Consider the following 228,462-nt stretch of genomic DNA (forward strand, 5'->3'; position numbering starts at 1 on the left):
ACTGCTCCGACTACGACGCCGACCTCGATTCCCTGGGCGGCTCCGCCGGGACCGTCAGCATCGGTGTGGTGCGGGCCCGGCTGGCGACGACCCCGGCCGACGCCGGACCGATCGTCATGACCACCGGATCGGACATCCCGACGTCGCACCAACTGCCGGTGTGGCTGCAGCGCGGCGGCGTCGACCTGTTGAAGACGCGCCCCGTCGTCGCCGTCGACCGCCGCGGCATGGGCATGTCGGGCCCGCTGAGCTGTGTGTCGAGCAACGATCGCCAGGACCTGCTGGACCAGGCCCAGTTCCTGTCGGGCGACGACCAGGTGGCAAACCTGGCGAAGGTCGCGACCTCGGCCACCACCGACTGCACCGACAGCATCGCACCGGGAGAGTCGGCCTACGACAACGCGCACTCGGCAGAGGATCTGGAGCGGCTGCGCAGCACCTGGGACGTGCCCGCACTGGCCGTTCTCGGCATCGGCAACGGCGCCCAGATCGCCCTGGCCTACGCGGCGTCGCACCCCACCAAGGTCGCCCGGCTGGTGCTGGACTCCCCCTTGCCGCTGGGCATCTCCGCCGAAGCGACGGCCGAGCAGCGGATCAAGGGCCAGCAGGCAGCGCTCGACGCGTTCGCCGCGCAATGCGTGGCCAACAACTGCCCACTGGGCCCGGATCCCAAGGGCGCCATCGACGGCATGCTGGCCGAGGCCCGCGCCGGGCGCGGTGCCGGCGGCGCGTCGACGGCCGGTCTGGTCGAGTCGATCACCACAGCACTGGGCTACCCGCGCGGCGACGGGCTGGCCAACACCCTGTCTCTCGCCGGCGCGCTGGCCGCCGCCCGCAGCGGCGACGCGACGGCGCTCAACGCGCTGAGCAAGACAGCCGAGGACACGCGCCAGACCGACGGACAGTTCGTCAACCGGTGCGACGACTCCGTCAACCGCCCCACCCCGGACCGCGTCCGCGAACTACTGGTGGCCTGGCCCAAGAAGTACCCGCAGTTCGGCGCCGTCGGTGCGCTCAGCCTGGCGCCGTGCCTGAGCTGGCCCAGCAGCCCCGCACCCGCGGCCCCCAAGGAACTGAAGGTGCCGATCCTGTTGCTGGGCACCCACAACGACGCGATCGTCGGCGGCGACGGCGTCGCCGCGGTGGCGGCCATGGCGATCAACGCGGGCAACAACAGCCGCCGTGTCATGTGGCAGGGCACCGGCCACGGCACCCTCGTCTACACGACGGCGTGTGCCCTACCCCCGGTGCAGGGCTACCTGACCACCGGCAAGCTGCCGGACACCGACACGTTCTGCCCGGCCTAGCAAGCCGGTCCGGCACCCCGTTATAGGGTTCGGTGGTGACGCGCCCTCTATCGCTCCTGAGCGTCTTCGGTCCCCGCACCGGCCCACAGAGCACCGCGAATATCGTTCGCAATGCGCTGTGGCCCATTGCGATCGTGTCGATCATCCACCGCAGTTACGTGCTGACGACCAACGGTTACATCACCGACGACTTCGGTCCGGTGTACCGCGCGGTGTCGAACTTCCGGCGGCACTGGGCCATCTACAACGAGCACTTCAACTACGTCGACCCGCACTACCTGTACCCGCCCGGCGGCACCCTGCTGCTGTCGCCGTTCGGGTTCCTGCCGGAGTTCGCGTCGCGGTTCTGGTTCGTCGCCATCAACTCGATCGCGATCATCATCGCCGCCTGCCTTCTGGTACGGCTGTTCAAGTTCTCGCTGACGTCGGTCGCGTTGCCCGCGCTCCTGCTGGCCATGTACTGCACCGAATCGGTCACCAACACACTGGTTTTCACCAACGTCAACGGCTGCATCCTGCTGGCCGAGGTGCTGTTCTTCACCTGGCTGCTGGACGGCAAGAAGAACCACGAATGGCTGGCCGGAGCCGCCATCGGCCTGACTCTCGTGCTCAAGCCACTGCTGGGCGTCCTGCTGCTGCTGCCGCTGCTGAACCGGCAGTGGCGGGCCCTGGTCGCCGCGTTCGCGGTGCCCCTGGTCTTCAACGCCGTGGCCTGGCCGCTGTCGGCCGACCCGATGGGCTTCGTGCGCAACACCGTGCCGTACATCTTCCAGACCCGCGACTACTTCAACAGCTCGGTGCTGGGCAACGGCATCTACTACGGCCTGCCGATGTGGCTGATCATGCTGCTGCGCATCGCATTCGTGGTGCTCGCCGCAGCCAGCCTGTGGCTGCTGTACCGCTACTACCGCGAGCGTGACCAGCTGTTCTGGATGCTGACGTCGTCGGGTGTCCTGCTGATCACCTCGTGGCTGGTGCTGTCGCTGGCGCAGGGCTACTACTCGATGATGCTGTTCCCGTTCCTGATGACGGTGGTACTGCCGCGGTCGACGATCCGCAGCTGGCCGGCCTGGCTCGCGGTGTACGGCTTCCTCACCATGGACCGCTGGCTCATGTGGCGGTGGCCGACGACCGGCCGGTTCCTCGAGTACATCAAGATCACCTACGGCTGGTCGTTGATGCTCGTCGTGGTGTTCTGCGTGCTGTACTTCCGCTACCTCGACGCCAAGAAGGACGGCCGGCTGGACCAGGGCATCGACCCGTTGTGGTTGTCCGACTCCAAGCCACAAGGGGCCGCCGCGGGTAGCGTGGGCGCATGAGCATCCCGCCTCCCAAGGTCGAACTCTCCAATTCGCAGTGGCGCGAGAAACTTACTCCTGCCGAGTTCCACGTACTGCGTGAAGCCGGGACGGAGCGTCCGTTCGTCGGCGAGTACACCGACACCAAGACCGAGGGCGTCTACCAGTGCCGGGCCTGCGGTGCCGAGCTGTTCCGCAGCACCGAGAAGTTCGAATCCCATTGCGGCTGGCCGTCGTTCTTCGATCCGGCCGACTCGGATGCGGTGATCCTGCGGACCGACAACAGCCTCGGCATGCGCCGCGTCGAGGTGCTGTGCGCCAACTGCCACAGCCACCTCGGCCACGTCTTCGAGGGCGAGGGTTACCCGACCCCGACCGACCAGCGCTACTGCATCAACTCGATCTCGCTTCGCCTGGTTCCGGCCGAGAGCTGAGACGTGGTCGCGCAGCCCACCGACGCGCAATTGCGGCGGTGGCGACAGCACCTGGCCAATGAGCGTGCCGAAGCCGCCGTCTACCGCGATCTGGCCCAGCGCCGTCAGGGCGCCGAACGCGACATCCTGCTCGAACTCGCCACCGCCGAAGGCCGGCACGAGAAGCACTGGCTGACGCTGCTGGGCGATCAGGTCGGGAAGCCGCACCGCCCCGACGTCCGGACCCGGCTGCTCGGCTTTCTCGCCCGTCACCTCGGGTCGGTGTTCACCCTCGCCCTGGCGCAACGGGCCGAAGCGCGCTCGGAGTACGACACCGACGTCGACGCCACGCCGACCATGGCGGCCGACGAACGGATCCACGGCGAGGTCGTCCGCGCCCTCGCCAGCCGGGGCCGCGACCAGCTGTCCGGCAGCTTCCGGGCGGCGGTCTTCGGCGCCAACGACGGGCTCGTGAGCAATCTGGCGCTGGTCCTGGGCATCGGCGCCACCGGGGTGTCGAGCGCGACGATCCTGGCCACCGGACTGGCGGGGTTGATCGCCGGAGCCCTGTCGATGGGCGCCGGCGAGTACGTCTCGGTCAACTCCCAACTCGAACTGCTCGAGGCGTCGACGCCCAGCGCCACCGCGGGCACGGCGGTGCAGGCGCTCGACGTCGACGCCAACGAACTGGAGTTGGTGTACCGGGCCCGCGGGATGAGTCCCGAGGAGGCGGCCGTCCGCGCCGCCGACGTCTTCGCGAGCCTGCGGGCCGGCGCACTGGCCGACTCACCGCTGGGCGAGGTGTCGACCGAGCATCACGAGGCCGTGGGCACGGGGCTGCGGGCCGCGGTGTCCAGCTTCCTGTTCTTCGCGTCCGGCGCGCTGATCCCCGTGCTGCCCTACCTGTTCGGGCTCACCGGCATCGCCGCCGTCGTTGTCTCGGCGGTCCTGGTCGGGCTGGCACTGCTCTCGACGGGCATGGTCGTCGGTCTGCTCTCCGGTGGACCGCCGCTACGACGGGCGTTGCGCCAGTTGATGATCGGCTACGGCGCCGCCGCGGTGACCTATGGACTGGGCCTGTTGTTCGGCACTGCGGTCGGCTGATGGACCAGTCCGTGCAGCAACGCCGCGACGCCGGACGCGCCGCCCGCGACCGGCTGCCCCGGTCCGCACTGGCCGACGTCCACCTCACCGCCGGCCGCCCGGATCCGGTGGCCCTACTGGAGTCGCAGGCGACGTCCCGGATCGCCGAACTCGTCCCGATCAGGTACGGCCGGATGCTGACCTCGGCCCTGGCGTTCTACCGTGGCGCGGCCCTGATCATGGCGGCCGATCTGGCGGCCGGCCCGCACACCGGACTGACGGCGCAACTGTGCGGCGACGCCCACCTGTGCAACTTCGGACTGTTCGGCTCACCCGAGCGCAATCTGGTGTTCGACGTCAACGACTTCGACGAAACCCTGCCCGGGCCGTGGGAATGGGATGTGAAGCGGTTGGTGGCGAGTCTGGCAATCGCCGGTCGGGACAACGGTTTTCAGGCCGACGATCGCGCCGAGGTGGTTCGCAGCTGCGTCAACGGCTACCGCACCCGCATGCAGGAGCTGGCCGGCATGGGCGAACTGGAAGCGTGGTACACCCAGACGACCGTGGACGCCGAGCTGCAGAACAGCGTCGACACCAAGTTCGCCCGCGAGATCCAGCAGACCGCGGCCAAGGCCCGCGCGCACGACAGTCTCCAGGCGGTCACGAAACTGACCGAAACCGTCGACGGCCAGAGCAGGCTGATCAGCCGGCCGCCACTCGTGGTTCCCATCGAGGAACTGGTCGGCGCCGAGCGCGCCCGCCAGTACGAGCAGCAGATGACGCCGTTCATGCAGCGCTACCGCGACAGCCTGGAGGACAGTCGGCGCCTCCTCATCGACCGCTTCCAGTACGTGACGATGGCGCGCAAGGTGGTCGGCGTCGGCAGTGTCGGTCTGCGGGCGTGGATCGTGTTGCTGACCGGGCGCGACAGCGACGATCCGTTGTTGCTGCAGATGAAAGAGGCCCAGCCCTCCGTCCTGGAACGCTTCCTCGGGGCCAGTGCGTATCCGAATGCCGCCCAACGGGTTTCGGTCGGACAGCGGCTGATGCAGGCCAGCAGCGACATCCTGCTGGGGTGGCTGCACGCCGTCGGGCCGGACGGCTACGAGGCGGACTACTACGTCCGCCAGCTACACGACTGGAAGGGTGCGGTGTCGGTGCAGACGTCGAGCCCGAAGCTGCTGGCCGACTACGGGCAGGCCTGCGCCCACGCGTTGGCCCGGGCCCACGCCCGCACCGGCGACCGCATCGCGATCGCCGCCTACCTCGGCAGCAGCGACGCCGCCGACACGGCACTGGCCCGGTTCGCGGAGGCCTACGCGGACCAGAACGAGCGTGACTACGCGGCTTTGCGCGACGCCGTCACCGCCGGACGGGTCACGGCAGAGTCCGACCTCTGAGCGGCGGGCCTGTGGTGCGATCCTGATGCCATGACAGGCCAACAAAACGAGCGCGGCCACCTGCTTCCCCGTCGGCTCCGCCAGAGCAACGCCCTCCATCACCCGGCGGTGATCCAGCAGGCCGTCAAGCGCAACCAGAATCTGCAATTGCGCGTGGCTGACGCCATCACCGCCTTCGCCGGGTCGATGAGCTTCGTCTACATCCACGCCGTGCTGTTCGCGGTGTGGATGATCGTCTTCGAGCGCAGCCCATGGCCCACGCTGACTCTCGTGGTGTCGCTGGAGGCCATCTTCCTGTCGACGTTCGTGATGATCGGGCAGAACCGGCAGGCCGAATTCCAGCAGGCCAAGGCCGACCACGATTTCCAGACTCAGGAAGTCGAGCTCAAGACCAATACCGAGCTGACCCGCGAAATCCACGTACTCACAACAGAATTGCACCGCCGCATCATGGCGGCAGACGACGGCAAGGCCGGCGGACCGAGCCAGACCTGACGGCCGGACTACGGCAGGTTGGCGACCAACTGCTCGATACCGACCCGGGGGCCGGTGAAGAACGGCGTCTCCTCGCGGACGTGACGGCGGGCGTCGGTGTAGCGCAACTTCCACATCAGCTCGACGATGCGCGCCAGGTCCGGACCCTCGAACGCGAGAATCCACTCGTAGTCGCCCAGCGCGAAGGCCGGCACGGTGTTGGCACGCACATCGGGGTATTCGCGGCCACCCATGCCGTGCTCGACGAGCATCCGGCGGCGGTCGTCGTCGGGCAGCAGGTACCAGTCCAGCGACCGCACGAACGGGTAGACGCAGATGTAGTCGCCCGGGTCCTCGCCCGCGATGAACGCCGGCAGGTGGCTCTTGTTGAACTCCGCCGGGCGGTGCAGCGCGACGACGCTCCACACCGGCTCGGTGGCGGCGCCGAGCGCGGTGCGACGGAAGCCGGTGTAAGTGGCCTGCAGGTCCTCGACGCGCTCGGCGTGGGTCCACATCATGAAGTCGGCGTCGGCTCGGAAGCCCGCGACGTCGTACAGCCCGCGGACCACGACGCCCGCGTCCTCGCGCTTCTTGAGGTAGGCGGCGGTATCGGCGGCGATGGCGGCCCGCGACTTCTCGTCCGCGGGCAGCTCATCGGGCTGCACGGCGAAGACCGAGATCATCATGTACCTGGTCATCGAGTTGAGGGCGTCGTAGTCGAGCTTGGCCATGCCCCTATCGTGCCACGCGGCTTCCGACCACCTCTTGGGCCGCCCGGGTTCCCGACGCCACACACGCCGGCACCCCGATACCGTCCAGATAACCGCCCGCGACGGCCAGTCCCGTAGGCAGCCCGGCACGCAGCTCGTCGACCAGTTCGAGGTGTCCCGGACCGTACTGCGGCATCGCATCGATCCAGCGCTGCACCAGGTAGTCCACCGGCTCGGCGGTGATGCCGAACAGCGACCGCAGGTCCTCCAGCGACCATGCCAGCAGCCGGTCGTCGCCGACGTTGCGGGCCAGATCATCACCGAACCGGCCGTATGACAACCGCAACAGCTCGACGTTGCCGCTGCGCCCCCACTTGCGTGACGTGAGGGTGATCGCCTTGGAGTGCAACGCTTCTCCCGCGGCCATCAGGACTCCGGACTGCTGCGGCAGCGGCGTCCCACCCGGCAGCGCGAGCGCGACCACCGCGGCCGAGGCGACCGGGATCAACCGTGCCATGGCCGCGCTGCCCGGTGCGACGTTCTCGAGCAGCTTGGCCACGCGCGGCGCCGGAAGCGCCAGCACCACGGCGTCGGCCGACCAGTACTTGCCCTCGTCGTCACGCAGTTGCCAGGCGCGGCCCGCTGACGCGACTCCCTCGATACCGACCTGCGCCCACTGGGCGCCGGTCCGGCGGACAAGTTCGTCGAGCAGCACGGCGTACCCACCGTCGACCGCGCCGAACACCGATGCGCTCGGCGCGCCTGTCTGTGGCGCCGCGGCAAGCACCGAGGCGACCGCGGCCGTCAGGCTCGGCGCGCCGCGGTCCAGCGCGCCGGCCAGTGCCGGGACGGCGCTGCGGATGCCGATGGTCTTGGCCGAACCGGCGTACACGCCGGCCAACAGCGGATCGACCGACCGGGTCACCACCTGTGCGCCGAACCGGTCACCGACCAGTTGCGCGACGGTCGGGTCGGCGTCGAGGCGCCAGTGCAGAGGCCGGGTCGGCTCGCCGGCGATCTGGGCCAGTGTCGCGTCGTCCACGAGGCCGCGCAGGTTGGCGCCGGGCCCGGGGATGCCCTGCATGGTGCCCTCGGGCATCGAGTGCAGGCGGCCGCCGCTGTAGATCAGCGGGCGGACGCCGGTGGTTCCGATCTGCCGCAGACCCAGTTCCTTGAGCAGTGACGTGACCTCGGGCCGACGGGCCACGAACGCCTCGGCGCCGACGTCCAGCGTCTGGGCGGCGAGCCGTTCGGTACGCAGCACACCACCCAGCCGGTCCGCCGGGTCGAAGACGGTGATGCGCGCGGCAGGGTCGGCCTGGCGCAGCCGGTACGCCGCGACCAGACCCGAAATGCCCCCGCCGACAACGCAATACGTCTTGCTCATGCGTGGCTCACAACGAATGGGCCAGCGCCACCGCTTCGGTGACCACACCGGGATCGGTAGACGGCAACACCCCGTGGCCGAGGTTGAAGATGTGCCCGGCGGCACCGGCCTCGACGGCCCGGCGCCCGTCCGCGACAACCTGGCGGACGGCGTCGTCGACCACGCGCCAGCCCGCCAGCAGGACGACCGGATCGAGGTTGCCCTGCAGGGCCTTGCCCGGACCGACCCGGCCCGCGGCGTCGACGAGGTTGGTGCGCCAGTCGACGCCGACCACCGTCGCGCCGGCTTCGCCCATGGCCCCCAGGAGCTCGGCGGTGCCGACGCCGAAGTGCGTCATCGGGACGCCTTCGTCTTTCAGCGCGGCGAAGATGCGGGAGCTGTGCGGCAGCACGTAGTCCCGGTAGTCGGCGAGCGACAGCGTGCCGGCCCAGGAGTCGAACAGCTGGATCGCGTCGACGCCGGCGGCCAGCTGCGCGCGCAGGAACTCGATGGTGAGGTCGGTCAGCTTGTCCATCAGGTCGTGCCACGTCGCGGACTCACCCAGCATCATGGCCTTGGTCTTCTCGTGGTTGCGGCTCGGGCCGCCCTCCACCAGGTACGAGGCGAGGGTGAACGGCGCGCCGGCGAAACCGATCAGCGGCACCTCACCCAGCTCCTTGGTGAGCAGGCCGATGGCCTCGGCGACCGGCGCCACCTGATGGGGCTCGAGCGGCTTGATGCCCTCGACGTCGTCCGGGGTACGGATCGGGTGGGCGATCACCGGCCCGACGTCCGGCACGATGTCCAGATCGATGCCGGCGGCCTTGAGCGGCACCACGATGTCCGAGAACAAGATGGCGGCGTCGACGCCGTGGCGGCGCACCGGCTGCATGGTGATCTCGCAGACCAGCTCGGGGTTGAAGCACGCCGAGAGCATGGTGTGGGTGGCGCGGATGGCGCGGTATTCGGGCAGGGACCGGCCTGCCTGCCGCATCATCCACACCGGGGTCCGGTCCGGGGTGCGGCCGGTGGCGGCAGCCAGATAGGGCGATTGCGGCAGTTCACGACGGGTGCTCATCACTGCTAATGCTGCCATGTCCGCATCCGCCGCTTATACCCTGTCGCGCAGCCAAATGTCGGGCTATCGGCGCGCCTGCTTACGCGACCGGCCGGATCGGGCTAGCGTCCCAGAATGTGACCTCCGCCGAGCCGGCCCAGTTCCGCACTGCTGTTGCGGCAATGAACGCCGCCGTTGTGCGCCAGGAGATCGAACTCGGCCCGATCCGTCCGCCGCAGCGGCTGGCTCCCTTCAGCTACGCGCTGGGTGCAGAGGTGCGTCATCCCGACGCCTCCGTCGTCCCGGAGAGCTCTGAGGGCGACGCCTTCGGACGCCTGATCCTGCTGCACGATCCCGAAGGTGCCGAAGCCTGGGACGGCACCATGCGTCTCGTCGCGTACATCCAGGCCGATCTGGACTCCACCGAGGCCGTCGACCCACTGCTGCCCGAGGTGGCGTGGAGCTGGCTGGTCGATGCGCTCGAGTCGCACGCCGACGGCGTCACGGCGCTGGGCGGCACCGTCACCGCGACGACGTCGGTGCGCTACGGCGACATCTCGGGCCCGCCGCGCGCCCACCAGCTGGAGCTGCGAGCGTCGTGGACCGCGACGTCACTGGAGCTGGGGCCGCATGTGCAGGCGTTCTGTGAGGTGCTCGAGCACGCCGCCGGACTGCCCCCTGCGGGCGTGACCGATCTGGGTTCGCGCACGCGCGCGTGACCGCATGACTGACGCTGATCCGGTCGAGACGTCTGACGACGATCCCGACGTCACTCCCCTGCTAGCACCCGCCGACGGCGTGCCCCCCGTTGCCATCTACGCGAGCGACATCGCCCGTGCCGGTGAGCTTCTGGCATCTGGACACGGTGCCTTCGCGATCGACGCCGAGCGGGCGTCGGGCTTCCGCTACTCGAACCGGGCGTATCTGATCCAGATTCGGCGCGCGGGTGCCGGCACGGTGTTGATCGACCCCGTCAGCCATGGCATCGACCCGCTGAAGGCGCTGGCGCCGGTGGCCGAGGTCGTGAATTCCGACGAGTGGATTCTGCATGCCGCCGACCAGGATCTGCCGTGCCTTGCCGAACTGGGTATGACGCCGCCGTCGCTGTACGACACCGAACTCGGTGGCCGGCTGGCCGGATACGACCGGGTGAACCTGGCGGCCATGGTGCAGCGGCTGCTGGGCCTCGGCCTGAAGAAGGGGCACGGCGCAGCCGACTGGTCCAAGCGTCCGCTGCCCGCGGACTGGCTGAACTACGCCGCGCTCGACGTCGAGGTGCTGCTGGAATTGCGCGCCGCCGTCGCCGCCGAGTTGGAGTCCCAGGGCAAAACCGAATGGGCCGCACAGGAATTCGAGTACATGCGGACCGTCGAGCCCACCCCGACGCGGCGCGACCGCTGGCGTCGGACGTCGGGCATCCACAAGGTCCGCAACGGTCAGGCGCTGGCCGCCGTGCGCGAGCTGTGGCAGACGCGCGACGTGATCGCGCAGCGGCGGGACATCGCGCCCGGCCGCATCCTGCCCGACGCGGCGATCATCTCGGCGGCCGTCGCCAATCCAGACACCATCGAAAAGCTCACGGCACTACCGATTTTCGGCGGCTCGCGGCAGAAGCGCAGTGCCCAGGTGTGGCTCGACGCACTGGCCCGCGCCCGCGAAGCCGATCCGCCGGCATCCGAGCCGAACAACGGCCTGCCGCCACCCGCACGGTGGTCGCGCCGTAAGCCCGAGGCGTTCGAGCGGCTGGAGGCCTGCCGCAGCGGGCTGACCCTGCTGTCCGAGCGGGTTTCGGTACCCACCGAGAATCTGCTGACGCCCGAGACTGTTCGGCGACTGTGCTGGGACTGGCAGCCGGTGGCCGATGTCGCCGCCGCGGTCGACGAGTTCCTGACCGCCGCCGGCGCCCGCCCGTGGCAGCGGGAGCTGTGCGGGCCGGTCCTGGTCGCTGCCCTCTCGTCCTAGCCATTTCCCGCGAGGCCATTTCCCGCGAGCGGCCGTGTCTGCCCGCCGTTTCTCGGCGTGTCGCGTGCATTTTGCGCACGCTCACCGCCCGCGAGCGTTCACGGACTCCCGATCGCCGGGACGGTGTCGTGCGGATGGGCGTCCTGATAGCCGGGGCAGGCGGTCTGGATTTTGAACGTATGCCATTGGGATTCACCCCGATTCGGCGGCATGCGCCCGCTGACGGTGTAGGTGTCGTCGACCTTGATTCCGGTGATCTCCTGCGGGTCCGCGACGAATCCCGTCGCGTCACCGTCACGCAATCCGACCTTCTGGACGACGATGCGGCCCACCTGCGTGAGCTGAATCCGGACCGACTGACCCGACTTGCCCTGCGCCAGGATCACCAGGCCGCCCCCGGCGGGCTGCCGGGTGCAGACGACCGTGCCGGTGTCGATGGTGTGCGGCTCCCCGTCGAAGACGATCGAGGTGACGGTCGGCGTCCCGGATTCGCACGCACTGATCAACAGGACAGCGAGCAGCGCCACCAGATCCGGGCGGTTGACGCGCATGCCGCAAGTGAACCAGTTGGCGCCTTGTTGCGCGCGGAAAAGCGCGCAGGGTCAGCGGGCGCCGAACGGCCGCCACAGCAGCGGTGTGACGAACTCCAGGAAGTGCTCGAGCACCGCGTCGGGCGCTTCGATCTGCGGCCAGTGCGCGATGTCGTCGGCCAGCATCACGATGTCGGGGTTCGGGATGACCTCGCGGTACCTGGCTGCCATGTGGGCGCCCGAGTTCGGGTCGGACGGGCCGTCGATCAGTCGCATGGGGATCGTCGTCTCGCGCATCGCGCGCACCCAGCGGTTCCGGTGCGTGTAGCGGTCGTTGATGAAGCGGCCGACCTGGTGCATGACCTTCTTGCCGTCGTTGTAGTCCAGGATTTCGTGGAACTTGTCCATCAGTTCCTTCGACGGTTTGGTGTTGACGCCGAACATCTCGTTGATGGTCGGGTCGGCCAGGCGCCGTGACAACGGACTGCCCTGCAGCGGACGCATGAGGTCGCCCAACGGAGTTTGCGACATCGCCTTCTGCAGCAGGCGCGGAGTGTAGGACTCGACGAACAGCCCGCCGTTGAGCCAGGTGATCGATTCGATGTTCAGCTTGCCGTACACCTGATCGCCAAAGTGGTTGCGGGCCAGCAGTTCCTGGCACACCGAGTCGCCGATGTCGTGGGCCAGGATGTGGACGGTCTGCACGCCGAGGTGGTCGAGCAGCGCCTCGTGCATGTCGGCGTGATCGTGCACCGAGTATTGGTACGCGGACGGTTTGGCAGAAAAACCCATACCGATCATGTCGGGCGCGATGACCGTGAACTTTTCGGTGAGCGTCGGCCAGATCAGTGACCAGTCCCAGGAGTTGAACGGGTAGCCGTGGATGAGCAGCAACACCGGGCCGCTGCCGAGCTCCAGGCCGTCCCGGCGGTAGAAGATGTCGAATCCGAGGTAGTCGAAGTACTCGCCGGCGGACTTCCAGGCTTCGAGTTCGTCGTGCATGGGTTGAGCGTAGGCCGCGGACGGTCTGACGTCCGTGCACCGCGTCGACCAGGGATGTTGGCGCGCCGAATTACCATTGACAGCACTGAACAGAGAAGGACATCGGGATGATTCGGCTCCTGCTAGTGCTCGGCGTCGTCGCGGTCATCCTCGCTGTCATCATGATTGTCGGCGGCGCCGCACTCGGGGCGGTCTTCACTTCCGATCGGAAGGCGACCCGCCCCATGCCGGCCATGACGCGCGCGTGGCTGCTCTGCATCGCCATGGTGCTCCTGGTCGGCATCGCGACGGAGGGCATACTGCTACTGCCCGCCATGGGCATCGCCGCCATCGGGTTGTTGATCACGCACGTTGTGGTCGGCGGTCGCGTCGCCACTGCGCCCGAACCGTCACCCCAGGAGTTGGCACGCGCCCGACTCGGTGAGGAGTTCGGCGCCGACGGTGTCGAGCTGCTCGACGGCGCGCAGGCCGCCATCGATCGGATCGAACGGTCGGAAGCCGCAACCGGCGGTTGGCTCGGTAAGGACCTCGACTTCGCCGGCGACCTGGTGACAATCCGCGAAAACTGCCGGGCCACACAAGAACTCAAGGGCTTGATCACAGAACTCAGCGAGCTCGCCGATCCCGATTCGGACGATCTGGCGATGCTGGAGGATGCCCGGACGAAAGTTCGCGAGCTGGGGTCGCGGTCATGGGCGCGGGTGTATGCCCTGCAGGGCTGCGCCGAGAAGGCGGAAGAGATCGACCAGTCGCTGCGCGACGATCGGGTACGGGCACAGCTCGCCGAGAAGCGCGACGACATCCGGAGCCGGATGGCCGCCAAGCTTTACGGGGTTGAGGCGGCACCGGCTCAGCCACCGTCCTCGTCGGTGGACAAGATCACCGCGCTCGCCTTGGCGTACGCGGAGATCAGACGCCAGACCGGCGGTGCCTGACGGCGTAGCCCACTACCCCATAGGGTCTCAGGGTTCGACCTCGGAGGTACTCAGCTCTCCGTCCGGTAACTCGTCTGGGTACACGATGTCGATCTCGGTAATTGACTGCGGAAAGTCCTTGCGGTTGTTGGTCAGAAAGCGATCAGCACCCGCGGCAACTGCGGTGGCGAGGTGCGCCGCAGTTGCCGCGGGCAGGCCATACGACACGGCAAGAGCAAGGGCGAGGCGTGCCGTAGACATGTCGTATGGCTGCAACTCGAGTCGACTCAGCAGACTCACGAGAACTGCGGATTCATCAGAGTCGGGATTGTCGTGCATCGGCTTCGCCAGGACCTCAGTGAGCAGCAGTACAGAGCCGACACCTGCCGATTCTTCGATATCGGTATCCGTGAACAGTGCGGCAACCCGCGTACCGAGTGGGTGGTCCTTGGCTGCCGCGTAGATCAAGACGTCGGCATCGAAGGCGGTCCTCAGGCTCATCGACCGCTGCGACCGCGACGCACCGCTTTCACGAGTTCATCCGCACGACCGGGTTCGAGAGCCGGTCCACGGAGCGGCGCAAACCGGGCTGTCTGCAGCAGTTCATCGATGCGATCGGCTTCTTCCCAAACGCCCGAAGCGCGGCGAACCCTGAGCACATCAGGACTGACCAGCACGGCGACGACGCGTCCGTGTCGGGTGATCGCGACCTCTTCTCCCCTCTCGACGCGATCGAGCTGGGCGGGAAGAGTCTCGCGCGCGGTGCTGGCGCTGATCGTGGGCATACAAAATTGTACGTTTATGTACAAGAACAGGCAATACGCTGGCGCGGCGCATCGCGCGGCCAGGCCTGTCGGCCAGCTCAATTAGCATCCACAGCAACCAACCAGAAAAGGACGCCGGAATGTTTCGCCTCGTCGTAGTGATTGCCGTCGTGATCCTCGTCCTAGCGCTAGTCGCCTTCATCGCAGGCGCCTCAGCGTTGACCGCTACCGCGTCCGCGCTGGATCGAAAGGAGCGCGGGCAGAGCTTCGACGCCAAGCAAACGGTGAATCACTTCCAGATCCTCACTGGTGCATGGATTATTGCCTTCATCGCGGTGATCGGAATCGGGATTGCTACCGACGGCGCCGGGCTGCTGCCGACCCTGGGGGTTTCGGCAATCGGATTGGTGATCACCCACGGTGTGACGAGCCGTCGGACGATGCCCAACGGTCACAGCACGCCCAAGAACGCGGTCACTACGAAGCAATCACGACAGGCACTCGAACGCACCGCACTGACCAAGGAACTCGGCCCCAATGGTGTTGCCCTGCTCGACGGGGCGCAGGCGGCCGTCGACCGGATCAAGCGTTCCGAAGCTGCCTCCGCGGGCTGGCTCGGCGACCCGGAAGACCTCGACTTCGCAGAGGACCTGGCCATGGTCCTCGAAAACTCCAGAACCATAATGGAACTCAATCGGTTGGTCGAGGAATCCAGTAATCTGCCCGATCCGGCGCCGTCCGATATAGCGATGGTCGACGATGCACGGGCCAAGGTCAAACAATTACAGTCCCGGTCACGGAAGCGGGTCAAGGCTCTCCGAGAGTGCGCTGAGAAAGCCGAGCAGATTGATCAATCACTGCAGGACGAGCGTGACCGAGCACGCATCTCCGAGCAACGTGACGATATCCGGAGTCGATTGGCGGCCCAGTTGTATGGCGTGGAGGCGGCCCGACCGCAGGAGCCATCGCCGTCGCTGGACAAGATCGACGCACTCGCAGCCGCGTACATCGAGATCAGAGGCTCACTCGGCCAGGAGGTCGGCGAGCCGCCGCACGATGCTGACGCTCAGCCAAAAGCTTTGGACGCCAAATCCAAGCGCAAGCCGAAGTCGGACGACGACTTTCTCGATCGCGCGTGGAAATGGCTGACGGAGTAGCTGCCTACTCCGTCTCGTCCACCGCGCCACCCTCGAGCGCGTCGGTGGACTCTTCCTCGGGACCACTCAACTCGCGACGAGCCGACGGCATCCATTTGGTCGGCTTGATCCCGCGAAGTTTCCGCGATGCGACGTATGCTCCGAACCCTGCCGCCGCGGCGACGACCGCGGGTGCAGCTGCGACAGCGACCGTGCCCGCAACCATGCCCCCACCGACGAGTCCACCGATCGCCGCCAGACCAGTGGAGATCCCCACAGCACTCGTACCGGCGACGCCCGCCGCGGAGACGGCGGCCAGCCCACCAGCGCCGGCCGCCACGGCACCCGCTACCGACGCGATGCGTCCGTCTCGACGCGCGTCGTTCTCTTCCTCCGGCAGACTCTCGTCTTCGCGTAGCCCGACCTGTACTGCAGCAATCGAGACCGCTGCGGGTCCCAACGCCAAGGCCAGCGGACCCATCGCAGCTCCGCCGCCGATAAGACCACCCGCGGAGGCAAGGCCCGACATGACGCCGGCACCACTGACGCCTGCGACCGAGCCAGCCGCTCCGACAACACCTGCCGTGGCACCCAACGACGTCGCAGCAGCGGCGCCTGTTGTCGTCAACGAAGACACCATGCGGACCTGTTGACTCGCCGTACGCCCGGTACAGCACCACGTGGAGAAGTGTTCACAGTTGTTGGTGACCACGTTGTAGTCCCGACTTCCGAGCTTCGACTCGGCACGCTCGATCACCACGTCAGAGGTATCGCTGTCGCTGTATTCGCGAAGGTGAACGATCGAGTCGAGGGCAAAGTCGTCCATCGTCGTGCGCGACACCGAGGCATCGGACTTCTTTCCAGGCTCTCCGGTGAAATGGATGACCGTCCCGTCACCGCAGTCGATGCCGTGATGCGTATAGCCCAAAGGCCTTGTCACCCAAATGTGGTCGCCGCGGGCCATTCGATCCTCACCGATCCAGTCGAAAGTAGTGCCCGGATCATTGCACAGCGCGCAGACATTCCCACGGCAGTCTCGCGCCACGCGCCTGTGCTCCGTTGTTGTCGGTGGGCTCCTATATACAGTCCTGTTCAGGTTTGTACGGGGAGTTGAGGAGTGCCGTGATTACCGGTGAGTTGAAGAGCAAGGTCGACCGCGTCTGGGACGCATTCTGGTCTGGTGGTATCTCCAACCCGATCGAGGTGATCGAGCAGATCACCTACCTGCTGTTCATCCGCCGCCTCGACGACCTGGAGACCCTCGCCGAGAACAAGGCCCGGCGTACCGGGTCGTCCGAGGGATTGCGATTTGGGCCCGACCAACAGGATCTACGGTGGTCGCGGTTCAAGAACGACGAACCCGGTGTCATGTACGACTTGATCGCCGACGGTGTGTTCCCCATGCTGCGGGGACTCGGCGGTGACGGGTCCACGTATTCCGAGCACATGCGCGACGCCCGCTTCACCATTCCCACGCCGGCACTGCTGTCGAAGGTCGTCGACATGCTCGACGACATCCCGATGGCCGACCGCGACACCAACGGCGATCTCTACGAGTACCTGCTGTCCAAAATCGCGTCCGCCGGCGTGAACGGACAGTTCCGCACTCCGCGCCACATCATCGAGCTGATGGTGAAGATGACGGCGCCCGGTCCGACTGACGAGATCTGCGACCCAGCGTGCGGCACCGCGGGCTTCTTGGTGACTGCATCGGAGTATGTGCGTGACACGCATGAGTCGGTACTGACCGACGCCGCGCAGCGGAAGCACTTCCACAACAGCATGTTTCATGGTTATGACTTCGACTCGACCATGCTGCGCATCGGGTCGATGAACATGCTGATGCACGGCATCGAGGCCCCCGACATTCGTTACCGCGACTCCCTGTCCGAGGGCGCCTCGGAGGACACCGAGAAGTACACGTTGATCCTGGCCAATCCCCCGTTCGCCGGCTCACTGGACTACGAGGCGACGTCCAAGGACCTGCAGCGGGTGGTCAAGACCAAGAAGACCGAGTTGCTTTTTGTGGCACTGTTTTTGAAGCTGCTCAAGCCCGGCGGCCGGGCGGCGGTGATCGTGCCCGATGGGGTGCTCTTCGGTTCATCGAAGGCGCACAAGGAACTTCGTCGGATGCTGGTCGAGGATCAGAAACTCGATGGCATCGTGAAGCTGCCCTCCGGGGTGTTCCGCCCTTACGCAGGTGTGTCGACCGCAATCCTGCTGTTCACCAAGACGAATTCCGGCGGTACTGATCATGTTTGGTTCTATGACGTTTCGGCCGATGGGTTTTCGCTCGACGACAAGCGCAACCCCATCGAGGCCAACGACCTGCCGGATGCGTTGTCGCGGTGGGCTTCACGGGACTCGTCAGAATTGGAGCGGGCACGGACCGAGCAATCGTTCTGTGTGCCAGTCGCTGACATCGCGGCACAGGGCTACGACCTGTCGCTGAACCGCTACAAGGAGATCGTTCACGACGAGGTCGAGCACCGGCCGCCGCTGGTGATCATCGCGGAGATCGAGAAGCTGGAAGGCGAAATCGCGAGTGGGCTGGCCGAACTGAAGGCGATGCTGTCGTGAATTGGCCGACAGTGCCGTTGTCGTCGGTCGCCGAAGTCAAGCTGGGCCGACAGCGATCTCCGCAGAATCATGTCGGCCCCGATATGCGCAAATACCTCCGCGCAGCCAACGTTGGTTGGTCGGGACTGCTCCTGGACGATGTGAAGCAGATGAACTTCACTGACGTCGAGTTGAAGACATTCCGCCTCGAACCGGGTGACCTTCTCCTTAACGAGGCATCTGGGTCACCCAAGGAGGTCGGCAAACCCGCGCTGTGGAACGGCGAAATCGAGGACTGCGCCTTCCAGAACACGCTACTGCGAGTACGTCCATCCAATGCCGCGGAGCCGCGCTACCTGCTCCACTATTTCGGCCACGAGGCTGCCACAGGTGCGTTTGCGCGTGGATCACGCGGCGTAGGGATCCACCATCTCGGCCGTGAAGCCCTCTCCAAGTGGAGCATTCCGCTTCCCCCACTCGATGAGCAGCGCCGCATCGCCGCCATCCTCGACCAGGCTGACTCGGTGCGCGCTAAGATGCGTGATCGACTCGGTCTGCTGAGAACTCTTGCAGGCGCCGTCTACGCAGCCACATTCGGTGATCCGTTTGAGAACGAGAGGCAATGGCCGACTAAGCGAGTGGACGAAATCAGCCGCGTACAGTTGGGCCGTCAACGTTCACCAAAGTATCAGACAGGCAGATACACCCATCCGTATCTGCGGGTGGCGAACGTTTACGAAGATCGGCTGGACTTGTCTGATGTGCTCACGATGGATTTTGACGAGAAAGACTTCGCAGACTATCGCCTTATACCCGGTGACATCCTGTTGAATGAAGGTCAGAGCACCGAGCTAGTCGGTAGGCCAGCGATATACCGAGGCGAGATCGCGGATTGCTGTTTCCAGAACACACTCCTGCGTGTACAAGTTGACGCCAAAGAGGTACTGCCTGAGTTTGCACTTGGTACGTTCCTCAGCTACTTCCGGAAGGGGCGTTTCGCGCGCCTGTCTTCAAAGACAAGCAGTGTCGCGCATCTCGGAAAGTCCAGGCTCGCGTCGATGCGGTTTCCCATACCTCCGATGTCACTTCAATTGGCATATCGAGACGGTCTGCGCGCGCTAGGGGCATTCGATGTCTCGAGCGCCGAAGTACGATGTGACGAACTCTTCGCCTCCCTCCAATCCCGCGCCTTCCGCGGTGAGCTATGACGGAGCCATCCCCGATCGGCCGCTGGCCGGCGTTTGTCCGGCCAACTCTTGCAGTTCTCGCCGACGGCCAAATTTGGCGTACCGCTGATCTTTTCAATGCTGTCGCCGACGAGATGCAGCTCACCGAAGCGCAGCGCGCCGAGACCCTCAGCTCTGGACAGTCACGTGCTCGAAACCGAATGGGCTGGGCACTGTCGGCACTCACTCGGGCGCAAGCTGTCACCAAAGCCCGCAGCGGATATTCGACGATCACGGATGCGGGCCGACAACTACTCGCTGATCACCCGGTCAACATCACCGAGGAGACGTTGGAGGCCATCCCCGCGTACCGCGAGTACCAACCGACGCCACGCCGGTTGGCAACCACCACCGAGCCTGCGGATGACACTCGCTACTGGTTCGTCGGTGCCGCGTACCACCAGACCGATGACCGCAGTTCTGAGTTTGTGCAGCAAGGTATTTGGCGAAACGGCAACACCGACAAGTACACCGAAGACGTCAACTCCATGCAGCCTGGCGAACGTATCGCGATCAAGGCCGCATACACCCGGAAACGTGACCTACCCTTCGACAACAAGGGCAACCCGGTCTCGGTACTCGGCATCAAGGCCACCGGCACGATCACCCGCAATCACGGCGACGGGCAGACAGTCGACGTCAGTTGGGATCCACCGCAGGCCATCCGTGAGTGGTATTTCTACACCAGCCGCGCCACCGTCTGGAGGGTCGTAGCTGGAGACTGGCGTGCCGATGATCTCATCGCCTTCACCTTTGACGGCGAGGATCAAGACATCGATCAGTTCCGCAATGCCCCGTTCTGGCGCGAACGTTTCGGCGACGAGATTCCCGAGGCGTCTGATTCCCTCGTCGACGACGAGGCGGACGATGAAGAGCCAGCAACCGATGTCGAGACCTACACCGTCAACGACATCATCGCCGATGGCTGCTTCATCCCCGCCGACACCTTGACCGGGTACTTGGCTGCACTGAAGTCAAAGAAGAATCTGATCCTGCAAGGACCACCCGGAACCGGTAAGACCTGGCTGGCCAAACGCCTCGGCTATGCGCTCATCGGCGAGAAGAGCCGAGAATACCTGCACGCCATCCAATTTCACCCATCCACGTCGTACGAGGATTTTGTTCGCGGCTGGCGACCCAGCGCTGACGGCAAGCTGGTACTGGCCGATGGGGCCTTCCTACAGATTGTCGAGCAGGCCCTCGCCGACCCCGGACACAACTACGTTGTGGTCATCGAGGAGATCAACCGCGGCAACCTCGCTCAGATATTCGGCGAACTGCTCACGCTGCTCGAGGGCGAAAAGCGCGTGCCGTCCGAAGCCATCAACCTGACCTACCGGAAGGACGGCGAGGAACCGCTCTACCTGCCACCGAACCTGTTCATCATCGGCACCATGAACCTGGCCGACCGGTCGCTCGCAATCGTCGACTTCGCCCTGCGCCGCCGGTTCGCGTTCGCCAATCTGCAGCCGATGTTCAATACCGCATGGCGACAATGGGTTTCCACCCACAGCGGAATACCCGAGGCTGAACTTGATACCGTCGCCCTCCGCATCGGCGAGGTGAACCAAGTTATCGCCGCCGACCGGTCCCTGGGCGAGCAGTATCAAATCGGCCATAGCTTCTTCACGCCGCCAACGTCGCGCAAGATCACCGATTCGCAGGACTGGCTGCGTCAGGTTGTACGACGTGAGATCCGGCCGCTCCTGGCCGAATACTGGTTCGATGAGCCTGACCGGGTCGATCGGGAGACCGACCGCCTGCTTGGTAATTGACCATGACGGGCGTCATCGTCAGCGGCAAGACTGAGATACCGGTCCGCAACCTGTGGCTGCTGATGCTGTATGCGTCCGAGTTGTACGCCAACAACCCGGAGATCCGTGGCGGTGGCGCCGAGGATCGACCCGATCAACTGCCGGACCTGGTTGCCGAAATCCTCGCTCGTGGCGTCGAACGTCGCCTGCAACGCAGCCTCAGCCGGGCTTATGTGACACGCAGCCAGCCGCTCACTCGGGTACGCGGCAGGATCGACGTCATCAAAACCGAATCGGCACAGCTGCTTTCGCGGGGCCAGGTGGCGTGCCGCTTTGACGAGCTTGTCGTGGACAACCCCGTCAACCGGCTGACCTGCGCTGGCCTGATCATCGCCGGAACCATCGCACAGGACGGCGACCGCGCTCATCGTTGCCGCCAGCTCGCCGGCATGCTCAGGTTGCAAGGAGTCACTCCAACGCTGGTCAGCCGCACGGACGCCGACGCAATCACTTTGGGTCGTAATCAGATTGCCGACCTCGATGCTGTGAACGCGGCCCGACTGCTGCTCCGGATGAACATCCCGAACGAGGAAGTCGGTGCCGCGCACCGGATGTCACCCCGACGGGACGTTGCTGACATTCGCCGCCTGTACGAGGCCGCCGTGCGCGGCTTCTATCGGGCGACGCTGCGACCGCCCTGGCGGGTTCATGCCGGCGAAACCAAGCACAACTGGCCGCTGCAGGAACACTCCCCCGGCGCGTTCGCGATCCTGCCCGTGATGCGCACCGACACCATCCTGGAACGGCCTGACCGACGCATCATCGTCGAAACCAAATTCGCCGATGCGCTCAAACCAAATCAGTTTGGCACGCCGAAGCTTTCACGCAATCACCTGTTCCAGCTCTACGCGTACGTGCAGTCCCAACACGATCGGGATAGCTTGAGTGCGACGACCGAGGGCGTGCTGCTGTATCCCGTCGTCAACGAAGAGCTCGATGAGTTCGTGGTGATCAGTGAACATCGGTACCGTTTCGTCACCGTCGACCTGGCTGGGCCGGCGATGGCGATCCGGGACCGCTTGCTATCCATCGTGGAGGGACCCGCTGCTCACCCGGCGTCGGACCTGGTTGCGTGTGGAGACGTACCCGGCGCGTAGCTCCAGAGGCGGCGCCCCTCAGGCGTCAGAGTGGTGAACTCGTTCACGCGGATCAGCAGGTTGAACCCATCGGTTTGCGGATCGCGCTTGCGGTAGGCGAATCCTCCTGTTGGTGCCACGCCAGGTGTAGGCGGGATGTTCGGGTCGAACTCGAGTACATAGTCGTTCCGGCGCATCATCTTCAGCCAAGCCGCGTGCCGCCCCAGCTTGTATTCAGACATCTCTCGACCGCCCGAGACTATGAACTCGCCGTGGTCACGCAGGCGCTGATATGCAGCGGACTTTCCGTGAAGTCCCGTCGTCGTCCAGGGCCACGCCTCGTTGACGATCTGGCGAGTCGTCTTCACTCCGCCATACTTGATTTTCTGCTGGGAGACAGCCTGACGCGATACACCGTGCATATCCGCAATCTCAGTCTGGTTCAAACCCCTCCGACGCAGCTCTTCGATCTGGCTGAAGATCAGCGCTTTACGGTGGGTTGCCGTCTTGTATTTCTTGCCGCTCATACGTACTCCACTACATGGTTCGGTTCCCGCACGGGCCAATCGCCCTAGACGTCCGCTGCTGTCACAATCGACATTCAACTCACCCGAACAGCGCCGATGACTTCCCGCGCCATTGACAACGGATGGGCCGGAAACTGGCCGTCGAAATCGGGCAGCTCGCTCATGTTCATCACGAAGCCCGTCTTCAGACCGGTGTAGGGGTCGCGGGCCCAGCCGCCCATCGGGTCATCTGCGGTGGGCTCATGAAGCCAATCATTTTGCCGCGCAATCTCATATACCGCAGCGTCGCGCATGCCGGTGGTACGACCTTCGATGAAGAAACCCTGAACCTGTTGCACATGCTCTGCGTGTAGGTGCAACGTCAGGTTGTACTGCACACCGCCAGATTCCTGCTTGATCTTCATGAGGCTGTATACGAACGGCACCCCACTTGACGTCCGCTCGACGTCGACCTCGATCAGCCCGGCCTGTCCGGCAACGACGGCGTCAGCTTCGAGGAGGCCGTCGATCATCTGATCCTTGTCTAGCGGCATCGCGTACTTGGTCGGGTAGGGCCGCGTCGTCACGGTTCCCGTTGCGTCGTCACTAAACAGGTAGCCGAACGCCTGAGTTCCGGGCGGATCGTCGGGCAGCAGCCCGCTCTGTTGCCAGTAATCAGCAAGTGCCAGCGTCGGTCCGCCACCCCACAGGTTGACGCGCATCATCTACTCCTTCGGAATTCGTCGCTCCAGTCATACCTGCCGACTCCGACATTCAGACAGGCACGGTGCCATCGAGCCCGACTTGTCGGTGGGTCGTGCGACGCTATGCGGCTTTCGACCGAACCGACGCAGGAGAATCCACAATGTCCGCACCGCAGCAACAGAACTTCCGAGTGGATCTCGGCGGCGTCATCTCGCTGCTCAGCAAGAACCTCTATTCCAGCCCGGGCGTGTACGTCCGCGAATTGATTCAGAACGCCTACGACGCCACCCTCGCCCGCGACGCACTCAGCGACACGCCGACCCCGCGGACCATCACCATCTCGCCATTCGGCGTCACCTCTCCGGACTCCCCGGCCAATGAATTCGCGATCACCGACGCCGGCATCGGCGTCACCGCCGATCAAGTCGAGCAGTTCCTGGCCACCGTCGGCGCGAGTTCCAAGCGTGACGAGTTGGCCCGCAGCAGGCGCACCTACATCGGGCAGTTCGGCATCGGCCTGCTGAGCTGTTTTCTGATCGCCGACGAGATCACCGTGATCTCGCGCAGCGCCGACGGCTCCGCGCCGATCGAGTGGATCGGCAACAGCGATGGGACCTACACCGTCCGACCCATCTCCGACGACGTCGCCGTCGGCACCACCGTCCAGCTTCGGCCCCGTCCAGACATGATCGGGTGGGCCCGTGCGGAGCAGGTGACTCCCCTGGTCCAGCGCTACGCCGAGTTTCTGCCGATCGACATCACTGTGCTGAGAAGTCAAGGAAACAGGGAAGTTTCACGCCGGTACCCCTGGGCTGACGACTTCGGATCCCACCGCTCCAGCGTGCAGCAGGGTGTGCCACCTGTGTACGGCGGGGTCGGAGTGGGGCGCCAGTTCGACGTCGTTGCGATCAACGACGCCGGCCTCGGCTTGGATGCCGTCGTCTACATCGGTACGGCGGTAGGCAAATCGAAGTCCAGCGCCCGAAACCGGGTGTACGTCAACGACATGCTGATCGACGACGTGGACGCGGCGCTGCTTCCGTCATGGGCGTTCTTTGCCTGGGCGGTAGCCAACTCGACCACACTGGAGCCGACAGCCAGCCGTGAGGCCATCGTCGACAACGCCGCGCTGGTCGCGACCCGACGCAAGCTCGGGCAGGCAGCGCTGAAGTGGTTGCGCACCTTGGCAGATACCGACCCGCAGCGGTTCTCCGAGTTCGTCGCCGACAATGAAGTGGAGCTGCGCTCGGCAGCCACACGTGACGCAGACGGCGAGAATCTGGAGCTTGCGGAAGTCGTCCTACCGATGCTGACGGTCCAAACGACAGCAGGGCAGATGCGCCTGACCGACGTGGTCGCCCACAGTCCTAACGTTCTCTATGCCTTGTCCGTCAAGGAGTTTCACACGATCGCCAGCTTCAACCCCGAGGGACGACTCGTCGTCAACGCCGGCCACACCCTGGACCAGGAGGTGCTGCTGATGCTGCCGCAGGTCCTTTCTGGAGTGACGGTCACCCGCGCCTACCCCGCTTCCGAAGTCGCAGCACTCGCCGTACCGCCCACGGACGCGGTCGGCGACATTCTGACTTTCGAACAGCGAGCGACCCAGGCGCTCAAAGCATCTGGTGCTCGCGTTGTGGTGCGCCAGTTCCCCACCGCCGACCTGCCCGCGGTCTTCATCGGGCACGGGCAGATCGATGTGGCATCGCCCGGGTACGGCAACCTCGTGCATCTGGTGGTGAACTGGAACAACCGAGTAGTCCGCGCCCTGACCCGGACGAACGATGACCTGGTTTTCGACCGGCTCATCCAGTTGCTCTACGTGCAGGCGCGGATGGCCGCCCAATGCGACGGCCCCGAGGACCGAGCGCTGCTATCTGAGGCCCTCGACGACGTCATTCTGCTCGCCGCAGGCGTGGACGGAACGGAGGTCGGGAGATGAGCGAGCAACCGACCGCTGAGGAATGCGAATTCCTCGGCGATGAGGCGGCCGGGGCAGGACAATTCGAGAAGGCTCTGGATCACTACAGTCAAGCGCGGCGATTGCGTTGCGATGCACTGACGATGGCGTTGGCGGGCAACGATCTCGACTCGCAGTCGATGTCTACTTACGGCACCGATAGCACCCGGTTGAATCAGAAGATCCGCACGATCGTGGACGAGTTGAATCCGCCAAAGACGCTGAGCGAGCGGATCGCGGACCTGCGGGTCGAGATGGACGAGCATCTGATATCGGGTCGGCTCAATCTCGCCTCCCACCTCAGCACCCAACTCGGCGCGGCGTATGAGGAGCTCGGCGACCTGGACGAAGCTGAGTCCGCCTATCGATCCGCCGTGGTGCTCGCCCGGCAGGTCGACGCCCACGATCCCGAGCTGTTGCTGCACACCTTTTGGGCGTTGATCGACTTCCTGCCGCCGTCCGAGGAATCGGTGGCGCTGGCCAAGGAAATGGCGTCCAATCTGATCGAACGCCGTGAGATGTACCACCCGATGCGGGCAGCTGATGCGGCGTACCGGCTCGCGCTGGCAGAGCTGGACTTCGCCGAAATCGCACCGCAGCATTTGGATTCCGCGATCGACGGCAGCACGCGGGAGGCAATGGAGATGCTCGACGGTGTCTGCTTCCACGACAAAAGCCAGGAGCTCCAGCGATGGGTCGCCGCGGTGTTGCGGGCGGTCGGCCGCGACACCGAGGCCGACCATTGGCGGTCCGCGGCCGACCGATACGAAGACTGGGAATGGTTCACGGACCAACAGATGCCCGGGCATGTGCACCTGTGGGACATCCGGCATTGATCGTCGGCCTCGCTAGACTGGCGCTTGAAGTCGGCGAAGGGGGTCGCATGGCGGACGTGGGGGGCGCACGGCTGCGCATCGAGACCGAGCCGGTCAAAGCAGCTGCCGACGAGTTTCGGACGATCGCCGATGAGTTGCGCGAAGAATTGCGCCAGCTCGTCTCGGCGGTCGAGGATGTCGTCGAAGGTTCGTGGCGCGGCGAGGCTGCTCGGATGTTCGGCCGCGATTGGGATGAGTTTCGCGCCGCCGCAACGAAGATCGTCGACGACGCCGACGAGATCGCGATCCGGGTCGTCCAAAGCGTGGAGGCCTACGCAGCACAGGATGAGCACGGCGGATCGATCGTTCGCAGCGCGTGGGATGAGCGGTAGGTCGCAATGACTGGGTACACCGTCGACGTCGACGCGCTCAATGAACTGCGGTCGAAAATGCAGGCCTACCTGGCGCACTGCGAGACATCGTTGAGCCGGGTGGAATCGCTTATCGGTCAGGTGTCACAGTCGTGGGACGGTGCAGCCGCCGAAGCATACGAGGCTCGCCACCGGAACTGGGTGCGGTCAGCGCACGACATGCGCACCGCGCTCGCGGACTTCACCGCGTGGTCCACCCAGGCCGAAGACGCCTACCGGACCGTCATGGCGATGAATCTGCGCATGGCCGGCAAGTAGCGAGCATCCATGGGTACTTGGGTTGTCGATTCAGACTGGTATTTCCTGACCGCGGCGATACTCGGCCGTGCGGGATCGAAGGTGGCTGGTGCTGCCGGCGTGGTCTCAGGCGCATCGCACGGGTCCGGCCACATGGCCGGCAACGACCCGGTCGGCACGAAATGGGGATCGCGGTATGACAGCGCCGCGCGCGATGCTGTCGGTGGCGCCGATTCGCTGGCACAAGCCTGGTCCTCGCTGGCTGGACGCGTCTACCAAGCCGGAGTCAACCATGCGTGGGCTGAATTCCACGCCGGCCGTCGCAAGATTCCCGTCCCGGCCAATCTGCCACCGCGACCGGCGATCTCTGAACCGTCGTCGACGATCTCCAGTTCCGTGGGCGCCAATGGCGTCGGTCTGACCGACATCATTCCCGGCTTGGTCGAGGCGGTCGGCAAGGAAACTCCGAACGCAGACACGAAGGGCCTCGACGCCGCTTCGGACATGTGGCAACGGTTCGCAACGACGGTCGCTGAAGCTGTCAGTGACGTGGTGAATCAGGTCAGACGACCGGACCACGACATGCCCGACGCCACCGCGTTCTACGAGACAATCGCCAATCTGAGCGCTCCCGCGGATGCCGTCGCCGCCGACGGCCGCACACTGAGTGCCCTAACCCACAGCTTCTCTGCAGCGACCAGCGCGATGCGCGCGAACATCGCCAGTGAGGTCAACAGCACCGCGATGTGGATGGGCGGGGCCGCGTCAGTCGTGGTGCTGTCGTCGGAAGTCACCGGCGGCGCGTCATTCCGGGCCGTGCCCGCGGCCATGCGCTGGAGGCTCAACCAGGCCGGCACCAACATCCGGAGCTACATCGCCGCGGTAGAAACCGCTGCGACAGCCATTGACTCACTCACAGTTGCACTCGACCCGGCCAAAAAAGGTCTGCTTGACAACCAAATGTTCGTCGACATCGAGATCTACGATCCCGACGGCACCAAGACCCATCACCATCGCATTCCCCTGTCCAAGTGGCTGGCCTGGCAGAACTACCTGCACCGCGGCGGCCAAGAGTGGGACTGGAATCGATGGAGCTCCAACTACGACCAGCTTCAAGAGAACTCTGCAAACGGCTGGTGGTTCGACAAATACGCGGCCGAAGTGATGGGCTACAGCAAGGACGACGGATGGCATTCGCAATACTCAGACCAGACGATCGTCCCCGGTCGTCGCTGGGACTGGGTGAGTCCCGATCTCAACGAGTTCATCGAGAACAAGAGTGGACGCCTCGACATGGACCAGCTGGCCAAAGACGAACGCGTTCTAGCCCTCGGTCATCAGCTCACCTACAACCTCAACGCAAACTATCCGTACAGCCCAGCGGAGATCGCTGCGCTCCAGAGTCTGCAAGACAGATATCCAGACCAGTTCACGGTGAATCGACTGTGACCAACAGGGAGAATCAGGATGGGTAAGTCGTTCGACTACGTCCCCGTGCAACTCACCAAGGCGTTCCGCGAAGCGCAAACCAACGAACAGTTCTTGGGTTGGCTGAAGATGCAGGAAGCCTCGATGGAAATCGAATTTCCCTATGAAGACCTACCGGACGTGCGCGACATCATGTTCACCAAAGACAGTCTTGCGGTAGTCGAACAGAAGCTGATGGAGCTGTACCCCGACGATCCCAGCGCCTATGCAAATGAGGAAGCTGTTCACCGAACGATGCGCTACGCGTACTACGTTGGCGAAACAGTCCGACGTGCCATTGAAGCAACCTGGGTAGCACTGCCGCCGCCCAGCCAGAAAGGCCAACCGGGAGCGTTGCTCCCGGCCATCGACGTGCTCTTCGACGAGATGTTGGTTCAACCCTTGCTGTTGATCCGATTCGCACTCACCCGCCGAACAGGCCTGGAGATCACGCGCGTGTACAACAACATTCTGCGTCTCTATGACGAATGGGCTGAAAAGGGTCGTCCACCACGGGAGTTTGGCGGCACCTTGCGCGAGGAATGAGTGGCTGACGTTGAAGAATCGTCATGGGTGAGTCCTTCGACTACGTCCCGACGCAACTCACTCGAGCGTTCCGCGATGCACAGTCCAACGAACAGTTCCTGGGCTGGCTGAAGATGCAGGAAGCGGTCATGGAGATCGAATTTCCGTACTACGACCTCCCCGAGATACGCGAGCAGATGTACACCGAAGCGAGCTTGGCGATAGTCGAACAGAAGCTCCTCGGCCTGTACGACAACCATCGAAGCGCCTTCTCGCTCGAGAACGTCCACACGACCATGAGGTACGTCTACTACGTTGGCGAGACATTTCGAGCAATTGTCAATACCTGTGGATCGGGGTGTTTCAGGCGACCTCCGTTTCGGTGTGTTGATCGCCGTCTGACGGTGGTGTCGGTGGGGTGATGTCGGTGGGCCGTTCGAGCAGTTTGCCTTTGTGGAAGACCGCTCCGGCGCGGACGAGGGCGACCAGATGTGGGGCGTTGACGGCCCGCCAACGGGCTTGGGCTGCGTCGATCAGCTTGTAGGCCATGGCCAATCCAGCGGCCCGCGATCCCGGACCCTTGGTGACCTTCGTTCTCAAACGCACTGTGGCGAAGGTGGATTCGATCGGATTCGTGGTACGCAGATGGATCCAGTGCTCGGCGGGGTAGTGGTAGAACTCCAGCAGGACATCGAGGTCGTCGACGATCTTGGCGACCACTTTCGGGTACTTCGCGCCGAAGGCAACCGCGAAGGCCTTGACCGCGACCTGAGCTTTGTCGATGTCTTCGGCGTTGTAGATGTCCTGATGGCCGCCAGCGCGGCCGGATGCGCTGACTTCGGCAGTGCGGAAAGGACGTTGGCCTGCTTGTGGAACCAGCAGCGCTGCTCTCGGGTCTTCGGGAATACCTCCCGCACCGCCTTCCAGAACCCGAGCGCGCCATCGCCGACGGCCAGCACTGGGGCGGTCATGCCGCGTCGTTTGCAGTCGCGCAGCAGATCCGCCCACGACTCGCATGACTCCCGATAGCCGTCGGTGATCGCCACGAGCTCTTTGCGGCCGTCAGCGCGCACGCCGAGCATCACCAGCAGGCACAGCTTCTCCTGGTCCAGGCGGACCTTGAGGTGAATGCCGTCGACCCACAGGTAGACGTAGTCGCTGCCGGACAGGTCCCGGGCAGCGAACGTACGGGCTTCGTCTTGCCACTGCGCGGTCAGACGGGTGATCGTGGTGGCCGACAACCCGGCACCCGAGCCGAGGAACTGCTCGAGTGCGGGCCCGAAGTCGCTGGTCGATAGGCCGTGCAGATACAGCAGCGGCAGCACCTCACTCATCTGCGGGGACTTGCGTGCCCAGGCCGGCAGGATCGCCGAGGAAAACCGCTGCCGCTCACCAGAATCGGGGTCGACACGGCGATCGTTGACCCGCGGCGCCTTCACCTGCACGGCACCGGCCGCGGTCAGCACCTCACGCGGCTGGTGATAGCCGTTGCGGACCACCAGTCGGTGACCGTTCTCGTCGAGCTGATCAGCGAATGCGGCCACGTACGCGGCGACCTCGGCCTGCAGGGCAGCGGCCAACATCTGCCGGGCTCCGTCGCGGACGATCTCGTCCAACAACGACCGGCCGGCCTCGCCGCCGTTGGCCTCCTCGGCATCGTGAACTACGGTGAGCATGGGCGTACCTTCCCAACCAGCGCGCCAACGCCGGTCTTGATCGAATACCTGATTCCGTGATGATCATCCTCGGGAAGGTGCGCCCACTTTCAGGCCGCCTCCTCGGGCCTCATCCACAGGTATTGATCATTGCTCAGACATTTCGCCGTGCCTGTGAAGGGACATGGGTGGCCCTCCCCGTGGCCGACGCATACCTACCTGCGATTGACTTTCCGATGCGCGAAACCATGACCAAGCCAACAGACCTCGTAGAGGGAACAGTCAACCGACGCGACGGGAAACACCTGACGAAGGTCTACGGACACGCCGTGCGCAGCTATCGCGAGTGGACTGAAGCAGGCAAGCCCGAACGGACCTTCCGCGGCACTCTGCGCGAAGCCGACGAATAGGCGGGCAGTCCTAGTTTTTCAACCGAGCTACCAATCAGTCACAACTTGTCGGCTCGACATGCAACACTGCTCGGTTCGCCCGCCAGCAAAGGAATTCGCATCGTGACAACACCTCGACCATTGACCGGCAGAAATTGACGATCATGTTGCTCACTACCAGTACAGTGACCCTGTGAGTCCGACTATGTTCGTGAATGAACATTCCGGCTGAGCGCGCATGAGCAATTTCGCCTTCATCGGTGCCGCTGAATGGCCCGACATCCAATCCGACTGCGCCCGCGCCGAGAGCTATCTGGGCTCCGACCCCCGCTCGGCCTGCATCTATGGTCGCCGTGCCATCGAACAACTCGTCGGCTTGCTCTATGACGTGATGGACCTGCCGCTGCCCTACAAGGACGACCTCGCCGCCAGGATCAACGAGCGTCCGTTCAGCACGCGAGTGCCGCTCGCAATCATCCAGAAGCTCAACCTGATTCGAAAAGCCGGCAATGCCGCTGTGCACGAACGGCGCGCCATCGCACCGAACATCGCCCTCGCCGTCCTGCGGGAACTGCACCACGTCACAGTGTGGGCCGTCTACAACCACTCGGCCTACCCCAAGGCCGCGCCCCTGAAGCTGCCGTTCGACCCGAAACTTGCAGCCAAGGCCGCACCCCTGAGCCGGGACGAAGTCGCCCAGCTGGCCACGAAGTTCAAGGCGCAGGACGAAGCCCACGCCAAAGCGCTGGCCGAGAAAGACGAGCTGGCCGCCGCCAAGGACGCCGAGATTGCCGCGCTGCGTGAGCAGATCAAAGCAGCCCAAGCCGCCAAACAACAGCCCGACGACCGTGACTACAACGAAGCACAAACCCGCACCGAGTACATCGATCTGGACCTCGCTGAGGCAGGCTGGGTTCTCGACCAGCCGAGGGACCGCGAGTTCGAAGTCACCGGAATGCCCGGCGGCGCCAAAGGTTACGTCGACTACGTGTTGTGGGGCGCCGATGGTCTGCCACTCGCCGTCGTCGAAGCCAAACGAACAAGCAAGAGCCCGCACGTCGGCCAGGAACAGGCCAAGCAATACGCCGACTGCCTGGAGCAGATGACCGGCCGACGGCCGATCATCTTCTACACCAACGGCTACGAGCATTGGATGTGGGACGATGCCGGCGGATATCCGCCCCGCCAGGTCCAAGGCTTCTTCACCGCCGACGAACTGGCCCTGGCGATTTCGCGGCGCACGACCCGCAAGCCGCTGGGAGACGCAGAGATCGACTCCGCGATCGTCGAGCGGCACTACCAGATTCACGCAATACGCCGGGTCGGTGAAGAATTCACCGCGCACAAGCGCGAGGCGCTGCTGGTGATGGCGACGGGATCAGGCAAGACCCGCACCGTCATCGCATTGGTCAAGCAACTCATGGAAGCCGGCTGGGTCAAGCGGGTGCTGTTCCTGGCCGACCGCACCGCTCTGGTCAATCAGGCTGTCGGCTCATTCAAGGAGCACCTGCCCAACGCCACCACGGTAAACCTGGTGACCGAGAAGATCACCGACGGCCGGGTCTATGTCAGCACATACCCCACGATGCTGAACCTCATCAATTCCGTCGACGACGGGCTACGGCCTTTCGGCCCAGGCTATTTCGACCTCGTCGTCATCGACGAGGCACACCGTTCGGTCTACCAGAAATATCGCGCCATCTTCGACTGGTTCGACTCGCTGCTCGTCGGGCTCACCGCGACGCCCAAAGACGAGGTGGACCACAACACCTACCGGCTGTTCAACCTCGAAGACGGCATGCCGACCGACGCCTACGGTTTGGACGACGCTGTCAAGGAAGGCTTTCTTGTTCCCGCCGTGGGCATTTCGGTGGGAACCAGGTTCCTGCGCCAAGGCATTCGCTACGACGAGTTAACCGAAGCGCAGAAGGACGAATGGGACTCGCTGGACTGGGGCGAGGACGACACCCCCGACTCCATGTCAGCAGAAGAGCTGGGACGCTTCTGGTTCAACGCCGACACCGTCGACAAGATCCTGGCGCAGCTGATGTCGCAGGGGCACAAAGTCGCCGGCGGCGACCGACTCGGCAAGACGATCATCTTCGCCAAGAACCAGGCCCACGCACAGTTCATCGCCGAACGGTTCAACATCCAATACCCTGAGTACGCCGGTACATTCGCGCGCGTCATCACCCACAGCACCGAGCGCGCACAGAGCCTGATCGATGACTTCTCCCTCACCGATAAAGCCCCGCACGTCGCCATATCCGTCGACATGCTGGACACCGGCATCGATGTGCCGGATGTAGTGAATCTGGTCTTTTTCAAAGAAGTTCGGTCCAAGAGCAAGTTCTGGCAGATGATCGGCCGAGGAACCCGGTTGCGCCCCAACCTGTTCGGACCCGGGCAGGACAAGGATAACTTCTACGTCTTCGACTGCTGTGGAAACCTGGAATTCTTCAGCCAGGATCTGCCGGGCACGCAAGGCTCATTGCAGAAGTCGTTGAATCAGCGCCTGTTCGAAACCCGAGTCGGGCTGGTCACCGCACTGGATTCCGCTGTGCCAGGCAATAATCCGCCGGAAGGTCATGGCACCGAATCCGAACGCGGGCTCCGCGTCGACACCGCATGGAGCCTGCACAAGATCGTCGTCGGCATGAACCTCGACAACGTGCTGGTCCGGCCCCACCGCCGGCTCGTCGAACAGTACGCGCAATGGCCGGCGTGGTCGTCGTTGACGCACGAGGCTGCGAGCGACGTCGCCACCCAACTCGCCGGCCTACCTTCCTCGGAGCTGGACAACGACGAGCAGGCCAAACGGTTCGACCTACTGATCCTGCGCCGCCAGCTGGCGCAACTCGACGGTGATGCTGTTGCCGCTGAACGGATCCGGACGAAAGTTCAGGACATCGCCGAGGCGCTGCTGGCCAAGACCTCGATCCCATCGGTGGCCGCGCAACAGGCACTCCTCGATGAGATCTGCGCTGATGAGTGGTGGGTCGACGTCACCCTGCCCATGCTCGAACTCGTCCGACTGCGGGTGCGCGCGCTGATTCGATTCCTCGACCCCACCCAGAAGACCGTTGTATACACCGACTTTCAGGACGAACTCGGTGAGGCAACCTTGGTCGACCTACCCAATGTCACTCCAGGTACCAACTGGGACCGGTTCAAAGCGAAAGCGCGGGCGTATCTCAGGTCCCATCTGGACAACATCACGCTGCAACGCCTGCACCGCAACAAGCCGCTGACGCCCGACGATCTGCTCGCACTGGAGCGGATGCTGATCGACAGCGGCGTGGGTGAACCCGCCGACATCGACTTGGCGAAGGTCGATGGGCTCGGGCTCTTCGTCCGGTCGCTCGTGGGTCTGGATCGTGCCGCAGCGACAGAGGCGTTCGGGGCCTACCTCGACGGATCGCGATTCACTGCGGACCAGATCAGGTTCATCAATCTCATCGTCACCGAACTGACGGCGACGGGCGTCGTCGCCGTCGCGCGACTCTATGACTCCCCCTATACCGACAAGGCGCCGACCGGCCCCGAAGAGGTGTTCCCAGAGGCCGACGTCGACAACATCGTGTCGATCCTCAACACTGTCCGGGCCAATGCCGCGCCCGAGGGTGGCGTCGCGTAATTGCCTGATCTAAAGGACCAGACAAGGTCGGGCTAGGGAACTCTCGGTCGGCGGCCCACGCCGAACAGCAGCCGCGTCCCGTTCCCGGGTAGGTGTTACCGGTCGACGAATGAGCGGTATCGCCGCGATACCGGTCAGACCTTGGGTATCCAGCCAGACCACGACGGCGACAAGACAAACCCCCGACCCTGAGGGTCTTTGCAGGCGGTCATTTTCTTGTCATCCACACCGCAAGTGACCCCGAATACTGTCAGTGTATGGAACGGCGGCAAGACCTTCTTGGTCGATACAAAAGCGCCACATGTCGGGTCGCCGACCTGCCACATTTCGTGATCGGTACTGATCGCATTCGCCTCAACTGGGCCGTTTGACGGGTCGCATTGCGCAGAAGCAACAGCTGGGAAGTTGTTGCCGACACAGCTTGCCGCAGGAGGTTGACCGAAGGTGCACCCAATTCCGTCAGGTGTGCTAAACCCGTAGGTGGTTATCTTGTTGGGTCGGCCCGGATTATCGGTTTGCCACATGTAATCGTCTGGGTTAACGGGGGTGTAGCCGCTCATTTCGGGGAATTTCCCAGGCTCGACCGAATGGGATGGCTCGCTGGGAACCGGCGGACGCGCACCAGCGTCGCATGCCGAAGACAGCGCAGTAAGCATCAGCACCAGCACTGCCGATATGAGACGCGACATTCTCGGGTCCTATCCGTTGTTGGTTATCGCTGCCCAGGCTTGACGTTAACGTGAATGTCTTGAACGTCGTAATGCACGGGGCCGACTGGATGTCCATCGGGCGCCGACGGTTGGTACCACTGGCTCCCGAACAGCCCAAGGTTGTCGAGAGTTGATCCAGGCAAGATGTAGCCGCCATACGGCGCCGGCACATTGTTTGGAGCCCCGGGTGCATTGTTCATCACTACAGTTGGTGGTCCTGCGCTGACGACACTCGTCGGACTGTTACCGACGTGCACCTCGACGGCGGATGTCCCTCCGGGCTCAGTGTTGTGCATGTTCGTGCCGGATAACACCGGTTTCCCATCGACTTCACGAAAGCTGATCTCGCCCCAATGCTGGTCCGGTGGAGTGATCGTCATCGGTGCGGCTTCTCCCGCAGCTCCCCAAGACTTGTGTATGGGGTCGTACGGCTCCCACGCCCCGCGGTCGCTGATGTGCGCGGGATCAACCCGATACATGGAGACGCCTTGGCTGCGGTCGAACGCATCCGCGGCGATGTACACCTTGCCGTCACTACCTTGGTAGCCGCTGAATTGAGTTGGCAACGTGGGGTTGTCGGCGACAGACCTATAACTGCCCTCGATCGGCTTCCAGCCAGCGGCCGGATCGTTCGTGACCTTTACCAGCCACGAGCCCTTCGGACTGAGGCCCTCGCTCGTGTTCGTGCCCACAACCATCATGTAGGTGTCGTTGCCGATCTTGACACTGCCCGCCGGCAGCGCGTTGTTGGCCCCCGCCGTACGAGCCGCATCGGGTATCGGGAAGAGGGTATGCGGTCCCGGTGATTCATTTGGCAACCCGCTGTTGAGGTTGGTCCCGGTCAGCGGCGCACCGAAATGGGGCTTGCCGTTCTTGTCGAACGTCACAGGCACCGCAACTGAGGGATAGTGCTCATTCCCAGGTCCACCGACCTGAGGGTTGGCGTAGGAGTCCCCGAAAATTGCCACCTTTGTGCCGTCCGGCAGTGTGATGACCTCGCCCAAGTCCGCTGCGCGAATCCCGGGGATAGCGTCGGGGCTGTCGGTCCCGGCGATCGGCCCCATGTTTCGGACCTCACCGGGTGCGAGCGGCCCCTCACCGGTCAGCCCCAGCAGCTCTGCCAGTGTCGTCGGCGTTTTCGTCGGTTCCGGCAACCCTGTCGCCTTCGCGATCGCTTTGGCCAGATCAGCGTCGATTCGGTCGCCTTCGGCCTGCGCATCGGCGATCCGTGCCTCCAGATCGGCGATCTTCTTCGATACTTTCAGTTTGGTCTCATCATCGAGATAGTCGTAGTTCGCCGGAACGCTCACCTTGTTGGTTGTTTGATCAACTTCCACCGCCGGTGCTGCGGCCGCATCGTCGAGAATCGCTTTCACAGTGGTAGCGAGGGCGGTGGCGTCTTGTTCTGCGTGGTCCATCGCGGCCGCCGCCGATGACAAATCCTCTGACCTGACGTTGTGAGCCGCGGCGCTCATCAACATCGACAGCATCGCCTCCTGCGCAGCCTGACCTTGCCACGTGGAGGTTTTCACCAACTGTTGGTAGAGCTCCGCAGAGTTCGCGTGGTTGACCGACGCGTCACGCGTAGCTTTGGCCAGCCCTGCGATCTCAGGAACCCACTCCCGCAGCACCTGCAGCGACACGAGTTCAGATCACAACCCTGTGTCGGTGATTCGCGCCGCGCCAACGCTATCGGTGCGTTCATATGCGCTTGCAGCCCCGCGATGTCCCTCGGCGTGTGTCGTGAACCGTTCACCAAAATGTGCGCCGTCCGCTTCCCAAGCTGCCAACATTTCCGGCAGTGCAGCTGCCGACAGTCCCAAGCCCAGCGCCGCTTGGCTTGCCGCAGCATGCGCCTTGAGATGTTCGGTGGAGAAATCACTGCTGTGACCATCCAAGCGGTCAGCAGTCATTCGCAGCTCGATTGGATCGACCTTCAACGGATCGCTCGGCACGGCCACCTAAACCCCCTCAAACTCGTCCCCACAGAAAATGATAGGGCCGCCCGGCAACGGTCGCCGACGGCAATTTCACCTCCCCAGTCGTAGCCACTCGATCCTTGGCGAAATTCGTTTCGATTCACCCGAACTCGAGTGTGCGCCTGCCGAACTTGTTCAGCACGAAGGGCGCGGGCAGAAATGTCCCTCCGCTCGAACGAGCGGCCCCAAAATGCACGCGACACACCGCATTCGAGCGTACAAACACGCACACTCGCGGGAAGTGGAAAAGCTACTGGGAGGCGATGTCGACGGAGCTGCCGAGGGCGGCGACCCAGCCGGTGACCTGGCGGGCGATGTCCTGATCGGTCAGGCCGACCGACATCAGAACCTCGCTGCGAGTCGCGTGCTCCTGGAATTCCTGCGGCACACCGACGTCGCGGCACGGCACGTCGATCTCGGCACGACGCAGCGAGGCCGAGACCGCGGAGCCGATGCCGCCGGCAACACCGTTGTCCTCAAGCGTGACAACGAGTTTGTGCGCCCGGGCCAGATCGGCGATGGCCGTCGGAACGGGCAGCACCCAGCGGGGGTCGACGACGGTGACGCCGATGCCCTGCTTGCGCAACCGGTCGGCGACCAGCAGCGCCATCCGGGCGAACGCGCCGACGGCGACCAGCAGCACGTCGTCGGACAGGCCGTCGGCGGGCTCGGTCAGGATGTCGACGCCATGCTGGCGGCGGACGGCCGGGATGTCTTCGCCGACAGCGCCTTTCGGGAAGCGGATGGCGGTCGGCCCGTCATCGACGGCCACTGCCTCGCCGAGTTCCTCACGCAGCCGGGCGGCGTCGCGCGGTGCGGCGACCCGCATGCCGGGCACGATGCCGAGCATCGACATGTCCCACACACCGTTGTGGCTGGCGCCGTCGTTGCCGGTGATGCCGGCGCGGTCGAGAACCATGGTGACGGGCAGCTTGTGCAGCGCCACGTCCATCATGATCTGGTCGAACGCCCGGTTCAGGAACGTCGAGTAGATGGCGACGACGGGGTGCATCCCGCCCATGGCGAGACCCGCGGCCGACGTCATCGCGTGCTGCTCGGCGATACCGACATCGAAGAACCGGTCGGGGAACCGCTGCCGGAACGCCGACAGGCCCGTCGGCCCCGGCATGGCCGCGGTGATCGCGACGATGTCGCGCCGCTTGGTGGCCTGCTTGATCAGCTCCTCGGAGAACACCGACGTCCAGCCGAGCACCGACTCGGCGGTGGACCGCCCGGTGTGCGGGTCGATGATGCCGGTAGAGTGCATCTGCTCGGCTTCGTCGTTCTCCGCGTGCGAGTAACCCATGCCCTTGCGGGTGACGACGTGCACGATCACGGGTGCGTTGAAACCGCGGGCGTGCCGCAGCGCCGCCTCGACAGCGTGCTCGTCGTGCCCGTCTATGGGCCCGACGTACTTGAGCCCCAGATCGGTGAACAGCGCCTGCGGGGCCAGCGCATCCTTGATGCCGGCCTTGATGCTGTGCACGCACTGGTAACAGAACTCGCCGACGACGGGCACGCCGCGCAGCGCGTGCTTGCCGCGTTCGAGCGCCTTTTCGTAGCCGGGCTGCAGGCGCAGTGCCGCGAAGTGGTCGGCCAGACCACCGATGGTCGGCGCGTAGCTGCGGCCGTTGTCGTTGACGACGATGACGATCGGCCGATTGGCGGCCGCGATGTTGTTGAGCGCCTCCCAGCACATGCCGCCGGTGAGCGCGCCGTCACCGACGACGGCGACGACGTGCCGGTTGCGATAGCCGGAGAGCTCGAAGGCCTTGGCCAGCCCGTCGGCGTAGGACAGCGCGGTGCTGGCGTGGCTGGACTCGACCCAGTCGTGTTCACTCTCGGCGCGACACGGATAACCGGACAGGCCGCCCTTCATGCGCAGCGTCTCGAAGTCGGGGCACCGGCCGGTCAGCATCTTGTGGACGTACGCCTGGTGACCGGTGTCGAAGATGATCGGGTCGTGCGGCGAATCGAACACGCGGTGCAGGGCCAGCGTCAGCTCGACGACACCCAGGTTGGGGCCGAGATGCCCGCCGGTGGCGGCCACCTTGTGCACCAGGAATTCCCGGATCTCGGCGGCAAGTTCGGTCAGCTGAGGCTGCGACAGGTGCGCCAGATCAGCTGGGCCGCGGACCTGTTCAAGCATTCCGACAGTCTACGCACGAGTACCGGGTACAGCCGGTCAAGGCTGATAGATGTCCGGCACACCGTCACCGTCGTCGTCGGCGGTCTCCTGCTCGTGGATGCGGCGGTACGCGGCGTTGCGGGACAGCAGCACCACCGCGGCCAGCATCCCCGCGATCACCGAGCCGGCGAGCACGCCGATCTTGGCATCAGCGCTGGCGGACGTGCCCGCACCGAACGCCAGCTCACCGATCAGCAGTGACACCGTGAAGCCGATCCCGGCCAGCATCGCCACCCCGGCGACGTCGAGCCAGCCCAGTCCCTCGTCGAGCTCGGCGCCGGTGAATCGCGCCAGCAGGAATGTGGTGCTGAACACGCCGATGGCCTTGCCGAACACCAGTCCCAGAAGGACGCCGGCGGTCACCGGGTGGGTGATCGCGTCGACCAGGCCGGGCCAGCCGCCGACACTCACCCCTGCGGCGAAGAACGCGAACACCGGCACGGCCACCCCGGCCGACAGCGGGCGCAGCGCGTGCTCGAACATCTCTGCCGACGCGTGCCTGTCCAGGACCGGCACCCCAAATCCGAGCAGCACCCCGGCGACCGTGGCGTGGATACCGCTCGCGTGCACCAGGGCCCAGGTCGCCGCCGCGAGCGGCAGCAGCAGCCACCAGTGCCGGACCCCGCGCTGCACGGCCGCGACGAACAGCCCTCCTGGAATCACCGCCAGCGCGAGTGCCGTGGGATTGAGGTGATCGGTGTAGAAACACGCGATGACGATGATGGCCAGCAGGTCGTCGACCACCGCGAGCGTCAGCAGGAAGGTGCGCAGCGCGGTGGGCAGGTGCGTGGAGATCACTGCCAGGACGGCGAGAGCGAAGGCGATGTCCGTCGCGATCGGCACCGCCCAGCCGTCCAGATTCTCCGGGTGCCCCAGCCCCAGATTCAGGCCCACGAAGATGGCGGCGGGCGCCAGCATGCCGCCGACTGCGGCGGCGATGGGCAGCGCGGCACGCGCCGGGTCGCGCAGGTCGCCGGCGACGAACTCGCGTTTGAGTTCGACACCGACAACGAAGAAGAAGATCGCCAGGAGCCCGTCAGCCGCCCAGGCCGAAAGACTGAGGTGCAGGTGCCAGGCCTGGGGACCGACCGAGAACTCCGAGAGCGCGTGATAGCTGTGGGCCGCAGGCGAATTGGCCCACACGAGAGCGACGCCGGCGGACAGCAACAGCAGGATGCCGCCGACGGTCTCCTTGCGGAGAATCTCGGTGAACCGCTGGGCTTCTGGCCAACTGCCACGGGTCAGCAGGCGCCTGCGCGTGTTGCGGTTGTTCATGGGGACTCTCCTGGGCAGCGTTGAACGGCGCCGACCAGGCTTCCCGGCACACCTGTCCGCAAATTTACCGGGTCAGCAGGGCCACACACTCGACGTGGTGCGTCAGCGGGAACGAATCGAAGACGCGCAGGTTCGCCACCTCGTATCCGTGCCCACGGTAGAGGCCGATGTCGCGGGCGAAAGAGGCTGCCTCACAACCGATGTGGATCACCCGTGGCACCCCGGCGGCGGCCAGCTGGTCGATGACCTCGTGCCCGGCGCCGGTGCGCGGCGGGTCGAGTACGGCGACGTCGGCCGCGACCCGCTGGGTTCCCAGCGCGCGCCGCACCGAATCGGTCAGCACCTCGACGCAGCCGAGATCTCCGAGCGCCGCCCGGGCCGCGCGCGCCGACCCGCGTGAGGTGTCCACCGTCAGCACCTTGCCGGACTCCCCCACCGAGCCGGCCAACGCGGCCGCGAAAACGCCTGCGCCGCCGTACAAATCCCACGCCGTCTGCCCCGCGGACAGCTCGGCCCACTCGGCGACCAGCGCGCTGTAGGTGCCGGCGGCGTCACGATGGGACTGCCAGAACGCCGTCACCGGAACGCGCCATTCCCGATCACCGACGCGCTGCACGGCTTCGTACTCGCCCGAGACCACTTCGGTCATGCCGGACTTGCTCTTCTTGCCCCCGCGTGGACCGGACCGCACGACGTGCCGGTTGCCGGCGTCGTCGAGCACCACGTGCACGTGCGCCCCGGGCGGTTGCAGCGGCAGATCGTCCAGCATCCCGGCCGGCACCTGCGCACACGACAGGTCGGTCACCAACTCGTCGCTGTGATAGCGGTGGAACCCGGCCCGGCCGTCGGCGCCGACCTCGAGCCGCACCCGGGTACGCCACCCGGTCGCGCCGACGGTGCCGACCTCCGCTGCCTCCAGGTCACCTGACTCGTAGCCGCCGAGGCGGGCCATCTGATTGGCCACCACCTCGCCCTTGAGCCGCCGCGCCGCGGCGGGATCGACGAAAGCCAAATCGCAGCAACCGGATCCGTGCGCCCCGGCGATCGCGCACAACGAATCCACCCGGTCGGGTGACGCCTCGATGACCTCGATCGCATCGGCGTGCCAATACGACCCACGCTCGGACGTGACCGCGGCGCGCACCACCTCGCCCGGCAGGGCGTGCCGGACGAAGATCACGCGGCCGTCGTGACGTGCGACGCAGCTGCCACCGTTGGCCGGCGGGCCAACGGTCAAAGTTACTTCACTCACTCGATGATGCCCCGTCGCGTATCACCGGGCGCCGAGCCCGGGGCCATGGTCACCTTCACCCGCTCCGACGAATTCAGCTGCCACGGAACGGAAGTCACCATCACGTTGGGGATGAACAGCAGCCGGCCCTTCAGCCGCAGCGCACTCTGGTTGTGCAGGATGTGCTCCCACCAGTGGCCCACGACGTACTCCGGGATGAACACCGTCACCACGGTGCGCTTCGACTCGGCGGTGATGCGCTTGACGTAATCGAGGATGGGCCTGGTGATTTCGCGGTACGGCGACGCGATGACCTTGAGCGGGACCGACACGTCGCTGTCTTCCCACTTGTGCACCAGCTCGCGCGTCTCGGCGTCGTCGACGCTGACGGTGATTGCCTCCAGGACGTCCGGCCGGGTGGCCCGCGCGTAGGCCAGTGCCCGCAGCGTCGGCAGGTGCAGATTGGACACCAGAACGACGGCGTGGTTGCGGCTGGGCAGCACGACATCCTCGTCCGGGCCCGACTGGGAGCGCAGTTCCTGGGCGACGGTGTCGTAGTGCTTGTGGATCGCCTTCATCAGGACGAACAGCAGGCTCATCGCCAGGATCGCGATCCAGGCCCCGGCCATGAACTTCGTCACGATGACCACCAGCAGCACGGCGCCCGTGCAGAGGAACCCGATGGTGTTGACGATCCGCGCGCGCTGCATCCGGCGCCGCTCGGACGCTTCGGTCTCGGTGCGCAGCAACCGGTTCCAGTGCCGCACCATGCCGATCTGGCTCAGCGTGAACGACACGAACACGCCGACGATGTACAGCTGGATCAGCGCCGTGACCTCGGCGTTGAACGCCACCACGAACGCGATGGCGGCGAACGCGAGGAACAGGATGCCGTTGGAGAAGGCCAGCCGGTCACCGCGGGTGTGCAGCTGCCGGGGCAGGTAGCGGTCCTGCGCCAGGATCGAGCCCAGCACCGGGAAACCGTTGAAGGCGGTGTTGGCGGCCAGGACGAGGATCAGACCCGTCACGCCGGCGATGAGGTACAGGCCCACCGGGAAGCCCTGGAACACCGCCTCGGCCAGCTGCGTGACCACCGTCTTCTGGTGATAGCCGGCAGGCGCGCCCACCAGCTGGTCCACGCTGTCGGCCATCTTCAGGCCGATCTGCTTGGCCAGCACGATGATGCCCATGAACAACGACACCGCGATGGCGCCGAGCAGCAGCAGCGTCGTCGCGGCGTTACGCGACTTCGGCTTCTGGAAGGCGGGCACACCGTTACTGATGGCTTCCACACCGGTGAGTGCGGCACAGCCGGACGAGAATGCGCGCGCGACAAGGAACACCATGGCGAAGCCCAGCACGTCGCCGTGCTCGGACTTGATGCTGAACCCGGCCGACTCGGCCCGCAGCGGGTGGCCCAGCACGAAGATCTGAATGAAGCCCCAGGCCAGCATGAGGTACATGCCGATCATGAAGGCGTAGGTGGGAATCGCGAACGCGGTACCGGACTCCCGGATGCCGCGCAGGTTCAGCGACGCCAAGATCAGGATCGCCAGCACCGAGAACAGAACCTTGTTCTGGGCGATGAACGGCACGGCCGACCCGATGTTGGACATCGCCGACGCCGTCGACACCGCCACGGTCAGGACGTAGTCGACCAATAGCGCGCTCGCCACCGTCAACCCGGCGGTGTGCCCGAGGTTCGTGGTGACCACCTCGTAGTCGCCGCCGCCGGACGGATAGGCGTGCACGTTCTGCCGATAACTGGCGATCACGATCAACATGACCCCGGCCACCGCGAGGCCGATCCACGGCGCCATCGAATAAGCCGACAGACCGGCGACCGACAACACCAGGAAGATTTCTTCCGGCGCGTAGGCGACCGACGACAACGCATCCGACGCGAAGACCGGTAAGGCGATACGTTTGGGCAGCAACGTGTGGGCGAGCTTGTCGCTGCGGAAGGGTCGGCCGATCACCAACCGTCGCGTAGCGGTCGAAAGCTTGGACACGAGGGCTAGGGTAAGCCCCCCGGGCTCGGGTTGTAGCGTTCGGACTGAGCTGAGGCATGAAATTCGCTTCGGGGCCGCGTCCCGGCCCAGAAAGGATCGGCTGGTGCGAGTAGTCGTGATGGGCTGCGGCCGAGTTGGCGCATCGCTGGCAGACGGATTGGCCCGCATCGGCCATGAGGTCGCCGTGATCGACCGAGATAAGACGGCATTCCACCGGCTGTCACCGGAATTCCCCGGAGAACGCGTGCTGGGCATGGGTTTTGACCGGGATGTGCTGGAGCGGGCCGGTATCGAAGAGGCCGGCGCATTCGCCGCCGTGTCCTCCGGTGACAACTCGAACATCATCTCCGCGCGTGTCGCGCGCGAGACGTTCGGTGTGCAGCGCGTCGTCGCCCGAATCTACGACGCCAAGCGCGCCGCGGTGTACGAGCGGCTGGGCATCCCGACCATCGCGACGGTGCCGTGGACCACCGACCGGTTGCTGAATCTGCTGACCCGCGAGACCGAAACCACGAAGTGGCGCGATCCGTCGGGCAATGTCGGCGTCACCGAGCTGTCGCTGCACGAGGACTGGGTCGGCTACCGCGTCACGGCGCTGGAAGGCGCGACCGGCGGCCGCGTCGCGTTCCTCATCCGGTTCGGCAGCGGCGTGCTGCCGGATGCCAAGACCGTCATCCAGGCCGGCGATCAGGTGTACATGGCCGCGGTGTCGGGCCGTGTCGCCGAAGCCATCGCCATCGCCTCGCTGCCGCCCGGCGACGACGTCGAAAGCCACTAGGAGCGCACATGAAGGTCGCAATCGCGGGCGCCGGCGCCGTCGGCCGCTCCATCGCGCGGGAACTGGTCGATCACCACGAGGTGATGCTGCTGGAGCGCAATCCGGACCATATCGACGTCGACGCCGTCCCGGCGGCGCAGTGGCGTCTGGGTGACGCCTGCGAGCTGTCACTGCTCGAGTCGGTCAAGCTCCATGAGTTCGACGTGGTCATCGCCGCCACCGGCGACGACAAGGCCAACGTGGTGGTGAGCCTGCTCGCCAAGACCGAGTTCGCGGTCCCGCGCGTCGTGGCTCGCGTCAACGACCCGCGCAACGAGTGGCTGTTCGACGACAGCTGGGGCGTCGACGTCGCGGTGTCGACACCGCGCATGCTGGCGTCACTCGTCGAAGAAGCCGTGTCGGTGGGCGACCTGGTCCGCCTGATGAGCTTCCGCAAGGGCCAGGCCAACCTGGTCGAGATCACGCTGCCCGACGACACGCCGTGGGGCGGCAAGGCCGTCAAGCGCCTCCAGTTGCCGCGCGACGCCACGCTCGTGACCATCCTGCGCGGCCCGCGCGTCATCGTCCCCGAATCGGACGAGCCGCTCGAGGGCGGCGACGAGCTGCTGTTCGTGGCGGTGGCCGAGGTCGAGCAGGAGCTGCGCAACCAGGTGCTGAATCCGGGCTAAGCCTCGGTGACGTGATGCTCCGCGTCCCGGATGGCCTTCTGGGCCGTCCGGATGGCCAGGTAGGACGCCAGCGCGGCGACCGCGGTGAGTGGCCAGCCCATGGCGATCCGGGCCACGCCGAGCAGACCCGTCTGGTCCAGTCCGTACAGGTGGTTCTGGACCAGGAACCGCGCCGCGAACACCAGCGCCCACACCGCGGTCGCGATGTCGAACGCCAGCACCGCCCGCCGGATGCCGCGCCAGCTGCGGTCGTGTCCCGTGACCCAGCTCCAGCCGTAGCCGACCAGGGGGCGACGGATCAGGATCGAGATCGCGAACACCCCGGCATAGATCAGCGATGACCAGATGCCAAGCAGGAAATAGCCTTTCGAGGCGCCGATCATGTAGGCGATCAGTGCGCTGATCCCGACGCCGATGAAGCCGGACACCGCCGGCTGCACGGATTCGCGGCGCACCAGGCGCCAGATCAGGACCAGGCCGGCGACGCCGAGCGCCGAATAGATCGCGGCAGTCAGCCCGAAGAAACTGGAGATGGGAACGAAAACGAGGACCGGCAGGGACGAATAGATGAGGCCGCTGAGGCCGCCCATCTGCTCCAGCAGGACATGCGCCGTGAGTTTGGCGTCACTGTCGTCCTGCTGGGCCTCGATCTGCGCTTCGGCCTGCTCGCTGTCCGCGGTCCCCTTGTCGGGGAACGTCACTTCTGAATCTCGTAATGCGGGTTGTAGATCGCTTTGGCCCCGCTGTCCAAGTTGCCCAGCCGTCCGTGCACGCGCAGGGTGCGCCCGGATTCGATGCCTGGGATGCGCCGCTGACCCAACCAGACCAGCGTGACCGTGTCGGTGCCGTCGAACAGCTCGGCTCGCACGCCGCCCGAACAGCCCTTGCCGTTGGTCTCGACACACCGCAGCGTGCCGACCATCGTCACTTCCTGTCCGCGCGTGCAGTCCACCGCTCGCATGGCGCCGGTGTTCAGGGCCTCGTCGTTCAGCTCCTGGACATCGCTCTGTTCGAGGTCCTCGGTAAGCCGCCGGGTGAGTCGGCGTAAATAGCCTTCCGCCGTAGCCATGGTCTCTCCTGAGACTTGCTGCGAATCCACCGTGGACCCGCTATCTAACCAACGTCACGCTAGACCTCTTGGTTCCGATTTGCCATTTCGGCGCGGGATATATCTTCGTTATCCCGCTCACTGGACGGCACACCCCGCCCGACCCCCTTGCGAGCGCCGTTCCGGCCGCCGGGCACGATCGAGGGATGACGGCCAACTTGCAAGGGATGACCGCGGTACTGCTGCCCGGCACGGGATCGGACGACGACTACATCCGCCGGGCCTTCGGCGGCGCCCTGCTCGAAGCGGGTGCCGTCGTGATCGCCCCGCGGCCGCTCCCGGGCGACCTGATCGGCGGTTATGTCGAAGCGCTCGACGCCGCCGCGCAGCACGGCCCCATCATCGTCGGCGGTGTATCGCTGGGCGCCGCGGTCGCCACGAACTGGGCGCTCAAGCACCCCGAACAGTGCATCGCCGTGCTGGCCGCACTGCCCGCCTGGACGGGTGATTCCGACGGCGCACCGGCCGCCCAGGCCGCCCGCTACTCGGCACAGCAGCTGCGCGAGATCGGGCTGGATGCGGCCGTGGCCGGCATGCGGGCGGGCAGCCCGGCCTGGCTCGCGGACGAGCTGACGCGGTCGTGGACAGCGCAGTGGCCGGGGCTACCCGACGCGATGGAAGAGGCGGCGGGTTATGGCGGGCCGACCCGCGAACAGCTCGCCGAGCTGCAGGTGCCGATGGGTGTCGCCGGGGCGGTGGACGACGCCGTGCACCCCGTCGCGGTCGCCGCCGAATGGGCCGTGGCGGCCCCCAGGGCCGCGCTGCGGACCGTCACCCTCGATGCGATGGGCGAAGAGCCGACGGTGCTCGGCGACGCCTGCGTGGCGGCGTTGCGGGAGGCCGTCAGCCTCCTGTGATGGTGCCCATCTGCTGGGTGCGCAGCTGCTGCATGGCCGAGCCCTGCTCACTGCGGCGAGCATCAGGCTCCCCTTCGGGCTGCTGTCCCTGCATGTGCTGCTGCAGCTGCTCGAGCGCCTGCTGAGCCTGCTCCATCTGCTGCTGCGCCATCTGCTGGGCGGCGGCCCGCAGCTGCTCCAGCAGCGGCTCGGACAGCTGCACCGGCAGCGGGCTGCGGACCGGCAGCGGGGTTTCACCACGGCGAACCACGGTGTCCGCCAACGAGGTTCGCGCCTCGTCGGCGATGGCGTCGATGGTCTCCTCGGTGCCCACGACGACGCAGCGCACCATCCACCGGTAGCCGTCGGTGCCGATGAAACGCATCACGACCTGCGGCTGGCCGGGCTGCGGCACCGGCAGACCCACGACCTCGCGGCCCCACGGCCCGTCCTCGATGCGGGCCTGCGCGTTGTCGTTGCGAAGCGATTCGGCCAGCTCGGCGGCGATCTCCCGCCACAGCCCGCCGGTCTTGGGCGCGGCGTACGCGGCCACGGAGAAGCGCCCGTTGGGTGTCATGATCCAGACGGCGTTAGGCACGCCCTGCTCGTTGACCTCGACGTTGAGCTGCGATCCGTCGGGCACCGGGACGAGCACCCCACCCAGGTCCAGGCGGGCGGCCTCGGCGTCGGCCGGGTCGTCGAAGTCCTCGATGTCGAAGGGGCCGTCTTCTTCGGGTTTGAACTCGAATGCCATCACAAACTCGCATGTCCGCCGGAGGAACCGTGGCCGCCCGCGCCACGTGAGGTGTCAGCCAGCCCCGCCTCGTCGAACGACGTGACCTCGACCAGCTCGGGCAGCTCGACCCGCTGCACCAGCAGCTGCGCGATCCGGTCACCGCGTTTCACGATGATGGGCTCGCTGGGGTCGAGGTTGATGAGCGCCACCTTGATCTCGCCGCGGTACCCGGCGTCGACCGTCCCCGGCGCGTTCACGATCGAAAGGCCAACGCGGATAGCCAATCCCGAGCGCGGATGCACCAGGCCGACCATGCCGTGCGGAATCGCGACGGCGATCCCCGTCGGCACCAGCTCGCGCTGACCGGGGGCCAGTTCGAGGTCGATCGCGCTGAACAGATCGACGCCGGCATCGCCGTCGTGAGCACGGGCCGGCATCGGCAGATCCCGGTCCAACCGAACTACCGCCAGAGAGGTGGACACGACCGCACAGACTACCCTTGGCCGCGTGTCAGACACGCGAGCAGCCACCCAAACCGTCCGCTATCGGGAGCGGTTGACGGTGCCTTTGTGGTGGTGGTTACCGGGTTTCGGGCTGGCGGCCCTGATCGCGCTGGAAGTGGTGCAAGGCGTGTCGGGCGTACCGACCTGGGCGCCGTTCGCCGTCCTGCTGCCGGTCGCGGCGGCGACGCTGGTGTGGATGGGGCGCATCGAGCTGCGCGTGGTGAGCACCGGAACCGGGCCGGACGCCGAGACCGAGCTGTGGGTGGGGCCGGCGCACATCCCGACCGGCGTCATCTCGCGGTCGGCCGAGGTGCCGCGCTCGGCGAAGTCAGCGGCACTGGGACGCCAGCTGGACCCGGCCGCATACGTCGTGCATCGGGCCTGGGTCGGGCCGTTGATCCTCGTGGTTCTCGATGACCCGGACGACCCCACGCCGTACTGGCTGGTGAGCACGCGTCATCCCGATCGGATCCTGGCGGCGCTGCAGGGTCGCTAGCGCGGCCCCATAAGACGCCGAATGGCCGGTCCCCGCACGGTATGCGTGCGAGACCGGCCACTGACGTGAAGATGAATCCCTAGGCGGCGCAGTCGGTGCAGATCATCACGCCGTTCTTCTCACTGGCGAGACGGCTGCGGTGTTGCACCAGGAAACAGCTCGAGCAGGTGAACTCATCGGCCTGCTTGGGCACCACACGGACCGAGAGTTCCTCGCCCGACAGGTCAGCGCCCGGCAACTCGAAGTTCTCGGCCGAGTCGGTCTCGTCGACGTCGACGACGGCGGACTGTGCCTCGTTGCGCCGTGCTTTCAGCTCCTCCAGAGAGTCCTCGGAAACCTCGTCAGTCTCAGAACGCCGCGGGGCGTCGTAATCGGTAGCCATGGTCATCCCCTCCGTTACCTTGCAGCAGAGCTTTGTACCAGCGTCGAACGCTTCCGCCAAATGATTCGTGCCCGAAAAGCGCGCCGACTATATGTGATTTGCATCACATGAGCAAGAGGTGGTTCGTAATCACGCAGGGTGCGGTGCATCTACAGTGCTCATGTGGTCGCACAAATCACCGAGGGCACGGCCTTCGACAAGCACGGTCGGCCGTTCCGCCGCCGCAACTACGTGCCCGCCGCGGTCCTGTTCGCGGTGCTGGCCGTGGCGACGCTGATCGCCTGGCTCGTCGTCGCGAACCAGCCCGCCGAAATCCACCAGGCGATCACCTGCAATCCCCCGCCGGCACCGACCGACCCGAACCAGCCGAAGCTCGGCGATGAGGTGTCGCAGTCCTCGATGGTCAACGTGGTGCCGGCCAAGCTCGCCGACACCAAGATCAAGGTGCTCAACGCCAGCGGCCAGGGCGGCCAGGCCAGCGAGGTCGCCGGCGAGCTGCGCGACCTCGGATTCGGCCAGCCCGCGGCCAGCAATGACCCGGTGTACGCCAGCACCCGCATGGAATGCCAGGGCCAGATCCGGTTCGGCCCGGCCGGCAAGTCCGCGGCCGCCGCGCTGTGGCTCGTCGCGCCGTGCACCCAGCTGTTCCAGGACCAGCGCCCCGACGACTCCGTCGACCTCGCGATCGGCACCGAGTTCAACGAGCTCGCCCACAGCGACGACATCGAGGCCATGCTGGCCAGCCTGAAGCCCGACGCGACGCAGCCCGCCGACACCTCGCTGCTGCCGAAGATCCACAGCGGGACCTGCTAGCGGTAGCCGACCCGCGCCAGCTGCCGGGTCAGCGCCGCGGCGACACCAGGCGCCGCGGCGATGACCAGGTCGTCGTCGTCCGCACCCGGCGCGGGCAGCCGCACCACCGCACCCGCCTCCTCGGCGACCAGCGCCGCGGCCGCCCAATCCCACACGTGCACACCGGATTCGAAATACGCGTCGAGCCGGCCCGCGGCGACCATGCACAGGTCCAGGGCGCACGACCCGACCCGGCGGATGTCGCGGACTTCTGCCAGCAGCTCGGCCACCGCGCCGGCCTGCTGTCGCCGCCGCTCCCGCGCGTAGGCGAACCCGGTGGCCACCAGGGCCATCGGGAGTTCGTCGATGACGTTGCAGCGCAAGGCCGTCCGCGTCCCGTCCCGGGTCACCACGGCCCCCTGGCCACGCGCGGCGGAGAACACCTCGCCGGTCGCCGCGTTGGCCACCGCGCCGGCCACGGACACGCCGTCGATCTGCACCCCGACCGAGACCGCGTAGGCGCCCAGCCCGTACATGAAGTTCACCGTGCCGTCGATGGGGTCGAGCACCCACACCGGAACGCCGGCGGGCGCCCGCGCCGCACCGCCTTCCTCCTCGCCCAGGATCGCGTCATCCGGGCGCAGCACCGCCAGCCGCGCGCGCAGCAGCCGCTCGGTCTCGGTGTCGACGACGGTCACCGGGTCGGTCGGACTGCTCTTGGTGCGCACCGCGCCGTCGCCCTGCGGCGCACCGGCGAAAACCTCACCGCGCCGGCGGCGGACGAATGCCGCGGCCTCGGTCGCCAGCTGCTCGGCGAGCGCGCGCAGCGCAGCAGGCGCGGTGGCGCTTTCGGGTTCGCGTGCTGTCATGACACCTATCGCAGCACACGCGGTTAGGGTGTGGGTCGCGCCCTCTTGCCCACCCCCTTCAAGGAGTGCAGATGACCGAGACGCCCACCGCCGCCACTGACGGCTCACCGCATCGAGCGCTGGGAATCGATGTCGGCGGCAGCGGCGTCAAAGGCGGCATCGTCGACCTCGACACCGGCCAGCTGATCGGTGAGCGCTTCCGGCTCCCCACCCCGCAACCGGCCACGCCCGAGGCCGTCTCGGAGACCGTCGCGGCCGTCGTCCGCGAGTTCGGCTGGACCGGGCCCCTGGGCGTCACGTATCCGGGCGTGGTGACCGAGGGCATCGTGCGGACCGCGGCCAACGTCGACAGCAGCTGGATCGGCACCAACGTGCGGGAGATGTTCGCCTCGCGGCTCGACGGCCAGGACGTGACGGTGCTCAACGACGCCGACGCCGCGGGTCTGGCCGAGGAGAAGTTCGGCGCGGGCCGGGAGGTCAGCGGGCTCGTCGTGCTGCTGACGTTCGGCACGGGCATCGGCTCGGCAGTGATCTACGACGGGGTTCTGTTGCCCAACACCGAGTTCGGGCACATCGAGGTCGGCGGCAAGGAAGCCGAGCACCGCGCCGCGTCCTCGGTCAAGGAACGCAAGGACTGGTCGTACGAACGCTGGACCGAAGAGGTCACCAAGGTGCTCGTGGCGGTCGAGAACGCCATCTGGCCGGACCTGTTCATCGTCGGCGGCGGGATCAGCAAGAAGGCCGACAAGTGGGTGCCGCTGCTGAAGAACCGCACGCCGGTGGTGGCCGCGACGCTGCAGAATTCGGCCGGCATCGTCGGTGCCGCGATGGCCGCAGACGGTGCTCTGCACCGCCATTAGCGGCCCGTCAACGCTCCGAGTCCGCCGCTGATACGGCTTCTGGGCACTATGTCGTTACAATGGTCAACGGCGGCCGCCTGAACGGATAGCGGTGATCATCCGATCGAAGATCGACGCCAATATTCGACAGCCGACGCTTTTCGGTGGCGCACGCCCACGCCATCGATGTACGAAAGACCGAAAGGGTGGCCGTGGTAGCGACCAAAGCCAGCGAGACAGCCGACGAGCCGGTGAAGCGCACCACCAAAGCCCCCGCGAAGAAGGCCGCCGCCAAGGCTGCGCCGGCCAAGCGTGCCGCGAAGGCACCCGCGAAGAAGGCCGCCGCGAAGGCGCCCGCGAAGCGCGCGGCGAAGGCCGCAACCAAGCCTGAAGACGGCGGCGCCGCTGACGACGTGACCGACGTCGACGATCTCGCCGTGGAACCCGACGAGATCGACGTCGACGACGCCGACCTGGAACTCGACGACGACCTCGAGGCCGACGACGACGTCAGCGACGATGACGACGAGGACGACGCCGAAGAAGGCGAGTCCGAAGGCGACGCCAACGCCGAAGGCACCAAGGCCGCCCCAAAGGCCGCCGAGGGCGACGACGCCGACGAGACCGCAGAGCCGTCGGAGAAGGACAAGGCCTCCGGCGACTTCGTCTGGGACGAGGAAGAGTCCGAAGCGCTGCGGCAGGCCCGCAAGGACGCCGAGCTCACCGCCTCCGCCGACTCGGTGCGCGCCTACCTCAAGCAGATCGGCAAGGTCGCGCTGCTCAACGCCGAGGAAGAGGTCGAGCTCGCCAAGCGCATCGAAGCCGGCCTGTACGCCACGCAGCTGATGTCCGAGCTGATGGAGAAGGGCGAGAAGCTGCCCGCCGCGCAGCGTCGCGACATGCAGTGGATCTGCCGCGACGGCGACCGCGCCAAGAACCACCTCCTGGAGGCCAACCTGCGTCTGGTGGTGTCGCTGGCCAAGCGCTACACCGGCCGCGGCATGGCGTTCCTCGACCTCATCCAGGAAGGCAACCTGGGTCTGATCCGCGCGGTCGAGAAGTTCGACTACACCAAGGGCTACAAGTTCTCGACGTACGCCACGTGGTGGATCCGCCAGGCCATCACCCGCGCCATGGCCGACCAGGCCCGCACCATCCGTATCCCGGTGCACATGGTCGAGGTCATCAACAAGCTCGGCCGCATCCAGCGTGAGCTGCTGCAGGACCTGGGTCGCGAACCCACGCCCGAAGAGCTGGCCAAGGAAATGGACATCACGCCGGAGAAGGTGCTGGAGATCCAGCAGTACGCGCGTGAGCCCATCTCGCTGGACCAGACCATCGGCGACGAGGGCGACAGCCAGCTCGGTGACTTCATCGAGGACAGCGAAGCCGTGGTGGCCGTGGACGCCGTGTCGTTCACGCTGCTGCAGGATCAGCTGCAGTCGGTGCTGGAGACCCTGTCCGAGCGTGAGGCCGGCGTCGTCCGGCTGCGCTTCGGCCTCACCGACGGTCAGCCACGCACGCTCGACGAGATCGGTCAGGTCTACGGCGTCACCCGTGAGCGCATCCGCCAGATCGAGTCCAAGACCATGAGCAAGCTGCGGCACCCGTCGCGCTCGCAGGTCCTGCGCGACTACCTGGACTAATCCCCCGGATCAACGACAGCTGCCCCGAAACTTCCGGTTTCGGGGCAGTTGTCGTTTGTTCGGCGAGTCAGCAGGGCACGCAGCGATTCCCGTTCCAGATCCAGCCCGCGCCGCAGCCGTGATCGCCGGTTTCGCCGCGACAGTTCATCGGTTGCGCGACGACCGTCGGCTGTGGCCGGTACGTCGTGGTATCCGTTGAGCTTTGCGCCGCCTGCGCGGTGAACGCTGGGCCGACGGGCGCGACCAGCAACGCCGCAGCGGCAACAGCCAGGACAGTTTTGGTGTGCATCAGAGCCTCCGGCGTCGGGTCGTGGTTGGATTCGAACCGTCAAATTTTACGCTTGCGTCAGAATTATGACCAGATGCGGGCGTCTGGCTGCAGCCCGAAAACCGGAAGCGGGAAAAGCGCTGCGTGTGAAAGGCTTTCGCGTATGCCGACCTCGGAACATCCCCTGGCCCAAGCGATGCTGAACGTCTCGTCCGAGTGTTTCGCCGCGATGGCCGACATCCTCACCGTGCTCGGTGACGACCTCGCCAACCAGCGACCCGAGCTGCCCGGCGCGAACAGCTGCTACGCGATCGTGAACCACTGCATCGGCGTGGTCGAGTACTGGGCCGGCTCGTTCATTGCCGGACAACGCATCCCGCGGGACCGCGACAGCGAGTTCACCGCCACCGGGCGGGTCGACCAACTACTGACCCGACTGACCGCCCTGCAGCAGCGTTTCCCCGGCTGGGTCGAGGTGGCGGTCACCGAGGGGATCCGGGACCGCGAGCTGGCCGACGGGGTGCGCGGCGGCACCACGCGCGCTTCGGTTCTGGCCACGGCCAGCCCGGAGTGGACGCTGCTGCACATCCTGCACGACATCGCGCAGCACGTCGGGCACCTGGAGATCACCAGAGACCTGCTGCTCTCCGCGCGCACAGAGGGCTGACGCAAATCGGCCCCCTTCCCTGACGAGAAGGGGGCCGATCTGTTGCCATCCGACAGCGAACTGTCAGTCGGTGCTTCCAGCGCCAGCGCCGGCAGTGGCCTTCGCAGACTCTGCCTTGGCCTTCGCCTCGGCCTTCTTGGCCTCAGCGGCAGCCTTCTTGGCGTCGGCCTTGGCCTTCGCCTCGGCCTTCTTGGCCTCGGCGGCAGCCTTCTTCTCCTCGGCCTTGGCCTTGGCAGCGGCCTTCTTGGCCTCCGCGGCAGCCTTCTTGGCATCGGCCTTGGCCTTGGCGTCGTCGGCCTTGGCTTGACCTTCCGCCTTGGCAGCGTCGGCGCCGGCCTTGGCGTCGTCAGCCTTGGTCTGGCCCTCTGCCTTGGCAGCGTCGGCGTCGGCCTTGGCCTCGTCAGCCTTGGCCTGGCCGTCAACCTTGTTGTCCGACGCCGGAGCGTCGGCGACCTTGGCCGGCGAGTCGCCCGCCTGCGCCGCGGCCGGGGCCTTGGCCGCAACCGGAGCCGAGAAGGCCGCCGGCGAGACCGCCGCACCCGAGGTCGGCGCGGTGGTCTGCGTGCCCGCAGCCGGAGCCGGCGGCGCCAGCTTCTTCTGCAGGTTGTCGATGGCCGTCGTCACGCCGCCGATGACCTGGGCGTTGATCGCCCGGACGAACTTGGCCGTCGAGAACAACGCGTCGGCCGCCCCGTGGTTGATCGCGGTCAGGATCTTGCCGACGTTGCCGGTCTGGAATGCCGCGGCGACATCCTGCACCACCGAGTTGAGCTGACGGGTCAGCGTGCGGACCTGGGTCATCACATTCTCGATCGGACCCTTCTGCATGCCGGCGATCTTGACGCCGTTCCACTCGACCAGGTTCCAGCCGTCCTCGGGGTTGCCCTCGACGACGACAACGCCGGTGTTGCCCAGCGGATGCTGCGTGAACAGCATGATCTTCTGCTCAGCGCTGAGATTCTTGGCGTTCATCATCGTCCAGATCATGATGGTGCCGCCGTGCGAGAACACCGCCGCGTTGCGATCGCCGTTGTCGTAGATCGTCTGCAGCGCGCCGTTGACGCGATCCTCGAACTGATGGCCGTTCAGACCAGTCGTCGGATCGGCCGCGGACGGGATGAACGCGTCCAGGTTCGGGGCGATCGGGTTGAAGCTGACGTTCGGCGGCGGCGTCACCGACAGTCCCGCCCACGCCAGCGGAGCAGTCAGGTAACCAAAGAGACCCGCGCGCTCCGGCGTGCCTTCGTACTTGCCGGCTTCGATCTCCTGCAGACCTGGCAACACCTGGATCGGCAGACCCAGGTACTGCGACAACGGCGTCGCCGTCTGCTGCGTCCGAACCATCGTCGACGCGTAGATGGCGTCGAAGTTCCGGTCGCCGAGCTTGGCCGCGATGTCCTTGGCCTGCTGCTGGCCGTCCGGTGTCAGGACCGGGCCCGGCACCTGCGTGTCGATGTTGCCCGACGTGTTTCCGTACGACTGCCCGTGCCGGATGAACGTGATGGTCATGTTCTCGGCCGCCCATGCCGGCAGCGCCGACATGACCAGAAGGGCACTCGCCGTCAGCGCGACACCGAGCCCCTTCAGTCCTCTTGCACGACGGCGCTTACCCGTCGCGTCTTCAGAATTCGTGTGGTTGATCATGTCCTCACCGAGTCGGGGATATTTACGCGCGCGATCGTGCCAATCCCCCGACGGTGATTCGGGCCACATTCCCGATGAGTGGACAGATTTCTCACACTGTCGTTCATTTGCCGTTAACCAACGGCGTCGGTGCCGAAATTTGCCGGCAGAACTGCGAAAACACCGGCGGAGTCAGGCCGGTAGGGCACGGTGCGGGTCACCGCGGCGACAGGCAACGGACCGTACAGGTGCGGGAAGAGCATCGAGGCCGGATCCGTCGGCACCCCGGGCTCCCAGCGAACCGGCGACCCCAGCAGCGCGGGGTCGCACACCAACAGCAGCAGGTCGGACTGCCCGCGGTACAGCCGATTGGCCGGCAGGTGAACCTGCTCCGGAGCCGACAGGTGGACGAACCCGACCTCGTCGAGTGAGGGCGGCCGAAGCTCACCATCGAACTGGGCACGCGCCCAATCCGTTTCACTACATAGATGAACCAGGACTGCGGGCGCGGCGATCATGCGGTCAGCCTGCCGCGCCCGCAACTCCAGCGATAGGTGAGACACGACACACCCGTGAACACCTGGGGAACAACGCTGGAATCCAAATCGTCTGAGAGAGTAGAGATGTGTAACCGGCAAAGCGCCCTGGCGGCGACGAGCAGAAGGAGGAGCCATGAACGCAACTCTGACCGGCCCGGCACTGACACGGGCCGACCGCTGTGACCGGTGCGGCGCCGCCGCCCGCGTTCGGGCTACCCTGCCCTCCGGCATGGAGCTCCTGTTCTGCCAACACCACGCGAACGAGCACGAATCCAAGCTGGTTGCGTTGGCCGCTGTGCTGGAGGTCAGCGGCGAGGACTGAGGTGACCCGCCGGTCACCTCAAATACGGTCCTGATGGGGTCTCTTCGGTAATGCTGGTCTGGTCATGAACGACCAGACGCCACCGATCAAGCCGACACGTCATCACGTGTTACGGGTCATCCGTCGCGCGCTGTCGAAAAGCTGGGACGATTCGATCTTCTCGGAGTCGGCACAGGCTGCGTTCTGGTCAGCGTTGTCCCTACCGCCCTTGCTGTTGGGCATGTTGGGCAGCTTGGCGTACGTGGCGCCGCTGTTCGGCCCCGAGACCCTACCGATGATCCAGGAGCAGCTGATCGGGACGGCGAAGAACTTCTTCTCGCCGAACGTGATCAACGAGATCATCCAGCCGACCGTGCGCGAAGTCGCCATGGGCGCCCGCGGCGAGGTGGTGTCCCTCGGGTTCGTCATCTCGCTGTGGGCTGGTTCATCGGCCATCTCGGCGTTCGTGGACGCCGTCGTCGAGGCACACGACCAGACACCGCTTCGCCATCCGGTGCGGCAACGGTTCTACGCGCTCGGGCTGTACCTGGTGATGCTGCTGTTCGTGATCGCGACCGCTCCGGTGGCCGCCATCGGACCGATGAAGATCGCCCAGCACATCCCCGAAACCTGGTCCAACGCCATGAAGTACGGGTACTGGCCGGTGCTGCTGCTGGGCATCGTGCTGGCCGTGACGGTGCTGTACCGGGTGTCGCTGCCCAAACCGCTGCCGACGCACCGGTTGCTGTTCGGCGCCGTCCTGGCCACCGTGGTCTTCGTGGTGGCGACGGTCGGACTCCGGTTCTATCTGACGTGGATCACCGCCACGGGCTACACCTACGGTGCCCTGGCGACACCGATCGCGTTCCTGCTGTTCGCGTTCGCGCTGGGTTTCGCGATCATGATCGGAGCCGAACTCAACGCGGCGATCCAGGAGGAATGGCCGGCGCCGGACACCCATGCCCGACGCCTGCGCGAATGGCTCGAGGAGAAGGCCGAGACCCTCACGGGCGATCAGCCTGCCGAACCGGCAGAGCCGCCGGCCTGACCGGCTCGGGCTACTTCTTCATCTGTTCGTAGATGCGCTTGCAGTCCGGGCACACCGGCGAACCCGGCTTGGGCGACTTGGTCACCGGGAACACCTCGCCGCACAACGCGACGACATGAGTACCCATGACAGCGCTCTCCGCGATCTTGTCCTTCTTGACGTAGTGAAAATGCTTAGGTCGGTCGTCGTCCGTACCGTCGTCGACCTGTTCATCGGAATCGGTGCGTTCGAGGGTGTCGGTCTGCATGCACTCATTGTGCACTTCACCCGAACCGGTCGCGGCGGCACCGAGCCAGATGTGGGACAGTAGAAGGATGAAACAAGGCCAAGAGCTGAGTTTCGACGACGACGGTCGGCCGGTCCTCATCACTCGCGCAGCACCCGCTTACGAGGAGCAGCACCGCGCCCGCGTCCGCCGCTACCTGACCATCATGTCGTTCCGCGTGCCGGCGCTGTTGCTGGCGGCCCTGGCCTACAGCATCTGGCACAACGGCCTGATCTCGCTGGCCATCCTCATCGCATCCATTCCCCTGCCGTGGATCGCGGTACTCATCGCAAACGACCGCCCGCCGCGCACCGCACAGGAACCGCGCCGCTACGACGCGGCCCGACGAGCGCCCATGTTCCCGACCGCCGAGCGGCCGGCAATCGAGGACCGGCACCCGGTCATCGACGGCGATATCGAGCCCTGATCTCCACCTGAGTTTCCTTCTTTCTCCTTTCTAAGGACATTCTCAGGTCGACGCGGAAAAACCGCAGGTCAGAGGCCATGAGACGACAGGGCCTCGGGAACTTCTCCGACAACTCGGGCGTTGAAGCTAGTGACAGTTCGAGCTGAGCACGAGCAGGAGGCCGCAAATGGCAAAAGCCACCACAAGCCGTATCGATTCCGATCTTGACGCCCAGAGTCCCGCCGCGGACCTGGTGCGCGTCTACCTGAACGGCATCGGTAAGACCGCCCTGCTCAACGCCGAGGACGAGGTGGAACTGGCCAAGCGCATCGAGGCCGGCCTGTACGCGGCGCACCTGCTGGAGACCAAGAAGCGACTCGGCGACAACCGCAAGCGTGACCTGGCGGCCATCGTCCGCGACGGCGAAGCCGCACGCCGGCATCTGCTGGAAGCCAACCTCCGCCTCGTGGTTTCGCTGGCCAAGCGCTACACGGGCCGCGGCATGCCGCTGCTGGACCTGATCCAGGAAGGCAACCTCGGCCTCATCCGGGCGATGGAGAAGTTCGACTACGCCAAGGGCTTCAAGTTCTCGACCTACGCCACCTGGTGGATTCGTCAGGCGATCACGCGCGGCATGGCCGATCAGAGCCGGACCATCCGGCTCCCCGTCCATTTGGTGGAGCAGGTCAACAAGCTCGCTCGGATCAAGCGCGAGATGCACCAGAGCCTGGGACGTGAGGCCACCGACGAAGAGCTCGCCGAAGAGTCGGGCATCCCGGTCGAGAAGATCAACGACCTGCTCGAGCACAGCCGCGACCCGGTGAGCCTGGACATGCCGGTCGGTACCGACGAGGAAGCTCCGCTCGGTGACTTCATCGAGGACTCCGAAGCGCTCTCGGCCGAGAACGCCGTTATCTCCGAGCTGCTGCACACCGACATCCGCCACGTGCTCGCCACCCTGGACGAGCGCGAGCAGCAGGTGATCCGGCTGCGCTTCGGCCTCGACGACGGTCAGCCCCGCACCCTGGACCAGATCGGCAAGCTGTTCGGCCTGTCCCGCGAGCGGGTCCGCCAGATCGAGCGTGAGGTCATGTCGAAGCTCCGCAACGGCGAGCGCGCCGAGCGCCTGCGGGCCTACGCGAGCTGACCGCCGCCACCCACAACTGCACACCCTGGTGCCCGCCGGAACGCCCGGCGGGCACCGTTTTTGTCGGGCGGTCCGCCCGCCGCCGTCGGCCATCGGAATCACAGCGCCGATGAGCCGTGGTGGATGCCTGTTGACCCGGCCAAACCGGTAAGCTGGGCACCGGCGGAGGCCTGGAGGAATTTGGCATGAACGATCTGATCGATACGACCGAGATGTACCTGCGGACGATCTACGACCTCGAAGAAGAGGGCGTGGTGCCGCTGCGTGCGCGCATTGCCGAACGACTCGAGCAGAGCGGCCCCACCGTCAGCCAGACGGTGTCGCGGATGGAGCGCGACGGGCTGCTGCACGTCGCCGGTGATCGCCACCTCGAGCTGACGGACAAGGGCCGGTCGCTGGCGGTGTCGGTGATGCGCAAGCACCGGCTTGCCGAGCGCCTGCTGGTCGATGTGATCGGCCTGCCGTGGGAGGAAGTCCACGCCGAGGCCTGCCGCTGGGAACACGTGATGAGCGAGGACGTCGAACGCCGGCTGGTCCAGGTGCTCGACAACCCGACCACGTCGCCGTTCGGCAACCCGATCCCCGGCCTCGCCGAACTCGGCGTCATCCCGGCCGGCGACGCCGACGCCAGCCTCGTGCGGCTCACCGAACTGCCCACCGGATTCCCGGTCGCGGTCCGGGTGCGCCAGCTGACCGAGCACGTCCAGGGCGACACCGAGCTGATCGCCCGGCTCAAAGATGCCGGCGTCGTGCCGAATGCGCGTGTCACGGTGCAGGCCACCGATCAGGGCAGCGTCCTGATCGTCATTCCCGGCCACGAACAGGTCGAGTTGCCGCATCACATGGCACACGCGGTCCGCGTCGAGAAGGTCTGACCCGAAGACCACGCGGCTCACGCCGACCGGCCGAAGATCCTGCGCGGCGGCATCTGCACGCCGAGGCGCTCCGCCAATTTGTAGCCCGTTAGTGCCAGTTCCCGGATGCGGTCCGGCCTCATGCCGGCCTGGAGTGCCGAGTCGAGCAGCCCCGCCATGTGGTGCTCGCTGTCGACGTCCAGTGCGGCCTGCAACGCCACGCCGGCGAGCGGTCCGTCGCCACGGGCATAGGCGCTGAAGGCCAGCAACACCAGCGCTTCCAGCCGCCACGGCGCGGGCAGGGTACGGGCCAGCGCGGCCCACACCGACTCGGCCGCGGCGGCGTGCTCGCCGACCGCCAGCGCGTACAGCGTGTCCCGCACCCGCGAATCCGTCACCGCACAGGCCAGGCGCACCGCGTCGTCATCGAGTAATGGCGCGTCCGCCGAACCGGTGGCACACGCCACCGCATGTTCGACGTCGGCGCGCGCATCGGCATCGGGACGGCCTCGGTAATCCACTGTGGCAGCACGCTTTTCGATCGCCGGCCGCAACGCCTCGGCGCGCTGTGTGTCGGTGACGGCCACGACCTCGACGAGGTCCGCGCGCCGGGCGTAGAGGCGCCGGCCGTCGAGCACCGCAGCCATGGTGACAGGCGACGATTCGGGATCCTCGACGATGCCGGCGTTGCCGCAGCCGTCGGCGCACTGCCACCGGCCGCCGGCGGCCACCCGGTCGACCACATGCACCGCGAACAGTTCGATGCCGTGATCGGACAGCGCGTCCTCGAGTTCGTCGCTCACGTCGCGGTACATGTCCGCGCACATCGCGCAGTCGACGCCGTGTTCGTCGACGATCACCGCGATGGCCGCATCCGCGTCCGCGGCGGCGGCCATGTCCGAGAGATGTCCGAGGGCGTCGGGCAAGGCCTCGAAGAATCCCTCCGACAGGTCGACGCGCAGGACCGCACCCATCTCGCCGCCGATGATCGTGACGAGTACCAGTGACTTCTCCGGCGCAAATCCCAGGACCGCAGGCACTGCCGCGATCAGGGCGCCGGGCCGGTTCAGTTGGAAATCGAATGAGCTGAAAGATGTCATGCCCTGAAGGTGGCAGCACGGTCCGTCAGGAATCGTCGGCCGGCGCGGCCTGCGGGCCGGTCTGTGGATGAACTCGGATCTGTGGATAACGGTCCCGCGCGAGGTGTTTCCGCAAAGTTCGCCGATGATCCGGCTGCATGATCACGCGCGCCGTGCCAACCTGGCTGTCATGGGTTCCACGCAGGAGTTCGACCTCGTCGTCATCGGATCCGGCCCGGGTGGGCAGAAGGCCGCGATCGCCGCCGCCAAGCTGGGAAAATCCGTCGCAGTCATCGAGCGTGGACGCATGCTCGGCGGCGTCTGCGTGAACACCGGGACCATCCCGTCCAAGACGCTGCGTGAGGCGGTCGTCTACCTCACCGGGATGAGCCAGCGCGAACTGTACGGCTCCAGCTACCGGGTGAAGGAACGGATCACCCCTGCCGACCTGCTGCGCCGCACCACCCACGTCATCGGCCGGGAACAGGACGTCGTGCGCAACCAGCTCCTGCGCAACGGGGTCGAGTTGTTCGAAGGGCACGGGCGCTTCCTCGACCCGCACACCCTGGTCATCGAGGACCCGACCCGCGACGAGAACGTCAACATCAGGGCGCGGTATGTCGTCATCGCCACCGGCACCAAGCCCGTCCGCCCGGCCGGGGTGAACTTCGACGAAGAACGCGTCCTGGACTCCGACGGGATCCTGGACCTCAAGAGCCTGCCGCAGTCGATGGTGGTGGTCGGCGCCGGAGTCATCGGTATCGAGTACGCGTCCATGTTCGCCGCGCTCGGCACCAAGGTGACCGTGATCGAGAAGCGGCCGACGATGCTGGACTTCTGCGATTCCGAGATCATCGAGTCCCTCAAATTCCACCTGCGCGACCTCGCGGTGACGTTCCGGTTCGGCGAAGAGGTCACCGCCGTGGACGTGGGTCCCGGCGGAACCCTGACCACGCTCGCCAGCGGGAAACAGATCCCCGCCGAGACAGTGATGTACTCGGCCGGCCGGCAGGGCCAGACCGAGCACCTCGACGTCGCCCAGGCCGGACTCGAGATCGACAGCCGCGGAAGGATTTTCGTCGACGACAACTACCAGACCAAGGTCGACCACATCTATGCCGTCGGCGACGTCATCGGCTTCCCCGCGCTGGCGGCGACCTCGATGGACCAGGGCCGGCTCGCGGCCTATCACGCCTTCGGCGAGCCCTGCAAGGGCATGACCGACCTGCAGCCGATCGGCATCTACTCCATTCCCGAGGTGTCGTACGTCGGCGCCACCGAGGTCGATCTCACCGACAGCTCGGTCCCGTACGAGGTCGGGGTGTCGCGCTACCGCGAACTGGCCCGCGGGCAGATCGCCGGCGACTCGTACGGCATGCTCAAACTCCTGGTCTCCACCGAGGACCTCACGCTGCTCGGCGTGCACATCTTCGGCTCCAACGCCACCGAACTGGTCCACATCGGCCAGGCCGTGATGGGCTGCGGCGGCACCGTGGAGTACCTGGTCGACGCCGTCTTCAACTACCCGACGTTCTCCGAGGCCTACAAGGTCGCCGCGCTCGACGTGATGAACAAGCTGCGGGCGCTCAACCAATTCAGGAGCTAGGTGCTGCACCCGTCGTCGGGGGCGCCGGTGGCACGGTCTGCCGGGCCACCCTCCTGCGCGCGCTGATACACCACCTGGACCTGCACATCGAAGGGCGACGAGTACGACAGCTCGTTGCTGCTGCAACCACCGCCCTGCAGACCGCCGACCACTCCCCTGACCTCGTTCCCCGATACCCAGGGCGAGCCGCTGGTGCCGTCCACCAGCCCCGGGCAGCGCAGCGCCGGGAAACCGCGATCCGGGCGTGACGTCGGACCGCTGCAGCTGACCTGACCGCCGCCGTCACCAAGCGGGTATCCCGTCACCGTGATCGGAACGTCCGGACCGGGCGCCGCGCCGAGCACGAAGCCGCCGCCGGCGCGGTGCTCCAGCGTCTCGGTCGTGGGCGCGCCGCCGTGGCTGACCCGGGCGATCGCGAAGTCGGCTGCCGGGTCCTGGCCACGGACCCAGCGCGGATCCAGGTACACCGCGTCGATGTGCCAGAAGTCCCCGGGCACGCCGCCGCGGTAACCGGGTGCGAACGTCGCCTCGACCGACGAATCGAGGCAGTGGGCGGCCGTGATGATGAGATTTCCCGCCAGTGAGTCGAGCACCGCGCCACTGCAGGTGTGTACCGAATCGCTGCCCAGGAACACCGCTCCGACGCGCGGATCGAGACGGGGCCCCGGGACTGCGGCCGCACCTGCGCTGACCGTGCCGACGTCGCCGGTGCGGGGGTCGGCCTTGATCGGAGGTGGGCTGCACGCAGTGGCCAACAGCGCGACGAGCGCGCTCACGACCAGTCGGGTGCCCAGCATCTGTCCGATCTTGCCCGATACCTCCTGCCCGAGCAGCATCTGGTGCACCATGGCGTACTCCGGGGTGACCCGGGGAACAAGGTGAGAATGCGAGACACTTGTAGGAGACGCACCCCACTGCGAGATGTGGGCGAGGCAGTACGGCAAGGAGTGTGAAGGTGAGCGAGCACGACGGGCACGCGGACGCGAGCGACCAGCGGCCCGAAGACCACCGGGGCCAGCAGTATCAGCCCGAGCAGAGCGGCATGTACGAGCTGGAGTTCCCCGCGCCCCAGCTGTCCGCCGCCGACGGCCGCGGACCGGTGATGGTGCACGCCCTCGAAGGCTTCTCCGATGCCGGCCATGCCATCCGGCTGGCTGCCGAGCACCTGAAGAACACGCTCGACACCGAACTGGTCGCGTCGTTCGCCATCGACGAGCTGCTGGACTACCGGTCGCGTCGACCGCTGATGACGTTCACCACCGATCACTTCACCAAGTACGACGACCCCGAGTTGAATCTGTACGCGTTGCACGACACCGCCGGGACGCCGTTCCTGCTGCTGGCCGGCATGGAGCCGGACCTGCGCTGGGAACGATTCATCACGGCGGTGCGGCTGCTCTCCGAGCGGCTCGGGGTCCGGCAGGTCATCGGGCTGGGCGCCATCCCGATGGCGGTGCCGCACACGCGGCCCGTCACCATGACCGCACACGCGGGCAACAAGGAACTGATCGCTGATCACACGCCATGGGTGGGCGAGGTGCAGGTTCCGGCCAGCGTGTCGAACCTGTTGGAGTACAGGATGATTCAGCACGGCCACGAAGCTCTGGGCTTCACGGTGCACGTGCCGCACTACCTGGCGCAAACCGCGTATCCGCCGGCCGCGGAGGCCCTGCTGGGCGAGGTCTCGCGGATCGCATCGCTGCAGATCCCGCTCCACGAGCTGTCCGAGGCGGGCGCCGAGGTGTACACGAAGATCAGTGAGCAGGTGGAGGCCAGCGCCGAAGTCGCTCAAGTGGTCAGTGCACTGGAACAACAGTACGATTCGTTCGTCGCTGCTCAGGAAAATCGGTCGTTGCTGGCACGTGACGAGGAACTACCCAGCGGCGACGAGCTCGGCGCACAGTTCGAGCAGTTCCTCGCCGAACAGTCCGGCGACGGATTCTCCGATCCCCAGGCCGGCGACGACGGCACTGTCGGCGACTGACCACGCGGTCGGCTCCGCCGACACGATGGGAAGGAGCTGGGACGATGTCCGATGGGAAGCCCACCCTGCACTCGGTGCGCGACGTCACGCCGCGGCTGGAATACCGCACCATCCACGGTTACCGGCGGGCGTACCGGATAGCCGGTTCGGGACCGGCGATCCTGCTCATCCACGGCATCGGTGACAACTCCACCACCTGGGAGACCGTTCAGACGCGCCTCGCGCAGCGCTTCACCGTGATCGCCCCAGACCTGCTGGGTCACGGCCAGTCCGACAAACCGCGCGCCGACTACTCGGTGGCGGCGTACGCCAACGGCATGCGGGACCTGCTCAGCGTGCTGGACATCGAACGGGTAACGGTCGTCGGCCATTCGCTGGGCGGCGGCGTGGCCATGCAATTCGCCTATCAATTCCCGCAATTGATCGATCGCCTGGTGCTGGTGGGTGCCGGCGGCGTCACCCGCGACGTGAACATCGCGCTGCGGCTCGCGGCCCTGCCATTGGGCACCGAAGCGCTGGCGCTGTTGCGAATCCCGTTGGTGCTGCCCGCGCTTCAGCTCGCCGGACGTCTCGGCGGCGCGCTGCTCGGGTCGACCGGTCTGGGTCACGACCTGCCGAACATGCTGCGGATCCTCAACGACCTGCCCGAACCCAAGGCCTCGTCCGCCTTTGCCCGGACCCTGCGTGCGGTGGTCGACTGGCGGGGCCAGGTGGTCACGATGCTGGATCGATGTTATTTGACCGAAGCCATTCCGGTGCAATTGGTTTGGGGCACCCACGATGCCGTCATCCCGGCTGCTCATGGCGAGCTGGCCCATGCCGCGATGCCAGGTTCTCGGCTCGAGTTCTTCGACAACTCGGGCCATTTCCCATTTCATGACGATCCCGATCGGTTCGTGAAGCTCGTCGAGGAGTTCATCGACACCACCGCGCCGTCGGTGTACGACCGCGATGCCCTGCGCGGCCTACTGCAGACCGGCGTCACCGCGAAATCGATCGACGCCCCGCAGGATACGAAGTTCGCGGTGCTCGACGCGATGGAGACCGACGAACGCAGCGCGACCTAGCGGCAGTCAGCCCGACGACGTCACGCCGCGGTGCGCGCGCAGCGCCTCGATTTCGCGTTCGAAGTCCTCAGCGGACGAGAATGAGCGGTACACGGAGGCGAACCGCAGATAGGCGACCTCATCGAGGTCACGCAAAGGGCCGAGGATCGCCAGCCCGACCTCATGGCTCGGCACTTCGGGAGATCCGGTGGCCCGCACCGCATCTTCGACCTTCTGTGCCAACTGGTTCAGGGCATCGTCGTCGACCTGCCGACCCTGGCAGGCGCGCCGCACGCCCTTGATCACCTTGTCCCGGCTGAACGGTTCTGTGACGCCGCTGCGTTTGACCACCGCGACGACCGCAGTTTCCACCGTCGTGAACCGGCGGCCGCATTCCGGGCATGACCGGCGACGCCGAATCGCCTGCCCTTCATCAGCTTCCCGTGAATCGACCACACGCGAGTTCGGATGCCGGCAGAACGGACAGTGCATCACCGCTCCTTCGCCGCACCGACAATCGACCGTTTCGAACGGTCTTGAGCCTACCCGTGCCGCTCGGACGCGGCCGGGCGCCGTGCCGATCGAGGTGCGCACGGGCTGTCCTCAGCCGACCGGCGCGATCAGCGTCTGACCGGCGTTCAGTGCCACCGACGGCAGCTTGTTGAGCTCCTTGATGCGGTCGACGACGGCGCTGACGGGCGCGTCGGGCGCCACGCGCCGGGCGACCTGCTGAATGGACTCCCCGGTCTGCACCCGGACCACCGCGAGCTGTGCGGGCACCGAGGCCGCCGACGATGTCGGCTGGACAGCTTCGCCGAACTGCGCCACCAGGCCCAGCCACACCGTGATCCCGGCCGCGACCAGAGCCAGCATCACCGTGGTCAACGGCGTGATCGGGTTGCGACGGTGCGAGGCCCGGGAGGTCAGTACTCCCGTACCGCGGTGGCGGAAGGCCGCGCCCGCAGGACGGGAACCAGCCGGCCGCAGCCGGGCCTGGCGGTGCGGATTCACATCTCCACGCCGAGGCACGGTGCGGACGACGACGTCGGTCGGGTATTCGCGGGTGATGACGGTCATGTCGGTTCCTCTCAGGAGTTCGTACATAGGTTCGATCGCTCTTGTGTTCGACTATATCGCCCAAATGTTCGAAAGGTAGAACATGTGATCGAACTGTTGCGAACGATACGACGACCCACCGACAAGTTCCGTTCGCCGACTCCGCCGCCCCTTTCACGACGTCACGACGAGATCCGTCCGCGACACGCCGACCCGCCCGATCTCGAACACATGTTTGATGAATCGTCCGCACTGGGCTAGATTCGTCTGCATGAGCGACAGCACCGATACCCCGGACACCCAGCCAGGCGGACGGTCCAGCAGCCTCACCGAGCGCCAGCGGACCATCCTCGACGTCATCCGCACCTCGGTCACCACCCGCGGCTATCCGCCCAGCATCCGGGAGATCGGCGACGCCGTCGGCCTCACCTCGACCTCGTCGGTGGCCCACCAGCTGCGCACGCTGGAGAAGAAGGGCTACCTGCGCCGCGACCCGAACCGCCCGCGCGCCGTGGACGTGCGCGGTGCGGACGACTCGACGGGCGCCACCATCACAACCGATGTCTCCGGTTCGGACGCGCTGCCCGAACCGACGTTCGTGCCGGTGCTCGGCCGGATCGCCGCCGGCGGCCCGATCCTTGCCGAAGAGGCCGTCGAAGACGTCTTCCCGCTCCCCCGCGAACTCGTGGGTGAGGGCTCGTTGTTCCTTCTGAAGGTGGTCGGCGAGTCGATGATCGACGCCGCGATCTGCGACGGCGACTGGGTCGTCGTGCGGCAGCAGAACGTGGCCGACAACGGGGACATCGTCGCAGCGATGATCGACGGTGAGGCCACGGTGAAGACCTTCAAGCGCACCAAGGGCCAGGTGTGGCTGATGCCGCACAACCCGGCGTTCGACCCGATCCCGGGCAACGACGCGGTCGTCCTCGGCAAGGTCGTGACCGTCATCCGCAAGATTTGAGGGCTGCCAGACCTAGAGATGAGCCCCGCTGCAGTCGCTCGCAGCGGGGCTCAGTCATGACTCCGGTCAGCCGCGGATGAACCCGTTGGTGACCGCGAATTCCTCACTGGCAAACCAGATTTGGACGGGCGCTTCGTCATACCCGGGAGATCCCGGCACCCAGTACAAACCCGACTCGGTATTGGCCTTGATGCCGTAGCCCTCTGGCGGCTCCGCACCGGTCGCGACGCGGAACGACATCTGCGCGGTCTCGGGTTCCTCGGCCCCCAGCGCATGGTGCCGGCCGCTGGCCGGACCGGCCGCGACGGCGTCCTCCGCAGGCGCCTCGTCCACAGGAGCCTCGGCTGCCGGTTCCGCCTCCGAAACCTCCGGCGTCTCGGCCTCGGCCACCTGTTCCTCGGGCTCGGACGCACGCTCGTCAGCCTGGTCCTCGGTCTCCTGGTCCTCGGCCGGCGCAGCCCAGACACGGTCGGCGGGGTCCCGGGGCCGAAGTCCGGCGAAGCCCGCCAACCCGGCCGCGGTCAGGCCCGCCGCCGCGCCACCACGACGCAACGCATCCGGGAGTTGCACCGAGGCCGTCGGTTCGTCGGCGGGTTCGCGGTCGCCGTCGTCGCCGCTCGCCTGCGGCTCAGGCTCGTAGGGTTCGGCCGCGTCGACCGGCTCGGCGTCGAGCTCGGCTTGCGCCTCGGCATCGGCATCGGCGTCCGCCTCACCGTCGGCGGGCTCGTCGGCGGGCTGCTCGGCCGTGAAATCGGGGTACACCGTCGGCGCGGTGTCGATGACGTCCGGGTTGCTCTGGAACGCGGGCCCGCCGTGCGGGCCGTCGAACTGCTGGTCCTCGGCCGCGAACTCGTCGCCGTACTCACTGTCGACACCGCCGTCCGCATACTGCGGGTCGCCGTACTCCCCGTCGCCGAGCTCGTGGTCGTCGTAGTCGTACGCGTCCTGATCGTCGACGGCGTCCGGTCCGGCGTGCCGCCGGCGCCGCAGCAGCGACGCGATCACGATGCCGACCACGACGAGCAGCAGCGGGATGATCGCCAGCAACCACCACCAGTGGAACTGGTACCACTTGCCGGCCTCGTCGGACTGCGAGGTCACCCCGCCCGGCAGATCGACACTGGGTACCTGCAGGCCGCCCAACTGCGACGCCAGTTCTGCCGGCTCGGTGCTGAACGCACGGCTGGACTTGTTCCACGAGATCGAACCGCCCGTGAACTTCTGGCTGACGACGTCGCCGCTGACGGTCTGATCGGCGGTCGGCGCGCCGAGCTTGCCGGTCGCGCCACCGAGCTTGTCCCACGCCGCGTTCATCGCGCCGCGGACGACGAACGCGCCGTGCTCGGGCGTCCAGAAGATCGCCGGGTTGTCGGCGGCGGCGAACGTGGCGATGCGGCTCGTGGGCGAGATGCCGCCGTCGGTCTCGTTGCTCGCCGGGAATCCGAGATCGCCCTGCGGGCCGCCGGCCGCGCGGTATTTGGCCAGTACGTCGCCGGTGATCGCGTGCGCACCGGTCGCCGGTGAATAGAAGATGGTGCCGCCGGCGAAGTTCTGTGCCACGCCGTCGCCGACCTTGTACTGGGCACCCTGCTCGTCTCCGAGGGTGCCCTGCGGCCCGCCGGCTGCCCGTCGTGCGGCGGCGATGGCCGTCGTCGCGTCGCCCGGCACGTCGAGGCCGGTCAGCTGGCCGGCCAGGTCGGCCGGCGTGGTGGTGAACGCCTTGGTCTTGGCGTTCCAGCTCACCTCACCGCCGGTGAAGGGCTGGGTGACGACGTCGCCCTTCCAGGACTCGTCGGCCGTGGGTACGCCGAGGGTGCCGGCCGACCCGCCGAGCTTGTCCCAGGCGGCGTTGATGGCGCCGCGCACCACCCAGGCGCCGTTGTCGGGCGTCCAGAAGATGACCGGCTTGTCAGCGGCACTGAAGGTGCTGTTGCGGCTGTCAGTGGCCTTGCCCGCGCCCTCGTCGATGGTCGGGAAGCCGAGATCGCTGTCCGCGGCGCCGCCCAAGGCCTGGTACTTGTCGAGGATCGCGCCGTAAATGAGATGGGCGCCGGTGCCCTCGCTGAAATAGATCTTGCCGCCCGCGAAGTTCTGCGCAAAGCCCGCGCCGACCTGGTAGACGTCACCGTCCTTGGCACCCAGCTCACCCGTGTCACCGCCCGCGGCATCCCACGTGTGGGATATCGCCGCGTCGGCGTCGCTTTCCGGTGTCGCGTATGCCGTCGGAGCCATGAGCAATGCCACCGCGACAGAAAGGGCCCCGACACCAGCCCATCCGCCACGGGTTCGCAGCCCGGTCATCGAATTCCTCCCGCGGTCGGCAAAACTCCGGATACAAAATTCCGTCAGACAAACTCTCTTGATTGAGAGATTCTGTCAACTTTGCTTCAGTTCATGCCCATCGTGCGGGATATCGGGCGGTGACGCACCAGTGTGTCGCGCTTCGATATGCGAATAAATTCGCGCGGCAATTAGTTAAACGCCCAATCCGCGGCCGATGATCTCCTTCATGATCTCGGTGGTCCCGCCGTAGATGGTCTGGATGCGCGAGTCCAGGAATGCCCGCGCAATGGGATATTCGCGCATATAGCCGTAGCCGCCGTGCAGCTGCAGACACCGGTCGACCAGGCGAACCTGCGCCTCTGTGGAATACCATTTGGCCATCGCCGCCTGGTCGATTGTCAGCTTTCGATCGAGATGCAGGCGAATGAACTCATCGACCATGATTCGCACCGCCGTGGCCTCTGTCGCCAGTTCCGCCAACACGAATCGGCTGTTCTGGAAGCTGCCGATCGGCTTGCCGAACGCTTTACGCTCCTTGGCGTATTGCAATGTCGATTCCAGCACGGCCTCCATCGCCGCGGCAGCCATCACGGCGATGGAAATACGCTCCTGCGGCAGGTTCTGCATCAGATAGACGAACCCCATGCCCTCGACGCCCAGCAGGTTCTCGGCCGGGACTTTGACTTCGGTGAACGACAATTCCGCGGTGTCCTGCGCGTCGAGGCCGATCTTGTCGAGGTGACGGCCGCGCTCGAAACCCGCCATGCCGCGCTCGACCACCAGCAGGCTGAAGCCCTGCGCGCCCTTGTCCGGGTCGGTCTGAGCGACGACGATCACCAGGTCGGCGTGAATACCGTTGGTGATGAACGTCTTCGAGCCGTTGAGCACGTAGTGGTCGCCGTCTTTGACCGCACGGGTCTTGATGCCCTGCAAGTCACTACCGGTGCCCGGTTCGGTCATCGCGATGGCACAGATCAGTTCGCCGCTGCAGAAACCGGGCAGCCAGCGCTGCTTCTGCTCGTCGTTGGTCAGCTCGAGCAGGTACGGCGCGATGACGTCGTTCTGCAGCGTGAAGCCCAGACCGCTGTGTCGTCCCGCCGCGGTCTCCTCGCTGACGATGACGTTGTAGCGGAAGTCCGGGTTTCCGCCGCCGCCGTACTCCTCCGGCACGGCCATGCCGAGAAAACCCTGTTTACCCGCCTCGCGCCAGACCTCGCGGTCGACGATCTTGGCCTTCTCCCACTCCTCGCGGTAGGGCTCGGCATGGCGGTCGAGGAACGCGCGGTACGACTCCCGGAACAGCTCGTGCTCGGGTTCGAACAACGTGCGGTCGTACTTGATGACACCCATGTGAGACCTCCGGTACTGGATAAGTTTGCAACAACTTATCCCAACCGGGCGGTTGGTTGTGAGCGGGCCCACACCCGGCGCGTCGCCGGGTGGCGACTACCTCGCCTGGCTGCGGCCGGACTGCGAACGGCCCGGCTGCCCCTGCGAACGACCACCCTGGGTACGCCCGGGCGCCTGCAGCCCACCGCTCGAACGCCGGCGGCGGCGCTGCGCCTGCCCGGCGGTCGCCGTCTTGGCCGGACGGTTGCCGCCCCGGGGCGCGGGCGCCTCCTTGGGGGCCGGCGCGCGGTACGGCGCGATCTCTCCGACCAGCGCCTGCACCGACGCCGAATCGGCGACGACTTCCTGCGGCCGGGCCGTGATGCCGGCCTTGCGCAGCAGCTGCTGGGCATCCTTGCGCTGCTCCGGGAGCACCACGGTCACGACGTCGCCGGCGCTTCCGGCACGGGCCGTACGTCCCGAGCGGTGCAGGTACGCCTTGTGCTCGGCGGGCGGGTCCACGTGGACCACGAGCTCGACCTCGTCGACGTGCACACCGCGCGCGGCGATGTCGGTGGCGACGAGGACGCGCGCCTCTCCCGAGCTGAAAGCGGCGAGGTTGCGGTCCCGCGCGGGCTGGGACAGGTTGCCGTGCAGGTCGACCGACGGCACACCGGATTCGGTGAGCTGCCGGGCCAGCTTGCGAGCCTGGTGCTTGGTGCGCATGAACAGGATGCGCCGGCCGGTGCCGGACGCCAGCCGCTGCACCAGGTCGCGCTTCTCGGCGACACCGGCGACGTGGAACACGTGGTGCGTCATGGCCGGCGGCGGCGCATCGATCTCGTCGACCGAATGCGTGATGGGATCGGACAGGAAGCGCCGCACGAGCTTGTCGACGCCGTTGTCGAGCGTCGCGGAGAACAACATGCGCTGACCGCCGGCGGGAGTGGCCGCCAGAATCCGGGTGACGCCCGGCAGGAAGCCCAGGTCGGCCATGTGATCAGCCTCGTCCAGCACCGTGACCTGCACGGCGTCGAGGTTCACCAGCTTCTGCTTCATGAGGTCTTCGAGACGGCCCGGGCAGGCGATGACGATGTCCACGCCGCCGCGCAACGCGTCGACCTGACGGTTCTGCGAAACGCCACCGAAGATGGTGGTCACCTTGAGTCCCACAGCAGTGGCCAGCGGTTCGACGGTCGCGGCGATCTGGGTGGCCAGCTCGCGGGTCGGGGCCAGCACCAGGCCGGTGGGACGCGACGGACGTCGCGAGGCGCCGGCCAGCCGGGCCACCAGCGGAATGGAGAAGGCGAGCGTCTTACCGCTGCCCGTGCGGCCGCGGCCGAGGACGTCCCGGCCGGCCAGGGTGTCGGGCAGGGTGCTGACCTGGATGGGGAACGGCGCGGCGATGCCGCGGCCGGCGAGCGAGGCGACGAGCGCCTCGGGGACGCCGAGTTCAGCGAAGGACGACGATTGTTCTGCAGACATGGATGAGTACAGCCTTTCCGGCACGGAGGGTCGACAATGCCGGCGGCAGTATCGGTCGCCGCGAGAAGTGCTGGTGCAGATGGACTGACACGGCTCTCAGCCGTTCCACGACGTGATCAGTGGGCGTGTCCTGCGAAGGAGCGCAACTGATGTTGAGCCAGAGCTTAGTACCGAACATCGCCCGTCGCCGACCACGGCAATCGGTACGGCCGGCCGCGGGACGAAAAGCCCTGTCCCGCAAAGAGTATCGCAGTGGTGTGATTTCACCCACGATCTGCGCACTGCCATACCCAAGAATCGACACGCCCGACAAATTTTCGGCAAACACCCGGTCCCGGTCCGGTCACAGTGCGACGATGCGAAACAGGTGCCGATCATCGGATCGGCGACGTCGAAAGGGGGCGAGGCGATGCGCAACTTCGGACGCACCATCCCCGCAGCCGTGGCCGTGATGCTGACGGTGCTGAGCACGGTTCTGCTGGGCGTGGTCTCGATGGTGACGGCCGCGTTCACCCTCGCCGCGACCGCGCTGATCGTCCCGGGCACCGGCACCCCGAACGCGAATGTCGTTGCGGGATACAAGGAGAACGCGACCGACTACTACATCGCACCGTTCAACCTCAACGCACAACTCCAACCGGTGTGCACCAGCACCAACGGCTGCACACTGACGGGTATCAACTACCCGGCCCAGTTCTGGCCCATCCCGCTGCCCGGCTGGGGCGGCCTGTCCGGCGCAAAGTGGAACGACTCGACCGGTCAGGGCATCCTTGCGCTGGATACTCAGCTGCAGCTGGCACTGCCGGCGGCGACACCCCAGAACCCGGTCATCATTTTCGGCTACTCCCAGGGCGGCAACATCGTGAGCCGCGAGAAGGCCACGCTGTCGGGACTGACCGACGCGCAGAAGGCCTCGTTGGCCTTCGTCATGATCGGCAACACCAACCGGCCCAACGGCGGTCTGTTCGAGCGACTGGCCTTCCTCGGCACGGTGCCGATCCTGGATGTCACCTTCGGTCTGCCGGCACCGACCAACACCGGCATCAAGACCACCGACATCGCCTTCGAGTACGACGGCGTGTCCGACTTCCCGCTGTACCCGATCAACCTGCTCGCCGACCTCAACGCCATCGCCGGTTTCTGGTACACCCACGGCACCTACCTGGCGCCCAACGAGAACAGCGATCCCGGTGAGATCCCCGACCTCGAGTACACGCCCGCAGAGCTCGACGCCGCGTTGAAGGACCCGGCGAACCAGACCGTGTACGGCGACACCACCTATATCACCATCCCGACCAAGACCCTGCCGATCGTGCGGCCGTTCCTGGAGTTCGGCGGCTTCACCCACACCAGCTTCATCATCAAGCCGATCGTCGACCTGGTCTCCCCCGTGCTGCGGGTGCTCATCGACACCGGCTATGACCGCAGCCTGAGCCCGGGCGTCCCGGCGCCGTTCCGGTTGATCCCGCTGATCAACCCGATCACGCTGACGGTGGACCTGATCAACGCCGCGGGCGAGGGTGTCAAGGCCGCGATCAGCGACATCACCGGCGGCAAGGTGCAGCTTCCCATCGCCGCGACCACCCCGACCCCCGCGCCGGCGACGGTCGCGGCCCTGTCCGGCTCGACCGCACCGAAGGCGGTTTCCGCCACCCCGACCGGTGACACCAAGCTCGCGCCCGTGACTGCTCCGAAGCTCTCGACCACCCCGGACACCAAGGACACCGACACCAAGGACGGCGACACGAAGATCACGGCCGTCAAGGACACCGACACCAAGACCCCGGACACCAAGGTGACGGATCCAAAGACCACCGACACCACCGGCCCGAAGCAGGACCCGAAGCCCGGCACCGACCCGGCCAAGGACGGTCAGACCGGCGCCACCGACAAGACCAATGACAAGACCGGCGACAAGACCACCGATAAGACCAAGAAGCCGAAGAAGGACAAGAAGGTCAAGGCCCCCAAGGCCGTGAAGCCGGCCGCCGACAAGGCCGACAAGCCGGCCAAGGCCGCCGCGTGAACTAGGCGGTGACGAACTCGCCGAGGCTGGCGGCCAGCGCCATCGGCACCCAGCCCTTGATCCGGGTGCCGTCGGTGGTGTGCTCGGTGGCCTCGACACGACCTTCGGCGTGGACACGAGCCACGAGGTCACCGCGGTCGTAGGGAATGGTCACGTCGACGGCGGCGTCGGTCGGCTCGACCAGCTCGCACATGCGCATCCGTAGCCGGTCCAGCCCCTCACCGGTGTGCGCCGACACGAACACGGCGTCCGGCAACGCGCGCCGCAGGTGGGCCAGCGCCAGATCGCCGGCGGCGTCGATCTTGTTGACCACCAACAGCTCTCGCGGGGCGGCGATGTCGTACTCGGCGACGACTTCCCCGACGACCGTGCGGACCGCGTTGATCTGCGCCAGCGGATCGGCGTCGGAGCCGTCGACGACGTGGACGAGCAGGTCGGCGTCGACGACCTCCTCCAGCGTCGACCGGAACGCCTCGACCAGCTGCGTCGGCAGGTGCCGCACGAACCCGACGGTGTCGGTCAGGGTGAACGGCCGGCCGTCGTCGAGCTGGCCCCGGCGCGTGGTGGGTTCGAGGGTGGCGAACAGCGCGTTCTGCACCAGCACGCCGGCGCCGGTGAGGGCGTTGAGCAGGCTGGACTTGCCGGCGTTGGTGTAGCCGACGATCGCGACGGACGGGGTGTCGCTGGCCCGGCGGCTGTGCCGCTGGGTGTCGCGAATCTTCTTCATGTCCTTGATCTCGCGGCGCAGCTTGGCCATCCGCTCACGGATCCGCCGCCGGTCGGTCTCGATCTTGGTTTCACCGGGGCCACGGGTACCCACGCCGCCGCCGGCGCCACCGGCACGACCACCGGCCTGCCGGGACATCGACTCACCCCAGCCGCGCAGCCGCGGCAGCATGTACTCCATCTGGGCCAGCGACACCTGGGCCTTGCCTTCGCGGCTGGTGGCGTGCTGGGCGAAGATGTCGAGGATCAGCGCGGTGCGGTCGATGACCTTGACCTTCACCACTTTTTCCAGCGAGTTCAGCTGGGCGGGGCTCAGTTCACCGTCGCAGATGACGGTGTCGGCGCCGGTGGCGAGCACGATCTCACGCAGCTCCAGGGCCTTCCCGGAGCCGATGTAGGTCGAGGCGTCCGGCTTGTCACGGCGCTGGATCAGGCCTTCGAGCACCTCGGAACCCGCGGTCTCGGCGAGCGCGGCCAGTTCGGCGAGGCTGTTGTCGGCGTCGGCCGACGTGCCGTCGGTCCACACGCCGACCAGCACCACACGTTCGAGGCGCAGCTGGCGGTATTCGACTTCGGAGATGTCGGCCAGTTCGGTCGACAGGCCGGCAACGCGGCGCAGTGCCGCGCGGTCTTCGAGCGCCAGTTCACCGACGCTGGGGGTGTTGTCAGGATCGAAAGGAGAGGTCATAGGTAGTTATCGATGGTGCCCGCAAAGTCAGCGGGACGCATCTGAATTTCCTTCGTTCTCGTGCCACCATTCGGCGGCGAGTTCACCGTGCGCCAGCAGCACCGACGGCCCGCGCAGGAAGCTGGTGTCCTCGGTGATGGTCACGCTGACCTCGCCGCCGGGGATCACCACCCGCAGGCTGCCGGTGTCGGCGCCGATGTGGTTCAGTGCTGCCAACGTGGCAGCGACGGTTCCGGTTCCGCAGGAGCGGGTTTCGCCCACGCCCCGCTCGTGCACCCGCATCGCGACGACCCCGTTGGCGGGCGCGGTCAGCACCTCGACATTGACGCCCTCGGGGAACTGGTCGGCGTCGAAGGACACCGGCGCCGCGACATCCAGCGCGGTGAGCCCGGCCATGTTCAGCGACGGGTCGACACAGGCCAGGTGCGGGTTGCCGACGTCCACCGCCAGGCCCGCGAAGGTGCGCCCGGCGATGACGGCCTTGCCGGGCCCGAACGAACGGGCCTTGCCCATCTCGACCGTCACCTCGGCGTTGACCGCGTCGGCGCCGTGCAGGACCACCGGACGCGGCCCGGCGAGGGAACCGACCACGAATTCGTCGCGGTGCTCGAGCCCGGACGCGCGCAGGTAGTGCGCGAAGACCCGGACACCGTTGCCGCACATCTGGGCGATGGAGCCGTCGGCGTTGCGGTAGTCCATGTACCAGTCGTCGGCGGCGACGCCGTCGGGAAGGTCGTCGAACACGCCGGCGTTCTGCGCGGCGCCGGCCTTGGTGACGCGCAGCAGGCCGTCGGCCCCGAGTCCGCGGCGCCGGTCGCACAGCGCAGCGATGACCGCGGGGGTCAGGTTCAGTTCGGCGTCGACGTCGGGCAGCACCACGAAGTCGTTCTGGGTGCCGTGCCCTTTCGAAAACCGCACAGCTTCAGGATACGTGGCGCCACCGTCGGATGGTCTCGGCCGCGTTCCCCTCCGCGTCGCCGGCCAGCCACGTGATGCGGTGATCGCGCCGGAACCAGGACCGCTGCCGGCGCACGTAGCGCCGGGTGCCGATGAAGGTGCGCTCCTGCGCCTCGGCGATCGCGGCGTCATCGCCACCGACGTCCAGCGCGGTCAGCACCTGTGCGTAGCCCAGGGCACGGGCCGCCGTCACGCCGTCGCGCAGGCCGCGGGCGCGCAGCGCCAGCACCTCGTCGACCAGCCCGGTGGCGAACATCAGGTCGGTACGGCGCTGCAGGCGGTCGTCGAGAATCTCTGTGTCCCAGTCCAATCCGACGATGAGGGTGTCCCAGCGCGGCGCGCCGATCTGTGGCGCCGACGCCGCGAACGGCCGGCCGGTGAGTTCGACGACCTCCAGTGCCCGCACGATGCGCCGGCCATCGGTGTTCAGGATCGACGCGGCGGCCTCGGGATCGACCCGCGCCAGTTCGCCGTGCAGCGCCGTGACCCCGACCTCGGCCAGCCGGTCCTCCCACCGGGCCCGCACCGCGGGGTCGGTCGCCGGGAACGACCATTCGTCGAGCAGCGCCTGGATGTACATCATCGACCCGCCGACGATCACCGGTACGGCGCCGCGGGCGGCGATGTCCTCGATGTCGGCCGCGGCGGCCGCCTGGTACTTCGCGACCGTCGCGTTGTCGGTGACCTCGAGGACGTCGAGCTGGTGGTGGACGATGCCGCGCCGCTCGGGCACCGTCAGCTTGGCGGTGCCGATGTCCATGCCGCGGTAGAGCTGCATGGCGTCGGCGTTGACGATCTCGCCGCCGAGTTGTTCGGCGAGGTCGAGTGCCAGGGCCGACTTGCCGGTCCCGGTGGGGCCGACGACCGCGATGGGCCTCACCGGGGGATCCAGGTGCCGGCGAAGTAGCCGACGCCGTAGGGCGCGCCGCGGTACAGCTCGGTCGCCTTGGGGTCCGGTCCGGCGAGCCCGGCCAGCACCTGATAGGCGGCACGGCCGAGCGCGCCGGACAGGCCGGCGAGCGCGGACACGTCGCCGGTGGCGAGCGCGTCGTCCCACTTCGCTTGGCGCGCAACGGAATCGGGGTCGAAGCCACCGGGCGCCGCCGCGGTCAGGGTGTTCGCGCCGTCGGCGACCACGAGCACACCGACGGGCTCGGCGGCCGCGTCCAGCTCGGCGCGCAGCGCGCGGCCCCGCTCGAGTGCCGCCTCCGGCGCCAGGTCGTCGGCGACGACCCGCACGTCGACAGTCGCCCCCGCGTTCACACTCCCCCGCAGCCAGCCCGCGATCAGCGCGCACAACGGCAGCGGCCGCGCCGCACCGGACGAGCCCGGCGTGAACGTGACCCGGACGTCGGCGCCGTAACCGGCGAAGGTGCCGACCGCGTCGACGGGCACCCGGTCATCCTGCGCACCGACACCGACCGCCACCCAGCGCGACGGCAGGTCCTGCGCCGCACACCGCACCGCGACCGTCAGATCGGCGAGTTCGACAGCAGCGCCGGACGCCAGCTCAGGCACCAGAATGGGGGCCGACGGGACGATCGCGATATGTGTCAGGCCGGCGCTACGCACGCGTCCACGCTAACGAGTCCGGCAAACGCCTGCGCAGACGGCGGGTCGACCTGTTTGAATAGCGTGCGAGTACCAGATGACGGCGCCGCGTCGCGCGGCAGAAGCGTGGGTCACCCCACGCGCGGGCATGAGGAGCACGAGATGACCACCACCGAACCCGGCAACACCCCGAAACCGACTCCTCGGCCCGGTCCGCCGCGCCCCGGTCCCAAACCGAGCGCCGTCCCGCACCATCCCCCGGCCCCGCCGGTGGCCGCCCCGCCGACGTGCGATCCGCACCGCTTCGGCCGCGTCGACGACGACGGCACGGTGTGGCTGATCACCGCCGCCGGCGAGCGCAAGATCGCGTCGTGGCAGGCGGGCGACGCCGAGGCCGCATACGCCCACTTCGGCCGCCGGTACGACGATCTGAGCACCGAGGTGGCACTGCTGGAGCACCGGCTCGGCAGCGGCAGTGGCGATGCCCGCAAGATCAAGTCGGCCGCCGCGACGCTGCTGGAATCGCTGCCCGAGGCCTCGGTACTGGGTGACGTCGATGCCCTGACCGCCCGGCTGACCACCATCGTCGAGCAGGCCGGCGCCAGCGCGCAGGAGGAGCGGGCCAAGCGCGACGAGCACCGCGCCGCCCAGACGGCCCGCAAGGAAGCCCTGGCCGCCGAGGCCGAGGAGATCGGCGCCAACTCCACGCAGTGGAAGGCCAGCGGTGACCGGCTGCGCGCGATCCTCGACGAGTGGCGCACCATCACCGGCCTGGACCGCAAGGTCGACGACGCGCTGTGGAAGCGCTACTCGGCGGCCCGCGAGGCGTTCAACCGGCGCCGGGGCTCGCACTTCGCCGAGCTCGATCGCGAGCGGGTCGGCGTGCGGCAGGCCAAGGAGGCGCTGTGTGAGCGCGCCGAGGCGCTGTCGGGCTCCACGGACTGGGGCGCCACCGCCGCGACGTTCCGCGATCTGCTGACGCAGTGGAAGGCCGCGGGCCGCGCCGCCAAGGACGTCGACGACGCGCTGTGGAAGCGGTTCAAGGCCGCCCAGGACACGTTCTTCAGCGCCCGTAACGCGGTCAACGCCGAGAAGGACGCCGAGTTCAACGCGAACGCCGACGCCAAGGCCGAGCTGCTGGCCGAGGCCGAGAAGATCGACATCAGCGATGTCGACGCCGCGCGTGCGGCGTTCCGCGCCATCGGCGACAAGTGGGACGCCATCGGCAAGGCCTCGCGCGACCGCACCGCGGAGCTGGAGCGCCGGCTGCGGGCCGTCGAGAAGAAGATCCGCGACGCCGCGCAGAGCGGGTGGAGCGACCCGGAGGCGCAGGCCCGGGCCGATCAATTCCGCGAGCGGGCCGAGCAGTTCGAGCGTCAGGCCGAGAAGGCCGAGGCCGCGGGCAAGGCGAAGGATGCCGAGAAGGCGCGGGCCAGTGCGGCGCAGTGGCGTGAGTGGGCCGACGCGGCTTCCGCCGCGATCAAGAAGTAGGTTCGTCCGGTCCGTCGAGCAGCCCGCGCTTCTGCTGCTCGGCGGTCGACTCGCGGCGCTGTGCCTCGGCGGCCAGCTGCACCGCGGTGCGTGACCACACCACGCGGGCCCAGTGGAACGTCAGCAGGATGACGGCGATCCAGGCCAGGTAGAGCCCGAATCCGGGGCCCGGGTACGGCTTGACGACGGTGTTGCGCGACCAGATGGCGAGCATGCCGAGGAAGCACGACACGGCGGAGCCGGCCAGCGCGATCCAGGCCAGGCCCCAGCGGCGGGTCAGCAGCGCCAGCATCGAGAAGCCGACGCTGAACACCAGGATCAGCCACACGAACACCCGCGACGGCAGCAGGATCTTCGCGTCGAGCGCGACCTGGTCGCCGAGCAGCACGTCGAAGCCCTTGACGGCGCCGGTGTGCGGCAGCACGAACGACAGCAGGATCACGAAGACGCAGGTCGCCACGACCATGGCGCGGCCGCCCGGGTCGATCTCCCGGGCGATGCGCTGCTCCGCGGCATCGATGTCGCCCTTGAATTCCTCGAATTCGCCGTTCGAGCCGCCGGTCGGCTGTTCGGGCTTGGTGTCGTTCATCGTGAACATCCCTGCTCTACGGGCGTGACGGGCGGCGCGCCGATCTGCGGCATGCCCAGGCCTACGCCGGTGGTGGGTTTGCGGCCCGCGGCGTGCGCGTCGCCCGCGCGGGTGCGGCGGTGGCTGATGATCGGCGTGTCGGCGATCAGGTGGTGCGGCGCCGCACCGGTGACGGTCGTGGTGACGATGTCGCCCGGGCGGATGTCGGCGTCACCCGGGGCGAAGTGCACCAGCCGGCCGTCACGCGCGCGGCCCGACATCCTCTCGGTGGCCGAATCCTTGCGGCCTTCGCCGGTGGCCACCAGCAGCTCGACCTCGCGGCCGACCTGGGCCAGGTTCTCCTCCCACGAGATGCGCTCCTGCAGCTCGATGAGCCGCATATAGCGTTCGGAGACAACCTCTTTGGGGAGCTGGTCGGGTAGCTCGGCGGCCGGGGTGCCGGGCCGCTTGGAGTACTGGAAGGTGAACGCGCTGGAGAACCGGGCGCGTTCGACGACGTCGAGCGTGGCCTGGAAGTCCTCTTCGGTCTCGCCCGGGAACCCAACGATGATGTCGGTGGTGATGGCCGCGTGCGGGAGCGCGGCGCGCACCCGCTCGATGATGCCGAGGTACTTCTCGGCCCGGTAGGAGCGCCGCATCGCCTTGAGGATGCGGTCCGATCCCGACTGCAGCGGCATGTGCAGCGTCGGGCAGACGTTCGGGGTGGCCGCCATGGCTTCGATGACGTCGTCGGTGAACTCGGCGGGGTGCGGGGAGGTGAACCGGACGCGTTCCAGCCCTTCGATGTCGCCGCAGGCACGCAGCAGTTTGGCGAAGGCGCCGCGGTCGCGTTCGATGTCGGTCCAGGCGTCCGGGTGCTCCCGGAGGCGCTCATCCGAGGAGAAAGAGACGCCGTACGCGTTGACGTTCTGGCCCAGCAGCGTGATCTCCAGGACGCCCTGGTCCACCAGCGACTGCACTTCGGCGAGGATGTCGCCGGGACGCCGGTCGACCTCTTTGCCGCGCAGCGACGGCACGATGCAGAACGTGCAGGTGTTGTTGCAGCCGACGGAGATGGAAACCCAAGCGGCGTAGGACGATTCGCGGGTAGCCGGCAATGCCGAGGGGAATTCCTGGAGGGCCTCGACGATCTCGACCTGGGCTTCGCGGTTGTGGCGGGCGCGCTCGAGCAGCACCGGCAGCGAGCCGATGTTGTGCGTGCCGAACACCACGTCGACCCACGGCGCCTTGCTGAGCACCGTGTCGCGGTCCTTCTGCGCCAGGCAACCGCCGACGGCGATCTGCATGTTGGGGTCGGTCTGCTTGCGCGGCGCCAGGTGGCTGATGTTGCCGTAGAGCTTGTTGTCGGCGTTCTCGCGGACCGCGCAGGTGTTGAAGACCACGACGTCGGCGTCGTCGCCGTCCTCGGCGCGCCGGTATCCGGCGTCTTCGAGCAGGCCGGCGAGCCGCTCGGAATCGTGGACGTTCATCTGACACCCGTAGGTGCGGACCTGGTAGGTGCGCCCCGCGCCGGAACCCGTAGCGGACTCCGCGGCGTCAGCTTCCACGTCCGGAGTCGCTGTCGAAATCACGTGCCAATCGTACGGGCGGCGCGTTTTATACCAAATTTGTCGACGGGCTTCCGGGTTTCTGTGAGTGATCCGCGCGCCGTCGCTTACCTGGGTAGTGTCTGTGCGCATGGTCACCGGCGAGCCGTCACCTGCCACCCCGATGATCTCGGTCAAGGGGGTCAACAAGCACTTCGGCGCACTGCATGTGCTGAAGGACATCAATCTCGAAGTCCCGCGCGGACAGGTGGTCGTGCTGCTCGGGCCGTCAGGGTCGGGCAAGTCGACGTTGTGTCGCACCATCAACCGGCTGGAGACCATCGACTCCGGATCGATCCACATCGACGGTGAGCTCCTGCCCGAGGAGGGCCGCAAGCTGGCCACGCTCCGTTCCGAGGTGGGCATGGTGTTCCAGTCGTTCAACCTGTTCGCGCACAAGACAATTCTCGAGAACGTCACCCTCGCGCCCATGAAGGTGCGGCGCAAGAACAAGGACGAGGCCCGCAAGAAGGGGCTCGAACTGCTGGAGCGGGTCGGGGTCGCCAACCAGGCCGACAAGTACCCGGCACAGCTGTCGGGTGGTCAGCAGCAGCGCGTCGCGATCGCCCGGTCCCTGGCCATGGGCCCGAAGGTCATGCTGTTCGACGAGCCCACCAGCGCGCTGGACCCCGAGATGGTCAACGAGGTGCTGTCGGTGATGACGTCGCTGGCGACCGAGGGCATGACCATGATCGTGGTGACGCACGAGATGGGCTTCGCCCGCCGCGCGTCGAACCGGGTGGTGTTCATGGCCGACGGCACCATCGTCGAGGACGCCGAGCCCGACGAGTTCTTCACCGCGCCGAAGTCGAACCGGGCCCGGGACTTCCTGGGCAAGATCCTGGACCACTGATCGTGGAACGATCGATTGGGCAGAAGTTGGTGAGCCGCACACTCCGCTGTCTTGCCGCGGTCACCGTGCTGATCGTGGCGCTGCTGTCGCTGAGCGCCTGCGGCGCGAACAGCAAGAAGATCACCATCGGCACCAAGTTCGACCAGCCCGGTCTGGCCGCGAAGAAGCCGGACGGCACGCTGGCCGGCTTCGACATCGACGTCGCGAAGTATGTGGCAGGCCAGCTCGGCTACAAACCCGACGACATCGAGTGGAAAGAAGCGCCGTCGGGTCAGCGCGAGAACCTGATCCAGAACCACCAGGTCGACTTCATCGTCGCCACCTACTCGATCACCGACGCCCGTAAGCAGAAGGTGTCGTTCGCCGGGCCGTATCTGGTCACCGGCCAGAGCCTGCTGGTGCGGGCCGACAACAACGAGATCACCAGCGTCGAGTCGCTGCAGAACCACAAGAAGCTGTGCTCGGTGTCGGGTTCCACACCGGCGCAACGCATCAAGGACAAGTACCCGGGTGTGCAGCTGCAGCAGTACGACACCTACTCGGCGTGCCTGGAGGCGGTGAAGACCGGCGCCATCGACGCGCTGAGCACCGACGAGGTGATCCTGGCCGGCTACGCGGCCCAGACCCCGGGCGCGTTCAAACTGATCGGCAAGCCGTTCTCGGTGGAGAAGTACGGCATCGGATTGCTCAAGGGCGACAAGGAATTACGCCAGAAGATCAACGACGCCATCGAGAAGATGCAGAAGTCCGGCGAGTGGCAGGCCGCGTTCGACCGCAACCTGGGGCCGGCCGGGCTGTCGGCGCCGCCGCCTCCTCCGTTGGACACCAACATCAACGCAGCGGGTGGCGCGAAGCGCGTCGACCTGTGGGGCACATACGGCGGCAAGATCGTGAAGGCGTTCTGGACGACCATCCAGCTGACGCTGCTCGCCGCGGCCGGGGCACTGATCCTGGGCACCGTGCTGGCCGCGATGCGGCTGTCGCCGGTGCCCGTGCTGCGCTGGCTGGGCACGGCGTACGTCAACGTGGTCCGCAATACGCCGTTGACGCTGATCATCCTGTTCTGTTCGTTCGGCATCGGGAACACGCTGCGGATCACTCTCGTCGACCCGCATTCACCGACGGCGGTGGTGGACAGCAACCTTCGGCTCGCGGCGCTCGGGCTGACGGTCTACACCGCGTCGTTCGTGTGCGAGACGTTGCGGTCGGGCGTCAACACCGTGCCGCTGGGCCAGGCCGAGGCCGCCCGCTCGCTGGGCCTGAGCTTCGGCCAGAACCTGCGGCTGATCCTGCTGCCGCAGGCTTTTCGCGCGGTGATCAACCCGCTGGGTTCGGTGCTGATCGCCCTGGTGAAGAACACCACGATCGCCTCGGCCATCGGCGTGGCCGAGGCGGCGCTGCTGATGAAGGAGATGATCGAGAACACCGCGGCACTGCTGGCGGTCGGCTCGATCTTCGCCGCCGGCTTCGTGGTCCTGACGTTGCCGTTGGGGTTGTTGTTCGGTTGGTTGGGTAAGCGATACGCGGTGGTGCGGTGATGAGCGCTTGCGCGAAGGGCGGGCACTGATGAGTGAAGCTTCCGTCCTCTACGACGCCCCGGGTCCGCGGGCGCAGCGGCGCAACCTGTTGTTCGCCGCCGTCATCGTCGCGGTGATCATCGCGATGGCCGGCTGGGTGTTGTGGCAGTTCGAGTCCAAAGGCCAACTGACCGAAGCCAAGTGGCATCCGTTCCTGACCGCCAACCTGTGGACGACGTACGTGCTGCCGGGCGTAGCGGGGACGTTGACGGCGGCCGCGGTGTCGATCGTGCTGGCACTGGTGCTGGGTCTGGCGTTGGGCATGGGCCGGTTGTCGGATGCCCGTGCGCTGCGGTGGGTCTGCTCGGTGTTCGTCGAGTTCTTCCGCGCCGTCCCGGTCCTGATCATGATGTTGTTCGCGTACTTCCTGTACGCGCTGTACGACGTCTTCCCGTCGCGGCAGCTGGCACTCGCCGGCGTGATCACGGGCCTGACGCTGTACAACGGCGCGGTGATCGCGGAGATCGTGCGGGCCGGCGTCTACGCGCTGCCCCGGGGACAACGCGAGGCCGCCGTCGCACTGGGCCTGCGGCCCGGCCAGACGCTGCGGCTGATCCTGCTCCCCCAGGCCGTGACATCGATGCTGCCGGTGCTGGTTTCCCAGATGGTGGTGGTGCTCAAGGACACCGCCATCGGCTACCAGATCACTTTTGTCGAGATGGTTCGCCAGGGCACGAACATCGGTTCGGCGTACAGCAATTACATCCCTGCACTCTTGGTGATCGCGGCGCTGATGATCAGCCTCAACTTCGCGCTGTCCGCACTGGCGACCCGCCTCGAAGCCCGGCTACGACAGTCGCGGCGTGCGCCCGAGCCACTGCCGGTGAACACCGGCGTTCAGGAGGACACGCCGGGCACCCCGGCGGCGTGACGCGGTTCCGGCCAGGCGCGCAGCGCCTGATCGGCGACCGCGTGCAGTTCGCCGCGCTCGACACCGCCGTTGGCCTGGACCGCCAGTCCCTGGCACACCGCCCCGATCCAGCGCGCCAGCAGCTGCGGGTCCGCTCCGGCTAGTTCACCGACCAGCTGCGCGGCCCGGAATCGTTCGGCCAGCTCGGCGATTCCGTTCTCCCGCAGCCCGGCCAGCTCGGCGTGCAGCGCGGTGGCCTCGTCGCCGGCGGCAAGGGCGCTCTGTACCAGCAGGCAGCCGCGCGGATCCGCTGTCCCGGACGACGCGTCGACAGCGCCGTGCACGGTGGCGTAGGCGCTCTCCCACGCGGTCGGCAGAGCGAGTGCGCGTTCCGCGTAGCCACCGGGTCCGGCCTGGTAGCGCCGCACGGCGGCGCGGAAGAGGTCTGCCTTGGAGCCGAATTCGGCATAGAGGCTGCGGCGGTTGATGCCGGTCGCCGCGGTGAGATCACTGATGGACACCCCGTCGTAGCCGCGTGCCCAGAACAGCCGCATCGCGGTGTCGAGAACCCGCTCGGGGTCGAATTCACGGGGCCTGCCGATCGCCATCAAACCTCCCAGTGTGATCTGGGCCGTAGTTCGGAATGAAGCCCTGCTCTGGCAGCTTGTGCTGAGCGTACTTAGTAACCGATTGGTTCGGAAGAATCATTCCACGACTTGGAGAGCTCATGAGCACCACTTCAGACGCCCCACTCGCAGGCCGGCGCGCACTGGTCACCGGCGGCTCCCGCGGCATCGGCGCCGCGACCGTGCGCCGGCTCGCCGCAGACGGCGCAGCGGTCGCGTTCACGTACCAGTCGTCGCCCGACGCCGCACAGGACCTGGTCGACGAACTCGAAGCGAGCGGCGCGAAAGTGGCCGCCATCAAGGCCGACAGTGCGGACGCGCTGGCTGTCGCCGCAGCGGTGGACGAAGCGGTCGAGCGCCTCGGCGGTCTCGACATCCTGGTCAACAACGCCGGCGTCGCGCAGGGCGGAACGATCGAGTCGTTCCCGCTGGAGGACTTCGACCGGATGCTGGACATCAACGTGAAGGCAGTGTTCGCCGCCATTCAGCGCGCCGTGCCCCACCTGGGCGCCGGCGGCCGGATCATCACCATCGGCAGCGTGAACGCCGACCGGGTGCCGAACGTCGGATTCTCGGTGTACGCCCTCACCAAGGCCGCGGTCGCCGGACTGACCCGCGGCCTGGTACGTGAGCTCGGCCCGCGCGGCATCACCATCAACACCATCCAGCCGGGTCCCGTGGCAACCGACATGAACCCCGACACCGGCGACTTCGCCGACGAGCTCCGCCCCCTCATCGCGACCGGCCAGTACGGGCAGCCGCGCGACATCGCCAGCGCCGTCGCCTACCTGGCTCATCCCGAGTCCGGATTCATCACGGGCGTCACCTGGAACATCGACGGCGGCTTCGTGATCTGACACGAATTACCGCGGCAACCCTCAGGGTTCACCTTCCGGGTGAACCCTGAGGGCATGCGTGTCGTGTCCCTGATGGAGGTTCACTCGATCCCGGGAGGCGTCATGAGTGTCGCGATTCGTGCGTTCACAGCAGTTCCGGCCCCAACCCAAACCGTCGCAGCGCTGTGCACCGCGTGTTTGGTGCTGACCGCGGCGCCGTCGCCTGGGCGGACCACCGCCCCGGCGGTGCCCGTCATCACCGAGCCGAGCATCGCGCTGACGGCGCAGCCGCGGCCGCTGCCGCTCGATCTGCTCAATCAGCAGGTGGTGTTCAACGTCGGGCTGTTCGTCGATTGGGTCACCACCGGCGCTGCCCTGGTCCAGCGCCAGACACAGATACCCGGGGCTTTCGTGGCGGCCATCGGCAGTGGCACACCGCCAGCCACCGCTGCCGCACAGGCCCTGAGCGCGTTCGCCGACATCGAGTTCGAAGCCGGACGCGATCTCATCGGGTTCGCCCAGGACATCGCGGTGTTCCAGCTCCAGTTCAGGGCCACCACCCTGTCCGCATTCCCACCGTTCAACTCGGGACCCGGTCAGCAATTCGTCGTCGACACCACCGCATTCGGCCTCAACATCACCCAGCAGATGGCGGACTTCGCACGAGCGGTGATCACGTCCGTGGAGAAGTTCACCCACAACGCACTGGGCACGCCGATACCGACCACGATCGCTGCGGTGAAGCCCACCGCAACCATCGACGTCCCGGATACCCCGAAGACGCTCGCCTCCCCGAAACCGTCAACGACGCAACATGATTCGATCGCCTCGACGTTCAGTCCGAAACCGCCCAAACTTCCGGCGCCGCCGAAGAAGCCCCGGCTCGACGCGACAACCAACGACATCGATCACCCGCCGGCCGGCCAGTTCACGCCGCCCAAGTTGCCCGCACCCAAGTTCTCGGCGCCAAAGTTCTCCGCACCGAAGTTCTCGGTGCCGAAGCTGTCCCTGCCCAAGGTCAAGCACCCGCAACCCAAGGGCCCGGCCAAGGACTAGACGGCGCGGCGCTGACGTTCCTGCGTGAGCTGGGTGTTGACGACATCGAAGGCCATACCCTGGCTGTAGCCGCGGCGCGCCAGCATCGCGACCAGGCGCCGCGTCACCTTCATCTCGTCGTCGAGGTTCTCCCGCCGCAGCTTGGCGGCGACCAGTTCCTCGGCACGCACCCGCCACTCACCCGCGTCGACGCTGTCGAGCGTCTCGGCGATCACATCGGCATCGATGCCTTTGGTGCGCAACTCGGAAGCCAAGGCCCGCTTGCCTTTTCCCGCGTTGGTGCGACGTTCGCGCACCCATTGCTCGGCGAAGGCCGCATCGTCGACGAGGCCGACCTCGGTGAGCCGGTCCAGCACCCGGGCACTGACATCGTCGGCGAAGCCGCGCTTGGTCAGTTGGGTTTCGAGTTCGGCCCGGCTGCGGGCCCGGGTGGTGAGCAGACGCAGGCACACGTCCCGCGCCTGCTCCTCACGCCGCTGCGGCTCAGCCGGCTCGGTCTCAGAAGTCGACCGGGGCGGGAAGGACGTCATCAGCCGCACCATCGGTCAGCACCGCACCGATACCGAGCTTCTCTTTGATCTTCTTCTCGATCTCGTTGGCGGCATCCACGTTCTGCAGCAGGTAGTTGCGGGCGTTCTCCTTGCCCTGCCCCAGCTGCTCACCGTCGTAGGTGAACCACGAACCCGACTTGCGGATGAAGCCGTGCTCGACACCCATGTCGATGAGCGAGCCCTCGCGCGAGATGCCGCGACCGTAGAGGATGTCGAACTCGGCCTGCTTGAACGGCGGCGCCACCTTGTTCTTGACGATCTTGACGCGGGTGCGGTTACCGACCGCGTCGGTGCCGTCCTTCAGCGTCTCGATACGGCGCACGTCCATACGCACCGAGGCGTAGAACTTCAAAGCCTTACCACCCGTGGTGGTTTCGGGCGAACCGAACATGACGCCGATCTTCTCGCGCAGCTGGTTGATGAAGATGGCGGTGGTGCCGGAGTTGTTCAGCGCACCGGTCATCTTGCGCAGCGCCTGGCTCATCAGGCGGGCCTGCAGACCGACGTGGCTGTCGCCCATCTCGCCCTCGATCTCGGCGCGCGGCACCAGGGCGGCGACCGAGTCGATGACCAGGATGTCGATGGCGCCCGAACGCACCAGCATGTCGGCGATCTCCAGGGCCTGCTCACCGGTGTCGGGCTGGGACACCAGCAGCGCGTCGGTGTCGACACCGAGCTTCTTGGCGTACTCGGGATCCAGCGCGTGCTCGGCGTCGATGAACGCCGCGATGCCGCCGGCGGCCTGGGCGTTGGCCACCGCGTGCAGGGCCACCGTGGTCTTACCCGAGGATTCCGGGCCGAAGATCTCGATGACGCGGCCGCGCGGCAAGCCGCCGATGCCGAGGGCAACATCCAGGGCGATGGATCCGGTCGGGATGACCGAAATCGGTTGGCGGGTCTCTTCTCCCAGCCGCATCACCGAGCCCTTGCCGAAGCTCTTGTCGATCTGTGCCAGCGCGAGCTCGAGTGCCTTCTCGCGATCCGGGGCCTGTGCTGCCATGGTGGTCTCCGTCCTCGTGGGTGTCCGTTGATCGGGTTTCCGATCGGTTGGCCGTGACGCTAGATGAGGCCACCGACAAGTTTTTCGAACTGCCACCACAGTAGCGAACAGATGTTCGACTTCAAGCAGACACGCCGAGCAGACCTCCACGCGTCGAACGCAGACCCAGGTCCCCGAGGCCGAACATCACATGATCGATGCGCTGTCCCAGCCAGGGCCGCCCCAGGAGGTCACAGCGAACGCTGACGCCGCAGACCCAACGTCCTCATCAGGGACAACGCGCGCAGGCCGGCGGCCGGCGCCACATCGGTGCTCCGCGCGATCACGCCGCGCCAGCGCGGCACCACGCGGAAAATCTGGTGGGAGTCCATGAGTTCCAGGGCGGCCCGCGCGATGTCGTCGGCAGCCAGCGGTTTGGGTCCCGAGAACAGCAGGGCCGCGCCGGGATCGTGGGCGCGGGTGGTGACCATCTCGGTGTTCACCACATCGGGGCACAGTGCGCGCACCCGGATCGGCAGCCCGGCGCTGCGCAGTTCACCCTGCAGTGAGGTGGTGTACGACAACACGGCGGCCTTGCTCGCGGCGTACACGGCCAGACCGGGCACCGGCGTGAGCGCCGAGATCGAGGCGATGTTGAGGATGACGCCGCCGCGCGCACCCATGGCGTTGACGGCCGCCATGCAGCCCGCCATCATCCCCCGGACGTTGACGTCGAGGGTCTGGACGACATGCTCGGCAGGCTGCTCCCACGAGTTCCCGGCATGCAGCACCCCGGCGTTGTTGACCCACACCGCAATTCGGCCCTCCTGCGCCGCCAGCGAGGCGACGGCTTCGTGGCCCGCGACGTCACGCACGTCCTGGGCAACGCCCCACGCGCCGCGCCCGACGGTCTCGGCGGCGCGCTGCGCAGCGTCCCCGTCGACGTCGGTGATCAGTACGCGGTGCCCTTGCGCGGCAAGGGCTTTCGCGATGGCCAGGCCGATCCCCCGACCGGCTCCGGTGACTACGGCAATGGTGGCGCTCATCGGCCATCCTCCTCAGTGTCGAATTCGTTCAGAGCTTCGCCCGACGAAGGACGCTATGAGTTGGGGATGGCGGACACCATGTCGCCGCCCAACAAACAGTGCGGGGTGAGTAGTCGCGGGAGACCAGATCGTGCTCACCATTGATCGCGCGGGACGTCGAAGTCCGCGCACAGGGCCCGCCAGACATCGCGGGGTTCGACGCCGGCTTCGATCGCTTGAGCCGGGGTGCGGCCACCGAGAACGGCAAGCACGTGGTCCGACACCAATGCAGCACCACGTGCCGCACCGAACTGCTCTTCGATCAGCAGGGTGAATTCGGTCAGTCGCACCGCACCAACCTACTCAGCACTGCCGCCGAGCGCCGCGCGGCACACGGCCACCGGGTCGGCGACGCCCGTGCCGCTCCGGCCCACGCGCTGCGCCGCGTCCCGGTAGGACGGTGTCGCCAGCACACGGCCGACGGTCGCCGTCAGGGCTTCGGCCGTCAACGGCCGGATCAGCTCACCACTGCCCTGCCGCACAACGCGATTGGCGATCTCCCACTGGTCGCCGCCACCGGGCACCACCACGAGCGGCACCCCGGCCAGCAGCGTCTTGGACACGATCCCGTGGCCACTGCCGCAGACCATGACGTCGGCCTGCTTCAGCAGTTCGTCCTGCCGCCCGAGCCCGACCGCGGCCCACGGCGGCACCGGGGCGTCGGGGCCACGCAGCCGGGAGACGACGACGCGCGCGCCGTCGGGCAGCGTCCGGCCCGGGATCAGCGTCTCCAGCGCCATGTCGTCCAGGCCCTGCATGCCCGTCGTCGCGGTCGACGGCGCGACCACCACGACCGGCCCCGAACCGGACGGCACGTCCAGCACCGCCGTTGTCGGCTCGAAGTGCAACGGCCCCACGACGACGGCTTCGGCCGGCCAGTCCGGCCGCGGCACCTCCAGCCCGGGCAGGGTCGCGATCAGCCGCCGCGCCGGCCCGGGATCGCTTGCGGGCAAGCCGATTCCGACGCGTGCCGCGGACCGCTGCCGGTTCCCCTGACGCACCGAACGCGCCGTGAGGAACCGCAGCGTCGCGTCCCGCAGCCGGCCGCGCACGCCGACACCCGGCGCCAGGCCGCTGCCCAGAGGCGGCAGGCCCTTCGAGGGCAGGTACAGCGGGTGCGGGGTCAGCTCGACCCACGGCAGGCCCATCAGCTCGGCCACCATGCCACCGCAGGCCGTGATGACGTCGGACACGATGAGGTCGGGCGCCAGCTCCCGCAGCACCGACAGGTTGAGCATCGCCATCCGGGCCGCACGCTCATGAATCTTGGCGCCCGAATCGAGGTCGTCGTCGCCGTCCTCGGGGTCCAGCCCCAGCAATTCCCGCGCGTCGATACCCGCGTCCCGCGCCGTGTCGAGCCATTGCCGGCCGGTGAACAGCACCGGATGGTCGCCGGCCGCCCGGAACCGCAGGCACAGCGCGATGGCCGGAAAGGCATGGCCGGGGTCCGGCCCGGCAACCACGGCGACACGCATCGGGTCACCCTGTCACACCGGCCCCTGTGCGCCGGCGGGCAGGCGCATTACGGTGGCCGTATGACACAGAGCACACCGGCTTTGACCCAGACCAACGCCGAGATCGTCGAATCCTTCCTGTACGCGCTGCAGGCCGAGGACATGGACACCGCCGACCGCCTGCTCGACGACAACCTCGTCTACGAGAACGTCGGGCTACCGACCATCCACGGCCGCAGCCGCGCGATGAAGCTGTTTCGCCCAATGAAGAAGAGCCCCGTCAGCTTCGAGGTCAAGTTCCACCGCATCGTCGGCGAAGGCACCACGGTGCTCAACGAGCGCACCGACGCGCTCGTCATCGGGCCCGTCCGCCTGCAGTTCTGGGTCTGCGGGGTCTTCGAGGTGCACAACGGCAAGATCACGCTGTGGCGCGACTACTTCGACATGTTCGACATGGCCAAGGCCACGGTCCGCGGCCTCATCGGCGCCGTCATCCCGGGCCTGCGTCCGACCATGTAGCCGGCGGTAAAATCGGCCACCATGGCCAATGAGAATCGCCCGAAGCCCAACGCCTGGCAGTACATCAAGTACAGCTACGGCGGCCGGCTGCCCGACTCGATGCGGGCGTGGGTGACCGAGGATCTCATCGGCAAGGGCGCGACACTGCGGATCGTCATCCGGATGTTCGTCCCGGCGTTCCTGATTTTGATCCCGATCTGGTTCCTGCCCGAGCTGCTCGGCATCACGGGCGGCTCGGACATGGTCATCCGCCTCAGCGCGACGGTGCCGATCCTGATTCCGGTGATCTACTTCTCGCACGCCCTGAACAAGATCTGGCGCCGCCACATGCTCGTCAAGCACGGCATCGACCCGAAACTCCTCGAAGATTCGTTGCGGCAGAAGAACGCCCACATCCACGCGGCCTACGAAGAGCGGTACGGTCGCCGGTCCGACGACGGCACGGGCAGCACCACGATCTAGCGGCCGTCAGGCCTGCCGCAACCGTCCGAGTTCGTCGAAGGCCTGCGCCCAGGCACTGAGCCGGTCGGTGGCGGCGACCAGTTCGCTGCGGTAGCGCTGCTCGGACATCGACCGCGCCGAGCCCGCACCGCTGTTCGCCGCTGACACCAATTGCGCTGCCGCCGTGGCGATGTCGCTGTACTGCTGCACGCCGGCGTCGAGCTGCGCGGTGTAGGCCTGGATGGTCGGGGCCAGATGCGCCCGCGACTGCGGCACCGAGCCGGCCGCGCGTTCCATCGCGACGACTTCCCCGGCAGTACCGGCCAGTGCCGCCGCCGACACATTGGCCGCCGCGGTCACCTCGGCGATCTCCGCGGCGGGCAGCAACTGGCCGCGCTGGATGACGCTCAGCAGGGAATACAGGCCGCGTTCGGCCGCGGCGAGGGTCTCCATGGGTCGCCGTGCCGCCGAGCCTCTGGGCGGCAGCGACCGTGACGTCCGGGCGGGCGGCAGCGGCTCGCCGCGCAGCCATCGGTACCGCAGGAAGCACAGCGTGGCCAGGAAGGCGGCGCCGCCGGCGATGGGCGCGGTGATGATCAGCACCCAGAACGGGGTGCTCCAGGCCGCCAGCAGCGCCGTCAGCCCGGTCCAAAAGGCGGCGGCGCCGGCGAACAGCCAGCCCAGCCGAAGTGCCCAGCGCCGCTTGCGCAGCAGCCGGGCCCGCGGGTCGGCGGCCGCGCCGAGGCGCTGGGCCACCAGGTCGGACAATTCGGCAGCGGTGTCGATGCTGCGTTGCAGGACCGCCTGCCAGCCCCGGGCTCCCCCGGGACGGCCGGCTGACTGGGCGTTCACCGCTGCCCCCCTCACATCTCGAAAGTTACTGCGACAGCGGGTTTTCCGGAGCCGGGTTGGCTGCCGGAGCCGCGGGAGTTGCCGGTGCGGCGCCACCTGCGGGCAACGAGTTGCCCGCCATCTGGGCCCGGATCTGCTCCAGGCGGGAATGCCCGGCCATCTGCACGCTGGCCTGCTGGACCTCCATCATGCGGCCCTGCACCGAGTTCTGCGCCAGCTCGGCAGAGCCCATGGCGTTGGCGTAACGACGCTCGATCTTGTCGCGCACCTCGTCGAGGCTGGGCGTGTTGCCCGGCGCGGCGATCTCGGTCATGGAGCGCAGCGAGGCGCTGACCTGCTCCTGCATCTTCGCCTGCTCGAGCTGCGACAGCAGCTTGGTGCGCTCGGCGATCTTCTGCTGCAGCACCATGGCGTTCTGCTCGACGGCCTTCTTGGCCTGCGTCGCGGCCTGCAGCGACTGGTCGTGCAGCCCCTTGAGGTCCTCGACGCTCTGCTCGGCGGTCACCAGCTGGGCGGCGAAGGCCTCGGCGGCGTTGTTGTACTCGGTGGCCTTGGCGACGTCACCCGCCGCGGTGGCCTGGTCGGCCAGGGTCAGCGCCTGACGCACGTTGGCCTGCAGCTTCTCGATGTCGGCGAGCTGACGGCTCAGGCGCATCTCCAGCTGGCGCTGGTTGCCGATGACGGAGGCGGCCTGCTGTGTCAGGGCCTGGTGCTGACGCTGGGCTTCCTCGATCGCCTGCTGAATCTGCACCTTCGGGTCGGCGTATTCGTCAACCTTGGAGCTGAACAGCGCCATGAGGTACTTCCAGGCTTTGACAAAGGGATTGGCCATGAGATCGGTCCGCCTTCGTGTCGTTCGTTGATTCGGGATCGGTTGTCAGGTTGCCGGCCACACCGGTGGCAGCGCGTCTACAGCCAACCTAGTGGGTATGGACAGCCGAACGCAGCCCGCATGCAGGATTACGGCGCGGCGAGTGCCATCCGCGTCTTGTGCGGGTCAGGCCCCGGCGACTCAGGCAACCGCCATGGCGAGATGCTGCGGGATGACGACCTTGGTGGCGACGTCGATGTTGGCCACCGTGCGGTCGGCCTCGGCGCGCTCGGTGTGCAGCATCTGCTCGGCGGCGTCGGCCAGCACCTGCGACAGCGGCACGTCCAGGGCGCCGCAGATGGCGCCGAGCAGCTCGCTCGACGGTTCCTTGCGGCCCCGCTCGACCTCGGACAGGTAGCCCAGGCTCACCCGAGCACCGTCGGACACCTCGCGCAGTGTGCGTCCCTGCCCGGTCCGGGCCTGACGCAGCACGTCGCCGATGACCTCACGCAGTAATGTCGTCATCGCGTTTCCCTTCGCCCTGAAGTAACAGCTGCCGCGCAGCCCGGCCGGACCACCCGTTCTACACGGTCTTGTAGGCACCAACGCGGCGACGCACCGCTTTGGTTCCCGAGGGGACGAATCAGGAACGGCGAAACGCCGAGACGGCGTAGTCGATGCCGGTCAGCACAGTCAGCACGACCGCGGCCCACATGAATACCCAGGCGGTGGTCAGCCACGGGGCGGGCCAGGCATGCAGGGGCAGGACGAACAGGCCGATGGCCACGGCCTGCACGAGCGTCTTGAGCTTGCCGCCGCGGCTGGCTGGGATGACGCCGCGCCGGATGACCGCGAAGCGCAACAGCGTCACCGCGAGCTCGCGGGTGAGGATGACCACGGTGATCCACCACGGCAGGTCGCCCAGCATCGACAGCCCGATGAGCGCCGCCCCGATCAGGGCCTTGTCGGCGATGGGATCGGCCAGCTTGCCGAATTCGGTGACCATGTCGAAGCTGCGGGCGATCTCGCCGTCGAACCGGTCGGTGATGACGGCAGCCGCGAACACGACGAAAGCAGTGATGCGCCAACGCGTTTCGTGACCGTCGCCGGCGAAGAGCGCCGCCAGGAACACGGGCACCAGCACGATGCGCAGGCCGGTCAGCAGATTGGCGATGTTCGCCACGCCGGCGCGCGAGGCGCGCGGGTCGGTATCTGGCTGGCCTGTCATCGACACAGGATATCCGGTCACCTACCGGGCGATACGCAGCCGATACCCTCCACATGTGAGCGACGCACCGAAACCCGGCACCACAGGGCTGGTGGTTCGCCGCGCCCGGACCTCCGACGTGCCGGGAATCAAGGCCCTCGTCGACATCTACGCGGGCAAGATCCTGCTCGAGAAGAACCTGGTCACCCTCTACGAGGCAGTCCAGGAATTCTGGGTGGCCGACCTGGACGGCGAGATCGTCGGCTGCGGCGCGCTGCACGTGCTGTGGGCCGACCTCGGCGAAGTGCGTACCGTCGCGGCCCATCCCAAGGTGCGCGGCATGGGCGTCGGGCACGCGGTGGTCGCCAAACTGCTGGACGTGGCACGCGAACTGCAGCTGCAGCGCGTCTTCGTGTTGACGTTCGAGACCGATTTCTTCAGCCGGCACGGCTTCCAGGAGATCGAGGGCACGCCCGTCACCGCAGAGGTCTACGAGGAGATGTGCCGGTCGTACGACACCGGTGTGGCGGAGTTCCTGGACCTGTCCTACGTCAAGCCGAACACCCTGGGCAACACCCGGATGCTGGTCACGCTGTAGCTAATCGGCGCTGTCGGCCGCGGCATTGCGGCGCGCGACGATCCGGTCCCGCATGTCCATGATCGCGGCCCGCCGACGGGACCGCCCGCCGCGGCCGAACGACGGCAGCGTCGGGATCACCTCGATCTTGTCCGACACCCCGATCATGAGCTCGGCGATCTCCAGCACCAGCTCGTTCAGCTCGTCGACCTGCTGACCCATCGCCATGAACGCGCTCAGCGACTCCAGGACCACGCGCGCCACCAGCACGATCGCGACGCAGGTGACCGGACCGGCGAGCACCAGCCAGAACACGCCGAGCCATGCGGACAACTCGAACGCCACCACGGCGCCTGCGAGATACAGAACCACCGCACCCGCGATGACCAGCCCGTACAGCAGCGGAACCACGTGCTGCGCCGCCGACTTCCGGAACCCGAGGTCGGTGAACGCCGTCAGCGCTGGCCAGCTGCGACCACCGGATTCGACCTCGGCGTCGAGCTCCGATTCCGTTGCTGCGCTGCGCGAAATGTCAACCACGGCAAAGCCTCCTTAGGAGTCCAGCCTCCCACAGTCGGAGCCGTCGGCGACCGATCGACGGTGTTATCCGCACCGCCGATCAGCCGGGGTGTGATGTCGGCAACACCGGTCAGAAGCCGGGGTCGTCGCCCATCGAACCGTTGGCGTCCGAGCCGCCCTGGATCAGCATCAGCGTGCCGGCGAGCTCATCGGGCTTGACCAGCACCTCACGGGCCTTCGAGCCCTCGGACGGTCCGACGATGCCGCGGGTCTCCATCAGGTCCATCAGGCGGCCGGCCTTGGCGAACCCGACCCGCAGCTTGCGCTGCAGCATCGAGGTCGACCCGAACTGGCTCGACACGACCAACTCGACGGCCTGCAGGAAGACGTCCATGTCGTCGCCGATGTCGCTGTCGATCTCGCGCTTCTCGACGGTCTTGACCGTGACGCCGTCGATGAACTCGGGCTGCGCCTGCTGCTTGGTGAAGGCGACGACGGCCTGGATTTCGTCGTCGCTGACGAACGCGCCCTGCACGCGGATGGGCTTGGGCGCCTCCGAGGGCTGGAACAGGCCGTCACCCTTACCGGTGAGCTTCTCGGCGCCGATCTGGTCGAGGATGACGCGCGAGTTGGTCGCGTTGGTGACGCCGAATGCCATGCGGGACGGCACATTTGCCTTGATCAGACCGGTCACGACCGACACCACCGGCTGCTGGGTCGCCAGCACCAGGTGGATGCCCGCGGCGCGGGCCTTCTGAGTGATGCGGACGATGGCATCCTCGACGTCGCGCGGCGCCTGCATCATCAGGTCGGCCAGCTCGTCGACGACGCACAAGATGTACGGGTAGGTCTTGTAGACCCGCTCGCTGCCCAGCGGCGCGGTGATTTCGCCCGAGCGCACCTTCTTGTTGAAGTCGTCGATGTGCCGGACGCCGCTGGCGCTCATGTCCTGGTAGCGCTGTTCCATCTCCTCGACCAGCCAGGCCAGCGCGGCGGCGGCCTTCTTCGGGTCGATGATCACGGGCGTGATGAGGTGCGGAATGCCTTGGTACGGCGGGAATTCCACCATCTTCGGGTCGACCAGGATCATCCGGACCTCGTCGGGCGTCGCGCGCTGCAGCAGCGACACCAGCATCGAGTTGATGAAGCTCGACTTACCCGAACCGGTCGAGCCGGCCACCAGGAGGTGCGGCATCTTGGCCAGGTTGTAGCTGATGAAGTGGCCTTCGACGTCCTTGCCGATGCCGAACACCATCGGGTGGTGGTCCTTGCGGGTGCTCGGCGCATTCAGCACGTCCTTGAGCCGCACCATCTCGCGGTCACTGTTCGGCACCTCGACTCCGACCAACGACTTACCGGGGATCGGCGCGAGCAGGCGGATGTGCTCGTTGGCCACCGCGTAGGCGAGGTTGCGCTGCAACTGGGTGAACCGCTCGACGCGCACGCCGGGTCCGAGCTCGATCTCGTACCGGGTGACGGTCGGGCCGCGCTGGAAGCCGACGACCGTGGCGTCGACCTTGAACTGCTCCATCACCTCGGAGATGGCCGACATGATGCGGTCGTTGTCGCGGCCGACGCGCTTGGGCGGATCGCCGTCGGACAGCAGGTCGAGCGGTGGCAACGTGTAGTCGCCCTCGATGACGCGGTCGAGGGACAGTCCGTCGTCCTGTGCCTTTTCCAGGGCCTTGGCCTTGGTGGGCACCGGGTCCGCGACGTTCTGGGCCTTGCGGCGGCGCGACGGCTTGGCGGCCGGCTCGGGCGTGGTCGGTGCCTCGTCGGCGGCGGGCTCGACCGGGTAGTTGTCCATCGGTGTGCGGCCCAGCGGCCGCGTCATGGCCGCGGTGGTCTGATCCGAGCCGGGCCAGGCCTCGGGTTCGTCACGCGAGTAGGTGGGGTCGTCGTAGTAGCCGTCGGAGAAGTCATCGGCGAAGTCGTCGACCAGGCCGGCGGGCGCGTCGTACTCCTCGTCGTGCTCGCCGTGCAGACGACCGGAGACCATGTAGCGCAACGTGTCCGGCAGTTCGCGGATGGTCGTGCCGGTGACCAGCAGCAGGCCGAACAGCACGCCCATGATGAGCAGCGGGGTGGCGATCCAGACGGTCAGCCCGTCCGACAGCGGCCCACCGATGACGAAGCCGACGAAGCCGGCGGCGCCGCGGCGCTCCCCCGGCGCGGTGGGCGCGCCGGCCCAGATGTGCCACAGGCCCAGTACGGGCAGACCGATCATGGCGGCGCCGAGGATCAGCCGGGGGCGGGCGTCGGGGTTCGGATGGGTGCGCATCAGCGTGACGGCCAGCGCGAGCAGCAGCACCGGCAGCACCACGACCGCGGATCCGATGACGGTGCGGACGCCGTAGTCGATCCAGGCGCCGACCGGCCGGGCCGCGTTGAACCAGGAGCTCGCGGCAATGAGGAAGGCGACGCCGAGCAGCGCCAGCGCGATGCCGTCACGGCGGTGTCCGGGTTCGAGTTCGCGGGCGCGGCCGACGCTGCGGGCGGTGGTTCCGGCGCCCTTGGCGAGCATCAGCCAGCCGGCGCGGGCGCCACGGCCCACCGCGGCGCCGGCCGTGGCGACCGGCGACGGATGCGGTGCGGGTTTGCGGGCCGGCTTACGGGCGGGCGATTTCGGGGCCGGCGGACGTGCCGGCCGGCCCGACTTTGCACTGCCTGACTTCGATGAACGCGCCCCCGAACCGGCTGCGCCACGATTCGCCGACCCGGCCTTGGCCCGGTTAGCTGAGCTCGTTGCGGTTTTACTCGCCATGGCTGCCAGCCTAGTCGCAATTACCCCATCTGCACCATCTGCCACACAAGTAACGCTTGGGTCACGACCGGGTCCGCATATCCGCTGGTCACGTATCAGTGGGAGCCACGTCACACGCGCCGCACGCGCCGGTCTAACGTGGACACCTGTCTAGGTCAGCTAGCTATCGAGGAGTTCGTCCATGCCCGTCGTTGTCGTCGCCACCATGAAGGCCAAGCCCGAGTCCGTCGACCTGGTCCGCACCGCGTGCGTCGAGGCCGTCGACGCCGTCCACGCCGAGCCGGGCTGCGAGCTCTACTCCCTGCACGAGGCCGACGGCGGCACCTTCGTGTTCGTGGAGCAGTGGGCCGACGCCGACGCCATCAAGACCCACAGCACCGCCCCGGCCATCGGCAAGTTGTTCGGCGCCATCGGCGAGCACCTCGACGGTGCGCCCGACATCAAGATGCTCGCCCCGGTGGTCGCCGGCGACCCGGCCAAGGGACAACTCCGTGGGTGAGCTGAGCGGCAAGGTCGCCTTCATCACCGGCGCGGCGCGCGGCCAGGGCCGCGCGCACGCGGTGAAGCTGTCGTCGATGGGCGCCGACATCATCGCCGTCGACCTGTGCGACCAGATCGCGTCGGTCCCCTACCCCATGGCCACGCCCGACGATCTGGCCGCGACAGTCAAACTGGTCGAGGACAACGGCGCGCGGATCGTCGCCAGTCAGGCCGATGTCCGCGACCGCGCCGCCCTCAAGACCGCGCTCAAGGCCGGCGTCGACGAACTCGGCGGGCGGTTGGACATCGTCATCGCCAACGCCGGGATCGCGCCGATGGCCGGTGAAGACGCCTGGCAGGACGTCATCGACGTCAACCTCACGGGCGTCTACAACACCCTGGACGTGGCGATGCGGCCGATGGTCAAGGCCGGCAACGGCGGATCGATCGTGCTGATCAGTTCGGTGGCCGGACTGGTCGGGCTGTCCTCACCGATGGCCGGTTCCGTGGGCTATGCCGCCGCCAAGCACGGCATGGTCGGCCTGATGCGGGTGTACGCGAACCTGCTTGCCTCGCAGAACATCCGGGTCAACTCGATCCATCCGGCCGGGGTGGCCACCCCGATGATCGACAACGAGTTCACCCGGAAGTGGTTGAGCCAGTTGACCGAAGAGACCAAAGCGGGCCCCGACATGACGAATGCGCTGCCGGTGCAGGTGCTCGAGGCCGAGGACATCGCCAACACCGTGGCGTGGCTGGTGTCGGACGCCGGCCGGTACATCACCGGCGTGACCCTGCCGGTGGACGCCGGCTTCGTCAACAAGCGCTGACATGGCCCGCAATGCCGCGGCGCAGACGGCCTTCGGGCCGATGGTGCTCGCCGCGATCGAGCAGCACGAGTCGCCGGCTCGTCGTCTGGTCGATGACGACCTGGCAGGTTCTTTTCTGCCGCGGGGCCTTCGCGCACTGATCGCGGCCACCCGCTGGTCGCCGGTGCGCAGCGCCATGATGGCCGCGTCGGACCGGTCGGCGCCGTATCGCCGGTTCCGTGAACGCACTCAGGTCTGGAAGTACGGGCTGCGACCCGACGAGGTCGAGCAGTTCCTCGAGGGTTACGGCTGGCGACTGCTCGACCAGCTCGGACCGGACGAAACACGTGACCGATATGTACAGCCGACAGGGCGGAACCTGCCGACCTCCGGTCTGGAGTGGTCGGCGCTGGCCCGGACGATTTAAACCTCGAGGACGGTCGGCACGATCATCGGCTGGCGCCGATAGGTCTCGCCGACCCATTTGCCGACAGCCCGGCGCACCGCCTGGGCGATGCGCGCCGGGTCGGTAACCTGCTCGGAGACAAGGTTTTCCAGTGCCGTCTGCGCTTTCTCGGCACCCGGCTCGAGAGCCTTGGGGTCCTCGGAGAAGCCGCGCGAGTGCAGGTGCACCGGAGCCACCGGCTTGCCGGTCTCGCGGCTGATCACCACGGTGACCGCGATGAAACCCGAAGTCAGCGTGAGCCTTTCGCCCAACGTGGCGTCACCGACGTCACCCAGCACCAGACCGTCGACGAACACCTTGCCGACCGGTACGGCACCGGCGATCCGGGCCTGCCCATTGATCAGGTCGACGCTGACGCCGTTCTCAGCGAGCACGACGCTCTCCTCCGGAACCCCGGTGCGGATGGCGAGTTTGGCGTTGGCGCGCAGGTGCCGCCAGGTGCCGTGCACCGGCATGACGTTGCGCGGCCGCACCCCGCGGTACAGGAACAGCAGCTCACCGGCGTAGGCGTGGCCCGAAACATGCACGCGCACTTGCTGATTGGTGACGACGCGGGCGCCGATCTTGGCCAGCGAGTCGATCACGCCGTAGACGGCTTCCTCGTTGCCGGGGATCAGCGAGCTGGACAGGATGATCAGGTCGCCGGCCGTCAAGGTGATACTGCGATGCTCGCCGCGGGACATCCGGGACAGCGCCGCCATGGGCTCGCCCTGGGTTCCGGTGGTGATCAGCACGACGCGGTCGGCGGGCAGCAGTTCGGCCGCGCCGATGTCGATGACGTCATCGTCGTCGACGTTGAGGAAGCCGAGTTCCTTGGCGATCCCCATGTTGCGGACCATCGAACGCCCGACGAAGGACACCTTGCGTCCCAGCGCCACGGCGGCGTCGATGATCTGCTGCACGCGGTCGACGTTCGACGCGAAGCACGCCACGATGACGCGGCCGTCCGCGCCGCGGATCAGCCGGTGCAGGTTGGGGCCGACCTCGCTCTCGGAGGGGCTGACCCCGGGAATCTCGGCGTTGGTCGAGTCGCACAGGAACAGGTCGACGCCCTGTTCGCCGAGCCGGGACATCCCGGGCAGGTCGGTGGGCCGGCCGTCCGGCGGCAGCTGGTCGAGCTTGATGTCACCGGTGTGCAGCACCGTGCCGGCACCGGTGTGCACGGCGATGGCGAGGGCATCGGGAATCGAGTGGTTGACCGCGAAGTACTCGCACTCGAACACGCCGTGCGTGCTGCGCTGCCCTTCGGCGACGATCTGCATGTTCGGCTTGAGCCGGTGCTCGCGGCACTTGGCGGCCACCAGGGCCAGTGTGAACCGCGAGCCCACCACGGGGATGTCGGGCCGCATCTTGAGCAGATACGGAATGGCGCCGATGTGGTCCTCGTGCGCGTGGGTGATCACCAGCGCCTCGATATCGGCCAGCCGGTCCTCGATGTGCCGGATGTCCGGCAGGATCAGGTCGACGGCGGGCTCGTCGTGCGTCGGGAACAGCACGCCGCAGTCGATGATGAGCAGTCGGCCGAGGTGCTCGAAAACGGTCATGTTGCGGCCGATTTCGCTGATGCCACCGAGGGCCGTCACACGCAGACCGCCCGGCTCCAAGGGGCCGGGCGGTGCGAAGTCGGGTCTGGTCACGCAAGCACCGATGCTGCGCGCAGGTCCGCGGCGAGCGCTGCCACCTGGTCGGCCGTGGCCGGAACCTGCGGCAACCGCGGGTCACCGGCGTCGATGTCCAGCAGCCGCAGCGCTTCCTTGCTCATCGTGACGCCGCCGAGCCGGTTCTGCGCATCGCCCAGAGGGCTCAGGCCGACGTGGATCTTGCGGGCGGTGGCGATGTCACCGGAGTTGAACGCCGACAACATGTTCCGCAGCTGTCCGGCGGCCACGTGGCCCCAGACGCTGACGAATCCGATGGCGCCCATGGCGAGCCATGGCAGGTTCAGGGTGTCGTCGCCCGAGTAGTAGGCCAGACCGGTCTCGGCCATGATGGCGGCGCCGCCGTTCAGGTCGCCCTTGGCGTCCTTGACGGCGACGATGTTCGGGTGCGATGCCAGGGCGCGGATGGTGTCCCACTCGATCGCCACCGCCGACCGCGGCGGGATGTCGTAGAGAATGTTCGGGAGCTCGGTGGCGTCGGCGACGGCGCTGAAATGCGCCACGAGGCCAGACTGCGGGGGCTTCGAGTAGTACGGGGTCACGACGAGCAGACCGTGCGCGCCGGCGGCGGCACTGGCCTTGGCGAGGTGAACGCTGTGCGCGGTGTCGTAGCTGCCGGCGCCGGCGATGATGCGGGCCCGGTCGCCGACCTCTTCGAGAACCGCCTCGAGCAGCGCGATCTTCTCGTCGTCGGTGGTGGTCGGCGACTCTCCGGTCGTACCCGAGACGACCAGTCCGTCGCAGCCGGAATCGACCAGGTATTTGGCTACCTTCTTGGCACCAACCAGATCAAGCGAGCCGTCCGGGCCGAACGGCGTCACCATGGCAGTCAGCACGGTGCCCACACGTGCGCTGACATCAATTCCGCTGGTGCTCACGGGCGACAAGGTTACCCGCTGGTTCCCTCCAGTTTCGAACCGCCGCCCGCAGTGCGCGCGACGCCGCATCCGCAGTGGCCCGGATTCCTGGCACGGCGACCGCCGTCATGGGCCGAGCCGGACCGTTTCGATTTCCGATCATGCCGAGCGACGTTGCGCCAAAGGTGCCCGATCGTGCGGCGCCGAAGAATTATCGCGACGAATTCGTGCCATTGGTAGGTTTTGCACCTTTCCGCACCCCTGCGGACAAGTTCACCTTTCGTCCTGCCTGTGGCAAATCTGGGACTTTCCTGCTCAGCTACCCAACCGCCAGGCCCGAAGAGCCGTCGTGGAACCACGCCGGGCCACCGCACATCGCTTTTGTGATCACGACCCGTTTGCTCGTTGAGCGTGTCCATCCGTTCATCGCGCGACGGCGACGAGGTGCGGCACCGCCCGCGGTCGTTCCCGCAATATCCACCACTCCACTTCGCGGCGTTCCGGCCTGACCCGGTCGCCATGATGCTGCGCACGGCGTGTTGCCGCGATGCTGATCAATCAAGTCCGAATCGCCCCTCTGAGGCTGAATCAGCTTGGTGCCGTTGCAATTATCGAATTCTGGAAAATCTTCAATGCCAGAAGAATTACCCATCGAAAATGAATCGGATCCGCGCCCGTGCCACCCAAAGTGAAGGTATCGAGGTGCCATCACGAACTTTTGTCGTTACACTCTCGGCCGAACCCCGATAAAAGGAGAAAATTCGTGGCCGAGCGCATTGTGGTCCAGCTTGTCGATGATATTAACGGCACTGAGATCACCGACGATTCCGGTGAACGGATTAGCTTCTCGGTCCGTGGGGTCGATTACCAGATCGATCTTTCCGCTGCGAACGTGGCGAAATTCGAGAAGGCATTGGCGCCGTATCTGGACGCCGCGACCCGCGTCGGCGGCCGTCGCACCCGCACCCAGAAGGTCGCAGAGCCGACCGGCCGGGCCGCCAAGGGCAGCACCTCGCGCGGTCGCGGCAAGAAGGCCGCCAAGGGCGCGTCCGCCAACGAACAGCTCGCCGCCATCCGCGAGTGGGCGCAGGCCAGCGGCTACGACGTCGCCGCCCGCGGCCGCATCAAGGCCGAAATCGTCGAGGCGTACCACGCGGCTAACTAGCCGCGCTGCCTGAACGGCATCAACCGCGCACGGCAATCCGGGCGCGTTCGCCGGCCGGTGGTCGTCAGTGAGATAGCGCTGCCATTACCAGTGCCGATCACGGTCCGGTGGACCAATCAATACCTCGCGCGGATCCTGGTCGGTAGTCGCGACCTCGTACCCCTGCTCGACGTGCACTTCGGTACTGCGCTCGCGGCCATCGTCGTCGAACGCGATTGCGTTGATCCGCAGCGTCGTTGTCCACTTCCATTGCGCCATCTGCTCAACTACGTCCTGCACCGAATCCTGACACTCTGGGCATTCCTCGTCGCCATCCAGCTCGGCATGTACGCCGCACGGCGTGAAATCGGTCTGAAAGACAATGCCCGGGTCCCATAGGTGGGCTGAGGGGGGCCATTCGAGGTCGAACCACTGCCCCGGCTCGATACCGTAGACCCGAATCGCCTCTTCCAGGGCCGCCTTCTTGTCCGGCCCCGACCAGGCCATCCGCGGCGGAAGGGCGACATCCTCGATCGGATCGACGCCCCGGTAGTCGCCGGGAATGCCCACTGGTTCGGGCGAATCCACCGTGGCCAGATCGGCACGGTCGTACCAATGAATCGTGCTCAGCTCGTCGTGGCAGACCGACGCGGGATCGATGGGCTCCGTCACCTCAGCTTCGAAGTACGCCCACGTGTTCCGCTTCTCATGCACCAACCGTGGCGGAAGCTTACTGATGACCTCTTGGTGGATCACCTCATCTTCGGCCGCCTCCGCTGGCATCTCGTCCATCAGGGCAACTTGGTCCCGCAACCGCTGAAGGTTTACTTGGACGCTGTACCGATCTCGCACGAGTGCAACCACGACGCCCAACCGATCCCTCATAGATACTCCCCCTTCGCATTTCGAGCCCGCTCGGCATACTGCGGCGCGAGCTCTTCCATCTGCTCGATCACCTGATTGATGGCCGCAGGCTGCTTATCTGGCGGGTACTTGTACTTGACCAGCAACCGCTTAATGGACGACCGCAGCTTTGCGCGCACGTCGTCACGCACGATCCAGTCGGTCTTGGTGTCGCGCTGCATCACCGCAACCAATTCACGGGCGATCTGCGCGAGCACATCCTCGCCCTGCAATTCGACCGCGGACTCGTTCGCAGCCACCGCGTCATAGAAGGCCAGCTCGTCATGCGATAGCGACGGTGTGAAGCGCTTACCCCGGTCGCCCTCGGTTGCGACCTCTTTGGCCAACGCGATCATCTCGGCGATCACCTCTGCTGCAGTCAGCTGTTGGTTGGTGTATTTGCGCATCAGCTCGGCGACGCGGTCCGAGAACGCGCGCTGCCGAACCAGATTGTTGCGAGTGGCCACGCCCATCTCTTTGGTCAGCAGTGCCCGCAACGCTTCGATCGCCAGGTGCGGATTGACGGCGTCCTTCGCCTTCACCTCGAACTCAGGTGTCAGGTCCGACAACGACGGTTTCGGTAGGCCGGCAGCCTCGTAGATGTCGAGTATGCCGCCGGACGCCGTCGACTCATCGACCAGAACGGCCAACAGTCGCTTGATGTCATCGGGGATGGGCTTCCCCTCGGCCTGGCGCTGCTGGGCATCGTATTTGCCCATCCAGACCCGGACCTGCTCGTAGAACTTGACGGTTTCCCGCAGCCGATCCAGCGTCTCGTTGCCGGAGCACAGAGACCACGCCCGCGCCAACTGACTGACCAGCATGCGGAACCGATCGCCCAGAGTCGCTTCGCCTTCGGCAACCTGATTGCCGGGTGTCGCCGGCGAGCGGAGGTACTCGGTGAGCCCAGCCGCAGTCTTGATCCACCCGCTCGTCGGCACTTTTGCACGCCAGTCAAAGCCGACACACAGCTGGTCGAGTTGCGCAACAAGCTCCTCGGTCACCTTCACCGCCGAGTCGATGTCCTTGCCGACAGGCTGTTCAGCGCGATCGGTGTCGGTGTATTCGGCAAGCGCCGTGGCGAGATTGTCCACCAGCGGCGCATAGGCCACCAGCAACCCCGAGGGCTTGGCGCGGAAGGTGCGGTTGACGCGAGCCAGCGTCTGCATGAGCAAGGCACCCCGCAACGGGCGGTCCAAATACAAGGTGTGCAACGGCGGGGCGTCGAAGCCGGTCAGCATCATGTCTTTGACGATGACGACCTGCAGATCGTCATCCGGATCGCGAAGGCGCTTCTGGATCGTTTTGTTCTGAGCTTCTCGCCGAACGTGTTTGGCGATCAGACCCTGATCCTGAGGCGAACCGGAGTAGACGACCTTGATGACGCCCTCCAGCTCCGAATCGTGGTGCCACCCGGGACGCAGTTTGATGATCTCCTCATAGAGGCGGGCACAAATCTCACGCGTCGCGCCGACGATAAAGGCCTTGCCAGGTGACTCGATGAACTTTCGCATGGCTTCTGATCGCGATTCCCAATGCGCGACAATGTCATTGGCGAGCTTGGCGAGGCGCTCCGGTGCACCGTAGATGGCGTTGATCACCGCCACCGATTTCTCGATCTGTGCGCGTTCCACATCATCAAGGCCCAGAGTGGCCTCGTCGACGGCGTGGTCGAGGTCATCCTCGCTGAAGTCTTCCGACCAGCCAACCTTGGCCAGACGCGGCTCGAAATACACGGGGACAGTGGCGTTGTCCTTGACAGCGCGGGTCAGGTCGTAGACGTCAATGTTCGGGCCGAATACGTCGCGGGTGTTGCGATCGACCTCCGAGATGGGTGTGCCAGTGAAGGCGATGAACACAGCGTTGGGCAGCGCGTCGCGGATGTGTCGGGCGTAACCGTCGAGGTCGTCGTAATGGCTGCGATGGGCTTCATCGACGACGACGACGACGTTGCGACGGTCGGTGAGCAGCGGGTGATCAGCCCCAGAGTCGCGCTCTGCCTTGGTGAGTCCGAACTTCTGCAGCGTGGTGAAGTAGATGCCACCCGTCGTACGGTTGGACAGTTCCGTACGCAACTCGGACCGCTTGGTCACCTTGACCGGCGACTCAGCAAGAAGTCGTGACCGGTTGAACGTCTCGTACAGCTGCGAGTCGAGTTCCTTGCGGTCGGTCACCACGACGATGGTCGGATTCTTCAGCTTGGGCTGCTGCGCGACCAGATGTGCGTAGAGCTCCATTTCCATCGACTTGCCCGAGCCCTGCGTGTGCCAGACGACGCCGGCCTTGCCGTTGGTCTCAGCGGCCTGCACGGTCGACCCTACGGCTTTGGTCACCGCAAAATACTGATGCGGCTTGGCAATTCGCTTGGTCAGTCCGTCGCCGTCGTGGTCGAACGCGGTGAAGTTGCGGAGCAATTGGAGGAACCGCTCGGTGTTGAACAAGCCGTCGATGAGGGTTTCCAGCTCAATCGGTACGTCATCGCCGACCGCAGCGTCTCCCGGGGTGACGAGCCGACCATCGTCATCGACGTTCCACGGCGCGAAGTGCTCCAGCGGGGTGAACGGGGTGCCGTAGCGGGCGGTGATGCCGTCGCTGACGACTGTGAGTACGGCGAACCGGAACGCCATCGGGAATTCGTGCAGATAGGTCTGCAACTGGGCGTGCGCCGCGGCGATGTCGGCGTGCTTGGCGCCGGCTTGCTTGAGTTCGACGATGGCGACCGGCATGCCGTTGAGGTACAGCACGATGTCGAAGCGGCGGTGCTTCTCCGCGGTTCGGATCGTAACCTGTTGTACCGCAAAGAATTCATTCTCGTCAGGTTTGTGGCTGACCAGGCGAATCGTCGGGTTCTGCTCGATTCCGTCAGAGTCGATGTAGCTGATGCCGCGGTAGCCCTCTACGAGATAGGCGTGCAGCCGGTAGTTCTCGGCGATGGCGTCCTGCGATTGCGGTTGGATGATCGCGGCGCGCGCCTGATCCAGGTATTCGGCGGGAACGCCGGGGTTGAGTTGGCGCATCTTGGCGAGCATGCGGTCGGGCAGGACAATGTCGGCCCAGGAGTCGCGGCCCTCGTCGGTGCCTGGCGCAATCTGGGTGCCGGTCGACGTGCTCCACTCATGTTCGCCGAGGGTGTCGAGTGCGACCAACTCCCAATCGGCTTCACTGAATCCGGTCATGACGTATCTCCTTGACGCGCTTCGGCTTCGAGTTCGGCTTCGAGTTCTTCGACTGTGGGCAGGCTGGCTTCGAGTTCGTCGGGCAAGCCCGCAGTGATCGCGGTCTTCCACTCTGCGACGCCGCTAGGCGCGGTGTATCCGCGCAGTGCATACTCGGCGACGACGTTGTTCTTCGTCTTGCACAGGATCAGGCCGATAGTGGGCTTGTCGTCATGATGACGCAGCAGGTCATCGACAGCAGCCATATACATGCCAAGCTGTCCGAGATAGCTGGGGTCGAAGTCGCCCACCTTGAGCTCGATCACCACGAAGCACCGGAGGCGCAGGTGGTAGAAAAGCAGGTCGGCGTAGAAGTCGGTGTCACCGATTTCCAAGTGGACCTGGCGTCCGACGAACGCGAAGCCTTGGCCGAGTTCGAGCAGGAACTTCTCGACGTGGTCGGTGAGCGCTCGCTCCAGGTCGTACTCGCGACGGACATCTGCGATGCCGACGAAATCGAACAGGTATGGGTCGCGGGTGGCCTGTTGCGCCAAGTCGGAGTCAGCCGGCGACAGCGTACTGGCGAAGTTGGTGACCGCCTGTCCCGCCCGCAGATGGAGCTGTCCGTCGATTTGGTGGACGAGCACATCTCGACTCCAACCCTGTTCGACAGCAGCTTCCGCGTACCATAACCGCAGTTCAGGGCTATCCAGCTTCTCCAGCAATGCGATCTGATGTCGCCACGGCAATGTTGCAACGCTGCGTTGCAACATTGGCCAGTCCGGCCATGCCTCTGCGAATGTTCGCATATACCTGAGATTGCGAGGCGAAAACCCTTTGGCGTCGGGGAAGCGCTCGCGTAGATCGGCGGCCAGCCGGTCAACAACTCGAGCACCCCAGCCCTCGAACTCCATGCGGGCTACGATCTCTCTCCCAACTTGCCAATACGTCACGACCAATTCTTGGTTGGCTGCGGCAACGGCGCGCTGGCGTCCTGACTGGACATGGTCGGCAACAGCGTCAAACAACTCGGGGTACCAAGCGGGCACTCCCGCCGGAGTGGTAGTCATCGGAAATCGGGCGCCCGGCTCGTCGGGCATCTTCTGTTCGGTCATAGTGCCCACTCTCCGCCCGAGGACCGACAATTCCGGCGGTGACGGAAATGCCAAGACGGTTCGGCAGACTGGCATCTAGGCAGTTTCTGACTGCGCCAGATCATTCCTCACCTCCTCGGATGCACCGACTACCGCCAGCTTCACTTTGGCCACTGCATCAGGAGGAAATCCCACATCGACCGCTCTTCCAGTCGACGACCGCACCTCGTTTGCGACTCCATAAGGTATGTGAACACCAGCGATGTGTTCGGCAGCTGTATCGAGATGGCCTTGCTGGTCGTCGAAGAAGATGTGGGGCCGAAGGACTTGAAGCACCGACGCCTTCTCGATTCCGCCGAGGAAGAATGCATCGTTCACGTTGACGCCCCAGGCCCGCAGCGAATTCACCGCACGTTCGTGAGCGGGTGCGTTCCGAGCGGTGACCAACGACACCCGCAATCTCGGTTGGTATGACGTGTCCAACAACCGACGTTCGTCTTCAATCGTCTGAATCCTGTTGAGATCCTCCAGGAGTGGCTTGAGGAGTCCCGGCGCAAGCGGAATGTCCCGTTTCACCGACTCGTTCTCCAGGTAGGTTTCGAGCCCATCCGCTGATTTGTAAAACTGCTCGGATTCGTCGCTTGCGACAACACCGTCGAAGTCAAATGCGACTCGAAGCGACGTGTCGTTCGGATCGTAAATTGCGGAAGACGGAAGCACATGGCCGGCAGGCAATCCCAGAGCGATGGCTGCATCCACATCCTTGCGATTCGCCGACAAGAACAATGACATCCTGAGTGCCTCAATGTAGGCATATGGGGACTGGCCCTGGGTGAACACCGCCCGGCTCATCGCGAGTCCGTGAGCCTGCACTGACCTCATGACTCTTAGGCCCGTCATTGGATCGTTGTGCGACAGGACGATGACCTCCACAAGCGGATCCCCAGGTCGCAGGTCATTTAGACCCAGCAATCGCTGAATGAAAGGGAACGCCACACCCGGTTTTAGCGTTTTGTCAATCCGTTTGTCCTGGTAGATGCGGTACTTCGCTTCGCCGTGCTTGCGGAAGTAGGCGTCGGACTTGGAGAGATCGAAAAGCGCGCTCGAAGCGACGCCAACGACCAGCCGGTCGTCGAGCTGATAGGCCATTACAGCACCTCCACGGCAAACGCCTCGGCGTCTTTGACCCGGAGCTTTCTGGACATCAGGAGTGGGAGAAGTTCGTCGCGGGTGCGAGCCAGTCGCTCGTTCTCACGTTCGGCGTGAACGATGGATTTTTGCAGAGAGCCCAGCACACCTGCAATCTGCTGCTGGGCTTCGAAAGACGGAACCGCGACCTTCCACTCCGGCATCGTCGCCAATCCGAGGCGCGGCACCGTAGCACCGTGAATCGTGTGCATAGCGATGATCCGCTGGAACGCGGGACTTAGATAAAAGTGCAGAAGAAAAACGGGGTCCATTACTGTTCGGTCGGGCCGTAACAGAGCCATGCGCCTTCCTAGACACGCCTGCAAGTGACCGGGCATCAGCGCAGCCTCACCGATTCGTGTCTCGTATGAGAAAAGCAGGTCACCTTCTTGCGGAGTCACCCGCCGGGTCCATTTCGTGAAGTCCTCCTCGGAAACATGATCCGATTCCGCGAGGTCGAGTCGCCCAGACTTCAAGCTCGAAATGTTCAGAAAGTACGGTCCAGACGACAGGCGCGTCGGCGTCGCGTGCGGACCGTCGAAAAGCTGGCCCAATTCTCCAAACCTCTTTTGTACCAATCCGACCGGCGAGTTTATCGAAGCACGCACCATTGACTGCGCCAGGTCGAACGCGGTCCGCGCCAATCGCTCGTTGACCGCGAACTTGTCGTCGAAGGCACCAAGCACTTCAGCAATCGCCTGCTGCTGTCCAATCTCTGGAAGATCAAGCTCGATCGAGCGTTGATCCGACAGACTGACATACGGTGCCATGTCAGTCTGTCCCTTCAGAACATCCAACTGCCGTTTGAAGTCAGCCGACTGCATGAGAAACCGCAGAAATCCTTGGTCGAGGACCGACCTATTGAGCGACCGCCAAAACGTCGTCTGCGGCGAACACACGTAGTCAGGCGAATCGAGCGGCGCTACTGCGATACGGCCGACGGTGCCCTTATGAGACAAAATGACGTCGCCGGGAACACCAATTCCCTTTCTAATACGCTCCCGCGCAACCACATTGATTTTCCCGGCGCCATTGAAGTTCACGACTCCACTGGACATATCTGCCGCTCGAATGAACGGAACTCCATCCGAAACGAACTCGTCGGGCCGAGGCCGATATTCACCGTGATTCCCATCTTCCACCCGCAGCACCCCGTCGGCTTCGAGGTCGCGGACGATTCGTCTCGTCACGACAACCGCTCCAACTGCTCCCGCACAACCTTCTCCAACCGCGCCGACTCATCAAACGCCACAAGCAGCTCCGTCTTCAGCCGCGCGATCTTCTCATCGATCGGTTCACCGTCGTCCTCGACCTCTGCCGCCCCGACATACCTCCCCGGGGTCAACGCATAGTCGGCAGCCTTGATCTCCGCCAACGTTGCGGACTTGCAGAAGCCCGGAACATCCTCGTAGCTAATCTTTTTCGCCGTAGCGGAAGCGGACCCACGCCAGGCGTGATACGTGTCCCCAATCCGCACAATGTCCTCGCTCGACAACGCACGCTCGGCCCGGTCCACCATGTAGCCCAGCTCGCGGGCGTCGATGAACAACACCTGCCCGGTCCGATCCTCGGATCCTTGCTTGCCGGCCGCCTTGTCTTTGGCGAAGAACCACAGGCACACCGGAATACCGGTGCTGCGGAACAACTGCGTGGGCAAAGCGATCATGCAGGACACCAGATCGGCTTCCACGATCTGCGCCCGAATATCGCCTTCTCCGTTGGAGTTCGATGACATGGACCCGTTGGCCATCACCACGCCGGCTTTACCGCCGGGCGCGAGCTTCGACAGGATGTGTTGAATCCAGGCATAGTTCGCGTTGTTGGCCGGCGGCACGCCGAAACGCCAGCGCGAGTCTTCCTCGTTCCGCGACCAATCCTTTATGTTGAACGGAGGGTTGGCCATTACGTAATCCATCTGGGTGTCGGCGTGCTGGTCCCGGGCGAAAGTGTCGCCCCACCGCGCCCCCAGGCCCTTGTTGTCGATGCCGTGGATAGCCAGGTTCATCTTGGCCATTCGCCAGGTTTCCTCGATGCTCTCCTGGCCATAAATCGCAACATCTTTGGCGTCACCGTGATGGTCGGCGATGAACTTCTCGGTCTGTACGAACATGCCGCCAGAGCCACAGCACGGGTCATACACCCGGCCCTTGGTGGGCTCGAGCACCTCGACGATCACTTTGACCACACTGGGCGGGGTGAAGAACTCGCCGCCCCGTTTCCCTTCTGCCCGAGCGAAATTGCCCAGGAAGTATTCGTAGACCTCGCCCATCAGATCGCGTGCCTTGTGCTCCCCCTGGCGACTGAATCGCGCGCTGTTGAACAAGTCGATCAGTTCGCCAAGCCGGCGCTGGTCGATGTTGTCGCGGTTGTACAGCCGCGGCAGCGTACCCACCAATGTGGGGTTGGACTTCATCACCGCGTCCATCGCCTCGTCGATCAGCTGGCCGATGTTCTTGGCCACCTCACCCTCCGCCGCAGGTTTGCCTTTTGCGTTCTCCGCAAGGAACTTCCACTGCGCGACCGCCGGAACCACGAACACGTTGTAGCCGTGGTACTCCTCGGGATCGTCGATCAAGTCCTCGATCTGGGACTCGTCCATACCCTCTGCAGACAGCTCCGCGTGGATGTCCTCACGCCGCTCGTCGTAGGCATCGGAGATGTACTTAAGGAACACCAACCCCAGGATCACGTCCTTGTACTGGCTGGCTGACAGGGAGCCACGCAGCTTGTCCGCGGCCTTCCAGAGCGTGTCCTTAAGCTCCTTCATGGTCGACGGGGCCTGCGGTTCCTGCTTTTTCCTCGGAGGCATCTCTGCGTCCCTTTCTATCTCCGGGCACCGGCGACGCCGGGCGTGGTGGGCTGGGCATCGAGGGTGAGAGCACCAGCGGCGACCCCGTCGATCAATGCGGTTTTCAGGTCGCGCGCCGCGTCGACACGGCGGCGCGCTTCGCGTTCGTAATTGTCGGCCTGGATCAGCGCGGCCTCCAGTCGCTCGGTTTCCTCTCGGCTTAGCAATGGCACGCTCCAGGTCGGCCATTCGGTTCCCGCCGTTGCGGTTTCGTTGATCGATGTGGCAAGCACCATCGGTCCGATTTCGGCTGATTCCCGTAACCGGATGACCCGTGCCGGCGAGGCCACCATCGCGCCACCGACGGGATCGACCCACGCTCGCGGCCGCGGCTTCTCGACGAAAATGACGTCCCCCGGCTCGGTGCGCACAGCCCGCTGATATTTCTGCTCAGCGTCGAACGGGTCCAGTGCAATCGGCCCGACAATCTCAGTGGGCAGCACTCGAACAGTGCCATCTGTGGAGGCGTCGGCTGGGTTGATCCGGCGGCCACGCTTGATCTCCAGGTGCCCATGCGAATGCAGCTCCCCCAGTGAACGACGCTGCAGCAGGATATTGCCCGGTGAGGGCTCCACAAGCACATCCAACGGGCTCAGCGCAGCCGTAGTGACCAGAGTCGCCCGGTGCACATTGTCCAAATGGGTGGCCGCATCGATACCGCCCAGCCGGACCGCCCGAACGCCCTGTGGGACTACAGGGCCACTCGCAAGCACCGCCGACAGTCCGATTCGTCGCATGTAGAGAAAGGCTCGGCGCGCACTCTGGGCCAGTGCCCCGGCAACATCCGCGGCCAGGTCGGTCAGCTCGATCTGGTCGACTGCGGCGAGGTCGGCCACCCAGGGTTGTTCGACACCAGCATTGCCGACGCACACCCACACGGCCAGGCTCTGCCGGTGAGCTTCCCGCCACAAGCCGCGCGGAAGCCGCAGCGCTGCAACAAGATTCTTGACGCGTAACGTTTGGGCCCGACGATGCTGCAACGGTCCAGAAAGCTGATCGGCCAGAGCCGCAGCTGACCCCACCAACACAGCAACGTCGTCTGCACTGAGTCCCAGCACAACTTGATCGGCGCGATCGAGAATCTCGGCCAAATCAAGCCCGATCAACGAAACCGTCGAAACACGTTTTTGAACACCGCGTATCTGACGCTGGATCTCGCGGATAACCGCGCGTCGTCGCAACGCGCGGTCAGCGGTCGCGATAGTCAACCCGCAAGACTCGGCGACATCCAGGGCCACCACCGAATCGACATCGAGACGCACGTCGTCTTGTTCGAGGAATACCGCCACCGCCTGGATGATGGCGCGCACCAGATCGATGCCGGCCGCAGACAGATCGCGCACGCCCAGTTGTCGCTTGAGGCGACCGCTTTCGAGGTAGGTCAGCGCATCGGCTGCACCGCGTGTCGCTGAAATGAGGTCATCGACGTAGTCGAGCACCGCATCGGTGACTGTCATTTGCCGGATCTCGTCGACCAGCAACTCATCATCGGGGTCGAACTCGGCCGCCAACTGCACGCGGCGGGCAGCTGACGTGCCTGCGAGGTCTTGCCCGGTAAGCGCGTGCCAGCACAGCAGCGTCACCACGTCCTCCAGCGCCGCGTCATCGGGAACGGCGAGGGCTGGGGCGTCGTAGGTCTGCTCGGCGTTGTTCCCTCGGCCGGTCCGCGTGAGCCAGTCGACAATCTCGTCGCGGTCAAACCGCGCCACGCCGCCACTGGAATTGACCGGCTCAGGGAAGGGCATCGACACGCCGCGCACCATCGGCCTCTTTCGCCACATGCTGACGACGGGTCGGCGTACCTTTGCAAGGTCCGCAACGTCCTGCAGCGTCAGCGTGTTCACGAGGCCTCCTTCCGGGCTCACTCACAACGTAGACCCGTCATCAGCACTCAAACAATCATGTTTACTGATAAGCCCACTTATCAGTAAACATCATTGCCATTGATTGGTCGTCAGCCGATTCTGTGTCCACCAGCTTCTGCACCCCAGCAGAGGCCGACCCAAGGAGACAGACATGCCAAACAACGCCCACTTCAACGACGACTTCACAGCAGTCGATATCGAACGATTCACAGTGCAGGACAAGGACGTTGCGCGGGAGGCGCAACGCTGGACGGCAGGCGAACGCGGCCCGATTGTCGACGATCCCGACGCACTCAGCGCAGCCGATCTCGGCACGTTGGTGGCCGAAGCAATCAAGATCGGAGCCCACGCGCTCTCGGCAACGGGGCAAGCTCAAGACGCTCGGGCGCTGGAACGAATGGTGAAAGACCTTGGCGAGAAGGCTGCGGACACCAGCACCAAAGCCGCGGAAGCGACTGGGCTCGCGGTCAAAACTGCGTCCGAGGTGATGACCAAGGCCTCGTCGGACGCGAAGAAGGCCATCACGGACGCCGACAAGGCCACCCGACAGGAACTTCAGAATTCGACCAAAACCGTCGTCAGCGAGATCCAACGACTCTTCGGCGGCGATCACCCCGAAGTCGTGGAACGCTTGCTCCCGATCCTGGCCAAATTCGGCGCCGACCTGGATGCAAAGGCCAAGACCACATTCAGCGCACTTCACGACAAGGCCGTCAAGCAGTTCGACCCGAGTGATCCGACCTCGCCGATCGCTAAACACACTGCGGCGCTGGACGTTCAGCAGCAGAAGCTCACGACGCTGATCGCCGACAACCACACGGACCTCACCAAGAAGGTCGACGAAGTTGTCGTCGCACTGAAAGTCCAGGAGGCCAGGAAGGCAGTTGCCCGCCGGACTCCCGAAAAGGGCTTCGCCTACGAAGACGCGATCGGCGTGCTACTCCAGGACATCGCGGCCGGCTTGGGCGACGAGTACACCGACACCCACAAAGTCACCGGTGTCATCTCGCGCTGCCTCAAAGGCGATGGCGTCTTGACCGTCGGCGCAGGGAAGGCTCAGGTCGTCTTCGAGATGAGCGACTCCACGTCCGACAAACGCCAATGGGGCCCGTATCTGGACGAAGCCGAACGCAACCGTGAAGCAAACGCATCGCTGGGACTGGTACCCACGGCCGACCAGAACGGCGGACAGTCCATTCGCGTGTTGGACGCCCGCCGAATTGTGTTGGCATTCAACCCCGAGAGCGATGATCCCGCGCTGCTGCGAACGGTTGTGATGGTGCTGCGGGCCAGTGCAATCGCAGCTTCCAGCCGCCGGGGCGCCGAGGAGATCGCCACCGCTGAGGAGAAGATCACCGAGGCCATCGCGCAGCTGGCGAAGATCGACCAGGTCAAGAAGCTGGCCAGTTCGATCCAGAAGAACGCCACCAAGATCGAAAACGACTGCACCGGCATCAACGCCGGCATTCAGCGGCTGCTGACCGATGCCCTGGCAGCACTCACCGAAGTCCCAGGCGACCAGGCTCATGACCCCAGCGCGGTTGCCTGAGCGCAACTTGTCGGACGTCTGCGCTTAACTGTCACGTTCTGCACTGGCGGCGGGATGACAAGCCCGCCGCCGGCACAGCACACCAATTGCCCTCCTCACGAAGGAACACAACATGATTCGCCAACTCATCGCTCCCCTCGCCGTCGCCTCCGCACTGTGCGCGGGATGCACACCTCAGGTGTCGACGGACTCCCGCGGCGCTTCGATCCTCGGGAACTCCCAGCCGCCAGTCGGTACCACGTCGACTGCCAAAGTCGCGGCTCCGCGACCCATCGATTTCCGCATCGGCGTGCTCGTGACCGAGCAGAAGTGCTTCGGGTCCGCCGGATGCAACTATCGGTACACCATCGAACCGCACTACACCGGCACCGGACCGCTGCCGGCCAAGACCACGGTGGTCTTCAAAGTAACCGGCGGCGACCAACCCCAAATCGGCAACTTCAGCATCGACTCCTCCGGCACCGCCACCTTCGATCGCGAAACGCGAATCTCGGGTCCCGAAGGCGCTGACCTGCAGGCCGTAGTCACCCAGGTCATCGGCGGCCGCTGAATGAGCGCATCACCGAAAGAACGCGACACCGTCCGACTGCTGCGGTCACTGCACACCTCCCACCTGCCCGCCGTCGGCGAACGATATCGAAGTGGTCAGCTATGCCAGAGGTTAGAAGCAGCCCGCAACTCTGCGACAAGCGACAGTAATTTGGTTCTGCGACCGCTTCACTGAGGCGCCGCCGGCAGCGCAAATGGCGCTTCCAGTCCGTCGAACATCGGAAAGTGCCTGATGTTCAAGGTCGCGAGGTCGAGTCCGTTGATCTCAGCTGTCGCGGCGATCAGGTAGTCGGCAAGCCCGATACCGCTGTTGCTTCGACGGTGTTCATGCATGAAGTCTCCGGCGCGTCGCGCGACGAGTTCGTTGATGGGCTTGACCGTCATCGAATCGAGCAGCCGCCACACAGCCCGGCGTTCGGGTGAGCGCATACCGCCGACGAGTTCGGTCACCGTGACGACGCTGATCGACAATGGTCCCGCACGACGCGCACTGACCAACCAGTCGCGTGCCACCTCGATGCCGCGAAGATGGGCAATCAGGATGTCGGAGTCGACAAGCATCATTGGGTGCGGTTCCAGACCTGCTCGAGATGCTCCTCGCGGTCACCCGTTTCCCGCACCGGCCACGCGATATCGCACGCCACGCCGAACGAGTCGTTGAGCACGGCGACATCTGCTTCCAGCGTGCTGTCGCCACCGCCGGTCAACGCCTTGTCCAGCATGCGGCGAATCAGTTCAGCCCGGGATAGCCCCTCCTGCGCAGCCAGCTGGTCGAGAAGCGCCGCCTGCTCCTCGTCAAGGTAGATGTTGGTGCGCTTCATACACCACAACATACACCACCGACCTGGTCAGCGGTCAGGCTAAATCCGTCGCCGCAGCTCGGCCACCAGATCACCGCGCTCCCCGACGGTCACATCGCCGACGCCGAGCCACGTCGCCATCGACTGCAGCTCCGGGACCAATGCCGCGGCCACCTGTGCCCGGTCCCGGCCGTCCTCGGCGAACGCACCCACCACGTGCAACGCGTCGGCGGTCCGTTTCAGGTCGACGCGCGCGACCAACTGGCCATCGAGCAGGAACGGCCACACGTAGTAACCGAATTGGCGCTTCGCGGCAGGGGTGTAGATCTCGATCCGGTAGTGAAAGCCGAACAGTCGCTCGACCCGGGGCCGGAAGAAGATCAGCGGGTCGAACGGGCACAACAGCGCGGTCCCGCGGTCGCTCCGCGGCATTTTCTGGCCGGCCCGCAGGTAGGCCGGGACTCCCTCGATCGCGACGGGCTCCAGCTCTCCGGACGCCACCAGCGCCGCCAGTGCGGGTTTCACCTGACGGGCACCCAGACGGAAATAGTCGCGGATGTCGGCCTCGGTCCCCACGCCCAGCGCCCCGGCCGCCTTGAGCACCAACTGCCGGACCGCCTCGTCGTCGGAGACCTCCCGGGCCAGCACCTCCGCCGGCAGCACCCGTTCGACCAGGTCGTAATGCCGCGCGAACCCGGCCCGGGTGGCGGTGGTGAGCACGCCCGACGACCACAGCGCCTCGGCCACCCACTTGGTGTCACTGCGCCCCCACCACGGCCCCTTGGCGCCGCGGGGTTCGGCCTCCAGGTGTGCCTCGATCTGTCCGGCGGTCGAGGGCCCGAGTTCGGCGACGGCGGCGACGATCTTCTCGGCCAGCTCACCGTTGCGCTTGACGATCTCCGTGCCCCAGCGACCGTGCGTGTATTCGCGCATCCGCCAGCGCAGCAGCGGCCAGTCGTCGACCGGCAACAACGCCGCCTCGTGCGCCCAATATTCGATGAGATGCCGCGGCGAGCGCGCACTGTGGCTCCACGCCAGCGCGTCGAGAGCCTCCCGATCGTAGGCGCCGAGCCGGCTGAACACCGGCGCGTAATGCGCCCGGACGCAGACCGATACCGAATCCAACTGCAGCACTTGTATTCTGGACAGCAAACGCTTCAGGTGTGCCCGGGTTACCGGTCCGGTCGGCTTGGGTTCGTGAAAGCCCTGGGCGGCGACGGCGATGCGACGGGCCTGGACCGTGGTGAGTGCTGCCACTGTCCCATCGTGGCGCAGACCACCGACAAACTCGCGCATGGATCTGCAAGGTTGTCGGCCGAACCGCCTACCATTCCTGCGGCACACCCTGTTTTGGGGCTTCGGTCGCTCCCGACCGGCCCTGACGGAAAGGACCAGCAGTGAGCTACAACGCTGCGGACATCACCGAACTCGACGATGTTCAGCACACCCGCCTGCGACCGGCGGTCAACCTGGGCCTGGACGTGCTCAACACCGCCTTGCGCGAGCTGGTGGACAACGCGGTCGAAGAGGTCGCCGACCCCAGCCACGGCGGATCCACCGTCACCATCACCCTGCATGCCGACGGCTCGGTGAGCGTCGCCGACGACGGACGCGGCCTTCCCATCGACTCCGACCCGGTGACCGGCAAGAACGGCATCGTCAAGACCCTCGGGACGGCGCGCGCCGGTGGCAAGTTCTCGGCCCACACCGACGCCACCAGCACCGGTGCCGGCCTGAACGGCATCGGCGCCGCGGCCGCGGTGTTCATCTCGGCCCGCACCGACGTCACGGTGCGCCGCGCCGGCAAGACCTACCTGCAGAGCTTCGGCCACGGCTACCCCGGCACGTTCGAGGGCAAGGAGTTCGACCCGAACGCCGAGTTCACCCGCGCCGACAACCAGAAACTGCGCGGTACCGGCAACCGCAAGCCCGACGCCCACGGCACCACGGTGCGCATCCTGTTCGACCAGGCCGTCGTGCCGGACGCCAGCGTCGACATCGCCGAGGTCCTGCTGCGCGCCCACGCCGCCGCCCGGATGTGCCCCGGTGTGCACCTGACCGTCGTCGACGAGGGCTGGCCCGGCGAGGAGGTCCCGCCGGCGTTGCTGCAGCCTTTCAACGGGCCCTGGGGCACCGAAGCGCTGCTGGACCTCATGTGCACCTCGGCCGGCACTCCCCTGCCCCCGGTCCGCGCCGTGGTCGAAGGCCGCGGCGAGTACACCACCGGGCGCGGCCCCACCCCGTTCCGCTGGTCGCTGACCGCCGGTCCGGCCGAGCCGACCACAGTGGCCGCGTTCTGCAACACCGTGCGCACCCCCGGCGGCGGATCGCACCTGACCGCCGCCATCAAGGGGCTGTCGGAGGCGCTCGCCGACCGCGCGTCCCGGATCCGCGATCTGGGTCTGGCCAAGGGTGAGGACGGACCCGAACCGCAGGATTTCGCCGCGGTCACCGCTCTCGCGGTGGACACCCGCGCCCCGGACGTGGGCTGGGACTCCCAGGCCAAGACCGCGGTCTCGTCGCGTTCGCTGAACGTCGCGATGGCTCCGGATGTGGCACGCAGTGTCAACGTCTGGGCGGCGAATCCCGCGAACAGCGAAACGGTGTCGTTGTGGACCAAGCTGGCGCTGGAGTCGGCCCGCGCGCGCCGCAGCGCGGAGGGCGCCAAGGCGCGGTCCCGCGCGGCCTCGAAGGCCAAGGGGCTGGGCACCAACCTGTCGCTGCCGCCGAAACTGCTACCCAGCCGCGAGACCGGCCGCGGCTCGGGCGCCGAACTGTTCCTCTGTGAGGGCGACTCGGCGCTGGGCACCATCAAGGCGGCGCGCGACGCCACCTTCCAGGCCGCCTTCCCGCTGAAAGGAAAGCCGCCCAACGTCTATGGCTTCACGGTGAACAAGGCGCGGGTCAAGGACGAATTCGATTCCATCGAACGCATCCTGGGCTGCGGCGTGCGCGACAACTGCGACCCTGAGCAGTGCCGCTACGACCGGATCCTGTTCGCCTCCGACGCCGACCCCGACGGCGGCAACATCAACTCGAGCCTGATCTCGATGTTCCTGGACTTCTACCGCCCGCTCGTCGCGGCCGGCATGGTCTACGTGACGCTGCCACCGCTGTTCGTGGTGAAAGACGGTCAGGAGCGCATCTACTGCCAGGACGAGTCCGAGCGCGACACTGCCGTCGCTGAGTTGAAGGCGCGCTCGAAGCGCCGGGTGGAAGTCCAGCGCAACAAGGGTCTCGGTGAAATGGACGCCGACGACTTCTGGAACACCGTGCTGGATCCGCAGCGCCGCACCGTGATTCGCGTGCATCTCGACGACGCCGAGAAGAAGCTGCACCACACCCTGTTCGGCGGGCCGCCCGAGGGCCGGCGCTCGTGGATGGCCGAGGTGGCCGCCGTCGTCGACACCCTTGCGCTGGACCTGGACTAGAAAGAGTCAACTGTGACCTCGACCCTGGACGTTCCTGAGCAGAATCAGGACCTGGTCCTCGACCAGAGCGCCGACGACTACTGGAACCACTACCAGCTGACCTTCGCGCTCTACAGCGTCAGCGACCGCGCCATCCCGTCGGCGTTCGACGGCCTCAAGCCGGGCCAGCGCCGGCTGCTGTACCAGATGCACGACTCGAAACTGCTGCCCGGCAACAAGCCGCAGAAGTCTTCGAAGGTCTGCTCGGCCGTCACCGGCAACCTGCACCCGCACGGCGGCGCGTCGATGTACGGCGCCGCGGCACTGATGGCCGCCGAGTTCCAGCGCGTGAAAGTCATTGACGGACAAGGCGCTTTCCCGCGCATCCAGGGCGACATTCCGGCCGCCGACCGGTACACCGAGATGCGGCTGTCCGCACCCGGTGCGGCGCTGACCGCCGAACTCGACGACCACGCGGTGCCGATGGTGCCCACGTTCGACGGGGAATGGATCGAGCCCACGATGCTGCCGGCCCAGTGGCCGGTGCTCCTGTGCAACGGCGCGGTCGGCATCGCCGAAGGCTGGGCCACCAAGGTGCCCGCGCACAATCCGCGCGAGATCATGGCGGCCTGCCGGGCGCTGCTCAAGACCCCGAACATGACCGACGACCGGCTGGCCAAACTCATCCCCGGTCCGGACTGGGGCTGTGGGGCGACGGTGGTCGGCACCGCCGGGCTGCGCGAGTACCTCACCACCGGCCGCGGTGCGCTCACCGTGCGCGGCACCTTGTCGGTCGACGGCAAGAACGTCGTGATCACCGAGCTGCCGCCCGGTGTCGCGAGCAACACTGTGCAGGACCGGATTCGGGCGCTGGTCGAGTCCGGCGAGCTGGCCGGTGTCGCCGACATGTCCGACCTGACCGACCGCCGTAACGGGCTGCGGATCGTCGTCACCGCCAAACGCGGCCATGCCGCCGAGACCATCCGCGACCAGCTGCTCGCGTTGACGCCGCTCGAGTCGACGTTCGCCGCCAGCCTGGTCGCGCTCGATGAGGACCGCGTGCCGCGCTGGTGGACGGTGCGCGAGCTGATCGGCGCGTTCCTGCACCTGCGCGACTCCGTGGTGCTGCACCGCAGCCAGTACCGGCTCGAGAAGGTCACGGCGCGCCGCCATCTGGTGTCGGGCCTGATGAAGATCCACCTCGACATCGACACCGCCGTGGCGATCATCCGCGCATCCGACAGCGTCGACGACGCCCGCCGGGGTCTGCAGGCACACTTCGAGATCGATGAAGAGCAGGCCAATTACGTGCTGGCACTGCAACTTCGGCGGCTGACCAAGCTCGACGTCATCGAACTGCAGGCCGAGGCGGACAAGCTCGACGCCGAATTCGCGGAACTCACCGAGCTGGTGTCGAATCCGGACGCCCGGCGCGTGGTGATCGACAACGAACTGAAGGAGACGGCGAAGCTGTTCGCCGGGCCCGAGTTCGACCGCCGGACGGTCCTGGACTTCGAGGGCACCCCAACGGCGTCGAGCTCCGACGACGACGGCCCGCGGGAGAAGAAGGTCAACGCCAACTGGCGCCTTGACGATCGGGGCGTGTTCTCCGACAGCCACGGCGACCTGCTCTCGGCTGGGCTGGGATGGGCGGTGTGGACCGACGGGCGCATCAAGTTCACCAACGGCAACGGCCTGCCGTTCAAGACCCGCGACATCCCGGTGGCCCCGGATATCACGGGGCTGCTGCGCTCCGGTGTGCTGACGCCCGGCTACCACCTGGCACTGGTGACGCGGCGCGGCAAGATTCTGCGCATCGACCCGGCCGCGGTAAATCCACAGGGTGCGGCGGGTAATGGCGTGGCGGGTGTGAAGCTGGCCGGCGACGGTGACGAAGTCATTGCCGCGCTGCCGATCACCTGCGGCAACGGCGAAGCAATCCTGTCGACGTCCGAAAAGGGTTGGAAGGTAACCGAAGTCGCCGACATCCCGGTCAAGGGCCGCGGCGGCGCCGGCGTGGGCTTCCACCCGTTCGTCGGCGGTGAGGACGCCCTGCTGTCGGCGGCGGTCTCCCCGACCGGGTTCGTGCGCAACGGCAAGGCCGTGCGCGCCGAGAAGCGCGCGAAATCCTCAGTGAAGGGCACGGGCGCCGACGTGGCGCCAGCAGAGGCGTAGGCACCGGTGCGGTTCGACTGGGCGGGGTTCGAAACCTGCCTGACCGCCGCCGCGGTCTCGGCGGTGCGCGCGCTGGTCGGCGCCGCCGCCGGGCAACAGCCGTACGCCGTGGCGTTCAGCGAGTTCTACGCCGAGACGACCGGTGTCATCTACCTGCCCAATCTGGCCCTGGCCACCGAGGAGACGGTGCCCGAGCCGTCCTGCCGGTTCAGCCCACCCGACTGGGAGCACCAGGACTACGAGTGGAGCGAGACCGCCGGCGACTGGGGTGACCGGCTGGTCGAGGCGGTGTCGGGCCTGCCACGTGCCCAGTGGGACCAGGCCTGGGACCGGTTCGCGCAGGCGATGCTGACCATCGCCGCCGGCATGCGGGCCGCGCTGGTGACCGACGGCACCCTGCCGGCCGACGTCGTCGTCTACCTCGACGACGAGGACGGCGACCTCCTGGTGCGCTCACTCACCCCGGACGAACTGCAGCGGTGTTTCCCCGAGTACGTCGCAGCCGACGAGGCCGAGCGCGCGGTCCTGGCGCTGCCGGTCGAGCAGCGGGTCACCGCACTCGCCGCGGCATCCGGACTGGCGCCGGGGCCGCCGGGAGACCTGGGTCAGGAACGTGCCCGGACGCTGCTGCTCGATCTCGGCGACGCAGCGGTGCCGGTGGCCATCGCGGCATTGAAGCGCCGGGATACCGCCTGGCTGGGCGCCAAGCTGCTGGCCGACCTCGATATCGCATCGCCTGACGTCATCGAGGCGCTGTGGGCAGCGGTGCCGCTTCGTGGTCCGGGCCACGACTGGGCGGCCACCGCGCTGGGGCGGCTGGGCTTTGGTTTGGAGGTGTTGGCCATCGACCTGCCCGCCGCAAGCCGCGCCGCCGCCGTCACGGCGCCGTATCGGTCGTTCCGCGATCACGGCCGCAGCCATCGGCCGTTGGACTACGCGCTGCTGGCCGCCGGGCTCGTCGATCCGGCCGTCGCGGCGCTGGTCGCGCAGGAGCTGGCGCCGGGTCAGGGTTACTGCACGCTGGACGCCGCCGATCTCCCCGGCGCCCGGTTGGGGCTCGATCGCGCCGAGCCGCTGATCCGGCGGCATGCCGTCATCGTCATCGGTGATCTGACCGGCCCCATGGGACCCGAAGGCCTGGACCCCGACGACGTCGCGGCGCTGCGCGCCCGAGTCGCCGACCTGGCCGCCCACGATCCCGACCCCGACGTCCGGCGGCTCGCCGGCTACCGCTGATAGGTGCAGAACCGGTAGCGCAAGCCGGTCCTGCTGGTGAGCCACTCGCTGTGCGTGACGGTCCAGGAGTCGTCCAACGCCGGCGCGAACGCGTCGCCGCCGGGCACGTCGACGTCGATCTCGGTGACCTCGCACAGCGTCGCGACCGGCAGCGCCAGCGCGTACAGCTGCGCCCCGCCCATCACCCAGCCATCGATCTCGGCGGGCAGCGACGTCACGACCTCGGCGCCCTCGGCGACATAGCCCGCATCGCGACTGACCACGATGTTGCGCCGGCCCGGCAGCGGCCGGAATCGCGGCGGCAACGACTCCCACGTGAGCCGGCCCATCACCACGGTCTGCCCGAGCGTCTGCTCCTTGAAGTGCGCCATGTCCTCGGGCAGCTGCCAGGGAATGTCGTTGTCGCGGCCGATGACACCACCGTTGCCCTGCGCCCAGATCAACTTCACGGCGTCAGACCGCAACAGGAGCCTTGATGGCCGGGTGCGGGTCGTAGTTCACGATCGCGATGTCCTCGTACTGGTAGTCGAAGATCGAATCACGGGGCGCGAGAACCAGTTCCGGGTACGGCCGGGGCTCGCGCGACAGCTGCAACTGCACCTGCTCGACGTGGTTGTCGTAGATGTGGCAGTCGCCGCCGGTCCAGACAAAGTCGCCGACCTCGAGGCCCGCCTGGGCGGCCATCATGTGCGTCAGCAGTGCGTAGGAGGCGATGTTGAACGGCACACCGAGGAACAGGTCAGCACTGCGCTGGTAGAGCTGGCAACTCAACTTGCCGTCGGCGACGTAGAACTGGAACAGCGCATGGCATGGCGGCAGCGCCATCTGGGCGATCTCGCCGACGTTCCACGCCGAGACGATGTTGCGCCGGCTGTCCGGGTTGGTCTTCAGCATCTCGAGCGCCGCGCTGATCTGGTCGACGTGCTCGCCCGACGGCGTCGGCCACGACCGCCACTGGACGCCGTACACCGGCCCGAGTTCGCCTGTCTCCGAAGCCCATTCGTCCCAGATCGTGACACCGCGCTCTTGCAGCCACCGGACGTTCGAGTCACCGCGCAGGAACCACAGCAGCTCGTAGATCACCGACTTGGTGTGCACCTTCTTGGTGGTCAGCAGCGGGAACCCGGCGGCCAGGTCGTAGCGCAGCTGATGTCCGAACAGGCTCCGGGTGCCGGTCCCGGTGCGATCAGATTTGGGCGTGCCCTGTTCCAGCACGAGGCGCAGCAGGTCTTCGTAAGGAGTCGGCACAGCCACGCCCTCAGCTTACGTTCCGGGGCGGAGAGTAGAACGGAAGCCATGCCTGTGACCAAGGATTCCATCACCACCGCCGACGGCAGCTGTGCCGTCACCGTCGCCACTCCGGAAGGCACCGGGCCGTGGCCCGCGGTCGTCATGTACCCGGACGCCGGCGGCCCGCGGCAGACCTTCGACGACATGGCCGCGCGACTCGCCGCGCTGGGCTACGTGGTGCTGGTGCCGGACATCTACTACCGCCAGGCGGGCTGGGCGCCGTTCGACATGGCCACCGCCTTCTCCGACGAGTCCGAGCGCGGGCGGTTGTTCGGCCTGATGCGCACCGTCACGCAGGACGTCATGGTCACGGACGCGGGCGCCTTCTTCGACTATCTGGCGGCCAGGCCGGATGTCACGGGCGACAAGTTCGGCACCACGGGCTACTGCATGGGCGGCCGCACGTCGTTCATCATCGCCGGCAAGCTACCCGACCGCGTCGCCGCGGCGATGTCGTTCCACGGCGGTGGCCTGGTCACCGACACCGACGACAGCCCGCACCTGCGCGCTGACCAGATCAGCGCGGTCGTCTACGTGGGTGCCGCCTCGAACGACGCATCGTTCACCGCCGAGCAGGGTGAGATCCTGGGCCGCGCCCTGACCGACGCCGGCGTGGAGCACACCGTCGAGTTCTACCCCGCAGCGCATGGTTTCGCGGTGCCCGACAACGCCGGCGCCTACGACGAGGCCACGGCGCAGCGGCACTGGGATGCGATGGAGCGGGTGTTCGGCGCGGCACTGAAGTAACCCCCGGGGCCGGCGTACCTCCCGCGGTGCGGGACGATTGACGGGTGTACGACCAGACCAGCAGCTACGAACCCGACGCCAACGAGCACGGATCCCGACTGGATCCCGTACTCGCGCGCAGCTGGCTGCTGGTCAATGGTTCGCAGTTCGACAGGTTCTCGCCGGCGACACGCTCCAGCGCCGACATCGTCATCATCGATATCGAGGACGCGGTAGCGCCCAAGGACAAGGACTCGGCACGGGACAACGCGGCACGCTGGCTCGGTGACGGCAACACCGACTGGGTGCGCGTCAACGGCTTCGGCACCCCGTGGTGGGCCGACGACCTGGAGATGCTGTCGAAGACCTCCGTCGGCGGCATCATGCTGGCGATGGTCGAGTCCGTCGACCACGTCACCGAGACCGCCAAGCGGCTCCCCAACGTGCCGATCGTCGCGCTCGTCGAGACGGCGCGCGGACTCGAGCGCATCACCGAGATCGCGTCGGCCAAGGGCACGTTCCGACTGGCCTTCGGTATCGGTGACTTCCGCCGCGACACCGGCTTCGGCGACAACCCCGCGACGCTCGCCTACGCCCGCTCGCGGTTCACCATCGCCGCCAAGGCCGCGCATCTGCCCGGTGCCATCGACGGCCCGACCATCGGGTCCAGCAGCCGCAAGCTCAGCGAGGCCACCGCGGTCTCCACCGAGTTCGGCATGACCGGCAAGATCTGCCTCACGCCCGAGCAGTGCGGGACCGTCAACGAGGGCCTGTCCCCGTCACTGGACGAAATCGCTTGGGCACAGGAGTTTTTCGCGGAGTTCGAGCGCGACGGTGGCGAAATCCGCAACGGTTCGGACCTGCCGCGTATCGCCCGCGCCAACAAGATTCTGGATCTGGCGAAGGCGTACGGTATCCACCCGTCGATGTTCGGTGACGACCCCGACCACGTGTCGGCGCCGTCGGACACCTACCACTACTGAGCGGCGTCCCCGGTCTTCTTCTTGCGGTGCAGCACCGAGGAGAACGCCCGGACGATGCCGCGCAGCGCGTACCAGCCGGACAGCACGGTGAAGACGATCAGCGCGATGAACATCGGCAGCCAGCCGGTGCGGGAGTGCTTGAGGTTCCACCAGATGATGCAGAACAGCACGGCCATGATGAAGACCAGGATGTCGCGCAGCCGGCCCTCGCGGTTGAACGCGTAGCCGATCGCCGTCGACTTGAGCTGACGGCTGCGGTCGACCGCGGCGATGACCTCGTCGATCCGCATGTCGATGGTGCGTTGCAGCTCGGCACGGCGCTCGGTCTGCTCGGCCGGAATCCGGTCCAGCAGGTCCATGTCGGCCTTGATCGCGGCCCGCACGTCCGGCGGCTTCAGGTTGCCCGCGACAGCCCCCAGCAGCGCGCCCCCGGCCAGCGGCGCGGCTCCCAGCGCCAGGTCCGCGATTCCCATGGTCGGCTCCTCACTGATCGACGCAAACGTCAATCACCATACGGCGTTTTCACATTTGATCCTGAATCCATGGCGCAATTGTTCGAGTGCGGTGCGCCGTCACGTCAGGGTCAATGGTTCTGCTGCCTCGCCGAAGTGCGGGCGGCGGCCCAATGACGTAGACCTCGGTCGGACTCAACCCATCAACGTCGCGGCGACGGTGGCACCCAGGTTCCAGCACGCCTCCAGGTCGGCCTTGCCGGGTTTACCCGAAACCACCACGTAGTCAGACGCTTTCACCCAGCCCAGCCCGGTGGTGATGGCGGTGACGGCCTTCTCGGCGCCCTCGGTGCCCTCGTTGCCGTGCAGCCACAGACCGAACGGCCGGCCACGTGTCGCGTCCAGGCACGGGTAGTAGATCTGGTCGAACGCATGCTTCAAGGCACCCGACATGTACCCCAGATTCGCCGGCGAGCCCAGCAGGTAGCCGTCGGCGTCCAGCACATCGGCAGCCGAGAGCGTCAACGCCGGACGGCGCACGACGTCAACGCCCTCGATCTCGGGATCTGTTGCCCCGGCGAGCACCGCCTCGAACATCTCCTGACAGTTCGGAGACGGAGTGTGGTGCACGACAAGGAGTTTCATCGGGAAGCTTGCTCCAGACGGACGGCTTTGCGGATGGTCTCGCGGGCCCGGCTGCGGTCCCCCGCATAGTCGTATGCCCGGGCCAGCCGGTACCAAACCCGCCAATCATCAGGGCGGGCCTCGACCTCGTCGCGCACCGACTCGAACAGCGCGTCGGCGGCGTCGCGTTCGATACGGCCCGACGGGCGCTTGGGCAGGTCGCTGACGTCGAGCTCGACGCCCTCCTCGTGGGCCAGCCGGGCCAGCCGCTGGTGCGCGAAGCCGGCCCGCAGCGTGGCGACCATGGCCCACAGGCCGATCAGCGGCAGCACGAAGATGCCGATGCCCAGCCCGATGGCGGCAGGCTCGCCGGACTTCATCAGGATCACGCCGGAGCGGCCCATGATCCAGAAATAGACCACCAGCGCCACGCACAAAAAGGCCACGACCAGTTGGATGCGCAGCACTTGCGGGCTGGGTTTGGTCATCACCGGCCCGTCACAGCCCCATCAGCTTTTCGATGCCGATGGTCAGCCCTGGGTACTTGGCGACCTCGCGGACACCGAGCAGCACGCCCGGCACGAACGACGTGCGGTCGATGCTGTCGTGCCGGATGGTCAGCGTCTCCCCCTGGGTGCCGAACAGCACCTCCTGGTGCGCCACCAGGCCGCGCAGCCGGACCGAGTGCACGGGGATGCCATCGACTTCCGCGCCACGCGCACCCTCCAGGCCCGTGCTGGTGGCATCGGGGTTGGGCGGCAAGCCTTTTCGCGCCTCGGCGATGAGCTGGGCCGTGCGGGTGGCGGTGCCCGACGGCGCGTCGGCCTTCTGCGGGTGGTGCAGCTCGACGACCTCGGCCGACTCGAAGAACGGGGCAGCCAGTTTGGCGAAGTGCATCGACAGCACCGCGCCGATGGCGAAGTTCGGGGCGATGAGCACCGCGACGCCCGGCTTGGCGGCCACCCACTCGCGCACCTGGGTCAGGCGCTCCTCGGTGAAGCCCGTGGTCCCGACGACGGCGTGAATGCCGTTCTCGATCAGGAACTTCAGGTTGTTCATCACGACGTCAGGGTGGGTGAAATCGACGACGACCTCGGTGCCGCTCTCGGTGAACAGGCTCAGCTCGTCACCGGCGTCGACGCCGACGGTGAACGTCAGATCGTCGGCGGCTTCCACACCCTCGACGATGGTCGCACCGACTTTGCCCTTGGCACCCAGAACTCCGACTCGCATGAGGTCAACCCTAGCCGCCTACCTACTATCAGCCTTATGCGCGGCGCCAAGATCCTCATCACCGGAGTCACCGGCCAGGTGGCCACCCCGATCGCCACTGCCCTGGCGGCCGACAACGAGGTCTGGGGCGTCGCCCGGTTCAACAACCCGCAGGCCCAGCAGAAGCTGGAGCAGGCCGGCGTCCGGTGCGCGGCGGTCAACCTCGCGGTCGGCGACTTCAGTTCGCTGCCAACCGATTTCGACTACGTCGTCAACCTGGCGGTGGCCAAGACCGGCCGGTGGGACAAGGACCTCGCCGCCAACGCCGAGACCGTGGGACTGCTGATGGCGCACTGCCGCGAGGCCAAGGCGTTCCTGCACACGTCGTCGGCCGCGGTGTACGACCCGCCCGGCGATGAGCCGCGCTCCGAGTCAGCGGCGCTGGGCGACAACCACAAGCACCTCTTCCCCACGTATTCGATCTCCAAGATCGCCGGCGAGACGGTCGTGCGCACCATGTCCCGCGCACTGGATCTGCCGGCCACCATCGCCCGGTTCAACGTGCCCTACGGCGACAACGGCGGCTGGCCGTACTACCAGATGGAGATGATCCTGGCGGGCATCCCGATCCCGGTGCCGCCGGGCGGCCCGGCACAGTACAACCCGATCCATGAAGACGACATCCTGGCGACCCTGCCCAAACTGCTGGATGTCGCGTCGGTCCCCGCCACCACGGTGAACTGGTGCGGCGATCAGACCGTCAGCCTGCAGGAATGGTGCGCCTACATCGGTGAGCTCGTCGGCCGCGAGCCGGTGTTCACCGAGGACCCGAACGCGTTGCGCGGCGGCCCGACCGACACGACCCGCATGCACGAGTTGATCGGCGGAACATCGGTCGACTGGCGCGACGGCGTCCGCCGGTTGGTGACCAAGTTCCATCCGGAGCTGGTCAGCAGCTAGCCGGCCCGGGGCACGAAATAGTGACCGGCCTTGAGGTCTTCGAGCAGGGTCGGATGCATCGGCTCCCAGCCGAGCAGAGCACGGGTCCGAGCACTGGACGTCGGGTTGTCCAGCGCGGCGAAACCCGCCAGAAATCCGAAGTGCGCCGGAGCTTCGTCGGCGGGAATCTGTTGCACCGGCACACCCAGCCCGTCGCCGATGGCCTGGGCGATGTCGCGGAACGCAATGCCTTCCTCGGCAGCCCCGTGCAACACCGAGCCGGCCGGCGCCGACTCCACGGCCAGCCGGTAGAGCCGTGCGGCGTCGCGGGTGTGTACCGCCGGCCATCGGTTCGAGCCGTCGCCCTGATATCCGGATCGTCCTGCCGCACGGGCGAATTGGATGAGGCTCGGGATGAAGCCGTGATAATCGGTGTCACCGTGCACCGTCGGCGCGAGCCTGATCACCGATGACCGCACACCGCGGTCAGCCAACCCCAGAGTGGCGAGTTCGGATGCCACCCGCGGGCCCGACCGGTCGACCTCGGCGTCCTCGGTATTGAGCCGACCCGGCTCTCCGAACGCCAGCATGAGCGTGCCCGAGGTGTTCACGAACGGCTTGCCAGTGCCCGCCAAGGCCTCTCCCATGGCTTCGACTGCCCGCAGGTCCAACCGAAGCGAGTCGGCGTACTTGGAGAAGTCGTGTTTGAAGGCCAGGTGGATGACGCCGTCGGCGGCAGCGGCCGCGGCGGCCAGCCCGTCGGGATCATCGAGCGAGCCGCGATGCACCTGGGCGCCTGCTGCGGTGAGAGCACTCGCCGAGGCGTCCGATCTGGCCAGTCCGGTGACCTGATGCCCCGCCTCCAGTAGCTCGCGGACGACGACGGATCCGATGTGCCCGCTGGCGCCGGTGACGAATATGCGCATGATTTGGCTCCTCAGGTGATGTCAGTGGATGACATCACCGACCGTACACCTCATGTCAGTCACTGTCATCGCGCGTCGTGGCAGTGACTGACATCGCCTACAATCCGCCCGTGGGCCGATGGGAACCGAACGCGCAGGGCCGCCTGGAACAGGCGGCCCTGGACCTGTACCTGGAGCAGGGCTTCGACGCGACGACGGTCGCCGAGATCGCCGCCCGCGCGGGCCTGACGGAACGCACCTTCTTCCGGCACTTCACCGACAAACGCGAGGTGCTGTTTCGGGGCCGTGAACTCGCCGACGCACTTGAAGCCGCGATCGACGACGCCCCGGCGGCCGCCGCGCCACTCGACGCCGTCGCCGGCGCGCTGGAATCACTGTCCGACTTCTTCGCCGACCGTCGCCCACATGCGCGCCGGCGCCAGACCGTGATCGCCGCCAATCCGAGCCTGCAAGAACGCGAACTCATCAAGCTCGCTTCACTGGCGACGACGATCTGCGATGCGTTGCGCCGCCGCGGCGTCGCCGACCCCATGGCCGGCCTGGTCGCCGAGGCCGGTATCGCGGTGTTCAAGGTGGCGTTCGAACACTGGCTCACCGACCCGGCCGAGCGGAGCCTCGCCGAGCACATCCGCGAGGCATTCTCCGAGCTCAGGACCGCGACCCAATCCTGAACCGCCGCAACCGGTTACAGCGGCGACGCACCACGCAGGTGCTCGAAGATCAGTGACGTCTGGGTGCCTGCCACATCGGCGTCGGCGTTGAGGTGCTCGACCACGAACGCCCGTAGGTGTGGGGTGTCGCGCGCGGCGACGTGCAGGATGAAGTCGTCGGCGCCGGCCAGAAAATAGACGTCCATCACCTGCGGCAGCCGTCGCATGTGGGCGATGAAGTCGCGAATTCGTGCGCGCGCACCGGATTGCAGGCTCACCGAGATCATCGCCTGCAGGCCCAAGCCGATGGCCGCCGGATCGATGTCGGCATGGAAACCGCGGATCACTCCGAGCTGTTGTAGCCGGCGGACCCGGCCGTGGCAGGTCGATGCGGCGATCCCGACGAGCTCCGCCAGCGCGCTGTTGGGCATGCGTGCGTCGGCGTGTAGCGCGGTCACGATCTGCCGGTCGACGTCGTCGAGTTCGACGGGCTGAACATCCTTCGGCTGCGAGCCCTCATGGACTACAGATTTCGAAGATCGTTCAACAGAGGGTGCCATATTGAGAATTATAATCACAGATATTGCAGGTCAGTCGACGTTTATTCACACTTAGGGCACCACCTGATCCGCCCTGAGGAGAACCCCAGATGCACGTCGGTATCCCGACCGAAATCAAGAACAACGAGTACCGGGTGGCCATCACCCCGGCCGGCGTCGCCGAACTGATCAAGCACGGCCACGAGGTGCTGATCCAGGCCGGGGCCGGCGAAGGATCCGCGATCGCGGACAACGACTTCAAGGCTGCGGGCGCACAGATCGTCACCACCGCGGACCAGGTATGGGCCGAGGCCGACCTGCTCCTCAAGGTCAAGGAACCCATCGCGGCCGAGTACCACCGCATGCGTAAGGGCCAGACGCTGTTCACCTACCTGCACCTGGCCGCCTCGCGCGAATGCACCGACGCACTGCTGGCGTCGGGCACCACCTCGATCGCCTACGAAACCGTTCAGACTGCCGACGGCCGCCTGCCGCTGCTCGCCCCGATGAGCGAAGTGGCAGGCCGGCTGTCGGCCCAGGTCGGCGCCTACCACCTCATGCGCAGCCACGGCGGCCGCGGCGTCCTGATGGGCGGCGTGCCCGGCGTGGCCCCCGCCAACGTAGTCGTCATCGGCGGTGGCACCGCAGGCTTCCACGCGGCACAGATCGCCAGCGGCATGGGCGCGCACGTCACCGTCTTCGACGTCAACCTCGACACGCTGCGCCGGATCGACGCCGAATGGGGCGGCCGGATCCACACGCGCTACTCCTCGAGCCTCGACCTGGAAGACGCCGTCAAGCAGGCCGACCTGGTGATCGGTGCGGTGCTGGTCCCCGGCGCCAAGGCGCCCAAGCTCGTGACCAATTCGACTGTGGCCCACATGAAGTCGGGCTCGGTGCTGGTCGACATCGCGATCGACCAGGGCGGCTGCTTCGAGGACTCGAAGCCCACCACGCACGACGACCCGACCTTCGCCGTGCACGACTCGGTCTTCTACTGCGTGGCCAACATGCCGGGCGCCGTGCCGCGCACGTCGACCTACGCCCTGACCAACGCGACGCTGCCGTACGTGCTCAAGCTCGCCGACCAGGGTTGGCAGGCGGCGTGCCGCAACGACGCCGCGCTCGCCAAGGGCCTGTCGACGCACGACGGCGAGCTGCTGTGCAGCCAGGTCGCCGCGGACCTCGACCTTCCGCTCGGCCGCGTCGCGCTGTAACCCACGAACCCGATACCCATCGCCCGGTCAGCGCAGCGTCGCGCTGGCCGGGCGATGACTTTCACCGGGATTTGTGCACGATTTTCCGCGCCGAGCGCGGAAAATCGTGCACAAATCACCCGGCGACGAGGCAACCTGTCGTTTTTGACACGTGTCAAGTATCGTCGTGACCATGCTCTTGCAGGAACTGCTGCCCGCCCCTCCGACCACGACGGTCGAAGCCCTCGAGATCTTCGACGCCGCGCCGGCCGTCGAACCCGACTTCATGATCGGTACCTGGCACGGGGCGGAAGTGCCCACCGGGCATCCGATGGACGGGCTGCTGGAAGCCAGCGGCTGGTGGGGCAAGCAGTTCGTCGACGCCGAGACCGTCCACCCGCTGCTGTTTCCCGACGCCTCGGGCGAAACACTGTGGCCGCTCAACCCGGTGCTGGCATTCTCCGGCGCCGGACTGGCGAACAAGCTGCCACTGCTGCACCGCATTTCGGTTGCCAAGCCCATCGCCGCCCTGCAGCCGCTGTTGCGGGCCCGCTCGGCCAAAGCCCGGTTGCGCACGACGCGCTACCGCGGAGTCGACACCGCGACAATGGTTTACGACCAGCTGCCCATCAACGACGTGTTCCGCAAGCTGTCCGATGACGCGGTCCTGGGCGCCATGGACCTGCGCGGCGAATCCCAGCCGTACTTCTTTGTGTTGCGCCGCGACAACTCGCTTCGGGTCAGCCGCTGAGGTGATTTGTGCACGATAATCCGCGCTGACCGCGGATTATCGTGCACGAATCGCTAGTGTCCTGAGTCATTAATTCGAGTGCAGTAGTTGCCGATGCTGGCCAGGATTTGGTCGGCGGTCTTCGTCCAGACGTAGGGACGCGGATTGTCGTTCCAGGTGTCGATCCAGGCTCGGATGTCGGCGTTGAGTTGGCGCACTGAGGTGTGGGTGCCGCGGCGCAGTTTCTTGGTGGTCAGCTCGGCGAACCACCGTTCGACCAGGTTGAGCCAAGATGAGCTGGTCGGGGTGAAGTGCAGCACAAAGCGGGGATGGCTTGTCAGCCAACGCTTTACGGCGGGGGTTTTATGGGTGGAGGCGTTGTCGAGCACGACGTGACAATCCAGATCGGCGGGGACTTCGGCGTCGATTTTCTTCAAGAAGGCGAGAAATTCAGTGGAGCGGTGGCGCGCGTGCAGTGAGCCGATCACCGTTCCTGTGGTCAGGTTCAAGGCCGCATACAGGCTCGAGGTGCCGTGGCGGATGTAGTCGTGACTGGCCCGCGCTGGGGTACCGGGCAGCATCGGGAACACCGGCTGGGTGCGGTTCAGAGCCTGGATCTGCGTCTTCTCGTCAACGCAGAGCACCACCGCCCGCTCCGGTGGGTCCAGGTACAGACCGACCACGTCGCGGACCTTTTCAACGAACAGCGGATCCTTGGACAGTTTCCATGAATCCTGTTTGTGCGGAGCTAATCCGAACGCGCGCCAGACCCGCGAGACCATCGACTGACTCAAGCCCAGGTGATCGGCCATCGACCGCGTCGACCAATGCGTGGCATCCGGTGGAGTCGTTTCCAACGTTGCAGTGATCAGATCCTTGATCTGCTCATCACCCACGACACGCGGCCGGCCCGGGCGCGGCTCGTCGAGCAATCCGTCGCAGCGGTCCACGACGAACCGATTACGCCACCGACGCACCGTGGTGATGGACAGATCCAGCCGCTGCGCCAGTTCGGTATTGGACCCACCATCGGCAGCTGCCAACACAATTCGCGACCGCATCGCCAAGCCTGCGGCACTCGTCCGACGCCTGGCCCAACCCTCAAGCTCAGCCCGCTCATCAGCGGTCAACACAATCTTGGCAGCACGCGGAGTCGGCACGACCCAGTCTAACAACTAGATCGTAATTAATGACTCAGGACACTAGCCGAGGGCGCGCAGTTGCTTCGGCAGTGAGCGCTTGGACTGCGGCCCGAGCACCGCGGCGCCGAAGGGTCGCGTCAGCAGTTCGCGTGCAACGGCATTGACCTCTTCGAGGGTGACGGCGTCGATCGACGCGAGCGTGTCCGAGATCGACTTGTGGTTGCCGTAGTTCAACTCGGCGCGGCCGATGCGGTGCATCCGGGAGCCGGAATCCTCCAGCCCCAGCACCAGACCGCCGCGCATCGAACCCTTGGCGATACGCAACTCGTCGGCGGTGATGCCTTCGCGCGCAACATCTTCCAGCACGTCGGTGGTCACGCGGACGACCTCATCGAAACGATCCGGCAGGCACGCCGAGTACACCGAGAGCGCACCGGCGTCGGAGAACGTGTCGATCGTGGAGTACACCGAGTAGGCCAGCCCGCGGTTCTCGCGGATCTGCTGAAACAGCCTCGAACTCAGTCCGCCGCCGAGCGCGGTGTTGAGCACCGACAGCGCCCAGCGATGCTCCCAGTTGCGGCCCGGCGTGCGCACGCCGAGGTACATGTGGGCCTGCTCGGAGTCACGCTTGACGAATTGCAGCGTCGGGGTGCCCGGCACCCGGCCGGCCCCCTTACGCGGCGGCACGGGCTTCCGGCCGCGCACCAGATGCGGCCGAAAGTGCTTGCGCACCATGGACACAACTTCGTCGTGGTCGATGTTTCCGGCGACCGCGACCACCATCCGGTCCGGGGTGTACCGGCGCACGTGGAACGAGTGCAACTGGTTGCGGGTCATCGACGTGATCGATTCGACGCTGCCGATGACCGGACGTCCCACCGGGTGCGTGCCGAACATGGAGCCGAGGAACACGTCCGCGAGGGTGTCCTCGGGATCGTCGTCGCGCATGGCGATCTCTTCGAGCACCACGTCACGTTCGAGCTCGACATCGCTTGCGGCACAACGACCGTTGAGCACCACGTCCGATACCAGATCGATGGCCAGCCCGAGGTCGCTGTCCAGCACGTGCGCGTAGTAGCAGGTGTGCTCGCGCGCGGTGAAGGCGTTCAGTTCGCCGCCGACGGCGTCCATCAACTGCGCGATCTCGACAGCGGAGCGCGTCGGCGTCGACTTGAACAGCAGGTGCTCCAGGAAGTGCGCGGCGCCGGCGACACTGGGGCCTTCGTCGCGCGAACCGACGTTGACCCACACCCCGACCGAGGCCGAATGCACGTGCGGCAGGTGTTCGGTGACGACCCGCAGCCCGCCTGGGAGATTGGTCTTGCGCACAGCGGCCGGGGCCTCCAGCGATGCTGAAGAACCCCGGCCGTTGCGCAGTGTCGAATTAGGAGTTTGCAGGCGCGGCATCTGCCGGTGCAGTCTCCGATTCGGCGGGAGCGGAGTCGGCAGAAGTCGCCGCAGCACCTTCTTCGTCCACCAGGATCAGCGAGATCTTCTGACCCTTGCCACGGTTGTCCGCCGAGATGTCCGCGATCTCCACGCGCAGCTTGTCGCCGACGTTGACGACGTCCTCGACCTTCGCGACGCGCTTGCCCTTGCCGAGCTTGGAGATGTGCACCAGACCGTCACGGCCCGGCAGCAGCGAGACGAACGCACCGAAGTCCGTCGTCTTCACCACGGTGCCGAGGAACCGCTCGCCGATCTTGGGCAGCTGCGGGTTGGCGATGGCGTTGATCTTGTCGATCGCCGCCTGCGCCGCCTCGCCGTTCGAGGCGCCGACAAACACGGTGCCGTCGTCCTCGATGGAGATGTTCGCACCGGTCTCCTCGGTGATCTGGTTGATCACCTTGCCCTTGGGCCCGATCACCTCACCGATCTTGTCGACCGGCACCTTGATGGTGGTGATGCGCGGCGCGTACGGGCTCATCTCGTCGGGCTCGTCGATGGCCTCGGCCATGACGTCCAGGATGGTCAGACGCGCGTCCTTGGCCTGGGCCAGGGCACCGGCCAGCACCTTGGACGGGATGCCGTCCAGCTTGGTGTCCAGCTGCAGGGCGGTGACGAAGTCCTTGGTACCGGCGACCTTGAAGTCCATGTCGCCGAAGGCGTCTTCAGCACCGAGGATGTCGGTCAGCGCGACGTAGCGGGTCTCGCCGTCGACCTCGTCGGACACCAGGCCCATGGCGATACCGGCGACGGGGGCCTTCAGCGGCACACCGGCGTTCAGCAGCGCGAGGGTCGAGGCACACACCGAACCCATCGAGGTGGAACCGTTGGAGCCCAACGCTTCCGAGACCTGACGGATGGCGTACGGGAACTCCTCGACGCTCGGCAGCACCGGCATCAGGGCCCGCTCGGCCAGCGCGCCGTGGCCGATTTCGCGGCGCTTGGGCGAACCGACGCGGCCGGTCTCACCGGTCGAGTACGGCGGGAAGTTGTAGTGGTGCATGTAGCGCTTGGTGGTCTCGGGACCGAGCGAGTCGATCTGCTGAGCCATCTTGATCATGTCCAGCGTGGTGACACCCATGATCTGGGTCTCGCCGCGCTCGAACAGCGCGCTGCCGTGCGCCCGCGGGATCACGGCGACCTCGGCGCTCAGGGCGCGGATGTCGGTGATGCCACGGCCGTCGATGCGGAAGTGGTCGGTCAGGATGCGCTGGCGGACGAGCTTCTTGGTCAGCGAGCGGAACGCTGCGCCGATCTCCTTCTCGCGGCCGGCGTAGGTTTCGGCGAGGCGCGAGAGCACCTCGACCTTGATCTCGTCGGTGCGCTCTTCGCGCTCCTGTTTGCCGGCGATGGTCAGCGCCTGCGACAGCGCGTCGGTGGCCACCGCGGCGACGGCCTGGAAGGCGTCGTCGGCGTAGTCGGGGAACAGCGGGAATTCGCCGGTCTCCTTGGCAGCGGCTTCGGCCAGCTCGGCCTGGGCGGTGCACAGCGCGGCGATGAACGGCTTGGCGGCCTCCAGGCCCTCGGCCACGACGGCCTCGGTGGGGGCACCGGCGCCACCGGCAACAAGCTCGATGACGTTGTCGGTGGCCTCGGCCTCGACCATCATGATGGCGACGTCACCCTCGACCTTGCGGCCGGCGACGACCATGTCGAACACGGCCTTCTCCAGCTGCTCGATGGTCGGGAAGGCGACCCACTGACCCTCGATCAGTGCGACGCGGACGCCACCGACGGGACCGGAGAACGGCAGACCGGCCAGCTGGGTGGACGCCGATGCGGCGTTGATGGCCACGACGTCGTACAGATCCTTGGGGTCCAGGCTCAGCACGGTGACGACGACCTGAATCTCGTTGCGCAGACCCGAGACGAACGACGGGCGCAGCGGCCGGTCGATCAGGCGGCAGGTCAGGATCGCGTCGGTGGAGGGCCGGCCTTCACGACGGAAGAACGAGCCGGGGATGCGGCCCGCGGCGTACATGCGCTCCTCGACGTCCACCGTCAGGGGGAAGAAGTCGAAGTGGTCCTTGGGGCTCTTGCTGGCCGTGGTGGCCGACAGGAGCATGGTCTCGTCGTCCAGGTAGGCGACGACGGAGCCGGCGGCCTGACGTGCCAGACGGCCGGTCTCGAAGCGGATGGTGCGGGTGCCGTAGCTCCCGTTGTCGATGACGGCGGTCGACTCGAAAATGCCGTCTTCAATTTCAACTGCAGACATGGATGTCGCAATAACCTCTCTGGGCCCGCCCTATGCGGGTTCCGTTTTTTCTGGTTCCTCTTTGTTACAGCTGTCGCATCGTCACACGTGAGCATCCAGAAAACCCGAAAACCATCCCGCTGATTGCTGACGGCCGTCGATCGAAGCGGCCGGGGTCGTGCCCCGGCAGCCACTACCGAAGACCGCCCCACGAGGTTCAGGCGGACGCTGTGTGACGTTCCGACGTCTTGGGCGCTAGGCCCAAAACAAATACATGCTACACCGGGGTGATTTGCCTGATCGGCGCGGTAAACCGACCGGTGTGAGGGCTACGCACGGGAAATCGCGCAAATCTGTACATGACCCTCACACTCGTCGGCGTCCTCCAACGAAAAAACCACCAGTCTGCGTGGCAGACCGGTGGCTCTTTTCAGACTTGCGTCAGCGACGCAGACCCAGACGCTCGATCAGCGAGCGGTACCGCGCGACGTCGACCTGAGCGACGTACTTGAGCAGCCGGCGGCGACGGCCGACCAGCAGCAGCAGGCCACGCCGGCTGTGGTGGTCGTGCTTGTGCTGCTTGAGGTGCTCGGTCAGGTCCGAGATGCGCTTGGTCAGCAGGGCGACCTGAGCCTCCGGCGAGCCGGTGTCGGTGTCATGCAGGCCGTACTGACCCAGGATCTCTTTTTTCTGCTCGGCAGTGAGTGCCACGAAACAACTCCATCAATTCGGTCCGCGAAGAACAACGAGGGCGCGGCCACCGCGAACTGCAGCACGCGCGTCGGGCAGTTTATCAGGAAGCTACTGCGGAACCAGAATCGTGCGAGCCCGCTGGGTATCGCGATCCATGGCCACGACCAGGTCGTCCACCGAATCGAACTTCTCCTGGCCGCGGATGCGCGAGACGAAATCGACCGCCACGTGTTGCCCGTACAGGTCTGCCTCGGTGTCGAGCACGAAGGCCTCGACGGTGCGGGTACGACCGGAGAACGTCGGATTGGTGCCGACGGACACCGCGGCCTGGTAGCGCTCGCCCGGCGTCACAGTGCCGACCGAGGGGCCGTGCCCCAGGACGGTGAACCAGGCGGCGTAGACGCCGTCGGCGGGGATCGCCGAGTGCATCGGCGGCGCGACGTTGGCGGTCGGGAAGCCCAGCCCGCGGCCGCGACCGTCGCCGCGGACGACGACGCCCTCCACGCGGTGCGGCCGGCCCAGCGCCTCGGTCGCGGCGGCCATGTCGCCGGCGTCCACGCAGGACCGGATGTAGGTGGACGAGAACGTGACCGTCTCGGCCTGGTGGTGCTCGGCCACCAGCGAGATGCCCTCGACGGCGAAGCCGAAGCGCTCGCCGGCCTTGCGCAGCAGCGGCACGTTGCCGCCGGCCTTCTTGCCGAAGGTGAAGTTCTCGCCGACCACGACCTCGAGCACGTGCAGGCGCTCGACGAGCAGCTCGTGCACGTAGCGCTCGGGGGTCAGCTTCATGAAGTCGGTGGTGAACGGCATGACGAGGAAGACGTCGACGCCCAGTTCCTCGACCAGTTCGGCCCGGCGGGTCAGCGTCGTCAGCTGCGCGGGGTGACTGCCCGGGAGGACCACTTCCATCGGATGCGGATCGAACGTCATCAACACGGTGGGGACGCCGCGCGACCGGCCGGCCTTCACCGCGTGGCTGATCAGTTCTGCATGTCCACGATGTACGCCATCGAATACCCCGATGGTGAGCACACATCGGCCCCAATCCGTGGGGATCTCGTCCTGCCCACGCCAGCGTTGCACGACCGCAAGCCTACGGCGCGCCGCCGCGGCAGGCACCGTGAGATCCCCGGATGAGGTGACGATTGCCTAAACTTTGTGCTGTGAGTCCTGCAGAAGACGCCGGCAATACGCCGGATCTATCCACGGTCGCCCAGGACTACCTCAAAGTCATCTGGACCGCGCAGGAGTGGTCACGCGAGAAAGTCAGCACGAAAATGCTGGCCGAACGCATCGGGGTGTCGGCGTCGACGGCCTCGGAGTCGATCCGCAAGCTCGCCGATCAGGGCCTGGTGCACCACGAGAAGTACGGTGCGGTGACGCTCACCGACATCGGCCGCAGCGCGGCGCTGGCCATGGTCCGCCGCCACCGATTGATGGAGACGTTCCTGGTGCGCGAGCTCGGCTACGGCTGGGACGAGGTGCACGACGAAGCCGAGGTGCTCGAGCACGCGGTGTCGGACCGGATGCTGGACCGCATCGACGCCAAGCTCGGCTTCCCGACCCGGGACCCGCACGGCGATCCCATTCCCGCGGCCGACGGCCAGGTGCCGACTCCCCCGGCGCGGCAACTGTCGGCGTGTGCGGACGGTGACGCCGGCACGGTGGCCCGGATTTCCGACCACGATCCCGAGATGCTGCGGTACTTCGACAGCGTCGGGATCACGCTCGATTCGCATCTGCGCGTCGTGGCCCGGCGCGACTTCGCCGGGATGATCTCCGTGGCGGTCACGGCCGCGGACGCCGCCAATGACGACACCACGACCGTCGACCTGGGCAACCCGGCGGCCGAGGCCATCTGGGTCGTCGCCTAGGGCGCGTCACCACACCAGGCTGACCTGCTCGGCCCAGCCCAGTAGGTGATCGACGGCGATGGTCTGGCCGTCGTCGGTGCGGATGCGGCCGTCGTAGTGGCCGAAACACTGATGCGTGCCGGGTCCGGGTGCGCGGTCGTGGAACGGCGTGAAGACCAGATCGATGTCGTCGGAGTCGGGTGTGCGGATGGACCAAGGCGCCAGGTAGTCGGTGTACTGCCAGTCCAGCTCCGCGCCGATCTTGGTGAGCCTGCCGTCGACGCAGAGCGCGTTCTCGGTCATGCCGGTGCCCACTGTCCATTTGCCGCCGAGTTGCAGGCCGACGACGTGGCCGTCGGTGTGACCGGAGGCCGCGCCCCAGTTCCAGCGGACCAGCGCCGGCCATCGGCCGCGGCCGTGGTCGAGAACCCCCCAGCCGCCCGTGAAGTCGTACGTCTGGTCGCCGAGCTGCACGGTGCCCGACGCCGGCCGCGCGGTGTGCTTGGCGGTGTACTGAAACTTGCGGTCGCTCCACGGGACGACGACGCCGAGCGTCTCGTGGCCGGGCGGCAGGGCGACCGTCAGGTCGCCGGTCAGCGGCCCGTGAGCGGTGTTGCAGGAGAAGTGGATTCGGGTGCCGCCGGGACCATCGGTGAGATCGATGGTGACTGCGCCGCGGGCGCGGGTCGGACCGTCGCCCAGGCTCGTCGGCAGCTTCACGCCGCGCGCCAGCGGCAACACGCTGGTGCGGTCGACCTCGCGGCCACCGTATTCGAGGAAGTAGATGTTGTTGACTGCCACGTAGTCGAGGCTGGAGACGGTGACCGCGACCAGATGGGTCGGCGTCGTCACGCACCAGTACTCCCAGCGCTTGGTGCGCCCCCAGCCGCGTAAGTTGCAGCGGTGCAACGATGTTCGGGTCCAGCCGACCGCGTCGCGGTTGAGCCGCCCAGACGGTGTGCACAGGTCGACCGGCCGCGTGATCTCGCGCTCGTGGGTGGCCATGTGCCGACGCTACAACGTGACGGGGTGATCAGTTCACGAGTCGGCGGTGGTACGCCGCGCGCACCGCGGGATCCGTATGGGTGAACGTGGTGTCGAAATGGGCGACATGGGAGATCCAGTGCCGGGCACCGTCCGGGAGTGCGCCCATGATCTTGATCATGGCCCCGAGTGCTTGTGGCACGGCCACTTTCGCCCTGCCCTGCACCACAGCTCGGACGATGGCGGCGGCGACGTCGTCGGGCTCCACCTCGCTGATGGGCTGAATCCACCGCGGGGCGCTGTGGCCGGCGGACAGTTCGGTGTGCACGACGCCCGGCAGCACGGCCGTGACGGCGATGTCGTCGGCTGCGAGTTCAAGATGCAGCGCCTCGGTGAATCCGACCACCGCATGTTTGGTGGCGCAGTACGTGGCCAGGCCGGGAAATGCGCTGACCCCGGCCAGGGAGGCCACATTGACGATGTGACCCCCGCGTCCCCGCATCCGCCCCGCGGCCAGCTTCGAGCCGTTCAGCACGCCGCCGAGGTTGATCGCCACCATCCGGTCGGTCATCTCGTCGGTCTCTTCGGCGAACAAGCCGGTCGGCATGATGCCGGCGTTGTTGATGAGGACATCGACGGGGCCCAGCCGGCTTTCCACCTCGTCGAGAAATGCTTCGAAGGACGTCCTGCTGGTGACGTCGAGCTGCAGCCCGCAGACCTGCTCACCGGTAGCGGCGAACTCGGCGGCGGTCTTCTCGGCGAGCTCGACGTCGATGTCGCCCAGGGCAACCCGGGCGCCGGCCCGCAGGAAAGCCAGGCCGGTGGCCCGACCGATCCCCCTGGCGCCGCCCGTGATCACCACGACGCGACCGCGAATGTCGGTGTTCTTCTTGGTCATTGCTCCACCATCTTGTGCAGTTGTGCTTTGAGGACCTTGCCGGTTTCGTTGCGTGGCAATACGTCGACGAACACGACGTCGCGCGGCACCTTGTGCCGAGCCAACTCCGCGCGTACGTAGCTCCTGACCTGGTCGGCATCGAGATCGGCGTCGGGACGGCGTACTACGAACGCGCACAGCCGCTTTCCGAATTCCAGGTCATCCACCCCGACCACCGAGGTCTCGACGACGGCGGGGTGGCCCGCGAGCAGATTCTCGACCTCCAGCGGGAAGACGTTCTCGCCGCCGGAGACGATCATGTCGTCGTCGCGGCCGTCGACGAACCACAGTCCGTTCTCGTCGAAATGACCGGTGTCGCCCGAGGACAGCAGCCCGTCGACGCACTCCTTGTGTCCACCGTCGGTGTAGCCCGCGAAGCTCAAGTTGCTGGAAACGAAAAGCGTTCCGGTGCGGCCCGGTTCGGTGATTCGCCGCCGGTTCTCGTCGTATACGGCCAGCGTGCAGCCGACCGGCGGCCGACCCACGGTGCCTGGCGCGGTGCGTAATTCGCTGGGCGTCGCGACGGCCGCGACCGCAACTTCTGTCGACCCGTACAAGTTGTACAGCACGTCCCCGAACGCTTCCATGGTGCGACGGCACAGATCGGGTGACAGCGCCGAGCCCGCGGCGAACACAACGGTCAGGGACGAGGTGTCGTAGCGCGCCAGCACCTCTGGCCCCAGATCGAGGATGCGACTCAGCATCGTGGGCACCACGATGAGCGCACCCACCCGGTGGTGTTCGATCGCCGCCAGGGTGGCCTCCGGGTCGAATCGGCGGGCCAACACGACTCGGTTGCCGAGGGCAAAACCGAGAGAACAGGTCGCCAGCCCGGTGGCGTGAAACATCGGCGCCGCAACGTAATAGGCGCCGCCCGACGGCCACGGAATCCGGTCCAGCAGCTGCGCAGACTGCAGCGGACTCACCTTGTTGCGCGGCGCGCCCTTGGGGGTGCCGGTGGTACCGCTGGTGAGCAGCACCATGCCGCCGATCGAAGCCGGCGCGGGCAACGCGTCGGAGGACCGGCCGTCGGCGACCGCGGCCAGCCCGCACCAGCCGACGATGCGGTCGACACTGTCCGGCAGGACGTCGACCAGGTCGGCGAACTCGTCATCCGCGATCACCGCGGTGACGTTCTCGCGCTTGCACACGTCGGCGAGTTGCGGTGCCGCAAAGCCGGTATTGAGCAAAACCACTCTCGCGCCGACCTTTCCGGTGGCGAACAGGGCCAGCGGAAGCGCTCGGTGGTTCCGCACGAGCAGGCCGACCACGGTGCCCGCGCCGATGCCGCGATCCGCGAGTCCCCGCGCCAACTTGTTGGACACGGCTTCGAGCTCGGTGAAGTTCGCCGTGCCGAGCTCGTCGGTGAGCGCTGGAGCATCGCCGTAGCGGGCTGCGACGTGCCCGACCAGGCCGCCGAACGACCCGTAGCGGCGCATGCCCCGCGAGGCGGACACCGCCTCGAGCGGACGGCAGATGTCCACCAACCCCCGGCGCTGCAGCACCAGTGCCGCCTCGACCATGCCACGCGCGTCCCGCACCTGGCGCAGCAACTGCGTCATCACTTGTCCTACTCCTTCGCCATGGGCCGGTCGGGCTGAGCCACAGCGGCACGCAGAAACACCCCACCGGTCATCATGCTGTCCAAACTTCCGTCCTTGCGGCGCGGGAACATCCAGTAGGCGTGTGCCAAACCCGGCCACAGGCGCTGTTCGCAATGACCTCCCGACGCCGTCACCCGCGCGGCGAACGCCTCGGCATCCGCTCGCATGACTTCCCTTGTTCCGTAGTGCAATTGGATGGACGGCAGCGCTGACAGGTCGGCGTTCAGCAGACACAGCCGCGGATCCGCCGGGTCCGCATCCCCGACATACAGCGCCAGGGCGCGGGCGGCGGCCTGCGGATCGAAGGGCTGCCGGCGCACCCGGGGATCGGCGATCGAAGCGCGGTACGACGGGTCGATCAGTGGACCCCACAAGGCGAGCGCGGCCGGCGTGGGCAGTCCCTCGGCCCTGGCGCGCAAGGCCACCGCCACCGCGAGGTGCCCGCCCGCCGAATCACCCGCGATCACCACTTTGCTCGGGTCGTAACCCTGGGTCAGTAGCCAGCGATACGCCGTCATCGCCGCATCCTCCGCAGCGGGGAAAGTGCGCTCCGGCGCCAATGGATAGCCGACCACCAGTGCGGGCAGACCCGAGGAGCGTGACAGATGCGATGCGAAACCCCGGTGTGTGCGCGGCGAACAGATCAGATAGCCACTGCCGTGCAGCACCAGCACGACACCATCGCCGTCACGAGCGCCGGGCGCTCGGACCCACTCACCGGACAGCGGTCCCGTCGCCGGCGCCACCACCGTGCCGGCCACGACGGGGCTGACGCCGACGATCGCCGAGTTGGCGACCGGCCGGATCAGCGTGATCAGCCGCGGGTTGGCCATCAGAAACCGCAAAGCGGCACCGATGGTCAGCCGCGCAACCGAATTCGCCGTCAACCGGTCGAACGCCATCATGAGTGGGTCCGCCGCTCTCATCCGGCCAGCAGTCCCTTCGCGATGTGGGTCACCTGAACCTCGTTGCTGCCCGCGTAGATCATCAGCGACTTGGCATCGCGCGCCAGCTGCTCGACGCGGTATTCGGCCATGTATCCGTTGCCGCCGAAGAGCTGTACGGCGTCCATGGCCACCTCGGTCGCCGCTTCCGATGAGTACAGCTTCACGGCCGACGCCTCGGACAGCGACGGGATCTTGCCGGCCTGCAGCTTCTCCAGGGTCTGGAACACCATGTTCTGCACGTTGATCCGCGCGACTTCCATCTTGGCCAGCTTGAGCTGGATCAGCTGGAACTGACCGATGTTCTGGCCCCACAGCGTGCGGGTCTTGGCGTAATCCAGGCAGCGCCGGTGACATTCGTTGATGATTCCCAATGCCATCAGCGCCACGCCGAGTCGCTCGGCCGCGAAGTTCGCCCGAGCGCTCTCCCGCCCGTCACCGCCACCATGATCTTCGGTTTCCCCGAGCAACCGGTCCGGTGTGATGCGCACATTGTCGAAGAACAGCTCACCCGTCGGCGAGGACATCATGCCCATCTTCTTGAAGGCCTTGCCCTGCGTGAGGCCCGGCATCCCGGCTTCGAGGACGAACGTCAGCACCTTGCGGTTCCGGCGGTCCGCAGTTGGGTCACCGTCGTCCAATTTGGCGTAGACGATCAGCACGTCGGCGTCGGGTCCGTTGGTGATGAAGGTCTTCTGGCCGTTGAGGATGTAGTCCGCGCCGTCGCGTTTGACGTAGGTCTTCATCCCGCCGAAGGCATCCGAACCGGCATCCGGTTCCGTGATGGCCCAGGCCGCGATCTTCTCCAGCGTCACCAGTTCCGGCAGCCAGCGTTCCTTCTGCGCGAGCGTGCCGCGGCTCGCGATGGTCGCCGCCCCCAGGCCGAGGCTGACCCCAATGGTGCTGAGCAGACCGATGCTGACACCGGCAATCTCGGACACCAGTACCGCGGCCATCGACACCTGGCCACCCAGGTCACTCATACCGCCGGACGAGCGCTTCGCCGATTCGGATTCCCCAGCGGCAGTCGCTTCCGCTTTGGCCCGTTCCTTGTCCAGCATGGTCTTGACCGCTTCCGCGGCCACCGCGTCGAGACCGAACTCGCTGAACAGCTTTCGCGCGACCGGATACGGTGACAGCTCGCCGCGTTCCAGTCCATCGCGGTGCGGCTCGACTTCTTTGGCGATGAATTCGCGGACGCTCTCGCGAATGAGTTCGTCGGACTCGGACCACTCGATCATGAGAGCTTCACCGCGATGTCGTCGATCTCCCACAGTCCGTCGGTCTCGATCGTCGTCACGTCGTGCCAGCCGCCGAGCTCGGAGATCGCGCCGCCCTGCACCGCGAAGACCTTGCCGGTCAGCGGGCACTTCTCGGTGGCCAGGTACGCCACCAGCGGCGAGATGTTCGCCGGGCTGAACAGGTCGACTTCACCATCGTCAGGCTCAGCCATGAGGGCACCCATGCCCGGAGTGGCGAGGGTGAGCCTGGTGCGGGCGATCGGGGCAATGGCGTTGGCCCGCACGCCGTATCGCTCGAGCTCTTCGGCGGCAACCAATGTCATCGCCGCGATGCCCGCCTTGGCCGCGCCGTAGTTCACCTGCCCGGCGTTCGGGATCGTCAGGCCCGATCCCGACGCAGTGTTGATGACAGCGGCGTTGGGCTGATTGCCTGTCTTGCTCTGCGCCTTCCAATAGGCCGCAGCATGCCGCAGCACCGAGAAGTGACCCTTGAGGTGCACCGAAACCACAGCGTCCCATTGGGATTCGTCCATGGTCGGGATGAAACCATCGCGCAGAATCCCGGCGTTGTTGACCACCACGTCGAGGCCCCCGAACTCGCTGACGGCCTGTTCGATGAGGCCGGCGGCGCCGTCCCACGTCGCGATGTTGTCGGTATTGGCGACGGCCGTTCCACCGGCCGCGCGAATCTCGTCGACGACCTCCTGCGCCGGTCCGGCGTCGGCACCCTCGCCGGCGTTGCTGCCGCCGAGGTCATTGACCACGACGCGCGCACCCTCGCGAGCGAACAGCAGCGCGTGCTCGCGGCCGATGCCGCGGCCGGCACCGGTGATGACGGCGATGCGTCCTTCCAAAGCTCCCATGCTCTTATCCTTTTCAGCTAGTCGGCGATTACGGCCAGGCCGTCGGTGATGGCGAATTCCTCGCCGGCGCTGCCATTTCTCACGGTCTCGAACGCATATTTCGTCGTGTGACTACCGCGGCCGGCCTGCCAGATACGGGTCTCCAGATCGTCGCCCGGGAACACCATCTTGGAGAACCGCACGGCAAATCGCTTGAGTCGGTTGACATCTTCGCCGCCGACCTCGGTCAGCACGGCCCATGAGGTGAAGGCCATGGTGCACAGGCCATGGGCGATGATGCCCGGCAGGCCGGCGTCCTTGGCGACTTCCTCATCGAGGTGGATCGGCATCGGGTCGCCCGATGCCGGTGAGTACCGGAACGTCTGATCGGCATCGACGTGCTGAATGACCTTGGCCAGCGGAGCCTGGTCCCGCAGCGTGGCGTCGAATTTGTGCTCCGGGCCCAACTCCCCGATCTTCTTGCCGGCGTTGAAACCTCGGAAGAAGCACGTCACGTACTGCTCGTTCACCAGATCACCGTCATCCGTGCGGCATTCCAGATACACGGATGCCCGGGTGCCGTTCTCGAGCCCTTCGTAGCCGAGCATCATGCCCCGCGACACCAGCTTGTCGCCGGGATAGATGGGCCGGTGGAAATGAAAGTCCTGCTCGCCGTGGACGACCCGCGGGATCAATTCCACGGGCGCCACGTCGACCGTCGGGGTCAGCAGCGATTCGAAGACCGGCACGATCGCGAATATCGGCGGGGCCACATCACCGGCGAGGTGTGCCCGGATGGGGTCATTGGTGGCCTTTGCATAATCGATAAGGTGCTCGCGGGTGACCTCGAAGTGGTCGTCCTCGGTCCATTTGTTCAGGCCGGTGTCGTCGAACACAAGTTCCTCGTCGGCCATGTCAAACCGCCGCTGCAGCGAGGGTGTCGAGCTGCTCGAGCGTCTTGTCGAGCTGCTTGGCGCCGTCCTTCTCGACGGCCTTGGCCAGCGCGCCCTTGACAAGTGCACCTTCGAAATCGCCGGCTACCTTGAATTCCGAACCGTCGCCCGAGGGCGTCACAGTGAATTCGAACGACGCTTTGACTCCGGCCATCCCGGTTCCGGACAGCGCGAACGTCGTCGGCGCGTCCATCCGCTCGATCTTCCACTCGATCTTGTTGGCCATGCCGAGCATGACGATCTTCGCGGTCAGCGTGGTGCCCGGGGTGACGGTCGCCGGCACGTCGCACATCCACTTCTCGTGGATGGTGAACCACTTGTCCCAGGTGGAGAGGTCCGAAACGATCGACCACAGCGCTTCCGGCGTGGCGGACAGCTGCTTGGTGGCTTCGATGTGTCCCATGGCTGTGCTCCTTAGTTCTTGTTCTGGTTGATGTTTCGGTTCAGCGCTCGGCGCGCTGGTAGGCAGTGACGACGGCGGCCCCACCCAGGCCGATGTTGTGCTGCAGAGCGGCGGTGACGCCCGGTACCTGACGCTTATCGGCGGTACCGCGCAGCTGCCAGGTGAGTTCGGCGCACTGTGCCAGACCGGTGGCACCGAGCGGGTGGCCTTTGGAGATCAGCCCGCCGGACGGGTTGACCACCCAGCGCCCGCCGTAGGTGGTGTCGCCGTTGTCGATCAACTTCGCGGCTTCACCTTCGCCGCACAGCCCCAACGCCTCGTACAGCAGCAGTTCGTTGGCACTGAAGCAGTCGTGCAACTCGATGACCTGGAAGTCTTCGGCACCGAGCCCCGACTGGTCGTAAACCTGCTGCGCGGCAGCGACATTCATGTGGTAACCGATCAGTGCCTTGCACGTGCCGTCGAAGCTGTTCTCGAAGTCGGTGGTCATCGCCTGCCCGACGATCTCCACCGCACGATCGGCCAGCCCGTGCTTGTCGACGAACGCCTCGCTGGCGAGGATCGCCGCACCGGAGCCGTCCGACGTCGGCGAGCACTGCAGCTTGGTGAGCGGGTCGTAGATCATCCGCGCGCCGAGGATGTCATCGAGGCTGTATTCGTCCTGGAACTGCGCGTACGGGTTGTTGACCGAATGCTTGTGGTTCTTGTGGCCGATCTTTGCGAAATGCTCAGCGGTGGAGACGAATTGCTTCATGTGCTCGCGTCCGGCCGCGCCGAACATCCACGGCGCCGGCGGGAAAAGCACCTCGCTGATCTCGGCCAGCGCCAGGAAGTGCTTCGCCATGGGCTGCTCGCGGTCGTCATATGTCGAACCGAGTGAACCGGGCTGCATCTTCTCGAATCCGAGCGCAAGCGCGCAGTCGGCCAGACCGCTGCGTACCGCACGTGCCGCGAGGTACAACGCTGTCGATCCGGTCGAACAGTTGTTGTTGACGTTGACCACCGGGATGCCTGTCATACCGAGCTCATAGACCGCCCGCTGCCCCGATGTCGACTCGCCGTACACGTAGCCGACGTAGGCCTCTTGCACCTCGCGATAGTCAATCCCGGCATCTGCCAGCGCTTCTGAACCGGACTCGCGGGCCATATCCGGATAGTCCCAGGGCGAGCCGTCCGGATTGAGCCGAGCGCCGGGCTTCTCGAACTTCGTCATACCGACGCCGACCACATACACCTTGTTGGGCATGAACCCTCTCCTTCTGCGTGTTGGCAACAACATACCGACTTGTTTGTATCTTTACAAGAGGCCAGCCGGTGCTGATGTTCAGCAATCGACGGAGATGGGTACCCGGTGGGCGAAAAGTACTAGCTAAGAGGAGGTTTCAGCAGTGACGGCACTGCCGTCGAGCGCGTCGACAAACATGCCGCGCAGCTGGCTACACACACGCTTCCAGCGCTTCTGGGCCCGTTCACTATCGCGGTCCACAAAGCTCGACAGGAGAATCCCCCGCAGCGCATCCATGGCCGTGAACGCCAGATCGCGCAGTTCTTTCTGAGCAGCTCGATTCGGAACCAGCTGCGCCAGCGCGCTGATCAACGCGCCGGTGACGATGGGCTCTACCCGATCGATATTCTCGGCCAGACCTGGGTCGGTCCGGGAGGCCACCCAAAGCTCGAGCGTGGCAACGAAAACCGGCCCCTGGTGCGATTCCCACAGGTAGTCCAGCAACGTGGATACCGGATCGGGGTTCGCTGCTACCCGCCCGAGATCCCGGATCGCGGCCTGCACCCGCTGCTCGGCGAGATGCTCCACAGCAGCCGCCACCAGGTCTTCCTTCGAACGGAAATGGTGTACCTGCGCACCGCGCGTGACACCGGCGATTTCCGCGACGCGTTGCGTCGTCGTGCCGGAGTAACCGTAGGTGACCAGGCATTCCACGGTGGCATCCAGCAGGCGCGCACGCATGGCCGCACTTCGCTCGGCCTGCGTGCGCCGCCTGGTAGGCCCATCCACCCCAGCAGTCACGATTGCATCGTACGTGGCCGGAAGGCGGATTCCGGCCCAAAACCATTCCGATTGGAACGTAAGAGCGCCGTCCGCGGCGGCCGCTACAACGTCGCCGGCCGCAGCACCACGACGCTGCTGGTGCGCTTGGGCCCGTCCTCCAGCAGCGCGATGACCCGCCCGTCGGGCGCGGTCGCAGCGTAGGTCCCGTCGATACCCGCCGGCGTGAGAGCCCGGCCATGGCGCGTGTCCTCGGTCTCGCCGTCGGTCAGGTCGCGCCGTGGGAACCCCAGCAGGCACGCCGCGTCCAGCGAGTAGCTCAACTCGGCCGCATCGGTCAGCTGTTCCAGCGTGCGCGCCTCGTCCAGCCCGTAGCGGCCAACCTTGGTGCGCCGCAACGCCGTCAGGTGCCCACCGACGCCGAGCGCGGCACCGACGTCACGGGCCAGCGCCCGGATGTAGGTGCCCGACGAGCAGTCCACCGTGACATCGACATCGACGAAATCCTCGACCCGCCGCACCGCGTCCACTGTGAAGCGTTCGATCCGTACCCGGCGGGCCGCCAACTCAGGCGCCTTGCCTTCGCGCACCAACTTGTAGGCCCGCTCGCCGTCGACCTTGATCGCACTGACGGCCGACGGCACCTGGTCTATCTCACCGCGCAATGCCGCGACCGCGGTTTCGATCTGCCCGTCGGTCACGTGCGCGGCCGAAACCGTCTGCAGCACTTCCCCTTCGGCATCCTCGGTCGACGTGGTCTGCCCGAGCCGGATGGTCGCGATATACGTCTTGTCGGTGGCGGTCAGCAGGCCCAGGATCTTGGTGGCACGCTCGATGCCGACCACCAGCACGCCGGTCGCCATGGGGTCGAGCGTGCCGGCGTGCCCGACCTTGCGGGTGCCGAACAATCGCCGGCACCTGCCGACGACGTCGTGGCTCGTCATTCCGGCGGGCTTGTCGACGATCACCAGCCCCGGCGGCGGAGCCGGCTTCGACGCCGCCTTCACAGCGAGATCGCCGTCAGGACAAGGCCGTTCGACACGGTGAAGCGGCCCGGCAATTCAATCAGCGGCGGGCCGGACTCGGCGGCCGGGTCGATGAGGATGCGGGACAGGAACGTGCCCGAACTCCCCGACGAATCCAGCTCGAACGTGATGTGCGCGTCCTCGAAACCCAGCCAGCGGTGGGTCAGCGGGAACCAGGCCTTGTACGTCGCCTCCTTGGCGCAGAACAGGATTCGGTCCCAGTGCAGGTCGCCCTCGAGCGTCCCGATGGTGTCCTGTTCGGCCGGCAGGGCAATCGCACCCAGCACGCCCTTGGGCAGCACCCCGTGCGGTTCGGCGTCGATACCGACTGAGCGCACCTCCGCGGCCCGCGCCACCACCGCGCCGCGGAAACCCTCGCAGTGCGTCAGGCTGCCGACGATCCCGTCGGGCCAGCACGGTTCGCCCTTGTCGCCCTTGAGGATCGGGACCGGGCCGACATCGAGCTTGCCCAGTGCTTCACGCGCGCAGTGTCGCACGGTGATGAACTCGTTGCGGCGCTTGGCCACCGACCGGGCGATCAGGGGCTCTTCCTCCGGTAGCGGCACGAGATCGCCCGGGTCCGAATACGTCTCGGCGGTGGCCACCACGTCGGGCAGCACCTGGGTCAGCAACATCACAACCGCCTCGAATTGATTCGGTCCTGCATCTTCTGCGCGTGCTCCCGCATTTCCTGGGTGATCTCGAAGTGGCCACCGAAGTCGTTGAGGTAGCCGGGTGGGTACTGGGGGTCCGGCAGGATTTGGCGCATCCACCGATAAGGCTTGCGGCGCCGCCACTCTCGCGGATAGCCGACCGAGACCTCCTCGAACCGCACCCCGTCGTAGTAGGTGGTGCGCGGAATGTGCAGGTGGCCGTACACCGAGCAGATGGCGTTGTAGCGGGTGTGCCAGTCCTTGGTCGCGGTGGTGCCGCACCACAGCGAGAACTCCGGATAGAACATGGCGTCGCAGGGTTCGCGCACCAGCGGGAAGTGATTGACCAGAACCGTCGACTCCATCCAGTCCAGGTCGTCGAGCTTCTTGCGGGTGACGTTCAGCCGGTCGCGGCACCACGCGTCCCGGGTGGCGTACGGCTCGCTCGACAGCAGGAACTCATCGGTCCCGACGACGTTGCGCTCCTTGGCCAGCGCGAGACCCTCGGCCTTCGTCGCGGTGCCCGCGGGCAAGAAGCTGTAGTCGTACAGCAGGAACATCGGCACGATGGTCGCCGCGCCGCCCGGGCCGGTCCAGACCGGGAACGGATGCTCGGGCGTCACGATGCCCATCTGGTCGCACATGTCGACCAGGTAGTCGTAGCGGGCCTTCCCGAAGATCTGCATCGGGTCCTTGTTGGTGGTCCACAGTTCGTGGTTGCCCGGCACCCAGATCACTTTGGCGAAGCGCTTGCGCAGCAGGTCGAGGGACCACCGGATGTCGTCGGTGCGCTCGGCGACGTCGCCGGCGACGATCAGCCAGTCGTCCGGTGAGGCCGGGTGCAGCGACTCGGTGACCGGCTTGTTTCCGGTGTGCCCGATGTGCAGGTCACTGATTGCCCAAAGGGTCGGCTGAGTCGACACAAAAATCCAGGGTACTTGGGTGACAGCAACGCCCGCCGCAGTGCCAACCGTCCCGCGCAGCGGGAGAAACTAGAACAGGTTCTCCCATCCTGTCCGGTGTGACGCAGGCGACTTGTAGACTCCCCGCAGTATTGCTCGGATCTAAGGGGTGTCATGGCAGCGATGGCCGGGAAACTACGGCTCGTGTCGGCGCTGTGTGCGCTCGTGACGGCAGGCGTGGTGGTCACACAGACCAACCCAGTGACACCGACCGGCGGCGACAACGTCGAGCTGCGCTCCACCTCCGCCCCGATGAGCAGCACCATCAAATATCCGATCATCGCCACCACGAACCCGAGCCCATTCGACCCGTGCGATCAGATTCCGCTCGACGCCATCAACGCCATGGGCCTGGGCTTCACTCCGCCCGACCACGAAGACGGCCTGCGCTGCCACTACGACGCCGGTAACTACCAGATGGCCGTCGAGCCGATCGTCTGGCGCACCTACGAGCAGACGCTGCCGGCCGACGCCGTCGAGCTGAACATCGCCGGCCACCGGGCCGCGCAGTACTGGATCATGAAGCCGACCGACTGGAATGACCGGTGGTGGGTGACCTGCATGATCACCTTCAAGACCAGCTACGGGCTGATCAACCAGTCGCTGTTCTACTCCCCGATCGAACGCCGGACCGCCCGGACTGCCTGCAGACCAACCTGCAGCGCGCCAACCAGCTGGTGCCGTTCTACAAGTTCTGATTTCCGGCCGGACCAGCGGGCACGGCGCCGACCGGTACGGATCGGTACCATCCGAATGGTGAGCTCCCGAATCGCCCGTCTCGGCTCCCGGTTGCTGAGCCGCATCCTCGACGTACCGCCCCCGACAACCGACTACACCGTCAGCCGCGTCACCACCCCGATGCGTGACGGCGTCGAACTGGTCGGCAGCCACTACGCGCCCACCGGCACCGCGAAGGGCACCCTGCTGGTGCGGTGCCCCTACGGCCGCGGCTTCCCGTTCGGCCCGGTGTTCGGCGCGACGTACGCCCGCCGCGGCTACCACGTGCTGCTGCAGAGCGTGCGCGGCACGTTCGGCTCCGGTGGCGACTTCGAACCCATGGTGAACGAGATCGCGGATGCCGTGGACACCGCCGCCTGGTTGCGCGACCAGCCGTGGTTCACCGGATCGTTCGCGACGATCGGGTTGTCGTACCTGGGCTTCACCCAGTGGGCGCTGCTCACCGATCCCCCGCCCGAACTCAAGGCCGCGATCGTCATGGTCGGCCCCCACGACTTCGCTGAATCAACCTGGGGCACAGGCGCGTTCACGCTCGACAACTTCCTGGGCTGGAGCGACATGATGGCGCACCAGGAAGACGCCCCGCTCTCCGTCGTGTTACGGCGATTCCGGGCACCGCGCCTGGTCGCCAGCACCCACACGCAGGCTCCCGCCGGGGCCGCCGGACGTCGGCTGCTGCGTTCCGGAGCGCCCTGGTACGAATCGTGGCTCAGCCACCCCGACGGCACCGACCCGTTCTGGGAGAACATGGCCCTGGCCGACACCCTCGACAAGGTCGACGTGCCGGTGCTGCTCATCGGCGGCTGGCAGGACCTGTTCCTGGAGCAGACCCTGACGCAGTTTCAGCGCCTGAAGTCGCGCGGTGTGCCGACCGCGGTCACCATCGGGTCGTGGACCCACAGCCAGGTGATGGCACGCGGCGGCGCCACGGTGCTGCGCGAATCGCTGGCCTGGCTCGATACCCACCTGGCCGAGAGTCCTACGTCACCCGAGCGGCCGGCGGTGCGGGTCGAGGTCAACGGGCAAGGCTGGCTGACCATGCCGGACTGGCCACCGGCCGCCACCGAACTCGAGCTCTACCTGCAGCCGGCGCATCGGCTCAGTGCGACCGCGCCCGCCGAGACCGCATCGCCGTCACGGTTCACCTTCGATCCGGCGGCGCCGACGCCCACGCTGGGCGGCCGGCTGCTGTCATCGGCTGCGGGCTACCAGGAGGACTCGGCGCTGAGTCGGCGCCCGGACGTCGTCGACTTCACCGGTGAGCCGCTCGCCGAAGACCTGTACCTGATCGGCAACCCGGTGATCGAGCTGACCCAGTCGTGCGACAATCCCAACCGGGACATCTTCGTCCGGCTCAGCGTGGTCGACGCACAGGGCAAGTCCCGCAACGTCAGCGACGGATTCCGTAGGCTCACAACACCTTCGGACGAACCCGCGACCGTCCGACTCGAGCTCGACGCCGTCGCGCACCGGATCCCGGCCGGGTCCAGGCTGCGGGTGATCGTCGCGGGCGGTTGCCATCCGCGCTACGACCGGAACCTCGGCACCGGCGAGCCCGTCGTCTCCGGTGAGCGCATGGTGCCGTCCACCCAGACGGTGCATCACGGTACGGGCGGGGTGTCCCGGCTGCTACTGCCGATGGTTGCACTGTCAGCCGACTGAGTCACGTACCCGCTGGGCGACGGCGGCCAGCGCGGCGTCGTCGTGCACCGGCGGGCCCCACTCCGGCGTGACGGGCAGGTCCACCCAGCTGCGGCAGCCGGCGTAGTCCGGGGTGCGCAGCAGCCGGACTGGTGCCACGAGCGGTTTCGCCTGCACCACCAGGACCGTCAGCCGGTGCCGGGGCCGGAAATCCAGCCGGTCGCTCTGCACCGATTGAGCGGTCCAGATGTGCAGATCGGCGATGGCGTCCAACCGCTCCGGGCGCTCGACTGCCACGGCGGCAACGACTTTCGCGCCGCCGCGCAGAACCACTTCGGTTTCGGTGCTGTCGCCCGCCGCCCGCTCGAGAAGATCGGCGAACTCCGGCCGGACCCGCGCCGCGTGGCTGTGCTCGACCGTCGGAAAGAACACGAACTCGGGAGCCTCTACCGCAAATCGCTTCTCCCCGATGCCGCCCTTGCGCAACAGCACCGTCTGTCGGCCGTCGAGCAGCGCCTGCACCGCCGCGCCCCACTCCTTGAGCGCGGGCGAATTCACTTGGCGGCCAGCCTCGCCTGCACCTCGGGCCGGCGCAGCGGCGGCACCGTCCGGGGTGGCTGCCGACGGGCCGGCAGCTGGTTCAGCAGCCTCTCGGTCACGGCCGTGACCTCCGCGACCGCGGCTTCGAAGGCGTCGACGTTCGCGGCGGTGGGACGGGTGATCCCGCTGACCTTGCGGATGTACTGACGTGCGGCGGCCTCGATCTCCTCGGCCGTGGCGGCCGGTTCCAGGCCACGCAGTTCGGTGATGTTCCGGCACATGGCCTCCACGATAGGCGCGCTCGGAGACGATCGGGCAAATCACCACGGTGCCAGGCGATGCCGCTTCGCCTCGGCAACGGCGCAGTAGTACGCCGAGGTCGACGGAAGCCACAGCAGGACCAGGACAGCGATCGCGACAACCACAAACGCTGCGTTGATGGTTCCTTCGACGACCACGTGGCTGGCCAGGGCGTTCGGAACACCGTCGCCCGTAATTGCCACAATGTCGCCCACGAGGAATGCCAGACGCATCACGATGCCGATGGCGCCCAAAACCGTGGCCACAACACGGGCCCATGCGACGGCCTTGACAGCAGCGAGGGCCATCCAGATCCACAGCCCGAGCTGCACGACGCCGAAAAGGAGCAGCGCCACCAACAAGTCGATCATCTGCCCTGCCCGCTCGGCCTCGGATCCCGCAGGCAGGCCCTCGGCGAATCGCGCCCCCCAGTGCGGCGAGGACGACAACGAGTGCGGCGCCTATCCACATCCCGACGATCGCCAGCGACAGTGTCAGAGGGCGTTGACCAGGGTCCGCAAGCGGGCCGGGCGGGCCGGGCGGATGCGGCTGGAGGTTGTAGTCGACCGGCAACGGCTGGCCGGCTGGGATTTGCCCGTACTGCATGCCATGGGGGGTCAGACATGACGGTCACCTCTCATCGACGTAGGGGCGCCGACGGAGGTGGATTTCGCCTGGGTTCAGCGCTTCTCGAGTATGCGCGGACCTTGCCGGCCCGAAGGTTCAGTGGGCGGTGGCCACCGCCATTCCTTACATGATCCTGTGGTTGTGGCCGTCATCCCAGGTGGCAAGTGACGGTTCCCGGCCGCAAGTTACGGTGTCGGTGGGTGACCACGAAATAAGGAGCCAATGTGACTGACGTTCTACTGATCGACACCACCGACCGCGTACGCACCCTGACGCTGAACCGGCCGAAGTCGCGGAACGCGCTGTCCTACGAGCTGCGTGATGCCTTCTACGGCGCACTGCGCCATGCCGAGGCCGACCCGGACGTCGATGTGGTGATCCTGACGGGCGCCGACCCCGTGTTCTGCGCCGGTCTGGACCTCAAGGAGCTCGGCGAGGGCGCGGATCTGCCGGACATCTCGCCGAAGTGGCCCAACATGACCAAGCCCGTGATCGGCGCCATCAACGGTGCCGCCGTCACCGGCGGCCTGGAACTGGCGCTGTACTGCGACATCCTGATCGCCTCGGAGAACGCCAAGTTCGCCGACACCCACGCCCGCGTCGGCCTGCTGCCGACCTGGGGTCTGAGTGTGCGACTGCCGCAAAAGGCCGGCGTCGGGCTGGCCCGCCGGATGAGCCTGACCGGCGACTACCTGTCCGCGGCGGAGGCACTGCGCGCCGGGCTGGTCACCGAGGTGGTCCCGCACGACGAGCTGCTCCCGACCGCACGCCGCGTCGCCGCCTCGATCGTCGGGAACAACCAGAACGCCGTTCGCGCGCTGCTGGACTCGTACCACAAGATCGACGGCTCGCAGACCGACGCCGGGCTGTGGATCGAAGCCGCGTCGGCCCGGAAATGGATGGACGCGTCCAGCGGCAACGACATCGCCGCCAACCGCGACGCCGTCATGCAGCGCGGCCGCACCCAGGTCTGATAGCTGTCCTTTCCTTCCCGCGAGCTGTCCTCTCCTTCCCGCGAGCTGTCCTTTCCTTCCCGCGAGCTGTCCTTTCCTTCCCGCGAGCGGCCGTGTCTGTACGCCGACACGCCGCTCCAGCTGTGCAAGAACGTCCCGCTCACCAGCGCTGAGCGGGACGTTTTTGCACGGAAACCACGGTGTGTCGGGTACAGACACGGCCGCTCGCGAGAGGAGCCAATCAAGCCCAGCGGCCGGACAACGCACGCCAGCCCACGAAGACGAGCCGCAGCACCAGGAACGTACTGAGCCCGGACCAGATACCGGCCAGACCCCAGCCGAAGGCCAGCGACAGCCAGATCAGCGGCAGGAAGCCGACGAGCCCGCTGATCAGGGTGGCGTTGCGCATGAACTTCGCGTCACCGGCGCCCAGCAGCACCCCGTCGAGGGCGAAAACGATTCCGGCGATGGGCAATTGGGCCACCATGAACCACCACGGGATGCCGATCTGACCGCGCACCCCCGCGTCCGAGGTGAACAACGCGGGCAACACCCCGGCGCCGAGCGCGAACACCGCCGCCAACACCGTCGCCGCGGCAGCCGAGTAGATCGTCACACGCCGCGCCACTGTCTTGGCGTGCGCCGGCTCCCCCGCGCCGAGGGCCGCACCCACCAGCGACTGCGCCGCGATGGCCAGCGAATCCAGCACCAACGCAAGGAAATTCCACAGCTGCAGCACCACCTGATGGGCGGCGACGGCGGCCGCGCCGAACCTGGCCGCGACTGCGCCGGCAGACAGGAAACACACCTGGAACGCAAGGGACCGCAGCACGAGGTCGCGTCCCATGGTCAGTTGTGCGCGCAGCACGTCGGGCCGCAGCCGCAGCGAAACCCGTTCGGACAGCAGCGCATACCCGAACAGCGCCGCGGCGAGCCACTGCCCCACGAGATTCGCGACGGCCGAGCCCGTCAGGCCCAGCCGTGGCAATCCGAGCCACCCGAAGACCAGGAGCGGGCATAGCACCGCCGAAACACCCACGCCGACAAGCACATAACGCAGCGGCCGCACCGTGTCCTGCACGCCGCGCAGCCAGCCGTTGCCGGCCATGGACATCAGGATCGCGGGCACGGCCAGGACCGCGACACGCAGCCACGGTAGTGCGGTCTCGGCGATGCCGCCCCGAGACCCGGCAATGGCCGTGAGCAGAAACGGCGCCAGCGCCTGCACGACAGCGACGATCAGCAACCCGACACCCAGTGCCAGCCACGTGGCCTGCACCCCCTCGCCGACCGCGCCGGCCCGGTCACCGGCGCCGAAGCTCCGGGCAGATCGCGACGTCGTGCCGTACGACAGGAACGTCAGCTGCGACCCGACCAGGCTCAGGATCAGCCCGCCGACGGCCAGACCTGCCAAGGGCAGCGCACCCAGCCGGCCGACGACCGCGGTGTCCAGCAGGAGGTAGATCGGCTCGGCGGCGAGCACCCCGAGGGCGGGGAAAGCCAGCCCCGCGATGCGTCGGCCGGTGACCTCGGTGGTCATGACGCGCACCCTCGTGGCCGACGAGCGGCCCCGAAATGCGCGCAATTTGCGGCGTGTCGCCGTACAAACACGGACGCTCGCGGGATCAAGAGAGGGCGGCGACGAGGGCCGCGACAACGTCCTCGGTGGTTCCGGTCGGTGAGTAGCCCGCCGCGAACCGGTGGCCGCCGCCGCCGAACGTACTGGCCAGCACCGACACATCGACCTCGGTCTTGGCGCGCAGGGACACCGACCACTGCCCCGGTTCGATCTCTTTGAGCACCGCGGCCACCTCGGCCTCGGACGTGGTCCGCACGATGTCCACGATGCTCTCGACCTCTTCCGATCGCGCAGCCGCGTATTCCTGGTGCGCCACAACGGCATACACCAGGCCTTTGCCGCCGGCAGCCTCGGGCACCAGGCACGCCGTCGACAGCACCCGGGACAGCATGGGCAGCCACGAGTACGGGTGGGTGTCGAGCAGCGCGCGGCTGACCGCTGCGTTGTCGACGCCGATGTCGAGCAGCCGCGCCGCGAGCCGGTAGGCCCGGGCGCTGGCCCACCGGAACGAGCCGGTGTCGGTGGTCAGCCCGGCGTACAGGCAGTGCGCCACCGGCAGCTCGATCGGCTTGCCCCAGGCGTCCAGCAGCTCGGCCACCAGCATGGTGGTCGAATCCGCCGACGGGTCAACGTAATTCGCGGTGCCGAACAACCGGTTCGAGGCGTGGTGATCGATCACCAGCACCTGTCGCCCGGGATCGGCCAGCTTGGCCAACGAACCCAGGCGGTTGACGCTCGGAATGTCGACGGTGACCACCAGGTCGGCGTCCGGACGCATCTGGTCCGGCGGCACCAGCAGGTGCCCGCCCGGCAGGGTCTGCAGCGAGTCCGGCACGGTCGCAGGAGCGGCAAAACCGACCTGCACGTCCTTGCCGGCTTCGCTGAGCACCAATGCGAGCGCCAGGCCCGCCCCGATGGTGTCGGCGTCGGGGTAGACGTGGGCAACCACGCTCACGCTCTCGACCGCACCGAGCAGATCGGCCGCACCGCGCGCGTCAACCCGCGCGCCCTGCGGCCGAATCTCAGTCGTCGGTTCGATCGCCGTCACCTGCATCCTCGGAATCGCTGTCCCCCACCACACGGTACGGATCGGCGTCACCGGCGTGCTTGGCACCTTCGCGGATTCGGGCCACGTCCTCGTCGGCGGCGCGGGCCCGGGCCAGCAGCTCTTCCATCTTCAGAGCCGCATCCGGCACGGTGTCGCGCTCGAAAGTCAGCGTGGGCGTGAACCGAACCCCGGTTCCCGCACCGACTTTCGAGCGCAACGCGCCCTTCGCCTTCTCCAGCGCAGCCGCGACACCGGCGTAGTCCGGCTCCTCGTCGAGGCTGGTCCCGATGACCGTGTAGTACAGCGTCGCGTCGTGCAGATCACCGGTCATCTTGGCATCGGTGATCGTCACGCCGTCGAGCCTCGGATCCTTGATCTCATACTCGATCGCCGAGGCGACGATCGTCGAGATGCGCTTGGCCAATCGCTTGGCCCGTGCGGGATCAGCCATGTACTACGTCCGAGCCTTCTCGACGAGCTCGTACGTCTCGATGACGTCGCCTTCCTTGATGTCGTTGTAGGTCAGCGTCAGACCGCATTCGTAACCTTCGCGCACCTCGGTGGCGTCGTCCTTCTCGCGCTTGAGCGAAGACACCGTGAGGTTCTCGGCGATGACGATGTTGTCGCGCAGCAGGCGGGCCTTGGCGTTACGCCGCATGATGCCCGACTGCACGAGGCAACCTGCGATGTTGCCGACCTTCGACGACCGGAAGATGGCGCGGATCTCGGCGCGGCCGAGCTCCTTCTCCTCGTAAACCGGCTTGAGCATGCCCTTCAGCGCGCTCTCGATCTCGTCGATGGCCTGGTAGATCACCGAGTAGTACCGGATCTCCACACCCTCGCGGTTCGCCAGCTCCGTCGCCTTGCCCTCGGCACGAACGTTGAAGCCGATGATGATCGCGTCCGAAGCCGACGCCAGGTTGACGTTGGTCTCGGTGACGCCACCTACACCGCGGTCGATGACGCGCAGTTCCACCTCGTCGTCGATCTGGATGCCCATCAAGGCCTCCTCGAGCGCCTCGACGGTGCCCGAGTTGTCGCCCTTCAGGATCAGGTTCAGCTGGCTGGTTTCCTTCAGCGCCGAATCCAGATCTTCCAGGCTGATGCGCTTGCGCGAACGGGCGGCCAGCGCGTTGCGCTTGCGCGCGCTGCGCCGGTCGGCGATCTGCCGGGCGATGCGGTCTTCGTCGACGACCAGGAAGTTGTCGCCGGCGCCGGGCACCGAGGTGAAACCGATGACCTGGACCGGACGCGACGGGAACGCCTCTTCGACGTCCTCGCCGTGCTCGTCGACCATGCGGCGGACGCGGCCGTAGGCGTCGCCGGCGACCACCGAGTCACCGACGCGCAGCGTGCCGCGCTGCACCAGCACCGTGGCGACCGGGCCGCGACCGCGGTCCAGGTGCGCCTCGATGGCCACACCCTGGGCCTCCATGTCGGGGTTGGCCCGCAGGTCCAGCGAGGCATCCGCGGTCAGCAGCACTGCTTCGAGCAGGCCGTCGATGTTGGTGCCCTGCTTGGCCGAGATGTCCACGAACATGGTGTCGCCGCCGTAGTCCTCGGCCACCAGGTTGTACTCGGTCAGCTGCGCCCGGATCTTCTGCGGATCCGCGCCTTCCTTGTCGATCTTGTTGACCGCCACCACGATCGGCACATCAGCGGCCTGTGCGTGGTTGATGGCCTCCACCGTCTGCGGCATGACACCGTCGTCGGCGGCGACCACGAGGATCGCGATGTCGGTGGCCTTGGCGCCACGGGCACGCATGGCGGTGAACGCCTCGTGACCCGGGGTGTCGATGAACGTCACCAGACGCTCGTTGCCGTCCAGCTCGGTCAGCACCTGGTAGGCGCCGATGTGCTGGGTGATGCCACCGGCTTCGCCCTCGCGGACGTTCGCCTTACGGATGGTGTCGAGCAGTCGCGTCTTACCGTGGTCGACGTGGCCCATGACGGTGACCACCGGCGGCCGGCTGGCCAGGTCGTCCTCGTCGCCGGCGTCCTCGCCGTAGGTCAGGTCGAACGACTCGAGCAGCTCGCGGTCCTCGTCCTCCGGGGACACGACCTGCACGACGTAGTTCATCTCGCTACCGAGCAGCTCGAGGGTGTCGTCACCCACCGACTGCGTGGCGGTCACCATCTCGCCCAGGTTGAACAGCGCCTGCACCAGCGAAGCCGGGTTGGCGTTGATCTTCTCGGCGAAGTCGCTCAGGGACGCACCGCGAGCGAGGCGGATGACCTCGCCGTTGCCGTGCGGCAACCGCACGCCACCGACGATCGGGGCCTGCATGTTCTCGTATTCGGCGCGTTTTGCGCGCTTCGACTTACGGCCACGACGGGGCGCGCCACCCGGACGCCCGAAGGCACCCGCGGCACCGCCGCGCTGACCGGGACGACCGCCGCCGCCACCGGGACCACCGCCACCGGGGGCGCCGCCGCCACCGGGACGACCGCGGAAGCCACCACCGGCACCTGCACCTGCGCCGCCACCGGCGCCACCGCCGCGGTAGTTACCGCCGCCACCGGCACCGCCGGGACGAGGGCCACCACCGGGACGCGGACCGCCACCGGGGCCGGGACGCGGACCACCCGGACGACCGACGGCACCCGGACGGGCACCCGGCGGACGCGGGGGCATGTTGCCCGGCGTGACACCCGGACGCGGGCCGCCGCCAGGACGGGGACCGCCGGCGCCGGGACCCGGACGTGGGCCACCGGGACCGGGAGCCGGACGCGGGGCCGGGCGCTCGACCGGCTGCTGGGAAGAGAAGGGGTTGTTGCCGACGCGCGGAGCCCGCGGAGCCGGTTTGGGTGCGCCGGGACGCGGACCCGGGGTCGCACCCGGGGTGGCCGGACGCGGCTGAGCCGGAGCGGCCGGGGCCGCGGACGCTGCCGGAGCGGCAGGCGCTGCGGGAGCCGGGGCCTGGGGCTGCGGCGCTGCGGGCCGCGGGGCACCGGGCTTGGGGCCACCGGCGGCGGGAGCTGCCGGTGCTGCGGGCGCCGGAGCTGCTGCGGCCGGCGCTGCCGGTGCAGGCGCGGCGGGTGCCGGCTTGGGTGCGCCGGGCTTCGGGGCACCCGACGGCTTGGCCGCGGGGGCGGCCGGTGCCGCAGAAGCTTCCGCCTTGGACGGCTTGCCGCCGCCGAAAGCTTCACGCAACCGGCGTGCGACGGGCGCCTCCACGGTGGAGGACGCAGATTTTACGAATTCGCCCTGTTCGCTCAGTCGGGCGAGCACTTCCTTGCTGGTGACACCGAGTTCTTTGGCCAACTCGTGTACGCGTGCCTTACCTGCTGCCACTTCTCTCCTCGTCGTGAGGCGTCAGCGGTGGGTAGGCCGCGCCTCGGTTTAGCTATGACGCATGGTCATCGGGACTTCACGGTGTGCTCATGTTCTTCGCTACCTGTTCTCTAGCTGTGGCGTTCCGGGTCCGTCAGGCGGGTAAGGCACTGAAGAACTCTTCGACCGCAGAGGTGTCCGGCGAACCGGTGATGCGCAACGCTCGGGCGAATGCTCGCCGCCGAACTGCCGCGTTGAGGCACTGCTGAACCGGGTGCAACCACGCACCCCGACCCGGCAGGTTACCCGCTGAATCGACCGAGACGGCGCATTTACCGTTCCCGTCGCGTACAGCGGCCACTCGAAGCAAGTCGACGGCCAGCTCTCGTTTCCGGCAGCCGATGCAGGTACGCACCGGAGCTGTCGGAGTCTCGCGCTGGATCACAGTGCAGTCTACCGTCTCCGGGCCCGTGAACTTCAATCGCGGTCGCGGCCCCGACACGCCGCCGGTAACTGCGGGTTTTCGCCTCAGCGATCGTGGCCGCCGCTGCGGCCTCCCGGGGCTGCCGGCGCGCCCTGACCGTCGGCGTCACTCCGGATGTCGATGCGCCAACCGGTGAGTCGCGCCGCCAGTCGGGCGTTCTGGCCCTCCTTGCCGATCGCCAGTGACAACTGGAAGTCGGGCACCACGACCCGCGCCGCGCGCTGCGCCTCGTCGATCACCGTCACCGACACGACCTTGGCCGGCGACAGCGCGTTGGCGACGAACTTCGCCGGGTCCTCGTCGTAGTCGATGATGTCGATCTTCTCGCCCGAGAGCTCACTCATCACGTTGCGCACGCGCTGCCCCATCGGGCCGATGCATGCACCCTTAGCGTTGAGCCCCGGCACCCGCGACGCGACGGCGATCTTGGACCGGTGCCCGGCCTCGCGGGCCACCGCGACGATCTCGACCGACTCGTCGGCGATCTCGGGCACCTCCAGCGAGAACAGCTTGCGAACCAGGTTCGGGTGCGTCCGCGACAGCGTGATGACGGGTTCGCGGGCACCACGGGTGACCCCGACGACGTAGCAGCGCACCCGGTCACCGTGCACGTAGCTCTCCCCCGGCACCTGCTCGGCGGCCGGGATGACGCCCTCGGAACCCTTGGCCTCGGTACCGACCCGCACCACCACGAGGCCGCGGGCGTTGGCCCGGGCATCACGCTGGATCACGCCGGCGACGATGTCGCCCTCACGCGCCGAGAACTCGCCGTAGTTCTTCTCGTTCTCCGCGTCGCGCAACCGCTGCAGGATGACCTGACGCGCGGTGGTCGCCGCGATGCGGCCGAATCCCTCGGGGGTGTCGTCCCACTCGTGGATGACGGTCCCGTCGGTGTCGGTCTGGCGGGCGATCACCCGCACGATGCCCGACTTGCGGTCGATGTCGATGTACGCGTCGGGCTCGTGCCCTTCGGTGTGGCGGTAGGCGGTCAGCAGCGCCGTCTTGATGGTGTCGACGACGACGTCGACGCTGATTCCCTTGTCCGCCTCGATGGCATGTAGTGCCGCCATGTCGATATTCATCCGTCGGCCCCCTCTCCGGTCATACCCGCCAGCTCCAGTTCCCGGCGATTGGGTGGTGAAAATTCAACCTGTACAACAGCTTTCGTAATGTCCGCGAGCGCGACGGTCTGCACCGACAGCACCCCGCGGTTGGCGACGACCAGTTGGATCGCGCTGCCGTCGTGCTCGCCCAGCCGGCCCGTCAGCGACGTGCCGTCGGCCAGGGTCAGCTCGACCTTGCGACCACGGGCGCGGCGGTAGTGCCGCTCCGCGGTCAGTGGACGCTCCACGCCGGGCGAGGTGACCTCCAGCACATACGGCTCGGAATCGGCGGTCACCTGGTCCAGCAGTTCGGATGCGACGCGCGAGAGATCGGCGACCGCATCGAGGTCCAGACCCGAGTCACCGTCGGCCACCACGACGATGCGCGGCGGCCGCGCGGCAGCGTCCACCCGCACCTCTTCGATGTCGTATCCGGCGTCCGCAAAAGCACTGCTGAGCAGCTCAAGCACCTGGCCTGTGGTCGGTAACCGACTGGGTTGCAGCGGTCGTTCCGGCGTGTCCCGGGCCACGGCGAGCTCCTCATCTTGAGTTGTGCGGACAGGGCCCCCAGAAGGGTGAACCCGGTAACAACGATACGCCAGCAGCGCATGGCCGAATGGCAATCGCGACCGCGGCACCGGAGAACATCCGGCGCCGCGGTGCCGGGAAGGCGCTGTCGGCAATGGCAGGATGTGGCTGTGCCGCACACCGAAACCACCGTCAGCCGACGGCGTGTCCTGTTGGGCACGGCGGCACTTGCGCTGCTCGGCGGCGCGGCGTCGGCCTGCGGATCGGCACCGCAGCGTGATCCCGCCCTGGACATCCTGACCGCCGAACTCGACCGCGCCCGCCGCGACAGTCAACTGGCCGCCTCCGCCGCCACCGGCGTGCCGCCGCAGTCGGCGCCGGCGCTCACGTCCGTCGCGGCGCTGCGGGACGCACATGCCCGCGCACTGTCCGACGAACTGACCCGGATGGGCAGCCCGCCGCCCGCCGCACCGTCGTCCACCACCGAGACGTCACCCACCACGAGTGCGGCGACGACGCCTGGCGCCACCCCCGCACCCGCGCCCCCGGCACCGCAGGAAGTCGTGGCGGCGCTGGAGCAGGCCGCCGACAGCGCGGGCCGCGCCGCGGCCGGCCAATCTGGTTACCGGGCCGGGCTGCTGGCCTCGATCGCCGCCGCGTGCACCGCGGCACACACCGTCACCCTCGCCGGACAGGCCGCGCCATGACCAGCCCGCAACCGACCCCGACCCGCCCGGGCAGCGCCGCCGACGCTGCGCTGTACGACGCGATCGCCACCGAGCACGGCACCATCTACGGCTATGGCCTGGTGTCGGCGCACACCACGCCGGACGTCAACGATCTGGTGGCCGAGGCCATGGCCAAGCACCGGGCCAACCGCGAAGCCGGTATCACCGCGCTGGCCGGTCGATCGGTGCCGGCACCGCTGCCGGCCGCGGGCTATCAGCTGCCCATCGACGCGAACAACCCCGCCGACGCGAGCAAGCTGGCACTGCAGATGGAAGAGGACACCGCCGTCGCCTGGCGCGCGGTGGCCGAGCAGGCCACCACCACCGAAGACCGGACCCTGGCCGTCAAGGCCCTCACCGATTGCGCTGTGCTGGCCGCCCGGTGGCGCGCGGCCCTCGGCGTGACGCCGGCTGTCGTGGCGTTCCCCGGCGGCGCCGAGTAGCGCACTGCCAGGGGCTCGGCAGGCAGACACGGAATCGGCATCTACGCCGAGGATCCCCGCCGCATGGTGACCGCGATCCTCGGCGCAAACGGTTATCCACAGGCCGACGACAAGGGACTGGTCCGCACAGCGTCGATCGGCCAGCATCGATCGCGTGGACATCGACGAAGTGGTTCGCCGGCAGGCGGGCGTCATTTCGCGTCGCCAAGCCATCGATGCCGGGCTGAAGGACCACCACATCCGACGGCTGCTCAGACGTAACGAGTGGGCACGGGTCCACCCGGGCGTATACATCGACCACACCGGACCTCTGACCTGGCTGCAACGGGCCTGGGCCGCGGTCCTCTACGCGGCGCCGGCCGCGTTGTGTCTCGAGTCGGCATTGTCGATCGAAGGCCCGCTCATCCATGTCGCAGTGTCGCGCCATCGGGCCATGCTGGTCGAACCGGAAGGCGTACGTATCCACCACGTCGACCACCTGGACGGACGGGCGCTCTGGAACGTCGGGCCGCCACGGATACGTTATGAGGAAGCCGCCCTTGACGTCGCTTGCCGCGCAACGGGTTTCGATGCCATCGCGGTACTGGCCGACGCCTGCCAGTCGAGGCGCACCACGGCCGAACGTCTTCTGCGAGCCCTCGACTCCCGCCAGCGCATTCGTGGTCGGCGGTGGCTGCGCGCAGTGCTGGTCGACATCGCCGAGGGAACCTGCTCAGTTCTCGAATACGGATACCGCAATCGCATCGAGCGAGCGCATGGCCTGCCTCGGGCCAAACGGCAGACCCGCTCCGTCTCCTCCGCCGGCGTGGTCTATCGCGACAGCGAATACGCGGAACGACTCGTTGTCGAACTCGACGGCCGCCTGTTTCACGACTCGGCATGCGCACGGAACAAAGACTTCGAGCGCGACCTCGACGCGGCAGTCGATGGCCGGTCAACCGTCCGGCTCACCTATCAACAAGTATTCGACCGATCGTGTCAGACTGCCGCCAAGATCGCTCAAGTGATGCGACAGCATGGGATCGGCGTCACTGGCCACGCGTGTGGGCCGGGATGCGAATACACCCGCCTCGACCTCGCGGCCTGACCAGCGCCATACGCCGACGCCGAGGATTGCAGTCACCAGGTGACCGCAATCCTCGGCGTAGCGAGTCGTCCGCGTGTACGCCGCCGACCGGCCTACCCCGCCAGCGCAGCCGTGATCGCCGCCGCGGCGCCGTCGACCGGCACCTCGGTCTTTTCGCCGGTGAACCGGTTGCGCAGCTCGACGGTGCCGTCGGCCCAGCCACGGCCGACCACGACGATCCACGGCACACCCAGCAGCTCGGCGTCCTTGAACTTCACGCCCGGCGACGACGTGCGGTCGTCGAGCAGCACGTCCAGGCCCAGCCGGTCGAGTTCGCCGGCCAGCTCGGTCGCGCCGGTGCGGGCCTCGGCGTCCTTGTTGGCGATGACCAGGTGCACATCAAAGGGTGCGACGGCTTTCGGCCAGCGCAGGCCGAGCTCGTCGTGGTGCTGCTCGGCGATCACCGCGACCATGCGCGAGACGCCGATTCCGTATGAGCCCATGGTCAGGCGGACCGGCTTGCCGTTCTCGCCGAGGACGTCGGCGCTGAAAGCGTCGGTGTACTTGCGGCCGAGCTGGAAGACGTGCCCGATCTCGATGCCGCGCGCCGACACCAGCGGCCCGGCGCCGTCGGGCGAGGGATCGCCGTCGCGGACGTCGGCGGCCTCGATGGTGCCGTCGGCCACGAAGTCGCGGCCGGCCACCATCCCGACGATGTGCTTGTTGGGTGCGTCGGCGCCGGTGATCCACGACGAACCGTCGACGATCCGCGGGTCCACGAGGAATCGAATACCGTTGTCCAGCAAGGCCTTCGGGCCCACGTATCCCTTCACGAGGAACGGGTTGGCGGCGAAGTCGGCATCGTCGAGCAGCGCGTACTCGGCCGGCTCGAGCGCCGCACCCAGACGCTTCTCGTCGATCTCGCGGTCGCCGGGCACACCGATACCCAGCAACTCCCACTCGCCGCCCGGCTGGCGCACCTTCAGCAGCACGTTCTTCAACGTGTCTGCGGCGGTGATCTCGCGGCCGAGATCAACGGTGTTGGCCCAGTCGACCAGCGTGGCAATGGTCGGGGCGTCGGGGGTGTCGTAGACGACGGCCTCGGGTTGGCCCTCGATCGGCAGCGCGTCGGGCACCGCGGTGACGACGGCTTCGACGTTGGCCGCGTAGCCGGACTGCAGGCAGCGGACGAAGGTGTCCTCCCCGACCTCGCTCTCGGCCAGGAACTCCTCGGAGGCACTGCCGCCCATGGCGCCCGACACCGCGGCCACGATGACGTATCTGACCGCCAGCCGGTCGAAGATGCGCTGGTAGGCCTCGCGGTGCGCGTGGTAGGCGTCCTTGAGGCCGCTGTCGTCGATGTCGAACGAGTAGGAGTCCTTCATGATGAACTCGCGGCCGCGCAGGATGCCGGCGCGCGGACGCGCCTCGTCGCGGTACTTGGTCTGGATTTGGTAGAGCCGCAGCGGGAAGTCCTTGTACGACGAGTACTCCCCCTTGACCGTCAGGGTGAACATCTCCTCGTGGGTGGGCCCCAGCAGGTAGTCGTTCTTGCGGCGGTCCTGCAGCCGGAACAGGTTGTCGCCGTACTCGGTCCAGCGGTCGGTGGTCTCATAGGGAGCCCGTGGCAGCAGCGCCGGAAACAGAATCTCCTGGGCGCCGATGGCGTTCATCTCACTGCGGATGACGTCCTCGATCTTGCGCAGCACCTTGAGACCCAAGGGCAGCCAGCTGTACAGGCCGGGCGCGATCGGGCGGACGTAGCCGGCCCGGATCAGCAGCTTGTGGCTCGGCACTTCGGCGTCGGCGGGGTCGTCGCGCAGGGTGCGCAGGAACAGCTCGGACATGCGGGTGATCACGGGGGGCCAGCTTAATCGCGGCCCTGCCAGGTGCAGACACACACCTCGTTGCCTTCGGCGTCGGCGAGCACCCAGAACGCGGGCGCTTCTTTGTCGCTCAGCAGGGTGCCGCCCGCGGCCAGCGCCGTCTCGATGCGCGCGGCAGCCTCGTCGTGCGGGACGTCGACATCGAGATGTATCCGGTTGCGTTGCGGCCGTGGCACATCCATCTGCTGGAACCACAGGGCCGGGCCGCGGCCGGCCGGGTCGACGAGTCCCCCGCTCAGATCCGACGGACCCGCTTCGTCGACGTAGCCGGTGACGGCCTGCCAGAACGGGCGCACCGCGGGGATGTCGATGGCGTCGATCGCGACCTCGATGGCCTGTACCGAGACACCGCCCGGCGCGGTCACGGCGCCGCGCTCGGCCAGCGCGTCAGAGATGCGGCGCGCCAGCGCGATGTCCTGTGCGGTGACGCCGTCGGCCGAACGCAGCCGTATGACAACCCGGTCGGCGCGGATGTCGAGGTTCAGGTGGCCCGGTGCCTGCGGGCCGGCCGTCTCGGCCACGGCGGCGGCCACGGCCGCCCCAGCCGCCAGGTCGGGCGTCAACACCTCCGTGTAGACCGCGCCGAGCACCAGGCGCCACCCGAGCGGGCTCACCGCATCGGAAATCTCCTGGCGCCGCATCATGATTCGGTCTCCGCGACCACGTCGCACCCCCTGACGGCCATGCCTCCTGCATAGCACTGTGCCGCGCAGACGTGTTCAGAGCAGCGCTTTGTTCACCACCTGCTCGTACGCGGTCTTGTCCGCCAGGGTGACGGTCGGGCCGAACTGCAGAACGAGGTTCATCGCCTGGAACGTGCCCGGTGTAGCTCCCGCATAGCCTTCGGCAGCACCGGTCGTGGAGAACACCAGCACCGTGACGGTGTCCGTCTCGATGGCCTCGATGCACTTGATGTCGGGGCATTTCTGCTTGGCCACATCCCGTGGGTTGGCCACCGGCAGGCCTGCGGCGCCCATGTCGCGCACCACGGCCTGCGCGGTGACGGTGTTGAGGATCGGGGCGCCGGTCAGCGACCCGGCCTGTGGCCCGGGAGCCGGCGGACGCTGGCAGCCCGTGATCGCCGTCGCGGCGAGCACAGCCGCCACGATCACAGCTCGGGCTCGCATTGCAGTCATGCACCATGAATAGCAGCGAAACCTGGACCGCCCGCCACCGGGCGGAGCCGACGACGAGCTAGAGCGTCGGCACGGTGTGTGGACTTGCCGCCGTGCGCCCCGCGTCCGGCGTGGTGGCCGTCGCCGGCGTACCCGGACGGCCCGCCGGAGACGCGGCTCCCGGCGTCCGCAGCTTGCCGGCCACCCATGGCAGCGAATCCGCGAACGCCTCGTTGGCGAAGCCCCAGTCATGGAGTCCGAGCAGCGCACGAATCTCGGCGTTGATGCCGTGCTGCTGGGCGATTTCGCACAACGTTCCGGCCGCGATGTCCTGACCCTCCGGATTCGCCCGCGCATCGCGCGGCACACCCGGGCCGGGCGCGTTGCAGGCCGCGACGGTGCCCGGGATTTCGAACAGCCCGGAAATCCCGTGGTACCTGCCGTACTGCCGCATCACGGTGCTCGGATCGAACTCGGCCCATTTGGCCGCGTCACCGCCGTACAGCTTGGCGATGGTCTGGTCCTTGCTGCCGATGTTCGGGCTCAGATCGCCGGCGATGTCGACGAATGCGCTGAACAGGTTGGGATGTCGTGTGGTCAACTGCACCGCGCAGGTGCCGCCCATGGACCAGCCGACGATGCCCCAGTTCTCGGGCTTCGGGCTGACGCCGAAGTTCGAGATCAGGTACGGCACCACCTCTTTGGTCAGGTGGACCGACGAATTGCCGTGACTGCCGTTGACGCATTCGGTGTCGTTGTTGAACGAACCGGTGGCGTCCGCGAAGACGAATACCGGCGCCACACCGCCGTGGGCCGCCGCGTAGTTGTCGATCGTGGTCTTCGCGTTGCCGGCCCAAATCCAGTCCGCCGGGGTGTTGAGCTGCGAGCCGATCATCATGACCGTCGGCAGCTGCGGCGGCGGATTGCTGGCGAACCAGGCCGGCGGCAGGTAGACGAGTTCGGCGCGGTGCGCGAAATTGGATTCCTGCGAGCTGGTCGAGATGGGTACCACGACACCGCGCGGCGGCCGGATGCCTTTGAGCTGCATGGCCGTCACCGTCCAGCGGTCCACCTCGTCGGGCACCTTGCCGACGGTGAACTTGTGCCACGCCACGTACGCGGTCGGGAAGTATCCGACCCACACATTCATCATCAGCAGCGCGCAGAGCGCGCACAGGGGTACGGCGAGCAGGGCCATCCCGCGGCGCCGCCACCGGGATCCGCGCCAGCCGAGAATCAGGACCGTGGCGGCGAATCCGCCTAGTGCAGTCCAGATCCACAGCCCTACCGGCGCCGGGTCGCCGGCGATGCCCAGCGAGGTGATGTACCAGTACAACCCGGCCGCGCACGCGACGCCGACCGCGAGTGCCCACGGCAACCGGCTGACGCTCCACTGCCGCGACCGTCGTCCGATCGCGCAGCACAGCGCCGCGAACGCCAGCAGCTGGATCAGAAACGGCAGCCACCCATGCGTCAGCGACGCATGGGTGACAAACGAGGGCACGCCGATCCTCCGGGAAACTGTGCCGAGCTAGACCGTCAGAGCTCTCCGGCGTCGAGCGCTTCCTTGGTGTCCTGTGCCGCCGCAACTTCGTCGGCGCTGTAGGTGATGAACAGCGCCACCACACCGACGATCACCGCCACCGCGGCGACCCAGAGCAGGCCGTAGGTGTAGCCGTGGTCGAGGGCCGTGTGCTGCGCGGCGTTCATCTTCGCGACCGGACCGGTGGTTCCGCCGAGGTACAGCGTGCGCGAGGTGATGACGGCCTGGATGACGGCCAGCACGACCGGGCCACCGAGGTTCTGCAGCATCAGCGCGATGGCCGACAGCGGGCCGATGTCGCTGAGCGCCACGCCGGCGATGGCAGAGACGGTCAGCGGCACGACGATCATGCCGATGCCGAAACCACCGACGGTGATCGGGATGACCAGGTTCGGGAAGTACGGGATACCGCCGTTGAGGGTGGAGCCGTAGATCATCGCGGCGAGCACCAGGACGCCGCCGGCGATCACCAGCACGCGCGGCGAGAACATCGCCACCAGCTGCGACGACAGGCCCAGGCCGATGCCGAGCGCGATGACGAACGGGATGAAGCCGATGCCGGCCTTCAGCGCGCTGTAGCCCATGATGTCCTGCACGTACAGGCCGATCAGGACCGTCAGCGTGAACATCACACCGCCGGCCAGGAAGACCGCCGCGAAGGTCGCCACGCGGTTGCGGTCGCGGAACAGGCTGAACGGGACGACGGGGTGCTCGGCGCTGCGCTCGACGAACAGGAACGCCAGGAACAGTACGGCCGCCGCGGCGCCGGAGCCCAGCGTCAGCGGGGACATCCAGCCCTTCTCCGGGCCCATCGAGAAGCCGAACACCGCGGCGGTGCAGGCCAGGGTCGCCAGGATGGCGCCGGCCGCGTCGAGCTTCATGCGCTCGCGGGACGTCTCGGTCAGGGTGGTGCGGGCCAGGTAGATCATGACGAGGCCGATCGGCACGTTCACCAGGAACGCGTAGCGCCACGAGAACACCGTCAGCGCGCCGCCGACGACGAGGCCCATCACCGAACCGACGCCCGTCATGGCCGCGAAGATCGCGGTGGCGGCGTTACGGGCCGGGCCCTTCGGGAAGGTGGTGGCGACGAGCGCCAGACCGGTCGGCGAGGCGATGGCCGAACCGACACCCTGCAGCAGCCGGGCGATGACCAGGGTGGTCTCGTCCCATGCGACGCCGCAGAGGATGGAAGCGATGGTGAAGAGCGCGACACCGACGATGAAGGTGCGCTTGCGGCCGATGGTGTCGCCGAGGCGGCCACCGAGCAGCATCAGACCACCGAAAGTCAGCACATAAGCAGTGATCACCCAGCTGCGACCGGCGTCGGAAAGACCGAGCTCGTCCTGAATCTTAGGAAGAGCAACGATCGCGACGGTGCTGTCCATCGTGGCCAGCAGCTGCATGCCACCGATGGCAATGACTGCGGACAGGAAGCGGGGGGACGGAAGCCAGGCTGGATACCAGCTCTTTCGCTCGTCCTCGGTTTGCCCCACGTGCATCGTGAGCGGTTCGCGGCGGCTGTGTGCCATGGCGGTGCGCTCAGCGTCGTTGAGAGCCGTCATGGAAAGCTACCTTACAGTAATCTTAAGATTTCTTTAACCCTGCGAAGGCCGCGACGTCCCCGATCACGATGATCGCGGGCGGTCGGATGCCCTCCGAACGGATGTCCTCCGGCGCGTCGGCAAGCGTCGTCTGCAGCGTCTGCTGCGCCGCCGTCGTCCCGTGCTGGACCACCAGGACCGGTGTTTCCGCAGGTCGGCCACCTTGCAGCAGAACCTTGGCGAAAAGTTCGATGCGCTCGACGGCCATCAGCAGCACGATCGTGCCGCGCATCGCGGCCAGTGCGTCCCAATTCACTAACGATTCCGGGTGTCCCGGCGCGAGGTGGCCGCTGACCACCACGAATTCGTGCGTCACGGCCCGGTGCGTGACGGGGACGCCGGCCAGGGCCGGAACCGCTATGGCACTGGTCACACCGGGTACGACGGTGACCGGAATGCCCTCGTCGGCGCATGCCAGCACCTCTTCATAGCCGCGCGCGAAGACGAACGGGTCGCCGCCTTTGAGCCGGACCACGAACTTGCCGTCCTTGGCCCGGTCGATCAGGACGGCGTTGATCGCGTCCTGGGCCATCGCCCGGCCGTACGGAATCTTGGCGGCGTCGATCACCTCGACGTGCGGGCCGAGTTCGGCGAGCAGCTCTTGCGGTGCCAGCCGGTCGGCCACCACGACGTCGGCGTGGGCCAGCAGCCGGCGCCCGCGGACGGTGATCAGCTCGGGGTCCCCCGGGCCCCCGCCGACCAGTGCCACCCCGGAGTAGCTGTCGGGTTCGGCGGCGTCGCCGATCGCGCCGCGCTGCAGCGCCTCATGGATGGCGGTGCGCAGCGCCGCCGAGCGACGGTGCTCGCCGCCGGCGAGCACACCGACCGTCAGGCCGTCGTATTCGAAGGATGCCGGGGTCACCGCCGACCCTTCCTGGCCGGCGTCGGCGCGGACGCAGAAGATGCGGCGGCGGTCGGCTTCGCCTGCCACCGCGGCGTTGACGGCCTCGTCATCGGTCGCGGCCAGCACGTACCAGGCGCCGTCGAGATCGTCGTTCTGAAATTCCCGCATGGTGAGCGTGATGCCGGTGCCGTCGGGGTTGTCGACCAGCGCTTCGACCACCGGGGTGGCGGCGGGCGCGACGACGTGGACGTCGGCGCCACTGGCGATCAGCAGCGGCAAGCGGCGCTGGGCGACGCTACCGGCGCCCACGACCACGACCTTCTTGCCGGACAGGTGCAGCCCCACGAGGTAGGCCTGGGACGTCATTTTGCTCCTCGCGTGCGCAGTATCACTCGGCGAGTTTAGTTGCCGCCAATACGAACCGACGCACCGAGTGCGGATGTGCGGCCGGATGGGTGTGCAGGTAGCCGGCGTGCACGCCGCGCCGGACGGCCCCGTCGTGCACCGTGGCCTGCCCGGCGCCCCGGAAAACCCAGGCCGGCGACTGCTCGTCGGCGAATTCGACTGTCGTGCGGTGAAATTCATGGCCGGTGACACGCTCGCCCGCAGCGTGCATGCTGGAGTCGACCATTGCCACCGCATCCCGATACCCGAGGGTGAGCCGCTCGGTGAAGCGCGCCGAGCCGGGCAGCACCCCGCACATGGGGTGCCCGTCGAGGTCGTCGACCAGATAGGTGAGCCCGGCACACTCGGCATGGACCGGTGCGCCGGTCGCCGCGAGCGCGCCAATCTGTTCGCGGACAACGGCATTGGCCGACAGTTCCGCGGTGAACTGCTCAGGGAAACCGCCCGGTATGACGAGCGCCCGCGTGCCGTCCGGCAGCGGGTCGGTGAGCGGATCGAAGGCCACGACGTCGGCACCCGCCATCTCGAGCAGTTCGGCGTGCTCGGCGTAGCCGAAACTGAAGGCCTTGCCGGCGGCGAGCGCCACCGTGACGTTCGCCACCGGCTCGGTTTGAGGGTCCCATGCGGGGGCCGGTGCCCCGATCCCGGCGCACCGGGCGACGGCTTCTATATCCACGTGGCGCGCAACGAGCTCGGTCATGACGGCGACGGCCTCGTGCGCCCGGCGGCCGTGCTCGACGGCGGTGACCAGGCCGAGGTGCCGGGACGGAATCTCCAGCCCGCTGTCCCGTGGGATCGCGCCGAACACCGGGACCCCCGCCTGCTCGCAGGCCTGCCGCAGCACCTGTTCGTGCCGCGGCGAACCGACCTTGTTGAGGATCACCCCGGCGATCCGCACCGCTCGGTCGAACGTCGAAAAACCATGCAGCAGAGCGGCAATGCTCTGGCTCTGCCCGCGGGCGTCGACGACCAGCACCACCGGCGCGCCGAGCAGCCCGGCCACGTGAGCGGTCGACCCGGGCGCCGGGGACATGGGCTGATCGGTGATCCGGCCGTCGAACAGGCCCATGACGCCCTCGATGACGGTGATGTCCGCACCCGCACTGCCGTGCCGGTACAGCGGTCCGATCAGATCGTCACCGACGAGGACCGGATCCAGGTTGCGGCCCGGTCGGCCGGTGGCCAGCGCGTGATAACCCGGGTCGATGAAGTCGGGGCCGACCTTGGCGGCGCTCACGTTGTGGCCGGCGCGGCGCAACGCACCCATCAGGCCGGTGGCGACGGTGGTCTTGCCGCTGCCCGACGACGGCGCCGCGATCACCACCGCCGGGACCGCGGTCACCGTTTCCTCATGGCATGCCGCGAATGTGCGTACAGATCGTCAAATCCGCAGCTCGTGCGATCTGTACGCACATTGGTGAAGTCGCCCCACCGCGAGCCGCGGTCAATGTGCAACCAGATCGCGAATTTCGCCGATCGTTCGCTCTGTACGCACATTCGCGAACGCGAGGCGACACTCACCATTCGATGCCGCGCTGACCCTTACGGCCGGCGTCCATGGGGTGCTTGACCTTGGTCATCTCGGTCACCAGGTCGGCGGCATCGAGGAGCTGCGGCGGGGCGTCGCGGCCGGTGATGACGACATGTTGAGTGCCGGGACGGGATCGGAGCACCTCGACCACCTCTTCCACGTCGAGCCAGCCCCACTTGAGCGGATACGTGAACTCGTCGAGGACGTAGAAGTCGTGCTGCTCGGCAGCCAGCCGGCGCGCGATCTCGGCCCAGCCTTCGACGGCCGCGGCGGCGTGGTCGTCATCGGAGCCCTGCCGGCGGGTCCACGACCAGCCCGAGCCCATCTTGTGCCACTGCACCGGTCCCCCGACGCCCTGCTCGTCGTGCAGCCGGCCGAGCGTCTGGAACGCCGCTTCCTCCCCGACCTTCCACTTGGCGCTCTTGACGAACTGGAACACCGCGACGTCGAAGCCCTGGTTCCAGGCGCGCAGCGCCATCCCGAATGCGGCAGTCGATTTTCCCTTACCCGGGCCGGTGTGCACCGCCAGGATCGGCGCGTTGCGGCGCGCCTTGGTGGTCAGTCCGTCGTTGGGGACGACGAGCGGTTGTCCTTGTGGCATGGGGTTCTTCCTGCTGTGTTCTCTACGCCGCGGCTTGCCCGGCCCGCACCACGCTGGCCAGGTTGTCGGCGCGCAGCTGCGCCAGTTGCACGGCGGGCGCACCGAGTTGGCCGGCCAACTGCTGCGCCAATCCCAGTCGAATATAAGACGTTTCGCAGTCGACGACGACGGCGGCGGCGCCCTCGGCGACGAGCAGTCCCGCGGCGGTCCGGGTCCGGCCCAGCGGATCGGGTCCACCCGTCGCACGGCCGTCGGTCAGCACCACCACGAGGGGGCGACGGGCCCGGTCGCGGGTCTTCTCCCGCAGCACCACATCACGCGCGGCCAGCAGCCCCTGCGCCAGTGGGGTTTTCCCACCGGTGTCGAAACGTGCCAGGCGCCGGCTCGCGATGTGCACTGACGACGTCGGCGGCAACAGCAGCGCGGCTTCGGCGCCCCGGAAGGTGACGACGGCGACCTTGTCGCGGCGCTGGTAGGCGTCGCGCAGCAGTGACAGCGTCGCCCCGCTCACCGCGGACATCCGGTCGCGCGCGGCCATGGAGCCCGAGGCGTCGACCACGAAGATCACCAGATTGCCCTCGCGCCCTTCACGAATCGCGTGGCGGACGTCGGTGGGCGCCACCTGCAGGCGGCCGGCCTGTGGCCGGCGATCGGCCGCGGCCAGCAGCGTGCCGAAGACGTGCACGCCGTGTCCGGCCCGGGCATCGTCGGTCGCCGAGATCGGGGTGCCCGTGCGGTTGCGCGCCCGCGACCGCCGGCCGGGAGCACCTTCCCCGACGCCGGGCACCACCAGCGCCCGGGTCCGGAAGGTCGCCGACGGCGGCGCGCTGGGCCGCGAGGCACTACCGGGTCCGGCCGAGTTTCCTTGCGGCGCGGCCTCTTCCGAGCCGTCCGCGGAGATCCCGCCGCCCGGCGGATCAGGATCGGGGTCCGGCTCCGACGCGGACTGCGATTCGGCCTCGGCCTGCGCCATGGCGTCGTCGAGCTGTTGCGGATCCAGCCCGGGATCGTCGAAGGGGTCGCGCCGGCGCCGGTGCGGCAGCGCGAGTTCCGCGGCGACGCGGACGTCTTCCGCATCCACCGCGGACGCGCCGCGCCAGGCCGCGTGCGCGACGGCCGTGCGGGCCACCACCAGATCGGCGCGCATGCCGTCGACGTCGAACGCCGCACACAACGCCGCGATCCGGCGCAATTCGTTGTCCGGCAACGACACCGACGCCACCGCGGCGCGGGCCTTGGCGATCCGCCCGGCCAGCTCGGCGTCGTCGACGGCGTACTGCTCGGCGAAACCGGCCGGGTCGGCCTCGTACGACATGCGGCGCCGGATCACCTCGACCCGGACGTCGACATCGCGGGACGCGTAGACGTCGACGGTCAGTCCGAAGCGGTCGAGCAGCTGCGGCCGGAGCTCGCCCTCCTCCGGATTCATGGTGCCCACCAACATGAATCGGGCCTCGTGCGAATGCGAGACACCGTCGCGCTCGATGTGCACCCGGCCCATGGCGGCGGCATCGAGCAGCACGTCGACCAGGTGGTCGTGCAGCAGGTTCACCTCGTCGACGTAGAGCACGCCGCCGTGCGCGCGCGCCAGCAGGCCCGGCGAAAAGGCATGTTCGCCGTCCCGCAACACCTTCTGCAGATCGATCGAGCCGACCACGCGGTCCTCGGTGGCGCCGATGGGCAGCTCCACCAGGCGGGCTCCGGCGTCCACGGCGGCCAGCACCTCGGCGAGACCACGCACCGCGGTCGATTTCGCGGTGCCCTTCTCGCCGCGGATCAGCACACCGCCGATGTCGGGACGCACCGCGCACAGGATGAGCGCCAGCCGGAGCTGGTCCTGGCCCACCAGCGCGCTGAACGGATAGGTCACTACTGCTGCCCCGCTCCCAGACCCGGTCTGATCATCGGCACATGCGGAATGCCGTCCTCCAGAAACTCCTCGCCGTCGCGCACGAATCCGTGGCGGGCGTACATCTCTTCGAGATAGGTCTGGGCGTCGATCCGGCAGGGGTAGGTGCCCACCTCGGCCAGCGCTGCCTGCATCAACCGCGTGGTGTGGCCCTGACCGCGGTCGCTGCGCTTGGTGCACACCCGGCCGATCCGGAAGACCTTCTCTCCCCCGGGATGTTCCTCCATCAGCCGCAGCGTCGAGATGACTTGTGCGTCAGGGCTTTCCAGCCAGAAGTGCCGGGTCTCGGCCAGCAGGTCACGGCCGTCGAGTTCGGGGTACGGACACGCCTGCTCCACCACGAAGACCTCGACGCGCAACTTCAGCAGCTCGTAAAGCGTTGCGGCATCGAGATCCTTGGCCCAGCTGCGCCTCGGCGCGACGGTCATGCGCGATCCGCCCGGATCAGGCCGGCTGGTCGAGCTTGAGCACCTTGGTCCCCCAGTCCCACACCTCGCGGTACAGCTTGGGTTCGCCGGACAGGTTGACGCCCAACGACGGCACCATCTCCTTGAGCTTGGGCAGCCAGGCCTGGTAACGGTCGCCGAAGCACCGCTCCAGCACCTCGACCATGGCCGGTACGGCGGTCGAGGCACCCGGCGACGCACCGAGCAGACCGGCGATGCGGCCGTCCTCGGCGGTCAGGACGGTGGTGCCGAACTCCAGCACGCCACCGATGCCCTTGCGGCGGATCACCTGCACGCGCTGGCCCGCGACATCCAGCTCCCAGTCGGAATCGACTGCGCTGGGGGCGAATTCGCGCAGCGAATCGACCCGCTCACCCTCGCTGAGGGCCAGCTGCTCGAGCAGGTACTTCACCAGGCCCAGTTCGGTGACGCCGACGCCGAGCATCGAGGCGATGTTGTTGGGCTTGACCGACAGCGGCAGATCGGTGACCGAGCCCTGCTTGAGGAACTTGGGCGACCAGCCGGCGAACGGCCCGAACAGCAGCCAGGACTGACCGTTGATGATGCGGGTGTCCAAGTGCGGCACCGACATCGGCGGCGCGCCGACCGATGCCTGGCCGTACACCTTGGCCTGGTGCCTGACCGTCAGGTCCTGGTTGTCGGTGCGCAGGAAGGCACCGCCGACCGGGAACCCGCCGAAGCCCTTGGCCTCCGGGATACCGGCCTTCTGCAGCAGGTGCAGCGCGCCACCACCGGCGCCGAGGAACACGAACTTGGCATTGATCTTCTGCCGGTCCCCGGTGCGCCGGTTCACGACGTTGAGCTTCCAGCTGCCGTCGGACTGCTTGCTCAGGTTGGTCACCTCGTGCCCGAACAGCGTGTCCATACCGCGCTGCGCGGTGAAGCCGATGAGCTGCTTGGACAGCGAACCGAAGTCGACGTCGGTGCCGTCGGTGGTCCAGTTCAGCGCAACCGGCTCGGCGAAGTCGCGCTGCTCGGCCATGAACGGCAGTCGGCGCGCGAACTCGTCCTTGTCGTCGATGTACTCCATCGTCGAGAACAGCGGGTTGGTGACCAGCGACTCGCGGCGCCGGCGCAGGTAGTCCAGGTGCTCGGCGCCGTGCACGAAGCTGACGTGCGGGATGGGGTTCAGGAAGCTCTTGACGTCCGGCAGCACCCCGTTCTCCACGGCGTACGCCCAGAACTGGCGCGTCACCTGGAACTGCTCGTTGACGTGGACGGCCTTCTTGATGTCGATGGTGCCGTCGGCGTTCTGCGGCGTGTAGTTGAGCTCGCACAGCGCCGAGTGGCCGGTGCCCGCGTTGTTCCACGGATCGCTGCTCTCGGCGGCCGCGCCGTCGAGGCGCTCGATCATGGTGATGGACCACTCCGGCTCCAGCAGCCGGATCAGTGCCCCGAGGGTGGCGCTCATGATTCCCGCGCCCACGAGGACGACGTCGGTCTGTGCGCTCCCAGCTACGTTTGCATTCGACACGTGATCGCTCGTCCTTCGCACTCGGGTTACCCGCCGGTATTGACGGATGCTCGGTGCTCAAGGTTATCGCGACCGTGTTCGCCGCTGACGCGCTATCTCCTCCCATCGACCATGATGTTCGTCGCAGTTAGGGTTGAACACGTGACGCCGCAGGAGCCACAGGGACAACCCGAGTGGCAGCCGGACGTGCTGCCCGGGTACTGGCAGCAGACCATCGCACTGGGACCCGACCCCGACGGCGAGGGTGACCTGGTCGCCACCGTCGTGCGGCGTGGTCCACAGGTCCGGGCCGAGCACGCAGTGCTCGTGGTGCACGGCTACACCGACTACTTCTTCCACACCGAGCTCGCCGATCACTTCGCCGCCCGCGGCATGGCGTTCTACGCGATAGACCTGCACAAGTGCGGACGGTCGCGACGCCCCGGGCAGACCCCGCACTTCACCACCGACCTGGCGTCGTACTACGGCGAACTCCGTCAGGCCCTGCAGCTCATCGCCGCGGACACTACCGGTGCCCGGGTGTGCCTGTACGGCCACTCCGCCGGCGGACTGATCGCGACGCTGTTCGCCGACCGACTGCGCCGCGACAGCGCACTGGCGACACACCGCGTGACGGGCCTGATCCTCAACAGCCCGTTCTTCGATCTGCACGGGCCGGCAGTCCTGCGTTCGGCGCCGGTTTCCGGCACCCTGCGGGCACTGGCCCGATTCCGCAAGCTGGCGGTGATCCGCCGGCCGACCGAGGGCGGCTACGGCACCAGCCTGCACCGCGACCACGGCGGCGAGTTCGACTACAACCTGGACTGGAAACCGTTGGGCGGCTTCCCGGTCACCGTCGGCTGGATCAACGCCATCCGGCGCGGACAACTGCAGCTGCATCGCGGACTCGACGTCGGGGTGCCGAATCTGATCCTGCGCTCGGACCACACCGTCGCAGAGACCACGACCTCGGTCGGGATGGAGCGCGGCGACGCCGTGCTGGACGTCAGCCAGATCGCCCGCTGGGCGGGATGTGTCGGCAACCGCAGCACCGTCGTCCCCGTTACCGACGCCAAACACGACGTGTTCCTGTCGCTCCCGGCGCCGCGTGCCGTCGCGTTCGGCGAGCTGAATCACTGGCTGGATTGGTATCTCCCCCAAGCGGTCTCCCGCACGACGCAACACGAACAGGCCTGAACTCATGGAGCACTACGACCTCACCATCATCGGAACCGGCTCGGGCAACAGCGTGCTCGACGAGCGGTACGACGGCCTGAAGGTCGCGATCTGCGAGCAGGGCACCTTCGGCGGCACCTGCCTCAACGTCGGGTGCATCCCCACCAAGATGTTCGTCTACGCCGCCGACGTGGCCCAGACCATCCGGCACAGCGCGACGTTCGGCGTCGACTCGCATCTCGACGGCGTGCGCTGGCCCGACATCGTCGAGCGCGTCTTCGGCCGGATCGACCCGATCGCGGCCGGCGGCGAGGAGTACCGCCGCGGACTGCCGAACGTCACGGTCTACGGCAGCCACACGCGCTTCGGGCCGACGCTGCCCGACGGCACCTACACGTTGCGGACCGCCGCAGGAGATGAGTTCAGCTCCGACAAGGTGGTCATCGCCGCGGGCTCGCGCAGCTGGATTCCCCCGACCATCGCCGGCTCCGGCGTCCCGTACTTCACCAGCGACGACATCATGCGTATCCCCGCGCTGCCGGAGCATCTGGTCATCATCGGCGGCGGCTTCATCTCGGTGGAGTTCGCGCATGTGTTCTCGTCACTCGGATCGAAGGTGACGATCGTCCTGCGCGGCGACCGGCTGCTGCGGCGCTGCGACGAGGAGATCTGCCGGCGGTTCAGCACGGTGGTCGGCAAGAAATGGGACCTGCGGACCCAGGAGAACGTCGTCGGCGCGCAACGCGATGGTGACGGCGTCGTGCTCGAGTTCGATGACGGCGAGACCCTGCGCGCCGACGCCCTGTTGGTTGCCACGGGCCGCGTGCCCAACGGCGATCTGCTCGACGTGCAACTCGCCGGAGTGGGCCTCGACGACGACGGCTACGTCGTCGTCGACGAGTTCCAACGCACCACGGCCCGTGGGATTTTCGCGCTGGGTGACGTGTCGTCGCACCACCAGCTCAAGCACGTGGCCAACCACGAGGCCCGGACCGTTAAGGAGAACCTGCTGCGCGACTGGGACGGCGAGCTGGTGGCCAGCGACCACCGGTTCGTGCCCGCCGCGGTGTTCACCGACCCGCAGGTCGCGATGGTCGGCATGAACGAAGCCGAGGCGCGCGCAGCCGGCTTCGACGTCGTGGTCAAGGTGCAGGAGTATGGCGACACCGCGTACGGCTGGGCCATGGAAGACACCACGGGCATCGTCAAACTGATCGGCGAGCGCGGCACCGGCCGGATTCTGGGCGCGCACCTGATGGGGTATCAGGCGTCGTCGCTGATTCAGCCCCTGATCCAGGCGATGTCGTTCGGGCAGCGGGCACAGGACGTGGCCCGCGGCCAGTACTGGATTCACCCGGCGCTGTCCGAGGTCATCGAGAACGCGCTGCTCGGCTTGATCTGACGCCGTGCCGGTCGCTGTGAAGAATGGCTAGATTGTGCTGATGAGCGACTCGGATGCAGCCGCAAAGGTCGACTCGGCGAAAGTCGATTCGGCGAAGTCTGCTCGTGCCGACGTCGACACCGCGGCATGGTCGATACGGTTCGAACTGCTCTCGGACCCGCATCGTCTGGACATCCTGCTCGCGCTGCACCGCGCTCCCGGAATCTGCGTGGGCGATCTCGCCGCCGCGGTCGGCCGATCAGAGAACTCGGTCTCCCAGGCACTGCGCGTGCTGCGTAGCCAGCACTGGGTGACGGCCACCCGCGTGGGACGCACCGTGAGCTACCGCCTGGCCGATGACACCGTGCACGAACTGCTGCACTGGCTCGGCGCCCAGCACGGGTGATCTCAAATATCTGTTCACGTGGACAGGTGAACAGGTGGTGGATAGCCTGATCCGAAAGTGCTCCTGAGCCCCGATCGTGGGTGCCCGCACGGAAACACCACGATGGGGATGGTCACATGTCAACCAGCGGCCTGACCGATCGAACCGCATCCGGGCTCACCCAGTTCCGCCGCAGCCTGTCGCGGGGCGACAGGAAATCCCTTTGGGGGATGTACGGATTCATCGTCACACTGCACGTTGTCGGCTTCGTGGTCCTGTTCGCCTTCGTCGTACCCAACAACTATCAGCTGGGCGGCGACCATCCGGTCTTCACGGTGGGCGTGGGAATCCTGGCCTACACCCTCGGGCTGAGGCATGCCTTCGACGCCGACCACATCGCGGCGGTCGACAACACCACCCGCAAGCTGATCGCTGACAACCTCGAGAACAGGATGGATCGCAAGCCGCTCTCGGTGGGGTTCTGGTTCTCCCTCGGGCACTCGACGATCGTGTTCGCCCTGTCGTTGCTGCTGGCACTGGGGGTCAAGGCTCTCGTCGGGCCCGTCGAAGACGAACAGTCCACTCTGCACACTGTCACCGCCCTGATCGGCCCGTCCGTCTCGGGCATCTTTCTGTGGATCCTGGGCATCCTCAATCTCGTTGCCCTGGTAGGCATCGTCAAGGTCTTCCGGGACATCCGCCGCGGCCACTACGACGAGGCGGCCCTGGAAAAGCACCTCGACTCCCGCGGCTTCATGAACCGCTTCCTCGGCGGCTTGACCAAATCCGTGACCAAGCCCTGGCACATCTACCCGATCGGCGTGCTCTTCGGGCTCGGGTTCGACACCGCCACCGAAATCGGCCTGCTGGTGCTCGCGGGCGGCGCTGCGGCGTTCAGCCTGCCCTTCTACGCCGTGCTGGTACTACCGATCCTGTTCGCGGCCGGAATGTGCCTGATGGACACCACCGATGGCGTGTTCATGAACTACGCCTACGGCTGGGCTTTCGCCAAACCGGTACGCAAGGTCTTCTACAACCTGACCATCACCTCGATCTCCGTCGCCGTCGCACTGGTGATCGGCACCATCGAACTCGTCGGCGTCATCGCCGAGCGCCTGGGAATCGACGCGGGGCCCCTGGCCTGGATTGCCAACATCAACCTCGACTTCGTCGGCTACGGCATCGTCGCCCTGTTCGTGGTCTCGTGGCTCACCGCGCTGGCCGTCTGGCGTTTCGGCAACGTCGAGGCCCGCTGGTCGGCGAAACTCACCAACGAGCCCGCCTTCGCGGACCCCGCGTAGCGGCGACAAAAACGTATGGCGGGTAAGGCAATTCAGCCCAGCAGTTCGCGAATGTCGGAGGCGGTGATCGCCGTGCCGAACATGTCGCCGTCGTCGATCACCGCGGCGAACAGCGCGCGCTTGCGCTCCTGCAGCGCGATCACCTTCTCCTCGATGGTGTTCTCGGACACCAGCCGGTAGACGTTCACCGGCCGCTGCTGGCCGATGCGGTGCGCGCGGTCGACGGCCTGCGCTTCGGCGGCCGGGCTCCACCACGGGTCGCACAGGAAGCAGTAGTCGGCCGCGGTGAGGTTGAGTCCGAAACCACCGGCTTTCAGACTGATCAGGAACACCTTGGTCCGCCCGCCGCTGAAATCGTCGATGGCCTGCGCCCGGCCCCGCGCGTCCACCGATCCGTCCAGATAGCTGTACTCGATCCCGGCCGCGTCCAAGCGGTCGCGCAGGATCGCCAGAAAACCGGTGAACTGGCTGAACACCAGCGCGCTGTGATCCTCGGCGACCAGCTGGTCCAGTTGCTCGATCAGGAAGTCCACCTTCGTGGACCCGGCCTCCATGGTCTCGGCATCGACGAGCCCGGGATGCAGACTGAGCTGCCGCAGCAGGGTGAGCGACCGGAAGATCTGGAACCGGTTCTTCTCCCATTCCCCCAGCAGCCCGAGCACCTTCTGCCGCTCGCGCGCCAGCCGGGTGTCGTAGATCCTGCGGTGTTTGGCCGACAGCTCGATGGCCAGCACCTGCTCCTGCTTGGGCGGCAGCTCCTTGACGACCTGATCCTTGGTGCGGCGCAACAACACCGGCTTGATCCGGCGCCGCAGCAGCGCCAGGCGACCGGGCTCGCCGTCGGACTCGATGGGCTTGCGGAAGTAGCGCTCGAAGATCTTGGGGCTGGGAAACAGGCCCGGGACCGTGATCGACAGCAGCGACCACAGCTCCATCAGGTTGTTCTCCATCGGCGTGCCGGTGATGGCCAGTTTGAACGGCGCATCGAGGCGACGCGCGCACTGGTGCGTCTTGCTGTGGTGATTTTTCACGAACTGTGCCTCGTCGAGAATCATTCCGGCCCAGGCGATTTCGCGGTACTTGTCATTGTCGATCCGCAGCAGCGTGTAGGTCGTGACGACGATGTCGGCCGCGGCGACCTGCTCGGCGATGGGCACCGCACCGCGGGCTTCGGTACTCGACACGACGACGGTGGTGAGCCCGGGGGCGAACTTCGCGCACTCGGCGGCCCAGTTGGAGGCCACGCTGGTCGGGGCCACGACGAGAAACTTGCCGGCACCCTGCTCGACGGCGCGGCTGATCAGGGCCAGGGTCTGGACCGTCTTGCCGAGCCCCATGTCGTCGCCCAGCACACCGCCGAGTCCGTTGTCCCACAGGAACGCCAGCCAGTTGAGCCCGTCGCGCTGGTAGTCGCGCAGCTCGGCCTGCAGCCCGGCAGGCGTGGACACGGCAACGGGCGGTTGTGCGGCGGCCAGCCGGGCCATGTTGTCGCGCCACTGCGCCAGTTCCCGGTCGACGACGCCGAGGCCCAGCAGCTCGTCCCACAACGTCGCGTTGAGCGACGCCGCGTTCACCCGGTCGCCGTCGAGCTCCCCCAGCGCCTGGGCTTCCTCGATCAGTGACCGCAACTTGAGCAGCTCGGGGGTGTCGAGCCGGAAGTAGACCCCGTTCGACAGCAGCATGTGGGTGGCGCCGAGGGCCAGTTCGGCGATGACGGCCGACAGCGCCACGGGATGGCCGTCGACGTCGATGGTGATGTGCAGGTCGAACCAGTCCTGCGCCGGCGCCTCGTCGGAGGACGCGGTGCCGAAGCCGAGTTGCGCGCCGGCGACCGAGCGCCGGAATGCCGAGGCCCGCTCATCGATCTCGACGATGAGCTGTTCGTACCCGGCGAGCTGCGGCAGCACCTCGTGACACAACACCGCGATCTGGGGCAGGGACAGCCGGCGCGACAGCAACAGCGAGGCCAGCGGGTCGGCCGTCTCCGACAGACCCGAAATCAGTTCCAGCGCCGGCGCGATCGCCCGCCACATCGCGTCCTCGGCGGCGTTGTCGCGGATACCGCTCGTGCGCGTGACGCCGACCGCGTCGAATTCCTGGCGCTGCCCGTTCACCTCGTAGCGGGTGCGCCACTTCACGTGACCGTCCACGTCGCCGGCCGTGATGCTCAGGACGGGCAGCGGCCCCACGATGTCCGGTTCGGCGAACAGGCCCTCGGGCATGTCGACGGCCACCGTCCGGCGCAGCCGCGGCAGCACGTCCACCGCGAACTCCGACAGCGCCTCGGGCGGAATCTGTACTTTCTCACCGCCGGCGATCAGCCTGAGCAGCGTGGGACCGGGCGCAAGCGCAAAGGCGCCGAGATGCAGGATGCCGTCCACCAGTTGGTGGAAACCATGCGGCGTCGGGGTGCCCACCAGCCCGATGCCCTGGGGCGACCGCGGTTCGCCATCGACGACGAGCACCGTCGACATCTGCGCGCCGCCGGTGTCCGACACCGCGAAGTCCAGCCGCAACCGGACGTCCTTGGCGAGCTCCACCGCCCGGATCTGCGCGCCGGGAAGCAGCGTGACGCCGGCCTCGACCGCCTGCTCCAGATCGGCCCAAAAGCTCTGTCCCACAGCCGAAAGCACCAACTGGTCGCTGCTGTACGGATAGTAACCGGGCACCGCGAGCACCAACGCCCGCAGCGCGCTGTACTGGTCCCGGTCGAACTCACCCGGATCGGCCGTGTCGAACAGGCGCCGCCAGTTGATGCCGCTCTTGATCCAGTTTCCACGCTTGCCGACCGTCAGCGCCCGAAGCGTCGCGATCGGCGTCGTGTGGTACCGGCCTGCCGGCAGCATCCCGAACTCCAGGGCCAGCGGCTTGCCGCCCGTGTCGGTGTCGGCGCCCGTCATCTCGTCCAGCAGCGAACCCAGCACCACCTGCCAGCGTTGCGGGGCCGCGCGGTCGGGTGCGCTCGGGATCGCCGCCAACAGCAGGGCCACCGCATGCTTGCAATACCGCCCCACCGGGCAGGTACAGACCGTGTACTCGATCTCCAGTCCGGTGCGGGGGCCCGACAACGCCACTTCGACGTCGTAGTACTCGGACTTCGAACCCAGGCACGAGCCGGTGAGTGTGCCATCGACCGGGTCGTACCTGGCGGCGACCACGCGCCCCTGGTTGGCGTAGGTCTCGCCGCGGGCCAGCGTCTGTGCGTTGAAGGCACGAAGCAACTCGTGTGGCGCGAGCGCCAGCCCGGCCGTCGAGTCCGTGCCTTTCATGTCGTCACGATAACGGCCGGGACCGACAGGTACAGGTCCCGTCGCTTCGCTCGCCCCAGCGGCCGGCCGGTCACCAGGTACTGCTGCGCAGCACGATCTCGTTGGCGACCTGGGCGGTGAATTCCTCGGCACTGCGCCGGCCCGTCAGCTCCGACATCCGGAACTCGCCATAGATGAAGCGTTGCCCGGCTTGCGCCCGCGCCCGGGCGTCGGCGCTGGTGACGACGACGGTGGTGTTGATCTCCACCGGCGGGCACCCGTCGCCCGAGTCGCCGGCGGCGCGCGGATGGCTACCGTCGACGGCCACCAGCGCGGTGAACCGGTCCAGCCGGGTGGCCGCCAGCTGCCAGGCCAGCTCTCCCGCGCCGCCGTCGGCGAACAACAGTGCCCACTTCACCCCGAGCGTATCCAGAATGCCGACAACCGAATTCACGGTCAGCCGGTCATCGGCCTCGATCACCACGGTGCGTAGCGATGCGGTGTGCAGCAATTCGCACAGGGCGCCCGTCGCCGGCTTGGTCGTGAGCATGACGACTGTCGTGGCGGCGTCGGGGCCAGACACGTCGACGGTGGCGCCGAAACCGTCGACGGTCGGGATGATTGGCATGACGCCACCGTAGCGAACACCACCGGACCGCCGGTACCGATATTCAGCAGCCGCCACCACCGCCGCAGCCACCACCGCCCCCGCAACCGCCACCACCGCAACCCCCGCCACCGCCGCAGCCGCTTGAGCCACCGCCGTCCGAGCACGCGGACCCGCCGGCGTCCCAGCCGCCACCATCGGAGCCGACGTAGCCGTAGCCGTAGGCGCCGGCCGCCCCCGCGCGCCGGCCTGGCCCCGGGCGGCGGCGGGGCTGCTTCCGGCCCATCACGATGGCCATGCCGACGATGATGCCCACGATCGCGAAGCACACGATCATCGGGATCCACGAGGATTCGTTCTTTGCGGCGGCGAGTGCAACGTTCATGATCTGCTCCGTCCTCTCGTCACTCAGGCCGTCGGCCGCGAGTTCAGGTCCCGGTAGGCCCGGCCGATGGTCGGCGCACTCCCGTGCCGGTGCTGCCCGTCCTGGCACTGCGTATTCACCATCACGGCGATGTCGCAGGGATGGTCGGTCATTGCCGCGTCCACGGGCGTCGGCAGCACTGGCGCCGGCACGAATTCGGTTGCGCTCCAGAAGGACCCGAGGGGGCCGAGCGCGACCACGACACTGGCCACGACGGAGACCGCCGCCCGGGAGAAATAGGTGTTCGGGTACATCGTGACCTCCTCGTGCCTGTTGCTGAGCACATGGTTTCCGCGCGCCGGGTCCACCGGAAGACGCCGCGGCCCGCGCCGGGTCTTTCCTTGCACGATCCTCAGATTCAGGGCGAAATCAGCGGGTCCACCCACCACGCGCCCTACCATCGGCCCATGCGCGTGCTGCTCGTCGAGGACGATCAGGGGGTCGCCGCTGCGCTCGTCGAGCTGCTGGAACAGACCGGGCTCACCGTCACCCACACCACTCGCGGCGACGACGCACTCAATCGCGTCAAGGGCTGCGACCTCGTGTTGCTGGATTTGGGCCTGCCCGACATGGACGGGCTGGACGTGCTGCGCACGCTGCGCCGGGCGTCGACCGCACCCGTCATCATCATGACGGCACGCGACAGCGACGGCGCCGTGGTGCTGGGGCTGCGCGCCGGGGCCGACGACTACCTGGTCAAGCCCGTCCGAAAGGCGGTGCTGCTGGCCCGGATCGAGGCCGTCATGCGACGCGTGCAGCGCGGCACCGGTCCTGTCGCGCGCCCGCCCGTGGTGGCCGGGCCGGTGACCATCGATCGCGACCGGCACGAGGTCACCGTGGCCGGACAGGCGCAGGCGCTGACCAAGACCGAGTACCAGATTCTGGCGACGCTGGCCGCCCGTCAGGGCGAGGCGGTCAGCCGCGAAGAGGTGATGCTCGAATGCTGGGGCACCGCGGTGGTGGGCCGCTCGCGGTCCCTGGATTTCTTCGTGGGCCAGATCCGGTCCAAGCTGGCCGGCATACCCCTGCACACCGTGCGCGGCTTCGGCTACCGGTTGGACCACTGACGTGGGTCTGCGGGTTCGTGCGCTCCTGATGACGCTGCTGCTCATCGCGACGGCGGCGTTGGCGATCCCGCTGGCCCTGAGCCTGGCCGACCACCGAACCAACGTCCTGCACACCGAACGCGAGCGGCAACTGACGACGCTGGCCGACATCGCCGCCGGCGCGAGCGCCCTCGACACCGACCTGGTCGAGCGGTACCACCGCGTGTACGGCGAAGGCGCGTTGATCGTCGACGCGGACGGCCGGACATTGGCCGGCGCCGGGTTGTCCGGCACCGATCCGGGGGTGACGACCGCCGCGGAGCGCGCGGTGTCCGATGCTCCCGCCGCGCCCCGGACCCGAATCCTGCCGTGGACGCGGCAACCGATGTTGGAGGCCAAGGGAATTCGGCGTAACGGCGAGCTGATCGGGGCGGTGGTCCTGGGCGTCGACCCGGCCGCCGCCGCACACGACATCACCGTGGACTGGCTGTGGATCGCGGCCGGATGCATCGTGTTGCTCGGGGTTGCGGCCGTCACCGCCCAGAGCGTGACCCGGTGGGTGCTGCGGCCGCTGGTCGGCCTCGAGCGCGCCGTGGAGGACATGGCCGGTGGCATCGCCGGCCAGCCGGCTCACGTGTCGGGACCGCCCGAGCTGCGGCGCTTCACGTCGGCGTTCAACGCCATGGCACAGGCGGTGCACGCCTCGCTCGACCATCAACGCCGGCTCATCGCCGATGCCTCCCACCAGTTGCGCAACCCGCTGGCGGCCGTGCGACTGCGGGCCGACACCCTGGAAGACCACGTCAACGACTCGGGACGCCCGACCTACGAATCGATGTCGGCGGAGCTGGACCGCCTGGAGAACCTGCTGGCCCAGTTGCTGCGCCTGGCGCGCGCCGAGGAGGCCAGTCACAGCCACCGCACCGGTTTGGCTGCGGCAGTTCATGATTCGACAGATCTGGACAGTGTCGTCGAACAGCGGCTGGACTTCTGGCAGACCACCGCCGACCCCAACGAGCAGCGACTGCGCTTCGAGACCGCCCACCCGCACCTCACCGTCCAGATGCCGCGCCACGATGTGGAGCAGCTCTTGGACATCGCGCTGGACAACGCGTTGCGCTACTCCGGTACGGGTACCACCGTCATCGTGTCGACGGTGCCCACCGACGCCGGTATCGATCTCACCGTCAGCGACAACGGCCCCGGCCTACCCGCGGACGCAGTCTCGCAGGCGGCCAACCGCTTCTGGCGCGGGCACGACGACAGCCAGGGCACGGGCCTCGGTCTGGCCATCGCCACCGAAATCGCCGCCGCCCACGGTGGATTGGCGTCGGTTGGCCGCTCCCCCGACGGCGGTCTCGCGGTCCGCTATCACCTACCCGCGAGCACATCATGACCCTGACCCGGCGCGCGTTCCTCGCCTCCTCGGCCGCGACGGTCGTCGCGGCCTGCCTGCCGAACGGCACGCGCGGCACCATCCGACTGGCCGCGGGTGATCGCGGTGGTCTGTACCTGGCGGTCTGCGAAATCTTCGCCGAGCGCCTACGGGTGCGGTATCCCGGCATCACGGTCACCGTCATGTCCACCGCCGGCAGCGTCGACAATCTCGAGCTGTTGCGGTCCGGCCAGGCCGACATGGCGCTCGCGCAGGCAGACGTGGTCGAGCAGCGGTTGCGATCCGGGCCGGCGCCCGATGCGCCGCTGGCGGTCGCGCGGGTCTACGAGAACTACGTACAGCTGGTCGTCCCCGACCACTCCGCCATCCGCCAGGTGAACGACCTTGCCGGACTGACGGTTTCAACTGGACCGGCCGGCTCCGGCGTCGCGGCCGTCACCACGGTGCTCTTTCGTGCGGCGAACCTGACCGACCGGCTCCGGCGCACCGAAATGCGCCTGAACGAGGCAGTGGCCGCGTTGGGCAACCACACCATCGACGCGCTGGTCTGGTCGGGCGGTATCCCGACGCCCGCCATCGCCGAGCTCGACAAGACGTTGCCGTTGCGCATCCTGGATCTGACGCCATGGGTCGCGCCGATGTCGGAACTGGCGTCCTACCCCTACCTGCTGCTGCGCGCGCCGATCGGCGCCTACGTTCCGGCGAGCGTGTACACCATCGGCTCCGCCGATCTGTTGCTGTGCCGGCCCGGCCTGCCGAACCCCCTGGTGGCCGCCGCCGTCGATGTATTGGCCACGGACGCAACCCAACTCATGCCCCCCGAGGTTCGCGGTCTGCAGTACCTGCAACCCCCGTCGATGATCCAGACCGGCCGAACCCCGTTGCACCCCGGGGCGATCGAGCAATACCGCATCCTGCACGGCTGAGCCGGGCCGAAACATCGCCGTAACGCCGGCACCGGTTGGCCAGCGCGAAACCCGGACGCGCCATATTGTTCTTCAACATCCGGGGGCGCCTAAGGAGGCCGCAGTGCCAGAAGGACACGAAGCACTTACCGAGGACGAGCTGCTACTGGCCAAGCTCGGATACAGCCAGGAACTGCAGCGCTCCTGGTCCGGTTTCAGCAATTTCGCCATCTCGTTCTCGATCATCTCCATTCTCTCGGGGTGCTTCACCTCGTTCGGGCTGGGCTGGAACAACGGCGGACCGGCCGCGATCGCCTGGGGCTGGCCCATCGTCGCGGCGTTCATCCTCGTCATCGGCCTCTGTATGTCCGAGCTGGTGTCAGCCTTTCCCACCTCCGGCGGAATCTATTGGTGGGCAGCCAAACTCGGCGGCGCAAAGGCCGGTTTCTACGCCGGCTGGCTCAACCTCATCGGCCTGGTGGCAATCCTCGCGTCCGTCGCCTACGGCTGCGCGACGTTCATCGACCTCACCTTGGGCACCCTCAGCGCCGACTGGCTGGCGGGATACAGCCTCACCCGGACATTCGTCATCTTCGTGGCCATCCTCGGTATCTCGGCGCTGATCAACATCTTCTCCAGCCACCTGCTGGCGATCATCAACAACGTCTCGGTGTGGTGGCACGTCTTCGGTGCGGCTGCCGTCATCGGCATCCTGATCTTCGTGCCGAGCCACCACGCGAGTTTCTCGGACGTCTTCGCCAAGACGATCAACAACAGCGGCATGTTCGGCGGCGCCACCTCGGGCGCGGGCTGGCTGTTGGTCGTGCTGCCGATCTCGGTGATCCTCACGCAGTACACGATCACCGGCTACGACGCGTCGGCCCACCTGTCGGAGGAAACCAAGAGCGCGGCGGGCGCGGCCGCCAAGGGTATCTGGCGGTCCATCTTCTACTCGGCCGTCGGCGGCTGGATTCTGTTGCTGGCCTTCCTGTTTGCGGTGCAGGACGCCGACGGCGTGTCCAAGGGCGGCGGCGCCGTGGCCGCCATCTTCAACCAGGCGATGAGTTCGGGCTGGGCGACGGCGGTGCTGTTCATCTCGACGGCCGGCCAGTTCTTCTGCGCCGTCGCCTGCCAGACCAGCGCATCCCGGATGCTGTTCGCCTTCAGCCGCGACCGCGCGGTGCCGGGCCACCGGTGGTGGTCGGAGGTCAACAAGCACCGGGTGCCGACACACAGCGTCACGATCACCGCGGTCGTGGCCGCCGCGCTGACCCTGCCGGCCCTGGTGAAGGTCGACATCAACGGCACGCCCACCCCGGTGGCGTTCTACGCCGTCGTCTCCATCGGGGTCGTCGGGGTGTACCTGTGCTTCGCGGTGCCGATCTACTACCGCTGGCGCGCCGGTGACGAATTCGAAACGGGCAGTTGGAATCTGCGCGGCCACCACCGGTGGATGGCGCCGGTCGCGCTGGCCGAGATCACGATCACCTCGGTCATCGCGATGTTCCCGACATCCCTCGGCGGGGTGCCTTGGGACCCGAGTTTCGAGTGGAAGTTCGTGAACTACACGCCGTTGCTGGTGGGTGGGGTCCTGTTGCTGCTCTACATCTACTGGCACGTGTCGGTGAAGAACTGGTTCACCGGCCCCATCAAGCAGGTCGAGGAGCCGCTCGACCCCTTGGAGCCTGTCGGCGAACCGAGCTGATCACGGGAGCAGGCTGCCGGCGATGACCGGACGGGCCGGCGCACCGGATTCGACGAGCCCCAGCACCGCGCCGATGTCCACATGCGCGGCAAGCAGATCGGCCATCACGTCGAGCTGCGCGCCGCGCAGGGCCGCGACGTTAACGTCGTCGGACACCACGAACCCACTGCGGCCGGCACCGGCCGCCACCTCGGCGAGCCAGGTCCGCCGCACGGCGTCGTTGTCCAGCAGCCCGTGCCAGTGGGTGCCGTACACCTGACCCCGCCGGATGCCGACCCCCAGCCAGTCCGGCTCCGCGCACCGCGCGAGGCGGCCGTGGTGAATCTCGTAGCCGTACAACGGGGTATCCCAGTGCTTCAGGGTCTTGTCGGCGTCGAACTCGATGTCGGCATCGAGCAGACCCAGACCGGCCACCCGGCCCGCGCCGGACTCGACGGTGTCGTGGATCGTCGAGCACAGCATCTGGAACCCGCCACAGACACCCAGCACCGCGCGACCCGATGCGGCATGTGCCACAACGGCTTCCGCGAGTCCGCGGCCGCGCAGCCAAGTCAGGTCGGAGACCGTCGCCTTGCTGCCGGGCAGCACCACCACGTCGGCGCCGGCCAGTTCGGCCGCGGTGTCGACCCAGCGGACGTGCACACCCGGCTCGCACGCCAGGGCCTCGACGTCGGTGGAGTTCGAGATGCGGGGCAACCGGACCGCGGCGACGGTCAGTGCCTCCGCGCCCCGCGGTGCCGCCGGCCGGCCCAGCTGTCCGCGCGGCGTGACCGACAGCGAGTCCTCGGCGTCGAGCCACAGGTCGTCGCAGTACGGGAGCACGCCGTAGGTCGGGCGGCCCGTGAGCGATTCCAGTTGCCGCAGGCCGGGTTCCAGCAGCGCCTGGTCACCGCGGAACTTGTTGACCACGAAGCCCGCGATCAGTTTCTGGTCATCGGGCTCGAGCACCGCCACCGTGCCGTACAGGTGCGCCAGCAGCCCGCCCCGGTCGATGTCGCCGACGACGACCACCGGCAGGTTCGCGGCGCGGGCCAGGCCCATGTTGGCCACGTCGGTCGCCCGCAGGTTGATCTCTGCCGGCGAGCCTGCGCCCTCACAGATCACCACATCGAATTCGCTTCGCAACGAAGCCAATTCGTCGGCCACGACGGCGGCCAGCTGGGTCCGCCGGGTGAAGTAGTCCCCCGCTGCCACCGTGCCGGAGACGACGCCACGCACCACGAGCTGCGACGTCCGGTCCCCGCCGGGTTTGAGCAGGATCGGGTTGAACCGCACGCTCGGCGCCAATCCGGCGGCACGGGCCTGCATCGCCTGGGCCCGGCCGATCTCGCCGCCCTCGACCGTGACGGCCGAGTTGTTGGACATGTTCTGCGCCTTGAACGGCGCGACCCGCACGCCCTTGCGCGCCAGCAGCCGGCACAGGCCGGCCACCACCATCGACTTGCCGGCGTCCGACGTCGTCCCGGCGACCAGCAGCGCCCCGCCGGTCACGTCAGGGCAGGGTCAGGATTTCGGCGCCGTCGTCGGTCACCACGAGGGTGTGCTCGAACTGCGCCGTCCACTTCTTGTCCACGGTCGCGACGGTCCAGTCGTCGTCCCAGATCTCGTAGTCCAGCGAGCCGAGGTTGATCATCGGCTCGATGGTGAAGGTCATGCCCGGCTCCAGGACGGTCTCGACCTCGGGCTTGTCGTAGTGCAGCACGATCAGGCCGTTGTGGAAGGTCTCGCCGATGCCGTGCCCGGTGAAGTCGCGAACCACGTTGTAGCCGAACCGGTTTGCGTACGACTCGATGACCCGGCCGACGACCGACAGCTGCCGTCCCGGCTTGACGGCCTTGATGGCCCGCATGGTGGCTTCGTGGGTGCGCTCGACCAGCAGCCGATGCTCCTCCGACACGTCCCCCGCCAGGAAGGTGGCATTGGTGTCGCCGTGCACGCCGTCCTTGTAGGCGGTGACGTCGATGTTGACGATGTCACCGTCCTCGATGACCGTCGAGTCGGGGATGCCGTGGCAGATGATCTCGTTCAGCGAGGTGCAGCAGGACTTGGGAAAACCCTTGTAGCCCAGCGTCGACGGGTAGGCGCCGTGGTCGAGCATGTACTCGTGCGCCACCCTGTCCAGGTGATCGGTCGTGACGCCGGGTGCGACGGCCTTGCCGGCCTCGGCGAGCGCCTGCGCTGCGATGCGGCCGGCGACGCGCATCTTCTCGATCACCTCAGGGGTCTGCACCCAGGGCTCGCTGCCTTCGCGCACCGTCGGCTTCCACGCGTACTCCGGACGCGGGATCGACTTGGGCACCGGCAGGGTCGGAGACACCTCGCCGGGGCGAAGCGCGGTACGAACTGACATCGTCCCAGCTTAACGGGCGCCGCAGTTAGCGGTCGCCGCGGCCGAACCAAGTCCGGCGCGGTCCGCGGATGTCGACCGAACCGAAGACCACCCGCCCGGTCAGGATGACGTGCGGAGTACCGTCGGCGGGCGCGTCCTTGCGGTGGTCGGTGGCACTGCCGACGGCCACCTCGACGTCGTCGATGGAGGCGCTGGCGCCGTCGGGCAGCCGAAGGTCCAGCGAGCTGAACTTGAGATCGAGTTCGATGACCACGATCGGCCCGCCGAACCGGGCCCGCGTCAGATCCAGGTCGATGGAGCCGACGCGGCGGACCAGCGCGAGCCGGGTCGGGACGACCCACTCACCCTGCCGCTTGAGCGACCCCATGACACCGCGCAGCTCGACGCGGTCGGCCGAGCCCGTCACGATCGCGTTGGGCGCGGGCAGGTCGCCGACCAGGACGGCCAGCTCGGCCTGCTGCCGGGCGAGGGCGACCAGCGCGGACCGCTCGGAGAACTCGTCCATGTCGATGAGCCCCAGGGCCACCGCGTTGTGCAGCCGCCGGAGCGTGCCGTTGCGGTCGGCGTCGGAGACGCGCAGGACCGCGATCTCGTCGCTGTTGGTCACCCAAACAGGTTACTCAGGCCAGATAATCCGGCGGCAGTCCCTTGAACATGTCCCGGCACATGCGCACCGCGGTCTCCGACCCGCCGCCGCCCACGATCAGGGCCGCGAAGGCCATGTCGCCACGGTAGCCGGCGAACCAGGCATGTGAGCCACCCGAGAATTCGGCTTCACCGGTCTTTCCGCGAACGTCGCCGCTGGCGTGCAGATCCTTGGCCGTACCGCTGGTCACCACCAGCTGCATCATGGGCCGCAGGCCGTCGACCATCTTCGGGCTGATCGGCGCGGTGTTGCCGGTGACCGTTGTCGGGCGGCCCTCGATGAGCTGTGGGAGCGGGGTCTTGCCGGCCGCGACGGTGGCAGCCGCGAGCGCCATCCCGAACGGGCTCACCACGACCTTGCCCTGACCGAAGCCGTCCTCGGTGCGCTCCGCCAGGTTCACAGTGGGCGGCACCTTCCCGGTGACGGTGTCGATGCCGGCGACCTGGTAATCGGCGCCGATGCCGTACTGGGCCGCCGCGTTGGTCAGAGCCCGCGGCGCCATCCGGCTGGCGAGCTCGGCGAAGGTGGTGTTGCACGAGTTCGCGAAGGCTCGCGACATCGGCACCACCCCCAGATCGAACCGGTCGTAGTTGGGGATGGTCCGGTGCCCGATGTCGATGGTGCCGGGGCACCCGAGCAGGGTGTTGGGTCCGGCCATGTCCGATTCGATGGCGGCACCGGCGGTGACCATCTTGAACGTCGACCCGGGCGGGTACAGGCCCATGGTGGCGGTCGGGCCGTCGGCGTCGGCTGCCGCGTTCTGGGCCACCGCCAGGATTTCGCCGGTCGACGGCTTGATCGCGACGATCATCGCCTTGCGACCAACCATGTTCACCGCGTCCTGGGCGGCGTTCTGCACGTTGCGGTCCAGGCTGATGGTGATCGACGGGGCCGGCTTACCCGGTACCTCGTTCAGCACGTCGATGTCGGCGCCGTTCTGGTTGACGCTGACGACGCGCCAGCCGGGCTGGCCGACCAGCTGATCGGCCACCTGCTTCTTGACCTCGGTGACGATGGCCGGCGCGAACCGCGGATCGGTGGGCACCATCTCCGGCTGCGGGGTGATCACCACGCCCGGCAGGTGGCCGAGCGCACCCGAGACCTTGTCGTTGTCCTCGCGGCGCAGGGTGATCAGGTTCAGCGGCCCGGTCGACGAGCTGGCCTGTTCGGCGAGCCGCTGGGCGTCCATGGTGTTGTCGAACTGCCGCAGGACATCGGCGACCACGCGGGAGGTCCGCATCAGCTCGCCCGCCGCGGAACGCGCGTTCAGCGCGTAGTTGTAGTGGTACCCCGGTACCAGAACGTTCGTGCCGCCGAGTTCGTTGACGGAGGCACGGATCGGCTGGTCGGCGCGCAGCTGGAAGCTCTGGTGCTCCCCCAGATTGGGATGCAGATCCGTGCTGCCCCAACGGACTTGCCACCGGCCGTCCTGCCGGATCATGTTGAGCTGCCCGGTGTAGGCCCAGGTGCGGTCCTTGGGCAGATGCCAGGTGTAACGGTAGGTGATCTTGCCGGTGTCCTGGGTGTACTTGGAGCCGAGCACCTGCGCGTCGAGCTTCGTCGCCTGCAGACCCGACCAGGCCTGATTGATCGCGGTGCGGGCATCGTTGGGCTTGTCGGCCAGCTCGGCGGCGGCGCCGGTGTCGCCGCGGCCGAGCGCGGCGAAGAACGCCTGCGCGGTGGGCTCGGGGCCGTTGGGTTTCGGGGTGCAGGCCGTCATCGCTCCTGCGACCGCCACCACCGACAACAACGCGGCCGAGCGTGAAACGGATGATGTGTGCGTTGCCATTGGGGCTGATGTTAGAAGTGTGACCAGCGCGCGGCACGGAGGCACACCGAGACGCAACCGTGACAGTTTTGTGAGATCCGTCGACCCTGGGACGGCATCGGCCCGGGGACGCAGTCGATCAGCCGGCCGGCAGCGCGACGAGCGAAACGATGTCCCAGGAAAGCGCTACCATTCCGCGATGGGGCACAGCAGCGCTGACCGGATCGTCGCCGACCTGCGGACCTGGATCCGCGATGCCGCGCCGGGCACGCAACTCCCGTCGAGCCGCACACTCGTGGCCCGGTATGAGGCCAGCCCGGTGACGGTGCAGCGGGCCATGCAGACGTTGATCGGCCTCGGCCTGGTCGAGAGCCGGCCCGGCGCCGGCAGCTTCGTCAGGGGCGCTCGCGCCGCGCGCCCGTTGAATGTCAATTGGCAGGCCGGCGCCCTGCGAAGCGCCAATGCCCGGACCCCGAGCCTGCCCACCGCGTTGCGCGACATCACCCAGGACGCGATCGGGCTGCACTCCGGCTTCCCCGCCGTCGACCTGCTCCCCGACCGCGCCGTGCGGACCGCGCTGGCTCGCGCCGCGCGCGCCGATACCGCGATGACCAGGTCCCCCGTCACGGGACTGCCGGCGTTGCAGACGTGGTTCGCCAACGAGTTGGCCGCGGTGACGCCGGCCGGAGTCGCCGCGCCCGCGCCGCGCGATGTCATCGTCGTCCCCGGTACGCAAAGTGGGCTGAGTTCCATCTTCCGCGCGCTGGTCGGACCCGGACAGCCCTTGATCATGGAATCGCCGACGTACTGGGGCGCGATCCTGGCGGCGGCACACGCCGGCGTGCGAACAGCCCCGGTCACCGGCGACAGCGACGGCCCTGACCCCGACGACCTGGCCCGGGCTTTCACGGAGACGGGTGCGCGCGTGTTCTACGCACAACCGAACTTCGCGAATCCGACTGGTGCGCAATGGTCTCCGGCCCGGCGCGAACAAATCCTGGCGGTGGTGCGAGAGCACGGCGCCTTCCTCGTCGAGGACGACTGGGCCCACGACTTCGGCATCGACAGCACCCCATTGCCCTTGGCGGCGTACGACGACGTCGGGCATGTGGTGTATCTGCGGTCGCTGACCAAGAGCATGTCACCGGCGGTGCGGGTGGGTGCGGTGATCGCCCGCGGCCCGGTGCGCGACCGGATCCTGGCGGACCGGGCCGCCGAGTCCATGTACGTGAGTGGCGTTCTGCAGTCGGCCGCCCTGGACGTCGTCCTGCAGCCGGCATGGCGAACGCATCTCCGCAGCCTGCGCCGGCAGTTGCGGGAGCGCCGCGATCTGCTTGCGCACTGCCTGGCCGAATACGCACCACAAGCCGTCGTGGACCACCTTCCCGCAGGCGGCCTGTATCTCTGGGTCCGGCTGCCCGACGACGTGGAGTTGGACCGACTGGTACGCGATTGCGCCGGCGCCGACCTCCTCATCCCCGATGGCATCGAGTGGTTTCCGGCCGAACCGGTCGGAAACCACACGCGACTCAGCTACGCCGGCGCGGATCCCGCGCGCTTCGCCGATGGCGTGCGCGTGCTCGGGCAGGCTTTGGCCGCTCAGTTGACCTGACGCCGCGGCCCCGGCGGCCCAAATTTCAATGGCTCACGCCCGGGCGCTACTGCCATCGTCAAATGTGAAAGTACAAAGTAGCGCTATCCATAATCGGCTGGAACCGCTATCCGCGAACTCCGGCTTTGCCTGGGGCATGCTGGGTGTCCTCGCATTCTCGTTCACCGTCCCCCTGACCCGCATCGCCGTGCAGCACGGGGCCATGTCTCCGTTGTTCGTCGGCTCGGGTCGAGCTGTCGTCGCCGCGCTGCTGGCCGCCGGAGCCCTCGCCGTCACCCGGCAGCGGCTGCCCCGCGGTGTCGAGTGGGGACGTCTGCTGATCGTGGCCGGCGGCGTGGTGATCGGCTTTCCGCTGCTGACGACGTATGCGCTGACCACCACGTCCGCCGCGCACAGTGCCGTCGTCATCGCGCTGTTGCCCGCGGCAACGGCCGTCGTCTCGGTACTGCGCACCGGGGAACGTCCGCCGAGCCGCTTCTGGTTCGCGGCAGCGCTCGGCGCGGTCGCCGCCGTCGCCTTCGCCGGCTTGCAGGGCGACGGCCTGGGGACGTTGCACATCTCGGATCTGCTGCTGATCGGCGCGGTGGTGGCCGCGGCGGTCGGCTACGCCGAGGGTGGTCTGTTGACTCGCGAACTCGGTGCGTGGCAGACGATTTCGTGGGCCCTGGTGGCTGCGTCCCCGCTCATGGTCGCGCTCACCGCGGTGTCGGTGGCCACGGGTCCGCCCGTCGCGGGCCCGACGGAATGGGCGTCGTTCGCCTACCTCGCCGCGGTCAGCATGTTTCTCGGATTCTTCGCGTGGTACCGCGGACTGGCGATCGGACCCATGGCACAGGTCAGCCAAACCCAACTGACGCAGCCGGTGCTGAGCATCCTCTGGGCAGCGCTGCTCCTCCACGAACGGCTCACCTGGCCGACGGTCCTTGGTGGCGGCGCCGTCGTCGTCTGCGCGCTCTCGGCGGTCCGCTCACGAACCGGCAATCCCGGGGCAACCGAACCAGCGGCATCACCGCACGCGGATGCGCGTCAGTCCAGCAGCACGGTGGCGTAGGTGCCCAGCTGACCGAACCCGATACGCCGGTAGATCGCCCGGGCCGGGGCGTTGAAGTCGTTGACGTAGAGGCTGGCGGTCCGGCCGCTGCGCAGCACCGCCGCCGCCAACGCCGCGGTGCCCGCGGCGCCGAGACCGCGGCCACGCCAGTCCGGGTGTACCCACACGCCCTGAATCTGACCGACCCGCGACGTCTGGGCGCCGATCTCGGCCTTGAACACGACCTGGCCGTCCTCGAACCGCGCCCAGGCGCGGCCCGCGGCGATCAGCCCCGCCAGCCGCCTGCGGTAGCCGCGGCCGCCGTCGCCCATCCGCGGATCGACTCCCACCTCGCCGATGAACATGTCCACTGCCGCAACGACATACGCGTCCAACTCGTCCATCCGGACCGGACGCACCGCGGGATCGACCGGGCACTGCGGCGCATCGGACAGGGTGAGCAGCGGCTGACAGTCCCGGACCTCGCGGGCCGGGCCCCACACCTGGGCCAGCTGCTGCCACATCGGCAGCACCAGCTCGGCGCGCCCCACCAGCGACGAACACCGCCGCGGCGCGCTCATCACCTTGTCGGCGAACACCATCATGTCGGCCGCGGTGCCCCGCATCGGGATCAGATTCACCCCGGCGAAGCACAGCGACTCGGTGGGCTGGCTACGGGTCCACAGCTCGCCGCCGATGGCCACCGGATCGAGGCCGTGGTCGCCCACGCGCGCGGCCACCATGCAGGTGCCGACCGGGTCCTCGTCGAAGACCTGCTGCACCTGGGCAACCTCGCGCACCACTGATATCCGGCGCGCATCTGCGATCCGGAACAGCGGAGGTGCCGACATTCACCGACCTTCTGCGAGTGTGACCTGGTTTGCTATTTGCGTCTGCCCGTGACCGCGATCACAAGACTGTGCTCAGCTTACGGTTACGACGGGCGAACCGCTCGCATCGGTTCCCGACTCGGCGGCGATTCGCATCGCCTCTTCGATCAGGGTCTCGACGATCTGCGACTCGGGCACGGTCTTGATCACCTCACCGCGCACGAAAATCTGGCCCTTGCCGTTGCCGGACGCCACGCCGAGGTCGGCCTCGCGCGCCTCACCCGGCCCGTTGACGACACAGCCCATCACCGCGACGCGCAGCGGCACGTCGAGCCCGTCGAGGCCTGCCGACACCGCGTTCGCCAACTTGTAGACGTCCACCTGGGCCCGGCCGCACGACGGGCACGACACGATCTCCAGGCCGCGTGGCCGCAGGTTCAGCGACTCCAGAATCTGGTTGCCGACCTTGACCTCTTCGACCGGCGGCGCGGACAGGGACACGCGGATGGTGTCGCCGATGCCCTCGCTCAGCAGCGCACCGAACGCGACGGCGCTCTTGATCGTCCCCTGGAACGCCGGACCGGCCTCGGTCACGCCGAGGTGCAACGGGTAGTCGCACTTGGCGGCCAGCTGACGGTAGGCCTCCACCATGATCACGGGGTCGTTGTGCTTGACGCTGATCTTGATGTCGCCGAAGCCGTGCTCCTCGAACAGCGAGGCCTCCCACAGCGCCGACTCGACGAGCGCCTCCGGCGTGGCCTTGCCGTACTTCTCGAGCAGCCGCGGGTCGAGCGAGCCGGCGTTGACACCGATGCGGATCGGGATGCCGGCGGCACCGGCGGCCTTGGCGACCTCCTTGACCCGGCCGTCGAACTCCTTGATGTTGCCCGGGTTCACGCGCACGGCGGCGCAGCCGGCATCGATGGCCGCGAAGATGTACTTGGGCTGGAAGTGGATGTCGGCGATCACCGGGATCTGGCTGTGCCGGGCGATCTCGGCCAGCGCGTCGGCGTCTTCCTGCCGCGGACAGGCCACGCGCACGATGTCGCAGCCCGACGCCGTCAACTCGGCGATCTGCTGCAAGGTGGCGTTCACGTCGTGGGTCTTCGTGGTGCACATCGACTGCACCGCTATCGGGTAGTCGCTGCCGACGCCGACGTCGCGCACCATCAGCTGACGGGTCTTACGGCGCGGCGCGAGGGTCGGCGGGGCCGGCGGCTCGCTGCCGACGCCCGGCATGCCCAAACCGATGGAGGTCATCACGGTCTCCTACTGGAAAAGTCGAATGGGGTTCACAAAGTCTGCCGTCACGGTCAACAGCATGTAGCCGCCGACCACCACCAGCACCACATAGGTGGCCGGCATCAGCTTCAGGTAGTTCACCGGCGCCGCGGCGACTTTGCCGCGGGCCGCGCGAATCATGTTGCGGACCTTCTCGAAGGTCGCCACCGCGATGTGGCCACCGTCGAACGGCAGCAACGGCAGCAGGTTGACCGCCGCCAGGACGAAGTTCAGCTGCGCCAGGAAGAACCAGAACATCACCCAGATGCCGTGTTCGACGGTCTCGCCGCCGATCCGGCTCGCGCCGACGACGCTGATCGGGGTCTCCTTGTCGCGCTCGCCACCGGCGATCGAGTGGACCAGGGCGCCGATCTTGGTCGGAATCTTCGCCAGGGATTTACCCAGCTCGACGGACAGATCACCGGTGAAGGTGAACGTCGCGGGCACGGCCGTCAGCACGTTGTACTGCGTTGGTCCCGGCTGCGGCGCCGCGGTCACGCCGATGGCGCCGACCTGTGTCGCGGTCGCGGCTTCCTTGTCGGTGAAGCGCTGCGTCTGCTCGATGTCGACCGTGGTGGTGAGCGTCTGGCCGCCGCGTTCGTAGACGACCGGGACGGCGCCGCTCATGCCGCGGATTGCTTTCGCCATCTCCTCGAACGTGCTCACCGGCTTGTCACCGACCTTGACGACGGTGTCCCCCGCCTTCAGGCCCGCCGCCGCGGCGGGTCCGGCGCCCGGATGCGGGCACGGCCCGAACAGGTTGTCGCCGGTCTTCGCCACCTGCGGGGCCACACAAGCGGTTTCACCGATCACGGCGCTGGTCGGTGCATGCAGGTCCGGCAGGCCCCACGACACCGCGATGCCGTAGATCAGCACCAGGCCGATGATGATGTTCATCGCAGGCCCGGCGAACAGCACCGCGACGCGCTTCCAGACCTTCTGCTTGTACATCGCGTAGGGCTCGTCCTGCGGCGCGATCTCGTCGACCGACGTCATGCCCGCGATATCGCAGAAGCCGCCCAGCGGGACGGCCTTGATGCCGTACTCGGTCGAGCCGAGCCGGTTGGGCCGGTGCGTGGACCACAGCGTCGGGCCGAAGCCGACGAAGTACCGCCGCACCTTCATCCCGGTGGCCCGGGCCACCCACATGTGGCCGCACTCGTGCAGGGCCACCGATACCAGCAGACCCAGCGCAAACAGCGCGATGCCGATTGCATACATCATCGGGCGGGCACGACCTCCTGTGCGACGATGCGCCGCGCCCGGTCCCGGGCCCAATCCTGCGCATCAAGTACGTCATCCACGGTACTGGGTTCGGCGGCCCATTGATCCGCAGCGCCCAGCACATCAGCAACGGTCCGCACGATCGCCGGGAACCTGATCCGGCCGTCGAGGAACGCGGCTGCCGCCTCTTCGTTGGCGGCGTTGTACACCGCGGTCAGGCAACCACCACGGGTGCCGGCCTCCCGGGCCAGCCGGACCGCCGGGAAGACGTCGTCGTCCAGCGGCTCGAATTCCCAGGTCGAGGCCGTGGTCCAGTCGCATGCCAGGGCGGCGCCCGGCACGCGGGCCGGCCAGCCCAGCGCCAGCGCGATGGGCAGCTTCATGTCGGGCGGGCTCGCCTGCGCCAGCGTCGAGCCGTCGGTGAAGGTGACCATCGAGTGCACGATGGACTGCGGGTGCACCACGACGTCGATGCGGTCGTAGTCGATGCCGAACAGCAGGTGGGTCTCGATGAGTTCCAGGCCCTTGTTGACCAGCGACGCCGAGTTCAGCGTGTTCATCGGGCCCATGGACCACGTCGGGTGGGCACCGGCCTGCTCCGGGGTGACGTCGTCGAGGTCTTTGGCCGCCCAGCCGCGGAACGGGCCGCCCGACGCGGTGAGCACGAGCCGGGCCACTTCGTCACCGGTGCCGCCGCGCAGGCACTGCGCCAGCGCCGAATGCTCGGAGTCGACGGGCACGATCTGACCGGGCTGCGCCGCCTTGAGCACCAGCGGTCCGCCCGCGACGAGCGATTCCTTGTTCGCCAGGGCAAGCCGGGCACCCGAGTGCAGCGCGGCCAGCGTCGGCTTCAAACCGAGCGCGCCGACCAAGGAGTTCAGGACGACGTCGGCCTCGGTGTCCTCGACCAGCCGAGTGGCCGCGTCGGCGCCGGCGTACGTGACGTCCCCGATGCGCTCGGCGGCGGCGGGATCGGCCACCGCGATGTTGGTGACCCCGGTCTCGGCGCGCTGCCGGGCCAGCAGTTCCGCGTTGCCGCCGCCGGCCGCCAGGCCGACGATCTCGAACCGGTCGGGGTTGGCGGCGATCACCTCCAGGGCCTGGGTACCGATCGACCCGGTACTGCCGAGCACCAGGACTCGTAGCCGCTCACTCACGTCTCTATTGTGCCGCCCGATGCCCGCATTCGAGTAACGGTGGTCGACCGGATAAACGCGCGGCGACAACGTGGCCACCAACAAATACGACCGAGCGTCGTATGTAAGAATGTCGGCAATCCACCGGATCGTTAAGGAGTTGCCGTGGCCACCACCGAGGTCGAACGAAGCACCGGCGTCGATGTCGAGGACGTCCCCTCTGCCGAGTGGGGCTGGTCCAAGATGAACCGCGCCGTGATTCAGGCCGGTGGCATCCTGTCCGCCATCTTCCTGCTGGTGATGCTGCGCGGTAACCACGTCGGCCACGTCGAGGACGCCTGGCTGATCGGCTTCGCCATCCTCCTGCTGGTCATCGTCGTGCGCGGCTGGTGGCTGCGTCGTCGCGGCTGGATCCGCTGACCTCAGCCTTCACGACAAAGGCCACGAACTCCGGTGAGTTCGTGGCCTTTGTCGTCGGCCGGTCCTAGGCGGCGGGCTCCGGCGCCTGCTCGGGCTCGCGGTGCCTCTTGTCCGAATGGAAGAACGTGACGAGTGTCGTTGCGCCGCAGATAATTCCGACGGTGCCGATGAGTTGCGGGCCGGTGAGACGGTCGGCCAGCCCGCCGCCCACGCCGGCGCCGACCATGAACGACCCCAGCAGCGCGAGGTAACCGAGCCAGTCGTAGACGGTGCCCTTGCCGCAGATGTGCCGTTCGAGCCCCTGGCCCAGTTTGACGACCGTTCCGGTGACGTAACTGAGCGGTACCGCCACTTCACCGTTCTTGACGAAGCTGGTGTTCAGCGCGCCCACCGAGAAACAGATGATGAGGATGCCGGTGAAGTTGACGTCCTCGTAGTACCAGCCGTCCTCATAGAGCTCGACGACGGACGCCACCAACAGGCCGAAGGTCACCAGGGCCGTGGCCCCGTGCGGATGGTTCTGCCAGTACCTGCGCCGCAGGAACGACGCCACGAAGACCCCCGCCAGGAAGCAGGCCATCAACCACAACGCCGCCTGCGGCCCGGCTCCGGACACTTTCTGCCGTTCCGCGACGTCGAACCAGCCGAGCACGGCGCGTTCGGTGTTGCCCGTCATGAAGGTGACGAAGTATCCGGCACTGTGCAGGAACGCGACCGCGCCGATCATGCCGGCCAACCACGACAACAGCCACGACAACCGGGCCTCCGGTCCGATGGCGGCTTCCTTGCTCACAACCCTGTCGGGCGACTGCTCATCCACCGGCACATTATGTACGGCAGGGTCGGCGGAGGGCCCGGATCAGACCGGCGCGGTCACCGGTCCTGCGGCCGGCAGGTGAAGCCGAGGCGAAACTTGCCGATCTGGATTTCGTCACCGCTGGTGAGTGGGAGGGCCTGAACCGGGGTCCCGTTCACATAGGTGCCGTTGAGGCTGCCGGCGTCGATGATCCAGTATTCGTCGTCCAGCCAACGGATTTCGGCATGGTGCCGGCTGACGGTGATGTCATCGAGAAACACCGCGCTGTCGGGGTGCCGGCCGGCGGCGACGACGTCGTCGGCCAGCAGGAACTGGCCGCCGGGTCCGGGGCCGCGGTTGATCACCAGGACACCCGAGCCCGGGCGCACCTCGGACGCCTTCCTGTGGACGGCGACGTCGTCGCCGAGGCGTGGCTCGTCGATCAGACTCATATCGGGTTTCCTTTTCCTGGATGGGTTTTCGAGGCGCTGCGGGTGGTGTGGCTGCGGGCGTGGGCGATGGCATCGTCCAAGTTTTCGATGAGATGGTTCTCGTGCCGCAGGGAGTCGATGATGCCGACGCCCGCGAGGAGATCCCGGTGCTCCGGCCTGACCCCTTTGATGATCACGGTGATGCCGCGTGCCTCGAGGTCTTCGACGATCTGCGTCAAGGTGTGCGCGCCTGTCGCGTCGAGCATGCCGAGCTGCGACAGCCTGATGATGACGACGGACGTCTCGGGGTGGTTGCCGTCGGTGATCGCGGTCGAAATCCGTTCGGCCGCACCGAAGAACATCGCGCCGTCGAGCCGCAGCAGGGCGATGCGCTCGTCGCCGGGCATATAAGGCCCCGGCAGTTCCTCCCGCGTGACACTGCTGCGGCGGGCCAGCGCGCGCAGCGCGAACAGTGCCGTGACCGCGATGCCGATCTCGACGGCCTGGATCAGGTCGAAGCAGACGGTGACCGTCGCGGTCAGCAGAAAAGTCACCGCGTCCGAACGCGTGGACCGCAGAATCCGGGTGACGGTGTGCGGCGAGATCATCCGGAACGCCGTCACCATCAACACCGCCGAGAGCGCCGCCAGCGGGATGGTCCCCACCAGACCGCTGATCAGGTACACCACGGCAAGCAGCACCAGCGAGTGCACGATGGCCGCCACGCGGGTCCGCGCGCCGGACCGCACATTGACCGCGGTGCGGGCGATGGCCCCGGTGGCGGGCATGCCGCCGAACACCCCGGAGGCGACCGACGCCAGTCCCTGCCCCACCAGTTCCCGGTTCGGGTCGTAGGGCCCGGTCGGGGACATCGTCGCCGCGACCCGCGCCGACAGCAGCGACTCGATGGCGGCCAGTGCGGCGATGGCCAGTGCCGCACCGAACAGGGAGTGCAGGACCGCCAGGTCGGCGTGCGGCCAGACGGGAGCGGGCAGCCGCGACGGCAGCGCCCCGATCCGCATGGCGGACAACCCGGTACCGGCCACCAGCGCGGTCGCGGCGACAACGGCCACCAGCGAGGCCGGCACAGCCGGATGCAACCTGGGCAGCACGATCATCAGGACCGCCACCAGCGCCGTGACGAGCAGGGCCGGCCGGGCCGCACCCGTGTCGATGTGCGAGACGACGACGCCCGCGGCCACCAGCGGGGACCGTCCGGCGGGTGCCGCCTGCCCGAATGCCGCCGGGACCTGCTGCAGGAAGATGATGGCGGCGATGCCGAGGGTGAATCCTTCGATCACCGGCCACGGGATGAACGTCACCGCACGCCCGACGCCGGTGACGCCGGCCACCACGACGATGACCCCGGCCAAGATGGTGACCGCGGCGACGCTGCCCAGTCCGTACTGCGCCACGATCGGCGCCAGCACGACCGTCATCGCCCCGGTCGGCCCGGACACCTGGACGTGCGACCCGCCGAACACCGCCGCCACCAGCCCCGCCACGACCGCGGTGACCAGACCGGCCGCCGCGCCGACCCCTGAGCTGATGCCGAACGCCAGCGCGAGCGGCAACGCGACCACCCCGACCGTCACCCCGGCGAGGACGTCACGCCGCCACGAGTGCCCCAGGCCGGCGTAGTCCGCGCGCGACGGCAGCAACCTGGTGATGCGGTCAGCGGCGAGCGTGGTCATCGGCTGGTGCCGATCGGCGGCAGCGAGCCGACGGCGTCGAGCTGATCACGTTGGGCGGCTAGGGTATCGGCGAGGAAGGTCCGCGCGATGAGCAGGAGTTCGGCGATCTTCGGATGGGCCAGCGTGTAGTAGACCGCGTTGCCGGCCCGATACCCGCTGACGACGTGATGACGCTTGAGCACCGCCAGGTGCTGGGACAGCAGCGTCGGCTCGATATCGCTGGCCGCGAGGATGTCGCTCACCGGCGTCGGACCGTCAGAGGTCGACAGGATTTCCAGCACCCGGATGCGCGCCGGATGCGCCAGCGCTTTGAAGAGGTTCGCCTTGATCTCGTACAGCGGCCGTTCGGGACCGTCGAGCACGCTGTCGACCATCTGCCGCACCCCTAATTGATGGATTGAAGAAATTCTCAATTCATCATAGCGCGTCGGACCGATCCGCCGGATCAGCTTCCCCCCAGACAACCCACAGGCTCGCGCAGCAAAATATTGTGGGCTGGGTAACATTCGCGACATGACCGTAGCCGACAACACGATCGACCTGGGCGATCAAGCCTCCTTCACCGGCTTACGGGCGTTGGGCCGCGGCCCGCTGATCCAATACACCTGGATCTACGAACATCCGGTCGACCTGGATGGCCTGCGTCGCCTGCACCGCAATCTGGGTAGCGGTGGCCTGCTGGGCCGCCGGATCGAACGGTCGCCGCTGCCGTTCGGCCGCCACCGGTGGGTCCGCTCCACCGGACCGGTTGACCTCGACGTCGCTCCCGGGACGCGACCCGTCGCCGAGGTCAACGACTGGGTCAACGAACGCGGTTACATCCCGGTCGACCCCGAACACGGCCCGCCGTGGCACCTCGGCGTGCAGCAACTCGAAGGCGGCGGCGCGGCGGTGTCGCTCGTGGTGTCGCACACCGTCGGTGACGGCCTGGCCATCGCCGAAGCCGTCGCCGACGCGGTCAACGGGTCGCCGCGCGATCTCGGCTACCCGATCGCCGGCGCCCGCACCCGGCGCGACGCACTGCGCGAAGACCTCCGCCAGACGGTGCGCGCGGTGCCCAGTTGGTTCAAGGCCGTCGTCGGCGCCGCCAAGATCGCCCGCGACCAGAAGGGCGACCTCGCGGCGTCGGCCAAATCGGTGAGCGCGCCGGTGTCCAGCGGGAGCACCACGCCGGTGACGCCGCCGTTTGTCACCGTCCACGTCGAGATCGAGGAGTGGTACCAGCGCGCGAAGGCCCTCGGCGGCACGAGCAACGTCATGTTCGCCGCGCTCGCCGCCCGGGTCGGGCAGGTGGTGGGCCGGTTGGGCGACGACGGCCGGGCCATGCTCTCGTTCCCCGTCAACATCCGCACCGAAGGCGACACCCGGGGCAATGCGCTCAGCACCATCACCGTGATGGCGGATCCCGAGAAGGTCAGCACCGACCTGTCCGAGTTGCGCGGCGACATCCGACGCGAACTCGCCGGTGTCGACGAGTGGACGCGCATGATGCTCACGCCGCTGCCACTCACTCCCCTGGTGCCGAAGTTCGCGGTGCGGCGCCTGGAGAAGATGGTGCTCAAGGTCGGCAAGCCCATCGGCTGCTCGAACCTCGGCGTGTTCCCGCCCGCCTTCAACCGGCCCGACGGCACCGACGCCGACAATTTCCATGCCCGCCTGGTCGAGCCGGGACTGACGCCGGTGGACCTCGAACGCCTGAACGGCCACCCGTTCCTGGTGTTGTGCCAGACGCCGACGTCGATGATCGTGACGGTCACCGCATGGGAACCGGGTGAATCGAACACCAAAGCGGCACTGGCAGATTCCACCCGCAAGGCGCTGGACGAACTGGGCCTCACCGGAACCGTCGACTAAGTTACCGAGTAGTACCATCGGTTTCGTGGACAGCGCGGCGAGCAATCAGGGCGGCTCCGTCGAGGACGCCTCGACCCCCAGCCGAATCCTCGTGGCCACCGCGGAAGTGCTTGCCCGTCAGGGCCAGACCAAGCTCAGCCTGTCCGAGGTGGCGACGCAGGCCGGCGTGTCCCGGCCCACGCTGTACCGCTGGTTCGCGTCGAAGGAAGAGCTGCTCGAGTCGTTCGGGCGGTACGAACGCGACCTGTTCGTCGACGGCATGACCGCGGCCACGGAAGGACTACGCGGCAGCGAAAAACTTGATGCCGCACTGCAATTCATCGTGCAGTACCAGAAGACCTATTCCGGCGTGCGGGTCATCGACATCGAGCCCGAGGCGGTGCTGGCGCAGCTGCCCAGCGTCGTCCCGACCATGCGCGCCCGGCTACAGAAACTACTGTCGGGACCGAACGCCGAAGTGAAGGCCGCTACGGCCATCCGGATCGCGGTGTCGCACTACCTCGTCCCGAGCGACGACACCGAACAGCTGCTGGCGCAGCTGCGGCACGCCGTCGGTCTGCGCTAGCCGACTAGCCTTCAGCCGCCAATTGCCCGCAGGCAGCGGCGATTTCGCGGCCGCGGGTGTCGCGCACCGTGCAGGAGACGCCGGCAGCCTGCACCCGGCGCACGAACTCGCGCTCGACGGGCTTCGGGCTCGCATCCCACTCGCTGCCCGGCGTCGGGTTCAGGGGAATCAAGTTCACGTGCACCAGCGGCCCCAGCGCGCGGTGCAGCTTCTTGCCCAGAAGGTCTGCTCGCCAAGGCTGGTCGTTGACGTCGCGGATCAGCGCGTACTCCACCGACACCCGGCGGCCGGTCACGTCGGCGTAATACCGTGCGGCGTCGAGGACTTCGGAGACCTTCCACCGGTTGTTGACCGGCACCAGGGTGTCGCGCAGCTCGTCGTCGGGCGTGTGCAGGGACAGCGCCAGCGTCACACCCAGCTTCTCGTCGGCGAGTTTGCGGATCGCCGGTGCCAGGCCGACGGTCGAGACCGTCACCGAACGGGCACTGATTCCGAAACCGTCAGGAGGTGCTGCAGTAATTCTTCGGACGGCCGCCACCACCCGGTTGTAGTTGGCCAGCGGCTCCCCCATGCCCATGAAGACGATGTTGGACAGCCGGCCGTCATGCTCGTTGCGCATGGCGGCCGACGCCGCCCGGACCTGCTCGAGGATTTCGGCGGTCGAGAGGTTCCGCTTGAGGCCGCCCTGACCGGTGGCGCAGAACGGGCAGGCCATACCGCAGCCGGCCTGTGACGAGATGCAGACGGTGTTGCGCTGCGGGTAGCGCATCAGCACCGACTCGAACGTCGTGCCGTCGACGGCGCGCCACAGCGTCTTACGGGTCTCCCCGGCGTCGCACTGGATTTGCTTCGCGGGGGTGATGAGGTCGGGGAACAGCGCCGAGGCCACCTGATCGCGCACCGAGGCGGGCAGATCGGTCATCTCGTGCGGATCGGCGATCAGCCGGCCGTAGTACTGGTTGGCCAGCTGCTTGGCCCGGAATTTCGGCAGTCCCAGCTCGGCGACGGCCTCGACCCGACCGTCGGCGTCGAGGTCGGCCAGGTGCCGCGGCGGCATGCCGCGGCGCGGTGCATCGAACACCAGAGGAAGGGAAACGGCCATAACGGGTTCCAGTATCGCATCGACCGGACGCCACCGAAGAAATCACAGCCGAAAATCATTGGACCCCAGCCCGCCGAACACGCACCATGACCCCATGCCACCCCGTCCCGCGTCGCTCCTGGCCTTCGTCTATGCACTGGGCTATCCCATTGGCGCCCTTGCTGTTTCGGCCCTGGCACCCATGGCGACGCTGGTGTTCCGGTTCGGCCTGGCGGCCGCGATCCTGACCACCTGGGCACTGGCCGCGCGTGTGAAATGGCCCACTGGCACGCGGCTGGTTCATGTCGTGATCAGTGGCCTGCTGACCCAGGCCGTGCAGTTCATCTGCCTGTACCTGGCGCTGATGCACGGCGCCCCCGCGGTGCTGGGTGCCGTCGTCATCTCGATGAACCCGGTCGCCACCGCGCTGCTGGCCGCCCTCTTCCTGGGCGAACGCCTCACCGCCATGCGCGTCGCCGCCCTGATCCTGGGCGCGCTGGCGGTGCTGGCCGCGTGCGCCCAGCGGCTGCTGATGGTGGGTGGCGTCGACGCCGTGATCGTGTTGCTGGTCGTCTCGCTGCTGGCTCTGGCCTCGGGCGGCGTCTACCAGCAGCGGTTCTGCCGCGGCGTGGATTTCCGCGCCACCGCGGCGCTGCAGAACGCGGCGTCGTTGGTGCCGGTGGCGATCATGGCCGCTTTCATGCCGTGGACGGTGACCAACCTGCACACCGCGGTCCTGGCGGTGGGAGCCGTGGTGCTGCTCAACGCGACGTTGTGCATGACGCTGTACGTGCGGGCGATCGACCGCTACGGCGCCGCCGCGGTCGCCATGCTGTTCGCGGTCATCCCGGCGATCGCCGGCGTGCTGTCCTGGCTGTTGCTGGGCCAGCGTCCGGACCTCGGTGTGGTCGTCGGCCTGGTGCTCGGCGCACTGGCCTGCTGGCTCAACTCGCGTGCCGTGGCGCGGACCGTCAGGCCAGCAGCTCCAGCACCAGCCACGCCGCCACTGCAGACGGCAGAATCGAGTCGATCCGGTCCATCAGACCGCCGTGACCGGGCAGCAGAGTGCCCATGTCCTTGATCCCGAGGTCGCGCTTGACCTGGGATTCCACCAGATCGCCGAGCGTGCCGGTGATGACGAGCATGATGCCGAGCGGCACGCCGACCCACAGCGGCCGGCCCGCGAGGTAGTGCACCGACAGCACCGAGACGGCGATGCTGAACACCAGCGACCCGCTGAAGCCCTCCCAGGACTTCTTGGGGCTGATCGCCGGCACCATCGGGTGCTTGCCGAACAGCACGCCCGCGGTGTAGCCGCCGATATCGGAGGCCACGACGCCCAGCATCATGCAGAACACCTGCATGGCGCCTTCGTGGTAGCCGCCCTGGTGCGGATAGATCAGGAGCGCCGTGAAGGCGCCGAACAGCGGCACCCAGGCGGCCAGGAAGATCGTGACCGAGACGTCGCGCGTGTAGTTGACCGGCGCGGCCTTGAGCCCGCCGGACAACAACCGCCAGATCATGCACAGCGCGACCGTGGCACCGAACGCACCGAGGGCACCGGCCTCCCGGTAGGGCCAGGTCAGCCAGATCATGGCCTGGCCACCGATCAACAACGGGATCACCGGGACGGCGTAGCCGCCCTCCCGCAGCCGACGCACCACCTCGTGCGTGGCGAGGGCGACCGCGAGTGCCACCAGCGCCACCCACAGCTGCGGGGCCCACAACAACGTCGCGATGACGGTGCCGCCGAGCACCACGCCGACGGAGATGGCCGCGGGCAGATTGCGGCCGGCGCGCGATGTCTTCTTGGGCTCCCCGGGCGGAGCGGTGTCGGTGGTCACGAAAGTCACGGCTGGGAGGTGCTAGACCTCCAGCAGCTCGCCTTCCTTGTGCTTGACCAGATCGTCGATCTGAGCCGTGTAGGTGGCGGTGGTCTTGTCGAGGTCCTTCTCGGCGCGCGCGACCTCGTCCTCGCCGGCCTCGCCGTCCTTCTTGATCCGGGACAGCTCGTCCATCGCCTTGCGCCGGATGTTGCGCACCGACACCTTGGCGTCCTCGCCCTTGCCCTTGGCCTGTTTGACCAGTTCCTTGCGGCGTTCCTCGGTCAGCTGCGGGATGGAGATGCGGATGACGCTGCCGTCGTTGCTCGGGTTGACGCCGAGGTCCGAGTTCCGGATGGAGTCCTCGATCGCCTTGAGCTGGCCCGCCTCGTACGGCTTGATGACGACCAAGCGCGCCTCGGGGACGTTGATGCTCGCCAGCTGGGTGATGGGCGTCATCGAGCCGTAGTACTCGATGTTGATCCGGTTGAACATGCCCGGGTTGGCCCGGCCGGTGCGGATCGACCCCAGGTCGTCACGGGCCACCGAGACGGCCTTGTCCATCTTCTCTTCGGCATCGAAGAGGGTTTCCTCGATCACTTCTTTTCTCCCGTCAGTCCCGCTCGCCCCGCCCCAGCCCTAGCTGGAGACCAGCGTTCCGATCTTCTCACCCGCGACGGCGCGCGCGATATTGCCTTCGGTCAGCAGATTGAAGACCAGCATCGGCATGCCATTGTCCATGCACAGGCTGAACGCGGTGGCATCGGCGACCTTCAGGTCGCGTTCCAACACCTCGCGGTGGGTGATGTTGGTGATCATCTGGGCGTCGGGCACCTCACGCGGGTCCGCGGTGAACACGCCGTCGACGGCCTTGGCCATCAGGACGACCTCGGCACCGATCTCCAGCGCACGCTGCGCGGCGGTGGTGTCGGTGGAGAAGTACGGCAGGCCCATGCCGGCGCCGAAGATGACGACGCGACCCTTCTCGAGGTGCCGGCGCGCCCGCAGCGGGATGTACGGCTCGGCGACCTGCCCCATGGTGATGGCGGTCTGCACGCGGGTGTCGATGCCTTCCTTCTGCAGGAAGTCTTGCAGCGCAAGGCTGTTCATCACGGTGCCGAGCATGCCCATGTAGTCGCTGCGGGTCCGCTCCATGCCGCGCTGCTGCAGCTGCGCACCACGGAAGAAGTTGCCGCCACCGATGACGACGGCGACCTGGGCGCCGGCGCGCACCACCTCGGCGATCTGCCGGGCGACCAGCGCGACGACATCGGGGTCCAGACCTACCGCGCCGCCGCCGAACATCTCACCACCGAGCTTGAGCAGCACCCGCTGGTAGGCCGGCCGGATCAAACCGTGGCCACCGTTGTCTTCCTCGTTGTCTGGGCTGGCCATCAGACTCCTTCGGTCCCCACACGTCACAGCTGCCACGGCGATCGGCAGCGGCTCCATCCTGCCTCATGGCGATCGAGCCGGAGGCAAGGAGGGTGGAACCCGATGGGCGGGCGGCCACCTGGCGGACTACCCCAGGTGCGCCTGCAACAACCACGCGCGAACCGACTTGAGTCCGTTCGGCTCGTCCCGGACGTCGACGTCGGCGAATCCCGTACCGGGCGCTCCCATCGTCCCGAAGCCCGCGGGCATCTTGCCGTGGATACGGGCCGGCGAGATGTCATCGATCACCCAGTACTTGCCGACGACGTCGCGCAGCTCGTCCTCGGTCACCGGGTTGGCCGGGCCGGCAGGCATGCCGCCGCGATCGAAGACCAGGACGATGTACGTCGCGCCGGGCGCGGCGGCCCGCACGATGGAGCGCTGGTAGCCGTCCCGGAGCTCGACGGGCATGGAGTGGAACAGCGTGCTGTCGATGATGGTGCCGAAGCGGCCGTCGTATCCGGTGAAGTCGCTGATGTCGGCGACCGCGAAGCTGGCGCTGTGCGCGCCGCGGCGGGCGGCCTCGGCCCGGGCCAGTTCGATGGCGGTTGCCGACTCGTCCAGACCCACAGTGGTGAAGCCACGCTCGGCCAGGTAGATCGCGGTGGCGGCCTCGCCGCAACCGGCATCGAGGACGTCGCCGTGGACCTTGCCGGCGTCGATCAGCGCGGCGATCTCGGGCTGCGGCCTGCCGATGCTCCACGGGGGCCGGGCACCCATCTCGGGGGCCTCGCCGCGGTACGCGCTTTCGAACAGGGCATCTGTGGGTCTGGTCATACCTCCGGTCTATCAACGGGGTTGATATATGTCAATATAATTGACATGTTCGAAGGTGAAGAAGCTCCCCTGGGCTATCTGCTCAACCGGGTCGCCACTGCTCTGCGCGCCGAGATCACCGCCAATGTTCTCGACCCGATCGGCCTGACCTTCCCACAGTTCGTCTGCCTGCGGATGGTCGACAACCGGCCCGGCATGTCCAACGCCGAGATGGCGCGGTTCGTCGGGGTCTCGCCACAGGCGATGAACATCGTGGTGCGCGCGCTGCAGGACCGCGAGCTGATCACCCGGCCGTCGACCGTCGCTGCCGGACGGTCCCGGCCCACCGAACTGACCCGGTCCGGCCGTACCCTGCTGAGCAAGACGGTCGCCGGAATCCGCGCCGCCGACGACGCCCTGTTGGCCGACCTGAGCCCGGCCCAGCGCCGGCAGTTCCGCGAGACGCTGACGAGCCTGCTGCCGCCCGAATAGCGGCGATCAGAGAATCGCGGCAGCGACGATCAGGCCGAATGCCAGATACGAGGCCGCGACGTCGAGCACCACCGGGGAGAACTTCTCCTCGTGGAGCATCTCGCCGATGTCCAGGCCCTTGACAGCACCGATGAGGCGCACCGAAAGTGCCTGTGCGGCAATGCCGACCAGGCCGAAGACCAGGGTCTTGATCAGACCGGCCGCCAGGTCACCCGACGAGCTGTAGATGGCCAGCACCACGATGAAGGCCATCGACACCACACCGGAGGCCGCCACCGCCGCGGCATTCGGCCGCCCCGACCGGACCAGGTCGCGCAGCGGTCCCGGGGTGGTCCAGTCGATCACGAAGAAGCCGAGGATCATCAGCGCGCCGCCGACGATCGCGTACAGCGCGATGGCCGACGCGCCGTGCCCGACGATGGACCAGTAGTCGTTGCCAAGAGCGGTGAGGGTCATGAAGTTCGTTTCCTTCCGGTCACTGCGGGATGCGGTGGGGCACAAAGGCTGCGCCGTTGTCGGTGACCAGACCCGAGGTCTCGCGAATACCGAGTCCGGCCGATTCGTCGCCGACGATCCAGGCGCCCAGCGCGGGACGCATGTCGTCGAATTGCGGTAGCGGATCGAGCAACTGGTACACGTAGCCCTCTTCGCCGTACACGCCGCCGGTCTGGGTCTCGTAACCCGCGCCGACGATCGTGACGTTCGCCCCCTCGCGGCCGAGCTTGGGCTTGCGGACGTATTCGGTCAGCTCGTGCGGATCATCGATGTACGCCGGAAGCAGGTTCGGGTGCCCCGGGTACATCTCCCACAGCACCGCCAGGATGGCCTTGTTGCTCAGCAGCGATTTCCACAGCGGCTCGATCCACATGGTCTCCGGCAGGGATTCGGCCGCGTACTTGCCGAATTCGTCGTCAAGCACCCATTCCCAGGGGTAGAGCTTGAACAGCGTCGAGATCGGCGCCTCTTCCAGGTCGACGAACCGCTGCAGGTCCCGGTCCCAGCCCAATTGCTCGATGGCCAGGCCGACGGTGTGCAGCCCGGCCTCGGCGGCGCACTCCTGGAGGTAGGCCAGCGTCACGTTGTCCTCGCCGCTGGTATCGGCGGACGACCAGGTGAAGTGGGTTTCGTTGCCGGGCAACCGATCCTGGATTTCCTTCCAGCGTTCCACCAGCTTCTCGTGCAGCGAGTTCCACTGGTCGTCGGCGGGAAAGACATCGGTCTTCCAGTACCACTGCAGAATCGCGGCTTCGAGCAGCGACGTCGGGGTGTCGGCGTTGTACTCCAGCAGAACCGGGGGCCGGCGCCCGTCGTAGCGCAGGTCGAAGCGGCCGTACAGGTGCGGGTCGCTACGGCGCCAAGACTTTTCGATGTGCGGCCAGCTCCACTCGGGGAGCCCGAAGTCGCGGTAGCGCTCGGTCAGGACGATGTTCTCGACGGCTTCCAGGCACATCGAATGCAGCACCTCGACCGAGGCCTCGATCGAGAGCACCTCGTCCATCTCGAACACGTAGTGCACCGACTCGTCCCAGTAGGGCCGCATGCTGCCGTCGGCGCTCGTGGCGGGAGTGTCGAAACACATGCCCTGGTCGGCGATGATCTTCTGCCACCCCGGCCGCGGGGTGCTGCGTTCGCGCCGCATCAGCTGCCGGAGCTTCCACTGCTCGACGAGCCGAAGCCGCCGCGCGACACCGACGACCCCGACTTGGAGATGGAGGTCCCGGATTTCGTTGTGGCCGTAGTGCCTTTCGGCAGGGTCAGGGTGCCGCCGTGCGCGATGCTGCCGACGCCGCTGTTGGAGCCGCCGTAGTAGTAGCGATACGACGATCCGGCGTAGAAGAACGTGCTGCCGCCCGAACTGTGCCCGCTGCTGCAGTAGCTGTCGGGCACCACTTCGTTGGTGCCGTCCTTGACGCAGGACGCACCGATCCGGTCGTCACGGTGGAAGATCGCGTAGCCGGCGGCGACCACCGCCACCACACCGACGCCGACCGCCGAACCGATGAGAACCTTCTTGCCGGTGGCCGCACGCTTGCGCGCCTTCTCGGCCTTCACCCGCTCGATCTCTTCTTCGGCCTCACGCGCCTTCTGCGCCTTGTCTCGGGCCCGCGCCTCGGCGACACTCGGCTGCCGCGGCTTGGCCGTGGCCGGGTCCTGCCAGCGGACCGACCCCTGCGGGTCCTGCGGCGGCGGGGGCGGCTGAAATTGCGGAATCTCCGGGGTGGGATTCGGCGCGGGAGTCGCCGGAGGTACCGGCGGCGGGCTCGACTCGGACCCGGGCGCAGGCTCCGGCCCGCCACCTTGAGCCGACTTTTTCCACGGCTGCCTTTCAGCCCCGTTCTCGGGCCCGACAGTCATGCACACCCCCAATTGACGCAACCTGTGAGACAGCATAAGGCTGGCTGCCCGACAAAGCGGCCGTTGCCGCCGCTTCCGTGGTGCGGAAGTTTCCGTGGCGGCAGCCGTCCGGCCAGTGCCGGCAGCGGCGTGACGCCGCCCCAGCCGATCCCAGCGAGCTGACGCACGCCCGCGCCTTACCCGCAGATTTCCGGTTGTGAGCCCGGACACCGGCTTGCCGCGCGCGCGAACGCGCAGTGTAAACACGTAGTTTCCCGGCCGTAACGTTCCATTTGGACTACTGCCATATGGAAGTAACTGGTGCTAATTTCCGTTCGACCCGGCCGCTGCAGGTCGCGGACCGGTCCGGTCATCGGCGCCCGCATCCGACCTGCCTGCCTGATGCATTGCATCACTGGCGATTACGACGGATTCGACAGGAAACGCCTTCATGACTACCGAGCAATCCTTAGACGAAGTGCACGGCCAACCAATGGCCGCGGCCCGCGTCGGCCCGTGGTCCCGCTTTGTCACCTGGGCCAACCAGGACACCATCGAGGACTTCTCACTTCGCTACGCGCCCAAGTCTTTTCGCAAATGGTCGCCGATGGCATGCGCCGTGGCCGCGTTGGGCGGCATCGCTTACCTCGCCGACTACTCGATCGGCGCCTCGATCGCCGTCACCCACGGCGCGGCCAGCGCGGTCGTCGCGATCCTGGTCGCCGCGGTCACGATATTTCTCACCGGCATCCCGATCGCGTACTACGCCGCGAAGTACAACATCGACATGGATCTGCTCACGCGCGGAGCCGGTTTCGGATACTTCGGCTCGACCCTGACGAGCCTCATCTACGCCAGCTTCTGCTTCATCTTCTTCGCGCTCGAGGGCGCGATCATGGCGCAGGCGATGAAATTGGCGTTCGGCATTCCGCTGGCGCTCGGCTACATCATCGGCTCACTGATCATCATTCCGCTCGTGCTCTACGGCATGACGGCCCTGGCCAAGTTCCAGGTCTGGACCCAGCCGTTGTGGCTGATCCTGTTCGTCGCCCCCATCGCCTTCATCGCGACCGCGGATCCGGCTGGCTTCCACGGGTTCCTGAGCTGGGCCGGCAACGGCGGCAGCGAACAGGTGACGGCCATCGGGGTCGGGGCGGGCGCCGGCGTGGCCTTGTCGCTCATCGCCCAGATCGGTGAACAGGTCGACTACCTGCGCTTCATGCCCGAGAAGTCGGAAACACCGCCACTGCGGTGGTGGGCCGCGGTACTCGCCGCCGGTCCCGGCTGGGTGATTCTCGGCGCGGCCAAGCAGATTTGCGGCGCCTTCCTGGCCTTCTACGTCGCGGGCAAGGTCGGTTTCGCGGCCGCCACCGAACCCATCGAGCAGTTCCTCGGCGGCTTCGGCTCGGTCATCCACAACGACGCCCTCGCCCTCGGGCTGGCCACGCTGATGGTGTTGCTGTCCCAGGTCAAGATCAATGTCACCAACGCGTATTCGGGCTCGTTGTCCTGGTCGAACTTCTTCAGTCGGATTCTGCATGTGCACCCGGGCCGGGTGGTGTACCTCGGCCTGCACATCGCCATCGCGCTGGCACTGATGCTCAGCGACATGTTCGCCGTGCTCAACACCATCCTGGGGTTCTACTCCAACGTCGCGATCGCCTGGATCGGTGCGATCGTCGCCGACCTGGTGATCAACAAGCCGCTGCTGAAGCTCAGCCCGTCTTACGTCGAGTTCAAGCGGGCCTACCTCTACAGCATCAATCCGGTCGGGTTCGTCTCGATGCTGGTGGGTTCGGTGTTCTCGATCCTGGCCTTCTACCACGCTTTCGGTGATTTCCTCGCGGCGTGGTCGCCGTACCTGGCGCTGACACTGTCGTTCGTACTGTCCCCGGTGATGTGCATCGCGACCAAGGGCAAGTACTACCTGGCGCGGCGCAATCCACTTCGTGAGGAGATCGAGAAGGAGCCGCTGTGGGCGGGTCAGACGCTGCTGGACGTCGTCGACCAGAAGCGCTACGAATTGCCGGACATGGTGCACGACTGTCCTTTTCACCACGGCACCGTGTCCTCGCTGACCTGCACGCTGACCAAGGACTGCCATGACATGTGCAAGAAGGACGGCTACACCGATTCCACCAGCACGGAGGAACTGAAGACTGCGGTTGCACCGCAGTCGAGCTGATGAATTGTCATGGCCTCGCCCTGAGCACCGGGCGGGGCCATGACCATCGGTCAGGGCGTCAGCTCGGCGATCACATCGAATTCGAGCTGGTCGGCGCTGGCGAGGTACACCGGTTGACGAGTATGGGCACCACGCATGACGACCTCGCCGCGCGGGCCCTGGTACGCGACATTGGCGCGTGCCCGATCGATCGCGGCCACCTCCAGGCTGCGGGCCGTCTGAGCCAGCGCGGTGAGCAGAAGCAGTCCCTCGTAACAGGATTCACCGATGTTGTTGAGCGCCGGGGCGGCACTGCCGAACCGTTGCAGATAGTGCGAGCCGAAGCCCATGTTCACCTCGGTGGGCAGACTCTCGAAGTAACCACACGCGGTGTACAGGCCGGTGGTCGCCCCACTTCCGCTGGCGCACAACACATCCTCACCGATCATCAACGACAGTCTCACGACGCTCTGGTCCAGACCGGCACGGGCGAACGCGCGATTGAACGCCGCGTTGTCGGCGCCCACCATCAACACCAGCACCCCGTCGGCCTCCGAGCTGGCGATGACGTCGAGCATGGGCCGGAAATCTCGCCCGCCCAGCGGAACGAATGCCTCACCGACGAATTCGAGGCCCGATCGCCACATGTACTCCTTGGTCACGCGGGCGGTCTGCCGCGGCCAGATGTAGTCGTTGCCGACGATGCACCAGCGTTTCAGCCCGAGGTGCTCACGCAACCACGTCAACGCCGGAAACAGTTGCTGCTCTGGGGTTTCCCCCACCATGTACACCCCGTCGGTGCTCTCGCCGCCCTCGTAGAACGTGGTGTACACGTAGGGCACCCGACCGGCCGTCTGCGGCGCGATGACGCGCCGCGCATTCGACAGGTGCCAGCCCACCACCGCGTCGATCTGCTGCTGGGCGACCAGGCGGCCCAGTTCGTCCGCCAGCTCACGCAGCGGCGCCCCGGCGTCCACCGGATGAATCCGGACGGGCCGGTCCAGTATGCCGCCGGCGGCGTTGATGTCCTCGGCGGCGAGTTCGGCGCTCGCCTCGCACGAAGGTCCGAACATCCCGGCGGGCCCGCTCAACGGCACCACGAGCGCGATGTCGACCACATCCCGGTCGGGGCGCGCGGGAATCGTCGCGGGTTTCGGATTCACCATCACCTCACCTTGGGACACGGGCCCAGCCATGCAACTCCGATCGCGACGACCACGACGTCCGCCACCCGGGTGACCAGAATTCAATTTGAAGATACCTCCCGATCAGCGCTGTTTCACGGCGAGATGAGGGGCCCCACCACGGTAGGCTGGGCGCCACCATGGAAATGAAGCCCGGCGCCCGTGCCGACACCGTCGAGGAACTCGCTCGATTGGTGAAGTCGGTTGCGTTCGAACTCGACCGCGTGGTGACAGATCACCTGGCCGGTTTGACGGTGCGTCAGTGGCATGTGCTGGCCGCGCTCGAAGGCGGTGCCGGCAAGCCGATGACGGCACTGGCCGAGGTGACGCTGCTGCCCGGACCGAGCCTGACCCGGCTCGTCGACGGGATGGTCGACGACAACCTGGTGCTGCGCAAGGCCGATGTGGTCGATCGCCGACGGGTATTGGTCTACCAGACCCGAAGGGGCGCTGCGCTGTACCGCCAGAACCGCGAGCGGCTCAACAAGTCCGAGCAGCTGGCCGCACTGTGCACGTCGACGTCACTGCAGCCCGAGGCGCTGGCCGAACTGCTGGTCACGCTACAGCGGCCGGGTTCCCCGGCGGACCTTCGCGACTGATCTGACACCGCCAAACAGCCAGTCCCCCAAGGAAATCGGGGAACTGGCTGTCGGCT

Annotated in this window: 223 protein-coding genes and 4 pseudogenes (1 of these 227 only partly in view); 90 read left to right on the top strand and 137 right to left on the bottom strand. The window is 67.1% G+C overall.

Features of this window, described 5'->3' with window-relative positions; genetic code table 11:
* The 6 genes in view from G6N46_RS05810 to G6N46_RS05835 are tightly spaced (at most 35 nt apart) and all read left to right on the top strand, a layout consistent with a single transcriptional unit that may run on beyond the window.
* Nucleotides 1-1,307: the 3' portion of an alpha/beta fold hydrolase gene (locus tag G6N46_RS05810; RefSeq protein ID WP_179967683.1), read on the top strand. 265 nt of this gene lie to the left of the window's left edge; only the last 1,307 of its 1,572 coding nucleotides appear in the window; its start codon lies beyond the left edge, outside the window; its stop codon occupies nt 1,305-1,307.
* 35 nt (nt 1,308-1,342) lie between these two features.
* Nucleotides 1,343-2,626, top strand: a complete 1,284-nt coding sequence (gene aftC, locus G6N46_RS05815) for an arabinofuranan 3-O-arabinosyltransferase (RefSeq protein WP_061001713.1) — start codon at nt 1,343-1,345, stop codon at nt 2,624-2,626.
* Nucleotides 2,623-3,039, top strand: coding sequence for a peptide-methionine (R)-S-oxide reductase MsrB (gene msrB / locus G6N46_RS05820; protein ID WP_138249027.1), 417 nt, complete (start codon nt 2,623-2,625; stop codon nt 3,037-3,039). The genes aftC and msrB overlap by 4 nt, the downstream gene beginning before the upstream one ends.
* A gap of 3 nt (nt 3,040-3,042) precedes the next feature.
* Nucleotides 3,043-4,122: a VIT1/CCC1 transporter family protein gene (locus G6N46_RS05825; RefSeq protein WP_138249026.1), complete on the top strand. Its 1,080-nt coding sequence runs from the start codon at nt 3,043-3,045 to the stop codon at nt 4,120-4,122.
* Nucleotides 4,122-5,501 carry a DUF2252 domain-containing protein gene (locus G6N46_RS05830; protein ID WP_138249025.1) on the top strand — a complete coding sequence of 460 codons (1,380 nt, stop codon included), beginning with the start codon at nt 4,122-4,124 and terminating at the stop codon, nt 5,499-5,501. The genes G6N46_RS05825 and G6N46_RS05830 overlap by 1 nt, the downstream gene beginning before the upstream one ends.
* 30 nt (nt 5,502-5,531) lie before the next feature.
* Entirely contained in the window at nt 5,532-5,996 is a 465-nt protein-coding gene (locus G6N46_RS05835; RefSeq protein ID WP_133426789.1) for a DUF1003 domain-containing protein, read from the top strand.
* An 8-nt stretch (nt 5,997-6,004) separates the two neighbouring features.
* Here the strand turns inward: G6N46_RS05835 and hemQ are convergent, their stop codons facing one another.
* From hemQ to hemE, 3 genes are read right to left on the bottom strand one after another with little or no spacing between them, the layout of a single operon-like run.
* Complete coding sequence (gene hemQ, locus G6N46_RS05840) at nt 6,005-6,706, bottom strand: hydrogen peroxide-dependent heme synthase (RefSeq protein WP_061001710.1); 702 nt, start codon at nt 6,704-6,706, stop codon at nt 6,005-6,007.
* 4 nt (nt 6,707-6,710) lie between these two features.
* Nucleotides 6,711-8,072, bottom strand: coding sequence for a protoporphyrinogen oxidase (locus G6N46_RS05845; protein ID WP_138249024.1), 1,362 nt, complete (start codon nt 8,070-8,072; stop codon nt 6,711-6,713).
* A 7-nt stretch (nt 8,073-8,079) separates the two neighbouring features.
* Complete coding sequence (gene hemE / locus G6N46_RS05850; RefSeq protein WP_061001708.1) at nt 8,080-9,129, bottom strand: uroporphyrinogen decarboxylase; 1,050 nt, start codon at nt 9,127-9,129, stop codon at nt 8,080-8,082.
* Between the two features lie 161 nt (nt 9,130-9,290).
* Between hemE and G6N46_RS05855 the strand changes: the two genes are divergently transcribed.
* Together G6N46_RS05855 and G6N46_RS05860 are read left to right on the top strand one after the other, a co-directional pair.
* Nucleotides 9,291-9,827 (top strand): DUF3000 domain-containing protein, encoded by a 537-nt coding sequence (locus G6N46_RS05855; protein ID WP_234785605.1) that lies wholly within the window; start codon nt 9,291-9,293, stop codon nt 9,825-9,827.
* Nucleotides 9,828-9,831: 4 nt separating this feature from the next.
* On the top strand, nt 9,832-11,070 hold the full coding sequence (locus tag G6N46_RS05860) for an HRDC domain-containing protein (RefSeq protein WP_138249023.1): 1,239 nt from the start codon (nt 9,832-9,834) through the stop codon (nt 11,068-11,070).
* 98 nt (nt 11,071-11,168) lie between these two features.
* Here the strand turns inward: G6N46_RS05860 and G6N46_RS05865 are convergent, their stop codons facing one another.
* The gene (locus G6N46_RS05865; RefSeq protein WP_138249022.1) at nt 11,169-11,621 is read right to left on the bottom strand and encodes a lipoprotein LpqH; all 453 of its coding nucleotides are present in this window, start codon (nt 11,619-11,621) and stop codon (nt 11,169-11,171) included.
* Nucleotides 11,622-11,672: 51 nt separating this feature from the next.
* Nucleotides 11,673-12,602 (bottom strand): alpha/beta fold hydrolase, encoded by a 930-nt coding sequence (locus G6N46_RS05870; RefSeq protein ID WP_138249021.1) that lies wholly within the window; start codon nt 12,600-12,602, stop codon nt 11,673-11,675.
* Nucleotides 12,603-12,709: 107 nt separating this feature from the next.
* On the opposite strand from G6N46_RS05870, the gene G6N46_RS05875 reads away from it, so the two are divergent.
* Entirely contained in the window at nt 12,710-13,537 is an 828-nt protein-coding gene (locus G6N46_RS05875) for a hypothetical protein (RefSeq protein WP_138249020.1), read from the top strand.
* Nucleotides 13,538-13,564: 27 nt separating this feature from the next.
* Here the strand turns inward: G6N46_RS05875 and G6N46_RS05880 are convergent, their stop codons facing one another.
* Nucleotides 13,565-14,017, bottom strand: a complete 453-nt coding sequence (locus tag G6N46_RS05880; RefSeq protein WP_138249019.1) for a type II toxin-antitoxin system VapC family toxin — start codon at nt 14,015-14,017, stop codon at nt 13,565-13,567.
* A complete protein-coding gene (locus G6N46_RS05885) occupies nt 14,014-14,301 on the bottom strand; it encodes a type II toxin-antitoxin system Phd/YefM family antitoxin (RefSeq protein WP_138249018.1) in 288 nt (95 codons plus the stop codon). The genes G6N46_RS05880 and G6N46_RS05885 overlap by 4 nt, the downstream gene beginning before the upstream one ends.
* 119 nt (nt 14,302-14,420) lie before the next feature.
* On the opposite strand from G6N46_RS05885, the gene G6N46_RS05890 reads away from it, so the two are divergent.
* The gene (locus G6N46_RS05890) at nt 14,421-15,437 is read left to right on the top strand and encodes a hypothetical protein (protein ID WP_138249017.1); all 1,017 of its coding nucleotides are present in this window, start codon (nt 14,421-14,423) and stop codon (nt 15,435-15,437) included.
* A gap of 4 nt (nt 15,438-15,441) precedes the next feature.
* Here G6N46_RS05890 and G6N46_RS05895 read toward each other — a convergent pair whose 3' ends face one another.
* Nucleotides 15,442-16,380, bottom strand: a complete 939-nt coding sequence (locus tag G6N46_RS05895) for a lecithin retinol acyltransferase family protein (protein ID WP_138249016.1) — start codon at nt 16,378-16,380, stop codon at nt 15,442-15,444.
* A gap of 158 nt (nt 16,381-16,538) precedes the next feature.
* On the opposite strand from G6N46_RS05895, the gene G6N46_RS05900 reads away from it, so the two are divergent.
* From G6N46_RS05900 to mcrC, 4 genes are read left to right on the top strand one after another with little or no spacing between them, the layout of a single operon-like run.
* Nucleotides 16,539-17,996, top strand: a complete 1,458-nt coding sequence (locus G6N46_RS05900; protein WP_138249015.1) for a type I restriction-modification system subunit M — start codon at nt 16,539-16,541, stop codon at nt 17,994-17,996.
* Nucleotides 17,993-19,183, top strand: coding sequence for a restriction endonuclease subunit S (locus tag G6N46_RS05905; protein ID WP_138249014.1), 1,191 nt, complete (start codon nt 17,993-17,995; stop codon nt 19,181-19,183). Before G6N46_RS05900 ends, G6N46_RS05905 begins: the two co-directional genes overlap by 4 nt.
* Nucleotides 19,180-20,976, top strand: coding sequence for an AAA family ATPase (locus G6N46_RS05910; RefSeq protein ID WP_138249013.1), 1,797 nt, complete (start codon nt 19,180-19,182; stop codon nt 20,974-20,976). Before G6N46_RS05905 ends, G6N46_RS05910 begins: the two co-directional genes overlap by 4 nt.
* 2 nt (nt 20,977-20,978) lie before the next feature.
* Nucleotides 20,979-22,112: a 5-methylcytosine-specific restriction endonuclease system specificity protein McrC gene (gene mcrC / locus G6N46_RS05915; RefSeq protein WP_138249012.1), complete on the top strand. Its 1,134-nt coding sequence runs from the start codon at nt 20,979-20,981 to the stop codon at nt 22,110-22,112.
* On the opposite strand, the gene G6N46_RS05920 is transcribed toward mcrC, so the two are convergent.
* Complete coding sequence (locus tag G6N46_RS05920; RefSeq protein ID WP_138249011.1) at nt 22,064-22,618, bottom strand: XRE family transcriptional regulator; 555 nt, start codon at nt 22,616-22,618, stop codon at nt 22,064-22,066. The genes mcrC and G6N46_RS05920 overlap by 49 nt on opposite strands.
* 74 nt (nt 22,619-22,692) lie before the next feature.
* Entirely contained in the window at nt 22,693-23,319 is a 627-nt protein-coding gene (locus G6N46_RS05925; protein ID WP_138249010.1) for a hypothetical protein, read from the bottom strand.
* A gap of 143 nt (nt 23,320-23,462) precedes the next feature.
* Here G6N46_RS05925 and G6N46_RS05930 point away from each other — a divergent pair, with 143 nt between their 5' ends.
* From G6N46_RS05930 to G6N46_RS05960, 7 genes are all read left to right on the top strand, one after another.
* The gene (locus G6N46_RS05930) at nt 23,463-25,244 is read left to right on the top strand and encodes an ATP-binding protein (RefSeq protein WP_138249009.1); all 1,782 of its coding nucleotides are present in this window, start codon (nt 23,463-23,465) and stop codon (nt 25,242-25,244) included.
* Nucleotides 25,241-26,098: a hypothetical protein gene (locus G6N46_RS05935; protein WP_138249008.1), complete on the top strand. Its 858-nt coding sequence runs from the start codon at nt 25,241-25,243 to the stop codon at nt 26,096-26,098. Before G6N46_RS05930 ends, G6N46_RS05935 begins: the two co-directional genes overlap by 4 nt.
* A 47-nt stretch (nt 26,099-26,145) precedes the next feature.
* Entirely contained in the window at nt 26,146-26,469 is a 324-nt protein-coding gene (locus G6N46_RS05940; protein ID WP_138249007.1) for a WXG100 family type VII secretion target, read from the top strand.
* Nucleotides 26,470-26,475: 6 nt separating this feature from the next.
* A complete protein-coding gene (locus G6N46_RS05945) occupies nt 26,476-26,766 on the top strand; it encodes a WXG100 family type VII secretion target (protein ID WP_133426801.1) in 291 nt (96 codons plus the stop codon).
* A gap of 132 nt (nt 26,767-26,898) precedes the next feature.
* Complete coding sequence (locus G6N46_RS05950) at nt 26,899-28,194, top strand: hypothetical protein (RefSeq protein ID WP_138249006.1); 1,296 nt, start codon at nt 26,899-26,901, stop codon at nt 28,192-28,194.
* A gap of 18 nt (nt 28,195-28,212) precedes the next feature.
* A complete protein-coding gene (locus tag G6N46_RS05955; RefSeq protein ID WP_061002862.1) occupies nt 28,213-28,758 on the top strand; it encodes a hypothetical protein in 546 nt (181 codons plus the stop codon).
* 23 nt (nt 28,759-28,781) lie between these two features.
* Nucleotides 28,782-29,159 carry a hypothetical protein gene (locus tag G6N46_RS05960; protein WP_163692622.1) on the top strand — a complete coding sequence of 126 codons (378 nt, stop codon included), beginning with the start codon at nt 28,782-28,784 and terminating at the stop codon, nt 29,157-29,159.
* Here G6N46_RS05960 and G6N46_RS05965 read toward each other — a convergent pair.
* Nucleotides 29,101-30,413 (bottom strand): annotated as a pseudogene (locus G6N46_RS05965) (IS256 family transposase). The gene G6N46_RS05960 and the pseudogene G6N46_RS05965 overlap by 59 nt on opposite strands.
* Before the next feature lie 56 nt (nt 30,414-30,469).
* Here G6N46_RS05965 and G6N46_RS05970 point away from each other — a divergent pair.
* Both G6N46_RS05970 and G6N46_RS05975 read left to right on the top strand, forming a co-directional pair.
* Nucleotides 30,470-30,802 (top strand): hypothetical protein, encoded by a 333-nt coding sequence (locus tag G6N46_RS05970; protein ID WP_138248997.1) that lies wholly within the window; start codon nt 30,470-30,472, stop codon nt 30,800-30,802.
* Between the two features lie 217 nt (nt 30,803-31,019).
* Complete coding sequence (locus G6N46_RS05975; RefSeq protein WP_135358005.1) at nt 31,020-34,418, top strand: DEAD/DEAH box helicase family protein; 3,399 nt, start codon at nt 31,020-31,022, stop codon at nt 34,416-34,418.
* 134 nt (nt 34,419-34,552) lie between these two features.
* On the opposite strand, the gene G6N46_RS05980 is transcribed toward G6N46_RS05975, so the two are convergent.
* The 7 genes from G6N46_RS05980 to G6N46_RS06010 all read right to left on the bottom strand — a co-directional run bounded on the left by G6N46_RS05980 (nt 34,553) and on the right by G6N46_RS06010 (nt 43,813).
* Nucleotides 34,553-35,086: a hypothetical protein gene (locus G6N46_RS05980; protein WP_135358004.1), complete on the bottom strand. Its 534-nt coding sequence runs from the start codon at nt 35,084-35,086 to the stop codon at nt 34,553-34,555.
* A gap of 44 nt (nt 35,087-35,130) precedes the next feature.
* Nucleotides 35,131-36,771 (bottom strand): DUF4185 domain-containing protein, encoded by a 1,641-nt coding sequence (locus G6N46_RS05985; RefSeq protein ID WP_135358003.1) that lies wholly within the window; start codon nt 36,769-36,771, stop codon nt 35,131-35,133.
* 9 nt (nt 36,772-36,780) lie between these two features.
* Nucleotides 36,781-37,089 carry an ESX-1 secretion-associated protein gene (locus G6N46_RS05990; protein WP_135358002.1) on the bottom strand — a complete coding sequence of 103 codons (309 nt, stop codon included), beginning with the start codon at nt 37,087-37,089 and terminating at the stop codon, nt 36,781-36,783.
* Between the two features lie 268 nt (nt 37,090-37,357).
* On the bottom strand, nt 37,358-39,256 hold the full coding sequence (dxs, locus tag G6N46_RS05995) for a 1-deoxy-D-xylulose-5-phosphate synthase (RefSeq protein ID WP_138248996.1): 1,899 nt from the start codon (nt 39,254-39,256) through the stop codon (nt 37,358-37,360).
* A 36-nt stretch (nt 39,257-39,292) separates the two neighbouring features.
* Nucleotides 39,293-40,570: a Na+/H+ antiporter NhaA gene (gene nhaA, locus G6N46_RS06000; protein WP_064859605.1), complete on the bottom strand. Its 1,278-nt coding sequence runs from the start codon at nt 40,568-40,570 to the stop codon at nt 39,293-39,295.
* Nucleotides 40,571-40,634: 64 nt separating this feature from the next.
* A complete protein-coding gene (locus G6N46_RS06005) occupies nt 40,635-41,822 on the bottom strand; it encodes a class I SAM-dependent RNA methyltransferase (protein WP_061006040.1) in 1,188 nt (395 codons plus the stop codon).
* Nucleotides 41,819-43,813, bottom strand: a complete 1,995-nt coding sequence (locus G6N46_RS06010) for an APC family permease (protein ID WP_064859607.1) — start codon at nt 43,811-43,813, stop codon at nt 41,819-41,821. Before G6N46_RS06010 ends, G6N46_RS06005 begins: the two co-directional genes overlap by 4 nt.
* A gap of 103 nt (nt 43,814-43,916) precedes the next feature.
* On the opposite strand from G6N46_RS06010, the gene G6N46_RS06015 reads away from it, so the two are divergent.
* Nucleotides 43,917-44,591, top strand: a complete 675-nt coding sequence (locus G6N46_RS06015; protein WP_081633431.1) for a potassium channel family protein — start codon at nt 43,917-43,919, stop codon at nt 44,589-44,591.
* 8 nt (nt 44,592-44,599) lie between these two features.
* Nucleotides 44,600-45,259 carry a potassium channel family protein gene (locus G6N46_RS06020; protein WP_138248995.1) on the top strand — a complete coding sequence of 220 codons (660 nt, stop codon included), beginning with the start codon at nt 44,600-44,602 and terminating at the stop codon, nt 45,257-45,259.
* Here G6N46_RS06020 and G6N46_RS06025 read toward each other — a convergent pair.
* Both G6N46_RS06025 and G6N46_RS06030 read right to left on the bottom strand, forming a co-directional pair.
* Nucleotides 45,256-45,909, bottom strand: a complete 654-nt coding sequence (locus G6N46_RS06025) for a DUF3159 domain-containing protein (protein WP_179967704.1) — start codon at nt 45,907-45,909, stop codon at nt 45,256-45,258. The genes G6N46_RS06020 and G6N46_RS06025 overlap by 4 nt on opposite strands.
* 47 nt (nt 45,910-45,956) lie before the next feature.
* Nucleotides 45,957-46,328: an OB-fold nucleic acid binding domain-containing protein gene (locus G6N46_RS06030; protein ID WP_020101829.1), complete on the bottom strand. Its 372-nt coding sequence runs from the start codon at nt 46,326-46,328 to the stop codon at nt 45,957-45,959.
* Nucleotides 46,329-46,513: 185 nt separating this feature from the next.
* On the opposite strand from G6N46_RS06030, the gene G6N46_RS06035 reads away from it, so the two are divergent.
* A complete protein-coding gene (locus G6N46_RS06035) occupies nt 46,514-47,224 on the top strand; it encodes an alpha/beta fold hydrolase (RefSeq protein ID WP_174814020.1) in 711 nt (236 codons plus the stop codon).
* Here the strand turns inward: G6N46_RS06035 and G6N46_RS06040 are convergent.
* Together G6N46_RS06040 and dut are read right to left on the bottom strand one after the other, a co-directional pair.
* The gene (locus G6N46_RS06040) at nt 47,211-47,957 is read right to left on the bottom strand and encodes a DUF3710 domain-containing protein (protein WP_138248993.1); all 747 of its coding nucleotides are present in this window, start codon (nt 47,955-47,957) and stop codon (nt 47,211-47,213) included. The genes G6N46_RS06035 and G6N46_RS06040 overlap by 14 nt on opposite strands.
* Nucleotides 47,957-48,421, bottom strand: coding sequence for a dUTP diphosphatase (gene dut / locus G6N46_RS06045; RefSeq protein WP_061006033.1), 465 nt, complete (start codon nt 48,419-48,421; stop codon nt 47,957-47,959). Before dut ends, G6N46_RS06040 begins: the two co-directional genes overlap by 1 nt.
* Nucleotides 48,422-48,446: 25 nt before the next feature.
* On the opposite strand from dut, the gene G6N46_RS06050 reads away from it, so the two are divergent.
* Nucleotides 48,447-48,938: a DUF3093 domain-containing protein gene (locus tag G6N46_RS06050; RefSeq protein ID WP_061006053.1), complete on the top strand. Its 492-nt coding sequence runs from the start codon at nt 48,447-48,449 to the stop codon at nt 48,936-48,938.
* A gap of 79 nt (nt 48,939-49,017) precedes the next feature.
* Here G6N46_RS06050 and G6N46_RS06055 read toward each other — a convergent pair whose 3' ends face one another.
* Nucleotides 49,018-49,320, bottom strand: coding sequence for a DUF4193 domain-containing protein (locus G6N46_RS06055; protein ID WP_029105318.1), 303 nt, complete (start codon nt 49,318-49,320; stop codon nt 49,018-49,020).
* A gap of 162 nt (nt 49,321-49,482) precedes the next feature.
* Here G6N46_RS06055 and cei point away from each other — a divergent pair, with 162 nt between their 5' ends.
* On the top strand, nt 49,483-50,133 hold the full coding sequence (gene cei / locus G6N46_RS06060; RefSeq protein WP_061006028.1) for an envelope integrity protein Cei: 651 nt from the start codon (nt 49,483-49,485) through the stop codon (nt 50,131-50,133).
* Here the strand turns inward: cei and G6N46_RS06065 are convergent.
* The gene (locus G6N46_RS06065) at nt 50,130-50,981 is read right to left on the bottom strand and encodes an inositol monophosphatase family protein (protein WP_135357999.1); all 852 of its coding nucleotides are present in this window, start codon (nt 50,979-50,981) and stop codon (nt 50,130-50,132) included. The genes cei and G6N46_RS06065 overlap by 4 nt on opposite strands.
* A 71-nt stretch (nt 50,982-51,052) precedes the next feature.
* Between G6N46_RS06065 and ppgK the strand changes: the two genes are divergently transcribed.
* Both ppgK and G6N46_RS06075 read left to right on the top strand, forming a co-directional pair.
* Nucleotides 51,053-51,841, top strand: coding sequence for a polyphosphate--glucose phosphotransferase (ppgK, locus tag G6N46_RS06070; RefSeq protein WP_061010201.1), 789 nt, complete (start codon nt 51,053-51,055; stop codon nt 51,839-51,841).
* A 191-nt stretch (nt 51,842-52,032) separates the two neighbouring features.
* Nucleotides 52,033-53,466, top strand: a complete 1,434-nt coding sequence (locus tag G6N46_RS06075; RefSeq protein WP_138249004.1) for an RNA polymerase sigma factor — start codon at nt 52,033-52,035, stop codon at nt 53,464-53,466.
* Between the two features lie 67 nt (nt 53,467-53,533).
* On the opposite strand, the gene G6N46_RS06080 is transcribed toward G6N46_RS06075, so the two are convergent.
* Nucleotides 53,534-53,755 carry a hypothetical protein gene (locus tag G6N46_RS06080; RefSeq protein ID WP_138248992.1) on the bottom strand — a complete coding sequence of 74 codons (222 nt, stop codon included), beginning with the start codon at nt 53,753-53,755 and terminating at the stop codon, nt 53,534-53,536.
* 142 nt (nt 53,756-53,897) lie between these two features.
* On the opposite strand from G6N46_RS06080, the gene G6N46_RS06085 reads away from it, so the two are divergent.
* Nucleotides 53,898-54,401, top strand: coding sequence for a mycothiol transferase (locus tag G6N46_RS06085; RefSeq protein WP_234880624.1), 504 nt, complete (start codon nt 53,898-53,900; stop codon nt 54,399-54,401).
* Nucleotides 54,402-54,464: 63 nt separating this feature from the next.
* Here the strand turns inward: G6N46_RS06085 and G6N46_RS06090 are convergent, their stop codons facing one another.
* The gene (locus tag G6N46_RS06090) at nt 54,465-56,045 is read right to left on the bottom strand and encodes a histidine phosphatase family protein (RefSeq protein WP_138248991.1); all 1,581 of its coding nucleotides are present in this window, start codon (nt 56,043-56,045) and stop codon (nt 54,465-54,467) included.
* Between the two features lie 113 nt (nt 56,046-56,158).
* Entirely contained in the window at nt 56,159-56,542 is a 384-nt protein-coding gene (locus G6N46_RS06095) for a DUF952 domain-containing protein (RefSeq protein WP_138249002.1), read from the bottom strand.
* 154 nt (nt 56,543-56,696) lie between these two features.
* Between G6N46_RS06095 and G6N46_RS06100 the strand changes: the two genes are divergently transcribed.
* Both G6N46_RS06100 and G6N46_RS06105 read left to right on the top strand, forming a co-directional pair.
* On the top strand, nt 56,697-56,885 hold the full coding sequence (locus G6N46_RS06100; RefSeq protein ID WP_138248990.1) for a DUF7455 domain-containing protein: 189 nt from the start codon (nt 56,697-56,699) through the stop codon (nt 56,883-56,885).
* A gap of 64 nt (nt 56,886-56,949) precedes the next feature.
* A complete protein-coding gene (locus G6N46_RS06105; RefSeq protein ID WP_138248989.1) occupies nt 56,950-57,912 on the top strand; it encodes a YihY/virulence factor BrkB family protein in 963 nt (320 codons plus the stop codon).
* 10 nt (nt 57,913-57,922) lie between these two features.
* Here the strand turns inward: G6N46_RS06105 and G6N46_RS06110 are convergent, their stop codons facing one another.
* The gene (locus tag G6N46_RS06110) at nt 57,923-58,159 is read right to left on the bottom strand and encodes a DUF3039 domain-containing protein (RefSeq protein WP_029105322.1); all 237 of its coding nucleotides are present in this window, start codon (nt 58,157-58,159) and stop codon (nt 57,923-57,925) included.
* A 67-nt stretch (nt 58,160-58,226) separates the two neighbouring features.
* Between G6N46_RS06110 and G6N46_RS06115 the strand changes: the two genes are divergently transcribed.
* From G6N46_RS06115 to G6N46_RS06125, 3 genes are all read left to right on the top strand, one after another.
* Entirely contained in the window at nt 58,227-58,604 is a 378-nt protein-coding gene (locus tag G6N46_RS06115; protein ID WP_226521748.1) for a DUF3099 domain-containing protein, read from the top strand.
* A 166-nt stretch (nt 58,605-58,770) separates the two neighbouring features.
* On the top strand, nt 58,771-59,730 hold the full coding sequence (locus G6N46_RS06120; protein WP_020101848.1) for a sigma-70 family RNA polymerase sigma factor: 960 nt from the start codon (nt 58,771-58,773) through the stop codon (nt 59,728-59,730).
* Nucleotides 59,731-59,915: 185 nt separating this feature from the next.
* Nucleotides 59,916-60,605 carry an iron-dependent transcriptional repressor DtxR gene (locus tag G6N46_RS06125; protein WP_138248988.1) on the top strand — a complete coding sequence of 230 codons (690 nt, stop codon included), beginning with the start codon at nt 59,916-59,918 and terminating at the stop codon, nt 60,603-60,605.
* A 17-nt stretch (nt 60,606-60,622) separates the two neighbouring features.
* On the opposite strand, the gene G6N46_RS06130 is transcribed toward G6N46_RS06125, so the two are convergent.
* Nucleotides 60,623-61,684 carry a DUF4192 domain-containing protein gene (locus G6N46_RS06130; protein ID WP_138248987.1) on the bottom strand — a complete coding sequence of 354 codons (1,062 nt, stop codon included), beginning with the start codon at nt 61,682-61,684 and terminating at the stop codon, nt 60,623-60,625.
* Nucleotides 61,685-61,853: 169 nt separating this feature from the next.
* On the opposite strand from G6N46_RS06130, the gene sthA reads away from it, so the two are divergent.
* Nucleotides 61,854-63,269 (top strand): Si-specific NAD(P)(+) transhydrogenase, encoded by a 1,416-nt coding sequence (gene sthA, locus G6N46_RS06135; RefSeq protein WP_061006049.1) that lies wholly within the window; start codon nt 61,854-61,856, stop codon nt 63,267-63,269.
* Here the strand turns inward: sthA and G6N46_RS06140 are convergent.
* Nucleotides 63,266-64,117, bottom strand: coding sequence for a trypsin-like serine peptidase (locus G6N46_RS06140; RefSeq protein ID WP_138248986.1), 852 nt, complete (start codon nt 64,115-64,117; stop codon nt 63,266-63,268). The genes sthA and G6N46_RS06140 overlap by 4 nt on opposite strands.
* Nucleotides 64,118-64,311: 194 nt before the next feature.
* On the opposite strand from G6N46_RS06140, the gene G6N46_RS06145 reads away from it, so the two are divergent.
* Together G6N46_RS06145 and G6N46_RS06150 are read left to right on the top strand one after the other, a co-directional pair.
* Entirely contained in the window at nt 64,312-65,253 is a 942-nt protein-coding gene (locus tag G6N46_RS06145) for a proteasome assembly chaperone family protein (protein WP_133426094.1), read from the top strand.
* A 44-nt stretch (nt 65,254-65,297) separates the two neighbouring features.
* Nucleotides 65,298-66,320 (top strand): alpha/beta fold hydrolase, encoded by a 1,023-nt coding sequence (locus G6N46_RS06150; RefSeq protein WP_138248985.1) that lies wholly within the window; start codon nt 65,298-65,300, stop codon nt 66,318-66,320.
* Between the two features lie 6 nt (nt 66,321-66,326).
* Here G6N46_RS06150 and nrdR read toward each other — a convergent pair whose 3' ends face one another.
* A complete protein-coding gene (nrdR, locus tag G6N46_RS06155; RefSeq protein WP_138248984.1) occupies nt 66,327-66,791 on the bottom strand; it encodes a transcriptional regulator NrdR in 465 nt (154 codons plus the stop codon).
* Nucleotides 66,792-66,902: 111 nt separating this feature from the next.
* Nucleotides 66,903-67,376, bottom strand: coding sequence for a LysM peptidoglycan-binding domain-containing protein (locus G6N46_RS06160; protein WP_138248983.1), 474 nt, complete (start codon nt 67,374-67,376; stop codon nt 66,903-66,905).
* Between the two features lie 250 nt (nt 67,377-67,626).
* Here G6N46_RS06160 and lexA point away from each other — a divergent pair, with 250 nt between their 5' ends.
* Nucleotides 67,627-68,316 carry a transcriptional repressor LexA gene (gene lexA / locus G6N46_RS06165; RefSeq protein ID WP_061001161.1) on the top strand — a complete coding sequence of 230 codons (690 nt, stop codon included), beginning with the start codon at nt 67,627-67,629 and terminating at the stop codon, nt 68,314-68,316.
* 66 nt (nt 68,317-68,382) lie between these two features.
* On the opposite strand, the gene G6N46_RS06170 is transcribed toward lexA, so the two are convergent.
* The 3 genes from G6N46_RS06170 to G6N46_RS06180 form a co-directional block, all read right to left on the bottom strand.
* The gene (locus tag G6N46_RS06170) at nt 68,383-70,617 is read right to left on the bottom strand and encodes an LGFP repeat-containing protein (protein WP_138248982.1); all 2,235 of its coding nucleotides are present in this window, start codon (nt 70,615-70,617) and stop codon (nt 68,383-68,385) included.
* Between the two features lie 174 nt (nt 70,618-70,791).
* The gene (locus G6N46_RS06175; protein ID WP_138248981.1) at nt 70,792-71,949 is read right to left on the bottom strand and encodes an acyl-CoA dehydrogenase family protein; all 1,158 of its coding nucleotides are present in this window, start codon (nt 71,947-71,949) and stop codon (nt 70,792-70,794) included.
* Between the two features lie 96 nt (nt 71,950-72,045).
* Nucleotides 72,046-73,413, bottom strand: coding sequence for a DEAD/DEAH box helicase (locus G6N46_RS06180; protein ID WP_138248980.1), 1,368 nt, complete (start codon nt 73,411-73,413; stop codon nt 72,046-72,048).
* 367 nt (nt 73,414-73,780) lie between these two features.
* Here G6N46_RS06180 and G6N46_RS06185 point away from each other — a divergent pair, with 367 nt between their 5' ends.
* Entirely contained in the window at nt 73,781-75,439 is a 1,659-nt protein-coding gene (locus G6N46_RS06185) for a PE-PPE domain-containing protein (protein ID WP_138248979.1), read from the top strand.
* 1 nt (nt 75,440) lies between these two features.
* On the opposite strand, the gene hflX is transcribed toward G6N46_RS06185, so the two are convergent.
* Genes hflX through G6N46_RS06205 form a run of 4 tightly spaced genes read right to left on the bottom strand, consistent with a single transcriptional unit; the run spans nt 75,441 to nt 79,382 of the window.
* Complete coding sequence (gene hflX, locus G6N46_RS06190; protein ID WP_138248978.1) at nt 75,441-76,853, bottom strand: GTPase HflX; 1,413 nt, start codon at nt 76,851-76,853, stop codon at nt 75,441-75,443.
* A gap of 27 nt (nt 76,854-76,880) precedes the next feature.
* Nucleotides 76,881-77,771 carry a diaminopimelate epimerase gene (gene dapF / locus G6N46_RS06195; RefSeq protein WP_138248977.1) on the bottom strand — a complete coding sequence of 297 codons (891 nt, stop codon included), beginning with the start codon at nt 77,769-77,771 and terminating at the stop codon, nt 76,881-76,883.
* A 4-nt stretch (nt 77,772-77,775) separates the two neighbouring features.
* Nucleotides 77,776-78,690 (bottom strand): tRNA (adenosine(37)-N6)-dimethylallyltransferase MiaA, encoded by a 915-nt coding sequence (gene miaA / locus G6N46_RS06200; protein ID WP_138248976.1) that lies wholly within the window; start codon nt 78,688-78,690, stop codon nt 77,776-77,778.
* Nucleotides 78,687-79,382 carry a class III extradiol ring-cleavage dioxygenase family protein gene (locus G6N46_RS06205; RefSeq protein WP_163692624.1) on the bottom strand — a complete coding sequence of 232 codons (696 nt, stop codon included), beginning with the start codon at nt 79,380-79,382 and terminating at the stop codon, nt 78,687-78,689. Before G6N46_RS06205 ends, miaA begins: the two co-directional genes overlap by 4 nt.
* Before the next feature lie 141 nt (nt 79,383-79,523).
* Between G6N46_RS06205 and G6N46_RS06210 the strand changes: the two genes are divergently transcribed.
* Nucleotides 79,524-80,852, top strand: coding sequence for a DUF349 domain-containing protein (locus G6N46_RS06210; RefSeq protein WP_061010772.1), 1,329 nt, complete (start codon nt 79,524-79,526; stop codon nt 80,850-80,852).
* Here the strand turns inward: G6N46_RS06210 and G6N46_RS06215 are convergent.
* Entirely contained in the window at nt 80,842-81,450 is a 609-nt protein-coding gene (locus G6N46_RS06215) for an Rv2732c family membrane protein (RefSeq protein ID WP_138248975.1), read from the bottom strand. The genes G6N46_RS06210 and G6N46_RS06215 overlap by 11 nt on opposite strands.
* Nucleotides 81,438-82,988, bottom strand: coding sequence for a tRNA (N6-isopentenyl adenosine(37)-C2)-methylthiotransferase MiaB (miaB, locus tag G6N46_RS06220; protein WP_138249000.1), 1,551 nt, complete (start codon nt 82,986-82,988; stop codon nt 81,438-81,440). Before miaB ends, G6N46_RS06215 begins: the two co-directional genes overlap by 13 nt.
* Nucleotides 82,989-83,151: 163 nt before the next feature.
* On the opposite strand from miaB, the gene G6N46_RS06225 reads away from it, so the two are divergent.
* The 4 genes and pseudogenes from G6N46_RS06225 (at nt 83,152) to G6N46_RS06235 (ending at nt 86,328) form a co-directional block, all read left to right on the top strand.
* Nucleotides 83,152-83,880 (top strand): amino acid ABC transporter ATP-binding protein, encoded by a 729-nt coding sequence (locus G6N46_RS06225; protein WP_165605466.1) that lies wholly within the window; start codon nt 83,152-83,154, stop codon nt 83,878-83,880.
* Nucleotides 83,881-83,945: 65 nt separating this feature from the next.
* Nucleotides 83,946-84,704 (top strand): annotated as a pseudogene (locus G6N46_RS28605) (glutamate ABC transporter substrate-binding protein); the annotation flags it as partial.
* Nucleotides 84,705-84,743: 39 nt separating this feature from the next.
* Nucleotides 84,744-85,418, top strand: coding sequence for an amino acid ABC transporter permease (locus tag G6N46_RS28610; protein WP_234880626.1), 675 nt, complete (start codon nt 84,744-84,746; stop codon nt 85,416-85,418).
* 28 nt (nt 85,419-85,446) lie between these two features.
* On the top strand, nt 85,447-86,328 hold the full coding sequence (locus G6N46_RS06235) for an amino acid ABC transporter permease (protein ID WP_064857493.1): 882 nt from the start codon (nt 85,447-85,449) through the stop codon (nt 86,326-86,328).
* Here the strand turns inward: G6N46_RS06235 and G6N46_RS06240 are convergent.
* A complete protein-coding gene (locus G6N46_RS06240) occupies nt 86,295-86,915 on the bottom strand; it encodes a TetR/AcrR family transcriptional regulator (RefSeq protein WP_138248973.1) in 621 nt (206 codons plus the stop codon). The two genes, G6N46_RS06235 and G6N46_RS06240, sit on opposite strands and share 34 nt — an antisense overlap.
* Nucleotides 86,916-87,034: 119 nt before the next feature.
* Between G6N46_RS06240 and G6N46_RS06245 the strand changes: the two genes are divergently transcribed.
* Both G6N46_RS06245 and G6N46_RS06250 read left to right on the top strand, forming a co-directional pair.
* Nucleotides 87,035-87,790 carry a 3-oxoacyl-ACP reductase family protein gene (locus tag G6N46_RS06245; RefSeq protein WP_138248972.1) on the top strand — a complete coding sequence of 252 codons (756 nt, stop codon included), beginning with the start codon at nt 87,035-87,037 and terminating at the stop codon, nt 87,788-87,790.
* A gap of 102 nt (nt 87,791-87,892) precedes the next feature.
* Nucleotides 87,893-88,825 carry a hypothetical protein gene (locus G6N46_RS06250; protein WP_138248971.1) on the top strand — a complete coding sequence of 311 codons (933 nt, stop codon included), beginning with the start codon at nt 87,893-87,895 and terminating at the stop codon, nt 88,823-88,825.
* On the opposite strand, the gene recX is transcribed toward G6N46_RS06250, so the two are convergent.
* The 5 genes from recX to G6N46_RS06275 all read right to left on the bottom strand — a co-directional run bounded on the left by recX (nt 88,822) and on the right by G6N46_RS06275 (nt 92,915).
* Nucleotides 88,822-89,355, bottom strand: a complete 534-nt coding sequence (recX, locus tag G6N46_RS06255; RefSeq protein WP_138248970.1) for a recombination regulator RecX — start codon at nt 89,353-89,355, stop codon at nt 88,822-88,824. The genes G6N46_RS06250 and recX overlap by 4 nt on opposite strands.
* Nucleotides 89,324-90,376: a recombinase RecA gene (gene recA / locus G6N46_RS06260; protein WP_138248969.1), complete on the bottom strand. Its 1,053-nt coding sequence runs from the start codon at nt 90,374-90,376 to the stop codon at nt 89,324-89,326. The genes recX and recA overlap by 32 nt, the downstream gene beginning before the upstream one ends.
* Nucleotides 90,377-90,606: 230 nt before the next feature.
* Entirely contained in the window at nt 90,607-91,401 is a 795-nt protein-coding gene (locus tag G6N46_RS06265) for an SDR family NAD(P)-dependent oxidoreductase (RefSeq protein WP_138248968.1), read from the bottom strand.
* 134 nt (nt 91,402-91,535) lie between these two features.
* Complete coding sequence (locus G6N46_RS06270) at nt 91,536-91,730, bottom strand: DUF3046 domain-containing protein (protein ID WP_020101878.1); 195 nt, start codon at nt 91,728-91,730, stop codon at nt 91,536-91,538.
* 9 nt (nt 91,731-91,739) lie between these two features.
* The gene (locus tag G6N46_RS06275; RefSeq protein ID WP_138248967.1) at nt 91,740-92,915 is read right to left on the bottom strand and encodes a glycosyltransferase; all 1,176 of its coding nucleotides are present in this window, start codon (nt 92,913-92,915) and stop codon (nt 91,740-91,742) included.
* Nucleotides 92,916-92,975: 60 nt separating this feature from the next.
* On the opposite strand from G6N46_RS06275, the gene G6N46_RS06280 reads away from it, so the two are divergent.
* Together G6N46_RS06280 and G6N46_RS06285 are read left to right on the top strand one after the other, a co-directional pair.
* Nucleotides 92,976-93,413, top strand: a complete 438-nt coding sequence (locus G6N46_RS06280) for a limonene-1,2-epoxide hydrolase family protein (RefSeq protein ID WP_061006862.1) — start codon at nt 92,976-92,978, stop codon at nt 93,411-93,413.
* A 21-nt stretch (nt 93,414-93,434) separates the two neighbouring features.
* Complete coding sequence (locus G6N46_RS06285) at nt 93,435-93,875, top strand: DUF5313 domain-containing protein (protein ID WP_061006852.1); 441 nt, start codon at nt 93,435-93,437, stop codon at nt 93,873-93,875.
* A gap of 6 nt (nt 93,876-93,881) precedes the next feature.
* Here G6N46_RS06285 and pspM read toward each other — a convergent pair whose 3' ends face one another.
* From pspM to pgsA, 4 genes are all read right to left on the bottom strand, one after another.
* Nucleotides 93,882-94,706 (bottom strand): phage shock envelope stress response protein PspM, encoded by an 825-nt coding sequence (pspM, locus tag G6N46_RS06290; protein ID WP_138248966.1) that lies wholly within the window; start codon nt 94,704-94,706, stop codon nt 93,882-93,884.
* Nucleotides 94,707-94,731: 25 nt separating this feature from the next.
* A complete protein-coding gene (gene pspA, locus G6N46_RS06295; protein WP_064859452.1) occupies nt 94,732-95,538 on the bottom strand; it encodes a phage shock protein PspA in 807 nt (268 codons plus the stop codon).
* A gap of 180 nt (nt 95,539-95,718) precedes the next feature.
* Nucleotides 95,719-96,042 carry a transcriptional regulator ClgR gene (clgR, locus tag G6N46_RS06300; RefSeq protein ID WP_061006849.1) on the bottom strand — a complete coding sequence of 108 codons (324 nt, stop codon included), beginning with the start codon at nt 96,040-96,042 and terminating at the stop codon, nt 95,719-95,721.
* Between the two features lie 118 nt (nt 96,043-96,160).
* Nucleotides 96,161-96,745: a CDP-diacylglycerol--glycerol-3-phosphate 3-phosphatidyltransferase gene (gene pgsA, locus G6N46_RS06305; protein WP_138248965.1), complete on the bottom strand. Its 585-nt coding sequence runs from the start codon at nt 96,743-96,745 to the stop codon at nt 96,161-96,163.
* A 55-nt stretch (nt 96,746-96,800) separates the two neighbouring features.
* Here pgsA and G6N46_RS06310 point away from each other — a divergent pair, with 55 nt between their 5' ends.
* Entirely contained in the window at nt 96,801-97,322 is a 522-nt protein-coding gene (locus tag G6N46_RS06310) for an amino-acid N-acetyltransferase (protein ID WP_064859451.1), read from the top strand.
* Here the strand turns inward: G6N46_RS06310 and G6N46_RS06315 are convergent, their stop codons facing one another.
* Together G6N46_RS06315 and G6N46_RS06320 are read right to left on the bottom strand one after the other, a co-directional pair.
* Entirely contained in the window at nt 97,323-97,841 is a 519-nt protein-coding gene (locus G6N46_RS06315; protein ID WP_138248964.1) for a DUF4282 domain-containing protein, read from the bottom strand.
* 109 nt (nt 97,842-97,950) lie between these two features.
* Nucleotides 97,951-100,584 carry a DNA translocase FtsK gene (locus G6N46_RS06320; RefSeq protein WP_138248963.1) on the bottom strand — a complete coding sequence of 878 codons (2,634 nt, stop codon included), beginning with the start codon at nt 100,582-100,584 and terminating at the stop codon, nt 97,951-97,953.
* Between the two features lie 181 nt (nt 100,585-100,765).
* Here G6N46_RS06320 and G6N46_RS06325 point away from each other — a divergent pair, with 181 nt between their 5' ends.
* From G6N46_RS06325 to G6N46_RS06335, 3 genes are read left to right on the top strand one after another with little or no spacing between them, the layout of a single operon-like run.
* Nucleotides 100,766-101,083, top strand: coding sequence for a putative quinol monooxygenase (locus G6N46_RS06325; protein WP_064859449.1), 318 nt, complete (start codon nt 100,766-100,768; stop codon nt 101,081-101,083).
* Nucleotides 101,076-101,894 carry a mycofactocin-coupled SDR family oxidoreductase gene (locus G6N46_RS06330; protein ID WP_138248962.1) on the top strand — a complete coding sequence of 273 codons (819 nt, stop codon included), beginning with the start codon at nt 101,076-101,078 and terminating at the stop codon, nt 101,892-101,894. The genes G6N46_RS06325 and G6N46_RS06330 overlap by 8 nt, the downstream gene beginning before the upstream one ends.
* 1 nt (nt 101,895) lies before the next feature.
* Nucleotides 101,896-102,300: a hypothetical protein gene (locus tag G6N46_RS06335; protein ID WP_138248961.1), complete on the top strand. Its 405-nt coding sequence runs from the start codon at nt 101,896-101,898 to the stop codon at nt 102,298-102,300.
* Here G6N46_RS06335 and G6N46_RS06340 read toward each other — a convergent pair.
* Both G6N46_RS06340 and dapA read right to left on the bottom strand, forming a co-directional pair.
* Nucleotides 102,297-103,988 (bottom strand): ribonuclease J, encoded by a 1,692-nt coding sequence (locus G6N46_RS06340; protein ID WP_407665186.1) that lies wholly within the window; start codon nt 103,986-103,988, stop codon nt 102,297-102,299. The two genes, G6N46_RS06335 and G6N46_RS06340, sit on opposite strands and share 4 nt — an antisense overlap.
* Nucleotides 103,973-104,821 (bottom strand): 4-hydroxy-tetrahydrodipicolinate synthase, encoded by an 849-nt coding sequence (dapA, locus tag G6N46_RS06345; protein ID WP_226522133.1) that lies wholly within the window; start codon nt 104,819-104,821, stop codon nt 103,973-103,975. The genes G6N46_RS06340 and dapA overlap by 16 nt, the downstream gene beginning before the upstream one ends.
* A gap of 796 nt (nt 104,822-105,617) precedes the next feature.
* Here dapA and G6N46_RS06350 point away from each other — a divergent pair.
* Nucleotides 105,618-106,019, top strand: a complete 402-nt coding sequence (locus tag G6N46_RS06350) for a histone-like nucleoid-structuring protein Lsr2 (protein ID WP_064859444.1) — start codon at nt 105,618-105,620, stop codon at nt 106,017-106,019.
* Between the two features lie 84 nt (nt 106,020-106,103).
* Here the strand turns inward: G6N46_RS06350 and G6N46_RS06355 are convergent, their stop codons facing one another.
* The 7 genes from G6N46_RS06355 to G6N46_RS06385 form a co-directional block, all read right to left on the bottom strand.
* Nucleotides 106,104-106,790 carry a hypothetical protein gene (locus G6N46_RS06355; RefSeq protein ID WP_064859443.1) on the bottom strand — a complete coding sequence of 229 codons (687 nt, stop codon included), beginning with the start codon at nt 106,788-106,790 and terminating at the stop codon, nt 106,104-106,106.
* Between the two features lie 89 nt (nt 106,791-106,879).
* Nucleotides 106,880-110,077 (bottom strand): type I restriction endonuclease subunit R, encoded by a 3,198-nt coding sequence (locus tag G6N46_RS06360; protein ID WP_138248959.1) that lies wholly within the window; start codon nt 110,075-110,077, stop codon nt 106,880-106,882.
* A complete protein-coding gene (locus G6N46_RS06365; protein WP_138248958.1) occupies nt 110,074-111,171 on the bottom strand; it encodes a PDDEXK nuclease domain-containing protein in 1,098 nt (365 codons plus the stop codon). Before G6N46_RS06365 ends, G6N46_RS06360 begins: the two co-directional genes overlap by 4 nt.
* A 75-nt stretch (nt 111,172-111,246) precedes the next feature.
* Nucleotides 111,247-112,299, bottom strand: a complete 1,053-nt coding sequence (locus G6N46_RS06370) for a 5'-nucleotidase (RefSeq protein ID WP_138248957.1) — start codon at nt 112,297-112,299, stop codon at nt 111,247-111,249.
* Complete coding sequence (locus tag G6N46_RS06375) at nt 112,299-113,528, bottom strand: restriction endonuclease subunit S (protein WP_138248956.1); 1,230 nt, start codon at nt 113,526-113,528, stop codon at nt 112,299-112,301. The genes G6N46_RS06370 and G6N46_RS06375 overlap by 1 nt, the downstream gene beginning before the upstream one ends.
* On the bottom strand, nt 113,525-115,147 hold the full coding sequence (locus G6N46_RS06380) for a class I SAM-dependent DNA methyltransferase (RefSeq protein ID WP_064859438.1): 1,623 nt from the start codon (nt 115,145-115,147) through the stop codon (nt 113,525-113,527). The genes G6N46_RS06375 and G6N46_RS06380 overlap by 4 nt, the downstream gene beginning before the upstream one ends.
* A gap of 14 nt (nt 115,148-115,161) precedes the next feature.
* Nucleotides 115,162-117,030: a hypothetical protein gene (locus G6N46_RS06385; RefSeq protein WP_138248955.1), complete on the bottom strand. Its 1,869-nt coding sequence runs from the start codon at nt 117,028-117,030 to the stop codon at nt 115,162-115,164.
* Between the two features lie 172 nt (nt 117,031-117,202).
* On the opposite strand from G6N46_RS06385, the gene G6N46_RS06390 reads away from it, so the two are divergent.
* The gene (locus G6N46_RS06390; protein ID WP_138248954.1) at nt 117,203-118,600 is read left to right on the top strand and encodes a Fis family transcriptional regulator; all 1,398 of its coding nucleotides are present in this window, start codon (nt 117,203-117,205) and stop codon (nt 118,598-118,600) included.
* A 112-nt stretch (nt 118,601-118,712) separates the two neighbouring features.
* Nucleotides 118,713-119,150 carry a hypothetical protein gene (locus G6N46_RS06395; protein WP_064859436.1) on the top strand — a complete coding sequence of 146 codons (438 nt, stop codon included), beginning with the start codon at nt 118,713-118,715 and terminating at the stop codon, nt 119,148-119,150.
* A gap of 167 nt (nt 119,151-119,317) precedes the next feature.
* Here the strand turns inward: G6N46_RS06395 and G6N46_RS06400 are convergent, their stop codons facing one another.
* From G6N46_RS06400 to G6N46_RS06410, 3 genes are read right to left on the bottom strand one after another with little or no spacing between them, the layout of a single operon-like run.
* A complete protein-coding gene (locus G6N46_RS06400) occupies nt 119,318-119,713 on the bottom strand; it encodes a type II toxin-antitoxin system VapC family toxin (protein WP_138248953.1) in 396 nt (131 codons plus the stop codon).
* Nucleotides 119,710-119,970 (bottom strand): ribbon-helix-helix domain-containing protein, encoded by a 261-nt coding sequence (locus G6N46_RS06405; RefSeq protein WP_064859434.1) that lies wholly within the window; start codon nt 119,968-119,970, stop codon nt 119,710-119,712. Before G6N46_RS06405 ends, G6N46_RS06400 begins: the two co-directional genes overlap by 4 nt.
* 39 nt (nt 119,971-120,009) lie before the next feature.
* Nucleotides 120,010-121,206, bottom strand: a complete 1,197-nt coding sequence (locus G6N46_RS06410) for a winged helix-turn-helix domain-containing protein (RefSeq protein ID WP_138248952.1) — start codon at nt 121,204-121,206, stop codon at nt 120,010-120,012.
* Nucleotides 121,207-121,346: 140 nt separating this feature from the next.
* Here G6N46_RS06410 and G6N46_RS06415 point away from each other — a divergent pair, with 140 nt between their 5' ends.
* The 3 genes from G6N46_RS06415 to G6N46_RS06425 are packed head-to-tail and all read left to right on the top strand — an operon-like array spanning nt 121,347 to nt 126,770.
* The gene (locus G6N46_RS06415) at nt 121,347-123,380 is read left to right on the top strand and encodes a toprim domain-containing protein (RefSeq protein WP_138248951.1); all 2,034 of its coding nucleotides are present in this window, start codon (nt 121,347-121,349) and stop codon (nt 123,378-123,380) included.
* 12 nt (nt 123,381-123,392) lie between these two features.
* A complete protein-coding gene (locus G6N46_RS06420; protein WP_138248950.1) occupies nt 123,393-125,534 on the top strand; it encodes a DNA gyrase subunit A in 2,142 nt (713 codons plus the stop codon).
* Nucleotides 125,535-125,540: 6 nt separating this feature from the next.
* Nucleotides 125,541-126,770 carry a DUF4303 domain-containing protein gene (locus tag G6N46_RS06425; protein ID WP_138248949.1) on the top strand — a complete coding sequence of 410 codons (1,230 nt, stop codon included), beginning with the start codon at nt 125,541-125,543 and terminating at the stop codon, nt 126,768-126,770.
* Here G6N46_RS06425 and G6N46_RS06430 read toward each other — a convergent pair.
* Together G6N46_RS06430 and G6N46_RS06435 are read right to left on the bottom strand one after the other, a co-directional pair.
* Nucleotides 126,761-127,219, bottom strand: a complete 459-nt coding sequence (locus G6N46_RS06430) for a dihydrofolate reductase (protein WP_138248948.1) — start codon at nt 127,217-127,219, stop codon at nt 126,761-126,763. The two genes, G6N46_RS06425 and G6N46_RS06430, sit on opposite strands and share 10 nt — an antisense overlap.
* A 4-nt stretch (nt 127,220-127,223) precedes the next feature.
* Nucleotides 127,224-128,024, bottom strand: a complete 801-nt coding sequence (locus G6N46_RS06435) for a thymidylate synthase (RefSeq protein ID WP_020101908.1) — start codon at nt 128,022-128,024, stop codon at nt 127,224-127,226.
* A 42-nt stretch (nt 128,025-128,066) separates the two neighbouring features.
* Here G6N46_RS06435 and G6N46_RS06440 point away from each other — a divergent pair, with 42 nt between their 5' ends.
* Together G6N46_RS06440 and G6N46_RS06445 are read left to right on the top strand one after the other, a co-directional pair.
* On the top strand, nt 128,067-128,807 hold the full coding sequence (locus G6N46_RS06440) for a dienelactone hydrolase family protein (protein WP_138248947.1): 741 nt from the start codon (nt 128,067-128,069) through the stop codon (nt 128,805-128,807).
* Between the two features lie 44 nt (nt 128,808-128,851).
* Nucleotides 128,852-129,769: an HpcH/HpaI aldolase/citrate lyase family protein gene (locus G6N46_RS06445; protein ID WP_064859426.1), complete on the top strand. Its 918-nt coding sequence runs from the start codon at nt 128,852-128,854 to the stop codon at nt 129,767-129,769.
* On the opposite strand, the gene G6N46_RS06450 is transcribed toward G6N46_RS06445, so the two are convergent.
* The 4 genes from G6N46_RS06450 to dapB all read right to left on the bottom strand — a co-directional run bounded on the left by G6N46_RS06450 (nt 129,763) and on the right by dapB (nt 132,078).
* Nucleotides 129,763-130,242: a hypothetical protein gene (locus G6N46_RS06450; RefSeq protein ID WP_138248946.1), complete on the bottom strand. Its 480-nt coding sequence runs from the start codon at nt 130,240-130,242 to the stop codon at nt 129,763-129,765. The genes G6N46_RS06445 and G6N46_RS06450 overlap by 7 nt on opposite strands.
* A 174-nt stretch (nt 130,243-130,416) precedes the next feature.
* The gene (locus tag G6N46_RS06455) at nt 130,417-130,866 is read right to left on the bottom strand and encodes a flavodoxin family protein (RefSeq protein ID WP_138248945.1); all 450 of its coding nucleotides are present in this window, start codon (nt 130,864-130,866) and stop codon (nt 130,417-130,419) included.
* A complete protein-coding gene (locus tag G6N46_RS06460; protein WP_138248944.1) occupies nt 130,863-131,333 on the bottom strand; it encodes a tetratricopeptide repeat protein in 471 nt (156 codons plus the stop codon). Before G6N46_RS06460 ends, G6N46_RS06455 begins: the two co-directional genes overlap by 4 nt.
* Before the next feature lie 10 nt (nt 131,334-131,343).
* Entirely contained in the window at nt 131,344-132,078 is a 735-nt protein-coding gene (gene dapB, locus G6N46_RS06465) for a 4-hydroxy-tetrahydrodipicolinate reductase (RefSeq protein WP_138248943.1), read from the bottom strand.
* 36 nt (nt 132,079-132,114) lie between these two features.
* On the opposite strand from dapB, the gene G6N46_RS06470 reads away from it, so the two are divergent.
* Nucleotides 132,115-133,017 carry an NAD-dependent epimerase/dehydratase family protein gene (locus G6N46_RS06470; RefSeq protein WP_138248942.1) on the top strand — a complete coding sequence of 301 codons (903 nt, stop codon included), beginning with the start codon at nt 132,115-132,117 and terminating at the stop codon, nt 133,015-133,017.
* Here the strand turns inward: G6N46_RS06470 and G6N46_RS06475 are convergent.
* Nucleotides 133,014-133,922: an SDR family oxidoreductase gene (locus tag G6N46_RS06475; protein WP_138248941.1), complete on the bottom strand. Its 909-nt coding sequence runs from the start codon at nt 133,920-133,922 to the stop codon at nt 133,014-133,016. The genes G6N46_RS06470 and G6N46_RS06475 overlap by 4 nt on opposite strands.
* 110 nt (nt 133,923-134,032) lie before the next feature.
* Here G6N46_RS06475 and G6N46_RS06480 point away from each other — a divergent pair, with 110 nt between their 5' ends.
* Entirely contained in the window at nt 134,033-134,593 is a 561-nt protein-coding gene (locus G6N46_RS06480; protein ID WP_138248940.1) for a TetR family transcriptional regulator, read from the top strand.
* Nucleotides 134,594-134,607: 14 nt separating this feature from the next.
* Here G6N46_RS06480 and G6N46_RS06485 read toward each other — a convergent pair whose 3' ends face one another.
* The gene (locus tag G6N46_RS06485; RefSeq protein ID WP_138248939.1) at nt 134,608-135,132 is read right to left on the bottom strand and encodes an HTH-type transcriptional regulator AldR; all 525 of its coding nucleotides are present in this window, start codon (nt 135,130-135,132) and stop codon (nt 134,608-134,610) included.
* Nucleotides 135,133-135,221: 89 nt separating this feature from the next.
* On the opposite strand from G6N46_RS06485, the gene ald reads away from it, so the two are divergent.
* Nucleotides 135,222-136,328, top strand: coding sequence for an alanine dehydrogenase (gene ald, locus G6N46_RS06490; RefSeq protein ID WP_138248938.1), 1,107 nt, complete (start codon nt 135,222-135,224; stop codon nt 136,326-136,328).
* A 172-nt stretch (nt 136,329-136,500) separates the two neighbouring features.
* Complete coding sequence (locus G6N46_RS06495; RefSeq protein ID WP_138248937.1) at nt 136,501-137,058, top strand: DUF4334 domain-containing protein; 558 nt, start codon at nt 136,501-136,503, stop codon at nt 137,056-137,058.
* Nucleotides 137,059-137,111: 53 nt separating this feature from the next.
* Here the strand turns inward: G6N46_RS06495 and G6N46_RS06500 are convergent, their stop codons facing one another.
* From G6N46_RS06500 to G6N46_RS06520, 5 genes are all read right to left on the bottom strand, one after another.
* Nucleotides 137,112-138,197 carry an IS630 family transposase gene (locus tag G6N46_RS06500; protein WP_138248936.1) on the bottom strand — a complete coding sequence of 362 codons (1,086 nt, stop codon included), beginning with the start codon at nt 138,195-138,197 and terminating at the stop codon, nt 137,112-137,114.
* A gap of 42 nt (nt 138,198-138,239) precedes the next feature.
* On the bottom strand, nt 138,240-139,586 hold the full coding sequence (locus G6N46_RS06505; RefSeq protein WP_138248935.1) for a M16 family metallopeptidase: 1,347 nt from the start codon (nt 139,584-139,586) through the stop codon (nt 138,240-138,242).
* Nucleotides 139,564-141,840 carry a polyribonucleotide nucleotidyltransferase gene (locus G6N46_RS06510; protein WP_138248934.1) on the bottom strand — a complete coding sequence of 759 codons (2,277 nt, stop codon included), beginning with the start codon at nt 141,838-141,840 and terminating at the stop codon, nt 139,564-139,566. Before G6N46_RS06510 ends, G6N46_RS06505 begins: the two co-directional genes overlap by 23 nt.
* 420 nt (nt 141,841-142,260) lie before the next feature.
* A complete protein-coding gene (gene rpsO / locus G6N46_RS06515; RefSeq protein ID WP_060999682.1) occupies nt 142,261-142,530 on the bottom strand; it encodes a 30S ribosomal protein S15 in 270 nt (89 codons plus the stop codon).
* 90 nt (nt 142,531-142,620) lie between these two features.
* Nucleotides 142,621-143,595 (bottom strand): bifunctional riboflavin kinase/FAD synthetase, encoded by a 975-nt coding sequence (locus G6N46_RS06520; RefSeq protein ID WP_060999680.1) that lies wholly within the window; start codon nt 143,593-143,595, stop codon nt 142,621-142,623.
* 80 nt (nt 143,596-143,675) lie between these two features.
* Between G6N46_RS06520 and mntR the strand changes: the two genes are divergently transcribed.
* Nucleotides 143,676-144,386 carry a manganese-binding transcriptional regulator MntR gene (gene mntR, locus G6N46_RS06525; protein WP_138248933.1) on the top strand — a complete coding sequence of 237 codons (711 nt, stop codon included), beginning with the start codon at nt 143,676-143,678 and terminating at the stop codon, nt 144,384-144,386.
* A 6-nt stretch (nt 144,387-144,392) separates the two neighbouring features.
* On the opposite strand, the gene G6N46_RS06530 is transcribed toward mntR, so the two are convergent.
* The 13 genes from G6N46_RS06530 to G6N46_RS06590 all read right to left on the bottom strand — a co-directional run bounded on the left by G6N46_RS06530 (nt 144,393) and on the right by G6N46_RS06590 (nt 156,879).
* Complete coding sequence (locus G6N46_RS06530; RefSeq protein WP_138248932.1) at nt 144,393-145,370, bottom strand: DUF2804 domain-containing protein; 978 nt, start codon at nt 145,368-145,370, stop codon at nt 144,393-144,395.
* Nucleotides 145,371-145,398: 28 nt separating this feature from the next.
* Entirely contained in the window at nt 145,399-146,247 is an 849-nt protein-coding gene (locus tag G6N46_RS06535; protein ID WP_138248931.1) for an SDR family oxidoreductase, read from the bottom strand.
* Entirely contained in the window at nt 146,244-147,848 is a 1,605-nt protein-coding gene (locus G6N46_RS06540; protein ID WP_138248999.1) for an acyl-CoA synthetase, read from the bottom strand. The genes G6N46_RS06535 and G6N46_RS06540 overlap by 4 nt, the downstream gene beginning before the upstream one ends.
* An 8-nt stretch (nt 147,849-147,856) precedes the next feature.
* Nucleotides 147,857-148,795 (bottom strand): alpha/beta hydrolase fold domain-containing protein, encoded by a 939-nt coding sequence (locus tag G6N46_RS06545; RefSeq protein WP_234880623.1) that lies wholly within the window; start codon nt 148,793-148,795, stop codon nt 147,857-147,859.
* 17 nt (nt 148,796-148,812) lie between these two features.
* Nucleotides 148,813-150,075, bottom strand: a complete 1,263-nt coding sequence (locus tag G6N46_RS06550) for an acyl-CoA dehydrogenase family protein (protein ID WP_138248929.1) — start codon at nt 150,073-150,075, stop codon at nt 148,813-148,815.
* Nucleotides 150,072-150,938 carry an SDR family oxidoreductase gene (locus G6N46_RS06555; RefSeq protein ID WP_163692626.1) on the bottom strand — a complete coding sequence of 289 codons (867 nt, stop codon included), beginning with the start codon at nt 150,936-150,938 and terminating at the stop codon, nt 150,072-150,074. The genes G6N46_RS06550 and G6N46_RS06555 overlap by 4 nt, the downstream gene beginning before the upstream one ends.
* 17 nt (nt 150,939-150,955) lie before the next feature.
* On the bottom strand, nt 150,956-151,831 hold the full coding sequence (locus G6N46_RS06560) for a MaoC/PaaZ C-terminal domain-containing protein (protein WP_138248928.1): 876 nt from the start codon (nt 151,829-151,831) through the stop codon (nt 150,956-150,958).
* A 1-nt stretch (nt 151,832) separates the two neighbouring features.
* Nucleotides 151,833-152,273, bottom strand: coding sequence for a type II toxin-antitoxin system Rv0910 family toxin (locus tag G6N46_RS06565; protein WP_138248927.1), 441 nt, complete (start codon nt 152,271-152,273; stop codon nt 151,833-151,835).
* A 40-nt stretch (nt 152,274-152,313) separates the two neighbouring features.
* Nucleotides 152,314-153,519 (bottom strand): lipid-transfer protein, encoded by a 1,206-nt coding sequence (locus G6N46_RS06570; protein WP_138248926.1) that lies wholly within the window; start codon nt 153,517-153,519, stop codon nt 152,314-152,316.
* Nucleotides 153,520-153,642: 123 nt separating this feature from the next.
* Nucleotides 153,643-154,239 (bottom strand): TetR/AcrR family transcriptional regulator, encoded by a 597-nt coding sequence (locus G6N46_RS06575; RefSeq protein WP_138248925.1) that lies wholly within the window; start codon nt 154,237-154,239, stop codon nt 153,643-153,645.
* Nucleotides 154,240-154,382: 143 nt separating this feature from the next.
* A complete protein-coding gene (gene truB, locus G6N46_RS06580; RefSeq protein ID WP_138248924.1) occupies nt 154,383-155,285 on the bottom strand; it encodes a tRNA pseudouridine(55) synthase TruB in 903 nt (300 codons plus the stop codon).
* On the bottom strand, nt 155,282-155,938 hold the full coding sequence (gene pptT / locus G6N46_RS06585) for a 4'-phosphopantetheinyl transferase PptT (RefSeq protein WP_138248923.1): 657 nt from the start codon (nt 155,936-155,938) through the stop codon (nt 155,282-155,284). Before pptT ends, truB begins: the two co-directional genes overlap by 4 nt.
* Nucleotides 155,938-156,879, bottom strand: coding sequence for an ACP phosphodiesterase PptH (locus G6N46_RS06590; RefSeq protein ID WP_174814024.1), 942 nt, complete (start codon nt 156,877-156,879; stop codon nt 155,938-155,940). The genes pptT and G6N46_RS06590 overlap by 1 nt, the downstream gene beginning before the upstream one ends.
* Nucleotides 156,880-157,041: 162 nt before the next feature.
* Here G6N46_RS06590 and G6N46_RS06595 point away from each other — a divergent pair.
* Both G6N46_RS06595 and G6N46_RS06600 read left to right on the top strand, forming a co-directional pair.
* Nucleotides 157,042-157,616 (top strand): annotated as a pseudogene (locus G6N46_RS06595) (DUF3558 domain-containing protein).
* A 55-nt stretch (nt 157,617-157,671) separates the two neighbouring features.
* Nucleotides 157,672-159,318, top strand: a complete 1,647-nt coding sequence (locus tag G6N46_RS06600) for a CocE/NonD family hydrolase (protein ID WP_138248921.1) — start codon at nt 157,672-157,674, stop codon at nt 159,316-159,318.
* On the opposite strand, the gene G6N46_RS06605 is transcribed toward G6N46_RS06600, so the two are convergent.
* Genes G6N46_RS06605 through G6N46_RS06615 form a run of 3 tightly spaced genes read right to left on the bottom strand, consistent with a single transcriptional unit; the run spans nt 159,307 to nt 160,508 of the window.
* Complete coding sequence (locus tag G6N46_RS06605; protein ID WP_138248920.1) at nt 159,307-159,855, bottom strand: DUF1802 family protein; 549 nt, start codon at nt 159,853-159,855, stop codon at nt 159,307-159,309. The two genes, G6N46_RS06600 and G6N46_RS06605, sit on opposite strands and share 12 nt — an antisense overlap.
* A complete protein-coding gene (locus G6N46_RS06610) occupies nt 159,852-160,118 on the bottom strand; it encodes a DUF2277 domain-containing protein (protein WP_163692628.1) in 267 nt (88 codons plus the stop codon). Before G6N46_RS06610 ends, G6N46_RS06605 begins: the two co-directional genes overlap by 4 nt.
* A gap of 39 nt (nt 160,119-160,157) precedes the next feature.
* Nucleotides 160,158-160,508 (bottom strand): hypothetical protein, encoded by a 351-nt coding sequence (locus G6N46_RS06615; RefSeq protein ID WP_138248918.1) that lies wholly within the window; start codon nt 160,506-160,508, stop codon nt 160,158-160,160.
* Nucleotides 160,509-160,988: 480 nt separating this feature from the next.
* Here G6N46_RS06615 and G6N46_RS06620 point away from each other — a divergent pair, with 480 nt between their 5' ends.
* Entirely contained in the window at nt 160,989-161,738 is a 750-nt protein-coding gene (locus G6N46_RS06620; protein ID WP_138248917.1) for an enoyl-CoA hydratase, read from the top strand.
* Between the two features lie 220 nt (nt 161,739-161,958).
* Here the strand turns inward: G6N46_RS06620 and G6N46_RS06625 are convergent, their stop codons facing one another.
* The 7 genes and pseudogenes from G6N46_RS06625 to rimP all read right to left on the bottom strand — a co-directional run bounded on the left by G6N46_RS06625 (nt 161,959) and on the right by rimP (nt 169,735).
* The gene (locus G6N46_RS06625) at nt 161,959-163,257 is read right to left on the bottom strand and encodes an MATE family efflux transporter (protein WP_138248916.1); all 1,299 of its coding nucleotides are present in this window, start codon (nt 163,255-163,257) and stop codon (nt 161,959-161,961) included.
* An 85-nt stretch (nt 163,258-163,342) separates the two neighbouring features.
* Nucleotides 163,343-164,350, bottom strand: a complete 1,008-nt coding sequence (locus tag G6N46_RS06630) for a DHH family phosphoesterase (RefSeq protein ID WP_275938039.1) — start codon at nt 164,348-164,350, stop codon at nt 163,343-163,345.
* On the bottom strand, nt 164,319-164,795 hold the full coding sequence (gene rbfA / locus G6N46_RS06635; protein WP_060999649.1) for a 30S ribosome-binding factor RbfA: 477 nt from the start codon (nt 164,793-164,795) through the stop codon (nt 164,319-164,321). Before rbfA ends, G6N46_RS06630 begins: the two co-directional genes overlap by 32 nt.
* A gap of 3 nt (nt 164,796-164,798) precedes the next feature.
* The gene (gene infB / locus G6N46_RS06640) at nt 164,799-167,639 is read right to left on the bottom strand and encodes a translation initiation factor IF-2 (protein WP_163692629.1); all 2,841 of its coding nucleotides are present in this window, start codon (nt 167,637-167,639) and stop codon (nt 164,799-164,801) included.
* A 65-nt stretch (nt 167,640-167,704) separates the two neighbouring features.
* Nucleotides 167,705-168,063: pseudogene (locus G6N46_RS06645) on the bottom strand (YlxR family protein).
* A gap of 83 nt (nt 168,064-168,146) precedes the next feature.
* A complete protein-coding gene (gene nusA / locus G6N46_RS06650) occupies nt 168,147-169,184 on the bottom strand; it encodes a transcription termination factor NusA (RefSeq protein ID WP_138248897.1) in 1,038 nt (345 codons plus the stop codon).
* Entirely contained in the window at nt 169,181-169,735 is a 555-nt protein-coding gene (rimP, locus tag G6N46_RS06655) for a ribosome maturation factor RimP (RefSeq protein WP_226521685.1), read from the bottom strand. The genes nusA and rimP overlap by 4 nt, the downstream gene beginning before the upstream one ends.
* 168 nt (nt 169,736-169,903) lie before the next feature.
* On the opposite strand from rimP, the gene G6N46_RS06660 reads away from it, so the two are divergent.
* From G6N46_RS06660 to G6N46_RS06670, 3 genes are all read left to right on the top strand, one after another.
* Nucleotides 169,904-170,440 carry a hypothetical protein gene (locus G6N46_RS06660; protein ID WP_133426018.1) on the top strand — a complete coding sequence of 179 codons (537 nt, stop codon included), beginning with the start codon at nt 169,904-169,906 and terminating at the stop codon, nt 170,438-170,440.
* A complete protein-coding gene (locus G6N46_RS06665) occupies nt 170,437-170,904 on the top strand; it encodes a ferritin-like domain-containing protein (protein ID WP_138248896.1) in 468 nt (155 codons plus the stop codon). The genes G6N46_RS06660 and G6N46_RS06665 overlap by 4 nt, the downstream gene beginning before the upstream one ends.
* Before the next feature lie 154 nt (nt 170,905-171,058).
* Nucleotides 171,059-171,991, top strand: coding sequence for a type IV toxin-antitoxin system AbiEi family antitoxin domain-containing protein (locus tag G6N46_RS06670; protein WP_138248895.1), 933 nt, complete (start codon nt 171,059-171,061; stop codon nt 171,989-171,991).
* A gap of 92 nt (nt 171,992-172,083) precedes the next feature.
* On the opposite strand, the gene G6N46_RS06675 is transcribed toward G6N46_RS06670, so the two are convergent.
* The 11 genes from G6N46_RS06675 to mqo form a co-directional block, all read right to left on the bottom strand.
* Nucleotides 172,084-173,829 carry a proline--tRNA ligase gene (locus G6N46_RS06675; protein WP_138248894.1) on the bottom strand — a complete coding sequence of 582 codons (1,746 nt, stop codon included), beginning with the start codon at nt 173,827-173,829 and terminating at the stop codon, nt 172,084-172,086.
* Between the two features lie 11 nt (nt 173,830-173,840).
* A complete protein-coding gene (locus G6N46_RS06680) occupies nt 173,841-174,497 on the bottom strand; it encodes a 4a-hydroxytetrahydrobiopterin dehydratase family protein (protein ID WP_167526455.1) in 657 nt (218 codons plus the stop codon).
* Nucleotides 174,498-174,575: 78 nt separating this feature from the next.
* Nucleotides 174,576-174,962, bottom strand: coding sequence for a hypothetical protein (locus tag G6N46_RS06685; RefSeq protein ID WP_138248892.1), 387 nt, complete (start codon nt 174,960-174,962; stop codon nt 174,576-174,578).
* Nucleotides 174,963-175,050: 88 nt separating this feature from the next.
* The gene (locus G6N46_RS06690) at nt 175,051-176,475 is read right to left on the bottom strand and encodes an alpha/beta hydrolase (RefSeq protein WP_138248891.1); all 1,425 of its coding nucleotides are present in this window, start codon (nt 176,473-176,475) and stop codon (nt 175,051-175,053) included.
* Nucleotides 176,476-176,510: 35 nt separating this feature from the next.
* A complete protein-coding gene (locus G6N46_RS06695; protein WP_234880622.1) occupies nt 176,511-178,046 on the bottom strand; it encodes an MFS transporter in 1,536 nt (511 codons plus the stop codon).
* A gap of 55 nt (nt 178,047-178,101) precedes the next feature.
* On the bottom strand, nt 178,102-179,328 hold the full coding sequence (gene cobA, locus G6N46_RS06700; protein WP_138248889.1) for a uroporphyrinogen-III C-methyltransferase: 1,227 nt from the start codon (nt 179,326-179,328) through the stop codon (nt 178,102-178,104).
* A gap of 22 nt (nt 179,329-179,350) precedes the next feature.
* Complete coding sequence (locus G6N46_RS06705) at nt 179,351-180,709, bottom strand: cobyrinic acid a,c-diamide synthase CobB (protein WP_138248888.1); 1,359 nt, start codon at nt 180,707-180,709, stop codon at nt 179,351-179,353.
* A 175-nt stretch (nt 180,710-180,884) separates the two neighbouring features.
* A complete protein-coding gene (cobO, locus tag G6N46_RS06710) occupies nt 180,885-181,499 on the bottom strand; it encodes a cob(I)yrinic acid a,c-diamide adenosyltransferase (protein ID WP_138248887.1) in 615 nt (204 codons plus the stop codon).
* Between the two features lie 22 nt (nt 181,500-181,521).
* Entirely contained in the window at nt 181,522-183,369 is a 1,848-nt protein-coding gene (locus G6N46_RS06715) for a magnesium chelatase subunit D family protein (RefSeq protein ID WP_138248886.1), read from the bottom strand.
* Complete coding sequence (locus G6N46_RS06720) at nt 183,369-183,836, bottom strand: GNAT family N-acetyltransferase (RefSeq protein WP_061010300.1); 468 nt, start codon at nt 183,834-183,836, stop codon at nt 183,369-183,371. Before G6N46_RS06720 ends, G6N46_RS06715 begins: the two co-directional genes overlap by 1 nt.
* Before the next feature lie 16 nt (nt 183,837-183,852).
* A complete protein-coding gene (gene mqo / locus G6N46_RS06725) occupies nt 183,853-185,349 on the bottom strand; it encodes a malate dehydrogenase (quinone) (protein ID WP_138248885.1) in 1,497 nt (498 codons plus the stop codon).
* Nucleotides 185,350-185,463: 114 nt separating this feature from the next.
* On the opposite strand from mqo, the gene G6N46_RS06730 reads away from it, so the two are divergent.
* From G6N46_RS06730 to nicT, 4 genes are all read left to right on the top strand, one after another.
* On the top strand, nt 185,464-186,525 hold the full coding sequence (locus tag G6N46_RS06730) for an alpha/beta hydrolase (protein ID WP_138248884.1): 1,062 nt from the start codon (nt 185,464-185,466) through the stop codon (nt 186,523-186,525).
* Between the two features lie 4 nt (nt 186,526-186,529).
* The gene (mtr, locus tag G6N46_RS06735) at nt 186,530-187,906 is read left to right on the top strand and encodes a mycothione reductase (protein ID WP_138248883.1); all 1,377 of its coding nucleotides are present in this window, start codon (nt 186,530-186,532) and stop codon (nt 187,904-187,906) included.
* A gap of 40 nt (nt 187,907-187,946) precedes the next feature.
* On the top strand, nt 187,947-188,291 hold the full coding sequence (locus G6N46_RS06740; RefSeq protein WP_138248882.1) for an ArsR/SmtB family transcription factor: 345 nt from the start codon (nt 187,947-187,949) through the stop codon (nt 188,289-188,291).
* Nucleotides 188,292-188,407: 116 nt separating this feature from the next.
* Nucleotides 188,408-189,571, top strand: coding sequence for a Nickel transporter NicT (gene nicT / locus G6N46_RS06745; protein WP_138248881.1), 1,164 nt, complete (start codon nt 188,408-188,410; stop codon nt 189,569-189,571).
* Nucleotides 189,572-189,603: 32 nt separating this feature from the next.
* Here nicT and G6N46_RS06750 read toward each other — a convergent pair whose 3' ends face one another.
* The 4 genes from G6N46_RS06750 to G6N46_RS06765 form a co-directional block, all read right to left on the bottom strand.
* The gene (locus G6N46_RS06750) at nt 189,604-192,840 is read right to left on the bottom strand and encodes a DEAD/DEAH box helicase (protein ID WP_138248880.1); all 3,237 of its coding nucleotides are present in this window, start codon (nt 192,838-192,840) and stop codon (nt 189,604-189,606) included.
* Nucleotides 192,841-192,910: 70 nt separating this feature from the next.
* Nucleotides 192,911-193,447 (bottom strand): alpha/beta hydrolase, encoded by a 537-nt coding sequence (locus G6N46_RS06755; RefSeq protein WP_138248879.1) that lies wholly within the window; start codon nt 193,445-193,447, stop codon nt 192,911-192,913.
* 43 nt (nt 193,448-193,490) lie between these two features.
* Nucleotides 193,491-193,811 (bottom strand): hypothetical protein, encoded by a 321-nt coding sequence (locus tag G6N46_RS06760; RefSeq protein WP_138248878.1) that lies wholly within the window; start codon nt 193,809-193,811, stop codon nt 193,491-193,493.
* Between the two features lie 23 nt (nt 193,812-193,834).
* Nucleotides 193,835-194,104, bottom strand: coding sequence for a hypothetical protein (locus tag G6N46_RS06765; protein ID WP_163692633.1), 270 nt, complete (start codon nt 194,102-194,104; stop codon nt 193,835-193,837).
* A gap of 153 nt (nt 194,105-194,257) precedes the next feature.
* Between G6N46_RS06765 and G6N46_RS06770 the strand changes: the two genes are divergently transcribed.
* The 4 genes from G6N46_RS06770 to G6N46_RS06785 all read left to right on the top strand — a co-directional run bounded on the left by G6N46_RS06770 (nt 194,258) and on the right by G6N46_RS06785 (nt 198,902).
* The gene (locus G6N46_RS06770) at nt 194,258-194,917 is read left to right on the top strand and encodes a response regulator transcription factor (RefSeq protein WP_061001804.1); all 660 of its coding nucleotides are present in this window, start codon (nt 194,258-194,260) and stop codon (nt 194,915-194,917) included.
* A gap of 1 nt (nt 194,918) precedes the next feature.
* The gene (locus G6N46_RS06775) at nt 194,919-196,292 is read left to right on the top strand and encodes a sensor histidine kinase (RefSeq protein WP_138248876.1); all 1,374 of its coding nucleotides are present in this window, start codon (nt 194,919-194,921) and stop codon (nt 196,290-196,292) included.
* Entirely contained in the window at nt 196,289-197,218 is a 930-nt protein-coding gene (locus G6N46_RS06780) for a TAXI family TRAP transporter solute-binding subunit (RefSeq protein ID WP_138248875.1), read from the top strand. Before G6N46_RS06775 ends, G6N46_RS06780 begins: the two co-directional genes overlap by 4 nt.
* Before the next feature lie 103 nt (nt 197,219-197,321).
* Nucleotides 197,322-198,902 (top strand): amino acid permease, encoded by a 1,581-nt coding sequence (locus G6N46_RS06785; RefSeq protein ID WP_138248874.1) that lies wholly within the window; start codon nt 197,322-197,324, stop codon nt 198,900-198,902.
* Here the strand turns inward: G6N46_RS06785 and G6N46_RS06790 are convergent, their stop codons facing one another.
* The 4 genes from G6N46_RS06790 to G6N46_RS06805 are packed head-to-tail and all read right to left on the bottom strand — an operon-like array spanning nt 198,903 to nt 203,687.
* Nucleotides 198,903-200,393 (bottom strand): cobyric acid synthase, encoded by a 1,491-nt coding sequence (locus G6N46_RS06790; RefSeq protein ID WP_138248873.1) that lies wholly within the window; start codon nt 200,391-200,393, stop codon nt 198,903-198,905.
* 1 nt (nt 200,394) lies between these two features.
* Nucleotides 200,395-201,252, bottom strand: a complete 858-nt coding sequence (map, locus tag G6N46_RS06795) for a type I methionyl aminopeptidase (protein ID WP_133426004.1) — start codon at nt 201,250-201,252, stop codon at nt 200,395-200,397.
* 25 nt (nt 201,253-201,277) lie between these two features.
* Nucleotides 201,278-201,859, bottom strand: a complete 582-nt coding sequence (locus G6N46_RS06800) for a DUF1707 SHOCT-like domain-containing protein (protein ID WP_020101980.1) — start codon at nt 201,857-201,859, stop codon at nt 201,278-201,280.
* Nucleotides 201,860-201,872: 13 nt separating this feature from the next.
* Nucleotides 201,873-203,687 carry a penicillin-binding transpeptidase domain-containing protein gene (locus tag G6N46_RS06805; RefSeq protein ID WP_138248872.1) on the bottom strand — a complete coding sequence of 605 codons (1,815 nt, stop codon included), beginning with the start codon at nt 203,685-203,687 and terminating at the stop codon, nt 201,873-201,875.
* Nucleotides 203,688-203,865: 178 nt separating this feature from the next.
* Between G6N46_RS06805 and G6N46_RS06810 the strand changes: the two genes are divergently transcribed.
* Both G6N46_RS06810 and G6N46_RS06815 read left to right on the top strand, forming a co-directional pair.
* Nucleotides 203,866-205,278, top strand: coding sequence for an aminotransferase-like domain-containing protein (locus G6N46_RS06810; protein ID WP_138248871.1), 1,413 nt, complete (start codon nt 203,866-203,868; stop codon nt 205,276-205,278).
* Nucleotides 205,279-205,342: 64 nt separating this feature from the next.
* A complete protein-coding gene (locus G6N46_RS06815) occupies nt 205,343-206,329 on the top strand; it encodes a DMT family transporter (protein ID WP_407665082.1) in 987 nt (328 codons plus the stop codon).
* Here G6N46_RS06815 and G6N46_RS06820 read toward each other — a convergent pair.
* From G6N46_RS06820 to dxr, 4 genes are all read right to left on the bottom strand, one after another.
* On the bottom strand, nt 206,305-207,159 hold the full coding sequence (locus tag G6N46_RS06820) for a GNAT family N-acetyltransferase (protein WP_061001102.1): 855 nt from the start codon (nt 207,157-207,159) through the stop codon (nt 206,305-206,307). The two genes, G6N46_RS06815 and G6N46_RS06820, sit on opposite strands and share 25 nt — an antisense overlap.
* Before the next feature lie 72 nt (nt 207,160-207,231).
* Nucleotides 207,232-208,398: a flavodoxin-dependent (E)-4-hydroxy-3-methylbut-2-enyl-diphosphate synthase gene (gene ispG, locus G6N46_RS06825; RefSeq protein WP_061009581.1), complete on the bottom strand. Its 1,167-nt coding sequence runs from the start codon at nt 208,396-208,398 to the stop codon at nt 207,232-207,234.
* Nucleotides 208,399-208,407: 9 nt separating this feature from the next.
* Complete coding sequence (locus G6N46_RS06830; RefSeq protein WP_061001104.1) at nt 208,408-209,643, bottom strand: M50 family metallopeptidase; 1,236 nt, start codon at nt 209,641-209,643, stop codon at nt 208,408-208,410.
* Nucleotides 209,640-210,800 (bottom strand): 1-deoxy-D-xylulose-5-phosphate reductoisomerase, encoded by a 1,161-nt coding sequence (gene dxr, locus G6N46_RS06835; RefSeq protein WP_138248869.1) that lies wholly within the window; start codon nt 210,798-210,800, stop codon nt 209,640-209,642. Before dxr ends, G6N46_RS06830 begins: the two co-directional genes overlap by 4 nt.
* A gap of 144 nt (nt 210,801-210,944) precedes the next feature.
* Between dxr and G6N46_RS06840 the strand changes: the two genes are divergently transcribed.
* Entirely contained in the window at nt 210,945-211,199 is a 255-nt protein-coding gene (locus G6N46_RS06840) for a DUF2631 domain-containing protein (protein WP_061001105.1), read from the top strand.
* A gap of 64 nt (nt 211,200-211,263) precedes the next feature.
* On the opposite strand, the gene G6N46_RS06845 is transcribed toward G6N46_RS06840, so the two are convergent.
* Genes G6N46_RS06845 through G6N46_RS06860 form a run of 4 tightly spaced genes read right to left on the bottom strand, consistent with a single transcriptional unit; the run spans nt 211,264 to nt 214,494 of the window.
* The gene (locus tag G6N46_RS06845) at nt 211,264-212,019 is read right to left on the bottom strand and encodes a YoaK family protein (RefSeq protein ID WP_138248868.1); all 756 of its coding nucleotides are present in this window, start codon (nt 212,017-212,019) and stop codon (nt 211,264-211,266) included.
* A gap of 53 nt (nt 212,020-212,072) precedes the next feature.
* A complete protein-coding gene (locus tag G6N46_RS06850) occupies nt 212,073-212,447 on the bottom strand; it encodes an FHA domain-containing protein (RefSeq protein ID WP_138248867.1) in 375 nt (124 codons plus the stop codon).
* Nucleotides 212,444-214,120, bottom strand: coding sequence for a SulP family inorganic anion transporter (locus G6N46_RS06855; protein WP_174814025.1), 1,677 nt, complete (start codon nt 214,118-214,120; stop codon nt 212,444-212,446). The genes G6N46_RS06850 and G6N46_RS06855 overlap by 4 nt, the downstream gene beginning before the upstream one ends.
* On the bottom strand, nt 214,117-214,494 hold the full coding sequence (locus G6N46_RS06860) for an ArsR/SmtB family transcription factor (RefSeq protein ID WP_135356334.1): 378 nt from the start codon (nt 214,492-214,494) through the stop codon (nt 214,117-214,119). Before G6N46_RS06860 ends, G6N46_RS06855 begins: the two co-directional genes overlap by 4 nt.
* 139 nt (nt 214,495-214,633) lie before the next feature.
* On the opposite strand from G6N46_RS06860, the gene G6N46_RS06865 reads away from it, so the two are divergent.
* Nucleotides 214,634-215,974, top strand: a complete 1,341-nt coding sequence (locus G6N46_RS06865) for a condensation domain-containing protein (RefSeq protein ID WP_174814026.1) — start codon at nt 214,634-214,636, stop codon at nt 215,972-215,974.
* 25 nt (nt 215,975-215,999) lie between these two features.
* The gene (locus G6N46_RS06870) at nt 216,000-216,539 is read left to right on the top strand and encodes a TetR/AcrR family transcriptional regulator (RefSeq protein ID WP_061001109.1); all 540 of its coding nucleotides are present in this window, start codon (nt 216,000-216,002) and stop codon (nt 216,537-216,539) included.
* A 4-nt stretch (nt 216,540-216,543) separates the two neighbouring features.
* Here G6N46_RS06870 and rlmN read toward each other — a convergent pair whose 3' ends face one another.
* Nucleotides 216,544-217,641 (bottom strand): dual-specificity RNA methyltransferase RlmN, encoded by a 1,098-nt coding sequence (rlmN, locus tag G6N46_RS06875; RefSeq protein ID WP_061001110.1) that lies wholly within the window; start codon nt 217,639-217,641, stop codon nt 216,544-216,546.
* A gap of 94 nt (nt 217,642-217,735) precedes the next feature.
* On the opposite strand from rlmN, the gene G6N46_RS06880 reads away from it, so the two are divergent.
* The gene (locus G6N46_RS06880) at nt 217,736-218,701 is read left to right on the top strand and encodes a DMT family transporter (protein ID WP_138248865.1); all 966 of its coding nucleotides are present in this window, start codon (nt 217,736-217,738) and stop codon (nt 218,699-218,701) included.
* Here G6N46_RS06880 and G6N46_RS06885 read toward each other — a convergent pair.
* The 4 genes from G6N46_RS06885 to G6N46_RS06900 form a co-directional block, all read right to left on the bottom strand.
* Nucleotides 218,592-219,464: a phosphatidate cytidylyltransferase gene (locus G6N46_RS06885; RefSeq protein WP_174814027.1), complete on the bottom strand. Its 873-nt coding sequence runs from the start codon at nt 219,462-219,464 to the stop codon at nt 218,592-218,594. The genes G6N46_RS06880 and G6N46_RS06885 overlap by 110 nt on opposite strands.
* 21 nt (nt 219,465-219,485) lie before the next feature.
* The gene (frr, locus tag G6N46_RS06890) at nt 219,486-220,043 is read right to left on the bottom strand and encodes a ribosome recycling factor (protein ID WP_061001113.1); all 558 of its coding nucleotides are present in this window, start codon (nt 220,041-220,043) and stop codon (nt 219,486-219,488) included.
* 39 nt (nt 220,044-220,082) lie between these two features.
* Entirely contained in the window at nt 220,083-220,838 is a 756-nt protein-coding gene (gene pyrH, locus G6N46_RS06895; protein WP_138248863.1) for a UMP kinase, read from the bottom strand.
* A 126-nt stretch (nt 220,839-220,964) separates the two neighbouring features.
* A complete protein-coding gene (locus G6N46_RS06900) occupies nt 220,965-221,654 on the bottom strand; it encodes a class I SAM-dependent methyltransferase (RefSeq protein ID WP_138248862.1) in 690 nt (229 codons plus the stop codon).
* 45 nt (nt 221,655-221,699) lie between these two features.
* On the opposite strand from G6N46_RS06900, the gene G6N46_RS06905 reads away from it, so the two are divergent.
* Complete coding sequence (locus G6N46_RS06905; protein ID WP_133425993.1) at nt 221,700-222,125, top strand: MarR family winged helix-turn-helix transcriptional regulator; 426 nt, start codon at nt 221,700-221,702, stop codon at nt 222,123-222,125.
* A 6-nt stretch (nt 222,126-222,131) separates the two neighbouring features.
* Here G6N46_RS06905 and G6N46_RS06910 read toward each other — a convergent pair whose 3' ends face one another.
* The 3 genes from G6N46_RS06910 to G6N46_RS06920 are packed head-to-tail and all read right to left on the bottom strand — an operon-like array spanning nt 222,132 to nt 224,336.
* On the bottom strand, nt 222,132-222,581 hold the full coding sequence (locus G6N46_RS06910; protein ID WP_138248861.1) for a DUF350 domain-containing protein: 450 nt from the start codon (nt 222,579-222,581) through the stop codon (nt 222,132-222,134).
* A 19-nt stretch (nt 222,582-222,600) separates the two neighbouring features.
* Nucleotides 222,601-223,764, bottom strand: coding sequence for a glutathionylspermidine synthase family protein (locus G6N46_RS06915; RefSeq protein ID WP_061001117.1), 1,164 nt, complete (start codon nt 223,762-223,764; stop codon nt 222,601-222,603).
* A complete protein-coding gene (locus G6N46_RS06920; RefSeq protein ID WP_061001139.1) occupies nt 223,764-224,336 on the bottom strand; it encodes a hypothetical protein in 573 nt (190 codons plus the stop codon). Before G6N46_RS06920 ends, G6N46_RS06915 begins: the two co-directional genes overlap by 1 nt.
* Nucleotides 224,337-224,910: 574 nt before the next feature.
* Between G6N46_RS06920 and G6N46_RS06925 the strand changes: the two genes are divergently transcribed.
* On the top strand, nt 224,911-226,644 hold the full coding sequence (locus tag G6N46_RS06925) for a purine-cytosine permease family protein (RefSeq protein WP_138248860.1): 1,734 nt from the start codon (nt 224,911-224,913) through the stop codon (nt 226,642-226,644).
* Nucleotides 226,645-226,694: 50 nt separating this feature from the next.
* Here G6N46_RS06925 and G6N46_RS06930 read toward each other — a convergent pair whose 3' ends face one another.
* Nucleotides 226,695-227,789 carry a substrate-binding domain-containing protein gene (locus G6N46_RS06930; RefSeq protein WP_234880615.1) on the bottom strand — a complete coding sequence of 365 codons (1,095 nt, stop codon included), beginning with the start codon at nt 227,787-227,789 and terminating at the stop codon, nt 226,695-226,697.
* A gap of 158 nt (nt 227,790-227,947) precedes the next feature.
* Between G6N46_RS06930 and G6N46_RS06935 the strand changes: the two genes are divergently transcribed.
* Nucleotides 227,948-228,406, top strand: a complete 459-nt coding sequence (locus G6N46_RS06935; RefSeq protein WP_234785330.1) for a MarR family winged helix-turn-helix transcriptional regulator — start codon at nt 227,948-227,950, stop codon at nt 228,404-228,406.
* Nucleotides 228,407-228,462: the final 56 nt, after the last annotated feature.

The organism is Mycolicibacterium phocaicum, from assembly GCF_010731115.1.
Lineage (GTDB): Bacteria > Actinomycetota > Actinomycetes > Mycobacteriales > Mycobacteriaceae > Mycobacterium > Mycobacterium phocaicum.

Coding starts and splice junctions, on each gene's coding strand:
- G6N46_RS06530 (WP_138248932.1), bottom strand. CDS start 145,370: ATGGCCACCCACGAGCGCGAGATCACGCGGCCGGTCGACCTGTGCACA.
- G6N46_RS06810 (WP_138248871.1), top strand. CDS start 203,866: ATGGGGCACAGCAGCGCTGACCGGATCGTCGCCGACCTGCGGACCTGG.
- G6N46_RS06395 (WP_064859436.1), top strand. CDS start 118,713: ATGATTCGCCAACTCATCGCTCCCCTCGCCGTCGCCTCCGCACTGTGC.
- G6N46_RS06035 (WP_174814020.1), top strand. CDS start 46,514: ATGACGGCCAACTTGCAAGGGATGACCGCGGTACTGCTGCCCGGCACG.
- G6N46_RS06770 (WP_061001804.1), top strand. CDS start 194,258: ATGCGCGTGCTGCTCGTCGAGGACGATCAGGGGGTCGCCGCTGCGCTC.
- G6N46_RS05845 (WP_138249024.1), bottom strand. CDS start 8,072: ATGAGCAAGACGTATTGCGTTGTCGGCGGGGGCATTTCGGGTCTGGTC.
- G6N46_RS05830 (WP_138249025.1), top strand. CDS start 4,122: ATGGACCAGTCCGTGCAGCAACGCCGCGACGCCGGACGCGCCGCCCGC.
- G6N46_RS06610 (WP_163692628.1), bottom strand. CDS start 160,118: ATGTGCCGGAACATCACCGAACTGCGTGGCCTGGAACCGGCCGCCACG.
- G6N46_RS06215 (WP_138248975.1), bottom strand. CDS start 81,450: ATGTTCACGATGAACGACACCAAGCCCGAACAGCCGACCGGCGGCTCG.
- G6N46_RS05870 (WP_138249021.1), bottom strand. CDS start 12,602: ATGCACGACGAACTCGAAGCCTGGAAGTCCGCCGGCGAGTACTTCGAC.
- hflX (WP_138248978.1), bottom strand. CDS start 76,853: ATGACCTCTCCTTTCGATCCTGACAACACCCCCAGCGTCGGTGAACTG.
- G6N46_RS06110 (WP_029105322.1), bottom strand. CDS start 58,159: ATGCAGACCGACACCCTCGAACGCACCGATTCCGATGAACAGGTCGAC.
- G6N46_RS06285 (WP_061006852.1), top strand. CDS start 93,435: ATGGCCAATGAGAATCGCCCGAAGCCCAACGCCTGGCAGTACATCAAG.
- G6N46_RS06160 (WP_138248983.1), bottom strand. CDS start 67,376: ATGACCGTCATCACCCGCGAATACCCGACCGACGTCGTCGTCCGCACC.
- dapB (WP_138248943.1), bottom strand. CDS start 132,078: ATGCGAGTCGGAGTTCTGGGTGCCAAGGGCAAAGTCGGTGCGACCATC.
- G6N46_RS06780 (WP_138248875.1), top strand. CDS start 196,289: ATGACCCTGACCCGGCGCGCGTTCCTCGCCTCCTCGGCCGCGACGGTC.
- G6N46_RS06245 (WP_138248972.1), top strand. CDS start 87,035: ATGAGCACCACTTCAGACGCCCCACTCGCAGGCCGGCGCGCACTGGTC.
- G6N46_RS06320 (WP_138248963.1), bottom strand. CDS start 100,584: ATGGCGAGTAAAACCGCAACGAGCTCAGCTAACCGGGCCAAGGCCGGG.
- G6N46_RS06210 (WP_061010772.1), top strand. CDS start 79,524: ATGACCACCACCGAACCCGGCAACACCCCGAAACCGACTCCTCGGCCC.
- hemQ (WP_061001710.1), bottom strand. CDS start 6,706: ATGGCCAAGCTCGACTACGACGCCCTCAACTCGATGACCAGGTACATG.
- G6N46_RS06680 (WP_167526455.1), bottom strand. CDS start 174,497: ATGCGGCGCCAGGAGATTTCCGATGCGGTGAGCCCGCTCGGGTGGCGC.
- nusA (WP_138248897.1), bottom strand. CDS start 169,184: ATGAATATCGACATGGCGGCACTACATGCCATCGAGGCGGACAAGGGA.
- G6N46_RS06130 (WP_138248987.1), bottom strand. CDS start 61,684: ATGACATCTTTCAGCTCATTCGATTTCCAACTGAACCGGCCCGGCGCC.
- G6N46_RS06925 (WP_138248860.1), top strand. CDS start 224,911: ATGACTACCGAGCAATCCTTAGACGAAGTGCACGGCCAACCAATGGCC.
- G6N46_RS06460 (WP_138248944.1), bottom strand. CDS start 131,333: ATGACCAAACCCAGCCCGCAAGTGCTGCGCATCCAACTGGTCGTGGCC.
- G6N46_RS05925 (WP_138249010.1), bottom strand. CDS start 23,319: ATGCGCGTCAACCTGTGGGGTGGCGGACCGACGCTGGCACTTGCTGAT.
- G6N46_RS06225 (WP_165605466.1), top strand. CDS start 83,152: ATGATCTCGGTCAAGGGGGTCAACAAGCACTTCGGCGCACTGCATGTG.
- G6N46_RS06860 (WP_135356334.1), bottom strand. CDS start 214,494: ATGGTCGACAGCGTGCTCGACGGTCCCGAACGGCCGCTGTACGAGATC.
- map (WP_133426004.1), bottom strand. CDS start 201,252: ATGTCAGTTCGTACCGCGCTTCGCCCCGGCGAGGTGTCTCCGACCCTG.
- G6N46_RS06475 (WP_138248941.1), bottom strand. CDS start 133,922: ATGCGCATATTCGTCACCGGCGCCAGCGGGCACATCGGATCCGTCGTC.
- G6N46_RS06170 (WP_138248982.1), bottom strand. CDS start 70,617: ATGACCGGGCTGCGAACCCGTGGCGGATGGGCTGGTGTCGGGGCCCTT.
- G6N46_RS05895 (WP_138249016.1), bottom strand. CDS start 16,380: ATGGCCCGCGGCGACCACATTTGGGTGACAAGGCCTTTGGGCTATACG.
- nrdR (WP_138248984.1), bottom strand. CDS start 66,791: ATGCACTGTCCGTTCTGCCGGCATCCGAACTCGCGTGTGGTCGATTCA.
- msrB (WP_138249027.1), top strand. CDS start 2,623: ATGAGCATCCCGCCTCCCAAGGTCGAACTCTCCAATTCGCAGTGGCGC.
- G6N46_RS06535 (WP_138248931.1), bottom strand. CDS start 146,247: ATGACCAAGAAGAACACCGACATTCGCGGTCGCGTCGTGGTGATCACG.
- G6N46_RS05880 (WP_138249019.1), bottom strand. CDS start 14,017: ATGAGCCTGAGGACCGCCTTCGATGCCGACGTCTTGATCTACGCGGCA.
- G6N46_RS06400 (WP_138248953.1), bottom strand. CDS start 119,713: ATGATGCTTGTCGACTCCGACATCCTGATTGCCCATCTTCGCGGCATC.
- G6N46_RS06540 (WP_138248999.1), bottom strand. CDS start 147,848: ATGACGCAGTTGCTGCGCCAGGTGCGGGACGCGCGTGGCATGGTCGAG.
- dxs (WP_138248996.1), bottom strand. CDS start 39,256: ATGCTTGAACAGGTCCGCGGCCCAGCTGATCTGGCGCACCTGTCGCAG.
- G6N46_RS06915 (WP_061001117.1), bottom strand. CDS start 223,764: ATGCGGCGCGAACGCAGCACCCCGCGGCCGGGGTGGCAGAAGATCATC.
- G6N46_RS06145 (WP_133426094.1), top strand. CDS start 64,312: ATGTACGAGCTGGAGTTCCCCGCGCCCCAGCTGTCCGCCGCCGACGGC.
- G6N46_RS06240 (WP_138248973.1), bottom strand. CDS start 86,915: ATGGCGATCGGCAGGCCCCGTGAATTCGACCCCGAGCGGGTTCTCGAC.
- G6N46_RS05975 (WP_135358005.1), top strand. CDS start 31,020: ATGAGCAATTTCGCCTTCATCGGTGCCGCTGAATGGCCCGACATCCAA.
- mcrC (WP_138249012.1), top strand. CDS start 20,979: ATGACGGGCGTCATCGTCAGCGGCAAGACTGAGATACCGGTCCGCAAC.
- G6N46_RS06455 (WP_138248945.1), bottom strand. CDS start 130,866: ATGAAACTCCTTGTCGTGCACCACACTCCGTCTCCGAACTGTCAGGAG.
- rlmN (WP_061001110.1), bottom strand. CDS start 217,641: ATGGCCGTTTCCCTTCCTCTGGTGTTCGATGCACCGCGCCGCGGCATG.
- G6N46_RS06630 (WP_275938039.1), bottom strand. CDS start 164,350: ATGCAGGTGACGGCGATCGAACCGACGACTGAGATTCGGCCGCAGGGC.
- G6N46_RS06900 (WP_138248862.1), bottom strand. CDS start 221,654: ATGACCAGACCCACAGATGCCCTGTTCGAAAGCGCGTACCGCGGCGAG.
- G6N46_RS06440 (WP_138248947.1), top strand. CDS start 128,067: ATGCCTGTGACCAAGGATTCCATCACCACCGCCGACGGCAGCTGTGCC.
- G6N46_RS06740 (WP_138248882.1), top strand. CDS start 187,947: ATGAGCGACTCGGATGCAGCCGCAAAGGTCGACTCGGCGAAAGTCGAT.
- G6N46_RS06505 (WP_138248935.1), bottom strand. CDS start 139,586: ATGCCGCGCCTGCAAACTCCTAATTCGACACTGCGCAACGGCCGGGGT.
- ispG (WP_061009581.1), bottom strand. CDS start 208,398: ATGACCTCCATCGGTTTGGGCATGCCGGGCGTCGGCAGCGAGCCGCCG.
- G6N46_RS06575 (WP_138248925.1), bottom strand. CDS start 154,239: ATGCGTGCGCGCCTGCTGGATGCCACCGTGGAATGCCTGGTCACCTAC.
- G6N46_RS06755 (WP_138248879.1), bottom strand. CDS start 193,447: ATGCCAATCATCCCGACCGTCGACGGTTTCGGCGCCACCGTCGACGTG.
- G6N46_RS06175 (WP_138248981.1), bottom strand. CDS start 71,949: ATGGGTGTCATCAAGTACGACCGCACGTTGTTCGAACCCGAGCACGAG.
- cobO (WP_138248887.1), bottom strand. CDS start 181,499: ATGCCACAAGGACAACCGCTCGTCGTCCCCAACGACGGACTGACCACC.
- G6N46_RS06120 (WP_020101848.1), top strand. CDS start 58,771: ATGGCAAAAGCCACCACAAGCCGTATCGATTCCGATCTTGACGCCCAG.
- G6N46_RS06910 (WP_138248861.1), bottom strand. CDS start 222,581: ATGACCCTCACCGCTCTTGGCAACGACTACTGGTCCATCGTCGGGCAC.
- G6N46_RS06485 (WP_138248939.1), bottom strand. CDS start 135,132: ATGGCACCCTCTGTTGAACGATCTTCGAAATCTGTAGTCCATGAGGGC.
- G6N46_RS05910 (WP_138249013.1), top strand. CDS start 19,180: ATGACGGAGCCATCCCCGATCGGCCGCTGGCCGGCGTTTGTCCGGCCA.
- G6N46_RS06235 (WP_064857493.1), top strand. CDS start 85,447: ATGAGTGAAGCTTCCGTCCTCTACGACGCCCCGGGTCCGCGGGCGCAG.
- G6N46_RS06115 (WP_226521748.1), top strand. CDS start 58,227: ATGAAACAAGGCCAAGAGCTGAGTTTCGACGACGACGGTCGGCCGGTC.
- G6N46_RS06380 (WP_064859438.1), bottom strand. CDS start 115,147: ATGCCTCCGAGGAAAAAGCAGGAACCGCAGGCCCCGTCGACCATGAAG.
- G6N46_RS06570 (WP_138248926.1), bottom strand. CDS start 153,519: ATGCCCAACAAGGTGTATGTGGTCGGCGTCGGTATGACGAAGTTCGAG.
- G6N46_RS06355 (WP_064859443.1), bottom strand. CDS start 106,790: ATGGACGAGATGCCAGCGGAGGCGGCCGAAGATGAGGTGATCCACCAA.
- G6N46_RS06560 (WP_138248928.1), bottom strand. CDS start 151,831: ATGGCCGACGAGGAACTTGTGTTCGACGACACCGGCCTGAACAAATGG.
- G6N46_RS06265 (WP_138248968.1), bottom strand. CDS start 91,401: ATGAGCGCCACCATTGCCGTAGTCACCGGAGCCGGTCGGGGGATCGGC.
- pyrH (WP_138248863.1), bottom strand. CDS start 220,838: ATGGCCAGCCCAGACAACGAGGAAGACAACGGTGGCCACGGTTTGATC.
- pgsA (WP_138248965.1), bottom strand. CDS start 96,745: ATGACAGGCCAGCCAGATACCGACCCGCGCGCCTCGCGCGCCGGCGTG.
- G6N46_RS06150 (WP_138248985.1), top strand. CDS start 65,298: ATGTCCGATGGGAAGCCCACCCTGCACTCGGTGCGCGACGTCACGCCG.
- G6N46_RS06365 (WP_138248958.1), bottom strand. CDS start 111,171: ATGACCGAACAGAAGATGCCCGACGAGCCGGGCGCCCGATTTCCGATG.
- G6N46_RS05835 (WP_133426789.1), top strand. CDS start 5,532: ATGACAGGCCAACAAAACGAGCGCGGCCACCTGCTTCCCCGTCGGCTC.
- sthA (WP_061006049.1), top strand. CDS start 61,854: ATGGGTTCCACGCAGGAGTTCGACCTCGTCGTCATCGGATCCGGCCCG.
- G6N46_RS06730 (WP_138248884.1), top strand. CDS start 185,464: ATGTTCGTCGCAGTTAGGGTTGAACACGTGACGCCGCAGGAGCCACAG.
- G6N46_RS06450 (WP_138248946.1), bottom strand. CDS start 130,242: ATGGGAATCGCGGACCTGGCGCTGGGAGCCGCGCCGCTGGCCGGGGGC.
- G6N46_RS06105 (WP_138248989.1), top strand. CDS start 56,950: ATGAACGACCAGACGCCACCGATCAAGCCGACACGTCATCACGTGTTA.
- G6N46_RS06695 (WP_234880622.1), bottom strand. CDS start 178,046: ATGGCACACAGCCGCCGCGAACCGCTCACGATGCACGTGGGGCAAACC.
- G6N46_RS06095 (WP_138249002.1), bottom strand. CDS start 56,542: ATGATCGCCGCGCCCGCAGTCCTGGTTCATCTATGTAGTGAAACGGAT.
- G6N46_RS05945 (WP_133426801.1), top strand. CDS start 26,476: ATGACTGGGTACACCGTCGACGTCGACGCGCTCAATGAACTGCGGTCG.
- G6N46_RS06555 (WP_163692626.1), bottom strand. CDS start 150,938: ATGGGAGCTTTGGAAGGACGCATCGCCGTCATCACCGGTGCCGGCCGC.
- G6N46_RS06140 (WP_138248986.1), bottom strand. CDS start 64,117: ATGGTGCACCAGATGCTGCTCGGGCAGGAGGTATCGGGCAAGATCGGA.
- G6N46_RS06565 (WP_138248927.1), bottom strand. CDS start 152,273: ATGGGACACATCGAAGCCACCAAGCAGCTGTCCGCCACGCCGGAAGCG.
- G6N46_RS06180 (WP_138248980.1), bottom strand. CDS start 73,413: ATGTCTGCAGAACAATCGTCGTCCTTCGCTGAACTCGGCGTCCCCGAG.
- G6N46_RS06405 (WP_064859434.1), bottom strand. CDS start 119,970: ATGAAGCGCACCAACATCTACCTTGACGAGGAGCAGGCGGCGCTTCTC.
- G6N46_RS06250 (WP_138248971.1), top strand. CDS start 87,893: ATGAGTGTCGCGATTCGTGCGTTCACAGCAGTTCCGGCCCCAACCCAA.
- G6N46_RS06085 (WP_234880624.1), top strand. CDS start 53,898: ATGCCGACCTCGGAACATCCCCTGGCCCAAGCGATGCTGAACGTCTCG.
- G6N46_RS06510 (WP_138248934.1), bottom strand. CDS start 141,840: ATGTCTGCAGTTGAAATTGAAGACGGCATTTTCGAGTCGACCGCCGTC.
- G6N46_RS06600 (WP_138248921.1), top strand. CDS start 157,672: ATGGTGAGCTCCCGAATCGCCCGTCTCGGCTCCCGGTTGCTGAGCCGC.
- recA (WP_138248969.1), bottom strand. CDS start 90,376: ATGGCAGCACAGGCCCCGGATCGCGAGAAGGCACTCGAGCTCGCGCTG.
- G6N46_RS06370 (WP_138248957.1), bottom strand. CDS start 112,299: ATGGCCTATCAGCTCGACGACCGGCTGGTCGTTGGCGTCGCTTCGAGC.
- G6N46_RS05890 (WP_138249017.1), top strand. CDS start 14,421: ATGTTTCGCCTCGTCGTAGTGATTGCCGTCGTGATCCTCGTCCTAGCG.
- G6N46_RS06100 (WP_138248990.1), top strand. CDS start 56,697: ATGAACGCAACTCTGACCGGCCCGGCACTGACACGGGCCGACCGCTGT.
- G6N46_RS06935 (WP_234785330.1), top strand. CDS start 227,948: ATGGAAATGAAGCCCGGCGCCCGTGCCGACACCGTCGAGGAACTCGCT.
- hemE (WP_061001708.1), bottom strand. CDS start 9,129: ATGAGCACCCGTCGTGAACTGCCGCAATCGCCCTATCTGGCTGCCGCC.
- mtr (WP_138248883.1), top strand. CDS start 186,530: ATGGAGCACTACGACCTCACCATCATCGGAACCGGCTCGGGCAACAGC.
- G6N46_RS06545 (WP_234880623.1), bottom strand. CDS start 148,795: ATGATGGCGTTCGACCGGTTGACGGCGAATTCGGTTGCGCGGCTGACC.
- G6N46_RS06625 (WP_138248916.1), bottom strand. CDS start 163,257: ATGACCACCGAGGTCACCGGCCGACGCATCGCGGGGCTGGCTTTCCCC.
- G6N46_RS06495 (WP_138248937.1), top strand. CDS start 136,501: ATGCTCTTGCAGGAACTGCTGCCCGCCCCTCCGACCACGACGGTCGAA.
- G6N46_RS06865 (WP_174814026.1), top strand. CDS start 214,634: ATGACCGTAGCCGACAACACGATCGACCTGGGCGATCAAGCCTCCTTC.
- G6N46_RS05920 (WP_138249011.1), bottom strand. CDS start 22,618: ATGAGCGGCAAGAAATACAAGACGGCAACCCACCGTAAAGCGCTGATC.
- G6N46_RS06360 (WP_138248959.1), bottom strand. CDS start 110,077: ATGACCGGATTCAGTGAAGCCGATTGGGAGTTGGTCGCACTCGACACC.
- G6N46_RS05875 (WP_138249020.1), top strand. CDS start 12,710: ATGATTCGGCTCCTGCTAGTGCTCGGCGTCGTCGCGGTCATCCTCGCT.
- G6N46_RS06280 (WP_061006862.1), top strand. CDS start 92,976: ATGACACAGAGCACACCGGCTTTGACCCAGACCAACGCCGAGATCGTC.
- nhaA (WP_064859605.1), bottom strand. CDS start 40,570: ATGAACAACCGCAACACGCGCAGGCGCCTGCTGACCCGTGGCAGTTGG.
- G6N46_RS06665 (WP_138248896.1), top strand. CDS start 170,437: ATGACCAGCCCGCAACCGACCCCGACCCGCCCGGGCAGCGCCGCCGAC.
- G6N46_RS06615 (WP_138248918.1), bottom strand. CDS start 160,508: ATGATCGACTTGTTGGTGGCGCTGCTCCTTTTCGGCGTCGTGCAGCTC.
- lexA (WP_061001161.1), top strand. CDS start 67,627: ATGAGCGACAGCACCGATACCCCGGACACCCAGCCAGGCGGACGGTCC.
- recX (WP_138248970.1), bottom strand. CDS start 89,355: ATGACGTCCTTCCCGCCCCGGTCGACTTCTGAGACCGAGCCGGCTGAG.
- cobA (WP_138248889.1), bottom strand. CDS start 179,328: ATGACGTCCCAGGCCTACCTCGTGGGGCTGCACCTGTCCGGCAAGAAG.
- G6N46_RS06335 (WP_138248961.1), top strand. CDS start 101,896: ATGGCCCGCAATGCCGCGGCGCAGACGGCCTTCGGGCCGATGGTGCTC.
- G6N46_RS06325 (WP_064859449.1), top strand. CDS start 100,766: ATGCCCGTCGTTGTCGTCGCCACCATGAAGGCCAAGCCCGAGTCCGTC.
- ppgK (WP_061010201.1), top strand. CDS start 51,053: ATGACCGAGACGCCCACCGCCGCCACTGACGGCTCACCGCATCGAGCG.
- G6N46_RS06880 (WP_138248865.1), top strand. CDS start 217,736: ATGCCACCCCGTCCCGCGTCGCTCCTGGCCTTCGTCTATGCACTGGGC.
- G6N46_RS06020 (WP_138248995.1), top strand. CDS start 44,600: ATGAAGGTCGCAATCGCGGGCGCCGGCGCCGTCGGCCGCTCCATCGCG.
- G6N46_RS06125 (WP_138248988.1), top strand. CDS start 59,916: ATGAACGATCTGATCGATACGACCGAGATGTACCTGCGGACGATCTAC.
- G6N46_RS06750 (WP_138248880.1), bottom strand. CDS start 192,840: ATGAAAGGCACGGACTCGACGGCCGGGCTGGCGCTCGCGCCACACGAG.
- pspA (WP_064859452.1), bottom strand. CDS start 95,538: ATGGCCAATCCCTTTGTCAAAGCCTGGAAGTACCTCATGGCGCTGTTC.
- G6N46_RS06855 (WP_174814025.1), bottom strand. CDS start 214,120: ATGACCACGCTCGCCGCTGACCGCATCACCAGGTTGCTGCCGTCGCGC.
- G6N46_RS05885 (WP_138249018.1), bottom strand. CDS start 14,301: ATGCCCACGATCAGCGCCAGCACCGCGCGCGAGACTCTTCCCGCCCAG.
- G6N46_RS06720 (WP_061010300.1), bottom strand. CDS start 183,836: ATGACCGTCGCGCCGAGGCGCAGCTGGGCCAAGGATCTCGATGCCGCA.
- G6N46_RS05935 (WP_138249008.1), top strand. CDS start 25,241: ATGAGCGAGCAACCGACCGCTGAGGAATGCGAATTCCTCGGCGATGAG.
- G6N46_RS05865 (WP_138249022.1), bottom strand. CDS start 11,621: ATGCGCGTCAACCGCCCGGATCTGGTGGCGCTGCTCGCTGTCCTGTTG.
- clgR (WP_061006849.1), bottom strand. CDS start 96,042: ATGACGACATTACTGCGTGAGGTCATCGGCGACGTGCTGCGTCAGGCC.
- G6N46_RS06040 (WP_138248993.1), bottom strand. CDS start 47,957: ATGGCATTCGAGTTCAAACCCGAAGAAGACGGCCCCTTCGACATCGAG.
- G6N46_RS06805 (WP_138248872.1), bottom strand. CDS start 203,687: ATGGCAACGCACACATCATCCGTTTCACGCTCGGCCGCGTTGTTGTCG.
- G6N46_RS06065 (WP_135357999.1), bottom strand. CDS start 50,981: ATGACAGCACGCGAACCCGAAAGCGCCACCGCGCCTGCTGCGCTGCGC.
- pptT (WP_138248923.1), bottom strand. CDS start 155,938: ATGTTGCTGACCCAGGTGCTGCCCGACGTGGTGGCCACCGCCGAGACG.
- G6N46_RS06030 (WP_020101829.1), bottom strand. CDS start 46,328: ATGGCTACGGCGGAAGGCTATTTACGCCGACTCACCCGGCGGCTTACC.
- G6N46_RS05960 (WP_163692622.1), top strand. CDS start 28,782: ATGGGTGAGTCCTTCGACTACGTCCCGACGCAACTCACTCGAGCGTTC.
- G6N46_RS06830 (WP_061001104.1), bottom strand. CDS start 209,643: ATGATGTATGCAATCGGCATCGCGCTGTTTGCGCTGGGTCTGCTGGTA.
- G6N46_RS06765 (WP_163692633.1), bottom strand. CDS start 194,104: ATGTACCCGAACACCTATTTCTCCCGGGCGGCGGTCTCCGTCGTGGCC.
- G6N46_RS06820 (WP_061001102.1), bottom strand. CDS start 207,159: ATGTCGGCACCTCCGCTGTTCCGGATCGCAGATGCGCGCCGGATATCA.
- G6N46_RS06905 (WP_133425993.1), top strand. CDS start 221,700: ATGTTCGAAGGTGAAGAAGCTCCCCTGGGCTATCTGCTCAACCGGGTC.
- G6N46_RS06390 (WP_138248954.1), top strand. CDS start 117,203: ATGCCAAACAACGCCCACTTCAACGACGACTTCACAGCAGTCGATATC.
- G6N46_RS05940 (WP_138249007.1), top strand. CDS start 26,146: ATGGCGGACGTGGGGGGCGCACGGCTGCGCATCGAGACCGAGCCGGTC.
- G6N46_RS06470 (WP_138248942.1), top strand. CDS start 132,115: ATGCGCGGCGCCAAGATCCTCATCACCGGAGTCACCGGCCAGGTGGCC.
- G6N46_RS06550 (WP_138248929.1), bottom strand. CDS start 150,075: ATGATCGAGTGGTCCGAGTCCGACGAACTCATTCGCGAGAGCGTCCGC.
- nicT (WP_138248881.1), top strand. CDS start 188,408: ATGTCAACCAGCGGCCTGACCGATCGAACCGCATCCGGGCTCACCCAG.
- dapA (WP_226522133.1), bottom strand. CDS start 104,821: ATGGTGACGCCGTTCGGCCCGGACGGCTCGCTTGATCTGGTTGGTGCC.
- G6N46_RS06055 (WP_029105318.1), bottom strand. CDS start 49,320: ATGGCTACCGATTACGACGCCCCGCGGCGTTCTGAGACTGACGAGGTT.
- rbfA (WP_060999649.1), bottom strand. CDS start 164,795: ATGGCTGATCCCGCACGGGCCAAGCGATTGGCCAAGCGCATCTCGACG.
- G6N46_RS06080 (WP_138248992.1), bottom strand. CDS start 53,755: ATGCACACCAAAACTGTCCTGGCTGTTGCCGCTGCGGCGTTGCTGGTC.
- ald (WP_138248938.1), top strand. CDS start 135,222: ATGCACGTCGGTATCCCGACCGAAATCAAGAACAACGAGTACCGGGTG.
- G6N46_RS06760 (WP_138248878.1), bottom strand. CDS start 193,811: ATGAACGTTGCACTCGCCGCCGCAAAGAACGAATCCTCGTGGATCCCG.
- G6N46_RS05860 (WP_138249023.1), top strand. CDS start 9,832: ATGACTGACGCTGATCCGGTCGAGACGTCTGACGACGATCCCGACGTC.
- G6N46_RS05855 (WP_234785605.1), top strand. CDS start 9,291: ATGAACGCCGCCGTTGTGCGCCAGGAGATCGAACTCGGCCCGATCCGT.
- G6N46_RS06850 (WP_138248867.1), bottom strand. CDS start 212,447: ATGAGTCTGATCGACGAGCCACGCCTCGGCGACGACGTCGCCGTCCAC.
- G6N46_RS06090 (WP_138248991.1), bottom strand. CDS start 56,045: ATGATCAACCACACGAATTCTGAAGACGCGACGGGTAAGCGCCGTCGT.
- G6N46_RS05950 (WP_138249006.1), top strand. CDS start 26,899: ATGGCCGGCAACGACCCGGTCGGCACGAAATGGGGATCGCGGTATGAC.
- G6N46_RS05955 (WP_061002862.1), top strand. CDS start 28,213: ATGGGTAAGTCGTTCGACTACGTCCCCGTGCAACTCACCAAGGCGTTC.
- G6N46_RS06275 (WP_138248967.1), bottom strand. CDS start 92,915: ATGCGTGTCGCCGTGGTTGCCGGGCCGGACCCCGGCCATGCCTTTCCG.
- G6N46_RS06930 (WP_234880615.1), bottom strand. CDS start 227,789: ATGGTGAATCCGAAACCCGCGACGATTCCCGCGCGCCCCGACCGGGAT.
- G6N46_RS05930 (WP_138249009.1), top strand. CDS start 23,463: ATGTCCGCACCGCAGCAACAGAACTTCCGAGTGGATCTCGGCGGCGTC.